Origin of the sequence: Ruania suaedae (genome assembly GCF_021049265.1) — a bacterium.
In the GTDB taxonomy this organism is placed as follows: Bacteria; Actinomycetota; Actinomycetes; order Actinomycetales; family Beutenbergiaceae; genus Ruania; species Ruania suaedae.
In genome coordinates, this window is record NZ_CP088018.1 from 1,082,704 (window position 1) to 1,308,896 (window position 226,193).

The following is a 226,193-nucleotide window of genomic DNA, read 5'->3' on the forward strand; positions in this document are numbered from 1 at the left end:
GGTGCTGGGCGAGGGCTGGACGATCCTGGTGACCCGCATCGCCGGCCTGCTGCTTGCCGCCATCGCGGTGCAGCTGATCGCCGATGCGGTGCGGGCCTTCGTACTCGCCGGCTGAGGCCTACTGCTCCGCCGGACGCCCACCGCGGGTCCGGCGGCGACGACGCCGTGGGCGCTGGGCGCCCTCGGGACGCTGAGCTGCGTCCCCGCCCTCGCTGCGACGGCTCTCGCCGGAACGCTCGTCGCCGCCGTGTCCGCGGGAGCGGCCCTCGCCGCGACCACGACCCTCGCTGCGAACCTCGCCGCGCCCACCGGCGCTGCGGCCAGCCCCTCGGCCGCGGCCCTTGCCGCTGGAGGCGCCGGTCTCGCCGAGGTCCTCGACGTCCTCGGCACCGAGCCCGGCGCGGGTCCGTGCCGCGCGGGGCAGGCGGCCCTTGGTGCCCTCGGGGATGCTGAGGTCGGCGAACAGGTGCGGGGAGGAGGAGTAGGTCTCCGGCGGCTCACCCAGTCCCAGCTCGAGCGTGCGGTCGATCAGCATCCAGCGGGGGACGTCGTCCCAGTCGACGAAGGTGACCGCGGTGCCGGTGTTGCCGGCCCGGCCGGTGCGGCCGATGCGGTGCACGTAGGCCTTCTCGTCCTCGGGGCACTGGTAGTTGATCACGTGCGTGACGTCGTCGATGTCGATACCGCGTGCGGCGACGTCGGTGGCCACGAGCACGTCGACCTTGCCGTTGCGGAAGGCGCGCAGCGCCTGCTCGCGGGCTCCCTGCCCCAGGTCGCCGTGGATGGCGGCCGCCGCGAATCCGCGGTCGTTGAGCTCGTCGGAGACCTTGGCACAGGTGCGCTTGGTCCGTGCGAACACGATCGTCAGGCCCCGGCCCTCGGCCTGCAGGATGCGGGCGAGCATCTCGACCTTGTCCATCGCGTGGGCGCGGTAGGCCACCTGGCGGGTGGTCTTGAGGGTGGCGCCCTCGTCGCCCGGGTCATGGGCGTGGATGTGCGTGGGGCGGCTCATGTAGCGGCGGGCCATCGCGATGACGGGGCCGGGCATCGTGGCCGAGAAGAGCATGGTGTGGCGTGTGCCGGGGGTCGAGGCGAGCAGCGTCTCGACGTCGGGCAGGAAGCCCAGGTCGAGCATCTCGTCGGCCTCGTCCAGGACGACGGTGCGGACCTTGCCGAGGTCGAGGTGACGCTGCTTGAGCAGATCGATCATCCGCCCGGGGGTTCCGACGACGACCTCGACGCCCTTGGTGAGCGCGTCGATCTGCGGTTCGTAGGCGCGTCCGCCGTAGACCTGCAGCACCCGCACCTTGCGGCGGCGCGAGGCCGTGGTGAGGTCACCGGCCACCTGCGCGGCGAGCTCGCGGGTGGGGACCACCACGAGCGCCTGCGGCTTGCCGGCGTCGGGCAGCGTGTCCCAGCCGTCCTCGCCGGGGGCGATGACGCCCTGCAGCAGCGGCACGCCGAAGCCGAGGGTCTTGCCTGTTCCGGTCTTGGCCTGGCCGATGATGTCGCGGCCCTGCAGCGCGACCGGCAGCGTCAGTGCCTGGATCGGGAAGGGGTGGGTGATGCCGACGTCGCCGAGAGCGCCGGCGATGTCCTCGCGGACACCGAAGTCACCGAACGTCTTGGCGACCTCGGCGTGGGGGTCGGCGATCTCGCCGGCCTCGACGGTCTCGGCGACGACGGTCCCGAGCTGCTCGGCAGCGTCGTCGGTCGCGGGGTGGTCAGTCAGGGTGTGGTCAGTCACGGGGTGGTGAACCTGTTCGCCTCACGGTGAACCGCATCGCTGCCGGTCCGCCCACGCGGGTGCGCCGGCGACGGGGTCTCACCTGATCGTGGTAGCCGATCGCAGAATGTCAGCACCAGCCCTGCTGGCGCGTACCGCGTGATCTACCTGTTCGGGCGACCGGGCAACCGTGTACGCGTCCATGCTACCCGGCTGCCCGCCCGCGTCCACCACGGGCCCCGTGCGCTCGCTCAGATGGCGCCGAAGCCCACCGGGCGCGGAGCCGGGGCGCCGATCTCGACGTAGCCGAGGGAACCGACCGGCACGACCACGCGGCGGCCCTTCTCGTCGGTGAGGTCCAGGACGGCGGTGGAGTCGCCGTCGGCGGACTTGGCAAGAGCCTCGTTGACGGCGGCCACGATGGCCTCGGCGTCGTCCGAGACCTCCAGGCGGACCTCGCGGTTGATGTGCTTGACGCCGATGGTGATGTCCACGTGCTCTCTCTCCATGCTCGTTCGGTGGTCTCGCGGTGGGACCAGGCAATCCGCCCGGGACCGCGAGCGTCCGGTGACTGCAACGGTGGCGCAGGCTGTGGTTGTTCCCGCGGCCCGTGCGCACCGGTGGTCCGGGCACCATCGTATGTCCCGCGGGGATGAGACGATGGACCCATGCGCCGCACGCGTTCTCGTCCACGCGCCTTCGCGGTCCTCGCCGCGGTGGTGCTGACCGCGATCGCCGTGGTGCTGGCCGGTGGACAGCACGCAGCCGGGCCCCAGCTCAGTGGCGGCGCGGTGGATCGCTCCTCCGAGAGCAGTCGCGGCGCGGCGCGCCCGCCGTCCGTGGGGCCGCCCCGGGTGGCCGACGCCGGTCCGGAGCTGCTCGCCGACGCCGGAGCGGCGGCGCCCAGCCCCTCACCGACGGCCACGCCGAGCCCGACCCCCACCCTGACGGCACGCGAGGAGGCGGACCTGGCGGCCGGTGTGCTGGACCGTGAGGTCCCGGCCTCGGCCTCGGGGGAGCTGACCGTCGTCCCGGGTGAGGTCGAGGCCCCACAGGAGGCACAGCGCACGATCACCGTGCGGGTGGAGGTCGAGGAGGGGCTCGCGATCGATGGCGAGGTGTTCGGGGAGTTCGTGATCACCACCCTCAACGACCCGCGCGGCTGGGGTCACGACGGCTCGGTCACCTTCGCCCGCACCGACGGCGAGGCCGAGATGCGCGTGGTTCTCGCCTCGCCGGACCTGACCGACCGGATGTGCCTGCCGTTGCGCACCGTGGGGGAGTACTCGTGCGGTCGCGATGGCCACGCCGTCCTCAATGCCGTCCGGTGGGCCGAGGCGACCGAGGCCTTCCTGGCGGAGGCCTCGATCACCGACTACCGCCATTACCTGGTGACCCACGAGGTCGGGCACCTGCTGGGCTATCAGCACCGGGACTGCGCCGGTGCGGGCGAGCGGGCCCACGTGATGCAGCAGCAGACGATCTCGTTGCAGGGATGCCGGCCGAACGGGTGGGTCGCCCCCTGATCCGCAGCGATGTCGGTGGGGCGTGATCTGATCGTGGACATGTCCTCGACCGGTGTGAGCCCCACCCGCGGCCACGACACGGCTGACACGGCCGACACGGCCGACACGGCCGGTGCGGACGACGCCGCCCGCGCGGCCATCCTGGCCGGCGGGCATCACGTCGTGCGCGGCGGCCCGGGCTCCGGCAAGAGCACGACGGCGGCCCTGACCCTGGTCGACTGGGTCCGCCAGGACCGTGGCCCGTCGGTCCTGCTGGTGCCCACCCGGCGCCGCGCGGCCCAGGTGCGCGACGAGGTCGCCGCCCGCATCCAGCGCACGTCGGGAACGGTCCTGGTGCGCACACCGGCCTCGCTCGCCTTCGCGATCCTGCGGCTGCGTGCCAGCCACCTGGGGGAGCCCGCCCCCACCCTGGTGACCGGACCGGAGCAGGACCAGATCCTGGCCGACCTGCTCGCCGGGCACGCGGCGGGTGAAGGGGCCCCGATCGACTGGCCGGCCTCCATCGGGCCCGAGACCCTGGTGCTGCCGGCCTTCCGGCACGAGCTGCGGGATCTGCTCATGCGCGCCGCGGAAGCGGGGCTGGACGGGCCCGGCCTCGCCGCCTGGGGCGAGCGCTACGGACGGCCGCAGTGGCGCGCCGCCGGCCAGCTGCTGACCGAGTACACCCAGGTGCTGGCCCTGGGGCAGACCACGCCCGACCGCGGGGCGCGCTACGACGCCGCCACGATCGTCGACGAAGCCGTGCTGGCGCTGCGCAGCTGGGCCGAGGTCGTGCCGGACGTGCCGCGCCCGCAGTGGTCGCTGGTGCTGCACGACGACTACCAGGACGCCACCCTGGCCACGGCCCGGTTACTCGACACCTTCGCCTCGGACGGCTCGCGCCTGGCGGTCTTCGGCGATCCCGACCTGGCGGTGCAACAGTTCCGGGGTGGTGTGCCCGCCCTCATGCACACGGCGACCCTCCCGCCCGGTCAGGACGGCGCCTGGGGGGCCACGACGCACGTGCTGGACCGGATCTGGCGACATCCGGCACCCATCCGCGAGGCGGTCGCCGCGCTTGCGCAGCCGCTGCCCACGATGGGTCTGCCCGGCCGCCGGCGCGCCCACGCGCAGCAGGAGGAGGCAGGCGAGCACGAGGGGCAGGTGCGTGCGGTGCTCGTGGCCAGCGAGGCACAGCAGGTGGCCTACATCGCCCGGCACCTGCGGGAGAAGCATGTGCACCAGGGGGTGGCGTGGTCGCAGATGGCCGTGGTGGTCCGCTCGAGCTCCTTGGTCGGCGCCGTCCGGCGGGGACTGCGGACCGCGGGCGTGCCGCTGGCGATGGCGGCGGCCGACCGGCCGCTGCGGGAGGAGCCGGCCGTGCGCCCGCTGCTGGTGGCGCTGCGGTGCGCGATCTCCGCCGCGGTGACGGCGCAGGATGCCGCCGCCCTGCTCACCTCCCCGTTCGGCGGACTCGACGCGGTCGGGATACGTGCGCTGCGCCGCGCACTGCGCCACCGGGAGAGGTCGGGGGGCGGGGAGCGGCACTCCGAGGACCTGCTGGGTGCGCTGTTCGCCGCCGCGGTCGGCGAGGACGACGGTGTCGGCCCCGTCGGCAGCGTCGGTAGTGTCGCCGGTGACGGCAGTGACGATCCGGATGCGCGGGACGGTTCCGCCTCGGTCGCCGGGACCGTCGCCATGCTGCCCGAGCGGCTCGGCCGCGGCACGCGCGCGGTGCTGCACGTGCTCGGTGCAGCCGCCGCCGAGCTGGGGCGCGACGGTGCCACGGTGGAGACGGTGCTGTGGGAGATCTGGGACGCCACCGGGCTGGCGCCGCTCTGGCAGCGGCGTGCGCTCGCGGGCGGGTCCGGTGGTGAACGTGCCGACACCGACCTCGACGCCGTGATGGCGCTGTTCCGCGCGGCCGAGCAGTTCGTCGACCGCAGCACGCTCGCCTCGCCGTCGAAGTTCCTCGAGCACCTGGCGGCCCAGGATTTCCCCGCCGACACCCTGGCCGCGCACGGCGATGCCGGCGATGCCGTGCAGGTGCACACCCCGGCGGGTGCGGCCGGAGGCGAGTGGGACGTGGTGGTCGTGGCCGGCGTGCAGGACGACGCATGGCCCGATCTGCGGATCCGGGACACGTTGCTCGGGGCAGCCCAGCTGGCCGACATCGCGACCGAACGGCACGTGCAGACCAGCGACGCCTCGGGGGCGGGCGGGCAGGACGCGTTCCGGCGCGCGCGGCGCGAGGTCTACGAGGGCGAGCTGCGGACCTTCGTCTCGGCGTGCTCCCGGGCTCGCCGGGACCTGCTCGTCACCGCGGTGCTGAACACCGACGCCAGGCCGTCGGTGTTCGTCGAGGCGCTGCTGCCGGACGAGGAGGAGCTGCCCGAGGTGACGCCGGTGGCGGCGCCGCTGGACCTGCGTGGCCTCGTGGGCCGCCTGCGCGCAGAGCTGCGGCCGGCCCTCGGCCGGGCGAGGCCGCCGAGCGAGGTGCTCCTGACCGGGCGGACCCGGGCGGCGGCGGCCCTGCTGAACCACCTCGCAGCGCGCGATGTCCATGGCGCCGATCCGCGGCAGTGGCCCGTCTTCCGCACGCCGACCACCCTGGCGCCGCTGTGGGAGGAGGGGGAGGTCGTGAGCGTCTCACCGTCCACGCTCGAGGACGTCACCACCTGCCCGTTGCGGTGGGCGCTGACCCGTCACGGCGGTCGGCCCGGGGACTCCACGGCGCAGAGCCTGGGCAACCTGGTCCACGAGATCGCGGCCGAGCACCCCCACGGCACCGAGACCGAACTGCTCGCCGCCCTCGACCAGCGCTGGCACGAGCTCGGCCTGGGGGAGGGGTGGGTCGCCCGGCGCGAGCGGGAGCGCGGTGAGGAGATCGTGCGCAAGCTGGCCCGGTACGTCGCCGAGCGAGCCGGTGCGGCGGTGCAGCCGGAGGTCGAGTTCTCCGTCGACCTCGGTGAGGGTGTGCGCCTGCGCGGGCGCGTCGACCGGGTCGAGCAGACCTCCGACGGCCTGCGCATCGTCGACCTCAAGACCGGCAAGACTCCCGTGACCAAGGCCGAGGCGGAGCGACACCCGCAGCTGGGCAGCTACCAGGTGGCGGTGGAGCGAGGCGCGTTCTCCGAGTCCGCACCGGCGGAAGAGGCGGGTGGTCACCGGGCCGGTGGTGCCTCGCTGGTCTACCTCGGTGCTCCCACCGCCAAGGTCGCCCAGCGCGAGCAGCGCCCGCTGCCGGAGGACGTCGAGCCCGGGTGGGCCGAGGAGACCGTCCGCGCCGGAGCGGCCGCGATGGCCGCGGCCGTGTTCGAGGCGCGTCCCAGCACTCGGTGCCGCATGTGTCCCGTCCAGACCTCGTGCCCCGCCCAGCCCAACGGCGGGAGGCTGGCGACATGACGATGCCCTGGAGCGCGGAACGCATCGCCGACACGCTCGGGCAGCCCCCGCCCACGCAGGAGCAGCGGGCGGTCATCGAGGCGGGCCTGGGGCCGATGCTGGTGGTGGCCGGCGCCGGGTCGGGAAAGACCGAGACGATGGCAGCGCGCGTGGTGTATCTCGTGGCCAACGGCCTCGCCGCGCCCGGGGAGATCCTCGGTCTGACGTTCACGCGCAAGGCAGCGGCCGAGCTCTCGGCCCGCATCCGCTCGCGGCTGCGCCGTCTTCAGCAGGTGGGGGTGAGCGTGGGGGACACCGTGGCCGACAGGCCGCGGATCGCGACCTACAACTCCTACGCGGCGGCGATCGTCGCCGATCACGCGCTGCGGATCGGGATCGATCCCGACGCCTCCCTGATCGGCGACGCCGGCCGCTACCAGCTGGCCGAGGCGGTCGTGAACACCTGGGCCGGAGACATCGAGACGCCCTCGGCAGTCACCGTCGTGATCGATGCGGTCGCCGCGGTGGCGGCCGAGCTCTCCGAGCACGGACGCACCCCCGCGGAGGCGGCGCAGGAGATGCGGCGCCTGCTCACCGAGGTGACGGAGAAAGAGGTCGAGGCCGGATCACGCGCCAAGGGACCCCTGGAGGCGGCCCGCAAGTTGGCCACGTCCCTGCGCACCCGTATCCAGCTGATGGACCTCGTCGAGGCCTTCGCCGAGCGCAAGCGCGCCGACGGGGTCGTCGACTTCGGCGACCAGGTGCGCATCGCCGCCACCGTGGCCGGGCAGGTGCCCGACGTGGGCCAGGCCGAGCGGTCCCGGTACCGGGCGGTGCTGCTGGACGAGTACCAGGACACCTCCGTGGCGCAGGTGCAGCTCCTGCGCGCCGTCTTCGCCGAGGGTCACCCGGTGACCGCGGTCGGCGATCCGAACCAGGCCATCTACGGGTGGCGGGGAGCCGCCGCAGGCACCCTCCTGGCGTTCCCGGAGACCTTCCGGACCGCGTCGGGGGCAGCGGCCCCCTCCGTGAACCTGTCCACCGCCTGGCGCAACGACCTCTCGGTGCTGCGGGCCGCGAACGTGGTGGCCGGACCACTGCGGACCGAGGGTGTGGTCGAGCTGCGGCCGCGGCCGGGCGCGGGCGAGGGAGCGGTGCAGGCCGCCTATCTCGAGACCGCCGCCGAGGAGGCCGCGAGGGTGGCCGACTTCGTGCGAGAACACTGGGGGCCGGACGCCCCGGCCGCGGTCCTGTGCCGTCGGCGCGCGCAGTTCCCGCTGGTGGAGGCCGCGCTGCGCGCGCGAGGTCTGCCGTGCCAGGTGGTGGGCCTGGCGGGGCTGCTGTCCACCCCCGAGGTGGCCGATGTGCGTGCCGCCCTGCAGGTCGCCCACGACCCGGCCCGCGGGGACGCCCTGATGCGGCTGCTGACCGGGCCCAGCGTCAACCTCGGTGCCTCGGACCTGCGCGTCCTGGCCGAGTGGTCCCGGACCCAGGCACGGTCCTGGCTCGCGGCGGCCGACCCCGCCACCGATCCTGCCCCGGCGCACCTCCAGCCCGGCGAGGCGGCAGGGACTCTGTGGGAGGCGTCGGCGGTCCCCGGCGGGCCGAGCGAGACCAGCGGTCCCAGCGGTCCCGGCGAGACTTCGGGCGGCGCCGGAGGCACCGGCGGGTCCGGCGCAGGGCACAGCGCCGACGACCGGCCCGAGGTGCTCGAGCCGGTGGAGCAGGCCAGCCTGGTGGAGGCCATCGACCGGCTGCCACCGCACAGCTGGCGGACGGGGCAGGGCCGCGGGCTGAGCGGCGTAGCCCGGGACCGGCTGAGCCGGCTCGCCGATCAGGTCCGCCACGTGCGCTCGCTGATGCACCTGGCCATCCCGGAACTGGTCACGGCCACCGAGCAGATCCTCGACCTGGACATCGAGGTTCTGGCCGCCAGTGGGGGGGCGGCAGGCCACGCGCGTCGCCATCTCGACGCCTTCACTGCCGCCGCGGCCGACTTCGCCCACGCCACCGACGCGCCCAACCTCGGCGCCTTCCTGACCTACCTGGATGTGGCCGAGGACGAGGAGCGAGGCCTGGAGGTGGAGGAGGCCGAGCCGGACCCGCAGGCCGTCCAGGTGATGACCGTCCACGCGGCCAAGGGGTTGGAGTGGGACACCGTGGCGGTGGTGGGCATGAACGTCGGGGACTTCCCCTCCGTGACCCCGATCCCCGGCCCGGACAAGCCCTACACCGGCAGCGGGTGGCTCTCCGGCATCGACTCCCTGCCCTACAGCCTGCGCGGCGACGAAGCCTCGCTGCCGGTGCTGGATCTGGCCGCGGCGCAGACCCACACGCAGGCGGCGGAGGCGATCACCCAGTTCCGGCTCGACGAGGGCCGTCGCCTCCTCGACGAGGAGCGACGGCTGGGCTACGTCGCGCTCACCCGCGCCCGCCACCACCTCCTCCTCACCGGCTGCTTCTGGGGCGACCGCAAGACGGTGAACCGGCCCTCGCCGTTCCTACAGGAGGTGCTGGCAGCCGGCGCGGCCGACACCGGTGGCCCCTGGCCCACGAGCAGTGCGCACGAGAGCAACCCGAACGCCGAGGAGGTGCTTGATGCGTCGTGGCCGGTGACATCCGGGGATCACGAGCAGCTCACCGCGCTGCTCGAGGACACCCGTGCCTGGGCCGGTGACTGGGCCGGCGACGAGCTCGGGGCGCCGCCGTCGGCGGACCCGCAGGTGCAGCAGTGGTGGCGTGATGCCCAGCTGCTGCTCGCCGAGCGGGAGCGCGAGTACGGCGTGTCGACGGCGCCGCCGGCTCACCTGTCCGCCTCTGCCGTGGTCTCCCTGGCCGAGGATCCCGAGGCGTTCCGACGGGCGCGACGCCGCCCGGTGCCGCGCCGCCCCAGCGTGCATGCGCGCCGCGGAACGCGTTTCCACGCCTGGGTGGAGCAGTACTTCGGCAGCCGGGCCCTCATCGACTGGGAGTCGTTGCCGGGAGCCGACGACGAGTCCGGTGCCTCCGACGATGCGGCGCTGGCGGACCTCCAGCGTGCCTTCCTCGCCAGCGAGTGGGCGGGGCGTTCGCCCGTGGACGTCGAGGTCGACATCGAGACGCCGGTCGCGGGCGTGATGATCCGGTGCCGGATCGATGCAGTCTTCGCCGAGGGCGATGGCGTGCACATCGTGGACTGGAAGACCGGTTCCCCGCCCCGTGACGCGGAGGCGACGCGCGCGCGGCAGATGCAGCTCGCGCTCTACCGGATCGCCTGGGCCCGGTTGCATGAGGTGCCGCTGGAGCAGGTGCGGGCGTCCTTCTACTACGTGGCCGACGACGTGCGCATCGGAGGCGAGGACCTCACCGAGGACGACGTCACCCGGGTGCTGCAGGCGGTGACGCCGGCCGCACCCTCGTGAGCCAGATCACTGGCACGGCCCGGAATCTCCTTGAATCATGAACTGTTTGGCCGGATATGAGCATCGACACCGCGCCCCCCACCGCCGCCCACTTCCGCGTCGAGGCGGACACGGCCGATCTGCTCTTCCGGCAGGCGCGTACGACCCGTGCCTTCACCGATGATGAGGTGCCCGCGGAGCAGATCCGGGCGGTCTACGACCTGATCAAGTACGGCCCCACGGCGATGAACGCCGTGCCCATGCGCCTGCTCGTGGTGCGCAGCGCCGAGGCGCGAGAGCGCCTCGCCCAGCACATGGCGGGCGGGAACAAGGACCGCGTCTCGGCGGCGCCGCTGAGCATCGTGGTGGCCTACGACCCGGCCTTCCACGAGTACATGGACCGGCTCTTCCCGCAGGCTCCGGGAGTGCGGGAGCACTTGGCGGGCCAGGCGGACCAGCGGGCGGCGATGGCCCGTGACAACACCCTGCTCCAGGCCGGCTACCTCGTGGTGGGTCTGCGCGCCGCCGGCCTCGGGGTGGGCCCGATGACCGGGATGGATGCCGACGCGATCGACGCCGAGTTCTTCGCCGAGAACGGGTGGCGCTCCCTCATGGTCGTCAACGTCGGCCGCCCGGCGCAGTCAGACGAGTCCGGTTCCCGCGGTGAACGGCTCGCCTTCGACGAGGTCGCGCACACGATCTGAGGTCAGGTCAGGTCAGGTCAGGTCAGCGGCGGCAGCTGCACCGTGGGTGTCTCGTCGTCGCCCCGGCGGGGACGCTGCTCCTGTCCTTCGTGGTCCGCACGACGTAGTGAACGGAGCTCGCTGAGGTCACCGGTCTCGTTGTCGTCGCCGACGAGCGAGCCCACGCGATGGGAACCCGTTGGGTGGGCGTCGTCGGTGCCTTCGGACTCGTCGGTGTCCGTGGGCGAGGCCTCCTCGCCGGTCTCGCCGGTCTCGTCGCCCGGATCGGTGTCGCTGCCCTCGACGTCCTCGCCGTCGGAGTTCCACTCGAGGATCTCGTCCTCGTACTGCTGCGGGTCGGGCTCGCTCAGTACCGGCTCCACGTGCCCGATCGGGGGAGTGTCCGCGACGTCCTCGTCGAGCTGGCGCAGCATCTCGATCGCCTCGTCGATGACCTGGCCGGCCCGGGTACGCACCCCGTACATCAGCCACCGCACCAGCGCGAGCTCACCGGCGAGCACCGCCCGGTCGGCCAGATGGTCGTCACCGCGCTCGGTGCGCGCGAGGGAGTAGGCCTCCAGGATCGAGTCCAGGGCATCCTCCGGCGCACTGGCCAGCAGCCAGGCGAGGTCGTCGGCCGGATCGGCGACCCGCGCATCGGACCAGTCCAGGATGGCGGTCACCTCGTCCTCGGCCACCAGCACATGCTCGGCGGCCAGGTCCCCGTGCACCGGCGTCGCACGGAAGCGCCACAGCGTCACGTTCTCCAGGGCGTGCTCCCAGCGCCGCAGCAGGCCAGCCGGCACGTAGCCGGTCCGCGCGGCCTCGTCCACCTCGGCCAGCCTCCGCCGGCGGTAGGTCTCCGCGTCGTAGACCGGCAGGCCCGCCTCGCCGACGATCGAGGGGTCGAGCTCGTGCAGGGAGGCGATCGCCCGGGCGACCTGTGCCGCCAGGCCCGGTCCGGGGCGAAGCCGGGACACCTCCAGGGGCGCGCCGCGCAGCTGCGGATAGACCATCGCCCGGCCCCCCTCGGGCAGCGGAGCGAAGCCTGCGGGCCGCGGCACGTCGAAACTCAGCGCTGCGCCGTCCACGGCGGTGGCGAGCTGGGCGAGCAGTGCCACCTCGGCCTCCAGCGCTGCCCCGGCGGAAGCGCGCCGCGGAGCCCGCACGATCCATCGCCGGCGGGAGGCGTCGAGCACCCCGACCACGTCGAAGTCGGCCCCCGGACTGCGCGGCGGACGGGTGGCGACCACGTCCAGGCCGGGGATCGCGACCGTCGCGAGGGCTGCGAGGGCGAGCGGGGAACGAGGAGTCTCGGACACATGCTCACGGTAGGCCAGCACCGGGCCCGGCGCGGGTTGATCGGCGGCGCGTTGCCCGATCGTGGTGTGCCAGGCTGAGGCGATGGACTCCGACCTGCTCCCTCTGGCCCGGCCCGGCATCGATCGTGACGCGCACCGCCGCACCCGCCCGGGGCTGCTCGAGGAGGTGCGGGCCGACGCCTCCACCCGTGTGGTGCACGTCCGCGAGGGCCGCGTCGCGGCCCTCGACACCGGCGACGGCGACCCTCGCCTCGTGCTGGAGGCCGGGGCCGACGAGCGGTCGACATGGCTGTATCTCGGCCGGGACGGGGCCACGTCCTATCTCGCCGCCCTCGAGCCCCCAGCGGAGCAGACGGCGCGTCGCACCGATGATCCCCAGGGTGGCAACGGCCCGGACTATCTCAACGTGCGTGACATCGGCTGGCGGCTGTCGGGCCGGGACGCCGCCCTGGCCGGCACGGCGCTCGCGCTCGCCAACTGGCACGCGCGGCACCAGTTCTGCCCGCGCTGCGGCGCCCGCACCGAGATCGGCGATGCCGGGTGGGTCCGGCGGTGCACGTCGGATTCCTCCCAGCACTTCCCCCGGACCGACCCGGCGGTGATCATGGCGATCACCGATCCGCAGGACCGTCTTCTGCTGGGCCACGCCACCCACTGGCCGCCGGGGCAGTTCTCGGTCCCCGCCGGATTCGTCGAGCCGGGGGAGTCCCTCGAGGCAGCCGTGCGGCGGGAGGTGCACGAGGAGACCGCCGTCGTGGTGGACGAGGTGTCCTACCGCGCCAGCCAGCCCTGGCCCTTCCCGGCCTCGCTCATGCTCGGCTTCCGCGGACGCACGCGCCAGACCGAGGCGGTCCCCGACGGCGTCGAGATGGGATCGGCCCGGTTCTTCACGCGGGAGGAGGTCACGCAGTCGTGCAGCAGCGGGCAGATCCGCCTGCCGCGCCCGACCTCGATCGCCTGCAGCCTCATCGAGGAGTGGTTCGGCGGGCCGCTGCCGCGCTGATCGCGGCGTGCCAGGGGGAGCCGTTCAGCGGGTCAGCCGGCCAGGCGTCGCTCGACCTCCGCCAGCGACGGGTTCGTCGCCGATGACCCGTCCGGGAAGATGACGGTGGGGACGGTCCGGTTGCCGCCGTTGAGCCGCTCGACCTCGGCCACCGCTGCGGGGGTCTGCTCGATGTCGACCTCGGTGAGGTCGATCCCGGCGCTACGCAGCCGGCCTTTCAGGCTGGCGCAGTAGCCGCACCAGGCGGTGGTGTACACGAGGACGGTGCCGGGCTCGGGAACGGTGCTCATGCGCTGGTCAACACCCGCGGCGCACCTGGTTGTTCCACCTGTGGACCGGCCGGGCCCGGTGTCGGCACCGGCTGCGACAATCGACAGCGATGACAGACCCCGATCAGCTCCTCGAGGCGCTCGACCCCGACCAGCGCACCGTGGCCGAACAGCTCACCGGCCCGGTATGCGTGCTCGCGGGCGCCGGGACGGGCAAGACCCGCGCCGTCACCTACCGGATCGCCCACGGGGTCCGTACCGGTGTGTACAACCCGCAGACGGTGCTGGCGGTGACGTTCACCGCTCGCGCGGCCGGGGAGATGCGGACCCGGCTGCGTGACCTCGGCGTGCCGGGCGTGCAGGCCCGCACCTTCCATGCCGCAGCGCTGCGGCAGCTGTCCTACTTCTGGCCCAGTGCCATCGGTGGCGGGGTGCCGCGCATCATGGAGCACAAGGCCCCGTTGATCGGCGAGGCAGCCGGACGCCTGGGCATGTCGGTGGACCGGCTGGCGATCCGCGACCTCGCGGCCGAGGTGGAGTGGGCGAAGGTCTCGCTCGTGACCGCCGACGACTACCCCCGTGCCGCCGCCGCCTCCGACCGCAGCGGGGTCGCCGGATTCGATCCCACGACGATCGCCCGGCTGCTCTCGGTCTACGAGGACGCCAAGACCGACCGCAACGTCATCGACTTCGAGGACGTGCTGCTGCTCACCGTGGGCATCCTGGCCGAGCGGGAGGACGTCGCGGACACGGTTCGCCGGCAGTACCGGCACTTCGTGGTGGATGAGTTCCAGGACGTCTCGCCGCTGCAGCACCGGCTGCTGGAACTGTGGCTCGGCGGCCGGGACGACCTGTGCGTGGTGGGGGACGCCGCCCAGACCATCTACTCGTTCACCGGAGCCACCGCGCGGTACCTGACGGAGTTCTCCCGGCGGTACCCGAGCGCGACCGTGGTCCGGCTGGTGCGCGACTACCGATCGACTCCGCAGGTGGTCTCGCTGGCCAACTCCATGCTGGCCGGGGCGGGCCGGTTCCGCTCCAGCGCCTCCGTCGACCTGCAGGCGCAACGGCCCTCCGGCCCCGCGGTGCGGTTCGTGGCCCACGATGACGACGAGTCCGAGGCCGGTGCCGTGGCGGCGCGTGCCGCCGAGCTCATCCGCAGCGGCACCCCCGCCGGCGAGATCGCCGTGCTGTACCGCACGAACGCCCAGTCCGAGGCCTACGAGCAGGCCCTCAGCCGCGCGGGGATCGGGTACCTGGTCCGCGGCGGTGAACGCTTCTTCTCCCGCAAGGAGGTGCGTGACGCCGTCGTGCTCCTGCGCGGTGCGGTGCGCAGCCAGGGCGAGACACCGCTGCCGGAGGCGGTGCGGGACGTGCTCACGAGCGCCGGATGGGCGCCGGAGCCACCGGCGGCGCGGGGGGCCGTGCGCGAACGGTGGGAGTCGCTGAACGCCCTGGTGCAGCTGGCCGACGACCTGCACACCACGCGCGGGGCCGACATGGGCGGGCTGGTCGCCGAGCTGACGGAGCGGGCCGCGGCCCAGCACGCGCCGATGGTCGACGGCGTCACTCTCGCCTCGCTGCACGCTGCGAAGGGCCTGGAGTGGGATGCCGTCTTCCTGGTCGGCGTCTCCGACGGACTGCTGCCGATCTCCATGGCCGAGACCGAGGACGCGATCGCCGAGGAGCGGCGCCTGCTGTACGTGGGCATCACCCGTGCCCGGGAGCACCTCGAGCTCTCCTTCTCGCGCTCCCGCAATGCGGGTGGGCGGGGCAGCCGGCGACCGTCCCGGTTCCTCGACGGCATCTGGCCCAGCGACGAGCGCCCGCCGCGGCGCCGGCGCGGCAAGGCGGCCCGGGCCGAGGCACTGGCCTCCTCGCTCACCCTGGAGGATGCCGACCCCGAGGTCTTCGAGCGCCTGCGGGTCTGGCGCGCCGCGACCGCTCAGGAGCTGGACAAACCGGCGTTCACGGTCCTGCATGACAGCACCCTCGTGGCGATCGCCGCCGCGCGGCCCACCCACATGCGTCAGCTCGCCATCCTGCGTGGGATCGGGCCGACCAAGCTGGAGGCCTACGGCGCCCAGATCCTCGCCGTCGTGCGCGGCGATGCACCGAGCCAGGCCACTGCCCAGGGGTCGGTGGCGGGTGCTGAGAAAGAAATCTGAAGAAAGTTCGAAAAAAGACTTGGGCGGCCGGGGAGGTCGTCGTAGTGTGAAGCCCGTTCGAGACCAACTGAGCCGCCGCCCAGCCAGCGAGAAGCGGTTCCACGAGCCTGAGGAGGTGAACGCAGTGGAGATGAAGAACCTGATCTGCACGCCGGCGATCGGCGTCCGCATCAGCGGCACCCGCGCGTTCACCATGGCGCGCCTGCGTGCTGTTGCCGGCCCGATCGGAGGGGCTGCCACCGCTGCCGGTGGCACCTCGACCGGCGTGCCCGCCCCCGGTTCCGCACCAGATCTGACCTGACACCAGCTGTCACAGATCAGGCCGCGGAGCCCAGCACGGGTCCGCGGCCTTGCTCGTCCCTCGAGGATCTCCTCGGCGAGTGATGCCCGGTCCCATCCCCGGCTCACCCACCATGCCTCAGGAGCATCTCGTGCAGTACACCTCAGTTCTCGACCATCAATCGCGCGGTGGCTCGGCGACTGCTTGGAGCTTCCCGTCCAGTCCCGTCGATCTGACCACCACCGACGACCAACCCCTGCCCTGCCAGGACACCTCCACCCAGGACCTCTGGTTCGCCGAGCGCACCGACGAGGTCGAGCACGCCAAGGCACTGTGCGCCTCCTGCCCGCTGCGGGCCGAGTGCCTCGCGGGTGCCCTCGAGCGGCGCGAGCCCTGGGGCGTGTGGGGCGGTGAGGTCTTCGTCGACGGTGAGATGGTGGCTCGCAAGCGCGGCCGTGGCCGCCCCCGCAAGAACGACCCGTACGCGCCGCCCCCCTCACGCAGTACCTCTGCTGCGTGAGGGGGTGGTGCCGTCACCGGCTCCGCGTTCGCTCCCGCGGGACGCTCAGTGGGTGAACGGCCTTGACAGCTCGCACTCGGGGTTCAGCCGCACGCCGAAGCCAGGGCGGTCCGGGACGACGAGACGACCTCGTTCGGGTACCGGCTCGTCCAGCAGCAGTGGAGTGAACATGGGGACGATCTCGTCCGCGCCTGGAGCCATCATGATGAACTCGGCGAACGGGCTGTTGTGGCGCGTGAGGACGTAGTGGTAGCTGTACACGCTGGAGCCGTGCGGGACGACGGGCACGCCGTGCGCGTCGGCGAGCGCACCGATCCGGATCAGTTCCGTCAGGCCACCGCACCAGCCCACGTCCGGCTGAAGCAGGTCCGCGCACCCCATCTCCAGCAGCATCCGGAACCCGTGCCTGCCGGCCTCGTGCTCGCCCGTGGTGACCATCATCCCCGTCGGGACCCTGCGTCGTAGCTCGGCGTAGCCCCAGTAGTCGTCCGGCAGGAGCGCCTCCTCGACCCAGCGCAGCCCCAGCTCGCCCGCCCGGTGGGTCAGCCGGGTGGCGTAGTCCAGATCCAGCGACATCCAGCAGTCCAGCATGAGCCAGAAGTCCTCGCCGACCAGGCTGCGCATGTGCGCGAGGTGCTCGAGCGTGGCGCGCATCCCCGCCTCACCCTCAGCGGGGCCGTGCTGCAACGGCATCTTCCCGCCGATGAATCCCAGTTCGCGCGCCACGTCCGGCCGGGCTCCGGTCGCGTAGAAGACCAGCTCGTCGCGCACGGGACCGCCGAGAAGCTGGTAGACAGGCTCCTGCCGAACCTGGCCGAGCAGGTCCCACAGCGCCAGATCCACGCCGCTGATGGCGTTGAGGACGAGTCCCTTGCGGCCGTAGTACAGCGACGACAGATACATCTGATCCCAGATTCGCTCCAGGTCGGTGACCCGGGCGCCTTCGACGAACCGAGCGAGATGGTTCTCGATGATCCAGGCCGCCGGCACCCCTCCGGTCGTGACGGCGAACCCGGTGGACCCGTCGGAGGCCTCGACCTCGACCACCAGCGTCCCGAGGACGTTGAGCCCGAAGCTCTTGCGGCTCTGCCGGTACTGCGGATACTTCGCCATCGGGGTCGCGATGTGGTCATCGATCCAGTGCGGGACGTCCTGATCGTGGTAATCGGCGCCGCCGCCTCGCACGGTGGAGGCCGTGATCCGGGTGATCGTGGGTGTGCTCATGGGTGCACTCCTGCGTGGTGGGGGACGTCCTCGAGATGGACGAGAACCTTGCTCGCGCCGGACTCGCCGCGGGCGAGCGAGTCGAACGCCGCCGGCGCTCCGGCGAGGTCGGTGTGAGCGTCGATGAGGGTGGCCAGCTCGGGCGGGCTCGTCCCCACCCACTCCGCCGTCTCGCGGAAGTGCGCCGCCGAGTAGCAGAAGCTCCCGATCACGCTCCGCTCCCCGGTGCTCACGGCGTAGGCGCCGATCTCGACCGTGGGTGCGTTCATCCCGACCAGCACGATCCGGGCCCCGAGAGCCGAGATCGTCAGCGCATCCTCGAGCGTGCGGCTGGTGCCGACCGCGTCGAGCACGAGGGTGGGCGGACCGCCCAGCGCCGCCACCGCGTCGCTGCTGAGGCGTTCGGGGTGGATGGCTTCCAGGCCCAGGCCCGCGATCAGGGCCCGGCGAGCCGGCGCGGGTTCGGAGACGACGACGCTGCGCGCCCCGAGCCTACGTGCCGCGAGCGCGGCCGCCTGGCCGATCGGGCCGCCGCCCAGGACCAGGACCCGGTCCTGCTCCCGGCAGCCGCCGCGCCGGGCGGCGTGATACCCGACCGCCAGGGGTTCGACCAGGGCGCCGTACTGCGCAGGAATCGTCTCGGGCAGCACGATGACGTTGCGGGCCGGGGCGCGCAGCAGCTCGGCGAAGGCCGAGGGGTAGTCCCGATCCACGCCGATGACCGTGCGGCTCGCGCACCACTGTTCGCTGCCCGCCTCGCATACCGGGCAGTCGCCGCAGGCGATCACCGGGTTCACCGTCACCAGCGCGCCGATCTCCATCCCGCTCACGCCGGAGCCCAGGCCGGCGATCCGGCCGACGGTCTCGTGCCCCATGACTTGACCCGGATGGCGCCGACCGTTCTCACCGGTGTAGCCATGGATGTCCGAGCCGCAGATCCCGGTCGCCACCACCCGGATGAGCACCTCCTGTGCCCCGGGCTCAGGATCGGCCATGGTCTCGACCGCAAGCGTCCACGGGCCCCGGTAGACCAACGCCTTCATCGATCTCCGCCCTCCCTGCTTCATGAATGTGAATGGCAGTTCACAAGAATGAATCTGACAGACGGGTGGTCAGAGGTCAAGAGAGACGTCAGCCGCCGAGCCGGTCCCTGATCAGCGCCGCACCCCGTCGGAGGGCGAGCAACGGCCGCTCCGGCCAGTCATCCCCGCATCGGAACACCGGCGCGGTGGTGGACAGCGCGGCGATCGGGTGCCCCAGCGCACCAGAAAGCAGGAGCGGGACGGCCACGCACCGGCAGCCCGGCAGGTACTCCTCGTCGTCGAGAGCGAAACCCTGGTCCCGTACCTGCCCGATCAGAGTGCACAGCCGGCCCGGCTCGGTGACCGTGCGCTCGGTGAACTGCGGGAGGACGACGCCCGTCAGCCGCCGGCGCATCTCGTCGTCGGGGAGCTGGCTGAGCAGCGCCTTGCCGATGCCGGTTCCGTGCGCGTGGAGCTGCATCCCCACCGACGAGGCCAGGCGCATCGGGCGGGGACCCTCGCTGATTGCGATGTAGACACTTCCTATCCCGTCGAGCCTGGCGAGCTGAACTGTCTCGCCGATCTCCTGGGCGAGGTCATCCATGATCGGCGCGGCCACCGAGGCGAGGTCGCGGTGGCCCAGGTAGCGCTGTCCGAGCTGCCAGACGCGCAGGCCCAGGGTGTACTCGCGGGTGCGCGGGTCCAGATCCAGCCACCCTCGGGCGACCAGCGTGCGCAGCAGGCCGTGGGCGCTGGACCGGGGAAGGCCGAGGTCGGCGACGAGGTCGGCGAAGGTGACCGATCTGCGCTCTCCGATGTGGTCGAGCACGGTCAGCGCGCGGTCGGCGGACTTGACCGGTTCGCTCGTCTGTCCCTGGGTCATCTGTGCATTGTCACCCACGGCGCCGCGGGGGTGCGCACGCCTTCCCGGGTGCCGCGCTCCTGGGGACTGCGCTCCAGGCTGGTCTGCGTGCAGCCGCACTCGGGGTGGGGGTCCCACCGGCGTTCTACCGGTACCGCCTGCCAGCCGGTCAGCTCCAGCGTGGCTCCCTCCGCCTGCACCTGCCGGCCGTCCACAGCGGCCAGCAGCATCTGCGCGGCCAGGGCGGCGCCGGACCAGGCCAGCGAGGTCTCGGGCCCGTGCGGCCTGCGGGCCGCGGCCTGGGTGGCCAGTGCCGGCCACCGCTCGTCCTCATCGCAGCGGTACAGGTCCAGGCAGCGGGTGCACGCGCTCAGGCCCGGTCGTACCAGCGGCCCGACGGTGACCGCCAGCTCGCCCGTGACCACGCACAGGTGTGGCACGTCCTCCCGCATCAGGGCCCGGACCGGCACGGGGTCGACGACGTCCGGGCGCACCAGCACCACCAGGTCCGGCCGGACCGACGCCGGGGCGCTCATGCGCACGGACGGCACTGCCGCCCGGATGAGACTGACGGCGATGCGCTCGCGGCACCGGCCGACGTCGACCGGGCGGTAGAGGCCGGGGGAGACGTCCTCGGCGCGGACCACCGTCTCATCGCGCACGAGCACCGTACCGGCGCCGGCCTCCGCGGCAATGAGAGCCAGGCGCAGGCCGAGCCGGTCCAGCCCGCGCACCTCGACCACGGCCTGGGCCCGGTCCGCCGGCCGGGTGAGCCCACCCGCCGCCGCGCGGTGCCAGTACGCTGCATCCGGATCCTGGTCGCATCCGTGCGGCCGGTCCGTGAGCAGGTTGGACTCCTGGACGCGCCCGAGCAGCGCCGCCACCCGGCGGCGTGGTACCCCCAGCTGGTTGCCGCGTTGGCGCAGTGTTGCCACATCGAGCACCCGGGGGATCTCGTCCACGAGGCGCTGCTCGGCATCGCTGAGCCCCTCCAGCCGTAGCGCGCAGCGTGGATCGAGCCCGAGCTGGCTTGCCCCGCGCTCGCGCCAGAAGACCTCGAAACCTGGTCGTAGTCGCATTCTCACCCTCCTTGTGGCGAGCCTCGCACAGCAGCGCTCACCCGGGGTCGACGCCGCATGAGCCTGTGGATAACCCGGCGCGGCTGTGCCAAGGTGACGAGGTGAGAGGTCGTGAGCAGACGCGCGAGATCGACGGCGTCACCGTGCTGGTGCGGCGCAGCAGCCGACGACGCAAGACCGTCTCCGCCTTCCGGGAGGGTGGCCGGACGGTGGTGGCCATCCCCGGCCGGTTCAGCCGAGCCGAGGAAGAGGCCTGGGTGCGCCGGATGCTCGAGCGGCTGGCGGCCGGTGACCGGCGCCGCAGCCCGGATGCCGAGGCGCTGACGGCGCGCGCCCGTGACCTGGTGGAGCGCTACCTCGATCCGAGAGCCCATCCGGCGTCAGTGGCCTGGGTCGGCAACCAGGGCTCCCGGTGGGGCTCGTGCAGCCCCGACTCGGCGAGCATCCGCATCTCCGAGCGGGTGCGCGGGATGCCCGGCTGGGTGCTCGACTACGTGCTCCTGCACGAGCTGGCCCATCTGATCGAACCCGGGCACGACGAGAAGTTCTGGGCGCTGCTGGAGCGCTACCCGCTGACGGAGCGGGCGCGCGGTTTCCTGCTGGGGGTGACCCACGCCGAGGACGGCTGAGCAGCGCCGCGCCGGGCGGGCGTGAGCGCGGTCAGTCCCGGCCGGGCTCCTGCCGCCCCGGGTCCTCGCCGTCGAGCATGGCCTCCAGTGCCGCGTCCATCTCGGAGTCGGCGATCGCCTCCGCCGCGCGCCGGGTGAGGAACTCGCCCGGCGCGTCGAGGTCGGTGTCGGTGGGGAAGACGTCCGGGTGAGACCACAGGTCGTCGCGCCCCTCGATCCCCTGCTCGCGAGCCACCAGCGCCCACAACGTCGCGGCGTCGCGGGCCCGCCGCGGGCGCAGCTCCAGACCCACCAACGAGCGGAAGGTGTCCTCCGCCGGGCCGCCGGCGGCCCGGCGGCGGCGCAGCATCTCCCGCAGGGGGACCGCGTGCGGCAGATGCGGTGCGGTGGCGGCGGCCGTCACCTCCTCGACCCAGCCCTCCACCAGCGCGAGCGTGGTCTCGAGCCGGAGCAGGGCACGCTCCTGGGCGGGCGTGCGCTGCGGGGAGAAGATGCCCCCGGAGAGCGCCTCCCGGAGCTGCTGCATGTCGGTCGGATCGATGCTGCGGACGGCCTCCTCCATCTGCTCCAGGTCGATCTCGATGTTGCGCGCGTACTCCTCCACGGCACCGAACAGGTGCGAGCGCAGCCACGGCACGTGCGCGAACAGGCGCGCGTGGGCCGCTTCGCGGACCGCCAGGAAATGCCACACCTCGTCCTCGGGTGCGTCCAGCCCCTCGGCGAACGCGCTCACGTTCGCGGGCACGAGCATCAGACCGGGTTCGGACAGCAGAGGGAGCCCGACGTCCGTGCCGCCGAAGACCTCCCGGGCGAGCGTGCCGGCACCCTGGCCGACCTGCATGGCGAAACTGGCAGCGCCGAGCGTGCGCATCATGGCCGAGATGTCGACCCCGGGGATCGGCATCGCCCCGCTGCCCGGGTCCTCACCCTCCAGCGTGGTCGCGAGCGCCTCCGCCACGGACGAACCGACGGGCTCGGCGACCACCCGCCACGTGGGCAGGGTGCGTTCGACCCAGTCGGCACGCGAGGCGGCGGTGGGCTTCCCGCCCGACGGCGCCAGCTCCGTCGCAGCGTCCAGCCACAGGTCGGCCACCGACAGCGCCGAGCGCACCCGGGCGGCGTCGGCGGAACTCACGCTCGCATCGCCCTGCGCGTGCGCGGCCTGCCGGGCGACGTCCTTGGCCATCCGCCACTGGGCGTCCGGGTCGTTGCCGGAGGTCATCAGCTGCTGCATCTGGGCCATCGCGGCCTGCAGCTGGGCCGGATCGGTGGGCATCCCCGCCCCGGCGAGCTGCTCGGGATCGATACCGCTCGCCTCGAAGGCTCGCATCGCCTCCTCCGCACCGTCGGCACCCAGTACCTGCTCGAGCATCCGTCGCAGCGATTCCCGCGCGTTCTCGTCGGCCATGCCTCACGGTAACCACACCGACCCGCCGGGGACAGCGCCGCTACGGCACCTTTCGCTCAGGGCGCACCGCAAAGGAGGGATGATGGGGGCATGTCTGAGCTGGGAACGAGTGTGCGGCGGCGCCGCGTGCTGGATCGGATCGGCACCCGTTCGATCACGATGACCGTGGCAGGCGCTGCCACGCTGGGCCTGCTCCTGGTGATGCTGCTCTCACCGGTGCCCTATGCGGTCCAGGGTGCCGGGCCGACCTTCGATGCATTGGGCTCGGTGGAGGACGTCGAGCTCATCAGCGTTTCCGGCACGCAGACCTATCCGACCAGCGGGGAGTTGCTGCTGACCACCGTCACCACCGCCGGCGGCCCGGGCTTCCCCGTCGACGCCGGCAGTGTGGTGCGGGGCTGGCTCGACCCCGGCCGCCGCGTGCTCCCGGTCGAGGCCGTCATCGACCCGGACGTCACGGCGCAGGAGCAGGACCGCATCGCCCAGCAGCAGATGACCAGCTCGCAGGAGAACGCGACCGTCGCCGCTCTCACCTCCCTGGGCTACGAGGTGCCCGCCGAGCTGACCATCGTCGGCGCCGACCCGTCGATGAGCGCTGACGGCGTGGTCCGCGAGGGCGACGTGATCACCGCGATCACGGTCGGCTCGGAGCGCACCGACGTGCCCAGCTACCAGCACCTCGCGGACGTCCTCGCGAGCACGGCCCCCGGGACAGCCGTGACCCTCGAGGTCCGGCGGGACGGCGAGACCGCCGACCTGGAACTGGTCACCTCCGACAACGGCACCGGGTCCAGTGTCCTCGGGGTCTTCCTCGACGCCGACTTCACCTATCCGGTGGACGTGCACATCCAGATCGACAACGTCGGCGGACCCAGCGCCGGCACGATGTTCGCGCTCGGCATCGTCGACGAGCTGACCGAGGGGGAGCTGACGGGCGGGCACGTCGTGGCCGGTACCGGCACGATCGACATCCAGGGCGCGATCGGGCCGATCGGCGGGATCACGCTGAAGATGCATGCTGCCGAGCGCGACGGCGCCGAGTACTTCCTCGTTCCCGCAGCCAACTGCGCCGAGGCCGTGCAGGACGTGCCGCGCGGGCTCGGGGTCGTGCGGGTGAGCAGCCTGGCCGAGGCGAGGGACGCCGTCGAGGCCATCGGCCAGGACCGCACGGAGCATCTGCCGACCTGCTGAGCAGGTGCTCTCAGGCGAGGGTGGCCGCGAGGGCCTGCGCCAGGCCGGGCACGGCGTCGGGCCCGCCGCCGATCGCGTCGTCGGAGTCGTTCGCGCGTGAGCGCAGCGCGCACCAGGTCTCACCACTGCGCAACACCCCGACGGCGATACGCACGTCCTGGCGGTCGGGGTGGGCGAGGAGGAACTGCAGGCCCTCGTCGGGGTCGGTCGGCATCTGCGCCTCGGCCTCCGGGGGGACGACCATGCGCTCGACCACGATGGCCGCGCCGTCCACGGTCTCCGGCCACGCGAGCTGGGCGAGCAGCTCCTCCAGAGCGTCCGCGGCCGGCAACCCGTCCTGCTCGATCGAGGTCAAGTGCTCGGGATCCTGCCCGGCGCCCTCGGGAAGCTCGTGGGCGAGCTGGGGGCTGGTGGCCAGGATCTCGCTGGTGCGCACCAGCGAGAACACGGCGATCTCGGCGTCCCAGCCGCGGGCGGCGACGTGCCGTTCGATCTCGGTCGTGGCCACGGCGAGGGCGCGGGAGCGGGCGCTCAGCTCAGAGGTCATGGGCCCATGGTCGCAGCCGCCCCCGGGTATGGGAAACTTCATGGACGGCTCATGCGTTGGTAGCAGTGAAGGGTCCCCGGGGTGTTCGCGTGCGAGCACCCGCGACCCTCGTCCCGAGCCGCCCGATCCCGACGACCACGAGGTGTAGTTCGTGTCATCCGCCGCAAGTCGACCCACCGCACGCCGCCGTGGGCCGCTCCTTCCCACCCTGCTGGTCATCGCCGGCATCGTGGTGGCGTTCCTCGTGCTGGCCAGGTTCTGGACCGAGTGGCTCTGGTTCGAGCAGCTCGGGTTCACCCAGGTCATCCGGACCGAGTGGCTCGCCCGTGCCGCCATGTTCGCCGCCGCCTTCCTCATCATGGGTGCGGCCCTGTGGGTGAACCTGCGCCTGGCCTACCGGAACCGTCCGATGTACGTGCCGACGACGCCGCAGCAGCAGGACCTGGACCGCTATCGCGAGGCCTTTGAGCCGCTGCGCCGGGTGGTGTTCATCGGCCTGCCGATCGTGGCCGCGTTCTTCGCCGGATCGGCCGCCACCGCGCAGTGGCAGAACGCGCTGCTCGCCGTCAACGGCAACAGCTGGGGGGCGGCGGACCCCCAGCACGGGATCGACCTGTCCTTCTACGTCTTCCTGCTGCCGTTCCTGCGGTTCATCGTCTCGTTCCTGATGACGACGGCCATCATCACCGCTGTGGTCACGGTGTTCACCCACTACCTCTACGGTGCGCTGCAGCCCAGCGGGGACGGTGAGCGCGTCACGCGCGCGGCGCGCATCCACACCGCGGTGCTCGCGGCGTTCATCGTGCTCATGATCGCGGCCAACTACTGGCTCGACCGCTACTCGATCCTGTCCAACCAGGGCGATCGTTTCGACGGCGCCTCGTTCACCGACATCAACGCCGTGCTGCCGGCCAAGGCGATCCTCGCCGCGGTCGCGGTCTTCGTCGCTTTGCTCTTCGTCTGGACCGGGGTGCGCGGCAACTGGCGGCTGCCGGCCGTGGGCGTCGCGCTCATGGTGGTCTCGGGCATCCTGGTCGGCGGGGCCTACCCGGCGATCGTGCAGTCGGTGCGCGTCAACCCGAACGCACAGTCGCTGGAAGCCGAGTACATCCAGCGCAACATCGAGGCCACCTACGACGCCTACGGGCTGGACTCCGTCGAGGTCGAGCCGTACGAGGCCAACACCGTGGCCGAGGCCGGTGCGCTGCGGGCGGACGCCGAGTCGACGGCGAGTATCCGTCTGCTCGACCCGAACATCGTCTCCCCCACGTTCCGCCAGTTGCAGCAGAACCGGCAGTACTACGACTTCCGGGACACGCTCTCGGTGGATCGCTACGACGTCGACGGGGAGAGCACGGACACCGTGATCGCCGTCCGGGAGCTCAACCTCGAAGGGTCGCAGGAGCGCACCTGGGTCAACGACCACACCGTGTTCACGCACGGCTTCGGCGTGGTGGCTGCGCAGGGCAACACCATCACCTCGGACGGTCGTCCGGTCTTCCTCGAGAGTGGTATCCCGAGCACCGGTGAGCTCGGCGAGTACGAGCCTCGGATCTACTTCAGCCCCAACGCGCCCGAGTACTCCATCGTCGGCGCGCCGGAGGGCACCGACCCCTGGGAACTCGACTACCCGGACGACGCGGCGCCGAACGGTCAGGTCAACACCACCTTCACCGGTGACGGCGGGCCGGACATCGGCAACTTCCTCACCAAGATGCTCTATGCGGCACGATTCGGCAGCGAGCAGATCCTGTTCTCCGACCGCGTCACCGACGAGTCGCAGATCCTGTACTACCGGGACCCGATCGAGCGGGTCTCGCGGGCGGCGCCGTTCCTCACCACCGATGGCACGTCCTATCCCGCCGTGGTGGACACCAACGACGACGGCGAGGGCGAGGTGGTCTGGGTCGTGGACGCCTACACCACATCCAACGAGTACCCGTACTCGGCCCGTCAGGAGCTGGAATCGGCGATCACCGACTCCCTCACCGAATCTGAGCAGCTCGCGGCGATCACCCTGCCCGAGTCGATCAACTACATCCGCAACTCTGTCAAGGCTGTGGTCAACGCCTACGACGGCTCGGTGACGCTCTACGCGTGGGACGCCGAGGACCCGGTGCTGCAGACCTGGATGGACATCTTCCCCGGCACGATCCAGCCGATGGAGGAGATCAACGGGGACCTGATGAGCCACCTGCGCTACCCCGAGGACCTGTTCAAGGTCCAGCGCGAGCTGCTCACCGAGTACCACGTGACCGACGCTGCCACCTTCTACACCGGTGGTGACTTCTGGCGGATCCCGGACGACCCGGCGGAGGCCGGCGTGCCGCAGCCGCCGTACTACCTGACGCTGGCCATGCCGGAGGACGACGAGGCCGACTTCTCGCTCACCTCCTCGTTCATCATCGACAGCGATGAGCGCAATGTGCTCACCGGCTTCATGGCGGTCAACGCCGAACCCGGGGACACCGCCGGTGAGGTCGCCGAGGACTACGGAACGATCACACTCCTGGAGCTGCCACGGGACGTGACCGTCCCCGGACCCGGCCAGGTGCAGAACAACTTCGACTCCGACACCGCCGCGGCGAACGAGCTGAACATCCTCAGCCGGGGCGGGTCCCAGGTGATCCAGGGCAACCTGCTCACGCTGCCCGCCGGTGGCGGTGTGCTGTACGTGCAGCCGGTGTACGTCCAGTCGACCGGTGGCACGCAGTTCCCGCTGCTACGCCGGGTGCTGGTGGCCTTCGGTGACGAGATCGGGTTCGCCCAGACTCTCGACGAGGCCCTGGACCAGGTGTTCGAGGGCGACTCCGGCGCGAACGCCGGTGACGCCGAGGTCGATCCGGAGCCCGACGCCGGTGCCGGGGCGGGCTCCGGTGAGGGTGATGACGGCGGGTCGGCCGAGGTCCCGGCCGATGCCCAGCAGCGCCTGAACGACGCGCTCGCCGACGCCGGTCAGGCCATCGAGGACTCCAACACCGCCCTCACGAACAGCGACTGGACGGCCTACGGCGAGGCCCAGGACCGGTTGCAGGTGGCGCTGGAGGAGGCGATCGCGGCTGAGGCCGAGATCAGCGGCGGCGAGCCGGCCGACGCCTCCGAGGAGCCGACCGAGCAGCCGAGCGAAGAGCCCACGGACGGCTGAGTCGTGGTCGGTGTCGGCCCGGTGTGACCGGGCCGACACCGGCTCGATTTGATCGGGCTCCCCAGCACCCGTAGAGTGGTGTTCACCGACGCGGGGTGGAGCAGTTCGGTAGCTCGCCGGGCTCATAACCCGGAGGTCGGAGGTTCAAATCCTCCCCCCGCCACCAAAAATGTCGAAGGCCCCGATCCTCGGATCGGGGCCTTCGACGTGTCCGCTCAGGCCGGCCACACCGGGCGGGATCGGCTCACTCGCCCAGCACCACCCGCTGAAGGAAGGCGTTGGAGAACTTCCCGGCCGGGTCGTACCGGCGCACCAGCGCCCGGAAATCCGCCATCCGCGGGTACATCCCCGCGATCGCCGCCGCCGGCGTGGTGAACCACTTACCCCAGTGCGGCCGGGCCTCCAGCCCGGCGAGGGCCTCCTCGATCCGGCCCAGCAGCGCCGTCACCTTGACCGGTTCGGGCGCGAGGGTGAAGTGGATCGCCACGGTGTCGCGCGCGTAGGAGCCGGAGAGCCACAACTCGTCGGCGGCCACGGTCCGGATCTCGCAGGCCTGCAGCAGCGGCGCGATGATCGGCCCGAGCTCGCGCAGCGCCTCGAAAGCCGCCACGGCGTGGGTGCGCGGCAGCAGGTACTCGGCCTGGATCTCGCGGCCGCTGCTGGGGGTGAAGCCCATCCGGAAGTGGGGGAGCCGGTCGTACCAGGCCCCGGGCTCGCCCAGCTGGTCGGTGCAGTTGACCGGATCCCGGCCCCCGGGATGGGCCTTGTGGCGTGCGGGTGTGCCCACCGGAAGACCGGCCTCGCCGTCCCGGCTCTTGAGCCACACCTGGACCGTGGGCGCGTTCCATCGCGCGAAGATGCTCACGCTGTACGCCGCCGAGGTGAGCGCGTCCAGCTCGGTGAGCACGTACTCCCACGGCACGTCGTCGACGACGTACTGGGCCACCTCGTAGGTGGGCTCCATCCGGAGGGTCACCTCGGTCAGCACCCCGAGCGCGCCCAGGTGCACGACGGCGCCCGGAAGGTCCGGATCGTCGGCGGCCAGGGTGCGCAGCTCACCGTCCGGATCGATCAGGGTCAGTCCGGTGACCTCGGCGGCCAGGCTGCCGACCCGGTCACCGGAGCCGTGCGTGCCGGTCCCGATCGCCCCGGCCACGGCGATGTGCGGCAGGGAGGCCATCGCCCCCAGGGCCCATCCGGCCCGGTGCAGCTCGGTCGCCAGATCCCCGTACAGGGTGCCCGCGCTGACCGTGACCGTGCGGTTCTCGGTGTCCAGGCGCACGCTGCGGGGCAGCGCCTCCAAGCTGATGAGCTCGCCCGTGCTGTCGGGCAGGTCGTGGAAGGAGTGCCGCGACCCCAGCGCCCGCACCTTCGGTACCTGCGCCACGATCCGGCGGACCGCGTCCACCGTGTCCGGCCGGTGGATGCTGCGCGCCCGGTAGGTGTAGGAGCCGGCCCAGTTCTGTTCTGTCATCACACGTCCTCGTCCGCGAACTCTCGCGCTCAGTCTTCCAGCCTCGACCAGGTCCACGAGTCCTGCACCGTGGAACCGGAGCGCCTGGCCGCCAGCGCGGCCTGGTCGCGCCGGTGCATCCCGCGCCCTGCAGCCACGAGGCACACCAACCCGATCCCCAGCACCGCCACCGCGGGCCAGGCGGTGCCCTCCTCGAGCCGGCCGGCGGCGACCAGCCCGCACATCTGGGCGACCACCTGTGCCGCCGCCGCCGGGATGGCGCCGCGGCGCAGGGCGGCGAGCTCGATCGCCGCGCCCGGGGCCAGGTCCGCGGCGCGCCGGCACAGGTGCGCCATCAGGTGCAGGCCGCCGATCACGACGGCGGTGCGCACCATCTCCGGCGCGCCCACGAGGGTCGCGGCGTCGGGTGCGCGCGTGACCTGGTGCACCACGGCCGCCACCACGACCACGGCGGGGACCGGCCCCTGCGGCGCCGCGAGCACCGCCACAGCGAGGACACCGGTCAGCACCAGGGTGCCGACGCCGTCGGCGATCACCACCCCGACGAGGAGGAGCGCCATCGCCGCCGCCGCCCGCACGGACCACGCCGGTACGGCGCGCCGGGTCCGGACCTGCACCGCCGGGTCGGGCCGCTCGCGGGGATCGCGGGCCGCTGCGAACCACTCGGCGACGGCGCCGGCACGGGTCTGCTCGCTCACCGGCGCCACCGCCTCGGCCGTGCCAGCACGCGCCACCCGGCGGCGATCTGCGCACCCTCAGGCGGGCCGCCGCTCCAGCGCACCACCTCGACGTCGGAGCGCCGCAGGCGTTCCAGCCGCACCGTGCGCTCCAGCCGGACCAGCCGGTAGGCCGCGAGCGCATTCGGCTCCAGCATGTCGGTGCGCAGCGCCGGGAGCGTGTCCACCGCGATCACGCGGTGCGCCTGGGCGCGCCACTGCTGGGCCACCCGGGCGGCCTCGTCGTCGAGGAAGGTGGAGAACAGAACCACCAGCGCCGCCGACGGCACCTGCGGGGCGCGCACCCGCGCGGAGGGGAAGCTCTCCGGGGCGATCCGGGCCAGCCGGTTGGTGATGCGGTCCAGGTGGCGCCGGCCGCCCGCCGGCGGCACCGGCCGCCGGCGCAGCCCCAGATCGTCCAACCCGACCCGGTCACCGGCCGCCACCACGGCCCGGGCCACCGCGGTGGCGGCCTCGCGGGCCACGTCGAGGGAGATCGCCTCGTCGACGGCGGCCACCCGGCCCCCGCCCCACGTGGACACATCGGGCCCGACGGCGTCCCGGGAGTCGACCACGAGCATCACCGTGGCATCCGCCGTGGCGAACGTGCGCCGAGTGTAGAGGGTGTCCAGGGTGCCGGTACGCGGATCGTAGGAACGGCGGGCGCTGACCCGCCAGTCGATGCGGCGCAACCGGTCGCCCGGGGCGAAGGGGTGCACGTCGCGCACGTCGTCACCGTCGCCGCCGCGCCGGGACGTGTGCGGGCCGGTCAGGCCCTGCAGCCGGGGCGGCAGGGGCAGCCCCGCCAGCTCGCGCCGGGCAGGATGGATCACCACGGCGACGGGGCCGGCCTGGCGCACCGGGGTGTGCGTGACCGTATCGAAACCGGCGGTCACGTGGTCGACGCGGAAGAGCTGGTTGATGCCCGTGCGGGCTGTGCCGACCTCCAGTGCGACGTCACGGGGGCCGTCCACGGCCAGCAGCGCCTGGGTCGCGCGGTGCCCGGGGGAGGAGACGCGGATCCGCACGGTCTCGGCGCCCGCCGGGGGCTCGAGGACGAGCCGGCCGCCGACGCTGCCCGGCTGGTTCAGCCCGCTCCCGCGCTCGACCCGCACGTGCCCGGCGGCCACCGGACCGGTGAACCAGCCCCACGCGAAGGTGAGCAGCAGTGGCACGCCGATCGCCGCGACGTCGGGGCGGCCGGCCACCACTCCCAGCACCAGGGCGAGCCCACCCGCGGCGGCGCAGGTGAGCGCGGAGATGCCGGTGCTCAGACCCGGCTCGGCGGCACGGCCGACGCTGCCGACCCCGCCGGCGCCGCCGTTGCGCTGGCTCACGCGCCCGCGGACCGGCCGGCCACCGCCGTGGCCGCCGGCCCGGGGACCTCGTCCAGGAGCTCGCGGACCACGTCGGCTCCGGAGGTCGCGGCGGCCCAGGCGGCCGGGGTGAGGGTGAGCCGGTGTGCCAGCGCAGCCACGGCCACGGCCTTGACGTCCTCCGGCGTCACGAACTCGCGCCCGTCGAGCACCGCCAGCGCGCGGGCCACCAGCACCAGTGCCTGCGAGCCCCGCGGCGAGGCACCGACCTCCACCGCCGGATGGCTGCGCGTCGCGGCCGCGAGGTCGACGCAGTAGCGCACCACGTCCGGGTCGACGTCGACGGCCTCGACGCCCGCCTGCATCGCCAGCACGGTGTCCGACGCGGCCACCTGGGCCACGTCCGCGCGCTCGGTGCGGCGCGCCAGGCGCCGGGTGAGGACGTCCGCCTCGTCCGGCGCCGGCAGATGACCGACCGCGAGCCGCACCATGAACCGGTCGAGCTGCGCCTCGGGCAGTGGATAGGTGCCCTCGTACTCGACCGGGTTGGAGGTGGCGAGCACGTGGAAGGGAGCGGGCAGCGGGAAGGTGGTGCCCTCCACCGTCACCTGCCGCTCGGCCATCGCCTCCAGCAGCGCGGACTGCGTCTTCGGAGCGGTGCGGTTGATCTCGTCCGCCAGGAACAGGCCCGTGAAGACCGGTCCGGCGCGGAACGTGAACGTCGCCTGGCCCGGGTCGTAGGCGTAGGAGCCGGTGATGTCGGCGGGGAGGAGGTCGGGGGTGCACTGCAGGCGGGAGAAGTCCAGGCCGAGGGCCTGCGAGAGGCACCGGGCCGCGAGGGTCTTGCCCAGTCCCGGCACGTCCTCGAACAGCACGTGCCCTCCCGCCAGGATCGTGGCCAGCGCGGTGCGCAGGGGGCCGGTCATGCCCACGACGGCGCTGCTCACCTCCGTGAGCACCTCCTCACCGAGGCGGGCCACCTCGGACACCGGCAGCGGGCTGGTCTCGGTCACGGTCATCGTGTCCCTCTCGGGTCGGGGTGCAGTAGCGTCTCGGCCGCGGCGATGGCGGCCTGCGCCCCGGCCCGGGTGGGGGGCGGGGCCTGGTCGGGGCGCTCGAGCCAGTGGGCGATCTCCGGTCCGAAGATCTCCTGAGCGAGGTCGTGGTGCCGCCGGCCGTGCTGGTCGTGCTGTCTGAACTGCTCGGGCCTCTCCTCGGCGAGGGCGAGCGTCGCGGTGATCGCCCGGTGCAGCCGGCGGGCCCCCGTCTCGGAGAGCCGTCCGCGGGACTCCATCATCCACGTCAGGCTCGCGACGTCGCGACGGGCACCGTCGCGACGTCCGTAGGGCAGCACCGGCCAGGGGGAGTGGGTGGCGAAGGCCAGCCACTGCACCAGCAGTGCGGCGGCAGCGATCGCGCCGGTCAGCAGCAGCGCCCGCGCAAGGTCCAGGCCGATCGCCCAGGCCGCCGCCGTGAAGGCCACGGCGCCGACGCACCACCACAGGCGATGGATCGGGCGGGACCGGCGGTCGGTGCTCATCGACCGCTCCGGTCCTGAGCCTGCTCCGGGCCGGCTGGGTCAGCCGCCTCGCTCGGCCAGCTCCTGGTGATGGCCTCGAGGGCCTCGATCGCCGCGGCGACCTCCGCGGCGCCCGGCTCACGGGTGGAGAAGCGGGCCCCGTGGTAGAGCCGCAGCAACCGCGTCACGCCGTCCGCATCGGTCCCGGTCCGGGTGAGCACGGCGGCGGTGAACTCGGTCGGGGTCTGCGCCGGCCGTCGTCGGACGCCGGAGGCCTGCGCAGCCTCCTCCAGCGTCAGCCATGCCGCCACGATCGCATCCCTGGGCGGGCCGATCCGCTCCAGGTGCAGGGCAGCGGCCCGCGCGCCGCGGTGGAGCACCGGGATGTCCGGCTCGGCCTCGGCCGGTCCGGTGCCCGCCAGGGTGGCCGCGGGGTCCGGCCCTTCCGGTGTCGGGCGGCGCAGCCACAGCACCGCACGCACCAGCAGTGCGAGCACCACCAGGGCAAGCACACCGCCGCCGACCCACAGCAGCCACCCCAGATCCGGCAGCGTCGTCCCACCCTCGGCCGGTACCGGCGGTTCGGAGGCGGTGGTGGTCGGCAGGTCCGCGGTCGGCAGCGGCGAGGGCGGGCTCGCAGATTCGGCCGGACCGGGGTCGAATCTCGGTGTGACCTCCCAGGAACCGGCCACGGAGGCCGCCATGACGGCCGCCACCAGGAGCACCCCGACCGCGACGATACGGGTGGAGGCGCTGACCGGTCGCTCGAGCCTCATGTCAGCGGCGGTAGCTGACGATGCGGAACCGGATCCCGGTGCGGCTGGTGCGCCACGGGCCGGGCTGAGGGACCCACGAGGGCCCGATCACCGGCGCGTACGTGTCGCCGGCGACGGCCAGGTCGATCTCGGTCACCACGAGCAGATCGGCACACTCGATCGCCTGTGTGTACACCTGCCCGCCACCGCAGATCCAGGCGTCCTCGGCGGCGACGAGGGCGAGGGCGTCGTCGAGCCCGCCGACCACCTCGGCGCCGGGCGCTTCGTAGCCCGGCGTGCGGGTCAGGACGATGTTGCGACGCCCGGGCAGCGGGCGAAACCTCGCCGGCAGGGACTCCCACTGGCCGCGGCCCATGATCACCGCCTGCCCGGCCGTGGACTCACGGAAGTGGCGCAGGTCCTCGGGCAGGTGCCAGGGCAGGTCGCCGTCGGCGCCGATCACCCGGTCGTGAGCCTGCGCCCAGATCATGCCCAGCCTGGCCGGGGCCGATGCGGGCTGGCTCACACGGCCACCGGCGCCTTGATGGCGGGGTGATGGGCGTAGTCCAGGATCTCGACGTTCTCGTAGGAGTAGGAGTACAGGTCCTCGGCGCGCTGCAGACGCAGCTGCGGGAACGGGTACGGTGTGCGGCCGAGCTGCTCGCCGACCTGCTCGACGTGGTTGTCGTAGATGTGGCAGTCACCCCCGGTCCAGATGAACTCACCCGGCTCCAGCCCGCTCTGCTGGGCCACCATGTGGGTCAGCAGAGCGTAGGAGGCGATGTTGAACGGCACCCCGAGGAACAGATCCGCGCTGCGTTGGTAGAGCTGGCAGGACAGGCGCCCGTCGGCCACGTAGAACTGGAACAGCGCATGGCAGGGGGCCAGGGCCATCGTGTCCAGCTCGGCCACGTTCCAGGCGGAGACGACCATGCGGCGCGAGTGCGGCTGCTCGCGGAGCTGGGCCATCACCCCGGCGAGCTGGTCGATGTGCCCGCCGCCGGGGGTCGGCCACGATCGCCACTGCACCCCGTAGACCGGGCCGAGCTCGCCATCGGCGTCCGCCCACTCGTCCCAGATGCGCACGCCGTGCTCGCGCAGGTAGGCGACGTTGGACTCCCCGCGCAGGAACCACAGCAGCTCGTGCACCACCGAGCGCAGGTGCACCCGCTTGGTGGTCACCAGCGGGAAACCCGCACCGAGGTCGTAGCGCAGCTGGCGCGCGAACACGGAGCGGGTCCCGGTCCCGGTCCGGTCCGGCTTCGCGGTGCCGTGGGTGAGCACCTCGGCGAGCAGGTCCTCGTACTGGCGGTCTGGGGGGTGGAGCGTGCTGGTCATCGGGCGCCTCCTCGCAGGCTCAGTCTAGGTTGCCGTCGGAGTGGGGCCGTTCCCGCTCGGCGAGCCTGGCGGCGTCGGCGAACAGGTCCTCCTGCGTGCCCTGGAGGGCCGGCGCGGAGTGCTCGACCGAGCGCAGGAAGTGCGCCGGCGCCGGGCCGAACGCCGCGTCGAGGCCCTCGATGAGGCTCTTGCCCATCACCCGCCCGCCGACGAAACCGATCGCCGCACCGATGCCGAAGGGCATCAGCCGGCCGAGCATGACCGTGCTGCCCTTGGTCACCACCGCCTTGGCCATCCGCCCCCGCAGCGTCTTGTTCACCGTCTTCACGGTCGCCACCGGCAGCCTGGTGAGCAGCACCTGTGCCCAGGTCGCGGTGGACAGGCCCAGCTGGGCCTCGAGCAGCTCCGGTCCGTTCTCACCCAGCAGCGTGGTGAGCAGCAGCGCGCGACGGCGGGCGACGTCGTCCGTGGCGATCCCGTGCACGTCCGCCACGGCCAGGCAGAGGGCGGCCGAGGCGCCGACGAACGTGGCGACCTGACCGGCGGTGAGGGCCAGGGCCACCCCGGTGCCGACCACCGGGAAGGCAGCGACCGCCCCCACGGCACCGCCGGAGGTGCTCACGGCGAACAGGTACCGCCGCTTCATCAGCGCGATCAGTTCCTGGGGCCCGGCGTCCGGGTGGGAGGCGCGCAGGCCGTCGACATACCGGCGCACCTGGGCCGAGGGCAGCGTGGCGACCGCATCGATGAACGAGTCGAGCTGGAGGGCCATGGTCTCTCCTTAGGGTGCGTCCGGCTGGTGGCCGATGCTCATCCGGTGGGGCAGTCCGGCTTCGAGGGTACGGCCGACGGTGCACGCCGACGCGGCGGCGCGCTCGAGGACCCGGCTGAGCTCCTCGCGCTGGGTCCCGGTCAGCCCGGAGGTGTCGAGGGCCAGCTCCACCGCGGCCGCCACGTACCGGTTCGCCTGCGCATCCTTGCGGGTGGTCACGGTCGCCGTGGCCGCGAAGTCCTCGCCGAGCCGCCGGCTCAACGGCCACTCGGCGCTCATCAGGGTGCAGGTGGCCAGCGCCAGGGCGAGCAGTTCGCCGGGGGTGAACGCCCCCTCGTCCTGCGAGCTGCCCACCCGGACCTCGCCTCCTCGCGCGTTGCGAGCCACGTAGGAGCGGGGGCCGGTGCGTGCGGCGCTCAGTCCCGCCTGCTCGTCTGCCATGACGTCGATCATGTCATCGACCGGCCGGCTCGTCGCCGCGGGCGTGCGCGCCCGTTCGGACGAGTCCTCGTGCGTGATGGATGATGGGGGCGGATGCTGGTGGCGATTCGGGGAGACGATCAGGGGCGTGGGGACGCAGGATGGATCAATGAGCGTGGCTGACGTGACATCCCTCGTGGACCCTGCCGTGGAGCTGGCGCACCGGTGGGCCGATGCCGCCTCCCAGCGCAGCTCCTCGAGCGAGAGCCGCACCTCGGCCCGTCTCGCCGCCCTGGTCGGCGACCCCCGCGGGCTGGATCTCGCGGTGCGCTTCGTCGACCGCGTGGCCCGGCCCGAGGATCCGGTCGTCGCCGCCCGCGAGCTCGCGCGGCTCTCCACCGAGGCGGCCAGCGGGTTCCTGTCCGGTCCCGACCGCGCGATGCTCGGCCTGGGATCGGCGATGGCTCCGCTGGCTCCCTCGATGGTGGTGCCCCTGGCCCGGCACCGGCTGCGCCAGCTCGTCGGCCATCTGGTGGTCGACGCCTCGGATCCGGCACTGGCCCATCACCTCGCCCAGGCGCGGGCCCACGGCCGGCGCTCCAACATCAACCTGCTCGGCGAGGCCGTCCTGGGTGAGCAGGAGGCCAGCACCCGGGCCGCCCGGACGCGCCAGCTCCTCGAGCGTGACGACGTCGACCACGTCTCCGTCAAGGTCTCCTCGCTGGTCTCCCAGCTGAGCACCTGGGACACCGAGGCGGCGGTGGCCCGGGTGGTGGATCGCCTCCGGCCCCTGTACCGCACGGCGGCGCGCACGAGTCCGGCGGCGTTCGTCAACCTCGACATGGAGGAACACCGCCACCTCGATCTGACGGTGGCGGTGTTCGAGGCCATCTGCGGCGAGCCGGAGTTCCGCGGCCTGGAGATGGGACTGGCGCTGCAGGCCTATGTGCCCGAGTCGCAGGAGGCGATGGAGCGGCTGATCGCGTTCGCGCGACGGCGGCGGGCGGCCGGTGGCGCCCCGATCAAGATCCGCCTGGTCAAGGGCGCCAACCTGGCGATGGAACGGGTGGAGGCAGAACTGCACGGCTGGGTGCAGGCGCCGTACGCGTCCAAGGCCGAGGTGGACGCCGCCTACGTGCGGATGATGGACAGGCTCCTGCACCCGGATGTCGCCGGCGCCGTGCGCACCGGGGTCGCCTCCCACAACCTCTTCGACCTCGCGCTCGCACATCACCTGGCCAGCAGCCGCGGGGTCGAGCACGCCCTCGATGTGGAGATGCTGCAGGGCATGGCCCCGGCCCAGGCGCGGGCGGTCGCCCGGGACGTCTGCTCCCAGCGGCCGCTCATCCTCTACACCCCGGTGGTGGCCGCGCAGGACTTCGACGTCGCGGTCTCCTACCTCGTGCGGAGGCTGGAGGAGAACGCCGAGCCCGAGAACTTCCTGCGGGCGATCCTCGCCGACGCTGAGCCCGCCGCGATGGCAGGGCAGGAGAGTCGCTTCCGCGCGGCGGTCCGGGACTCGCCCACGGTCGACGGCTCGTCCGGGCGCGCTGGCCCACGGCCTCCCGCCGGTCCCGCCTTCGTCAACACGAGTGACTCCGACCCGTCCTCCGCCGAGGTCCGCCGTGCGGCACGGGAGTGGGTCAGCGCTCCCGCGCGCGAGCTGACCTCCCCCGAGCTCGTCTCGGCCGGCGCGGTCGAGGAGACCGCCGCGCGGGCGCTGCTCGCCCAACCGGACTGGGCAGCGCGTGGCACCGGCGAGCGTGCCGCGGTGCTGCGCTCGATCGCCGACGAGCTCGAGGCGCGCCGCCCGGCGCTGGTGACGCAGGCGGCGCACGAAGGGGGTAAGACGGTCGCCGAGTCCGACCCCGAGGTGTCCGAGGCGATCGACTTCGCGCGCTACTACGCCGACCGGGCGCAGGGCCTGGACGAGCTCGCCGACCTCGAGGGGCTGACTTTCACCCCGGACCGGCTCGTGCTGGTCACCCCGCCCTGGAACTTCCCGATCGCGATCCCGGCGGGCGGCGTGCTCGCCGCCCTGGCGGCCGGGGCGGCAGCGATCCTCAAGCCCGCGCCGCAGGTGCCCGGGTGCGCCGAGCTGGTGGTGGAGGCCGTGCACGCCGCCTTCGCCGCCCACCGGGTGCCGGATGAGCTGGTGCAGGTCGTGCGCACCGACGAGGCGGCCACCGGCCGGCAGCTGGTGGCCCATCCGGACGTGGACCGGGTGATCCTCACCGGGAGCCACGAGACGGCACAGCTGTTCACCCGGTGGCGCAGTGACCGGCCGGCCGGTTCGGGCGTGCTCGCCGAGACGAGCGGGAAGAACGCCCTCGTGGTGACTGCGAGCGCCGATGTCGATCTCGCCGTCTCCGACGTGCTGCGCTCGGCCTTCGGTCACGCCGGTCAGAAATGCTCGGCGGCGTCGTTGCTCATCCTGGTCGGGTCGATGGCCCGTTCGGAGAGGTTCCACCGCCAGCTCCTCGACGCTGTCGGGTCGCTGCGGGTGGGCCGGCCCGAGGACCTCGGCACGGCCATGGGACCGCTCATCGCTGCCCCCGAGGGCAAGCTGGCGGAGGCGCTGACCAGGCTCGAGCCGGGGGAGTCCTGGCTGCTGGAGCCCCGCCGGCGCGATGACGAGGGAAGGCTCTTCTCGCCCGGCATCAAGACCGGCGTGCGACCGGGCTCGCCGTTCCACCTGACCGAGTACTTCGGGCCGGTCCTGGGCATCATGGTGGCCGACTCGCTCGAGCAGGCCATCGAGTGGCAGAACGCGCCCGCCTTCGGCCTCACCGGCGGTCTGCACAGCCTCGACGAGGACGAGATCCGGCACTGGCTGGCCCATGTCGAGGTCGGCAACGCCTACGTCAACCGTCACACCACCGGCGCGATCGTCCGGCGTCAGCCGTTCGGCGGCTGGAAGCGCTCCTCGGTGGGCCCGGGGGCGAAGGCAGGCGGGCCGAACTACGTGGCCCAGCTCGGCACCTGGTCGACGGTCCAGCGCCCGTGGGGTGAGGGCGCCGTGGGCCGGCGGGTGCGCGCGCACCTGGAGGCGGTCCGGCGCCTGGCCGAGGACCCCGCGGAGGAGGAGTGGCTGTGGGTCTCGGCCCTCAGCGACGGCGCGGCGCGCGATGAGATCTACAGCCGCGAGAGCGACCCCACCGGGCTGACGTGTGAGGCGAACCTGCTGCGCTACCGCCCCGTGCCGGGCCTGACCGTGCGGGCGAGTGCCGGTGCCGTCCCGGTGGAGATCGCCCGGATGGTGCTGGCTGCCGCGTGCGCCGGTGTCCCGGCCGAGGTCTCGATGCACCCCGAGGTCGCGGCGGTGGTCGAGGCCCGGGTGGGCCCGGACGCCGTCGGGTGGGGCTGGTCGAGCGAGAGCGACGAGGACTTCGAGACGCGGGTGGAGCAGGGCCAGGTGAGCGGCCGGGTCCGGGTCATCGGCATCGAGCCCGGCCTGGTCCGGGCGGCGGCCTCGGCGGCATCCGAGGCGATCCTGCTGCACGGGGAGGTCCTCGCCTCCGGCCGGCGTGAACTGCTCACCCTGCTGCGCGAGCAGGCGATCAGCCAGACGAGGCACCGGTTCGGCCATCTCGAGCACGGCCGCGGGCCGGACTCCGCAGCGCCGGAGTTCGACCGCCGCTGAGCGACCGGGTCAGTCGTCACCGAGCAGTTGGGCGCCCCGCGCCTCATCCCAGGACATCGCGTGCTCGACGCTGCGGTCCCACGGCAGCGTCCAGCCGATCTGGGTGAACAGGTGGTCGAGCAGGTTCCCGGTAAAGCCCCAGACCCACCCGCTCGGCACGCGGAATCCGGCCGAACGGTGCCCGGCGAGCAGCACGGTCGCCCGGGCAGCGGGTCGCAGCAGCTCCGCCACCGGGACCCGCAGGGTGTGCAGCACCTCGCCGTCGGCGCTCGGCGTGGTCGGGGCCACGGCCTCGGCCCACCCCAGGTGGGGCACGACGGCGAAGCCGCTCACCGGGACCAGGACCTGCGGGAGCCGGCCGAGTACCGCGACGGCGTCCGGGGCAATCCCGGTCTCCTCCTGGGTCTCGCGCAGCGCTGCCCCTGCAGGCCCGTCGTCGCCCGGCTCGATCCGGCCGCCGGGGAGCGCGATCTGGCCGGGGTGATGGCGCAGCGCCGGGGACCGCTGCACGAGGAAGAGGTCGACGCCGGGCGCCGCGGCCCCGCTCCTTGAGGCGGGGGTGAACAGTGCGAGCACGGCTGCGCGCCGGAAGGTGGCCGCCAAGTGGGCGTCGTCGGCGTGCGGGCCCCCGAGTGGTTCGAACCGGCCTGCCCGCACCCGCTCAAGGAGGGCGTGCAGATCGGTCAGCGCTGGATGGGGCACGCCGTGAGCGTATCCGCCCGGCCGTTCGCACCGCGGCACGTGCAGCCGGACATGGTGGTCGGTCACCATGGCCTCACCTGAGAACGATCCCATGTCGACGACCGGGAAGGGCATCGTGGCCTCCGAGACACCAGCACCGCACGCTCAGCGACCGAACATCCTCGTGATCATGGCCGACCAGCTCGTTCCGTTCCTCACCGGCCCCTACGGCGACACCGTGGTCCGCACGCCGAATCTGGACCGGCTGGCCGCACGCGGAGTGGCCTTCGACGCCGCCTATGCCCCCGACCCGCTGTGCGCACCGGCGCGGGCGGCGTTCATGACCGGCGAGCACGCCTCCTCCTTCGGCTGCTATGACAACGCCGCGCTCTTCCCCGCCGACCGCCGCACCTTCGCCCATCACCTCGACGTGGCCGGCTACCGCACGGCACTCACCGGCAAGATGCACTTCGTCGGACCCGACCAGCGGCACGGGTTCGCCGAGCGGCTCAACTCGTGGTGATGGTGACCTCCGACCACGGTGAGATGCTCGGCGAGCGCCGGATGGTGCAGAAGCGCTGCTTCTACGAGTGGTCGGTGCGCGTGCCACTGCTCATCACCCGCCCCGGTGAGCGCAGCCCGGGGCGGCGGCGGGCCGAGCAGGTCACCCTCGTCGACCTGGCACCGACCATCCTCGACCTGGCCCAGGTCCCGACGGCCGGCCGCCCCCCGATGCACGGGCGGAGCCTGGTGCCGTTGCTGGACGGCGAGGCGTGGGACCGCGAGGCCGTCTAGTCCGAGTATTACGTGGAGAAGGTGCACGCCTCGGGATACATGGTGCGCTCCGGCACGCTCAAGTACGTCTACGTCTACGTCTACGTCCACGGCCAGGACCAGCAGCTCTTCGATCTCGCGGCCGATCCGCACGAACGGCATGACCTTTCCGCCGATCCCGGCTGGTCCGGCCAGGTCGCGCGCCTGCACGAGCTGCTGCTGGACCAGTTCGACCCGGACGCCCTCGGCGCCGCGGCGAAGGAGTCGGTGCGCCGCCGGGCGGTCATCCGGGACGCGATGACGGCCACGGGCACCCGCTGGGACGTCGCCGGTGACCCGCCGCCAGCCTCGCGGTACGTGCGCTGAGCGCCGGGCCGAGGGGTCGGTGCGGGGGCCGGCGGAGCACACTAAGGTGTCACCGGCGGAGGATGACGAGGGAGGCCGGTCATGAGCGCGGATCCGGATAGTCAGCACGGCGCGACCACGGCGGTCGCCGATGACGTGCTGGTGGTCACCGACGTCCGCCGCAGCTTCGGCGACCTCACGGCGGTCGACGGGGTGTCCCTCCGGATCCAACCGGGGGAGACGTTCGGGTTGCTCGGCCCCAACGGTGCCGGCAAGACGACCACGATCACCATGATCGCCGGGCTGCTCCCGCCGGACGGTGGCACGATCGAGGTGGCGGGCGAACGCATGGTGCCCTCCGCCGTCGCAGTCAAGCGCCACATCGGACTGGTCCCGCAGGACCTCGCCCTCTACCCCGACCTGAGGGGCCGGGAGAACCTGCGCTATTTCGCACGCCTGCAGGGTCTGCGCGGTGCGGAACTGGCCCGGCGCGTGGACGAGGTCCTGGACGTGGTCGGTCTCGCCGACCGGGCCAAGGACCCGGTGAAGGAGTACTCCGGGGGCATGAAGCGGCGGCTCAACATCGCGGTCGGACTGCTGCACCGACCCTCGCTGCTGATCCTGGACGAGCCGACCGTCGGGGTGGATCCCCAGTCGCGCAACGCCATCCTCGAATCGGTGGAGGCCCTCTCCGGGGAGGGGATGTCGGTGCTGTACACGACCCACTACATGGAGGAGGCGGAACGCCTCTGTGACCGTATCGCCATCATCGACTCGGGCCGGATCCAGGCCTGCGGCACCCGCTCCCAGCTCGTCCGCCTGCTCGGATCCCGCGACCAGGTGCGGATGACCGGCTCGGGCGACCTGGACGCAGCCGCCACCGAGATCGCCCGGGTCGCCGGGGTGGAACGCGCGGAGGTCAGCGGAGGCGAGCTCGTGGTCACCGCCACCGATGCCCCCTCCGTGCTGGCGGCCATCGTCACGGCCGCCGGTACCTCGCTCGAACTGGCGGACGTGGAGGTCACCCGGCCGGACCTGGAGCAGGTGTTCCTACACCTGACCGGCAAGGCCCTGCGGGACTGAGCGATGCGAGCCGTCTGGACGATCCTGGTCAAGGACCTGCAACAGCGTCTGCGTGACAAGTCCGTGCTGATCTTCTCCATCGCCGTACCGCTGGCCCTGATGACCGTGCTGAACCTGGTCATCCCGGCCGGGTCGGACGACGTCGAGCTCGAATCTGTGGTCATGGCGGTCTCGGTGGACGCCGAGGACGAGACGGCCGGGGTGGTCGTCTCCGGCCTCACCGGCCTGAGCGCGTTCTCGGTGACCGCCACCGATCACGCCGACCCCCGTGCCGCCGTCGACGCGGGGGAGGCCGACGTCGGGCTCATCATCCCGCCCGGGCTGACCGAGGACCTGCGCGCGGGCGAGCAGCACGAGGTGCGGATGGTGACCGGTGACGGGGCGGGCCTGTCGACGAGCATCCTGATCGCCGCCACCGACGGCCTGCTCGCAGACCTGCGTTCGCGTTCGGTCACGGCCGCCGCCGCGGCCGGGGCCGGTCTCGATGCGCAGGTGGCCGCCGAGCTGGCCCAGCGGGAGCTGGACGCCGCCGGCTCGATCACCACCCGCCCTGGGGTGGTCTCGGACGAACAACTCAGCGCAGGCGGCGCGCTGATCGCCGGGCAGGCGGGTCTGTTCCTCATGTTCACGGTGGGCTTCGGCGTGCTCTCGATGGTGGCCGAGCGGGAGAACGGCACGCTCGCCCGGCTGAGGTCCATGCCCATCCTGCCGGGGTCGATCGTGCTCGCCAAGGCGCTGGCCGCCTTCGTGCTCGGGGTCCTCGCCACCTCGATCCTGCTGGCGGCCGGGTCACTGCTGTTCGGGGTCTCCTTCGGTGCCGTGCCGGCCGTCGCACTGCTGGTGTGCTGTGCGGTGGCGGCCGCCACGTCACTGACCTTCATCGTGGTGCGGCTGGCCCGCACCGCCGAGCAGGCGAACATCGTGCAGACGATCCTCGCGCTCGTGCTCGGCATGTCCGGCGGCGCGTTCTTCCCCATCGCCGCGAGCGGCGCGCTCGGCGCGGTGCTGGACGCCAACCCGATCGCCGCCCTCACCCGGGGGCTGGGCATCACCGCCGGGGGCGGCTCGGTCACCGACCTGGCCACCCCGGTGCTGATGCTGCTCGCGTTCGCCGCGGTGTGCCTGCTGATCTCGCGCGTGGTCCCCGATCGGGGGGCCGGGCGATGAGCGTCATCGGTGCGATCGCCGGGGTGGAGCTGCGCCGGTACCTGCGCGACCGCTCCAACATCTTCTTCACCTTCATCTTCCCACTGCTGCTGGTCGTGGTCATCGGCGCCCAGTTCGGCGGCGGCGGAAGCAGTGGCCGGGTGCTCCTCACCGAGTCCGGGACCACGCTCGGGCAGGATCTGCAGGAGGCGCTCGGCGATTCGGGCGTGGTCGTGGACCCGGCCGAGGAGGAGGCCGCCGCCGAGACGCTCGCCCGCGGCCGGGCCGACGTCGCGCTGATCCTCACCGCCGAGGACGTGGCCGCCTACGACGGTGGCGGGTCGGTCGAGCTGGAGCTGATCCAGGCGTCCACGAACGGTGCGCAGACCACGGCCCAACAGGTGCAGACGGCGCTGGCCTCCCTTGCCACCGGACGGGCCCAGCTCGCTGCCCTGGAGGAGGCGGGGGCGTCGCCGGAGGCGGCGGCCCGGGCGCTGGAACAGGCCGACCAGGACGTGGCGCCGCTCGAGGTGGACGTGGTCGACGTGTCCGGGGTGAGTCAGGCCTTCGCCGGTGCCACCGGGTTCGATGTCGGAGCGGCCTCCCAGGTGCTCCTGTTCGTCTTCCTGGCGGCCCTGGCCGGTTCGGCCACCCTCATCGACGCGCGCCGCCACGGGGTGATCGCTCGTACCCTCGCGGCACCGGTCTCCGCGGCGAGCGTCGTGGCCGGTCAGGCGCTCGGCCGGTGGACGATCGCCTTCTTCCAGGGCGCTTACGTGATGGCCGGGACCACACTGTTGTTCGGCGTCACCTGGGGTAACCTCCCGGTCGCGCTGGTGCTGCTGGCGGTGTTCGCGGCGGTGGCGGCCGGCTGTGCGATGGTCATCGGCTCCGTGCTCGACAACGAGGGGGCTGCCAGCGGCCTGGGCGTGGGTCTCTCACTCGTGCTGGCCGCGCTCGGCGGGTGCATGTTCCCGCAGGAGCTCTTCCCCGACACGCTGCGCACCGTCAGTTCCTTCACCCCGCACGGGTGGGGATACCGCGCGTTCGCCGAGGTGCAACGCCATGACGCCGGGCTCGTGGAGATCCTCCCGCACCTGGGCGTTCTCGCCGGCTTCGCCGCCGGAGCCCTGCTGCTCGGGTCGTTGCTGCTGCGCCGGAGCCTCAGCCGGTCGATCTGAGGCGGCGCGTCCAGAGTGTGGACGCGCGTCCCCTCGATTGGGCTCGCCCCGCCCCGGGTGGCGAGGATGTGGCCATGACGATGTCCTCCCGCACCGCCCGAGTCCCGGCTGTCCGTGCCGCCGGGCGAATGCGCGGCTGACCACCGCTAGCAGCCTCGCTGCCGGAGAACCCCTGCCGCCCCGACGGGGTCGTGCTCACCTCATGCCCTCGCGTGCGCCCATCCGCTCGCCCCACCCGGAAGGAACACCCATGTCCACTCTCCTCTCCCGCCGTCACCTCGGCGTCCTGGCCCTGGCCACCACGTCCGCCCTCGCCCTCGCCTCGTGTGGCGCCGCCGCCGACGGCGCATCCGCCGGCACCGAGGAGGACCCCATCCGCATCGGCGTGGTCAACTCCTCCGAACCGCAGTGGCAGGTCTTCGAAGAGGCCGCCGCCGAGGAGGGGATCGTGGTCGAGATCGAGAACTTCTCCGACTACCAGCTGCCGAACCAGGGCTTGAGCGACGGCGAGCTGGACCTCAACCAGTTCCAGCACCTGCAGTTCCTCGCCAAGTACAACGTCAACACCGGCAGCGACCTCACCCCGATCGCCGCGACCGCCGTGTACCCGCTGAGCCTGTTCTCCCTCGAGCACGGCAGCGTGGAGGAGATCCCCGACGGTGGCGAGATCGCCATCCCGAACGACGAGACCAACCAGGCCCGCGCCCTGCTGGTGCTGCAGGAGGCCGGCCTGCTCGCGCTGGAGGATGGCGGCAGTGCCTTCTCGACGCCGGCCGACATCATCGCCGAGGACTCGAGGGTCACCGTGACCCCGGTCGACGCCGCCCAGACGGCGCTGGCACTGCAGGACGTGGCCGCCTCGATCATCAACAACGACTTCGTGGCCGACGCCGGCCTCGTGGCCGAGGACGCGATCTTCTCCGACGACCCGGCCTCGGACGCGGCCGCGCCCTACATCAACATCTGGGTCGCCGGCGCCGAGGAGGCGGACAACGAGACGTTCGCCCAGCTCGCCGAGCTCTACCACTCACCCGAGGTGGAGGAGGCGGCCTTCGAGTCCTCCGGCGAGAGCGCCGTGTTCGTGAACAACCCGGCCGAGGAGCTGCAGGAGATCCTCGAGGGGATCGAGAGCGACTTCTCGCAGTAGCCCGCAGGACCGGACCGGAGGAGAGCCATGACTGACCCGATCATCACCGTGCGGGAGGCGAGCAAGGTGTTCGCCGCCCGCTCCGGCGACGTCCGCGCGGTGGACGCCGTCTCCCTCGACATCGCGGCGGGGGAGATCTTCGGGGTGATCGGCTACTCCGGTGCGGGCAAGAGCACCCTCGTCCGCCTCATCAACGCCCTCGAACCGGCGACCTCGGGGTCGGTGGTGGTCGACGGTGTGGACCTGACCACGCTGACCGAGGCCCGGCTGCGGCAGGTACGCGCCGGCATCGGGATGATCTTCCAGCAGTTCAACCTGCTCGGCTCGCGCACCGTGGCGAGGAACGTGGCCTATCCGCTTGAGGTGGCGGGATGGTCCCGGGAGGCGCGCGCGTCCCGGGTGGCCGAGCTGCTGGAGTTCGTGGGGATCTCCGACAAGGCCGGCGCCTACCCGTCCACGCTCTCGGGCGGGCAGAAGCAGCGGGTCGGGATCGCACGCGCGCTGGCCACCAACCCCCGCATCCTGCTCGCCGACGAGTGCACCAGCGCGCTCGACCCGGAGACGACCCAGGACGTGCTGGCGCTGCTGCGGCGGGTCAACAGTGAGCTGGGCATCACGGTCGTGGTGATCACTCATGAGATGGACGTGGTGCGCTCGCTGTGCGACCGCGTGGCCGTGATGGAGCACGGGCGCGTGGTCGAGCTGGACGAGACCTACCGGGTTTTCTCGGCGCCACGCCACCCGGTGACCCGCAGATTCGTCGCATCCGCCCTCAAGGACCGCCCGGCCGCGGATGTCCTGGAACGGTTGCGGGAGCGCCACCCGGGCCGGTTGGTCACCGTGGGCGTCGATGACGCCGGGCACTCCACGGCCACCATGAACGAGGTGCTCCGGGACGCGGGGGTCGAGTCCATCGTGGTCTTCGGCGGGATCACCGAGGTCGCGCGGCGCCCGTACGGCTCGCTCACGCTGGAGCTCACGGGTGAGCCGGTTCGCGTCCAGCAGGGGCTGACGGCGCTGCGGGCGTTCACCGATGTGGTCGACCTGGGTACGGCCGCTGATCCGCACGAGGATCCCTCCATGGCCGCTGCCGCGCGGACGGGAAGGAGCAGCTGATGGACTGGGAGCGGCTCGGCCCGCTGCTGATCGACGCGGCCGGTGAGACGGCCTTCATGGTGCTCATCGCCATGGCCGTGGGCGGGCTGTGCGGTCTGGCGATCGGCCTGGGCCTGTACCTGTTCCGCCCCGGCAACCTGCTGGCGAACCGGATCGGCTTCGGCGTGCTGAATGTGGCGGTCAACATCGTGCGCCCGATCCCGTTCATCATCTTCCTCGTCGCGATCGGCCCGCTGAACCGGCTCGTCACGGGGAGCACCATCGGCATCGAGCCCTTCACCTTCGCGCTCGCCTTCATGGCCACGTTCGTCTTCGCCCGGCTCGTGGAGCAGAACCTGCTCGGCATCGATCCGGGCGTGGTCGAGGCCGCGCGGGCGATGGGCGCCGGTCCCTGGCGGATCATCCGCACCGTGCTGGTCCCCGAGGCACTGGCCCCCCTGATCCTGGGCTTCACCTTCCTCTTCGTCGCCGTGCTGGACGCGTCCGCGATCGCCGGATACCTCGGTGCCGGTGGTCTCGGTGACGTCGCGATCGTGGAGGGCTACCGCCAGTTCGACTGGGCGGTCACCGCGGTGGTGGTGCTCATCATCATCGTGATCGTGCACGCCGTGCAGTGGCTGGGCAACACTCTCGCCCGCAAGGCGCTGCGTCGCTGACCGGCGGTGGCCGCTGCCGGGTCGTCAGGACCCTCCCCGCCGCGGCCGTAAGGTGGTGCCCGTGTCCACGATGGGTGAGCTGATCGATCAGCACAGTGACCTGGCCATGCAGGATGCCGAATGGCTCCACCTGCTCGTCGGGGACTGGCAGGTGATCTCGGACCTGGCGTTCGCCGACCTGGTGCTGTGGTTGCCGACGACGGACGAGGACTTCATCGCGGTTGCCCACGCCCGGCCCTCGACCGGTGCCACGGTCCACCATGACGACGTCGTCGGCCAGCGTGCCCCGGCAGGCCTGCGCGAGACGCTGCGCCACGCACGTGGCGCACAAGCGGTCAACCGTGCCCGCGAGGCCCGTTGGAACGGCACCTTCGCGATCCGGGAGGAGACCATCCCGGTGGTGCGGGCAGGCCGCACCCTGGCGGTGATCGCCCGCGAGACCTACCTGGGCGCGAGCCGGACCCCGAGCCGGCTGGAGCTCAACTACGTCGAGTCCGCGGACGAGCTGTGCGGCATGATCGCGCGCGGCGAGTTCCCGCTGGCGAACGCCGCGACCGGCCCCCGACGGGGCGCGCCCCGCGTCGGCGACGGTCTGGTCCGGCTCAACAGCGAGGGAGAGGTGCTCTACGGCAGCCCGAACGCCCTGAGCGCCTTCCACCGGCTCGGAGTCACCGACGAGATCGTGGGGCGCACACTCGCCGAGGTGGTCACGCCGCTGGTCGAGGTCAACTCTCCCGTCGACGAGTCGTTGCCGCTGGTGGTGATGGGACGGGCCGCGTGGCGCACCGAGATGGAGGCCCGCGGGGTCAGCCTCTCCCTGCGGGCGCTGCCGGTGACCGAGTACGGGCAGCGGGTGGGTGCCGTGCTGCTCGTGCGGGACGTCTCCGAGCTCCGGCGACGCGAACGCGAGCTGCTCACCAAGGACGCGACCATTCGCGAGATCCACCACCGCGTGAAGAACAACCTCCAGACGGTGGCGGCACTGCTGCGGCTGCAGGCCCGGCGCACCGACTCCACCGACGCGCGCTCGGCGCTGGAGGAGGCGATGCGGCGCGTGGCCACCATCGCGACCGTGCACGAGGCGCTCTCACAGACCATCGACGAGATCGTCGACTTCGACGAGGTGTTCGGCCGGACCCTGCGCCTGGCGGCCGACGTCGCCTCGGGGGAGACCCAGGTGAAGACGGTGCGCAACGGCACCTTCGGGCGCGTGCCGGCCACCGACGCCACGGCTCTGGCCGTGGTGCTCACCGAGCTGGTGACGAACGCCGTCGAGCACGGCCTGGCCGGCATCGGCGGCACGGTCACCATCGACGCCTACCGGTCGGGCAACGAACTCGAGGTGCGGGTGGCCGACGACGGGCGGGGGATGGAGTCCGAGATCGCGATGAACGGTCTCGGGACCCAGATCGTCCGGACCCTCGTGGCCACCGAGCTCGACGGTTCGATCACCTGGGAGCCCGTCCCCACCGGGGGCACGGCCGTCATCCTCAAGGCGCAGCTGGGCGAGGCCCGCGAGTCCTGAGCGAGCACTGGACGCGAGAACGGCCGGCCACCCGTGCGGGTGACCGGCCGTTCTCGGCGGTCTCTCAGCTGGCGCGGCGAGCGCGAGCGGTGCGGCGCTTGAGCGCGCGACGCTCGTCCTCGGACATCCCGCCCCAGACACCGGCATCCTGCCCGGACTCGATCGCCCACTTCAGGCAGGTGTCGACCACGGTACAACGACGGCAGACCGCCTTCGCCTCGTCGATCTGCTGCAGGGCCGGACCGGTGTTACCGATCGGGAAGAACAGTTCCGGGTCCTCGGTCAGACACGCGGCTTCGTGACGCCAATCCATGCGTATACTCCTTCGCCAGGCGTGCGGGCGCGCTTGAACCGGTCCGAACAGGGGTGGGGGTTCGCGCCGTACGCGCACTTTCAACTGACATCAACTTTCACATGTGGACCCCATGTGCACAAGGGGTTACGTCACAGTTTCCCCGCGGTGGGCCTGAGAGATCTGTCACAGCCCGTAGGCTGGTTCGGTGCCCGACACCGAGACCGACGCCGCGCCGCCGCGCCCCGGCCCGCTGTGGATCGCCCTGGTGCTCGCCCTCGCCGAGGCGGTGGTGCTGCTGCTGGTCGGCATCGTCGGTGTGGTCTCCTCAGCCCTGGCCGGTGGCGTCCTGCTCGGGGCCAATGTGGGGGTGCTCGTGGTGCTCGCTCTCTTCGCCGCGCTGCTCCTCGCGGCGGTGCGCGCGCTGGGCGCGGGCCGGCGCTGGGGCCGGGGGCCGGTCATCACCTGGCAGCTGCTGCAGGTCGCGGTGCTGATCTCTTCGTTCTCCCAGCTGCCGTGGTGGCTCACGGTGCCCGGGATCGTCGCCGCCGTGACCGTGACGATCTGCCTGCTGCATCCCGACTCGCGTGCGGCCACCTCCGGGACCGGCGCCCCTGACGCCGTCCTCTGAGCCAGGAGTCGCGGCCCGTCCGCCGGGCGTGGTCAGCCCCACCTGCAGCGCCATGAGGTGCCCGCGGTGCATCAGCACCGCGCGTCCGGGCGGTCCGTCGGGCTCCTGATGCGGGCGCAGCAGCGCTGACTGGAGGTGGCCCACCGGCCCGCCGCCGAGCACGAGGGTCAGATCGGCGTCCCGCAGCCGTGCGCCGAGCGGGTGCGCGGCGGTGAGGGCGCCGTCGGGCCCGGTGGTAGCCACGAGGAGGATGTCCGGGCCCCCGGCGGCCGGTGGCATGCGGGTTGCGGGAAGGCGATCGGCGTCGTCGATGAGGACGGCCACCGGCGCCGGGGCCGGAGGATCGGCGGCGGTGGGTGGCGGGCCCTCGGGTCCGAGCACCACCCAGCCGCTCTCGCGCAGCTGCTCGCCGATCGTGGCCAGCGTCGTGCTGCGACCGGAACCCGGTGGTCCGGCGATCAGCCAGACGTGCCCGGACCGCGGCCGGCAGCGCACGAGTGCCGCGTCGTCACCCCCACGACCCAGCCTCACCGCCCCGGTGGCGGCTGCTTCGTCACCGGCACCGTCACCGGCACCGGCGCCGAGGTGCACCCGGTCGGGGAGCGCGCGCACCCGCCAGGGTGGGTGCGCCGGGGTGGGCCAGGCGCCGGCGTCGGGTTCGGCGAGGGCCACCTGCATCGTGACCGCGGCGCCGCGGTCGACCAGCACCCCACGCCCGGGCGGCCAGCCGGAGCCCACGAGCTCGCCCGGCACTCCCGCCATCACGGCGTCGGCGCGGTCGCGGGGGCACAGCACCAGATGGCGGTCCACCGCCTGGGCCCAGCGATGCGCGGGGGCGGGTGCGGTGAGCAGCAGGTCCAGGTCGAGCCGGCGTGAGCGCCGGAGCAGGCCTCCCACCAGCTCGGCGCCCTCACCGGGGGCGCCGGACTCCTCCAGTGCCCCGAGGACGGCGTCGACGTCGTCGATGGCCACCAGCGCCGGGCCGGTGCCGTGGGAGAGGCCGCTGAGCAGGCGGCGCACCCGGCGCACATCGAGGGGGTCGCACCACGTCCCGGCACCCGGAGCCTGCGCACCTGGCCAGGTCGGGGCCCCCTCGCCGATGACGTGGGTCACCCAGCCTGCGCGCGCCGCGGCCTCGAGCACGGTGCGCACGGTGGTGGAGCGCCCGGTGCCGGAGGGTCCCGAGACGAGCATCGTGCCACCGGGCCAGTGCCAGGTGCCCAGGCGCTGCTCCTGCGGAAGGTCGGTCCGGGCGATGGGCAGCGCGAACCGCGCCTGGGCCGGGGCCTGGGCGGGTGAGGTGATCTCCCCCGTCGTGCATCGCCGCGGCAACGGGGGAGCCCATGGGGAGCGCGGCTCGGCCCCGCCGGGGCGGTGCCGGGCGAGCTCGTCCGCGGCGGCGTTGAGCACGGCGATGCGTGCGGGCAGCCAGCGTTGCGCCGCCGGTCCGCACCACGCCGCCTGCAGCAGCTGGCGTTCATCGGTGCGCAGCACCGCCCGGCCGGGAGTGCGGGGCAACCTCGCGGGTGCCGTCTCGCCGATGGCGTCCAGGGCGTCCGACTCCTCCAGCACCCGCAGGCAGAGCCGCGCGGTGAGGTTGGCGCGCATGTCGGGGGTGATGGCGCCGCCGGGTCGCTGGGTGGCCAGCACGAGGTGGATACCGAGGGAGCGGCCCTGGGCCGCCAGCCGCACGAGTGCGTCGAGCTGGTCGGGATGGGCATCGGCCATCGCGCGGAACTCATCCACCACCACGACCAGCCGCGGGATGGCGGCCGAGGAGTCACCGCAGCGACGGCGGTAGTCGTCCAGGTCCCCGGCGCCGGCCGCGGCGAGTCGCTGCTCCCGGTGGCGTAGCTCGGCCCGCAGGCTCGCCAGCGCGCGGGCGGTGGCTGCTTCGTCGAGGTCGGTGACCAGCCCGACCACGTGCCGCAACGACTGCAACGGCGCGAAGGTGGCACCCCCCTTGTAGTCGACCAGCACGAAGGAGACCTCCTGCGGGGAGACGCGGTGGGCCATCGACAGGATCCAGGCCAGCAGCAGCTCGGACTTGCCGGAGCCGGTGGTCCCGGCGACCAGCGCGTGCGGTCCGTCCTGGGCGAGGTCGAGGGTGATCGGCCCGTCCGCGCCGACGCCGACCACGCCGGGCAGGCCGGTCTCGCCCTGCTGCCAGCGCCGCACCAGGCGGGCCCGGTCGGCCGGTCCGACGATCTCGTCGAGGTGGACCCGGTCCGGGAGCGCGCGGGCTCCCGGACGGTGCCGGGCCAGCGCCGCGAGGAACGCCCGCGCCCAGTCCTCGCTCACCTGACGGTCGTGCCCGGGCCGGACGGCGATCACGGTGGTGCACCACGTGGGCACGTCCGCCAGCTGGGTGGCCAGGAGCAGGTGCGCGGCGGCCGGGTCGTGCTGGAGGCGCCCACCCGGAGTGCACAGGTCGTGCACGTGCAGCGGCGGCCCGTCGGCGCTGCCGGCCCCGTGCGCCCACTGCCAGCCGGGGGGCCCGTCCACCTCGCCGCCACCGGTGGCCACCGAGCGTGCCACGATCCAGCGGGCCAGGCCGCGCACGGTGTCCGGGTGGCCCACCAGCGCCAGCCCGTCGCCGGGCGCCGGCGGATCGCAGTGCCGCAGGAGTTCCGCCAGGCGGCGACGGCGGGCGGACAGGATGCGTCCTGGCCGGCCGGGGCGGGGCGCCCGCTCATCCGCGTCACCCAGGTCCCAGGCCGACTGCTGCTGCCCGGGTGGGGCCCCCGGCCAGGCGAGTGCCTGGGCGGGGTCGGTGAAACCGTCCCGGGGAGGCCTGGCCGGCCCGGTGCTCGGGCCGGGCTGGTCGGACCGTTGCACCCGCCGCCGTCGTGCCCGCGCCCGCAGCGCCGGCCAGAGCACGGCGAGCACGATCGCCAGCGGCATCGCCACCATCAGCACGGTGCGCCATCCGCCGCCGCCTCCGCCGAGCAGCAGCGGAATCATCGTCACCGAGATGATGACCGGCATCAGCAGCCGGCCGAGCACACCGTCGGAGATCTGCTGCTCGGGCTCGGGCACGTCCAGCAGGGCCGGGTGGCTGCGCACCTGTAGCACCGTCGCTCCGGCGACGAGGAGACTGCCCACGGGAGCGGTCCTCCAGCGGCGCCGGAGGCGCCGGCCGCGTACCGGCCGGGCTGCGCCGTCGTGAAACCCCCGGCGCCGTGCCGGCCGCAGCCGCGTGCCGTTGGCCGAGCCCAGGTCGCGCACCTGGACCCGGCCGCCCCGATCCCGGATCGCGAGGTGCTCGCGCGACAGCGCGGGGTCTGCCAGGGGCAGGCCGGCGCACTCGTCCCGGCCCACGATCGCGGTCTCGGGACCGAGTGGCAGCACCCATCCGAGGTCGGGTCCGGTCACAGCGGCGAGGTGATGGCGCGGTAGTGCGGGCACCCCGGCACGATGCTCCGGACGGTCCGGTGCCCGGGGGTGCGCCGGGTACGGGCTGTGGACGAACGCGCAGCGGCCCCCACCCGCAGGTGGGGGCCGAGCGCATCGCCTACTCCACCCCGAGCGCGGCCACCGGGGAGGTGCGCACCGCCGAGCGCGCCGGCAGCACGGAGGCGAGCAGGCCGGCGACCAGCGCCACCACCCCGACCAGCGCGAGGTCACGCCAGGGCACCATCAGGGGGACCTCGGCGAGGGAGCTGAGCATGACCGTCGATCCGGCCCAGCCGTAGAGCAGCCCGGCGACCGCCCCGATGAGCGCCCCGGCGCCGGCGATGAGCACGCCCTCCACTGCGAGCATGCCGCGCAGCTGGCCCTTGGTCAGCCCGAGGGCCCGGAGCATCGCCGACTCGCGCCGCCGTTCGATCACCGACAACGACAGGGTGTTGGCCACCCCGACGAGAGCGATCACCACCGAGACACCGAGCAGACCGACCACGATGGCCAGCAGCGTGTCCACGACCTGGGCGTAGGCGGCGCGCTCGACCGCCGCTCCGCTGATCTGCGGTGGCGCTGCCCCGTCGACGGTCTCGGACAGGTCGGTGAGGGTGGACTGCACGGTGCGGACGGTGTCGCGTTCGTCGGTGCCGTCGGCCAGGCGGGCCCACAGCATCGAGGCGGGCGCGGCCTCGCCGAGTTCGGCGAAGGTGTCCGGATCCAGCAGGGCGACCATCCCGTCCAGGGACGTCACGCGTGCGGTGACCTCCAGCGAAGTCTCGCCGTCGGAGCCGTACGGGGTGAGCGTGAGCTGGTCGCCGTCGCTGATGTCCTGCCAGGCGGCCATATCGGTGGGGACCACCAGCGTGCCCGGCTCCGGCTGGGCGGCGGCAGGCTCACGCACCACCTGCGCCAGGTCACCCTGGTCCACCGCCGCCACGGTCAGCGACGTGGGCATGCCGCCCGCGTTGGTGACGTCCACGTCGCGGCTGCTCAGCAGCACGGTCTCGGAGACCCCGTCCGCCGATTCCACGGCGCTGATCTGAGCATCCGAGAGGGAGTCACCGGCCGCAACGCTCAGGTCGACCGGGAACAGCGCGTCGAGCTCGCTGGTCAGGGTCTCGCGGGCCGACATCGCCGCGGTGCTCATCATGGTCACCAGCGCCACACCGATGAGCAGCGCGCTCGCGGTGGAGGCGGTCCGCCGCGGGTTGCGTACCGAGTTCGCGATCGCGATCTTCCCGGCGATGCCCCTGCCGACGAGCCGGCCCACGAGCCGGATCAGGCGGGGCACCACGAACACGCTGCCCACCAACAGGCCCACGAGGGAGACGATCCCGCCGAGCAGACCGATGGCCAACCCGAGGATCAGGGTGGTGTCGGAGGAGTCCGACGGCGCGCTGCGCGCCACCACCACGGCCAGCGCCAGCAGCCCGAAGCCGCCGGCCAGGAGCAGCCCGGTGAGCACGGCGCGGGCACGCCCGGCGCTCGCGCTGGCTCGTCCCTCCGTGGGGTGCAGGGCCGCGAGCGGTGCCACCCGGGTGGCCATCCGGGCCGGCACGAGCGCGGCGAGGATGGTCACCACGAGGCCGGTGACCAGGGGCGCGATGATCACGGCCGGGGTGAGCGTCAGCCCGGCCTCGATCGGTACCTCCAGCTCGAGCGTGCTCAGCACCGCGAGCCCGGCGGCGACCAGCGCGCTGCCGAGCGCGATCCCGGCGACCGAGGCCAGGGTGCCGAGGATGGCTGCCTCGAGCAGCACCGAGCGTCGCACCTGGGACTTCGATGCCCCGACACACCGCAGCAGGGCCAGGGTGCGGGTGCGCTGGGCGATGAGCACCTGGAAGGTGTTGGTGATGACCAGGGCCGCCACGGCCAGGGCCACCGTGGCGAAGGCGAGCAGCAGCACGGTCATGATCTGGTCGCTGCCGGCCATCTCAGCAGTGGTCCGCGCGGCCTGCTCCTCCACCGTGCGCACCTGCACGTCCGCGCTCACCGAGCCGGCGACGGCGTTGCGCACCTGCTCCAGGTCCGCGCCGTCGGTCAGGGCCAGGCTCAGCTCGTAGTGCGGCGGATCGCCGCCCCAGCTCAGCGCGAGCAGCTCGGTGAGGTCGTCGGTGTGCACGAGCGCCGAGGCACGGTTGAAGAGGAAGGCGTCTGGCTCGTCCAGCAGGCCGACCACCTGCAAGGTCTCGGTCCGGGACTCGCCCGTGTCGCCGTCGGGGGAGTCCGGGTCGCTGAGCCAGTAGTCCACGGTCACGGCGAGCTCGTCGCCGATACCGACCTGGACGCGGTCGGCCAGGGCGTCGGTGACGGCGATCTGACCGGGCGCCGTCGGGGCCTGGCCCTCGGCCACCTCGGCCGACTCGAGCGTGGGGTCGGGCGCGGCTGCGCCGAGGGTGACGTACTCGGAACGGTTGGCGCCGCTGGCCTGGCCGCCCACCATCGCCATCGTGTGGACGGCGCTGACCCCCTCGGCGTCGGCGATCGCGGTGAGGTCGGCATCGGTGAGTCCGCCGCCCTCGGCGGCCACGATGAGGTCGGCGTCGGCGTAGGCCGAGCTGACCGAGTTGTAGGTGGTGCGCTCGATGGTGGCGGTGGCGAGCAGGCTCGCGGCCACGAAGGCCGTCCCGAGCATGATCGCGATGCCGGCGGCGACCAGGCGGCCGGCCGAGGAGCGCATCTGGTGCAGGGTCAGGCGCAACATCAGCGGGCACCCGCCGACTGGTCGATCGTGCGCAGGGCGTCCAGCCCGGCCATCACCGACTCCGGGGTGGGGGAGGCGATGGTCCCGGCGATCCGCCCGTCGGCGAGCAGGACGACCTGGTCGGCGTAGGCGGCCGCGGCCGGATCGTGGGTGACCATGACGATGGTCTGGTCGAGCTCGCGCACGCTGCGCCGCAGGAAGGAGAGCACCTCGGCGCCGGAGCGGGAATCGAGGTTGCCGGTGGGTTCATCGGCGAAGACCACGTCCGGGCGGGTGCTCAGCGCGCGGGCGATCGCCACGCGCTGCTGCTGCCCGCCGGAGAGCTGGTGTGGCTTGTGGGTGAGCCGGTCGCGCATGCCGAAGGTGTCGACCAGCATGTCCAGCCAGGTCTGTTCGAGCGCGGTGCCCGCCAGCTCCGAGGGCAGGGTGATGTTCTGGTGGGCGGTGAACATCGGCAGCAGGTTGAAGGCCTGGAAGACGAACCCGATCCGCTCGCGCCGCAGCCGGGTCAGCTCGTTGTCGCCCAGGGCGGTCAGGTCGGTGCTGCCGAGCAGCACCTGGCCCGAGGTGGCCGTGTCGAGCCCGGCGAGCAGGTGCATCAGCGTGGACTTGCCCGAGCCGGAGGGGCCCATGATGGCGGTGAACTGGCCGGTCTCGAAGCCGATCGAGACGTCGTCGAGTGCGGTCACGGCGACGTCTCCGCTGCCGTAGACCTTGGTGAGGTGGTGGGCGCTGACGGCATGGACGGCACTGGCGGAGCCGGCCGTGGTGCCCGGGCTGGTGGGTGGTGTGGTGGTCATGCCTCGACGGTAGGAGCCGGGCGGGTCCGCGCGCGTCTGGCCTGGGTCTGGTTGTGGGGTCATTCCCTGGGTGGACACCGTTGGGCCGGTCTCCACCCGGCCGGCCTCAGGTGCCGGGGCTGACGAGGCCGGTCTCGTAGGCGGTGACGACCGCCTGCACGCGGTCGCGGGCGTCGAGCTTGGACAGCACCCGGCCGACGTGGGTCTTGACGGTCGCCTCGGCGACGAACAGGTCCGAGGCGATCTCGGTGTTGGATCGACCGCGTGCCATCAGGATGAGCACCTCGCGCTCGCGCTCGGTCAGGGCATCCAGGACGGCGGCCGGCGCCTTCTGCTCGTCCGGCAGCACGGTGGCGAGGTGCTCGATCAGCCGCCGTGTGCTGGAGGGGGCGATCACCGCCTCGCCGTGGTGGACGGTGCGGATGGCGGCGAGCATCTCCTCCGGCGGGGTGTCCTTGAGTAGGAACCCGCTGGCGCCCGCCTTGATGGCGCGCAGCACGTACTCGTCCAGATCGAAGGTGGTCAGGATGACCACCTTGGGCACCGTGCCCGTGCGGGCGGCGCTGGGGTCGGTCAGGGCGGCGGTGGCCGCCAGGCCGTCCATCTGCGGCATCCGGACGTCCATGAGCACGACGTCGACGTCGTGGGAGGACAGCAGCCGGACCGCTTGCGCGCCGTCACCGGCCTCGATGACGACCTCCATGTCCGGCTGGGAGTTGATGACCAGCGCGAACCCGGCGCGCACGAGCTGCTGGTCGTCGACCAGGGCGACGCGGATCGGTGGCGGGGGTGGGGCGTCGTCGATCATCGACGGTGGTCCTCTCGGTCCGCGGGGAGGGCCCCGCCGGCGTCGTACGGCTGGGGGGTGTGCGGGTGCTGGGGGGCAGTCTGCCAGGTCGGGGTCGGGCTCGGGGTCGGCGCCGGCGGCGGCGGGGTGCCCTGGGGCGCAGTGGTGACGGCGGTGCCGGACGGGGCAGCCGGGACCGGGAGCTCGGCCCTGACCCGGAAGCCTCCGCCCGGGCGCGGGCCGGCGCCGAGCGTGCCGCCGAGCATTCCCGCGCGCTCGCGCATGCCGAGCAGGCCGTGCCCGGCGCCGTCGGAGAAGGCCGCGGCGCCGCGGCCGTCGTCGTCGATCTGGAGCACCAGGGCGTCGGGCTGCCACTGCACCAGCACGGTGGCGTGGGCGTCGGGCCCGGCGTGCTTGAGGATGTTGGTCAGGGACTCCTGCACGATCCGGTAGACGGTCAGCCCGGCGCCGGGCGGCAGCCAGCGGGCCTCGCCCATCCGCACCAGCGAGACGGCCAGACCGGCGTCGCGCACCTGCGCGACGAGGGTGTCGAGATCGTGGGACTCCGGTTGCGGGGCGAGCGGCCCGTCGGCCTGGTCGCTGCGCAGCACGCCGAGGATCTTGCGCATGTCCGCCAGCGCCGCCCGCCCGGTCTCGGAGATCGTCGTCAGTGCCCTGCCGGCCGCCTGCGGGTCCTGCGCGGCGGCGTAGCGCCCGCCGTCGGCCTGGGCGATCACCACCGAGAGGGAGTGGGCGACGATGTCATGCATCTCCCGGGCGATGCGGGCCCGCTCCGCCTGGGTGGCGATCTGGGCCTGCTGATCGCGTTCGACCTCCAGGCGCGCGGCTCGTTCGGCGAGGGTCTCGCGCTGCTGCACCCGGGTGCGCCGGACCAGCCCGACCGCCCAGCAGCTCAGGACCACGGCCGAGAGGAGGCCGAAGACGGTCACCCCGCTGAAGAGTGCACCGGTGGGGTCGGTGAACCCGTTGTAGTAGATGAACCAGAGGGCGACGATCGCGCTGCCGAGCAGCGCCCCGGCCAGTGCGGTCCGGCGAGCCCACCGCGGCCCGTAGACGGTGACCGAGTAGAGCGCGGCGAAGATGGCCACGTCCGAGGCGGTGAGCACCACGCCACTGACCACGTGGGCCAGCGCCATCGCGTAGACCGTCACGGCGGAGGGCACCGGCCGCGTCCGCCGCCAGGCCAGCGCCAGCGGCATGCCGATGCTGGTGACCACGCTGACAGCCGAACCGAACCAGGTCGTCTGCATCGAGCCCAGGTTGGCGATGGAGAGCGTGCTGATCGTGATGATGAACGCGAGCGCCAGGACGAGGTCCACCGTGAACGGTGAGAACCTCCGCACGGGCAGGCTCGGCGGGGGGTCGGCTGTGGTCATGGTTCCGCCAGCGTAGGCGCCGCCGGTCAGATCGGTCGTCCGACCGTGGTGGGACGAGTGTGCGGGTTCGTCCACCTGGCGGCGTACCGAGGCTGCACCGTCCACAGGACTGGCGAGCGCTGACGCGGCCTCGTACCGGGCTCCTCGATGCTGAGGATGCTGCCTGGAGGTCAGGCCGGCTCGATCAGACCGGGGTCGTTGTTCTTCACCGATCCGACCCTGGAGGAGACCTCGTACCAACGCAGTGGCGGGGTGGGCACGGACAGGGCTGCCAGGGCCTCCTCCGGGGCGGTGATGGCCGGGTCGAGCCAGGGCTCGATCGCCTCCGGGGCGAGCACGACGGGCTCGCGGTCGTGGATCTGCTCCAGACCGTCGCGAGCGTCCTCGGTCACGATGGTGGTCGAGAGCACCCAGCGCTCGGGGTCCTCGCGATCCTTGGACGGGTCCGGCCACCAGGCGTACAGGCCGGCGAAGGCGATCGGCTCCTCGTCGCTGCGGTGGATGAAGAACGGGGTGCGCCGCGGCTTGGACTGGCCGGGCACGTCCTCCTTGAGCCACTCGTAGTACCCCTCGGCCACCACCACGCACCGGCGGGCCCGCAGCGACTTGGCGAAGGCCGGCTTGTCGGCCACGCTGTCGCTGCGGGCGTTGAACATCCGGGAGCCGACGCTGAGGTCCTTCGCCCAGCCGGGCACGAGCCCCCAGCGGGCCACGTGCAGCTCGCGGCGGGTGGGCGATGGTGGCGGCGGGCTCGCGGCGGTGTCGGCCGGCTCGGCCTGCGCCTTGGGTGCTCGTTCGACCACGATCCGCGCACCGTCGGTGGGTGCCACGTTGTAGTTCGCCGGCAGCTGCGCCGCCCGCTCGCTGATCTCCTCGACGTCGAACGCGTCCGCCAGCGCCTGGGCCTCCCGGAACGAGGCATATCGTCCGCACATGGGACCAGCCTGGCACGAGGGTCTGACAACGGCCCGGCGCCGGTGAGGGTGCACGGCGAGGAGGCGCCGTCGCTCGTCCTAGGATCGGAGGCGGACGTCACCAGGGAGGTCGAACGTGCCGGAGTCGTGCTGTACGCCATCGCGCGGGGACCAGCCCGCCGTCGAGACCGGTGACCCCGGCGCGGCGCAGCCCGCACCCGTGGCGCTCGGGCGCGGCGTCGACGCCGGCGAGCGGCACCCGATCGAGCAGTGCGCCGTGCCGGCCCAGACGTTCCTGATGGGCGACAGCGACGGTGTCGGCTACCACGCCGACGGCGAGACGCCGGTGCATCCGGTCACGCTGGAGCCTTTCTCCATCGACGCGACCTCGGTGACCAATGCCGACTTCGCCCGGTTCGCCGAGGCCACCGGCTACGCCACCGAGGCGGAGACGTTCGGTTTCTCCGCTGTCTTCCACCTGGCCTTCGCCGGACCGCAGGAGGCGATCATGGGCCAGGCCTCGGGCACGCCGTGGTGGCTCGGGGTCAAGGGCGCCGACTGGGCCCACCCCGAGGGCCCGGACTCCACCTGGCAGGGCCGGGAGGACCACCCGGCGGTGCACCTCTCCTGGAACGACGCGGAGGCCTACTGCCGCTGGGCCGGCCGGGCGCTGCCGACCGAGGCGCAGTGGGAGGCGGCCTCCCGTGGTGGCCTCGAGGCCAAGCGCTACCCGTGGGGGAGCAGGTTCCCGGGGGAGAAGAGAAAGTGGCGTGCCAACATCTGGCAGGGCCGCTTCCCGGTGGACAACACCGCCGAGGACGGCTTCCTCACCACCGCCCCGGTCCGCACCTTCGAGCCCAACGCCTACGGCCTGTGGCAGACGGTCGGCAACGTCTGGGAGTGGTGCGCCGACTGGTTCGACCCCCGCTACTACGCCCACTCACCGGCCGAGAACCCGGCCGGGCCCGAGCATGGCCAGTCCCGGGTCATGCGCGGCGGGTCGTTCCTGTGCCACGACTCCTACTGCAACCGCTACCGCAACGCGGCCCGCAGCTCCAACACCCCGGACTCGTCGATGTCGAACACGGGATTCCGCACCGTCGCTCCCGCCTGACCGTCGCGCCGGCCCCATCCGCGCTCCGGCCCCTCCGGGGGCCGAAGAATTGACCCCTCCTCGGGTGCGACCCTGACTTTCGGACCCGCGGAGTGGGGCCACGGTGCAGCTCAGCGCCCGATCGTCATGCTGATTCCCGACGGCGTCGCCTCGCCCTGGCCGTGCAGGTCCACCCGGCGGGTGCCGCATCCGCAGCGCACGTACACCACCGTGCCGATCGAGGTGGGGTGGCGGGATTCGACGACCCAGTCGTGCTCGTGCTGGGCGAGTGAGTGATCGAGGGCGTCCGTCGTTGCTGTGGTGATCATGGAGGAAGCCTGATGTAATGCCGCTATGCATCTCAACCCTTACGGCGAGTACGCAGTCCTCCTGGCGGCCTCGCTCGCCAACGACTGGCCCCGCGACAGGGCAGGGATCGAGGAGCGCACCCGGGAGTTCGGCATGACGCAGCCGTTCCCCGTCGCCTGCGACGACCATCCCCGGACCCGAGCGGTGATCGACGGATGGTTGGAGGTCGTGGACGCTGCGGACGAGGACCGCCGCGCGCGAGCTCTGAACGCCCAGATGGCCGCGGTGACGGCCTACCCGCGCCTGACCGATCACGACGACGAGGGCTGGCACCTGCACTACCGCGACGACGAGCACGCTCTACCCCACGTGCTGGCCGCGGTGATCAGCGTGGGTACGGCACTGCACCTGACGACCCGCGGTATGCATCGCCTGCGACGGTGCGCGGCTGGTGAGGAGCCGGGAGACGGATGCTCCGCCGTCGTGGTGGACGTGACACGCAACGGCCGGCAGCGCTACTGCTCGGTGCGGTGCGCCAACCGTGCCGCCGTGCGGCGGCACCGTGCCAGGCATGCCTGAGGCCGTCGACTCGAGTGCTGATGCCCGCCCGGCGGACATTGTCCACAGGGGGCTGACGATCGGACCCGGACCCGGCTAGCGTGTAGGCACGTCATCGAAGACGCCGAGGCGAGGGGGAGAGATGGCGAACGGGGCAGCGCTGCTCGAGTCCGAGGTGCGCGAGCTGATCCGTCGCCGTGGCCTGGACCCGGCCGTGGACGAGACGGACCTGCGCGCCTTGATCGCCGACGCCGTGGCCGACTACGAGGACCGGTCGCTGCGCGGTCTCGTGCCGCGGCTCGATGATCTGGACCAGACCTCCAAACACCTGCAGGATGCGATCTCCGGGCTCGGGCCGCTGCAGCGCTACCTCGAGGATCCCGAGGTGGAGGAGATCTGGATCAATGACCCCGGGAAGGTATTCCTGGCGCGCCGCGGTCGGGCCGAGCTGACCACCACCCTGCTGTCCGAGGAAGAGGTGCGCGACCTCGTCGAACGGATGCTGCGCACCTCCGGCCGGCGCCTCGACCTGAGCACGCCGTTCGTCGATGCGACGCTCCCGGGTGGGGAACGCCTGCACGTGGTCATCCCGGACGTGACCCGCCGGCACTGGGCGATCAACATCCGGAAGTTCCTCGTCCGCGCGCGCCGGATCACCGACCTGGTCGCACTCGGCTCGCTCACCGACGACGCCGCGGCCTTCCTGCACGCGTCAGTGGCGAGTGGGCTCAATTTTCTGGTCAGCGGGGCAACCCAGGCGGGCAAGACCACCATGGTGAACGCGCTCGGGGGATCGATCCCCGCGCAGGAGCATGTGGTCACATGTGAGGAGGTCTTCGAGCTCCAGTTGGCCGGCCGCGACGTCGTCTCCATGCAATGCCGCCAACCGAATCTGGAGGGCACGGGCGAGATCCCGCTGCGGCGCCTGGTGAAGGAAGCGCTGCGGATGCGACCGGACCGCCTCATCATCGGCGAGGTGCGCGAGGCCGAGGCGCTCGACATGCTGATCGCCCTCAACGCGGGTATCCCCGGCGCCTGCACGATCCACGCCAACTCCGCACGCGATGCCATCGTGAAGATGTGCACGCTGCCACTGCTCGCCGGCGAGAACGTGTCCGACCGGTTCGTGGTCCCGACCGTGGCGGCGGCCTTCGACCTGGTCATCCACCTCGACCTCGACCACACCGGACGACGGCAGGTCACCGAGATCGCCGCCTTGTCGGGGCGGGTCGAGCAGGGCGTGGTCGAGGTCTCGACGGTCTACGAACGGCGGGGCGGTCTGCTCGTTCGCGGTGACGGTTTCGCGCCCCACGCCGAACGCTTCGCGCGATCGGGCTTCGACCTCGCCGAACTGCTGGCGAGGCGGTGAGCAGATGGGCACGGTGGCCGGGTTGCTGCTGGGAGCGGGGGTGCTGTGCCTCTGGTGGTCCTGCTGGCCGCGGCAGCCGCGACAGCCCGTGGCGCGCGTCAGCAGGCTGCAGGACCTGCTCGTGCAGGCGGGCATGCCGGGTGTGGGTCCGGGCGGTCTCGTCGCCGTCTCGTGCGCCCTCGGTCTGGTCGTCCTCACCGCCGCTTACCTGGTGACGGTGTCCCTGCCGATCGCAGCCGCGTTCGCCGTGCTGGCAGCCCTCGCGCCGCAGGCGTACGTGCGCACGCGAGCACGACGGCGCAGGGTCGCCTTGCGAGAGTTGTGGCCGGATGTGGTGGACGACCTCTCGTCCGCGATCCGGGCCGGCCTGAGTCTGCCGGAGGCCCTGATCAGTCTCGCCGACCGGGGACCGGAGCAGCTGCGTGGTGAGTTCACCGCGTTCGCCGAGGATTACCGCGCGACGGGACGGTTCGCCGACTCGTTGGACCGGTTGAAGGCGCGGCTGGCAGATCCCGTCGCAGACCGGTTGATCGAGGCACTGCGTCTCACCCGCGAGGTGGGCGGCACCGATCTGGGCCGGTTGCTGCGCACGCTCTCGCAGTTCCTGCGCGAGGACCTGCGTGCCCGCGGCGAACTCGAGGCTCGCCAGTCGTGGACGGTGAACGGCGCCAGGCTCGCCGCGGCCTCACCCTGGTTGATCCTGGCGATGCTGAGTACCCGGCCCCAGACGACGGAGGCGTTCAGCTCGGCGCTCGGAGCGTTCGTTCTGCTCGTCGGCGGGATGGCGTGTGCCGGTGCGTATCTGCTCATGGTGCGTATCGGCCGTCTTCCCGAGGACGAACGGGTCATGAGGTGATGGCCGGCCAGCCGTCCCTCGTCGGCGCCGGCCTCGGTCTGCTGTTCGGGCTCGGTGTGTGCCTGGTGCTGTGGCGCCTCGCCGCCCGGCGCGTGCGGCTGATCGATCGGGTCTCGCCGTACCTGCGTGACCAGGTGGGCACCTCACGACTGCTCGTCGCGCCATCGGTACATACCCCGTTCCCCACCGTCGAACGCATGATCCGCCCCGTCATCGGTGACGCCACGGCCTTCTTCGAGCGCCTCGGCAGCACCACGATCAGCATCCGCCGCCGACTCGTTCGCGCCGGCAGTCCGATCTCGGTCGAGCAGTTCCGCATCGAGCAGGTCATCTGGTGCGCACTGGGATTGGCGACCGGCCTGCTGCTCGCGCTCGTGCTCGGCGCTGCACGCGGCGCCTCGGTTCCGGTCCTAGTCCTGCTCGTCGTCGTGACGGGTCTGGCGGGTGTCCTCGCTCGTGACTACGTGCTCACGCGCCAGGTGCAGACCCGCGAGCGCCGGATCGTGGCGCAGTTCCCGACGATTGCCGAGCTGCTCGCGCTCGCGGTCGGCGCGGGTGAGGCGCCGGTGGCCGCACTCGACCGGGTGGCGCGTTCCACGCGCGGCGAACTCTCGCAGGAACTGGAGCAGACCCTGGCGGACGTGCGCTCGGGTCGCAGCCTGGCCGAGGCGCTCGAGGCCATGTCCCAGCGCACCGATCTGGCGGGCCTGGCCCGCTTCGCCGAAGGCGTGGCGACCGCCGTCGACCGGGGAACGCCGCTGGCCGACGTGCTGCGGGCCCAGGCCCAGGATGCGCGCGAGGTCGGTCATCGCGCGCTGATGGAGGAGGGCGGCAAGCGCGAGATCGCGATGATGGTCCCGGTGGTCTTCGTGCTGCTGCCCACCTCCGTGGTCTTCGCCGTCTTCCCCGGCCTGGCGGTGCTCTCGCTGTGACTACACGGTTCGATCCGAGAAGGAGAGGCAGAGATGAAGGAGACCACGATGCGACGCACGCTGGCGCGGTGGAGGCGGCGGTTCCGCAGCAGACTGCAGGGTGATCCTGAACGCGGAGACGTGCCGGGCTGGGTGCTGGTGACGTTGATGACCGCCGGATTGGTCGTTGTGATCTGGGCGCTCGCCGGTGAGGCCCTCACCCAGGTGTTCGAGACCGCGATGGACCGCGTGCTGAGCCAGTGATCGAGCGCGAGCGGGGCTCGGCGTTGGTCGACTTCCTGCTGGTCTCGGTGCTGGTGAGTGTGCTGGTGCTGGGTGTCGTCCAGTTGGCGTTGACCCTGCACGTGCGCACCGTGCTCGTCGACGCCGCCGCCGAGGGCGCCCGCTTCGCCGCCCTGCACGAGGGATCCCTCGCTGCCGGGCAGGAGCGCACCGCCGCACTCATCGACATGACGCTGCCGCAGGCCTACGCCCAACAGGTGAGCGCGGACACCGGGACGGCGGCGGGCGTCGAGGTCGTGGAAGTACACGTGCGGGCGCCGATCCCGGTGCTCGGGCTGCTCGGTCCCTCCGGCGTCATCACCGTGACGGGCCGGGCGGTGGCCGAGTGATGATGGCCGCCGTCCGCTGGTTGCGTCGCCGGTGGGCGGCGGTGCGCGCGGGGGAGGACCGTGGCAGCGCCGTGGTCGAATTCCTCGGTGTCGCCCTGATCCTGCTCGTGCCGACCGTGTACCTGATCGTCACCCTCAGCCGCGTCCAGGCGGCCGCCTTCGCCGCCGACGGCGCCGCCCGGGACGCCGGTCGTCTCATCGCCCAGGCCGAGACCATGGCCGACGGTGTCCCCCGCGCCCAGCTCGCGGTCGAGCTCGCCTTCGCCGACCAGGGCTTCGACGTCGCAGGTGAGCAGGCGCTGCAGGTCACCTGTCAGGACGATCCCTGCCTCAGCCCCGGCGCCTACATCCACCTGCAGGTTGGCACGCAGGTCGATCTCCCGCTCGTCCCGCCGATGCTGGCGGGCGCGCTGGCCACCCAGGTGGACGTCCAGGGAGAGGCACTGGTCGCCGTCGACGACTTCCGGGTGCTGCCATGAGCTCTGCTCTGACCCGGATGCGCTCGCGGTGGCGCGCAGAGGGGCGGGACGAGGGGCAGATCCTCTTGCTCTCCCTCGTCTACGGCGTGGTCACGCTCGCTCTCGTGCTCGTGGTGGTCTCGGTCAGTGCGATCTACCTCGAGCGCAAGCGCCTGCTCTCCCTCGCCGACGCGCTCGCTGCCTCGGCGGCCGACGCCGTCGACGAGGAGCAGTTCTACACCGGGGAGGGATCGGAGCCCGGCACCCTGCCCCTGACGGGCGACTCGGTGCAGGCCGCCGTGAGCGAGTACCTGGCCGCTGCGCCCGCGGGCGTCACCGACTTCGAGAGCTTCGGCGTGGTGCCGCCGACGGGAACCCCCGACGGCGTGACGGCGCAGGTCTCCCTGACCGCACGGGTGCGGCCCCCGCTGGTGCCGTGGGCGCTCATCCCGTTCGCGGACGGTTTCGTGATCGAGGTGACCGCCTTCGCAGAGTCGGACCAGGTGTGAGCTGGACCGGAACACCCGGGTGCAGCCGCCGGGCCCGCCACAGCAGTCCTCAGCCTGGGAATACCCTCTAGGGGTATAAGAGTTGATGTTCCTATGGCGGATGACAGGACGCACATGAGCACCCACGAGGACGCCGAGCAGCACCACGACGCCCAGGACCACGGTAGCCCGACCGGCGACAGCGGGCACGAGGGCCACGGCGGACACGAGAACCACCAAGGCCACGGCGACCACGCCGGCCACTTCCGCCGCCTGTTCTGGATCATGCTGGCACTCGCCGTGCCCACGGTGGCCCTCTCGCCCTCCTTCGCCGACCTGCTCGGGTACGCCCCGCCGTCGGGGACGGCCTGGATCCCGGCCGTGCTCGGCACGGTGATCTACGCCTGGGGTGGCTGGCCCTTCCTCTCCGGAGGGCTGTCCGAGCTGCGCTCGCGCGCCCCGGGGATGATGCTGCTCATCGGGATGGCGATCACCGTCGCCTTCCTGGCCTCCGCCGGCGCCACCCTCGGGCTGATCCCGGCCGACCTGGAGTACTGGTGGGAGTTGGCCCTGCTGGTGGTGATCATGCTGCTCGGGCACTGGATCGAGATGCGCTCCCTCGCCCAGACCGCCTCGGCGCTGGACTCCCTCGCCTCGCTGCTGCCCGACCAGGCCGAACGCGTCGGCTCCGACGGCGAGGTCGAGACGATCGACCCGGGCGAGCTGGCCGAGGGGGACATCGTCGTGGTCCGGCCCGGCGGGCGGGTGCCGGCGGACGGAGAGGTCACCGACGGCCGCGCGCACATGGACGAGTCGATGATCACCGGGGAGTCCGCGCCGGTCACCCGCGGCGAGGGCGAGACCGTGGTGGCCGGGACCGTGGCCACCGACTCCGGCCTGCGGGTACGGATCACGGCGGTGGGGGAGCAGACGGCCCTGGCCGGCATCCAGCGGATGGTCGCCGAGGCGCAGTCGACCTCGACCCAGGTGCAGCGCCTGGCCGACCGCGCGGCCGCCTGGCTGTTCTGGTTCGCCCTCGCTGCGGCGCTGGTGACGGCGATCGTGTGGCTACTCACTGGCGACCCGGGCCAGGCCCTCGTGCGCGTGATCACGGTGCTCGTGATCGCCTGCCCGCACGCGCTCGGCCTGGCGATCCCGCTGGTGGTCTCGATCTCCACCGAGCGCGCCGCCCGCGCGGGAATCCTGGTCAAGGACCGGCTGGCCCTCGAGCGCGCCCGCACCGTGGACACGGTCCTCTTCGACAAGACCGGCACCCTGACGATGGGGGAGCCGGCCGTGCAGGACATCACCGGAACCGATGACACCGATGCGGAGGCCGTCCTGCGGTGGGCGGCGGCCGCGGAGGCCGACAGTGAGCACCCGCTGGCCCGCGCGATCGTGCGGGAGGCGCAGCGGCGCCGGATCCGCCCGCCCCAGGCCTCCGACTTCGCCTCCGAGCCGGGGACCGGGGTCTCGGCCACGGTCGAGGACAGAAAGGTCCGCGTCGGCGGACCCGGGCTGCTGGAGGAGATCGGTGCCCATCCGGTGCCCCAGGCGCAGGAGTGGTCAGCCCGTGGGCACACCGTGCTGCACGTCGTCCTCGACGGCACGGTGGTGGGGGCCCTGGCTCTGGCCGATGAGATCCGAGCCGAGTCCCGCCAGGCGGTCGAAGACCTGCACGCCGAGGGCGTGAGCGTGGTGATGGTCACCGGCGATGCGCAGGCGGTGGCCGACGCCGTCGCCGAGGAGCTCGGAATCGACCAGGTCTTCGCGCAGGTGCGCCCCGAGAACAAGAACGCCAAGGTGCGAGAACTGCAGCAGCAGGGCCGCGTGGTGGCCATGGTGGGTGACGGGGTCAACGACGCCCCGGCGCTGGCCGAGGCCGACGTCGGGATCGCGATCGGAGCCGGGACGGATGTGGCCGCTGCGTCCGCAGGAGTGATCCTCGCCGGCGACGACCCGCGGTCGGTGCTGCAGGTGCTGCGGCTCTCGCGCACGAGCTACCGCACCATGGTCCAGAACCTGTGGTGGGCCAGCGGCTACAACCTCGCCGCGGTCCCGCTCGCCGCGGGAGTGCTGGCACCGATCGGGTTCGTGATGCCGATGGCGGTGGGCGCGCTGCTGATGTCGGCCTCCACCGTGGTGGTGGCCCTCAACGCGCTCCGGCTGCGCCGGCTCGACCTGACCTCCTGACGACACCACGACGGCGGGGTCTCACCTTCCCGGTGAGCCCCCGCCGTCGTGAGGAGACCTCAGAGCACGGCGCGCAGGAACTCCTTCGTGCGCTCGTGGGTGGGATTGGAGAACATCACGTGCGGTTCGGCGTCCTCGATGATGTGCCCGCTGTCGAACATCAGCACCCGGTCGGAGACGTCCTGGGCGAACTGCATCTCGTGGGTGACGATCAGCATCGTGATGTCGGTGTTCTCGGCGAGGTCGCGCAACACCTGCAGCACGTCGCCCACGAGCTCGGGGTCCAGTGCGGAGGTGACCTCGTCCAGCAGCAGGATCTCCGGATCCATCGCCAGTGCGCGGGCGATCGCCACGCGCTGCTGCTGACCTCCGGAGAGCCGGCTGGGGTGCTGGTCGGCCTTGTCACCCAGGCCCACCTGCTCGAGGAGCTCCTTCCCGCGGGCGCGGGCCTCCTCCTTGGACTTGCCGAGCACATGCACCGGCGCCTCGATGATGTTCTCGATCACCGTCATGTTCGGGAACAGGTTGAACTGCTGGAACACCATCCCGATCCGGCGGGTGAGCTGGGCGACCTCCTTGTGCCGGCGAGCCACCCGCTTGCCGTCCTTGTCCAGGTGGGTCAGCGGGACGCCATCGACGTGGATGTAGCCGCCGGTCAGCTCCTCGAGCGTCATGACCAGGCGCAGGATCGTGGTCTTGCCTGAGCCGGAGGGCCCGATCAGGGTCACCCGCTGGCCGCGCTCGACCTCGAAGTTGAGATCATTGAGCACGGTGAGGTCGCCGAACTTCTTGACGACGTTCTCGAACTTGAGGGCGGGTGCACCGGGCACCGGCTGCAGGGATTCGTCAGTAGGTGGCAAGACGGTTCTCCAGTTTCCGCATGAGGACGGCGGTCGGGTAGCTGGCCGCCAGGAAGATCAGGCCCGCGATGGTGAACGACTCGACGTAGCTGAAGTTGCCACCACCGAACTCCCGGGCCTCGGTCACCATCTCCGGAACGGAGATCATGATCAAGAACGGCGTGTCCTTGAACATCGCGATCGCCCAGTTGCCGAGCGAGGGCACGGTGGCTCGCAGGGCTTGCGGCACGATCACGGCCCGCCACGTCCGTACCTTCGACATCGACAGGGCCGTCGCTGCCTCCCACTGACCGGGGCGGATCGACTCGATCCCCGCCCGGTAGGACTCGGCCATATAGGTCGAATAGTGGATGGCGAAGACGACGATACCCATCGTCACGAGCGAGACATCCGTGGTGATCAGGACGGCGTAGATCGCCGCGAGCTGCAGCGGGATCGGCGTCATCCGGATCACGTCCAGGACGCGGAACACGATCGCTGCGATGACACGAGGTGCTTCGCGGAGGACCACGGCCCAGATCATGCCGAGGATGGCGGCACCGATCGATGAGACCACCGTGACGAGGAGAGTGATGCGCACAAAAGCGGAGAGCAAGTCCGGAAAGGCCTGGGCGGCAAGATCCCAACTCCACATATCAGCCCACCCCCGCTACTGCTTCGGCCCGCTTGGCAGCCTTGACGCTCTCCGGCTTGAGACCGAGGCGGCGCTGTGCTCGCAGTTCCAGAATCCGCATGCCGCTGGAGAGCAACTGGTTCAGCGCGTAGTAGATAGCGAAGCCGGCACCGAAGGCGAACAGCATGCCCATCGTCCGGCGCAGATCGTCGGAGACGAAGGTGACGTCCTGCAACGTGATGAAGCTGGCCAGCGCAGTGCCCTTGACGAGCATGACCAGGAGGTTGTTCAGACCCGGCAGCATCAGCGCCCATCCCTGCGGCCAGATGATGCGGATCATCCGGTGGACAGGCCCCATCGACAGCGCCGTGGTGGCCTCCCACTGGGCTTTCGGGACGGCCGCGAGCGATCCGCGGACCACCTCGGCACCATAGGCGCCGTAGTTCAGTCCGAGGGCGATGATTCCGGTCGGGATCGGGTCGAGGCTCACGCCCATCTGCGGAAGGACGTAGAAGAGGAAAAAGAGCTGCACCACGAGGGAGGTGCCCCGGAAGAACTCCACGACGATGCGTCCCGGCGCTCTGACGAGAGCATGCTGGCTGGACGTCAGGAGTCCGAGCGCGACAGCGATGACGAAAGCGACGACGGCGCCGCCCAGGCCGAGCTGGAGAGTGACCACCAGCCCGTCCCAGAAGCGCGGCGCCGCCGTGCTCAGATTATTGAGGAACGCGTCCACAAGTGAAGTGCTCAGCCGGCCTCGGGGAGTTCCCCGGCGCAGAGCATCTCAGTGGTGATGTCCTCCGTCGGGTACTCGGCCGTGGTGAAGCCGAACTCGCCGACGATCGACTCGAAGTCCTCGGCGCTGCCGATCACGCTGCGGTAGGCCTCGTTGTAGGCCTCACGGAACTCGTCGTCCTCGGGCGCGAACACGGTCGCACCGGCGCCGACCTGCGAGACGCCGTCGACCTCGGCCACGAAGGACTCGGTCACCTCGACGGCCGCGTCGGCGTTGCGCTCGGCGAGGGCGTTCAGCGAGATACCGGTGAGCGCGAATGCGTCCACGCGGCCGGCCTCGACGGCCTCGAGGCCGTCCTCGGGGGCGCCGACCGTGGAGACCTCAATGCCCAGGTCCTCGGCGTAGCCCTGCTCGATCGCCCCGGACATGGCGGCCATCGTCAGGTCGGTGTCCACCAGATCCTGCAGCGTGGACAGGCCCTCGGGGTTGCCCTCGGGAACCATCAGCGCCGTGGTGTACATGATCTCGGGGACGCCGAAGTCGGCCTGCTCGCAACGCTCCGGCAGGATGGACATGCCCGCGGAGATCGCATCGAAGCGACCGGCGTTCAGACCCGGGATCAATGCGTCCCAGTCCACGACCGTGGCCTCGATGTCGTCGATGCCCATCTCGGCGAAGACGGCCTCGTGGATCGCGATGGTCGCACCCGTGGGCTCGCCGCTGTCGTCGAGGAAGCTGTAGGGCTCCTCACCGTTGATGCCCACGGTGATCGTGCCCGACTCCTGCAGCTCGGCCAGGTGGCCCTCGCCGGCCTCGCCCTCGGCTCCGCCGCCGGCTTCGCTGTCGCCATCGCCGCAGGCGGAGAGGCCGAGAGCGATTGCTCCCGCCGCTGCCGTCATGGCAAAGGCTCGTCGCCTCATGCTCGTCATCATGGTCCCTTCGGTCGGACGAGGACTGGCCTCCCGGTCGCCCTGGACCACGAGGGTCCTGCGTGCGCCTGCGAGTCGCTGTTCGGCAGCGGTCGTTAGGGCACGCGGCACCGGACGGGTCACCCCGACTGGTCATGGATGCGTACCTACGCTAGGCATCGGGCGCCATCTCCTCAAACGGAGGAATGGCGCGTCGGCGCCGTTCGGCGGGCTTGTGGGGGAGCCCGCCGATCCGCGTGCTGGTGCGGATAGGTGCTGACCCGAGGGTCTCGATGGACCGGCCACGAGGGCCCTTGAGGAGAGCAACGTATCGTTATCGTGCTGAGACCTGCACCGGTCATTCTTGACCACTGATTGACCATACCGTGACGCTATTGCGGTGCTGTGCGCGCGACGGGGCGAAGTCTGGTGACCGTTTCGTGAGGTGATGCTGGCTCCGCCGTGGGGGAACTGACGGTGGTGAGGGGGACGACGTGAACGCACATGGGAGGATCGGCTCCATGCCGACGTTGTGGATGACCGGGGACGACGATGCCGATCAACTCCTGGACAGCGATCCGCTCGCACTGCTCGTGGGGATGCTCCTCGACCAGCAGGTCGCCATGGAGTCCGCCTTCGCCGGGCCGAAGAAGATCGCCGACCGACTCGGACGCTTCGACGCCGCCACCATCGCCGCCACCGAGCCGGAGACGTTCAAGGAGCTGTGCGCGACGCCGCCTGCGGTGCACCGCTTCCCGGGATCGATGGCCGCCCGGGTGCAGGCCCTGTGCCAGGAGCTCCTCGATACCTACGACGGCGAGGCCGCTGCCCTGTGGACCCGCGGCGACCCGGACGGCCGGGAGATCCTCCGCCGGCTGCAGGCGCTGCCCGGGTTCGGGGCACAGAAGGCCCGGATCTTCCTCGCCCTGCTCGGCAAGCAGCGCGGGCTCGACGCCGAGGGGTGGCGCGAGGCCGCCGGCCCGTACGGGGAGGACGGCTCCTTCCGCTCCATCGCCGACGTCGTGGACGAGGAGTCGCTGCTGCGCGTGCGGGCGACGAAGAAGGCCGCCAAGGCCGCCGCCAAGGGTTCCTGAGGGCTTGCTGCCTTCTTCTTGACAGGCGGCCGCCACGCGCTTGGCAAGGGCATGGCCGATGTCGCCAGAATCACACGCCTGGGACCGAAACGTTTCGTGACAGGCGATCGCAGGCGCCCGACAATAGAGGCTGACGCCTGTGACCACGCCGCACCCCCGGGGACCCCAGCCTTGACTTCCGACACCGCGCCCTGCGCTCCGCCCGATCGACGCGACGGCGACGACGCACCCCCACGCGGTGGGACCCGAGGCACCAGCGCGCCGGCCCCCGCCGAGCCCACCTCCACCCCGGCCGACGGCGTCCCCTACGACGTCGCCACGCAGCCGGCACCCGCCGCGGGCGCCACCACGCGCCCGCCCGCCCCGCCCCGGGGCAAGGGCCCCGCGGCCCCGCCGGCCCCTCGCCGGCGCACCTCCCCGAAGCTCGTGCTGATGCTGGGCGCCATGGCCGCGCTCGGCGCGCTCACCACCGACATGTATCTGCCCTCGCTGCCGGAGGTGGTCACCGACCTCGCCGCCGGTGAGGCGTCCGTGCAGTTCACCATCACCGCCACCCTCATCGGTGGCGCACTCGGCCAGCTCCTCATCGGCCCGCTCTCGGACCGCTACGGGCGCCGGCTCCCGGTTCTCATCGGTGTCGCCGTGCACATCGTCGCCTCGGTGCTGTGCCTGTTCGCTGCCGACGTGGCGCCGCTGATCGCGCTGCGCATCATCCAGGGCATGGGCAACGCCGCGGCCGCCGTGGTGGCCGTCGCCGTGATCCGGGACCGCCTCTCCGGCGCGGCGGCCTCGGCCGTGCTCTCGCGCCTGATGCTGGTCATCGGCGTCGCGCCGTTGCTCGCGCCGACCATCGGCGGCGTGATCGCCTCCGTGTGGGACTGGCGGATGGTGTTCGCCGCCCTCGCGCTGTACGGCGTGGTCCTGGCCATCATCGTCTGGCGCTTCCTGCCTGAGTCGCTGCCGGTGGAGCGCCGCACCACCGGGTCGGCCCGCTCGGTCCTGGGCACCTACCGGGTGCTGCTGCGCGACCGCCAGTTCGTGGTCCTCGCGCTGCTGCCCGGACTGGGGATGGCGGCGCTGTTCGCCTACGTCTCCGGCTCCCCGTTCGTGATCCGGGAGGGCTACGGGCTCAGCGAGCACCAGTTCTCGCTGCTGTTCGCCGTCAACGGACTCGGGCTGGTCCTGGGCTCCCAGCTCAACGCCACCCTGGTACAGCGCTTCGCCCCGGTGCGGATCATGCGTCTGGCGCTGCCGGTCTCCACCGCCCTCGCGGTGGTGCTGCTCGTGGTCGCGGCGACCGGCACCGGCGGCCTGATCGGCCTGTGCATCCCGCTGTGGCTGATGCTCTTCGTCAACGCGCTCGTCCCGCCCAACGCCTCCGCCCTGGCGCTGACCCGCCACGGCGAACGTGCCGGCGCGGCGGCGGCGCTGATCGGGTGCTCGCAGTCCGGTGTGGCCGGCCTGGTGGCCCCGGTGGTCGGCCTGCTCGGTGCCGATGCCGTGGCGATGTGCCTGGTGATCGTGGCCGCCATGGCAGCGGCGCTGGTGATCTTCGCCGTCGGCACGCCGGCCTACCGGCGCGGCGGCTGGCAGATGTGAGCAGTGTCGGCCCGCTCACAGCGGCCGGCCAGTGTTGGCGAAGCATGGCCGGACGGGGCACAGTGGAGGGATGAGCGCCACAGCGACCTCGACCCCGATGTCGGAAGTGCTGCAGCTGCAGCGCAACGCGTTTCACCGGGACGGCATCCCCGATGCGGCGCTGCGCCGTGACCGGATCGACCGGTTCGTGCACGCGGTAGTCAGCCACACCGACGATCTGGTGGAGGCAATCTCGACGGACTTCGGGCACCGGCCCGAGGTGACCACACTGGTCGCCGACATCGCCACCCTCGCGATGGAGGCCGAGATCGCCCGCGCCCGGGTGGGCAGCTGGATGCGCCCGCGCCGGCCCTGGGGTCGCGTGCCCGGCTTGCTCGCGCGGGCAGCCGGCCTCGACGCCGCCGTGCATCCGGAGCCGCTCGGCGTGGTCGGGGTGATGGGCATCTGGAATTTCCCCATCAACCTCAGCGCGGTCCCGGCGCTCTCGGCCCTGGCGGCCGGCAACCGGGTGATGATCAAGATGTCCGAGGCTGTCCCGGCCACCGCCGAGGTGTTCGCCAACGCCGTGCACGACGCGTTCGACGTCGAGGAGGTGGCGGTGGTGACCGGGGAGGTGGAGGTCTCCCAGGAATTCGCGGGGCTCGCCCTCGACCACCTCTTCTTCACCGGCTCGGCGGCCACCGGCTCGGCCGTGATGGGGGCTGCGGCCAAGAACCTCACCCCCGTGACGCTCGAGCTCGGTGGCAAGAACCCCGTGGTCCTCGCCCCGGGCGCGGCGCAGGACAAGCCCGTGATTCGCCGGGCGGCCTCCCGGGTGGCCCAGGCGCGGCTGATCAACGCCGGGCAGGCGTGCATCGCCCCGGAGGACGTCTACGTGCCGACCGAATCCGCCCGGGCATTCGTGCAGGAGGTCTTCTCCACCTGGGGGCGGGTGGTCCCGGAGATGTTCGAGCGTGACGAGATGCCCACGCTCATCGCCGACGGCGCCTACGAGCGCATCACCGCCCTGCTGGAGGACGCCGCCGAGAAGGGGGCGCAGGTCCTGACCGCCGTGCGCTCCGACGACGGCGGCCAGGAGGCGCTGCGCTCGGCCCGGATCATGCCTCCGACCGTGGTCCTCGGCCTCACCGACGAGATGGACATCGCCCATGAGGAGGTGTTCGGCCCCGTGCTGGCCGTCCACCCCTACGACGATCTCGAGGACCTGCTGGACGAGCTGGCGGACAAGCCCGAGCCGCTGGTGGCCAGCTGGTTCGGGCCCGCGGACGAGGACTACCGCACGTTCGTCGCCCGCACCCGCTCCGGCGGAGTCTCCCGCAACGACTACGCCCTCTCGCAGTCGATGCCCGGGATGCCCTTCGGCGGCGTGGGCGCCTCCGGCATGGGCCAGTACCACGGCCGCTACGGCTTCGAGACGTTCAGCCACCTGCGCTCGGTGGTGGGCTCCGACCTGCCGTTCTCCGTGGTCGATCTGCTCACCCCGGGGGAGGGGTCGAAGGCGCCGCGGGCGCTGCGCTCGAGCCTGTCGGCCTACCGCAGGCTGCTGGCGCGCCGGCTGCGGTGACGCCCGGCGTGATCGCCCTCAGCCCCATCGCGTACCCTTGCCGCTTGTGGCTACCGACTTCCCCGTAGAGATCCAGGGTCTACGTCAGATCCTCGATTCGATCACCGCCGTCAGCGACCCGGACGCGTTGCGGGAGCGGATCGCCCAGCTCTCCGAGGCGGCCGCGGCGCCCGACCTGTGGGACGACCCTGAGGCGGCCCAGCAGGTCACCAGCCAGCTCTCCTACGCCCAGAGTGAGCTGGAGCGGCTCGACCGGCTGGCCGAGCGCATCGACGACCTCGGCGCGCTCGTGGAGCTCGCGCAGGAGGAGGACGATGCCGACACCCTCGCCGAGGCCGAGGCCGAGCTCGGTACGATCCGCGCCGCGCTGGAGGACCTGGAGATCCGCACCCTGCTCTCCGGCGAGTACGACCAGCGCGAGGCCGTGGTGACGATCCGCGCCGGCGCCGGTGGGGTGGACGCCGCCGACTTCGCCCAGATGCTCCTGCGCATGTACCTGCGCTGGGCCGAGCACCACGGCTACTCGACCACCGTGCTCGACACCTCCTACGCCGAGGAGGCGGGCCTGAAGTCGGCCACCTTCGAGGTCAAGGCGCCGTACGCGTTCGGCACCCTCAGCGTGGAGGCGGGCACGCACCGGCTGGTGCGCATCTCCCCGTTCGACAACCAGGGCCGCCGGCAGACCTCCTTCGCGGCCGTCGAGGTGATCCCGCTGATCGAGCAGACCGACAGCGTGGAGATCCCCGAAACCGAGATCAAGGTGGACGTCTTCCGCTCCTCCGGCCCGGGCGGTCAGAGCGTCAACACCACCGACTCCGCTGTGCGGATGACCCACATCCCGACCGGGATCGTCGTCTCGATGCAGAACGAGAAGTCGCAGATCCAGAACCGCGCGGCCGCGTTGCGCGTGCTGCAGTCCCGCCTGCTGCTCAAGCGCCAGGAGGAGGAGAGCGCCGCGAAGAAGGCGATGGCGGGCGATGTCAAGGCCTCCTGGGGTGACCAGATGCGCTCCTACGTCCTGCAGCCCTACCAGATGGTCAAGGACCTGCGCACCGAGCACGAGGCCGGGAACCCCTCGTCGGTGTTCGACGGCGACATCGACGGCTTCATCAATGCCGGGATCCGCTGGCGCAAGCAGCAGCAGCTCGACGCCGAAGCCGGCGCGTAACCCCCCGGCGCCGGCCGATTCGCGTCACGCTCGCCGGCGCTGCGGCGTGTCACCCGGGCGCTGAGCGCCCGGCTGCTTACGCTGCCCATGGCCAGGTTTCGCCCTTCCCTTCCCCAAGACTGGCCAGGCAGCGCAGTGATCCGTCTCAAGAAAGTCTCCAAGGTGTACGCCCGTGGCGCGCGCCCAGCCCTGGACCAGGTCTCCCTCGAGGTCGGCCGGGGCGAGTTCGTCTTCCTCGTCGGCGCCTCCGGCTCCGGAAAGTCGACCTTCCTGCGGCTGGTGCTGCGCGAGGAACGCCCCACGAACGGGTCCGTCTTCGTGGCAGGTCGCGACCTCGCGAACCTCTCGCAGTGGAAGGTCCCGCAGTTGCGCCGTCAGATCGGGTGCGTCTTCCAGGACTTCCGCCTGTTGCACAACAAGACCGTCTTCGAGAACGTCGCCATCGCCCTGCAGGTAATCGGCAAACCGCGCCACCACGTGATGAGCACGGTGCCGGAGACGCTGGAGATGGTCGGCCTGGCCGGCAAGGAGAAGCGGCTCCCGCACGAGCTCTCGGGCGGTGAGCAGCAACGGGTGGCGATCGCCCGCGCGTTCGTCAACCGGCCCGCGATCATCCTGGCGGACGAACCCACCGGGAACCTCGACCCCACCACCTCGGTGGGCATCATGCGGCTCCTGGACCGCATCAACCGGACCGGGACGACCGTGGTGATGGCCACCCACGACGACGAGATCGTGGATCAGATGCGCAAGCGCGTGATCGAACTCGTCGACGGCCAGATGGTGCGCGACCAGGACCGCGGCGTCTACGGCGCGGCGCGGTAGGGCCGGTGAGGACACACGCATGAGACTGCAGTTCATTCTTTCCCAGATCGGCAACGGCCTGCGGCGCAACGTCGCCATGGCCGTCTCCGTGGTGCTGGTGACCTTCATCTCCCTGACCTTCGTCGGAGCGGCCGTACTGCTGCAGATGCAGGTCGGCAACATGAAGGACGAGTGGTACGACCGGGTGGAGGTCTCGGTCTTCCTGTGCCCGCCGGACTCCTCCGTGCCCACCTGCGCCGGCGGTGAGGCGACCGACGAGCAGGTCGAGTCCCTCCAGTCGGTGCTGACGTCCGAGGCGCTGAGCCCCTACGTCGAAGAGGTCTTCCTGGAGACCAAGGAGCAGGCGTTCGAGGCGTTCCAGGAGCGCTTCGGCGATCAGGACTGGGCGCAGCGGATCACCGTGGAGCAGATGCAGCAGTCGCTGCGCGTGAGCCTGGTCGATCCCGAGCTCTACCAGGTGGTGGCCGATGAGGTCGCCGGCCGGGACGGCGTCGAAGAGGTGATCGATCAGCGCTCGATCCTGGAACCGCTGTTCCTCGTGCTCAACCGCGCCACGATCCTGGCGGCCGGCCTGGCTGCGGTGATGATCGTGACGGCGGTGCTGCTGATCACCACCACCATCCGGCTCTCGGCGATGAGCCGCAGCCGCGAGACCTCCATCATGCGATTGGTGGGAGCGTCCAACTTCTTCATCCAGCTGCCCTTCATGCTCGAAGGCGCCATCGCCGCACTGCTCGGCGCCGCGCTCGCGAGCACCGGCCTCTGGCTCGGGGTGCGATCCATCGTGGAGAACTGGCTCGCAGGTTCGGTGCGGTGGGTCAACTTCGTCGACACCGGCGACGTGCTGGTGGTGGCCCCGCTCCTGGTGGCGATCGGGATCGTGCTCGCCGCGATCAGTTCCTTGGTCAGTCTCAGCCGATACACGAAGGTGTGACCCCGATGGCACGACGACGTCTCTCACCCCCTGCGGTGTCCGTGCGGCCCGTGCGGGCCGGCCTGGCTGCGGCCCTCGCCGTCGGGCTCGCCCTGCTGGCGGCGCCGGTGGCGGCCGACACCCGGGACGACCTGGAGGAGCAGCAGGAGCAGAACCAGACCGAGCGCGAGGAACTCGCAGCGATGCTCGAGGGCACCGAGTCCGACCTCGCCGATGTCTACCTCGAGCTCGACGACATCGAGCGGCGCCTTCCCGTGGCCCAGGGTGAGCTCTCCGTCGCCAACGACGAGCTCGCCGCCGCCGAGCGCCATGCCGCATCGGTCCAGGACCGGCTCGACGTGGCCGAGGCTCAGCAGGAGGATCTGACCACCGAGATCGCAGGTACCGAGACCGAGATCGCCGAGACCGAGTCGGCGATGGGCGAGGTGGCTCGCTCCGCCTACCGGGGAGGGGAGGGCGCCTCGGCGATGTCGGTGGTCTTCGCCGCCGACGACGCGGACGAGTTCGCGACCCAGTACTCGGTGATGAACTCGGCGCTGCGCTCGCAGAACCAGACCCTCTCCGACCTCGAGAGCCTGACGGCGGTCAACCGCAACCGGCAGGTGCGCCTGGACGCGGTGACCGCGCGGATCGGCGAGCTGAAGACAGAGGCGGACGACGCCGTCGCGGCGGCTGACGTGGCCCGTCAGGATGCGGCCGATCTGGTGGCCGAGATCGAGCAGCTGCAGGCCGACCAGGAGTCGCGGGCGGCTGAGCTCGAAAGCCTGCAGGAGGACTACACCGACCAGATCGCCGAGATCGAGGAGGACAACGCCGAGATCGCCGACGAGATCGCGGAGATCGATCGCCGGGAGCGGGAGGAGGCCGCCGCCCGGGCGGCCGAGGCCGAGCGCGAGCGGGAACGTGAGCGCGAGCGGCAGCGGGAGGCAGCCGAGGAGGCCGCCCGTCAGAACTCCAGCGGTTCCGGGGGGTCAGGCGGTTCGAGTGGGTCCGGTGGTTCTGGTGGTTCGAGCTCGGGCGGCTCCGGTGGTTCGAGCTCGGGCGGCTCCGGTGGCTCGAGTGGGTCCGGCGGATCCGGTGGTTCGAGCTCGGGCGGCTCCGGTGGCTCCTCCAGCGGCTCGCTGGTGCCCCCGGTTCCCCAGCCGCTGTACGTGACCTCCGGGTACGGCATGCGGTGGTACCCGATCACGGGCGGTTACTACATGCACCAGGGCGTGGACCTGCGCTCGGCCTGCGGCAACTCACAGGTCTCGGCCGCGGCCGGGACCGTGACCGCCGTCAAGCCGGCGCCGAACGGCACCCACGGCAACCAGGTGATCGTCAACCACGGCACGATCGGAGGCAACCGGTACGTCACGGTGTACAACCACCTCTCGCGCTTCGCGGTCCGCACCGGGCAGTCGGTCGCCCAGGGACAGGCGATCGGCTACACCGGGGCCACCGGGAACGTCACCGGGTGCCACGTCCACTTCGAGGTCTGGCGCAACGGATCGACGATCGATCCGATGGCACTGTCCGCCTTCTGACCGGTTGCCACACGCCGCGTTGGTTCGCTCTCGTCCACCAGGGCGAACACGCACCCCACTGCATCACCGTCACGGAGGAAGGTCGCCCGGGTTGACGTGGTGGAGCTGGATCTACCGCTCCGGCTCTCCTTCGAGGGGTCGAACCGCGACGGCGATCACCTGCAGTTGCTCGGGTCCGCCGGTCGGGTGCGCTCCGATCGCTCGCCGCTCTGCCAGCTGACGTCGACAAGGGTGAGCGCCCTTCCCGGCGCAGCGCAGACGCTCGCGGTGGGAACGGCGGTATTCAGATCGAACGATCCGGCCCTCGACCCGTACAGTGGACCGGCGAAGGAGACCAGAGACGATGAGCAACAAGGCCAAGGGCGCGAAGAAGAAGAAGAAGACGGACGGCGCCGTCGACCCCAAAACCGTCAAGACCGTCGTTGCGCGCAACAAGAAGGCGCGGCACGACTATCACATCGACGCCACCTACGAAGCGGGTCTGTCCCTGACCGGCACCGAGGTGAAGTCGCTGCGGGCGGGCCGGGCCTCCCTCGTGGACGGCTGGGTCTTCGTCGATGGCGGCGAGGCGTGGCTGGAGAGCGTCCACATCCCCGAGTACACCGAGGGCACCTGGACCAATCACTCCCCGCGGCGCAAGCGCAAGCTGCTGCTGCACAAGGAGCAGATCCTCAAGCTCACCCAGCGCACGAAGGAGAAGGGGTACACCATCGTGCCGCTCGAGCTGTACTTCATCGGCGGCCGGGCCAAGGTGGAGATCGCCGTCGCCCGAGGCAAGCAGGAATGGGACAAGCGGCAGGCGCTGCGCGAGAAGCAGGACGCCCGCGAGGCGCAACGAGCGATGAGCCTGCGCCAGCACCGTTGAGCCTGAGCCGCCGGCATCGGCGAGCCCTCGCCGGCCCGGCGGAGGGCGTCCCAGGATCGTCCGCGCGGGGGAGGCCGAGCACCTCCCGCGCTGCCTAGGGTGGAGGCATGCGGCGATCCCTGAGCAGACTCCTGACCCTCCTGGCCCTCGCAATGGCGGTCGTCCTCGCCGGGCCCGTCGCCGCGCACGCCGATGCCGACGACTGGATGGTCGAGAGGTACGACGTCAGCGCCGAGGTGCAGACCGACGGCACCATCGACGTCAGTATCGACATGCTGTTCGACTTCGCCGACGAGGAGGGGCACGGGCCCTACCTGACCCTGGTCGACCGGCAGGAGATCGCCGACGATCCCGACCGCTACCGGGTGCTCGAGTACACCGGCTTCAGCGCGTCCTCCAGCACCGGTGCTCCGGCGGACGTGCGCACCGAGTCCGAGGGCAGCGGGCTCGCCGTCTACGTCGGTGACGAGGACGTCGAGGTCACCGGGCAGCAGCAGTACACGATCTCCTACACCGTCTCGGGCGTGCCCAACCCCGGCGCCGGCGCCGACGGCGCCGACGAGGTCGCCTGGAACGTCATCGGCTCGGGCTGGGAGATTCCGCTGCGCGATGTCGGCGTCACCGTCGAGGGCCCCGAGGACCCGCTCGGCGCGGAGTGCTTCACCGGGTCGGTCGGAAGCACCGATGCGTGCGGCACCGCCGAGGCCGGACCACCGGCGGAGTTCACGGCGGACGAGATCTCCCCCGGAGGGGGGATGACCGTGCTCGTCACCTACCCGGCCGGGATGTTCGCGGACACGGTCGAGCCGATGTACAGCGACCGCGTGACCCCGGCCAACTTCTTCGGCAGCGGGACCCCCGCTCCGTGGGTCGCCCTGGGCCTGGGTGTGGTGGGGATCGCGGTGGTCGCGCTGCGCGCCCGCCAGCGCGGGCGTGACCGCGCCTACGTGGGGCTCACGCCCGGGCTGACGCCGACCGCCGGCGCCGAGGGGCACGGTGAGGGGTACGCGGAACGCATTCCTGTCGCCGTGCAGTTCACCCCGCCCGACGGCGTCACCCCCGGAGCCGCCGGAACGCTGCTGGACGAGGTGGCCCAGCCGCGGGACGTCAGCGCGACGATCGTCGACCTGGCCGTGCGCGGATATCTCCGCATCGAGGAGATCCCCGAGGGCGAGACCGACGACGCCGGCGACGCGGGCAGCGAGGAGAACTCCGAGGATCCGCAGTGGCGGCTACGGCGGACCAGCGAGCCCGGCGAGTGGCCGCAGCTGCTGGCCTTCGAGCGGACGCTGCTGGAGGGCCTGTTCTCCGGCAACGCCACCGTAACCGAGATGTCCGAGCTGGGCGCCGACTTCGCCCAGGCGCTGACCACCGCCCAGAGCCAGCTCTACGAGCGGGTCGTCGAGCGTGGCTGGTTCCGCACCTCGCCGCAGGCCGTGCGCCTGCGCTGGGTCGTCGCCGGGATCGTGGCCTTCGTCGTCGGAATCCCAGTCACCTTCGTGCTCGGCGTGTTCGCCGGGTGGGGTGGCGTGGGCGTGGCCCTGATGGCCATCGGGGTGGCCCTGATGGTGTGTTCGGCCGCCGCGCCCGCCCGGACCGCTGAGGGCACGGCGGTGCTGGCCCAGGTCCGTGGCTTCCAGAAGTATCTGGAGACCGCCGAGGTCGACCAGATGCGCCAGGAGGAGCGCGAGGGGATCTTCTCCGCCTACCTGCCCTACGCCGTCGCGCTCGGGGTGGCGCAGCGGTGGACGACGATCTTCTCCGAGGCGGCGGCCCGGGGCGAAGTCCAGATGCAGCCGCACTGGTACCAGGGCAGCACGGCGGGGGTGTGGAATGCCGCCGTCTTCACGAGCCTGACGAGTTTCACCACCACCGCCGCGACCTCGGTCACCTCGGTGGCATCCGGCTCGGCCGGCGGTGCCGGCTTCAGCGGCGGTGTCGGGGGCGGCGTCGGCGGCGGGGGTGGTGGCGGCTGGTGAGGTGGGTAGATTGGGGCCCGACGCGCATCATCTCCGAGACCTGAGGAGCCAACCATGGGCTTCGCCCTGCACCGCCTGCCCCTGCGACTCGCCGCCGGAGCGTTCATCCTGAACTCCGGCATCAACAAGCTCGACCTCGACGCCGAGTCCGCTGCCGGACTGCAGCAGGTGGCGCTCAACGCCTTCCCGCAGCTCGAGTCGCTCTCCGCCGAGGACTTCGGGACCTACCTGGCTGCGGGCGAGGTGACCCTCGGCGCCTCCCTGCTCGCCCCGTTCCTGCCCAGCAAGCTGGTGGGCGCGGGCCTGACGGTGTTCGCCGCGTCGCTGGTGTGGACCTACCTGCGCACCCCCGGGCTCACCGAGTCCGACGGCGTGCGGCCCACCCAGGACGGCATCGGCATGGCCAAGGACATCTTCCTGCTCGGTATCGGGCTCGCACTGCTGCTGGAGAAGAAGAAGTAACAGCAGGCCTACGCCGGGCGGACCGGGACCGGCTCAGTCGGTGACGGCCGTCCGGCGGGGCACTCGCGTGCGGGCGGGGAGCACCTCCGCGGCGATCTGCTTCTTGCTCGCCGCGAAGGAGCAGATCGGGCAGGTGGTGAGGTTGTGCCGCTGCGCCGGGCAGTATTCGCGGCCGAAGTAGATGATCTGCAGATGGCGGCGGTTCCAGGTCTCGCGCGCGAAGACCTTCTTCAGGTCGGCCTCGACCTTGTCCACCGCGGTGCCGGTGCTCAGGCCCCATCGCCGGGCGAGGCGGAAGATGTGGGTATCCACCGGGAACGCGGGCAGGCCGAAGCCCTGGGCCATCACGACGCTCGCGGTCTTGTGGCCGACGCCGGCGAGGCCCTCGAGGAACTCCCAATCGGGGCGGACCTGACCGCCGGCTTCCACGATCTGGCCGGCCGCCGTCCAGAGGTTCCTCGCCTTGGTGGGCGCGAGCCCCACCTGCCGGATCAACTCGAGGATGCGCTCCGGGCCGAGGGCGAGCATCTGCGCGGGCGTGCTGGCCTCGGCGAACAGCGCGGGCGTGACCTGGTTGACCTTGGCGTCGGTGGTCTGCGCGGACAGGGCGACCGCCACCAGCAGCGTGTAGACGTTGGTGTGGTCGAGGGCGATCGGGGGGTCGGGATAGAGATCGTCGAGGATCTCGCTGATCCGCTCTGCCTTCTCCGCCCGCCGCACGTCGCCATCGTACCGACGGCGGGGCATGCGAGGGGTCCGTGGAAATATCCGTGACACCACCGGCGTTGTGAGCGATAGACTGATGCAACGCCGTCGGTGGCCTCCGGGCCGGTGAGGGCGTGACAACTGAACAGGGGGGTGATCGGTTTCGACGACGGTTGTCGTTCCAGGAGAAGCGGGCCGAGGATGCAAGGTCATCTCGTCAAACGCTCCTTGCAAACCAATAGGTGCCGATTCCAAGCGCACCGACTTCGCACTCGCCGCCTGAGCGAGTCCTGAAGTCCGTCAGCCCGGGGTAGCTCTCGCCCCGGTTCCTGGCGTCAGCTAGAGAGCCACTGCTCGTAACCCTCGTCATCGGGGTTGCGGGGACTTCTAGATGACTGGGCCCGTCAGCGACTTGTCTGTGTGATCGCTGGGGCCGAGAAAATCTACTAGCAGACTGCGCCCGGAGAAGTCCTGGTTCCGCACTGTCGGACGCGGGTTCGATTCCCGCCACCTCCACCCAGAAGCGCCGCGGGCCACCTTGCGTGGTGCGCGGCGCTTCGTCGTCGGCGGGCGATGATGCCACCACAGCATCGAGGCCGACACGGCTTGCCGCTGCGACCCGGCGCACCGCTAGGGTTTCGGCCAGGGGCTGACACCGAGGAGGGCCGATGTCCGCGCACGCGATCGTGACCGACGGATTGCGCAAGAGCTATCGAGGGGTGCGGCGCCGCGTCGCCGTGGACGGCCTGGACCTGCGGGTCCCGGCCGGCGGTGTACACGGGTTCCTCGGGCCGAACGGTTCGGGCAAGACCACCACGATCCGGATGCTGCTCGGCCTCATCCGCCCGGACGAGGGCAGGATCCGCATCTTCGACCAGGACGTTCCCGCCCAGCTCCCTGGCGTGATCGCGCGGGTCGGAGCGATCGTCGAATCGCCGAAGTTCTTCCCGACCTTCACCGGGCGGCAGAACCTGGAGCTGCTCGCCTCCGCGATTGGCACCCGACGGAGGCGCGTGGCCCAGGTCCTCTCCGAGACCGGTCTGTCCGATCGCGGTGATGACCGCTTCGCCACCTACTCCCTCGGCATGAAGCAGCGGCTGGCCATCGCAGCCACGCTGCTGAAGGAGCCCGACCTGCTGATCTTCGACGAGCCGACCAACGGTCTCGACCCGGCCGGGATCCACGAGATCCGCACCACGATGCGCCGCCTCGCCGACGAGGGGCGCACCGTGCTGGTCAGCAGCCACATCCTGGCCGAGGTGGAGCAGATCGCCGACACCGTCTCGATCATCGGGCGTGGCCGGCTCATCGCCTCCGGCTCGGTGGCCGAGATCATCGGTGATCGCGCCCAGTCCGTGCGCGTGGTGGTGCGACCGGACGAGGCCGAGCGCGCCCAGGGCGTCCTGACCGCCGCGGGCATGAGCGTGCACCCCGATCAGGAGGCACTGCTCGTCGACGGCGCTACCGACCCTGCCCAGGTGAACCGGGTGCTCGCCCAGCACGAGGTCTACGCGAGCGAGCTGGGTGCCACGCGCGTCGGGCTGGAGTCGGTCTTCCTCGAGCTCACCCACGACACCGAGATGGGGCGCAGTCGGCGCCGAGATCGTCGTCGTGGCACGGAGGAGGGCGCATGATGCTGCTGCGTACCGAGCTACGCCGGTTGCGGCTGCGGCGCCTGGTGTGGCTGTTCGTCGTCGCCGGGATCCTGGGCTCCTTCTTCGTGCTGTTCACCACCTGGGCCTCCGCCCAGCCGATCACCGACGAGATGCGCGAGCAGGCCGAGGCCGCCTACCAGCGTGAGCTGGAGAACTGGGAGGAGGACGGCGAGCAGATGGTCGCCGACTGCCTGGAGCAGGAGGAGCTCGAGGCCGAGGCCCAGGGCGGGCCGGTCGACTTCGGGTGCGACCAGATGGAGCCCCAGCGCGAGTGGTTCCTGCCGTACGAGACCACGCTGGCCCAGCACGTGAACTTCACCGGCGTGCCCACCGCCGTCATGGTGCTGGGGATCGTCGGCCTGGCCATCGGCACCACGGCGGTGGCAGCGGAGTTCTCCAGCGGCGCCATGGCCACCTTGCTCACCTTCCAGCCGCGGCGCCTGCGGGTCTATGCCGCCAAGGTCGGGGCGGTCGCGCTCACGGCGGTGCCCCTCTCGCTGTTGCTCACTGGCATCCTCGCCGTCGGGATGTGGGCCGTGTACGAGATCCGGGGCCTCGACGCGAGTGTCGATGACCCGCTGGTCTGGACGGCGGTCCGGGCCCTACTGCTGCTCCCGGCTGCGGCCGTCGTCGGCGCCGTCCTCGCCTTCCTGGTGAGGTCCACCGCCGTCGTGCTGGCCGTGGTGGCCGGCTTCGCCATCGCCTGGGAGGCGATCGGTGTCAATGTCGCCCAGGCCCTCACGCCGTTCTCGATCCGCGCCAACCTCATGGGCTGGCTGCAGTACGGGCACACCTACTGGGTGCAGGAGTGTGAGGCCCAGGCCGACGGCATGCTGGTGTGCGATGGCATCGAGCACACCATCTCCTTCGCCTGGAGCGCCGGATTCCTGGCCGTGGTCGGGGTGGCGCTGCTCGCCGTCGGGGCGTTGGTCTTCCGCCGCCGCGACCTGTCCTGAACCCCGTGCCGGCAGCTCAGCGGAAGCGCTGCACGGCCAGCGGGGCGGCCTCGGCGATCTCCCGGACGGCCGGGTGCTCGCGGCGGGCGAGGATCTCACCGATCGGGCCGCTGGCCACGAACTGACCGTCGGCCAGGAAGTGCACGGTCGGGCACATCCGCTCCACCAGCTCCAGATCATGGGTGATGACCACTGCGGCCGTACCCAGCCGTGCCAGCAGTGCCCCCAGACTCCGGGCCATGTCCCCGCGCGACTGCGGGTCCACCGCGGTGAACGGCTCGTCCAGCACCAGGATCTCGGGCCGGGTGGCCAGTGCCGTGGCCAGCGCCACCCGCTGGCGCTCACCGCCGGAGAGGGTGATCATCACCCGGGTGGCGAACTGCTCCGGGAGGGCGACGGCGTCCAGCAGCTCCGCGGTCGAGGTCGCGTGGGTGCGACCCGCCTTCCGAGCCTCCTTCAGCGCCACCTTGAGATTGCCCGCCACCGTCAGCCGGGGGTCGGAGATGCTCAGGGAGTCCTGCGACTGGAACCGCACGGCCGCGGTGAAGTCCTTCTTCACCTTCCGGGGCAACCGGCTCACCGACCGCCCGTCGTAGGTGACGTCGCCGCGGGTGGGCCGCAGGCTTCCGCGCAGCAGCCGCGCCAGGGTCGTCTTGCCGATGCCGGAGGGTCCGATGATGCCGACCGGGGAGTCTCCGGAGGTGATCGTCAGGTCGACGCCGCGGATGACCTCGTTGCCGGGGTAGCCACCCCAGAGTTCGTGGGCCTGCAGGACCGTACCGGCCATGGGCACTGTGCTCCTTCGTCGGGTGGCAGGGATCTTCCTGCATGCTATCCGCCCCGCCGCGATGCCTGGGCCCGGGGAGCTGCGCTGCGGGTCAGCGGGGGAGGGGGCCCAGCAGCACGCCTGCCATCGCCGCGTGCGCAGAGTCCTCGCTGCTGGGGTGGAACATGCCCGCGAGCACGTCCCGGTAGAGGCGGCTCAGCTCGTGCTCGCTGCGGTAGGCCGCTCCGCCGGCCACCTGGACCGAGGCTGTCACCACCTCGCGGGCCACCTCGGTCGCCCGCCACTTCAGGGCCGACAGCCGCGGGAACCAGAGCTCGCCGTGGTCGGCCCGCTCGTCGACGTCCCGGGCGAGGGCCTCGATCTGCTGCCCCACGCCGTCCAGGCGGATGCCGGCACTCGCGATCCGGCGGCGGACGTCCGGGTCGGCGGCCAGGGTGGCCCCGTCGTTCTTCCGCGAGGTCCGGCGCTGCGCGGCCTCGGCTGCCAGCGTCAGGGCACGCTCGGCGATACCGGTGTAGACCGAGGCGAGCAGGATCTCGAAGCAGGCGAAGATGCCGAAGATCAACGGATCGTTGCTCGGCCCCGGATCGATCCGGCGGATCACGCGATCGGCGGGGGCGTGCGCACGCCGCAGGATCGTCGTCCGGGACTGCGACGCCCGCTGGCCGAGGGTGTCCCAGTCGTCGAGAATCTCGACGCGATCGGCGCTGACCTCCTCCCGGTCCAGGAACGCGAAAACCGACTTCGGGGCGTCCGGGCTGCTGGCATCGGTGCCGAACACGCCCAGGCGGGTCCACGCGGGCGAGAGGGAGGTGAAGATCTTCGTCCCGCTGAAGCGGTAGCCGCCCTCGCCGTCGGGGTCGGCCTCGGACGTGGAGCCGAAGAGCATGAGGTCGTTGCCCGGCTCGGAGATGCCGAAGGCATAGATCTCGCCGGCGGCGGCGCCGGTGAGCACCTCGTCGGCGAAGTCCTCACCGCGGGCGTGCACCACGTTCGCCACGGCGACCCACACGTGGTGCATGTTCACCGCCAGCGCCGTGGCCGGCGCTGCACCGGCGAGGCTGCGCTGGGCGCGGGTGAGGTCACGCAGGCTCGCGCCGCCACCACCGAGCCCGGCGGGCACGTGCACGGCCAGGTAGCCGGCATCGACCAGGTCGCGCAGGTCCTCGTCGAAGAAGTCGTTGTCGTGGTCGTAGCGCCCGGCACGCTCGCGGATCCTCGCCAGCAGGTCGGGGCCCAGGTACTCGTCACTCACGTGTCCAGGGTATCGACGATCCCCGGTCTCGCTCCTGATGCCTCGTGGACACCGCAACAGCCCGGCGCCGCGGCTACACACCCGGCGTGGACCAGATGTGACAGATGTGATGCATGTGACTGCTGTGAAGACTGTCCGCCGTCGATCCGGTCGAAATGGCGGAAACACGCCGAGAAACGCCGTCGAAATGCCCGCACACGGCGGCCGTCGTCGTAGTGTGACCGCAGCGCTCCCCGATCGGGGAGCGGCCACGAACGAAGGGAAAACTCCGTGTCCGTCAACCGCACTGAGCTCGTTGCCGCCATCGCCGAGAAGGCTGGACTGACCAAGACCGACGCCGACGCCGCCCTGGGCGCGCTGCAGGAGGTCCTCGTGGAGTCCCTCGGCAAGGGCGAGGCCGTCAAGGTCACCGGCCTGCTCTCCGTGGAGCGCGTCGAGCGCGCCGCTCGCACCGGACGCAACCCGCGCACGGGCGAGGAGATCCAGATCCCGGCCGGCTACGGCGTCAAGGTCTCCGCCGGTTCGGCCCTGAAGAAGGCCGTCACCAAGTGATCCAGGGCGGCCGCTGACGGCCGCCGTCGGAAGGGGCGTGGGAGTGATCCCGCGCCCCTTCGTCATGTCCGGGACTCCTCGCGTTCCCGTCACGCAAGCCCGGTCCGGGTTTCGTACACTGGTGGTATGAGCCAGCCGAGCGAGCCGACGCATCAGGACCCCCAGCGCGCTGGAGGATCCACGGACGTGCTGGAGCGCGAGGAGACGCGCGAGCAGGCCTCACCCGGGGATGCCGAGCGCTACTCGCACTATGTGAAGAAGGAGAAGATCACCGCCGCCTCCGTCTCCGGTGGGCCGGTGGTGGCACTCTGCGGCAAGGTGTGGACCCCGAACCGGGACCCGAAGAAGTACCCGATCTGCCCGGCGTGCAAGGAGATCTACGAGAGCATGACCGGCGGCGGCGGCGACGGCGAGGACTCCGGCGGGCGCCGCGGATTCTTCGGCTTCGGCTCCAAGAAGTGACGGGGCCGAACACTTCGGCCACCACGCAGAGCAGCGGGACAGCCTCCACCATGCCGGCCGTGCCGGCGGGCTCGACGAGTGCGGCCTCCAACCTTCCGCCCGCCTATCCGGCACGCGCACCCTGGGGCACCGCCTCCCGGCTGCGCGCCTGGCAGGCCGCCGCGCTGGAGTCCTACCTGGCGCGCAACCCGCGCGACTTCCTGGCCGTGGCCACGCCGGGCGCCGGGAAGACGACCTTCGCGCTGCGGGTGGCCACCGAGCTGCTGGAGCAGCGGATGATCCAGCGCGTGACCGTCGTCGCGCCGACCGAGCACCTCAAGACGCAGTGGGCCGACGCGGCGGGCCGGGTCGGTATCCGGATCGACCCGAACTTCCGCAACGCCCAGGGCCGCCAGGGCGCGGCCTACGACGGCGTCGCCCTCACCTACGCGCAGGTGGCGGCCAACCCGAACCTGCACCGCGCACGCACCGAGAATGCCCGCACGCTGGTGATCCTGGACGAGGTGCACCACGCCGGCGATGCGCTCTCGTGGGGCGATGCGATCAGGGAGGCCTTCGAGTCGGCCACCCGCAGGCTGTCGCTGACCGGGACGCCGTTCCGGTCCGACACCTCCCCGATCCCGTTCATCACCTACGAGCCCGATGCCGACGGGATCCGGCGCTCCCGCGCCGACCACACCTACGGCTACGGTGACGCGCTCCGCGATCACGTGGTCCGGCCGGTGATCTTCCTGTCCTACTCGGGCCAGATGCGCTGGCGCACGAAGGCCGGGGACGAGGTCAGCGCCCGCCTCGGCGAACCGCTCACCAAGGACATGATCGGCCAGGCCTGGCGCACAGCGCTGGACCCGGAGGGGGAGTGGATCCCGTCGGTGCTGGCAGCGGCTGACCGGCGGCTGACCGAGGTGCGCCGGCACGTGCCCGACGCCGGCGGCCTGGTGATCGCCACCGACCAGACCAAGGCCCGCGCCTACGCCGCCCACCTGCAGCGCCTCACCGGGAGGCCACCGGTGGTGGTGCTCTCCGACGACTCCGACGCCTCCCGCCGGATCGAGGAGTACGCGCAGGGCGACCAGCGCTGGATGGTGGCGGTGCGGATGGTCTCCGAGGGTGTGGACGTGCCGCGGCTGGCGATCGGGGTGTATGCCACCTCGACGGCCACACCGCTGTTCTTCGCCCAGGCGGTGGGGCGCTTCGTGCGCGCCCGCAAGCGGGGCGAGACGGCCTCGATCTTCCTGCCCTCGGTGCCGGTGCTGCTGGCGCTCGCGAACGAGATGGAAGCCGAGCGCGATCACGCCCTCGACCGCAAGTCGGTGGGCGATGAGACGGTCGAGATCTTCGCGGCCGAGGACGCCGAGTTGGCAGCGGCGAACCGGGACGAGAAGGCCTCCGAGGAGCTGACCCTGCCCGGGTTCGAGGCGCTGGAGGCGCAGGCCTCCTTCGACAAGGTGCTCTTCGACGGCGGCGAGTTCGGCATGGGCGCCGAGATGGGCTCGGAGGAGGAGCAGGACTTCCTCGGCATCCCCGGCCTGCTCGACGCCGACCAGGTCACCACGCTGCTGCGCTCACGCCAGGCCGACCACGTGGCGGCCCGCCGACGTCAGGGTGCCCCCGAGCCGGCGGCGGTGGACGATCACCGCGTCGTGGCGGAGCTGCGCAAGGAGCTCAACCAGCTCGTCAAGGCCTGGGCTCGCCGCAGCGGCACGCCGCACGGCGTGGTCCACACGCGCCTGCGGGAGCACTCCGGCGGCGGCGAGGTCGCCACGGCCTCCGCCGAGCACCTGCGCACCCGGATCACCAAGGTCCGTCGCTGGTTCGTCGGCCAGTCCTGAGCCGGCGGCCGGCGAGGCCCTCGACTGGCGATCGGGATTCGCGCGGCTGAGGGCGACCGGGCTTCGCGCGGAGAAGGGGCCCGGAAGTCAGGGTGAACCGGCCCCAGGGGCCGAAGAATTGACCCCTGGAGTGGGACGCGTCCCCGCGCGGCGAGGCGTCGCCGTCGTCGGGGCCTGACATTCAGGGTCGATGGGTCGAAAGGGTCAAATATTCGGCCCCTGGGGGCCGGGACCGAGGACTGGGCCCGTCAGGCCTCGGCGTGCGTCGTCGGGATGGCCGGGTCCCCGGCCGAGAGGCGGCGGGCGTACGGGGAGAGCTCCTCACGGGAGCCGTGGTGCCGCTCGGCCGCCCTCCGCACGCCCTCCGGCCCGGTCCATCCTGGTTGCACCACGCCGTCCAGGACCAGCGGCACGTGCAGCCCGCGCAGGCCCTCCCCGCCCGGTTCCCACCCGGCGAGGGCGCCGCTGACCACCACTTCCTCGACGGCGCGGCCCGCGGTGTCGACGCGCCGTGCGGCCGCCTTGCGCCCGCCCACGCTCGCCTTCGACGCCGATGCCTTCTGCACCGCCTCCATCTCGCCGGCGCTGTTCTCGCGCTGGACGAGCTTGTAGACCATGCCGCAGGTGGGTGCACCGGAACCGGTGACCACCGAGGTGCCGACCCCGTAGGAGTCGACCGGCGCCGCGGCGAGCGAGGCGATCGCGTGCTCGTCCAGGTCCGAGGAGACGACGATCTTCGTCCCCGTCGCGCCGAGGGAGTCGAGCTGCTCGCGCACCTCGCGTGCCACCTGGCCCAGGTCCCCGGAGTCCAGTCGGACCGCGTCCAGACCGGTCCCGGCCGCCGCGATCGCCCGGCGCACCCCCTCGGTGATGTCGTAGGTGTCCACCAGCAGGGTGGTGCCCGCACCGAAGGAGGCCACCTGGGAGGCGAAGGCCGAGGGTTCGTCGTCGTGCAGCAGCGTGAAGGCGTGCGCGGCGGTTCCCATCGTGCCGAGCCCGTACCGCCGGCCGGCCTCCAGGTTGGAGGTGCCGGCGAATCCGCCCACCACCGCCGCCCGTGCGGCCGCGACGGCGGCGTACTCGTGCGCCCGGCGCCCGCCCATCTCCAGGCACGGGCGCGTGCCGGCGGCGCTCGTCATCCGGGAGGCCGCCGAGGCGACGGCCGAGTCGTAGTTGAGGATCGAGAGCACCAGCGTCTCCAGCAGCACCCCCTCGGCGAAGGAGGCCTCAACCGTCAGCAGCGGGGACCCGGGGAAGAACACCTCCCCTTCGGCGTAACCGTGGATGTCGCCGGTGAATCGGTAGTCGGCCAGGAAACCGAGCGTCTGGTCGTTGACGATCGCGCCCTCACGCAGGAAGTCCAGCTCGGCGTCGGTGAAGCGGAACGTGCGCAGTGCCTCGAGCACCCGGCCGGTCCCGGCCACCACGCCGTAGCGCCGGCCGGCCGGTAGCCGGCGGGTGAAGACCTCGAAGACGCACCGGCGCGCGGCGGTACCGTCGGCGAGCGCGGCCTGCAGCATCGTCAGCTCGTACCGATCGGTGAGCAGTGCCGAGCTGGGAGCGGAACTGGGAGAAGCGGCAGCCATGGAGCCACCGTATCCGCCAGGCGGCGGGGGCTGCCTGCGCTCACCCGGATCCGTACCCTGGGTGCCATGGTCCTCGCCAGCACACCCGTCAGCACGCCGGACACCGAGTCCGTCACCGACGCTGCTGAGTCCCTCGCGCCGGACCGGCCGTGGCGCACCATCGTCTGGAACGACCCGGTCAACCTGATGAGCTACGTGACCTACGTCTTCCGCAGCTACTTCGGTTACTCCGAGGAGAAGGCGACCCGCTTGATGATGCAGGTGCACACGCAGGGTCGCAGCACGGTCTCCCACGGCAGCCGGGAGAAGATGGAGATCGACGTGCAGGCCATGCACTCGTTCGGGCTGTGGGCCACCCTCGCCCAGGACGGCGACTGATGCGCGCGTTCGTGCGCCGCCGGGGCGCCTTCGTCGCCCACGTGGGCGCGCAGGAGCGCACCATCCTCGCCCGCGTCGTGGCCGACACCTGCGAACTGCTCGGCGCGCCGGTGGCACAGGACCCTCCCGACGGCGTCGCCGTGCCGGAGGCGGACGGCGAGGACCCGCTGGCGGGGCTCGCCTGGTCGGCCGAAGCCGTCACCACCCCCGCGGACCCGGCGCTCGCGCGGCTGCTCCCGGACGCGAGCGTCACCGACGAGGAGGTCTCGGCGGAGTTCCGCCGGCTGACCGAGGCGGACCTGCGGGAGACCAAGACCGCTCGGCTGCGGATGGTGTGGGCGGCGTTGCGGGGCCCGGGTGAGGAGCTGCGCGTGAGTCCCGAGCACGCGATGGACTGGGCGAGCGCACTCAACGACGTCCGGCTCGTGGTGGCACAGCGGCTCGAGATCCGGACCGAGGAGGACGCCGAGACGCTGCACGCGGCCGCCGGGTCCGGGGCAGAGGAGGACGGCGACCGCGTCCGGGAAGCTCTCGCCATGCTCTACTCCGCGTTGACCTGGTTGCAGGAGTCGCTGCTGCAGGTGATGCTGCCCACACTCGAGGACTGAGCGGTGCGTGCTCGCCCCACCGCGCCTACGCTCGTGGAGGTGAGCGACGCACCCATCGGCATCTTCGACTCCGGCGTCGGAGGCCTGACGGTCGCACGGGCGGTGATCGATCAGCTGCCGAACGAATCGGTCCGCTACGTCGGTGACACCGCGCACGGCCCGTACGGCCCGCTCCCGATCGCGCAGGTGCGCGCCCATGCACTCGCCGTGATGGACGATCTGGTCGCCTCCGGTGTGAAGATGCTGGTGATCGCCTGCAACTCCGCTTCGGCCGCGGTCCTGCGCGATGCCCGGGAGCGCTACACCATCGCGCGCGGAGTGCCCGTGATCGAGGTGATCCAGCCGGCCGTGCGCCGCGCCGTCGCCGCTACCCGCTCAGGCCGGATCGGCGTGATCGGCACCCGCGCCACGATCGACTCACGCGCCTACGAGGACGCCTTCGCCGCCGCGCCGCACCTGCAGCTGACCACGACGGCGGCCCCTCGCTTCGTGGAGTTCGTCGAGCGGGGCGTGACGTCCGGGCCCGAGCTGCTCGGTGTGGCGCGTGAGTACCTCGCCCCCGTGCTGGCCGCGGACGTGGACACGCTCGTGCTCGGGTGCACGCACTACCCCCTGCTGACGGGAGTGGTCCAGTACGTGGTGGGGGACGCCGTCACGCTGGTCAGCAGTGCGGAGGAGACCGCCAAGGACGTCTACGCGGCCCTGGTGGCGCACGGTATCGAGCAGGAGACGAGCGCACCCGGGCGCCACGCCTTCCTCAGCACCGGCGACCCGGCGGCCTTCACCGCCCTTGCGCGGCGCTTCCTCGGCCCCGAGGTCGGGGCGGAGTCCGCAGCCGAGATCACCGGCGAGATCCCGGTGGTGGCCAGGCGATGAGGCTCGTCGTCCTCGGCTGTTCGGGATCGGTCTCGGGGCCGGACTCGGCCTCCTCCTCCTACCTGGTGGAGGCCGACGACGGCGACCGGACCTGGCGGCTCGTCCTCGACCTGGGGTCGGGTGCGTTCGGGCAGCTGCTGGGCAGGGTCGACCCGGCGTCGGTGGACGCGGTGCTGCTGTCCCACCTGCACGCCGATCACATGGTCGACGCCGCGGCGCTGCACGTCTACCTCCGGTACGGGCCGCAGGGTCCCTACCCGGCCGTGACCGTCCACGGACCGGCGGGGACCGCCGGCCGGGTCGCCGAGGTGTGCGGTCATGGCGAGAGCGTCGACGACGAGTTCGACATCCGGCCGTGGCAGGCGGGCCAGGACCTGCGGATCGGGCCGATGAGCGTGCGGGTGCACGAGGTCCGCCATCCGGTGCCGGCCTACGCCATCCGCATCGAGGGCCCCGGCGAGAGCGGCGGTCGCGTGGTGCTGACCTACAGCGGCGACACCGACACCTGTGAGGGCCTGACCGCGGCCGCGCACGAGGCCGATCTGTTCCTGTGCGAGGCGGCCTTCAGCGAACCGTGCCCGGCACCCCGCGGCATCCACCTCACCGGCCGGCGGGCCGGCGAGGCCGCGGCCGAGGCAGCCGTGCGCCGACTGCTGCTCACCCACATCCAGCCGTGGGTGGACAGCGAGCAGGTCGCCCACGAGGCCCGGTCCGCCTACGACGGGCCCGTCGAACTGGCGCGGCCCGGGGTGACCTGGCCGATCGGCTGAGCCCCGTGCCCACCGGTGTGAGCCGCATCACAGCCGGGCCGCCGAGACGCGGGCCCCGGCGTGCGCTGCGTCCCGTGTGATCGTCCTCGCACCGGACGCGGGTGTCACGCAGTGGTAAAGGCTCGGTAGTCTCGGCGCTATGACCGATGCATCGGAAGCGACCGTGACCACCCCCGCGAACGGGATCGCCACCGGCTCCCGGACGGGCGCAGTGCTCGAGATGCCGGACGCGCTCCGGCATGATGTCCGGCTCCTCGGCGAGCTCCTCGGCACCGTCCTCACCGAGAGCGGCGGGCCCGAACTGCTGGCCGACGTGGAGCGGCTGCGCGAGCTGACCATCTCCGCCTACGACGACGCGAGCAGTGACGCCTTCACCCGGGCCGAGGAACTGGTGGAGTCCTTCAGCCTCGACCGCGCCGAGAAGGTGGCCCGCGCCTTCACCTGCTACTTCCACCTCGTCAACCTCGCCGAGGAGTTCCACCGCGTCCGGGCCCTGCGCTCGCGCGCCGGTGGCCGCACGGCCACCGGCCGCGCTCCTGAGGACTCCCTCACCGGAGCCTGGAACTTCCTCATCGAGGAGGTCGGGGCGGAGGAGGCCCGCCGACGCCTCGACGGCCTCGAGTTCCGCCCCGTCCTGACGGCGCACCCGACCGAGGCCCGCCGCCGCGCGGTGGCCGCCAGCATCCGGAGCATCTCCGAGCTCCTCGGCGAGCGGGACGATCCGCGGCTGGGGGAGGCCGGCATGGAGGCGAACCGCCGCCAGCTGCTCTCCCAGATCGACCGGCTGTGGCGCACCTCCCCGCTGCGCAGCACCAAGCCCACCCCGCTGGACGAGGTGCGCACCGCCATGGGGATCTTCGACCAGACCCTCTTCGATGCCCTGCCGCAGATGTACCGCAAGGTCGACGCGCTGCTGCAGGACCCGGACTCGCCGGCGCCGCTGCAGGCACCGGCATTCGTGCGCCTGGGGAGCTGGATCGGCGCCGACCGGGACGGCAACCCGAACGTCACCTCCTCGATCACCCGATCGGCGGCGGCCATCGCCTCCGAGCACGTGCTGACCGCTCTGGAGGAGGCCGCCGACCGGATCGGGCGCGCGCTCACCTTGGGGGCGGACACCACCCCGGCCTCCGAGGAGCTGGAGTCGCTGTGGAACCGCCAGCGGCAGCTCTCGACCGAGCTGACCGACGACATCGCCGGCCGGTCCCCGAACGAGCCGTACCGGCGCGTGATGCTCGTGATCGCCGCACGCATCGCTGCCACCCGCCGCCGCGATGCGGACCTGGGCTACGAGCACCCGGACGAGTTGCTGGCCGACCTCGCCGCCGTGCAGTCCTCGCTCGCCGCCGCGGGTGACGCGCGCCAGGCCTACGGTGAGGTGCAGGACCTGATCTGGCAGGTCAAGACCTTCGGTTTCCACCTCGCCGAGCTCGAGGTGCGCCAGCACTCCAAGGTGCACAACCAGACGCTCGAGGACATCGACTCCGGCGGCGAGCTGAGCGAGATGAGCCAGGAGGTGCTCGAGACGCTGCGCACGATCGCCTCGATCCAGCGCCGCCACGGCGAGCTCGCCGCGCACCGCTACATCATCTCCTTCACCACCTGCGCCGCCGACATCGCCGCCGTGTACCGGCTGGCCGAGGAGGCGCTCGGTTCGGCCGAGGACGCGCCGACGCTCGACGTCATCCCGCTGTTCGAGACCTTCGCCGACCTCCAGGCGAGCACCGATGTGCTCGAGGAGATGCTCACACTGCCTCAGGTCCAGGCACGGCTGGAGGCGACCGGGCGTCGCGTCGAGGTGATGCTCGGCTACTCCGACTCCTCCAAGGACGTCGGACCCGTCTCGGCGACCCTGGCGCTCTACGACGCGCAGGAGCGCATCGCCCAATGGGCGGCCAAGCATGACATCACGCTCACCCTCTTCCACGGCCGCGGCGGCGCACTCGGCCGCGGCGGCGGCCCGGCCAACCGCGCCGTGCTCGCCCAGCCGCCGGGCTCGGTGGACGGCCGGTTCAAGCTCACCGAGCAGGGTGAGGTCATCTTCGCCCGTTACGGGGACCCGGTGATCGCCCAGCGTCACATCGAGCAGGTGGCCGCGGCGACCCTGCTGCAGTCCACGCCGACCATCGAGTCGCGCAACTCGACTGCTGCCCATGACTTCGCCGACATCGCGGCCACGATGGACAAGGTCTCCCGCGACCGGTTCTACGAGCTCGTCCACACCGAGGGGTTCCCGGCCTGGTTCGGCGAGGTCACACCGCAGGAGGAGGTCGGCTGGCTGCCCCTCGGGTCCCGCCCGGCCCGCCGCGGGCTGAGCATGGAGTCGCTCGAGGACCTGCGGGCCATCCCGTGGGTGTTCGCCTGGACCCAGGCCCGCATCAACCTCACCGGCTGGTTCGGTCTCGGCACCGCCCTCGCCGGCGTCGGGGACGTCGAGCGCCTGCGCGAGGCCTACCGGCGGTGGCCGCTGTTCGCCACGATGATCGACAACGTCGAGATGTCGCTGGCCAAGACCGACGAGCGGATCGCCCGCCGGTACCTGGCGCTGGGTGACCGGGACGACCTCGCGCAGCTGGTCCTGGACGAGCTCGCGCTGACCAGGCAGTGGATCGTCGACATCACCGAGCAGGAACGGTTGCTCGCCGGGCACCGGGTGCTCGGCCGTGCGGTGATGCTGCGCAGCCCCTACGTGGATGCCCTCTCGCTGCTGCAGCTGCGCTCGCTGCGCGCGCTGCGGGCCGAGGACGGCTCGGACGGCGAGCAGGACGAGGCGATCCGCCGTCTCATGCTGCTCACCGTCAACGGCGTGGCGGCCGGGCTGCAGAACACCGGCTGAGCGCGCGAATGCGTGGGCGAATCGCCCGTCGACCTGCGAGCCAGGCCGGCGGGCGATTCGCGTCGGTACCGGCGGGTGGGAGCAGGTAGCCGCTGCCGTAGGCTCGATGCCATGACCGACAGCACAGTGACCACCACCGCCAACCGCGCCGACGGCCGCCGCCCCGACGAGCTCCGCCCCGTGACCTTCCACCGCGGCTGGTCCGACCAGGCCGAGGGGAGCGTGCTCGTCGAGTTCGGCGGCACCCGGGTGCTGTGCACGGCCTCGTTCACCGAGGGTGTGCCGCGCTGGCGCAAGGGGTCGGGGCTCGGCTGGGTGACCGCCGAGTACGCCATGCTGCCCCGCTCCACCAACTCCCGCTCCGACCGTGAGTCCGTCAAGGGCCGGATCGGTGGCCGCACCCACGAGATCTCCCGCCTCATCGGCCGCTCGCTGCGCGCCATCATCGACGTCTCCGCCCTCGGTGAGAACACCATCGTGCTCGACTGCGACGTGCTGCAGGCCGACGGCGGCACCCGCACCGCCGCCATCACCGGCGCCTACGTGGCTCTCGCTGATGCCATCGCCTGGGGCCGGGAGAACGGCGGGGTCAAGGCCGGTGCGAGCGTGCTGACCGACTCCGTGGCCGCCGTCAGCGTAGGCATCGTCGACGGAACACCGGTGCTCGACCTCCCCTACGTCGAGGATGTGCGCGCCGAGACCGACATGAACGTCGTGGTCACGGGGGCGGGATCGTTCGTGGAGGTGCAGGGCACCGCGGAAGGAGCGCCGTTCCATCGCGCCGAGCTCGACTCCCTCCTCGACCTCGCAGTGGCTGGCACCGCCCGCCTCACCGAACTGCAGGCGGCTGCGCTGGCCGAGCCGCTCGCGCGGCCCGCAGCCCCGGGGCCGCTCGCGTGAGCGTCCCTCGTCTGGTGCTCGCCACGCACAACCAGCACAAGGTGGGCGAGTTGCGGGCCATCCTCGCTGCCGCCGGCGTGCCTGCCGAGGGTGTGGTGGGCGCCGGGGACGTCGGCGCGGGTGAGCCCGTCGAGGACGGGGTCACCTTCACCGAGAACGCGATCATCAAGGCACGTGCGCTGGTGGCTCATACCGGCGTCGCCGCGGTGGCCGACGACTCCGGCCTGGCCGTGGACGTCCTCGGCGGGGCGCCGGGCATCTTCTCCGCCCGCTGGGCGGGCAGGCACGGCGACGACGCAGCCAACCTCGACCTCCTGCTCGCCCAGCTGGCCGACGTGCCCGCCGCGCACCGCGGTGCCGCCTTCGTCTGCGTCGCTGCGCTGGTCACCCCCGACGGCGTCGAGCACGTGGAGATCGGCACGCTGCGGGGCACGCTCCTGACTGCTCGCCGGGGGGAGGGCGGGTTCGGCTACGACCCGATCCTGGTACCGGACGGCGAGGTCCGTGCGTGCGCGGAGCTCTCGCCGGAGGAGAAGAACGCGATCTCCCACCGCGGGCAGGCCTTCCGGTCGCTCGCCCCGCACATCGCCGCTTCGCTCATCTGATTTCGACGCGTTGCTCATCTGATATTCTCGGCGGGACGTCCGACGCGAGGAGCCGATGATGACCGCTCTCACAGACGAGAACCTGCACGGCCTGAACGGTGACGTCCAGGTGCCCGGCTACGACCGCTCGGGACTCCGGGTCGGCATCGTGCACGTGGGTGTGGGGGGATTCCATCGCGCCCACCAGGCGATGTACCTCGACCGGCTGATGGCCGAGGGCACGGCGCACGACTGGGCGATCTGCGGCCTGGGCCTGCTCCCCGGCGACGTCCGGATGCGCGATGCCCTCCTCGCCCAGGACGGCCTCTACACCCTCGTCGTCAAGCATGCCGACGGCCACGCCGAGGCGCGTGTGATCGGATCGATCGCCGACTACGTCTACGCCCCGGATGACCCCGAGCGTGCCCTGGCCCGCCTGACGGATCCGGCGGTGCGCATCGTCTCGCTCACCGTCACCGAGGGCGGGTACAACGTGCACCCGGTCACCGGCGAGTTCGACCTGACCGATGCGTCCGTGCAGGCCGATCTCGCACCCGGGGCGACGCCGTCGACCTCGTTCGGGTACGTCGTCGAGGCGCTCCGGCGCCGGCGCGAGGCGGGCACAGCGCCGTTCACGGTGATGAGCTGTGACAACATCCAGGGCAACGGCGAGGTTGCCCACCGGATGTTCTCGGCGTTCGCGCGCGCCAAGGATCCCGGGCTTGCCGACTGGATCGAGCGGGAGGTGCCCTTCCCGAGCTCGATGGTGGACCGGATCACGCCCGTGACCACCGACGCCGATCGCGCCTTCGTCGCCGAGCGGCTCGGGATCGACGACGCCTGGCCGGTGGTCACCGAGCCCTTCACCCAGTGGGTGCTCGAGGACAGGTTCGCCGCCGGACGCCCGCCGTACGAGGACGCCGGGGTGCAGGTGGTCGAGGACGTGGAGCCGTATGAGCTGATGAAGTTGCGGCTGCTCAACGCCAGCCATCAGGCGCTCGCCTATGTCGGGTACCTCGCGGGCTACCGGCTCGTGCACGAGGTCTGCCAGGACGATCTGTTCGCCCGGTTCCTGCGGGCCTACATGCACGCGGAGGGTGCGCCCACCCTGCGGCCGGTCCCGGGAGTGGATCTCGAGGACTATCAGGCCACCCTGATCGAGCGGTTCTCCAACCCGGGCGTGAAGGACACCGTGGCCCGGCTGTGCGCGGAGTCCTCCGACCGGATCCCGACCTGGTTGGTCCCGGTGATCCGCGAGAACCTGGCCGGCGGCGGACAGGTCCGTCTCTCGGCCGCCGTCGTGGCGAGCTGGGCTCGCTACGCCGAGGGGACCGATGAGCAGGGGGAGCCGATCGAGATCGTGGACCGTCTCGCCGACCGCGTCCACGCCGCCGCGCTGCGCCAGTCCGAGGACGCCCTCGCGTTCCTGCGCGATCGCGACCTGTTCGGAGATCTGATCGACCACCCGCGCTTCGTCGAGGACTACCGCTGGGCGCTGGACTCCTTCCACGCCCGCGGGGCGCGAGCCACCGTCGAGGCGCTGCTGGGGGACTGAGCCCGCGTCGTGGATCAGCTCGGCTGCTGCTCCGCCAGGGCTCGGGCGCACTCGGTGTCCAGCACGAGCGTGGAGGCGATGTTGCCCAGGGCGGCCCCGCGCACGGCCGGCGCCGCACCGGAGCCGAAACCGCACGCGATCACCTCGGGGGTGCGACGTAACTGGTCCAGGCTGACCGCGACGACCCGCTCGTCGAGCGTGGTGTGCACATCACGACCCTGGGCGTCGAAGAGGCGACCGGAGCACTCCCCGACGGCGCCGCTTGCCTCGGCCTCGGCCCGGTCCTGCGGGGCGATGTTGGGATAGACGGTGGAGGCCTGGCGCGACCAGCCACCGATCGCGACCACGGCGAGGTCGAGGGTGTCGGCCTTGGCGAGCGCCTCGGCGATCTGGGGTTGCTCGCGCAGCCCGGCGGCCGTGGCCGCATCCCGGACCACCAGCGGCGCCCAGATCGGCCACGTCCGGACCCCGCGCAGTGTCTTCAGCCGCTGGATCATCTCCATCGAGTCGCCACTGCCGGCCACCGGCATCGCTCCGACGAGCTGGACCACATCGCACGGCTCGAGGTGATCGAGATGGAGGCTGGCGCGTTCGATCGTGCGCGACCACGACATGCCGATCGTCATCCCCTCGCGCACCCGGTCGCGAATCGTCTCGGCGACGGTCCGCGCGAGGAGGTCGCGCCGCTGGGAGGAGTCGGTATGAGTCGCGCTGATGAGGACGCGGACCCCGAGCTCTGCCGCGATCTGGGCGCCGAGCTCGGCCTCCGACTCCTCCGGAAGCGCGATGGTCACCCGCACGATCCCGCGTTCGCGGGCGGTGGTGAGCAGCCGGGCCACCTGGAACCGGGAGAGGCCGTGCTCCCTGGCGATCTCGACCTTCGACTTGCCCTCGAGGTGGAAGTCGATGCTGACGTCGCGCATGAGCGACAGCTCGTCCGGGTCCACGGCCACGCTCCGAATCACAGATGATGCGTCATTGCTTGCTCATCTGAGTGTAACGGACTACGGTGACAATATCAGATGAGCAGAAGGCAATGCTCACATGAGCGATGGGATGGGTTCCATCGCCACCACACCGACGTGAGGACGACGACGATGTCACCAGAGCACCCATCGCGGCCCGGACCGGGACCGTGGACGGATCCACCGCGCCGCGGGGCGCGGCCCAGGCTGGCGGCTGCCGTAGCGACTGCCGCCCTCGCCCTGCCCGGTTGCGCCGGAGCCGGCGCCGTCGGCGGGGCCGACGGGCAGGAGCAGATCGTCGTCGCGATCGTCTCCAACCCGCAGATGCAGGACGCGATCTCCCTGCAGGAGGAGTTCCGGGCCGAGCACCCCGACATCGACGTGCGCTTCGTCAGCCTGCCCGAGAACGAGGCACGTGCGAAGATCACCGCCTCGGTGGCCACCGGCGGCGGCGAGTTCGACGTCGTCATGATCTCCAACTACGAGACTCCGATGTGGGCGGCGAACGGCTGGATCGAGAACCTCCAGCCCTACGCGGAGTCCACCGAGGGCTACGCGCCCGAGGACTTCGTGCCCAGCGTCGCCGAGGCGCTCTCCTACGAGGGCGACCTGTACTCGGTTCCCTTCTACGGCGAATCCTCCTTCCTCGCCTACCGCGAGGACGTCTTCGCCGAGCAGGGTCTGACGATGCCCGAGCGCCCCACCTGGGAGCAGGTGCGCGACCTCGCCTCCCGGGTGCACGACCCCGAGGCGGGCTTCTCCGGCATCTGCCTGCGCGGGCTCGCCGGCTGGGGCGAGGTGATGGCACCGCTGACCACCGTCATCAACACCTACGGGGGCAGCTGGTTCGACGAGGACTGGAACGCCCGGCTCGACTCGCCCGCCGTCCACGACGCCGTCAGCGACTACGTGGGTCTGGTCAGCGACTACGGACAGCCCGGTGCGGCCACCTCGGGCTTCGGTGACTGCCTGACCCGGTTCTCCCAGGGAAATGCCGCCATGTGGTACGACGCCACCTCCATGGTCTCGAGCGTGGAGGACCCCTCGTCCTCGACGGTCGCGGGTGATGTCGGCTACGTCCCGGCCCCGGTCCAGGAGACCGAGTCGGCGGGCTGGCTGTACTCGTGGTCGCTGGCGATCCCCACCACGAGCGAGCACACCGACGCCGCGTGGGAGTTCGTCTCCTGGATGACGAGCCCGGATTACATCCAGCTGGTCGGGGACGAGCTCGGCTGGGAGCGGGTGCCACCCGGTAGCCGGCTGTCGACCTACGAGATCCCCGAGTACGCCGAGATCGCCGAGGCCTACTCCGAGCCGACCCTGACCTCGATGGGGCTGGCAAGTCCGGAGAACAGCTTCGCCGAGCCCGTGCCCTATCCGGGGATCCAGTTCGTCGGGATCCCCGAGTTCCAGGATCTGGGGACCCGCGTGGGTCAGCAGATCTCCGCCGCGATCGCCGGTCAGATCTCCATCGCCCAGGCGCTCGAGCAGTCCCAGCGCTACGCCACCACGGTGGCCGACTCCTACCAAGAGGAGAACTGAGATGGCCACCCTGGTCGAGAAGCATCACCGGCGAGAGGCCGATCGCCGCGATGAGGTCAAGACACCGGCCCAGCTGCAACGTGCCGAGGCGTGGCGCCGGCGGGCCCCGCTGCTCCCGGCGCTGACCTTCACCATCATCGTCACCCAGGTGCCCTTCCTGGTGACGATCTGGTACTCGCTGCGCTCCTGGAACCTGCTCCGCCCCGGCGCGGACAGGTTCGTCGGCCTGAGCAACTATGTCGACCTGTTCGCCGACTCCACCTTCCGGCAGGCAGCGCTGAACAGTGTGATCTTCACCCTGGGATGCGTGGCGGTGGCGATGCTGCTGGGAATCGGTCTGGCGCTGCTGCTGGACCGCAAGTTCGTCGGCCAGGGCCTGGCCCGCACGCTGCTGATCACCCCCTTCCTCATCATGCCGGTGGCCGGGGCGATGATCTGGAGCGTCTCGATGCTCAACCCCACCTACGGGATGGTGAACTGGCTGATCGGGCTGGTCGGGATCAACCCGGTGGACTGGACCTCCACCTACCCGGTGCTGAGCATCCTGATCGCGCTGGTCTGGCAGTGGACCCCGTTCATGATGCTGCTGGTGCTCGCGGGTCTGCAGGCCCAGCCCAAGGACGTGCTCGAGGCGGCGCAGATGGACGGCGCCGGCTGGGGCAAGACGTTCGTCTCGATCACGCTGCCTCAGCTGCGGCGCTACATCGAGCTCGGCGTGCTGCTCGGCGCGATCTACGTGGTCAACACCTTCGACCAGATCTACCTGATGACCGCCGGCGGGCCGGGCACCGCCAGCGCGAACCTGCCGTTCTACATCTACCAGCGGGCGTTCCTCGGCTTCGACATCGGTCAGGCCGCCGCGATGGGTGTGGTGGTGGTGATCGCCACGATCATCGTGGCCACCTTCGCCCTGCGCCTGATCTTCCGCAGCTTCGAGCAGAAGGACTGATGATGACCACGACGACGTCCCTCGAGGCCCGTACCTCCGCACCGTCCCGTTCGCCGCGCCCCGACCGCGGGTCGGGTGTGGGTGGCGGCCTGCTGACCGCCCTCACCTGGGTGATCGCCATCGCCTTCTTCTTCCCCGTCGCCTGGATGGCCCTGACGGCGTTCAAGCAGGAGAGTGAGGCCGCCTCCAACCCGCCCACGTGGTTCTTCACCCCCACGCTGGATCAGTTCCGGTCGGTGATCGAGAGCGGAGCCGGGGTGTACTTCGCCAACTCGCTGATCGCCACCGGCGTCTCGACCCTGTTGGTGATCGCCCTGGCGGTGCCGGCCTCCTACGCGCTGGCGATCCGGCCGGTGAAGAAGACCCAGGACGTGCTGTTCTTCTTCATGTCCACCAAGATGCTGCCGGTGGTGGCGGTGATCGTGCCGATCTACGTGATCGCCGGACGGCTGCACGTGCTGGACACGATCTGGACGCTGGTGGTGCTGTACACGGCGATGAACCTGCCGATCGCGGTGTGGATGATGCGTTCGTTCTTCCAGGAGATCCCGGGGGAGGTGCTCGAGGCCGCCTCCATGGACGGTGCCGGGCTGATGCGCACGCTGCGGACGGTGCTCATCCCGATGGTGGCGCCGGGTCTGGCGGCGACGGCCCTCATCTGCGTGATCTTCGCATGGAACGAGTTCTTCTTCGCACTCAATCTCACCGCGGCCCGGGCGGCGACCGTGCCGATCTTCATCACCTCCACGATGACGAGCGAGGGGCTGTTCCTAGCCCGGCTCTCGGCTGCCAGCCTGCTGGCGTCCCTGCCGGTGCTGATCGCGGGCTGGGTCGCGCAGAAGCAGCTGGTGCGCGGGCTCTCGATGGGGGCGATCAAGTAGCGGCGTGCCGTGAACGCCGGTGGCGCACGAGGCTCACCACCGTCCGTCATCCCAGCAGGAGCACACCGAGGGTCACCAGGGCCACCAGCGGGAAGGCGCCCGAGAGCCCGCCGCCGGTGAGCCCGCGCAGCGCCAGCCCACCGGCCGCCGTCACGAGCCACACGACGACGCCGGTGGGCCACGGCCGCACCGGCCGGCGCCAGGCCTGCGCAAGGACCCACCCCACGATCAGCGCGGCCAGGAACGGCCATGCCGTGCCCAGTGCGCCGGTGATCACGGCGGCGTCGTGATGCGTGCCGCGTCCGGCGATCGCGAACACCAGGACCGCGACGACATCCGCCCCGGCCGACCAGGCCGGGCTAGGCACACCCATCGGGGCGGGCTGCGCCGTCGGGGGAGTGCTGGTGCTCAGACCAGCCGTCCGACGCTCGCCAGCGCGGTGCGGACCAGGGCGCCGTGGCCGTCGACCATGTCCGCCTGCACCATCGGGGAGACGGCTTCCTCCGGCGTGAACCAGCCGATGTCGAGGGCGTCCTGCTGAGGGCTGCAGTCCCCGTCCACCGGGACGATGTAGGCCAGGGCGACGGCGTGCTGGCGCGGGTCGTGGTACGGGGTGATCCCCGGAGTCGGGAAGTACTCCGCCACCGTGAACGGGGTGAGCGTGACCGGCAGCCGGGGCAGGGCCATCGGGCCGAGGTCCTTGTCCAGGTGCCGGGCGAGGGCATCGCGGATCAGCTCGTGGTGCATCACCCGGCCCGAGACCAGCGCACGGGAGATCCCACCGTCTCGCGGGGTGCGTAGCAGCAGCCCGATCTGCTGGATGACGCCGTCCGGGTCCACCCGGACCGGCACCACGTCCACGTACAGGATCGGCAGCCGACGACGCACGGCTGCCAGTTCGTCCGGCTCGAACCAGCCGTCGCCGGTCTCGATCGCAGTCTCGCTCATCCCTGTGTTCTACCCCGTGGCGCGTCTCGTTGGCGAACTCCGTGTCCCTCCCACGCTCTCACGGTCACTCTCCCAATGCCTGACCGGCACGACACGCATGCGTGAGCCGCGGCAATATGACGCCGCAGACTGACGCAGCCGTGTCGATCCGGTCACGGTGGGCGCGGATCCGCCGTGCGCGAGGCGGGGCCGTCGCTGCGCTCCTCCTCGTCCCGACTCGAGCACAACTCCTGCGTCGTGGTGCGCGAGGCGGGACTCGAACCCGCACGCCCGAAGGCACAGGAACCTAAATCCTGCGCGGCTGCCAGTTACGCCACTCGCGCTTGCGCGCCCTAGCCTAGGGCCGGCGTCGCCGTGCTGCTGCACCGGGGCGGCGCCCGCCCTCTACCCTGGGTGCCGTGACGCTCGTCCCCAGGCCCCGCGCCGTCCTCGTGCTCGACTTCGACGGGACCCTCTGCGTCGGTGACGACCCGGTCCTCTTCTACGCCGAGGAGATCCAGCGCCGCCATGCGGCGGCCGGTGACCTCCTCGACCAGACGCGCCAGTTCTTCGCCGGCACCAGGGCTGTCCCCGACGCTCCCGACGGCTACCACGCCGTGGCCGCACTGGCCTCGCAGGCCGGAGTCCCCCGAGAGGGGCTGGCGGAGGCCTATCTCGCCTCCCGGAGTCGACTTGAGGACGGAGAGGGTGAGACCAGGCCGCCCGACGGCGTGGCGGAGCTTCTCACGCAGGTGCGTGGGCTGGGCGCCCAGGTGGTCCTGGTCACCAATGCCCCGGCCGTCGGTGCCCAGAGCTGGATCGAACGCGAGGGACTCACCCCGCTGATCGACCGGCTCTGGCCGGACGCCGGAAAGCCCGCCCGGATGCCGGAGATCCTCGAGACGCTCGGCGCGCAAGTCCCCGATGCCGCGCGGCTGGCCAGCGTCGGCGACGTATGGATCAACGACGTCGCACCGGCGATGGCCCGCGGATCGGCGGGCTTCTTCATCGACCGCTTCTCCCGCCACGACGCGCCCTGCACGGCCGCGGCGCCGACATTCGAGGAACTGGCACCGGCGATCCTCGCCTGGGCGCGCGAGCAGCACGATCTCCCGGCCTAGCGACCTGATCGAGCAAAGCCTCGACCGTTCAGTGAGTGTTTACCGGACTGCAACCTCCGATCCCTGGTGCGTTCGTCCGTGCCTCAGTAGCGTGCAACTCGTGTTCACCGTTCTCGCCGGCGGCGCAATGTCGTTGCGGGGGCGACCGATGGTGCCGAGGGGTACCCGACTGACGAGGGTGAAAGATGAAGCGTGCGATGCGATTCGCGGCGATCGGCGCCGCGGCCGCGCTGGCTCTGACGGCGTGTGCGAGCGAGGAGCCGGCCGACGAGGAGACCGCGGCCGAGGAGACCGGCGAGGACACCGGTGAGGAGGCGGCCGCCGACCCCGAGGAGCTCGTGCTCGGGCTGGTGCCTTCCCAGGACATGGACACGCTGGTCGAGGACGCCGATGAGCTCGGCGCCCTGATCGAGGCCGAGCTCGGCATCCCGGTCACCACCACGGTGACCGACAGCTACGCCGGCCTGGTCACCGCGATGCAGACCGGTCAGGCGCAGATCGGCATGTTCGGTCCGATCGCACTGGTCCAGGCCGCCGACCAGGCGGGAGCGGAGATCGTGCTGCAGTCGGTGCGCTACGGCACCTCGACCTATCACACGCAGTGGTTCACCAATGATCCGGACACCTACTGCCTGGACGAGGTGGTCGAGGTCGAGCAGGAGGACGGCTCGATCTACACCTTCTGCAACGGCACCGACGAGGCAGAGACCGGCCCGGCCGGCGAGGATGCCCTCGAACTGATCGAACAGGACACCCAGATCTCCATGGTCGACGAGTCCTCGGCCTCGGGGTACTACTACCCCGCTACCCAGCTCGAGCGTGTGGCCGGCCTGGACCCGCTGGCGCTCAACACGCTCTTCGCCGGCGGCCACCCGAACTCGATCATCAATGTCGCCAGCGGTGACTACCCGGTCGGGGTCAGCTTCGACGACGCCCGCGACAACGTGGTGGAGGAGAACCCTCAGATCGGTGAAGAGGTGACGGTCTTCGCCTTCTCGGACGAGATCCCCAATGATGGCGTGGCCGTCTCCGGCGACCTCTCCGAGGACCTGCAGCAGCGCATCGCCGACGCGATGGTCGCGGTCATCGAGACCGAGGAGGGCGCCACGGCGTTCGACGAGGTGTACTCGATCGAGGGCCTGGTCCCGGCCGACCTCGAGGCGCTCGACGCCGCCCGCGAGGTCGAGTCGAACTTCGCCGGCCTGTGATCAACCGCTAGTCATCGACGCGGGTGGGGTGCCGGTGCGCCCCGCCCGCGTCCGCGCGTGAGAAGGAAGCCGATGATCGAGTTCCGCGACGTGTCCGTCACCTACCCCAACGGCACGACGGCGCTGGACGGCGTCGACCTCACCATCCCGGACGGGCAGTTCGTGGTGGTCGTCGGCCTCTCCGGGGCCGGCAAGTCGACGCTGGTGCGCACCATCAACGGGATCGTCCCGACCACGGGGGGCGAGCTGCTGGTGGACGGCGCCCGGGTGGCGGCGGCCAACCGGCGCCAGCTGCGGCGGCTGCGCTCGCAGGTGGGGATGATCTTCCAGTCCTTCAACCTCGTGAGCCGCACCTCGGTGATGAACAACGTCCTCACCGGGCGACTGCACTCCACCGGGTTCGTGCGCTCGATGCTCGGCTGGTTCTCCGCCGCGGACAAGGAGATCGCCTTCGATGCGCTGGAGCGGGTGGGGATCCTCGAGAAGGCGTACGTGCGCGCCTCCCAGCTCTCGGGCGGTCAGCAGCAGCGGGTGGCGATCGCCCGCGGGCTGGCCCAGCAGCCTCGCATCATGCTCGCCGACGAGCCGGTCGCCTCGCTGGACCCGCCGACCGCGGACGCGGTCATGCGCGACCTGCAGCGCATCAACCGTGAGCTCGGCATCACCACCGTGGTCAACCTGCACTTCCTCGATCTCGCCCGTCGCTACGGCGACCGCATCATCGGGATGCGCGATGGCCAGGTGGTCTTCGACGGCAGCGGCGCCGAGGCCGACGACGCCGTCTTCGAGTCGATCTACGGCCGGTCGCTGACCGCCGAGGACGTGGTCGACAAGCAGGCAGGTCCGGTGACGTGAGCTCGCCCGCCGCTGCCCCGCCTACTCGGCCCCAGGCCGACCGGCCCAGTAAGCCGCCGCCCCCGATTGGGGTGCTCGTCGCGATCGTCGTCTTCGCCGGTATCACCGTCTACTCGGCGGTCGGCATCGAGTTCACGCTCCGCCCGCTGTGGGAGGACGTCAACCGGGGCCGGGAGATCGTCGCCCGGTATTTCGACCCGAACTGGGCGATCCTGACGCGGCCGGCCGTGCGCGAGGGATTCCTCGAGACGCTCTACATCGCGATCATCGCCACCCTGGTGGGGTGCATCCTGGCGCTGGCGTGCGCGATGCTGGCCTCGAAGGTCTCGGCGCCGAACACCGCGGTCTACCGCTTCGTCAAACTCGCGCTCTCGGTCCTGCGTTCCCTGCCGGACCTGGCCTGGGGTCTGCTCTTCGTGGCTTTCGTCGTGGACGGGCCGCTGGCCGGGGTGCTCGCGTTGATCATGTTCAACATCGGCATCGTCGCCAAGCTCACCTCGGAGAGCATCGATGCGGTTGATCGGGGCCCGATCGAGGCCGTGGAGGCCGCCGGCGCGAGCCGGTTCCAGCGCGGCCGTTTCGCGGTGCTGCCGCAGGTGGCCCCGAACTACCTGTCGTACTGCTTCTACGTCTTCGAGATCAACATCCGCGCCTCGGCCGTGCTGGGCATCGTCGGGGCCGGTGGTCTCGGCGTGGTGATCAACATCCTGGTCTCGCGCCTGCAGCACGAGGACCTCGCCGCCGTGGTGTACGCACTCGTCATTGTGGTCTTCATCCTCGACCAGGCCTCACGCGCCGTGCGGCGGAGGCTGACATGACAAGCCCACAGCGACCCGGGACCGGCACGCGTACCCGGCCGCGCCCGCCGTCCAGGACCAGGAGCACCGTCTGGCTCGTGGTGAGCGCCGCCATCGTGCTGTTCGCGATCTGGCAGGTCGATGCCCGATGGGAGCGGTTCGGGAACATCGTCACCGAGGCGCCCCGGTTCATCGCGCTGATGGGCCAGGGGGTCATCGAGAACCCGTTCACGATGCCGTGGAGCGAGTACTGGTCCAAGAGCCTGGCGCTGATGATCGAGTCGCTGCAGATGGCCTGGATCGGCACCCTCATCGGTGCCGTGCTGTCCTTCCCGGTCTCATTCCTCGCCGCGAGCAACACCGCGCCACGCGTGGTGGTCATCGTCACCCGGCAGGTGCTCAACATCATCCGCGCCGTTCCTGAGATCGTCCTGGCACTGGTCTTCATGATCCCGGTGTTCGGACTGGGACCGCTGGCCGGGGCGATGGCCCTCGGCGTGGGTTCGGTGGGCACGCTGGGCAAGTTGTCCAGTGAGGCGATCGAGGGCATCGACCGCGGACCGCTGGAGGCGCTGGACGCCGCCGGCGCCTCCCGGCTGCAGCAGCTGCGCTGGGCGGTCGTGCCCCAGGTGCTGCCCGAGATCGTCGCCTTCTGGCTCTACCGCTTCGAGATCAACATCCGTGCCGGCGCGATCCTGGGCATCGTCGGCGCCGGCGGGATCGGGTCCATCCTCGATCAGCTCTTCAGCGGTCGCGAATGGGGCCGCATCGGGATCACGCTCGTGGTGATCATCGTGGTGACCGTGATCGTGGACCAGATCTCGGCCCGGGTGCGCCAGCGCATCATCGCCGGCCCCGGCGCGCCGAAGGCCGCCAGGATGGTTCGCGAGCAGGTCGCGGTGTAGTGAACGGCAACCCTGAACCGGGAAGCGTCCCGGCGCTGATCCGCGCCGGCATCGAGGCCCTGCACCCGAGCGAGCAGCGCGTCGCCCAGGTCTTCATCGACCGGCCCGAGTGGACGATCGAGGCCTCGGCCCAGGAGGTGGCCGACGCGGCCGGCACGTCGCGGGCCACGGTGGTTCGCACTGCTCAGCACCTGGGATTCTCGGGCTACCCGCAGCTGCGGGTGCTGCTCGCCCGTGACGTCGGCCTGAGCGCCCGCACGGTCGAGGAGCGCGAGCCGAGGGACGCCGTCGGGGTGGTGCGCGCGGTGGTGCGGGATGTGGCGAGGGCGGCCGAGGACCTCGCCATGCTGGTGGACGGAGACGACGTCCAGCTCGGTGTCGAACTGCTGCTCGCCGCGCCCACGGTACTGGTGATCGGCAACGGGCTCTCGGCCCCGGTCGCGATGGAGGCGGCGATGCGCCTCAACGCCATCGGCCGCAGCGCCGAGGCGCCGATGGACCATCTCGCCCAGGGCGTCCGCGCCCGGCTGCTCCGGCCTCAGGACGTGTGCATCGTGGTGAGCGGGACGGGGAGCACCAGGCCTACGGTGCAGGCCGCGCGAGCCGCCCGGGAGGCCGGTGCCGGGGTGATCGCCTTCACCGCTTTCACGGGATCGCCGCTGACCGAGCTCGCGAGCGTCAGCTTCGTCTCCGGCTTGGGCGCCTCCTCCTTCCGGGATGAGATCACCCGGACGACGCGACTGAGCCAGACGATCATGGTCAATGCGCTGATCCGGGCGCTCATCCAGGCCGACCCGGAGAGCGCCCGGCTGGCTCAGGCGCGGATGCTGGACGTGATCGGTGAGGTCTTCCTGCAGGATCCGCTGTGAGGTCTGGCGCCCAGCCGCGAGCGCTGTGGCTCAGCCGAGACCGAGATCGCGGCGCAACTTGGCCACGTGCCCCTTGGCGCGCACGTTGTACTGCGCCTCGGTGACAGTACCGTCGGTACCGACGACGACGGTCGAGCGGATGACGCCGACGGAGGTGCGCCCGTAGTTCGTCTTCTCGCCCCAGGCTCCGTAGGCCTCCAGGGTGCCGTGCTCGGTGTCGCTGACCAGCGGGAACGTGAGGGACTCGTTCTCGGCGAACGCCTGGAGCTTGTGTACAGGGTCGGGGGAGACGCCCACGACGGCGTAGCCCGCCGCCCCGAGCGAGGCGAGCGAGTCGCGGAAGTCGCAGGCCTGGGTGGTGCAGCCCGGGGTGCTCGCCGCGGGATAGAAGTACACGATCACGCCCTTGTCGGCTCCCTCGCGCGCCTGCGCGAGGGAGAAGGATCCGCCGTCGGCGGCGGGCAGGGTGAAGTCGGGCGCGGTCTGACCCGGCTCGAGACGCGGCATGGATAACCTCCGTGGTTGGGTGCGGCACCAGCGTACGTGGCGTGCCTCACGTCGGGTGTTCCTGGTTCGCTCCGGCGCCAGAGCCCCTGCTAGTATCGATGTCGCGCACGCACCTCTAGCTCAATTGGCAGAGCAAGTGACTCTTAATCACTGGGTTCCGGGTTCGAGTCCCGGGGGGTGTACATCCGATCCCCGTCCGGCAGTAGCCGGGCGGGGATCTTTCCTGCTCCGTTCCCGGTGAGCCAGGGGCCCCGGACGAGCAGCGCGTGAGGCCGGATCGTGATCGTGACGGCGGTGACGAACCCGAAGCTGTCTCCGTCGAGTTCGACCTTCTGGGGGTCGTCGAAGCGAGCGGTGAGACGTCGATCCTGGACGTATTGCAGTGCTCGCAGGTCGGGTGCAGAGCGGAGCACGACCCGGCCGCCTTCCGTACGGTGGAGAACCCCGCCGACGCCAAGCCGGGCAGCCACCCGCAGCCATTGCCACCAGCCCCTGGGTCGCAGCAGCACGACGTCGAGCAACCCGTCGTCGGCTCGGGCATCCGGGAGGAGAAGGATTCCTGCGGTGAGAGTGCCGCAGTTGCCGACGATGACCGTGTGCGCACGAACCGTGCGCTCCTTGGCGTGGCCCACCTCATAGTGCATCTCGAACTGCTTGTTGCCGAGCACCGAACGGCTGATCGGCTCGGTGTAGGCGAGCCAGCCGATTCGCTTTTTCAGGGCCCTGCTGGTGTCGCTGGCCATCCGCGCGTCCAGTCCGACGCCGGTCATGACGAGGAACACGTGGGTCTGCGTCCGGCCGTCGCGGTGCGTGAGTTCGGTGACGCCGAGGTCAATCGCGCGGGTCGACCCGGTGAAGGCGGTGTGCACGGCGGTCTCGATGTCGGCCATCAATCCGAGATTGCGAGCCAGCAGGTTGCCGGTACCGGCCGGGACAACTGCCAGGGGTACCCGCGTAGGGTGCACCACCTCGGCCACGGCGCGAACCGTCCCGTCACCTCCCGCGACGATGATGACGGTCGGATCGTTGGCAAGGGCCGCGCGTGCCACGCTCTGTCCGGGATCATCGGGAGAGGTCTCGAACCATACCGACGGCCGCCATCGCCGTGCCTGCTCCTCGGCGGAGACGGCGGCACGCAGCCGCTGCCCGTCGACCTTGGTCGGATTCACGATCACGACGGCACGTCGTTCAACGCCCTCATCGCGGCCCAGACGTTGTCCCCGCACGTGCACCACCCCGCCGTCCTTCCCTGCATCCGCGGCGCCGCCACGTCCAGGCCCCTTGTCGCGCGCCGTCGTGGAGCTCATCATCCCATTTGCTCGCCGCGGCGAGCCCACTCACTACTCGTGATCGCGGCTGGCGGGACGGAGCAGATATTGCTGTTGGACTTGTTGCGGATGGTCGTCCTATCGTCGTCGTGACCGGTGGCTCCCCGGCGCACACGTCGGAGCCTGCCGATGCGCGACGATCGTGTGCGCACTCACCGCCGAGCATCCTGAGGAGATCCTCCACATGACTGTCACCGGAACCACCCCCTACCGAAACCTCGGCCGGAGCGGCGCCGTCGTGTTCGAGCAGGCGCTCGGGACGATGACGTTCGGCAAGGAAGCAGATGAGGAGACCTCCCACGCCCTCATCGATGCCTATCGCGCAGCCGGGGGTAACTTCCTTGACACGGCGGACGTCTACAGCAGCGGAACAAGCGAAGAGATCGTCGGACGCTGGCTCGCGGCGAACCCGAGCGAAGCGCAGCAGATGGTGATCGCCACCAAGGCGCGCTTCCCGATGGGAACCGGCCCCAACGACCTCGGCACGTCCCGTCGGCACCTGCGCACCGCACTGGACGATTCGCTGCGACGCCTCGGCGTCGAGCACATCGATCTGTACCAGATGCACGCCTGGGACGCCCTGACCCCGATCGAGGAGACACTGCGATTCCTCGACGACGCCGTATCGGCGGGCAAGATCGGCTACTACGGCTTCTCCAACTTCACCGGCTGGCAACTCACCAAGGCCGTGCACGTCGCCGACCGACACGGCTGGGCGCTGCCCGCGACCCTGCAGCCGCAATACAGCCTGCTGGTGCGCGGCATCGAGCACGAGATCGTCCCCGCCTCGCTCGACGCCGGAATCGGCCTTCTGCCCTGGTCGCCGCTGGGTGGTGGCTGGCTCACGGGGAAGTACGAGCGCGACGTTGCGCCCACCGGCGCCACCCGCCTCGGTGAGAACCCGGAGCGGGGCATGGAGGCCTGGCAGAAGCGCAACGACAACGAGCGCACGTGGCGGGTCCTGGACGCTGTGACTGACATCGCCGCCACGCACGAGGCAAGTGCCTCCCAGGTCTCGCTGGCCTGGCTCGGTGCACAGCCGGGCGTGACCTCAGTGATCCTTGGGGCGAGGTCGCTGGACCAGCTGCGCGACAACCTGGGTGCCGTGGAGCTGACGTTGAGCACGGACGAGCTCGAGCGGCTTACCGCGGCCAGCGAGCCGGAGACCGACGACTACCCCTACGGCGGCCCCGGCCGGGCGCAGCGGCACCGCAAGATCGACGGGGGTCGCTGAACAGGTCCACGAGCGCGAGGCGAGGTTTAGTACGGTGAGGCCGTGACCACTCCTCGTCTCGCGCTCGTCACCTGCGCCGACCTGCCCGATCTGCACCCCGAGGACGCGCCGCTGATCGGGGCACTCGCGGAGCGGGAGATCAACGCCGAGGCCGTCATCTGGGACGACCCCGCGGTGGACTGGTCGGTCTACGACCTGGTGGTGCTGCGCTCGGTCTGGGACTACACCTCCCAGCGCAAGAAGTTCCTGGAGTGGGCCGCCTCGGTGCCACGGCTGGTGAACCCGCCGAACGTGATGCGCTGGAACATCGACAAGCACTACCTGCAGGCACTGGCCGACCACGGGCTGGCGACCGTCCAGACCACCTGGCTGGAGCCGCAGCACGGCTATGACAAGCGCGGACTGCACAATCGCTTCCCGGCGCGGGAGGACTTCGTGCTCAAGCCCGCTATCGCCGCCGGGTCGGAGGGCGCGGGGCGCTACACCGCCACTGACGCCAACTCCCGGCGATACGCGATCGAGCACGCCAAGCGCCTCATCGATGCCGGGCACAGCGTGATGGTGCAGCGGTACATGCCGGAGGTGGACTCGCACGGGGAGATCGCGCTGGTCTTCTTCCACGGCACGTTCTCCCACGCCATGCGCAAGGAGGCGATGCTGACCGGGATCGACGATCCGAACGCCTTCCAGGTGGAGGAGATGGAGGCCTACAAGGCCACCCACGAGGAGATCGAGGCCGCGCAGAAGGCGCTCGCCTTCGCCCGGCAGCGGATCCCCGGCCGCAACATCTCCAGCCGTCCGCTGCCGTACGCCCGGGTGGACCTGGTGCCCTCGGGTCGCACCCCGGTGGTGATGGAGCTCGAACTCATCGACCCGGCCCTGCACTGCTCGCTCGGCCGGGACGCCATGACGCGCTTCGCGGACTCCCTCGCGGCCGAGATCCGGATGGGTCCGGACTCGAACAACATCGACCTGGCCTGACGGCGCGCCCAGCGCGGTTCGGCCCGGCCCTCGAGCGGGAGCCGGGCCGTGACCGCCTGTGTCAGGGAATGATCGCCTCGGCCATGTTGTCCATCGCAGCCCGGTTGGCGGCGGCGATGCTCCACGCCGTCTCCCGCGGGGAGACGCCCGTGCGCATGGACTCCTCGAGCAGACGGGCGACCTTGCTGCGCATCTCGGTGTAGAGGCGGTCGAAGGAGTCCGCCGGGTCGGTGCCGACCCAGCCGAACAGCAGCCACCACGCCCAGGCCGCCGCACCGGTGTTGGCGACGATGTCAGGCACCACCATTACGCCGCGGCGGGCCAGCATCGCCTCGGCCTCGCGGGTGACCCCGGTGTTGGCCGCCTCGACGATGACCGCGGCAGCGACGTCCTCGACGTTGGCCGGGGTGATCGCGTAGGAGATGGCGGCCGGGACGAGGATGTCGGCCTCGACGGCCAGCACCGCCTCACGCGGCAGCAGCGTGACGGTGCCCGGCACGCGGGTGCGGTCGATGGTGCCGTACTCGTCGCGCAGGTCCAGCAGTGCCGGCACGTCCAGGCCGTTGGGGTCGTACAGCGTGCCCAGGGCGTCGGCCATGGCCACGACGTGGACCCCGGCCTCGTGCAGATAGAAGGCGGCGGCGCCGCCCATCGTGCCCACACCCTGGATGGCGACCTCGGGCATCATCCAGGCCCGGGTCTCGAAGACTCCCAGGCAGGCCTGGGCGACACCGTAGCCGCCGATCACGTCGCCGAGCGCGCACTCGTCCTCGGTCAGGGTCTCGAGGCCCTCCCGCACCCGTGCGAGCGTGGCGCCCGGGTCCTGCGAGCGCTGGATGGCCGCGTGGAAGGACTGTCCGAGCCCGACGGCGGCGAAGGCGTCGTCGATGCGCTGCTGCGTCACGCCTAGGTCCTCGGCGGTGACCCAGTGGGCGTCGAGCCACGGCTTCATGTGGGCGAAGAACCGCTCGAGCACCCCGGTGGCGCGGGGGTCCTGTGGGTCGAAGTCGATCCCGCCCTTCGCGCCGCCGACCGGCAGCCCGAACACGGCCGTCTTGGCGGCCATCCCGCGGGCCAGGTCCTCCACCTCGGTGAGTGTGCAGCCGGACCGCATCCGGGTCCCCCCGGTGGCGAGTCCGGAGACGAGCGTCTGGATCACGAGGTAACCGTGGGCACCGGTGACCGGGTCGGTCCAGTGGACCCGACGGTACGGCTCGGCCAGGGACTCCAGGCTTGTCGTCGACGTGCCGGCGCGGCCGTCGTCGGCGGGTGAGTTCTGCCACCGCGTGTCGAGAGTCGTCATCACGATCACCTCCTGCTGGGTTTCCACGAGTGCTGTTGTCAGGTGCGCCCCGTGGGTGCACCTCACCTGATGTCCCCAGCGTGCGGCCGCGGGACCGCGGGCGTCCAGCAACGGTTCATGCACGGAAACGTGCAGTTCTTCTTAAGGGTGGTCCCGGCGCGTACCCTGACCGTCATGGAGCTCTCCCTGCGCCGGTTGCGGATGCTGCGTGAGCTGCATCGTCGTGGCACGGTCACCGGCGCGGCGGCGAGCCTGCACTACAGCCCGTCGGCCGTCTCCCAGCAGCTGGCCCAGCTCGAGCGGGAGGTCGGCGCGACGCTGTTCGAGCGGATGGGCAGGCGGATCCGGCTCACCGAGCTGGGGGTGTTGCTGACCGAGCACGCGGAGGACATCCTCGGCTCCGTCGAGCGGGCCGAGATGGCGCTGGAGCACGCTCAGGGCGGTGTCGTCTCCCGGCTCGAGGTCGGCGTGTGGGCGTCCGTGGCCTCGGGCCTGCTCCCGACGGCACTGGCGCGACTCGCCCAGGAACATCCAGGTATCGAGGTGCGCACCACCGAGCTGGCACCTGAGGACACCGCCGGTGCGGTGCTGGACGGGTCGCTGGACCTGTCGTTCGTGATCGACTACTCGGACTACGCGATGCCGTGGGACCCTGCGCTGGCCAGGGAGGTGATCGCCGTGGAGCGTCTGCACGCGGCGGTGCCGACAGGCACGGTGACCGAGACCAGCATCTCGCTCGCAGCACTGTCGGAGATGTCCTGGGTGCTGGCCGGGCCCCGATCGCACTTCGGCCGGGCCGTGCGCATCGGCTGCCGTCGCCATGGGTTCGAGCCGCGGATCGCGCACGAGGTGGAGGAGCAGTCCACGGCACTGGCGATGGTGGCCGGGGGCCTGGGCGTCACGTTGGTCTCCGACCTCGTGCTGAACACGGTGCCCGACGGCGTCGACATCATCGCCCTGACCGAGCCGGTGCTGCGCACGGTCTCGCTCGCCCATCGTGCGACGACGCCCACCCGCAGAACGCTGGAACTCGTGATCGACGCCGTGCGCACGGCCGCGGCCGAGCGGGGGCTGGCGGCGAGTTCGACGCCCCCGTGAGTGGCCGCCCGACGACGAACGCACCCTGCCGGCATGACCAGCAGGGTGCGTTCTCGATGGGGTGGCTAACGGGGCTTGAACCCGCGACCCCCGCGACCACAACGCGGTGCTCTACCAACTGAGCTATAGCCACCAGGTGCATCCGCACGCGGCTGCGATGAACCAGTGTAGCGAACGAACGAGGTGCCTTCGCACCACCGGTGCTGTGGCTCAGGGCACATCCGCCCAGTTCACAGCCCGACGGCGGACACTACTCCGACGCTGCCGGGAGCGTGGGGGAGGAGGCGATCAGCGCCGCCGCACGCTGGGCGCTCTTGGAGTCCGGCAGCCGTGAGTCGTCGGGGAAGAGCACGCTGCGGTAGTACCGCAGTTCGTCGATGCTCTCGGCGATGTCGGCCAGGGCGCGGTGGCCGCCCTCCTTCTTCGGGGAGTTGAAGTAGGCGCGCGGGTACCAGCGCCGCGCGAGCTCCTTGATGGAGGAGACGTCGATGATGCGGTAGTGCAGGTGGGCGGTCAGGTCGGGCATGTCCCGGTCGAGGAAGGACTTGTCGGTACCCACCGAGTTCCCGGCGAGCGGAGCCTTGCGGGGTTCGGGGACGAACTGTTTGACGTAGTCGAGCACCTGGGCCTGGGCGTCGGCGAGTGCGATGCCGTGGTCGAGCTCGTCCAGCAGGCCGGAGGTGGTGTGCATCGTGCGCACGACCTCGCCCATCTGCTCGACGGCGCCCGGCGGGGGAGCGATCACCAGGTCCAGCCCGGCATCGAGGGTGTGCAGCTCGGAGTCGGTCACGAGCACGGCGATCTCGATCAGCGCATCGTGGTGCAGGTCGAGGCCGGTCATCTCGCAGTCGATCCAGACGATGGGATCGCCGCGGCCAGGGGTCTTGGGCGTAGAACTCACGCCCACACTGTATCGAGCGCGACCGACCTCCCAGCCGTGGCCCGCGTGGGCGGCTGCCGCTGCGGGCCACGGCCGGCAGATCGCGATGCACCGGCGCCGGCCGCCACCACCCAACGGCCAGCGCCTGCGCCGTCAGCTGGCTCGGATGTAGGCGGCGGTGTCCTTCAGGTGGGTGGCGCTCCGGGCAGCATCGGTGCCCTGGGCGGTGACAGTGCCCTGGAAAGCCGAAAGGCGGCCGGTGGACCGGCCGCCTCGAGTGAGTCGCGCGAGAATCCGCCGGATCCTCAGCTCCCGCAGGATGTTCCTGCGGTGGGTGAGCTCGGCGAGTCGCTGCTGGTGCTCGAGGCGGTGTATCTCGTAGATGACGATCGGGTGCATGGGTGGATCCTGCCTTCGTGGTGGTGTGGGTGCGCCCGGCCGGGCACGGTCACCACCTTGGCAGCGCACGCATCGCGGGTCACGGTATTTATCGAGGCGCCCTCCCGCACGACTGCGGCGGCACTCATGCGGAGGGCGCGGTGAGCAGACCGAGATGCAGTGCGCGCAGGACCGCACGGGTGCGGTCCTTGACTCCCAGCTTGGCCAGCAGGGTGGAGATGTGGTTCTTCACCGTGCCCTCGGCGAGGAACAGCGCCTCGGCGATCTCCCGGTTGGTGAAGCCGCTGGCCAGCAGGCGCAGGATCTCCGTCTCCCGAGGACTGAGCGGCTCGGGGGTGGGCAGGTGGACGAAGTCGTCGGGTTCGGGGCGCCGGCCGATCCCTCGCATCAGCCGGTTGGTGAGCGCCGGCTGGACGAGGGTCTCCCCGGCGGCCAGGGTGCGGATCGCGCCGACCAGTTCCTCCAGGGCGACGTCCTTGAGCAGGTAGCCCCGCGCACCGGCGCGCAGGGCACGCAACACGAGCTCGTCGTCGTCGAAGGTGGTGAGCACGAGCACCGGAACCTCGCTGCCGCGTTCCCGCAGCGCCTCGAGGGTGGCGATCCCGTCCCGGCCGGGCATCCGCAGGTCGAGGAGCAGGACGTCGGGGGAGACCTCCACGACCCGCTCGAGCGCCTCGTCGCCGTCGGAGGCGTGCCCCACGACGGCGACCTCCTCGCTGAGCTCCAGCAGGCTCTGCAGGCCTTGGCGCATGAGGGTCTGGTCGTCGGCGATCACGACCCGGATCATGCGGGGACCTCCTGCCGTGCCGGTAGCTCGACCTGGATGCGGAAGCCCGAGCTGCCGTCGATGTCCACCCGGCCGCCCACCGCCTCGGCCCGCTCGCGCAGTCCACGCAGGCCGTTGCCGGGCACGACGTGCACCGCCCCCACTCCGTCGTCATGGGCGCCGAGGAGCAGCGCGTCATCGTCGGTGGTGAGACTGATCCACAGGTTCTCCGCGTGCGAGTGGCGGATCGTGTTGGTGGCGATCTCCTGGACGGCGCGGACCACGGTGGCGGCATGGCGCTCCTGGGCCTGGAGTCCGGCCTCGATCTCCAGGTGCACACGGGGGTGCGGGATCTCCTCGGTGACTCGCGCCAGGGCACCGGGGAGGTCGAAGCTGCGCTCCCGCTGGCTCCCGACGACGGAGCGGACGTCGGCGAGCAGGTCCTTGGCCAGGCCGCGGGCACGGAGCACGTGCTCACGGGCAGGGCCGTCGGCGCGGTGGGAGGCCACCTCGAGCTCGACCGAGAGCACGGTGAGCTGGTGGCCGAGGACGTCGTGCAGCTCGCGGGAGATCCGCAGCCGCTCCTGTGCCTGGCTCGACTCGGCGAGGAGTGCGCTGGTGCTGCGCAGCTCCACGTGCGCGACGCTGAGCTGTCGTAGCGCATGCTCGACCCGCTGCTGGCTCCACACCATGGTGGCGGTGGCCACCTGCAACAGCCCGTACAGGAAGGTCATGATCAGGATCTCGGCCGGTGCGTTGGCGTTCTCGACCAGCGGGCCGAGTCCCGCACCTGCCGCGGCCACGACCGCCGAGTTCCAGAGCACGACGACGGCGAGCCAGCGAATCTCCACGTGCAGTGCGGCGATGCCTACCGTGAGCACCAGCAGGATGTAGCCCAGACCACCGCGACTGGGTGAGAGCAGCACGATGACGTTGCTGAGCAGGACCGGGGTGGCCATCAGCAGCAGCCGACCCTGCAGTGTGGCCGGCGCGCTGCGGGCGGTGGCCAGTACCAGCGCGGCGAGATAGCCGAGGAAGACCACCAGCCACGGGGCGAGGTAGGCCCACCCGCCGACGGTGAGCACGGAGGCGCCCTCCACGGCCCCGATGAGCACGCACAGGACGAGCATGCTGACGCCGGCCCAAATCTGGACCCGGGTGGTGCGCTCCATGGCCCCACCCTACGGAGACCGGTGGGCGTGCGGGCAGGTGCCACAAGTCATGGGGCAAACCGGTGACGTCCGGCAGATGTGGTGGCTCGGCCGGATTCCTAGCGTGGTGGTGCAACGGTTGGAGGGATCGGTGCCCGCCGCCGAGGCAGCGGCCATGTCAGGCGTGGCCGCTCGCCGAGGCGAGCGGACCGACAGTGAAGGAGACACCATGCCGGTCGTCGAGATCGAAGGCCTGGTCAAGACCTATGGCGGGCGGAACGTCGTCGACGGACTGGACCTGACCGTCGAGTCCGGGGAGATCCTCGGGATCCTGGGCCGGAACGGCGCGGGGAAGACGACGACGGTGGAGTGCGCGATCGGGCTGCGCAGGCCCGACGGCGGATGCGTGCGGGTGCTCGGCGTCGATCCCCGCAGGGAACGCGCCCGCGTGCAGCAGGTGGTCGGGGTGCAGCTGCAGAGGGGATACCCGCACGCGAGCCTGACCGTCCTCGAACAGGTCCGGCTCTACCGCTCCTTCCACCACGACGGGCTCGACCCGGCCGGTCTCGTGGAGCGGCTCGGGCTGGGCGAGGTGCGCGATACCCGCACGGAGCACCTCTCCGGCGGACAGTTCCAGCGGTTGAACATCGCCCTGGCGCTCGTCGGCCGGCCGCGGATCGCCGTGCTCGACGAACTGACGACCGGGCTGGACGCCGCCGCCCGCCGCGAGATGTGGCACCTCGTCGAGGAGATGCGCGCGGAGGGCATCACCATCATCCTCGTCTCCCACGTCATGGAGGAGGCGGAGCGGTTGAGCGACCGGATCGCCGTCATCGACGCCGGGAAGATCGTCGCGCTCGACAGCCCGGCCGGCCTCATCGCCCGCGTGCCGGGGGCCGACGGCGTGAGTTTTCGCGCCCACGCCCCGCTGGCCCCCTCACTGCTCGCCGCCCTGCCGGGGGTGGCAGACGTGGCGGTCGATGATGGCAAAGTACTCGTGACCGGACAGGGGGAGCTCGTCAAGGAGGTCACCGCCGCCCTCATGCGCCACGACATCCCCGCCACCGACTTCCGGACCCGGACCGCCACGCTCGATGACGCGATCCTCCAGCTCACCGGCCAGGAGCTCGGTGAGCCCGTGGTCGAGCCCGAGCCCCGTTGAGAGGGAAGACAGACATGACGACGACGTTGCCGCCCGCCCGCCGCCTCCCGGCCGCGGCATGGGGCCAGATGTTCCTGACAGAGGCGCGGATGATCGGCCGGGACACCTCCGGTTTGATCATCCCGATCGGTTTCCCGGTGCTGCTCATGATCGTGAACGGTGTGTCGCAGGGCGGCAACCAGACTCTGCCGGACGGCTCGACGGTCATGAACTCGATCATCATGCCGCTGACCATCTCGATGGTCGTGGCGCTGGTGGGCGTGGTGAACATGCCCTCGTTCCTGGCGATGTACCGCAAGTACGGCGTGCTCCGCCGGCTCGCGGTCACCCCGGCGAGGCCCGCGACGATCCTCATCGCACAGATGCTGGTGAGTCTGGCGCAGGTCCTGCTCGGGGTCGGCCTGATGATGGCGATCGGTGTGATGTTCTTCGGGGTCACGCTGCCCGCGAGCCTGGGCTGGGCGCTGCTCGTGGGCGCCCTGCTGCTCGCGGCGATGTACGGCATCGGGACGCTCATCGCGGCCGTGGCCCCCACCGTCAACGCCGGCCTGGCGATGGGCCTGGTGACGTTCTTCCTGATGCTGGCACTCGGCGGCGGCTTCGGCCCGATGGCGAACCTGCCCGAGGTGCTGCGAACGATCGGGGAGTCCCTGCCCTACGGGGCCGGCAACGAGGCGCTGGGTGCCGCATGGGTCGGTGAGCAGCCCGAGGCCGGCCACCTGGCGGCACTCGGTGCCTGGGCTCTGGTCACCGGCGGGCTTGCCGCCCGACTGTTCCGCTGGTCATGACGACGGCGGTGCTGGCCGCCGGGATCGCCGGCGCGAGTCTGTTCGTGGTGGTCTTCCTCCTCGACGGGCTGACGCGCCCGGGCTATCACCCCGTGCGTCAGCCCGTCAGCGCGCTGGCCCTGGGCCCACGGGGGTGGGTGCAGACGGTCAACTTCATCGGCTGCGGAACACTGATCGCGCTGTCGGCGATCGGACTGCAGCAGACGGTGGGGAGCCTGTGGCTGACCGCGGCGGTGGGGGTACTCGGACTGGGGCTGGTCGCCTCCGGAGTGTTCCCGATGGATCCGATGCGGGGGTACCCGCCCGGTACGCCGGACACGACCCCCTCGCACTACAGCCTGCGCCATCGTCTTCATGACTGGGCCGGCGTGCCGGTGTTCGCGGCCGTGCCCGCAGCAGCCATCGCGGCGGCATTGGCCCTCGACGAGCTCGCCATGGTCCTCTACTCGGCTCTCACCGCACTGGTGACGGCGGTGGTGTTCGTGTGGTTCGGGCAGGCGTGGGAGGCCGATCACCCGCGCACCGGACTCATCCAGAGAGTGCTGATCATTGCGGGCTGGAGCTGGCTCGCGGTGCTCTGCTGGAGCGCGCTGGCGTGAACCGGGCCGGCCAGCTCACCGGCCGGCGCCGTCCCACCACTGCAGGACCCGGCGGGCGTGGAAGGTGAGCCATTTCGACGGCTCACCGGGCGGTACGTCGACGTGGAACCACACGCGGCCGGGATGCCGGTGTGCCTGGATCCAGGTGCCGTCGTGCTGCTCCTGGGCCCGGATCACGGCGATGGCATCCCGCAGCCGCTCGTCCGGCGCACCGCCGTCGGTGAGGGCGGCAGTGCGGAAGTAGTCGGCCGCATTCAGCACGCTGCATACCCAGCGCATCGGATAGGAGAAGACGGTCGACCACTCTCCGACCTGCTCGCCGGTGCTGAGCCGGCGGAAGAGTCCGCGCTCGAGCAGGTACTCCTCGCCAGCACGGCGCGCCGCGCGAGTCTGCGGCGAGCCACCGGTCGCCATCTCCCATGCCAGCAGACCCTTGAGGGCGTTGAGGGTGGAATGGAAGGACGAGCGCGTCGATCCCTCCACCCACTCGCAGTTCCAGCCGCCGTCGGCCAGCCGGTGGGTGACGAACCAGTCCGCGATCCCGGCGACATCGGCGCCGAGCCACACGCCGTTGGCGAGCGTGAACCCGTTGATGCAGGCGTCGACCTCGCCGGACCAGAACGGCAGGTCGTCGTACTCCCACCGGGCGTGGCGATCGAGCAGCTCCGCGGTCCCTTCCAGAGTCTGCGCCGGGACGCCCCACTCGCGTAGAGCGTTCAGACTCCACGTCGTCGCGGTCCAGGGTTGCCCCGACCGTGCGAACTCCTCCTTGGAGAAGTCGCCGGGGAAGTGCGCGCCGCCGGCCCAGGTGCCCTCCGGGTCCTGCAGTGCGAGCAGCCGGGCGCCGAATCCCTCGGTCTGCACGCGCGCCCGCGTGGCTCGCCATACGTGCTCGGGCTCGTGCACCAGATCCCGCTCGACCTGCCAGCGTAGGGCGGGATCGGAGTCGAGCAGCCACGCGTGCAACGCTGTGGTCGCCACGAGGGGTCAGGACTTCCGGTTGTAGATCACCATCGAGATCGGACCGAAGACGGCCACCAGCACTGCGCAGTAGATCAGGACGGTCATCATCGAGCCGACGTCGTAGACCCCCGACATGAGCTCACGGACCGAGGTCACCACCACCGAGACCGGGTTGACGTCGACGACGCCCTCCAGCCAACTGGGCATGGTGCTCGGGTCCACGAAGATGTTCGAGGCGAACGTCAGCGGCATCAGGATGAACATCGAGATGCCCATCGCGGCCTGCTCGCTGCGTACCGAGAGCGAGACCACGGTCCAGATCCAGGAGACGCTGAAGGAGAAGACCAGCAGCATCACGAATGCTGCGATCACTCCCATCAATCCGCCGTCGGGCCGGAAACCCATGACGAAGCCGACGAGCAGGATGATCACGCCCGCCAGGGTGTAGCGGACCTGATCGCCCAGCAGCGCACCGACGAGCTGCGCGGGCCGCCAGGTGGGCAGCGAGCGGAAGCGGTCGAAGATGCCCTTCGAGATGTCCTTGTTCAGGGTCAGGCCCGTGTACATCGTGATCATGATGAGCGTCTGCACGAAGATCCCCGGGATCAGCCACTGCACGTACTGGTCCACCGAGCCGGCGAGAGCCCCGCCGAAGATGAAAGTGAACATCACCGTCATCATGATCGGGAAGACGGTGACGTCGAAGAGCTGCTCGGGTACGTGCTTGATCTTGAGCAGAGCCCGCCAGCCGTAGGTCAGGCACGCGCTCAGCGGGCCCGATCGCGGCGGCCGGTCCTGGGGCGCGACGAGGATCTGCCGGATGCGTTCGGGCTCGGCCTCGCGTGAGGGTGCCTGGGGCTGGGTCGTGGTGGCCATCACGCGCTCACTCTCCGGCCGTCGTCGGCCATGTCGTCGGTCTGGGGGTCGGAGCCCGGGTCAGAGTCGGCCGGCTCGCCGGTCAGCGCCAGGAACACCTCGTCCAGGCTCGGATGGCCCAGGGCGAAGGTCTCGATCTCGATGTCGGAGGCCTCGAGGGCACGCAGCGCGTCCGCCGCGTGCGCTCCGGCCTCGAGCCGCAGCAGCAGCGCCGCTGGATCGGACTCGCGGGTGACCTCCGCCTCGATGCTGCGGGTCAGGATCTCGGCGGCTCGCTCGCGCTGCGCAGGGTCGACCACGCGTACCTTCAGGGCGCCGGACCCGACCTGTGCCTTGAGCTGACCCGGAGTGCCCTCCGCGATCACACGCCCGTGATCGATCACTGCCAGTCGGTCGGCGAGTTGATCGGCCTCCTCCAGGTACTGGGTGGTCAGCAGCACGGTGGTTCCGGCCCCGACCAGGGTCCGGATGATGTCCCAGACCTGGTTGCGGCTACGGGGGTCGATACCGGTCGTCGGCTCGTCGAGGAAGATCAGCTCGGGTGTGACGATCAGCGAGCCGGCGATGTCGAGGCGGCGGCGCATACCTCCGGAGTACTTCTTGACCTGGCGGCCGGCGGCGTCGGCCAGGCCGAACGCCTCCAGGAGTGCCGTGCCGCGGGTCCGGGCGGCGCGAGAGGAGAACCCGAGGAGCCTCCCGAGCAGCACCAGGTTCTCGATGCCGGTGAGGTCCTCGTCCAACGAGGCGAATTGGCCGGTGAGGGCGATCTTCTCGCGGATCGTGGCGCCCTCGGTGAAGACGTCGTGGCCGAGGACCTGCGCTTGCCCGGCATCGGGCCGCAGCAGCGTGGCCAGCATCCGGATCGCGGTGGTCTTCCCGGCGCCGTTCGGGCCGAGCACGCCGTACACCCCGCCTCGGGGGATGTCGAGATCCACGCCGTCGACGGCGACGTTGTCGCCGAACTTCTTCACCAGTCCGCGGGTGCGGATGGCGGGGCCCTCCGATGCGCTCACGCTGGATCCTCTCTTCTCGTTCGCCGCGGGCAGCACACACCGCTCGCTGCCGTTCGCAGCAGTTCCATGGTCCTCCTGCGGCCGTGGCCCGTCCAGAACTTTCCCGGCCGCCGACCGACGCCGCCGACAGTAGACCAGGGCTGTGACATCGGGTCGGCGGGCCCCGGCGCCCGTCCGCTCGCGTTGCCGGCCGGCTCGTGCGCTCCTAGCGTGAGGTGCGAGAGGAGCGCTCATGACACAACGTCGCACCGCCGAAGTACTTCTGCAGCGACACGGCCAGACCTATGCCGCCCAGGCCCACATCACGCTGAAGGACACACCCTCACCGCTGTACCGGCTCCTGGTACTGAGCCTGCTGCTCTCAGCCCCCATCAGCGGTGATATCGCCGTTCGCGCGGCGCAGGCGCTCTCCCGGGCCGGGTACCGGACTCCGCAACGCATGGTCGAGGCGACGTGGCAGCAGCGGGTGGATGCGCTCGGCGAGGGCGGATACCGCCGCTACGACGAGAGCACCGCCACCACCCTCGGAAAGGGTGCGCACCTGTTGCTGGACCGTCACCGTGGAGACCTGCGCCGGCTCCGGGACGAGGCGAAGGACGCTGCGCAGATTCACGAGGCGCTCCAGCAGTTCCCGGGCATCGGCTCCGTCGGAGCGACGATCTTCTGCCGCGAGGCGCAGGGCGTGTGGCCCGCTCTCGCACCGTTCGTGGACGAGAAGGTGCTCGACGGCGCCGCCAAGGTCGGACTCCCGGATGAGGCGGAGCGACTGGTCCGGCTCGTCTCCTCGGAGGCACTGCCGCAACTGGCTGCGGCCTGCGTACGGGCCTCGCTGAGCGACGACGTGGTCGAGGACGTGCGGCGACACGCCGACTGACATGGTGCCCGGAGGCGAGGACCTGGCGCGCGAAGGCAGCGGCGCCGAGATCGCGGAGCTGCTGGCGGCAGAAGCCGAGCGCACGCGGGTGGTCATCTCCTCGCTGCAGCGAAACCTCGGAGTGATCATCGACGGGGCGCGGTCCACGGCGACCGACGACGAGCACGATCCGGAGGGGTCGACGATCGCGTTCGAGCGCTCGCAGGCCAGCGCGTTGCTCGCCTCCGCGACCGCGCGTCTGGCTGAGATCGAGGAAGCCCAGCAGCGGATTCGCGAGGGCGGGTACGGCATCTGTGAGCGGTGCGGGTCGGCGATTCCTGCAGGGCGCCTGCGCGCTCGCCCCACGGCGCGCACCTGCGTCGCCTGCGCCTAGAGCCGCTCGCCCCTCCGGCAGGGCCGTCGCTGCGCTCCTCCTCGTCCGTACCGGGTGCATTCGCTTCGCTCGTGCCCCCGGCAGGACTCGAACCTGCAACCTACGGATTAGAAGGCCGTTGCTCTATCCATTGAGCTACGGGGGCGTCCGCCTAGGATATCGAGAGACGGGGTCGCTGGAGCGCCAGGAGGAGCGGACCCCGGCGCGCCAGGACTGGCGTGAGTTGGCCCACGACTTCGTAAGGCGGCAGGCTAGGCACGTGAGCAAGACTCCCGCAACCTCGTCGCCCGAGCCGGGCTCTGCACCCGATGACACCTTCGAGGACCTCGCCGGCCGCGTGCCGATGGTGGAGGTGATCGAACACCTGCTCGCCAACGTCGAGTCGGCGTCGTTGCCGCTTGAGGTCCCGGGCATCGAGGAGCACCGTGCTCGCCGGGACCGACTGGTCAGCCAGGTCCGCCACCATCTGCTCCCGAGGCTGAAGCAGGTCGCGGCACCGGTGATCGTCGTGGTGGGCGGCTCCACGGGGGCGGGGAAGTCGACGATCGTCAACTCCGTCGTCGGCGAGGAGATCAGTGAGGCCGGCGTGCTCAGGCCCACCACCCGGCAGCCGGTGCTCGTGGTGCACCCCAAGGATGCCGACCTCATGGACGAGCACCCGGTCACCGAGGTCGCCACCGTCTCCACCACCGAACAGCTACCGCGCGGTATGGCCCTGCTGGATGCGCCCGATCTCGATTCCGTGCACGCCGGCAACCGCGGCCTGGCCGATCAGCTCGTCGAGCTCGCCGATCTCTGGGTCTTCGTGACCACCGGCTCCCGGTACGGGGATGCCGTGCCATGGACACGCCTGCGCGCAGCCTCCGATCGGGGGGTCTCGCTGGCCGTCATTCTCAACCGCGTCGACCCCGATGCTCTCGCCACGGTGCGCCGGGACCTGTTCGACCGGTTGGAGGGGCAGGGCTTCGGCTCCGTGCCGTTCTTCGTGGTGGCCGATGTCGGCCCGCACGAGGGAGTCCTTCCCGACGATCGCATCCGTGAGTTCACCCAGTGGCTGACCGTGCTCGGCGCTCGCAGCCAGTCCCGCAGCGTCATCGCCCGCACGGTCCGCGGGGCGTGGCCGGCGCTGCGCCAGGACGTGCAGCAGGTCGCCCTCGCGCTGGAGGAGCAGTGGCGCACCCAGGTCAGCCTGCGCAACCAGCTCACCGCCGCTGCGGTCGCCCCGGCGGACCAGGTCCGTGCGGACCTGAGCGCCGGAGCGGCGGCCACCGGCGCACCCACGACGGCCTGGCTCGCCGGAGCGAGCACCGGTGGCCCGCTCGCCCCGGTCGTGTCCGCACCGGCGAACCTGTTCGAGTCCTGGCGCTTCCGGCGTTCGGCAGCCGCACGTGGCGAGGCGATCCGCTCGCTGCGGGAGGTGACCGTGCAGGCTGCCCGCACGTTGATCGAGGAGGCCGCCGAGCGGGCCGAGCGGGCGATCCGGACGACCGGTCAGCAGTCCGACGCCGGCCGACACCTCGTGGAGTCGGTCCCGGCACAGGAGTGCCGGACGGCGCGGGACGAGCGCCTGACCGTGCTCTTCGCCGAGTGGGACGATGTGGTCGCCGAGTTGTGCGAGACGCTCGCCTTCTCCGGTGACGACGCCGGTCTCGATCGCAGCGGCAAGATCGCCCTGGTCGAGGCGGCTGCCGCCGGGCTGGACGGCGCCGCCCGTGCCGTCACCCGGCTGCTCGGCGACCGAGGCGATGCCGTGGTGGCCCGCCTCGCCGAGGACCTCGGGTCGTGGTCGCACATGGCGGTCACCGCCGAGTCGGAACCGTTCATCGCTACCCTCGACGCGAGGGGAGTGGACGAGGAGTCCGCCCGCAGCCTGCGCCTGCGAGCCTCCGAACTGAAGGGGTACATGTGAGTGACGAGGTCGAGACCGCTCGCCCGGTCGACGGCGTCGGTACCGAGATCGGGCGTCGCGTCGAGGAGATCGCGGCCGCGCTCGACGCGGCTGGTTCGCTGATCCCTGCCGAGGACGCAGCCCGCGCGCGCACCGATCTGCGGCGGGTCGCTCGCCGGCTCGAGCTCGGTGTCGACTACACCGTGGTCGCGCTGGTCGGCGGTACCGGTTCGGGGAAGTCGAGCCTGTTCAACGCCGTCTCCCACCTCGAGTTCGCCGATGTGGGTGTCATCCGGCCGACGACGGCGCGGGCAGCCGCCTGCGTGTGGGGCAGCAAGGCCTCCGCGCTCCTGGACTTCCTGCACGTGGCACCGGACCGGCGCATCCAGCGCGAGTCAGCACTGGACGGTGACTCCGAGGACGACCTTGCGGGCCTGGTGCTGCTGGACCTACCCGATCACGACTCGGTCGAGTCCGGTCACGCCCAGCAGGTGCAGCGGCTGCTCCCCCTCATCGACCTGCTGGTGTGGGTGGTCGACCCGCAGAAGTACGCGGACAATGTGCTGCACGAGGAGTATCTGCGAGCGCTCACCGACCGGCACGAAGCGATGATCGTGGTGATCAACCAGATCGACAGGTTGCCGGACGCGGCACGTGAGCGGGTCCGGGCCGATGTGCACCGACTGCTCGTGGACGACGGCCTGGCCGACGTGCGCATCGAGATGGTCTCCGCGCGCGAGGGCACCGGGATCGAGCGCGTGCGTACCCTGCTGGCCGGGGTGATCAGCGGAGAGTCCGTCGCGGCGAGGACCGCGCGGGACGAGACTGCAGCGATCAGCCGCCGCCTCGCGGTGCACATCGGCTCACAGGACCCGGAGCCGATGTCCGCGCAGGAGACCGCGGAGCAACTCGCGATCGCGTCGGGTGTGCCCTCGGTGGCGGAGTCCGTGCGTACCGCCGTCAGTTCCGCCCGGCCGGTGGCGCTGGCACCAGTCCAGGAACCGGCGAGCAGCCGCATCCAGGCGATCCGGGACCGGTGGATCTCCCGCGCCACCATGGGGCTGCCCGAACCGTGGACGGCGGAGGTGCTCGCCGATGTCACCACTGCCGACGAGTTCGGTCGGCGCGTATGGCAGGCGTTGTCGAACTCCGCGCTGCCCTCGCCGCGCGATCGGGCGGCGGCGACACTGAGGCTGCTCGGCCTGGTCATCGGTGGGATGGCGATCGCGCTGGTGATCGCCGCCGGCGCCGTGGCCTCGGCCTCCGGGGTCGTCGCGGCATCGATGGCCGGCGCGGCCCTCGCCCAGGTCTTCGTGTGTATCGCGTTCCTCGTCGTCGCGCGCCGGAAGCGCCGCACCACCGGTCACCAGCGGGCCGAGGACTACCTGCGACGCACCACCGGCGCACTCCGCGCCGTGGTGGAGTCCGACCTGGTCGCACCGACCACCGCGCCGCTGCAGCGGCACGCCGTCGTGCGCCGGGGACTTCTCTGACGGGCACCCGCAGGGTCAGCGCTCCTGAGAGCTCACCGGCGCGTCCGATGTCGTTGTGTCCACAACCCGTACCGGCGCAGGAACGCTCCGTCGTACCGTCCCGCCACCCTGGGATCTCAGTACCGGAGAGCCCGGTGCGGGAGGTCAGGAGAGACCATGGTCAACGAGGTGGACGTCACGATCCGCGGCTACATCGGCCACGACCCCACCCTGGTGCAGAGTGAGGGAAAGGTGCCGTACCTGCGCCTGAACGTCGGGAGCACCCAGCGAATCCGTGATCGCGAAGGACAGTGGTCGGACGGCACCACACAATGGTTCGCCGTCAAGTTCTTCGGCGAGTTCGCCGCCAATGTCGCGAACAGCGTGCGCAAGGGCGATGCGGTCCTCGCCCGGGGCCGGCTCGAGCACGAGGAGTACCGCACGAGCCAGGGTGAGGACCGGTGGAGCGCCACCGTCATCGCGAACGCCTTCGGGCCCGATCTGCGTCACGCGGAGGCGAGCGTGCGCCGCAGCAGCTGGGCGAAGGAGCAGGCGGACAAGGCCGCGGCCGCCGCGCCCGCACCCGACGTCTCCGGCATGCAGGAGGTGCCCGAGGGCTGGGGGAGCGAGACCGAGAGCAGCGAGGCGGATGCGGGGGAGGGCAGCAACGCGTCGCTGGTGGAGCAGGTCAGCGCCTGAGGCAGGTGGCTCGGCCACACGTACACCACACGCCGTTCAGGGCCGTAGGCTGGGTGGTGCGATCCACCCGAACTGATCTGGGAGAACTGTGGCCGAGTACATCTACTCGATGGTGAAGGCGCGCAAGGCGCACGGTGACAAGGTCATCCTCGACGACGTATCGATGTCCTTCCTGCCGGGCGCGAAGATCGGCATGGTCGGGCCCAACGGTGCCGGGAAGTCGACGATCCTGAAGATCATGGCCGGCCTGGACACGCCCTCGAACGGTGAGGCGCGGCTCGCTCCGGGCTTCTCCGTCGGCATCCTGCTGCAGGAGCCGCCGCTGAACGAGGACAAGACCGTCCTGGGCAATGTCGAGGAAGGCATGGGCGCGATCAAGGCGAAGCTGGACCGCTTCAACGAGATCGGCAACCTGATGGCCGAGCCGGACGCCGACTTCGACGCGCTGATGGCCGAGATGGGAAGCCTGCAGGCAGAGATCGACGCGGCGGACGCCTGGGACCTGGACTCCCAGCTTGAGCAGGCGATGGACGCGTTGCAGCTGCCTCCGGCCGAGGAGGCCGTCACCCACCTCTCCGGAGGGGAGCGCCGCCGGGTCGCGCTGGCCAAGTTGCTGCTGGAGCAGCCGGACCTGCTGCTGCTGGACGAACCGACCAACCACCTCGATGCCGAGTCCGTGCAATGGCTCGAGCAGCACCTCGCGAAGTACCCCGGCGCCGTCATCGCGGTGACCCACGACCGGTACTTCCTCGACCACGTCGCCGGCTGGATCGCCGAGGTCGACCGCGGCCGCCTCTACCCCTACGAGGGCAACTACTCCACCTACCTGGAGAAGAAGGCGGCGCGCCTGGACATCCAGGGCAAGAAGGACGCGAAGCTCGCCAAACGCCTCAAGGACGAGCTCGACTGGGTGCGGTCCTCGGCCAAGGGCCGCCAGGCGAAGTCGAAGGCGCGTCTCTCCCGGTACGAGGAGATGGCGGCGGAGGCCGAGCGCACCCGCAAGCTCGATTTCGAGGAGATCCAGATCCCGCCCGGTCCCCGGCTGGGATCGGTGGTGATCGAGGCCTCCGACCTGGAGAAGGGCTTCGGTGAGCGTCAGCTCATCGACGGGCTCTCCTTCACCCTGCCGCGCAACGGGATCGTCGGCGTCATCGGCCCGAACGGAGTCGGCAAGACGACCCTCTTCAAGACGATCGTCGGGCTCGAACCGCTCGACGACGGTGACCTGAAGATCGGAGACTCGGTCGACATCTCCTACGTCGACCAGAGCCGCGGCGGTATCGACCCGAACAAGTCACTGTGGGAGGTGGTCTCCGACGGGCTGGACTTCATCCAGGTCGGCAACGTGGAGATCCCCTCGCGCGCCTATGTCTCGCAGTTCGGCTTCAAGGGGCCCGACCAGCAGAAGCCCGCCGGCATTCTCTCCGGTGGAGAGCGCAACCGCCTCAACCTCGCCCTCACCCTTAAGCAGGGCGGCAACCTGCTGCTGCTGGACGAACCGACCAACGACCTCGACGTCGAAACCCTGGGAAGCCTGGAGAACGCGCTGCTGAACTTCCCGGGCTCGGCCGTGGTGATCTCCCACGACCGCTGGTTCCTCGACCGGGTCGCGACGCACATCCTCGCCTACGAGGGCACCGAGGACAATCCCGCCAACTGGTACTGGTTCGAAGGCAACTACGCCGACTACGAGGCCAACAAGGTCGAACGGCTCGGTCCCGAGGCGGCCCGCCCGCACCGGGTGACCTACCGCAAGCTGACCCGGGACTGACGTGGCGCGGGTGAGGGTGCCGGTGCCGGTGCGCTGGTCCGATCTGGACGCCTACGGTCACGTCAACAACGCGGCGATGCTGACTCTGCTGGAGGAGGCGCGCATCGCGACCTTCTGGGCGAAGGGGGAAACCGCGAGCGGCACGAACGTCCTCGCCGGCGGCCCGGATGCCAGCAGCTACACGCTGGTGGCGCGGCAGGAGATCGAGTACCTCGCCCCGCTGGGGCACTCGCACGAACCGGCCGTCGTCGAGCTGTGGATCGGGCGGGTCGGGGGAGCAAGCCTGGACGTCTGCTATGAACTGCTCTCGCCCACCGGTCAGCTCGCAGCCCGGGCGGCGACATCCATCGTCATGGTCGATGCCGACAGCGGGCGGCCCCGTCGCCTCGATGACGACGAGCGCCGGGCGCTGGCCGAGCTCGAGGGAGACCCGATCGAGTTCCGGCGGCGCTGATCCGCCGGTGAGGAAATGCCGAACGGGCGGCCCGATGGTGACCATCGGACCGCCCTTCGCACGTGTGCCCGGCTCAGCGCAGCGGGCTGAAGTCCCGGCTGGCGATGTACTCCGGCCGCGGTGCGGGTGCGGCGTAGGGATCACCGAGGGTGTTCTCCACGGAGTTGAACACCATGAACACGTTGGAGCGCGGGAACGGGGTGATGTTGTTGCCCGAGCCGTGCATGATGTTGGAGTCGAACCAGAGCGCCGAACCGGCCGGCCCGGTGAACTGGTCGATCCCGTACCGGTGAGCCATCTGGGTGACGGCTTCCTCGCTGGGCACGCCGACCTTCTGCTCCTTCAACGAGGAGGCGTGGTTGTCGGCCGGGGTCTCGCCCACGCCCGGAGCATAGGTGAGGTGCGACCCCGGCATCACCATCAGCCCGCCGTTGTACGGGTAGTTCGGCGTCAGCGCGATCGAGCAGCTCACCGCACGCGGCAGTGGCATCCCGTCCTCGGCGTGCCAGGTCTCGAAGTCGGAGTGCCAGTAGAAGCCGCTCCCCTTGAAACCGGGCATGTAGTTCACCCGTGTCTGGTGGAGATAGACCTCGGAGCCGAGCAACTGACGCGCCCGGTCCAGCACCCGCGGATCACGGCTCAGGGCATCGATCGCCTCGCTGAGCTTGGTCACCTCGAAGACGGTGCGAACCGCCCCGGTCGACTTCTCGGCGACCACCCGCGGGTCGCCCTCGAGCTCGGGGTCGGCGGAGAGCCGGCGCAACTCCGAGGAGTACAGCTCGATCTCCTCACCGGAGATGAACTCCGGGAGAATGCTGAAGCCGCGCTTGGCGTGGGCGTCGAGCTCTTCGGAGCCGAACGGCCCATCCTCGACCGAGCCCCACACCGTGCGGTGCTCCCGGTCGAACGGCGCGCCCGGTTCGTCTCCGGTACGGGTCGGGTACAGATCCTGCTGGATCGTCGTGGTGGTCATGGCCAATTCCCTTCTCCCGGTTCGTCCCGGGTGTCGTGAACTTTCCTGCCCACCGCATCCTGCGCAGCGGGCCCACCGACGTCGAAGGCTGCGTCCCCTCGCCTGCCCCGGCCGGGACGGGCGAGGGGTCGCATCCCCCGCGTGAGGTTCAGGCTTCCTCGGTGACCAGCGGGTAGACCCCGTTCTCGTCGTGGACCTCCCGACCGGTCACCGGAGGATTGAATACACACACCGTACGCATATCCGTGCGGGGAAGCACGCGGTGCTTGTCGTGGTTGTTGAGCAGGTACAGCGAACCCGGCTTGAGATCGTGCACCTCGTCGGTGCCGAGATCGACGATCTGGCCCTCGCCCTCGACCACGAAGACCGCCTCGATGTGGTTGGCGTACCAGAACTCGTTCTCGGTGCCCGCGTAGAGCGTGGTCTCGTGGACCGAGAAGCCGGCTCCCTCCTTGGCGAGCACGATGCGCTTGCTGCGCCAGTTCGGCGTCTTGATGTCGGCGTCGGTGTCGTTGATCTCATCGATGCTACGCACGAGCATGGGGATTCTGCCTTTCGGGGTCAGAGGCCGCCGTCGCGGCCGGACAGGGGGAGGGTGAGGTTCAGGCCGAGAGTACGGCGGCGACCGACTCGGCGATGATGTCCAACCCGCGGGTCAGTTCCTCGTCGGTCAGCGTCAGCGGCGGCAGGAGCTTGACCACCTCGTCCTCCGGACCGGAGGTCTCGACCAGCAGCCCGCGCTCGAAACAGGCCTTCGCGACCGCGCCGGCCTTGTCGGACTCACCGAACTGCAGCCCGCGTGCCAGACCGCGCCCCTTGGCCATCAGGTTCGCCTCGGGGTACTTGGCCACGAGGGAGTTGAACGCGCTCTCGATCACCAGGCCCTTGGCGAGGGTGGACTGGTGGAGGCTGTCGTCGCTCCAGTAGCGCCGGATCGTCTCGGACCCGGTGGCGAACGCCGGCGCGAAGCCGCGGAAGGTGCCGTTGTGCTCGCCCGGCTCGAAGACGTCCAGGTCGGGACGCACCAGGGTCAGCGCGAGGGGCAACCCGTAGCCGCTGATCGACTTCGAGAGGGTGATGATGTCCGGCACGATGCCGGCCTCCTCGAAGCTGAAGAACGGGCCGGTCCGGCCACAACCCATCTGGATGTCATCGACGATGAGCAGCATCCCGTGTTTCTTGCACAGCTCGGACAGGCCCTGCAGCCACTCGACCCGGGCGCTGTTGATCCCACCTTCTCCCTGCAGCGTCTCGACGATGACGGCGGCCGGCTCGTTCAAGCCCGAGCCGGCGTCCTCGAGCAGACGCTCCAGGTAGAGGAAGTCAGGCACCTCGTGCCGTTCGTCGAAGTAGTCGTCGTAGGGCATCGGGGTGGCGTGGACCAGCGGGATGCCGGCACCACCGCGCTTCATCGAGTTCCCGGTCACCGACAGCGCCCCGAGGGTCATCCCGTGGAAGGCGTTGGTGAAGTTCACGACGGCCTCCCGGCCGGTGATCTTGCGAGCCAGCTTCAGGGCGGCCTCGACGGCGTTGGCGCCGCCCGGGCCGGGGAACATCACCCGGTGGTCGAGGCCGCGCGGCTTGAGAATGTGCTCGGAGAAGGTCTGCAGGAACTCGCTGCGAGCGGTGGTGAGCATGTCGAGGGAGTGCACCACGCGGTCGGAGCTGAGGTAGTCCAGCAGCACCTGCTTCATGTGCGGGTTGTTGTGCCCGTAGTTGAGGCTGCCTGCTCCCGCGAAGAAGTCGAGGTAGGCCGTACCGTCCTCGGCGTACATGGTGGCGCCCTGTGCGCGGTCGAACACCACCGGCCAGGAGCGGGAGTAGCTACGGACGTCGGATTCGAGCGCCGTCGTATCGGTCGTCATCAGACTCATGCCATTCTCTCGTGGTCGCGGCTGTGGTCAGCCTTCATCAGTGAACGTGGATGGTCGTATGGCGGTGTGCACTGGCCCGGCGAACTCAGCTGGGCCGTCCCATCCCGGTGATCTGCAGGCGCGGCTCGCTCGGGTGCTCGTCCGGGAAGTGCTCGGCGAGGACGCCGTCGGTCCACGTGAGCGTCCCGCCGCGGGCGCGCGCCACTGCGGCGAAGAGGGCGCGGGAGGCCTCGTTGGACTCCTCAACCGTCGCCTCGAGCACGGTGCCTTCAGGATGCCCGTCCAGCAAGTGGTCCAGCATCCTGCGCGCCAGGCCCCGACCGCGGGCTCGTGAACTCACCGCCACCTGCCAGACAAACACGTGGTCGCCGCGTTCTGGGGGGCTGTAGCCGAGGACGTACCCGACGGGTTCGCCATCGAGCAGTGCGATCCGGCAGGTCGCCGAGAAGTCGGCGGCGAAGACCAGGTACGCGTAGGAGGAGTTGAGATCCAGCCCGCACTCGTGAGCCAGTGTCCACATGGCTGCGCCGTCGGAGACGACCGTGCTGCGGATGTGCAGGTCGTCGGTCGATGTGGAAGAGGTCGCGTCTGCTGATGTAGTCGCCATACGGGTTTCTACGGTAGCCACTGCGCCGACGGAAGGGAACCGGCGCACAGGCCTCCGGCCGTGGCGCCGGGCCCGGAGCGGCTCGCGTCACCGTTGAGGTGCTGCGGAAAGATCGCGAGGCAGGGTGCGACCCCACACACCCGTCCAGATCGGTCCGAATGATGAGACGACTGTAAAGAGGGCGGCGTGATGGCGCCGAAATGAGGGGTTGGTCACATCGTCTCGACGGGCCGATAGGGTGTCGGGCGTGACCCGACGGAGCACCCCATGACCGGCGACCTGCGCCACGATGTCCACTCCGTACTCCTCCCGGGATTTTCCGGCACGGAGGTTCCGGCGTGGGTGCGCGAGGCCGATGGCCTCGCCGGCGTGCTGCTGTTCGGACAGAACACCCCCGATCTGGACACCACGACGGGGCTCACGGCAGCCCTGCGCGATGCGTGTCCGGACCTGCTGATCGCCATCGACGAGGAAGGCGGCAACGTCTCCCGGCTCCAGGCGTCCACAGGATCGGACCTGCCCACGCCCGCTGCCCTCGGCGTCGTCGACGATCCGCAGCTCACCGAGCACTGTGCCCGAGCGATGGGGGAGCTGATCGCTGCCTGCGGCATCGACGTGACCTTCGCCCCCGTGCTCGACGTCGCCAGCCGCGCCGACAACCCGGTGATCGGGGCCCGCTCGTTCGGCCCTGGAACTGCCCTGGTGGCCCGGCACGGGCGGGCCGTGGTCCGCGGGCTGCGCGCAGCCGGCGTGCTCAGCGGCGGCAAGCACTTCCCCGGACACGGCGACACCGATGTCGACTCCCATCTCGCGCTGCCCACGGTCGACGTCACCGACGGTGAGCTCACTGCTAGGGACCTGCCGCCCTTCGTCGAAGCATTCGACGAGGGGATGGATGCCGTGATGGTCGGTCACCTGATCGTGCCCGCCTGGGACCCCGGCGCGCCGGCGTCGCTGTCGCAGGCGGTGATCGCCCGGGTGCGATCCATGGGCTTCACCGGTCCTGTGGTCACGGACGCCCTCGACATGCAAGCGGTCTCGGGTGACGGCGTGGGCCGGGCTGCCGTGCGGGCCCTCGCGGCAGGGGCCGATCTGCTGTGCCTCGGATCGACGGCCGAGGTCCCCGACGACGGCGCCTGGTTCGCCGAGGTGCGCGACCACATCGAGGCGGCGCTCGAGGCCGGTGAGCTCGACCACGAGCGCGTCCGCGAAGCCGCCGGTCGCGTCCGCGCCCTGCCGCGGCGGGCAAGGGCCCACGACCTCGCCGCCGCCGAGCGCGCCCGCACCCGAGCCGGGAAGGTCGGTCTGGAGGCCGCCCGGCGCTCGGTGCGGGTCAGCGGTGATGTCGAACTGCGCCCGGGTGACGCCGTGATCGACCTGGTCACGCGGTGGGACCAGGCGGCCGGTGCGACCTCCGGCCCGGTCCTCGACCAGTTGACCACTGCCCTCGGACTCGTCCCGCTCGCACCGGACGAGGTCGCGCCGGGCAGGCGTCTGGCCATCGTGGCACGCGAGTACGACGAGCACGCCCGGCGGCTGCTGGCCGATCACCCCGAGGCGGTCCTCGTTCACGTCGGAGTGCCTGCGGCCGCTCCCGACCATCCGCACACCGTCCAGATCCACGGCATCGCGCGCGCCGGCGCCCGTGCCGCCGTCGCCGCCTGCGCTCCGGGAGAGAAGCCATGACCAACGATCCGCTCCAGACCCCGCTCCGCGTGCACTCCGCCACGGAGGATCGCAACCCCCACACCGATGACATCGACACCCTCGGGTCGGCCGACCTGGTCCACCTCATCACCTCCGAGGACGCCGCCGTCGTCCCGGCGGTGGCGGCCGTCGGCGAGCAGATCGCCGCGCTCGTGGACCTGGCGGTCGAGGCCCTGACCGCGGGTGGGCGGATCATCTACGTGGGAGCAGGCACCTCCGGGCGGCTGGGCGTGCTGGACGCGGTGGAACTGCTTCCGACCTACCGGGTGGGCTCGGACCAGGTCAGCGCCTTCCTCGCCGGTGGTGCCGAGGCCATGACTGCCCCGGTCGAGGGCGCCGAGGACGATCCGCGCGCCGGCGCCGCGGACGTGGCCGATGTGGAGGCCCGCGACCTGGTGGTGGGTCTGGCGGCCAGCGGCCGCACCCCCTACGTGGCCGGTGCGCTGGAGTATGCCAGGTCACGGGGTGCGGGCACCGGACTGATCGCCTGCACCCCGCGTGCCACCCTCACGCCGCTCGCCGACGTCGCTATTCTGGTCGACACGGGCCCGGAGGTGATCACCGGGAGCACCCGGATGAAGGCGGGCACGGCACAGAAGCTCGTGCTCAACACCTTCTCCACCGCGACGATGGTCCGGCTCGGCAAGACGTTCTCGAACCTGATGATCGACGTGCTCCCCACCAACGAGAAGTTGCACGCGCGGATCGTGCGGATGCTGGTCCAGGCCACCGGCGAGGACGAGCACCGCTGCCGGGAGGTGCTGCGGGAAGCCGGTGAGGTGCGCACGGCACTGGTGAGCCTCCTCGCGCAGGCACCGGTCGCCGTCGCCGCGCGTGCCGTGGCCGAGCACCCGGCCTCGGCCGGACGTGGACACGACCCCTCGGGTATCCGATCGGCCGTTCGGGCCGCGCGCGCGGAGGGCTAGCCGCGCTCCGGTACTCGGAGCATGCCCTCCTGCGCGATCGTCGCGACCAGAGCGCCCGCCCGGTCGAAGACCTTCGCCTCGCCGAGCCCCCGGCCACCTCGGGCCGAGGGTGAGGACTGAACGAAGAGCAGCCACTCTCCGGCGTCGACGTCCCGGTGCCACCACATCGCGTGGTCGAGGCTGGCGACGCTCGCCTCGCGGGACATCCACGACAACCCGTGACGGCGCATGATCGGCTCGAGCATCACCTGGTCACAGGCGTAGGCGAGCATGGCGCGGTGGTGGAGCTGGCCGCCGGGGATGGGTCCGCGTGCCCGCATCCAGAGCTGCTGACGGTCCGTGCGCTCCTCCGCCGGCCCGGTGAACAGGTTGCCGTCGGTATGACGCATGTCGAAAGCGCCGTTGCGGTAGAAGAACTGCGCCACCGGGTGGTCGAGAGAGCCGAACAGCTCCACCGAGCTCGGCAGCGACTCCGGGCCGGGTACCTCGGGCATGGCGTCGGCGTGCTCCAGACCGGGCTGGTTCTCCTGGAAGCTGGCGATCATCGACAGGATCGGCTTCCCGGACTGCACGGCGTGGGTGCGGCGCGCGCTGAAGGAACGACCGTCCCGCAGTCGCTCCACCGCGAAGGTGATCGGCTCGTCCAGGGCGCCCGGCCGCAGGAAGTACCCGTGCACCGAATGCGGCAACCGCTCGGGGGCCATGGTGCGGCCCGCGGCGAGCAGCGCCTGGGCGAGCACCTGGCCGCCGTAGACCCGGCCGTGGAGCTGCGGGAGCGAGGCACCGACGAACGTGTCCTCGTCGGTCTGCTCGAGATCGAGTGCTGCGAGCACGGCCGTCAGTGGCATCGGCTGTTCGACGGGCTCGGTCATCACTCCTCCTCGAAGGTGTTCACCATGGAGTGCGCGGCGCGCTCCAGGTAGTCCCACAGGGTGGCGCGATGGATCGGCGCCAGATCGGCCTCCTCGACCGCCACCCGCATCAGATCGAGCCAGCGGTCGCGGGCGGCGGGGGAGACGCGGAACGGTGCATGGCGCATCCGTAGCCGCGGGTGACCCCGGGTCTGGGAATAGGTGGTCGGCCCGCCCCAGTACTGCTCGAGGAACATCCGCATCCGGTCCTCGGCCGGGCCGAGGTCGGCCTCGGGGTACATGGGGCGCAGCAGGTCGTCCACCGCCACCTGCTCGTAGAAGCGGCGCACGATCCGGCGAAAGGTGTCCTCTCCGCCGATCGCGTCGTAGAACGAGGGCTGTGGTGTGCTGCGCGAGGGACCCGCGGCGGACAGGCCCAGGGTTGGCCGGCCTCCCGCAGCGCTCTCGGGTTGGGTGCTCACCGTCCCAGCGTAGATCGTCCCGACGGCGACGCGTGCGGCTACAGGGCCAGCTCGGTCAGGACCGGGAGGGCGCCGCGCACGGCGCGCCGTGCGTCCTCGGCGCTCTCGGCGGCGAGGGCGAGGCCGGCGACCGTCTGGCACTGCTCGTGGGTGACGCTGCCGAGCAGTGCCGCGACGTCGCCGAGGGCGCGCGGGGTCATCGACAGGCTCGAGACCCCCAGACCGACGAGCACGGCAGCCAGGGCGGGTGAGGCGGCAGCCTCGCCGCAGACGCCCACCGGCCGGCCCTGCGCCCGACCGCCGGCGCAGGTGAGCTCGATGAGCCGCAGCACGGCCGGGTCCCACGGCGTCGACAGCGGCGCGAGCGCGCCGAGCAGCCGGTCGGCAGCGAGGGTGTACTGCACCAGGTCGTTGGTCCCGATCGAGGCGAAGGCGGCCCGGGCGAGCATCGGTCCGGCGAGCAGTGCGGCACTGGGGACCTCCACCATCACCCCGGCCGTCTGCAGACCGTGCGAGGCGCATCGCGTGACGAAGTCCTCCGCCTCGGCAACCCGGCTGACCATCGGCGCCATCACCCAGACGTCGGCCTCGTGCTGCTTGGCCGCGCGTGCGATGGCCGTGAGCTGATGGTCGAGCACCTCGGGGTTCTGCCACGCCGTGCGGTACCCGCGTACTCCGAGAGCCGGGTTCGTCTCATCGGCATCGGTGAGGAAGGGCAGTGGCTTGTCCGCGCCGGCGTCGAGCGTGCGGACCACCACCTTCTTGCCGGCGAATGCCGCCAGGACCGGACTGTAGGCGGCCACCTGCTCCTCGACCGTGGGTTCGCTGTCGCGGTCCAGGAAGCAGAACTCGGTCCGGAACAGGCCCACCCCCTCGGCGCCCGCCCGCACGGCCGGTTCGGCGTCATCGGCCTCGCCGACGTTGGCCAGGAGCTCGACCCGATAGCCGTCCAGCGTCGCGCCCGGAGGCGTGAAGGTACGTACAGCCGCTCGTTCGCTGGCTGCGGCGACGGCATCGGCCGGCGGGTCCAGATGTACCTGGCCGGCGCCGCCGTCGACCAGCACGATGGTGTCGGCGCCGACCTCGGCCAGAGCCGCTCCCACGCCGACGACCGCCGGAATGCCGATGGCGCGCGCCAGGATCGCGGTGTGGGAGGTGGGCCCGCCTTCCTCGGTCACGAGTCCACGCACCACCTCGGGGTCGAGCTGGGCGGTGTCGGCCGGAGCGAGATCGCGCGCGAGCAGGATGAACGGGTCCTCCCGCCGGGGCACCCCGGGCGTCGGGGCACCGAGCAGGTGGGCGACGATCCGGTCCCGAACGTCGATCACGTCCCGCGCCCGCTCGGCGAGATATCCCCCGAGCGACTCGAACTGGTCGGCCACGGCGCCGGCGGCCTCCCAGACCGCACGTTCGGGACTGAGGCTGTTCTCGCGCACGCGGTGCTGGGCATCGCGCACCAGGGTGGGGTCCTGCGCGATCTGCGCGGTCGCCTCGAGCACGTCCCGGGCCGCGCCTTCGGTGGCCTCCGCACGGGTGGCGAGATCGCGCCCGACGGCGTGGGTCGCCTCCGCGATGGCTGCACAGCCGGCTTCCGGATCCGCCGAGCTGCGCCGTTTCGGTGGTTCACCCGCCGCGCTGGTCATCCAGACCGCCGGGCCGGCAGCGCGTCCCGGTGAGACACCGGCTCCCGAGATGACCACCGCTGGGTCGCCGTGCGTCATGGATCGCCTCCCCGTCGTCGGTTGCAGATCATTGTCCAGCCGGGCGGTGCTCACGGCTACGCGGTTGTAGAGTGGGATGCATCACAAGGCACGATGCAGAGCCTGCCGATCAACAGGTCGAACGGTGTGACGATCAAGGAGTGGACGTGACGAAGGCTGAGGAGTTCCTCGCGGCCCTGGGTGGCGACGGCAACGTGGTCGACCTGGAGCCGTGCATCACGCGGTTGCGGGTCGAGGTGACCGACCCGGGGCTCGTGAATGAGGACGGCCTGCGTTCGCACGGTGCCTTCGGTGTGGTTCGCTCCGGGCGCGTGGTGCAGGTGGTCGTGGGTCCGGAGGCGGACGACCTCGCCGAGGAGATCGACGGCCTGCGTTCGGGGGACTGAGCCCTCCGCCGTCGGACGCCTGCGCGAGGCGTCCGCCGACTCTGGCACGATCGTGGCCAGTACATCGCTAGAGAGCGGCCGAGAGCCGCTGACCGACTGATGGGGAGCGCTGGACCACGCCGTGACGGACCACAGCACTGACGCACCGAGCGAGGATCTGCGTGCGCTCGCGGCTGCCTACGGCGTGGCGACGGACTTCTGGGACTTCCACGGCGAGCGCCGTGATGCCTCCGCAGCAACGGTCCGCGCGGTGCTGGCCGCGATGGGGGTGGCCGCTGACACCGACGACGGCATCCGCCGCGAGCTCGAGCGCGCCGAGCTTGCTCCGTGGCGCCGGGTCCTGCCGCCCTGCGTGATCGCGCGGCAGGGCAGTCTCTCCACGGTTGCCGTGCACGTCGAGCACGGCACGGACGTGCGTGCGCATGTGCGTCTGGAGTCCGGCGGCCGGGTGGATCTCGAGCAGGTCGACCGATGGGTCGAGCCGCGCACGGTCGACGGCCGGACCGTCGGGGAGGCGACCTTCCCCCTCCCTGCGGACCTCCCGCTCGGCTGGCACGAGCTGGTCGCCGAGGTGGGCCTCGAGGGTGAGGTGAGCAGCAGCCCGCTCGCCATCACCCCCGCAACGCTGACCCTGCCCTCGTTACGCAGCGACCTGGGCGGTCGCGCCTGGGGTCTGATGGCCCAGCTCTATTCGGTTCGCTCGCGTCGGTCCTGGGGCATCGGCGACTTCGCCGACCTCACCGAGATCGGCTCGATCGGCGCGGAGGTCGGCGCGGACTTCCTGCTGATCAATCCGGTGCACGCGGCCGAGCCCACCACACCCATGACCCCCTCGCCGTACCTACCGGTCACCCGGAGGTTCGTGAACCCGATCTACATCCGCCCCGAGGACGTTCCCGAGGCGGCGTACCTGCCAAACAACCAGCGCACGCTGCTGGAATGGGGCGCGCAGTCGGTCCAGGCGACCAACACCGAGACCTCACCCCTGGACCGGGATGGCGTCTGGCAGGAGAAGAAGTCGGCGCTGGAGACGATCTATGCCGCCGGCCGGAGCCGGTCCCGGCAGGGTGAGCTGGACCGCTTCCGTGCCGCGCAGGGGCCGGGTCTGGAGGACTTCGCCCTCTGGTGCGCCGCCCGGGAGAGCTTCGGAGCCGAGGACTGGCCACTCGGCGATGGGGCCACCTCCGGAGCGATTGCCGCGCTGAGACGCCGGCTCGCAGACCGGATCTCCTTCCACTGCTGGTTGCAGTGGGTCGCCGACGAGCAGTTGGCGCGGGCACAGCGGGTCGCCCGGGAAGCCGGGATGCGGATCGGGGTGATGCAGGATCTGGCCGTAGGTGTGCACCCCGAGGGCGCCGACTCCTGGTCGATGCGTCACGTGCTGGCGCGCGGGATCTCCGTGGGGGCGCCACCGGACATGTACAACCAGCAGGGTCAGGACTGGTCGCAGCCACCGTGGCGGCCCGATGCGCTCGCCGAGTCCGGCTACGCACCGCTGCGGGACCTGGTCCGCACGGCCCTGCGGCACGCCGGCGCCCTCCGGGTCGACCACATCATGGGCCTGTTCCGACTGTGGTGGATCCCGGAGGGTGCGGGAGCGGCTGAGGGGACCTACGTCCGCTACGACCACGAGGCGATGGTGGGGGTCCTTGCCCTGGAGGCTCACCGCGCGGGTGCGGTGGTCATCGGTGAGGATCTGGGCACGGTCGAGCCGTGGGTGCGCGACTACCTCAGCGAGCGCGGCATCCTGGGCACCTCGGTGCTCTGGTTCGAGCAGGAGGACGGCCGCCCCCGCCCCCCGGAGGACTACCGCGAGCTCGTGCTGGCCACCGTCACCACCCACGACCTGCCCCCTACCGCCGGCTACCTGGCCGAGGAGCACGTCGATCTGCGCAACCGCCTCGGGCTGCTGACCGAGCCGGTCGAGCGCGTCCGACTGGCGGCCCGGATCGAGCGGGAGCGGATGCTGGCGGCCCTGGGTGAGCGGTTCCTGCTGCCGCAGGGCCCGACCGAGCGCCAGATCGTGGAGGCCCTGCACCGGTTCATCGCCCGGTCGCCGTCGGTGCTGGTGGGCGTCTCGCTCGCGGATGCGGTGGGCGAGCGCCGGGCGCAGAACCAGCCCGGGACCGACACGGAGTACCCGAACTGGAAGATCCCGCTGGCCGACGGCGGCGATCGGGCCGTGCTCGTCGAGGATCTGCCCGGCAACGCCCGGTTCGCTTCCCTCGTGACCGCGCTGACGCACGAACTGGCCGAGCAGGCCTGAGCAGTGCCGTGAGCCTGCCCGTCCTCGCGCCGCTGCCCGGCACCGTGCTGCCGATGGCCGAGGTCCCGGACGCGGTCTTCGCGCAGGAGCTCGTCGGCCCCGGCCTCGCGATCGACCCGCCCAGGACCGAGGAGCCGGTGACGGCGATGGCACCGGTCTGCGGACGGGTGCTCAAGCTGCACCCGCATGCGTTCGTGCTGGTGGCTGCCTCGGGCCAGGGGGTGCTGGTGCACCTGGGCATCGACACGGTCCAGCTCGAGGGAGCGGGATTCACCCTGCATGTCGCCGAGGGCGACCAGGTACAGGTCCGTCAGCCCATGGTCACCTTCTCGCCCCGGCTGATCGCCGACGGCGGACGCTCCCCGGTGTGCCCGGTCGTCGCTCTCGAGGGGGTGCCCGCGGAGCTCCGGCTCGTCGGGACCGGCGCGCTGGCCGCAGGGGACCTGCTCTTCGAGTGGTCGCGCCACCGGTAGGTACAGCCGGTCCCCCGGGGCGGGCGGCATCCTGCGAGCCGCCTGGCGAGCCGTAGGGTGTGTCCATGATCGATCAACGGTGGGTCCTGCGCCAGGATGTCGTGCCGGTTGCGGCGGGGGAGGGCGTCACCAGGCGGGTGCTCGCCCACGACCGGAACACGATGTGTGTGGAGAACACGTTCGAGGCCGGCGCCGTCGGCCCGTTGCACCACCATCCGCACACCCAGATCACCTACGTGGTCAGTGGAGTCTTCGAGTTCGAGATCGACGGCGTCATCCGGACCGTCCGCGCCGGGGACTCGATGCTCAAGGCCAGCAACGTCGAGCACGGGTGTGTCTGCCGTGAGGCCGGAGTGCTGCTGGACCTGTTCAGCCCGATGCGCGAGGACTTCGTCTGAGCGGTTGCTGAGTGCCTGATCGCTCCGCTCGGAGCGCTGCACACACGATCATGTCCCGCCGCACGCCATCGATCTCCTGGTGCGAGCGGAGCAGACCCTCCTGCCGGTATCCGGACCGCTCGGCCACGCGGACGGAGGCGACGTTCCACGGTTCGATGAACAGCTCGACCCGGTGGAGGCCCTCGATCGTCCAGGCGAAGGCGGTCAGCGCCATCAACGCGTCCGTGGCGTACCCACGCCCGCGAGACGACGGTGCGATGGCGTACCCCGCGCTCGCCCGGCCCTGGTCCAGGGCACGCAGGGACAGGCCGGCGTTGCCGACCGCCCGGTCGGTGGCCCGCTCGGCCACGGCGAACGAGTACCCGGTGCCCTGCTCCGACCGGGCCAGCTGGCGCGTGATCCACGCCGCAGCTCCGTCCTTGTCGACCCTGGCCGGTACGGAGCCGATGGTGGGGATGTAGGAGTCGGCGGCGAGTTCGGCCACCAGGTGCGCGTCGGTTGCCGTGAACGCGCGTAGCCGCACACGTCCCGCGCAGGGTGCCTCCGTCGGCCATCTCAGACTCATCGGGTCATCCTCCCAGCGAACGGCGCGCGTCGGAATGTCGCACGGGCGCTCGCGGTTGGCGAGAATGGACGTGTCCCGACCCGACGAAGGAGATCCTGTGAGCACTGCCACCCAGACCGCTGCCGGCACCACCGAGGCCACCGGCAAGGACGTCGCCGACTTCTGGTTCGACCCCGCCTGCCCGTGGGCGTGGATGACCTCGCGGTGGATCACCGAGGTGGAGAAGGTGCGCGACATCGAGGTCCGGTGGCACATCATGAGCTTGTCGGTGCTGAATGAGGGGCGCGAGGAGCTTCCCGAGGACTACCGGGCGATGCTGGCCAAGAATTGGGGCCCTGTCCGCGTCATCAATGCCGCTCGCGTGCTGCACGGCGAGGAGTGGGTGAAGCCGTTGTACGACGCGATCGGTACCCGGTTCCACCCCGGCGGCCGCGGCGACGACCGGCGCCAGGTCCTCGTCGAGGCACTGGCCGAGGTCGGGCTGCCGGCCGACCTGATCGACTACGCCGACTCGGACGAGCACGACGAGTCCCTGCGCGCCTCGCACGCCGAGGGGATCTCCCAGGTGGGCGAGGACGTCGGCACACCCGTGGTCGCCTTCAACGGCACCGCCTTCTTCGGCCCCGTCATCACCCCAGCCCCCAAGGGCGAGGAGGCCGGACGGCTGTGGGACGGCGTCGTCGCGGTGGCGGCGTACCCGGGCTTCTACGAGATCAAGCGCACGCGGACCCAGGGGCCGATCTTCGACTGAGAGCAGACCGCGGTGTCGTCGCCTGCGGGGTCGGCCGCTACCGTAGGGGAGCACTCGTAACCGGACCTACGGAGGATCGATGGCCCAGCGCGGCGGCCTTGGCCCATGGGGGGTCGTACTCGTCTGCGTCGACGCGCTGCTGATCGTGGCGCTGGTGATCATCCTGGTCACCTGGCCGGACAGTGGTACGTCCCAGCCGGCTCCCACGGGCGATGCCGAGGCCACGGCCGAGGCGGACGGCTCCGACGACGGCGAGTCCCCGGAGGCTGCCGAGGACGCGGCCGCCGATGGGGACGAGCCGAGCCAGGACCCCGAGATCGAGGTGCCCGAGGATGCGCTGGACGTCGCCGCGTTCGCGCTCCCGAGCGGCAACATCTGGTGTGAGATCGCGGCCGACGCTGCGACCTGCGTCATCGAGGCCTTCTCCTTCTCGCCGCCCGAGGTCGCCGACTGTGCCGCTGACTCGGTGGGCTACCGGTGGGAGGTCTCCGCGGAGGGCGCCGGCCCGCTGTGCGGGACGGCCCCCGAGCAGCCGGGCGACCTAGCCGAACTGGACTACGGCCAGGTGACGCAGGTGGGGGACATCCTGTGCGAGAGCACCGAGGGCGGTCCGGTGTGCCGCTCCATCTCCTCCGGACACGGGCTCCAGATCGCCCGCGGTGGCACCCGCACGTTCTGACGGGCTCCAGGTGAGGTCGCCGGTCGGGTCGCCCTGCCCGCTTCTCACATGACGAGACGCGACGGCGACGCCTCCGCCGCGCTGCATGGTTGTGGTGGAGTACTGCTCATGTTCCTCGACCCCAGTGCCACCGGTACGCGGGTCCCGCACGCCCTCAGGGCTGCTCCGGCGCGAATGCCGGGACGAATGCGCTGTCTGTGTACAGCCACCAGCGACAGCTGTCGCTGACCCGTCCCCCGCACCCGCCACACACCTGGAGCACACGCACATGGCTGTCACCACCGGTACGACCTGGGATGTCATCCTCGCTGCCCGGCCCGCCCCCGTCGAGCACGGCACCGCCCTCTCGGTGAGGGCCGCCTACCAGGAGGCGCTCTACGAGCGCTCGCTCCTGGTGGACCTGCGCGAGGACCACGAGCGAGAGCTCGGCGGGATCCACCCGGCGCTGGCCGCCGCGACCCTCCCGCCGAGGGAGCTTCTCGGTCACCTGATCAACACCACCGACCTGCGACCGGTGGTGTTGATCAGCGAGGACGGCCGGCTCGCGCAGGAGACCGCCGAGACCCTGGCCGAACTCGACCTCGCGCAGGTGCGCTACGCCGTCGGGGGCTTCGAGGCCTGGAAGCAGGCGGGCCTACCGGCCCGCAGCTGAGTCACCAGATCCGCACCCGCTCGGCCGGGTCGAGCCAGAGCTTGTCCCCGGGCTGGACCCCGAACGTCTCCACGAACTCGTCCAGGTTGCGCACCGGTGCGTTGCACCGGATCTCGTCCGGGGAGTGCGGATCGATCGAGAGCAGCCGGAGCGCCTCCTGCTCGCGGGCCTTGGTCCGCCAGCAGCGCGCCCAGGCCATGAACAGCTGCTGCATCTCCTCACGGGTGGGCTCCTGCCCGCGGCGCTCCTTCGCGATCCGGAATGCCTTGATCCCGATGCCGAGGCCACCGAGATCGCCGATGTTCTCTCCCACGGTCAGCGCGCCGTTGACGGTGTGGGAGTCCTCCAGCTGGCTGGGCGAGAGGACGTCGTACTGGGCGATCAGCGCCTGGGTGCGCTTGTCGAACTCGGCGCGATCCTCCTCGGTCCACCAGTCGTGGAGCCGGCCGGAGCCGTCGTAGCGGCTGCCCTGGTCGTCGAAGCCGTGACCGATCTCGTGCCCGATGACGGCACCGATGGCGCCGTAGTTGGTCGCGTCGTCGGCATCGGCGTCGAAGAACGGGGGTGTGAGGATCGCCGCCGGGAAGACGATCTCGTTCATGGACGGGTTGTAGTAGGCGTTGACGGTCTGCGGCGACATGAACCACTCGTCGGTGTCGATCGGCCCGCCGAGCTTGTTCAGCTCGTAGTCGGTCTCGAAAGCGTGGGCGGCGCGCACGTTGCCGAGCAGGTCGTCGGCGGCGACCTCCAGGCCGGAGTAGTCACGCCACTTGTCCGGGTAGCCGACCTTCGGGGTGAAGGCGTCCAGCTTGTCGAGCGCCTTCTGCCTGGTGGCGGGGCTCATCCAGTCCAGCTCGGTGATGGAGCGGCGGTAGGCCTCGACCAGGTCCGCGACCAGCACCCGCATCGCGTCCTTGTGCTCGGGTGGGAAGTGGCGGGCGACGTAGAGCTTGCCGACGGCCTCCCCGAGCACGCCCTCCACGAGGCTGACCCCGCGCTTCCACCGCTCGCGGAGCTCCTGGGCGCCGGTGAGGGTGCGGCCGACGAAGTCGAAGTTCTCCTCGACCAGTTCGGCGTGCAGGTAGGGAGCACGCGAGCGCACGACGCGCCACGTCAACCACAACCGCCACAGGTCGGTGGGCTCCTCGGCCCAGGCGCGCGAGAACTCTGCCAGGAACTCCGGCTGGCGCACGTCGACGTCCGCCAGGGTCGAGTCGTCCCCGCCCAGGGCGCTCACCCAGGTCGACCAGTCGAAGTCCGGCGCCAGCTCGCCCAGCCCGGTCAGCGTCATCGGGTTGTGGGTCGCCTGCGCGTCGCGGCAGCGCACGCGGTCCCAGTGGGCTCGCGCCAGCCGGGTCTCCAGGGCCATCACCCGCTCGGCCGCTCCATGCGCCTCCGCCTCGGTGACCACGCCGGCGATGGCGAGCATGGCCGCCATATGGGGCACGTAGGCGGCACGGACGGCGGCGTGCTCCTCCTCGCGGTAGTAGGCCTCGTCGGGCAGGCCCAGACCGGACTGCTCGAGGTAGACGATGTAGCGGGTCGTGTCATCGGAGTCGACGTCCACGAAGGCAGCGACGGCGCCGCCGACGCCACTGCGCTGCAACGACCCCAGCGCGCGGGTGAGCTGTTCCTTGGTGTGCGCAGCGGTGACGAGCTCCAGGTCCGCAGCCAGGGGCAGGTTCCCAAGAGCGTCGATCCGCTCCGCGGCCATGAACGAGGCGTACACAGCGGCGATCTTGGCCGCCTCGGCGCCGGCGGGGGAGTCGGCCGGCACCTCGGCGGCCTCGGTGATCAGGGTCCGTACCTGCTCCTCGGCCTGATCACGGAGTTGGTGGAATGTCCCGTCCCGGCCGCGATCGGCCGGGATCTCATGGGTGTCCAGCCACGAGCCGTTGACGTGGCGGAAGAGGTCGTCCTGCGGGCGGACCGTGTGGTCCATGGCGGTGGCGTCTGCCTCGGAGATGGTGCTCATCCTCCGAACATACCGGCGAGTACCGACCTCGGGTGCGGCACAATGTCCGGATGCGTATCCACCTCGCCGCCGACCACGCGGGATTCGAGCTCAAGGCCGTGCTCGCCGACCATCTGCGGACCAGCGGGCACGAGGTCATCGACCACGGCGCCGCCACCTACGATGCCCAGGACGACTATCCCGCGTTCTGCTTCGCCGCCGGTGAGGCCGTCGTCGGTGACCCCGCCTCCCTTGGCGTGGTCATCGGTGGCAGCGGCAACGGTGAGCAGATCGCCGCCAACAAGGTGGCCGGCGTGCGGGCCGCGCTGGCGTGGAACCTCGAGACCGCCCGCCTGGGCCGGCAGCACAACGACGCCAACGTCGTCGCCGTGGGAGCCCGCCAGCACACCACCGCCGAGGCGCTCGCGATCGTCGACGCATTCGTGGCCGAGGCGTTCTCGGGCGACGAGCGTCACCAGCGCCGGATCGACCAGCTGGCCGGGTACGAGTCCCGCTGAGGGCTAGGGAAGCGGAAGCGGCCTGCGGCCCTGCGACCGCCCCACCAATGCGGCGGCGGCGACGTGCAGGGGAATCAGCACCACGACGAGCACGGGCAGCCACAGGCAGACCAGCGCCTCGAGCCCGACGGCCGCTGCGGTGACCGCTGCCGTCACCAGACCCTGCCACTCGTGGGTGTGATCACGGAGGCGGACCGCTGCCTCCCGGGCCACCTCACCGGCCCTGGTGTCGGCGACGAGCTCACTGCGCAGGCGCACCTTGCCGAGCGTCTCGGCAGCCGCTGAGCCGGTGAACCAGCCGACCGCGACCGCGACGGCGAGGGCGAGCGGGCCGGCCGCGACAAGCCCGTCGGCTGCCTGCGAGGCGCCCAGAACTGCCGGCGGGGTCAGGGCGGCTCCGGTCAGGACCGAGACGAGGGCGAACCGGCGCTCCTGCCGATGGCTCATCCGTGGGCGAAGGCCCGGTGTGCCCCGGCGGGCGTGGTCGAGGGCTGCCGCCCCGAGTCCGGCGGCGGTCACCACGGCCCAGCTGAGGAGCCCGAGCAACGCCGCGAGCAACAGCCCGCCGGGGCCGGTGAGGAGTGCGGCGAACGCGGTCAGCGCGATCGCCACCCGGGCTGCGCTGACCGCGACGAGGGTGCGGCGGTAGCCGTCGACCACGGTTCGCTCGTCGACGTGCTCGTGCTCGTGGGTGGCCTCGCAGTGCGGGCAGACGTAGGTCTGGCCGGCCGTGGTGGAGTCGCTGTCGGTCATGTCATGGGAGATCATAGGCGGCGTGGAGACTGCTTCGACGCCGGCCCCGGATGCAGGTCCGGGGGAGTACGTGGAGACCGTGCTCGACCTGGTGGAGCGCGTTCCCCGTGGCCGCGCCACCACCTACGGGGTGATCGCCGAGGCCGCGAGGCAGGTCACGGGCAAGGGCAGTGCGCGGACGGTGGGTGCGGTGATGGCCCGCTACGGCGCCGGCGTGCCGTGGTGGCGTGTGGTCACGGCCAGCGGCGCCGTCGCCGACCGAGTGGCGGGCCGAGGGCTGGAGCTGCTCCAGGCGGAAGGAGTGCCGCTGACCTCCCACGCGCCGCCACGGGTCGATCTTGCCGAGGCGGGGTGGGAGCCGGCGGAAGCCGGATCTCAGATGTAGATCGCGGGATCGAGATAGAGCGCCGGATCGGCGGCGTCGTCCTGGGCCGAAGGCGGAGCGTGCCGGACCTGGCCGGGGACCCCGACGACGACCGAGGAGGCCGGCACGTCCTTCACGACGACGGCGTTGGCTCCGATCTTCACGTCGGCGCCCACCTCGATCGGGCCGAGCACCTTCGCACCCGCCCCGATCACCACCCGGTCACCGATGGTCGGGTGCCGTTTTCCCTTGTCCATCGATCGGCCGCCGAGGGTCGATCCGTGGAACATCAGCACGTCGTCACCGACCTCCGAGGTCTCACCGATCACCACCCCCATACCGTGATCGATGAAGAAGCGCCGCCCCAGGACGGCACCGGGGTGGATCTCCACACCGGTGACAGCGCGTGCGAACTGGGAGATCAGGCGAGCTGGAAGGCGCAGGAGCGCGTGGGTCACCCACAGGCGGTTGGCCAGCCGGTGCAGCCACAGGGCATGGACACCGGGGTACAGCAGCGCGACCTCGAGACCGCTCCGGGCCGCGGGGTCGCGGCGCCGGGCGGTCTCGAGGTCTTCTGCGACGAGCTCACGCAGCCGCAGGTGACGAGTAGGGCTCACCGGTGGTCGCTCGGATCAGTCGGCGAGGTCGGCGTACAGGATGGTCGACAGGTAGCGCTCCCCGAAGGAGGGGATGATGACCACGATGTTCTTGCCGGCGTTCTCCGGGCGCTGGGCCACCTGGATGGCGGCGTGCAATGCGGCACCGGAGGAGATGCCCACGAGCAGACCCTCCTCGCGGGCGGCGCGGCGCGCCACCTCGACGGCGGTCTCGGCGTTGACGTCGATGACCTCGTCGTAGATCGAGGTGTCGAGGATCTCCGGGACGAAGTTCGCGCCGATGCCCTGGATCTTGTGCGGGCCCGGCTGGCCACCGTTGAGGATCGGCGACTCCTCCGGCTCCACCGCGATGATCTTCACGCCCGGCTTGCGCTCCTTGAGGACCTGCCCCACGCCGGTGATGGTGCCGCCGGTGCCGATCCCGGCAACGACGATGTCGACCTCGCCGTCGGTGTCGGCCCAGATCTCCTCGGCGGTGGTCTTGCGGTGGATGGCCGGGTTCGCCTCGTTGGCGAACTGCTTGGCCAGCACGGCCCCGGGGCGTTCCGCGGCAATCTGCTCGGCGCGGGTGACGGCGCCCTTCATCCCCTCCGACCCGGGTGTGAGCACCAGCTCGGCACCGAAGGCGCGCAGCAACATCTTGCGCTCGTTGGACATCGTCTCCGGCATCGTCAGCACGACGCGGTAGCCCCGAGCGGCGCCCACGAACGCCAGCGCGATGCCGGTGTTGCCGCTGGTGGCCTCCACGATGGTGCCGCCGGCGGTGAGGTCTCCCGAGGCCTCGGCCGCATCGACGATCGCGACGCCGATCCTGTCCTTGACGCTGTTGGCCGGGTTGTAGAACTCGAGCTTGGCCAGCACGGTTGCGCCGGCTCCCTCGGTCAGCTTGTTGATACGCACCAGCGGCGTGTTGCCGATCAGCGCGGTGGCGTTGTCGTAGATGCGGGCCATGGAGTCTCGTCCTTCGTTGGCTGGGTGTGCGATGTCGCTCGTGTCCCATCCTCTCAGGGCCCTCGCGCGAGGGCAGGGGAGGCGACGACCGTCCCACGATGCGGGCACGGAGAGGTGAGTCCTTCGTCACAGCAGCCTCCCTATGGTCCTGACCTGCGCCGTCGTGGGGGAGGGGAGACGTGACGAGTAGGCGTGCAGCGCCAGATGTGGGTATCATTCCGGGGGCGCGCCGTGACCGGTGCCTCGCAGGACGTGCTCCAGCGACGGGCTGACCGTTGTCGCTCGTGCCCAGCCGTCCACCGTCATGAGGCGGCGTGACGAGGCGTGAGAACGGCGCCACCAGCAGCGCACACCACAGACCGCTCAGCAACCGCGTGAGAAGTAGGTAGGAAGCAGACATGAAGAAGGACATCCACCCGGAGTACGGGCCGGTCGTGTTCCGTGACATCTCCGCGAACTTCGCCATCCTGACGAAGTCGACCATCTCCTCCGGGACGACGGTCGAGTGGGAGGACGGCAACACCTATCCGGTGGTCGACGTCGACATCTCCTCCGCTTCCCACCCCTTCTACACGGGTAAGCAGAAGATCATGGACACCGCCGGACGCGTCGAGAAGTTCCGCCAGCGGTACGCCAAGGCCGGCGGCAACGCCTGAGTCACTGCCGCTAGGCAGAACACGCACGTGCTGCGGCGGGTCCGCCGCAGCTCCATGACAACGACGGAAGGGGAGGTAGAGCCATGGCAGTTCCCAAGCGCAAGATGTCGCGCAGCAACACCCGCGCGCGCCGCTCGCAGTGGAAGACCAAGGCGGCAGACCTCGTCCCGGTCCGCTCCGGTGGTCGTGAGGTCCGGGTGCCGCGGCGCCTGGCCCGCGCCGTCGAGCGCGGTCTGGTCGACGTCGAGCGCTGAGCGTCACCCGCGTCGCGATCGAATGAAGCGGTCGCTCCCCACGGGGAGCGGCCGCTTCGTCGTTCCCATCCCCATCTGCCCCTTATACGAACGTGCAGGCGCTGCTACGATCCTGCTCGGTGCCGAGCGTCGACGCTCGGCACGTCGGTCAGGGCCCGCAGGGCTCCGACTCATCGACCCGAGAGAGTGGATCGCCTGATGATGCCTCGCCCCCGAACCCTCGCGCGCGTCCGCACGGCCGTGGCCGTGGCCGCTGTCGCGGCCCTCGCCGGCCTCGGAATCGTGGCCGCTGCGCCGAGCGCGTCCGCCGCGGGAGTCGTGGTGATCGACGACTTCGCCGGAACCACGCTGGGTGAGCGGACCGTCACCGCGTCCACGGCGATGGGTGGCACGCAGGCCTCGACATTCACCGAGTCGGGCGGTGTGGGCGTGTTCTCGATCGGCGGGCAGGGGAACACCCAGGGCAGCGTGCGTCTCGACTATGCCTTCCCCGAGCCGACCGATCTCACGGAGGGGTGGACGAACACCCGCATCAGCTTCCCGTTCGAGTCGATCCAGCGCGTACCGGAGGACAACCAGACGGCGCTGGTGTTCGCGCTGACGATCCGCGACTCGGACGGCAACAGCGACACGATCTCCTCCGGGATCGCTTCCACCGGGCCCTTCGACGCCAGTTTCCCTCTCCTGTGCGAGGGCACGCTGTGCTTCGACGAGGTCGATCCGACGCGCGCGAGCTCGGTGACGCTCGAGCTCCTGGCGCCACGCAACTTCGACCGGGATCGCTCGGTCGACGTGCGGCTGCAGACGCTCCGGGCGGCACCACCGGTCGGGACGCCGGAAGGCCCGCTGACGCCGACCGTGACGACCGCCTCGACGGATGTGGATGCGCAGAGCCCGCGGTCGATCGACTTCACCGTCTCCTTCGCCTCGGACGACATGCTCGAGGGCACGACTCAGCTCCAACCGGGCGACCTGGACATCTCCGGGACCGCTGCCGGACTGGACAACGTGACCGTGACCGGCGGGCCGTCCGTCTGGCAGGTCCGGGTGGGGCCGCTCACGAGTGACGGGACCGTCTCGGTCGGCGTCCCCGCCGGAATCGTGACCGGCCTCGCGAGCCGTCCCAACATCGCAAGCACCGGGGACCCGGTGGTGAACTTCGACCTCGCCGTCGCGCCGTCGATCGCCAGCGCGGATGCGGTGTCGTTCGCTGCGGACGAGGCCGGTGCCTTCACCATCGTCTCGTCCGGAGATCCGACGCCGGTCGTCGACCTCGACGGGGGCCTGCCGAGCGGGGTCACGTTCGAGGACTCCGGCGACGGAACCGGTTCGCTCAGCGGGACCCCGCAGCCTGGTACCGGGGGGACGTACCCGCTGACCGTGACGGCGTCCAACGGGACCTCGCCCGACGCCGTCCAGAACCTGACGCTCACCGTGACCGAGGTCCCGGTGTTCGTCAGTGGTGATGCGGTGACGTTTACTGCGGGTTCGTTGGGTGAGTTCGTGGTGGAGGTGGGTGCGGGGTTCCCGGGGCCGGTTTCGATTGGGAGTGAGTCGGTGGTGCCGGAGGGGTTGTCGTTGGTGGACAACGGTGATGGGACGGCGTTGTTGTCGGGTACTGCGGTTGCTGGTGGGGTGTCGGTGCTGGAATTGGTGGCGACTAATGGGGCGGGGTTGTCGGCGGAGCAGTCGTTGACGGTGACGGTGGAGGAGTCGCCGGTGTTCGTCAGTGGTGATGCGGTGACGTTTACTGCGGGTTCGTTGGGTGAGTTCGTGGTGGAGGTGGGTGCGGGGTTCCCGGGGCCGGTTTCGATTGGGAGTGAGTCGGTGGTGCCGGAGGGGTTGTCGTTGGTGGACAACGGTGATGGGACGGCGTTGTTGTCGGGCACTGCGGTTGCTGGTGGGGTGTCGGTGTTGGAGTTGGTGGCGACAAATGGGGCGGGGTTGTCGGCGGAGCAGTCGTTGACGGTGACGGTGGAGGAGTCGCCGGTGTTCGTCAGTGGTGATGTGGTGACGTTTACTGCGGGTTTGTTGGGTGAGTTCGTGGTGGAGGTGGGTGCGGGGTTCCCGGGGCCGGTTTCGATTGGGAGTGAGTCGGTGGTGCCGGAGGGGTTGTCGTTGGTGGACAACGGTGATGGGACGGCGTCGTTGTCGGGCACTGCGGTTGCTGGTGGGGTGTCGGTGCTGGAGTTGGTGGCGACTAATGGGGCGGGGTTGTCGGCGGAGCAGTCGTTGACGGTCACGGTCGTGCAGTCGCCGGCACTGGTCACCGAACCGTCGCTCGAGCTCATCGCCGGAGTGCCGGGGGAGCTGGTCCTGGAGACCGCGCCCGGATTCCCTGCGGACACGGCTTTGAGGCTCGCCGGTGACCTGCCTGCCGGCGTGACGTTCACTGACAACGGTGACGGGACGGCCACGATCTCGGGAAACGCTGGACCGGACGTCGTTGGGGAGTATCCGGTGACCGTCACGGCGAGCAACGAACTCGCACCGGACACGGTCCGGTCGGGCACCGTCACAGTCGCGCTGGCGCCGGCGGTCATCCTCCCCGAGGACCAGCCCACCTCCGACGGTGCACTGACAGGCGTCCCCGCCGAGACCGTCGTCGGGCAGGAGATCACCGTGACCGGTACCGGTTTCGCCGCCGGGGCCCCGGTGACGCTCGGTCTGTACTCGGATCTCGTTCCGCTCGGGACCGCCACGGCCGACGCTGAGGGCGAATTCACCGCGACGCTAGTGATCCCGGATCGACCGGGTGAGCACCTCGTCGTGGCGGGGGGAGTCAGCGCCTCCGGAGAGGTCCAGTACCTGAGCGCTTCGACCACCATCTCGGCGCTGCAGGTTCCGGCCGACGGCAGCCCCACGGTCCCGGCCGATGGCAGCCCCACGGTCCCGGCCGATGGCAGCCCCGCGATCCCGGCCGATGGCAGCCCCGCGATCCCGGGCGATGACAGCCCCACGCTCCCGACCACCGGTACGGTCGTGGGCGGCGCCCTGGCATCGGCACTCGTGCTGGCGTTCGCCGGAGCGGTGCTCGTCCGCCGCTCGCGGAGCGTGCAGGCGTAGGACAGGCCTATACGCCGCAGACCCCTGGACCGCAGTGGTTCAGGGGTCTGTCGCTGTCCCCGTCGGTCGGGATGATTGGGGCCGTCGCTCGCCAGGGCGAGCTCCTCCCAAATCCTGCGAGCCGGATATCAGCAGCGCCGGCCACCCTCGTTCCTCGGGCGACCGCCACTTCTGATGGTCGGGATGACAGGAGCCGTCGCTCGCCAGGGCGAGCTCCTCCCAAATCCTGCGAGCCGGGTATCAGCAGCGCCGGCCACCCTCGTTCCTCGGGCGACCGCCACTTCTGATGGTCGGGATGACAGTGTGCTGGTGCAGGACATCGGAATAGGGTGTCGCGGGTCATGGGAATAGGGGTGTCGCACGAGATCGGTATAGCCGCTGTGGCCAGGCTCGTGGTCTATGGACAACAAGCGACGCCTGGTGGTGACCGCGGTGAACTCGGGCCAGTCTCAGTCCGCCATCGCTCGCCGCTACGGCGTATCCCAGAGTTGGATCTCCAAGTTGATGGCCCGCTATCGGCTCGAGGGCGAGGCCGCATTCGTCCCACGCTCGCGGCGCCCCCACACCACGCCGAGGGCCACCGATGCCGAGGTCGTGGAGCTGATCGTGGCCATCCGCGCCCGCCTGTCGCGTGCTGGCCTGGACTGCGGCGCCGAAACGATCGCCTGGCACCTGGGCCACACCCACCACATCGAGGTCCACCGGGCCACGATCCACCGGATCCTGACCCGCGCCGGGCTCATCACCGCCGAGCCGAAGAAGCGACCGAAGTCCTCCTACGTGCGTTTCGAAGCCGCGCAGCCGAACGAGTGCTGGCAATCGGACTTCACCCACTACCGCCTCACCCGCCCCAGCGGACGCGCCGGCGCCGACACCGAGATCATCACCTGGCTCGATGACCACTCCCGCGCCGTGCTGCACCTGAGCGCCCACAAAGCGATCACCTCCACCATCGTGGCCGCCACCTTCGCCCAGACCGCCCGCGAACACGGCTACCCCGCCTCCACCCTGACCGACAACGGCCTGGTCTACACCGTGCGCCTGGCCAGCAAGAAGCGCCGCGGTGGACGCACCGCACTGGAGACCGACCTGCACCGACGCGGCATCATCCAGAAGAACGGCAAGCCTGGCCACCCCACCACCCAGGGCAAAGTCGAGCGCTTCCAGCAGACCCTCAAGAAGTGGCTACGCGCCCGCCCCGACCAGCCACCACCATCACCGCCCTGCAAGCGCTGCTCGATGAGTTCACCACCGAGTACAACCACCGACGCCCCCACCGGTCCCTACCCCACCGGGCAACCCCGGCCACCGCCTACACCACCCGCCCCAAGGCCACCCCCGCCACCACACCCGGCGAACCTCACCACCGCGTGCGCCACGACCGCGTCGATACCGCCGGCAAAGTCACCCTCCGCCACGGCGGCACCCTCCACCACATCGGCATCGGACGAACCCACGCCCGAACCCCCGTGATCCTCCTCATCGCCGACCTCGACATCACCATCATCAATGCCGCCACCGGCGAGATCCTGCGCGAGCTCACCCTCGACCCCACCAAGCGCTACCAACCCACCGGACGCCCCCCAGGACCAGCCCCCACAAAGAACTAGCCCGAACCCACAATCCGTGGGTTCGGGCTATTCCGATGTCCTGCGACATCACATGGTCGGGATGACAGGATTTGAACCTGCGACCTTCCGCTCCCAAAGCGGACGCGCTACCAACCTGCGCCACATCCCGATGCAACCCGCCGGGCTGCCGGGACGAGTGTACGGCCCCAGGGCTGCTGCGCTGGACGACCCATCGTCGTCGAGCAGGTAGGCTTGTCCTCGCCTTGCGGGTGTAGCTCAATGGTAGAGCCTCTGCCTTCCAAGCAGATGGTGCGGGTTCGATTCCCGTCACCCGCTCCATAGCCCCTTCCGGGTGGCCTCCGAGCTCTGTCCTCGTCGACGCCGCCCGTGCCGTACGATGGGTGGCTGCGTCCGCTTCCGCATGCCTAGGCCCGGAAAGCCGGATGCAGCGACCACCGCCCGCAACTTCCCTCGCGCGGGCACAACCCCCTTTGATGCCGACCCGAGTGGAGAGCACGTAGTGAAGAGCGCCGTCGAGAACCTCGAGCCCACGCGGGCAAAGCTGACCGTGGAGGTGCCTCTGGCCGAGCTGCAGCCGAGCGTGGACCACGCGTACTCCCACATCGCCTCCCAGGTGAACATTCCCGGCTTCCGTCGCGGCAAGGTTCCCCCTCGCATCATCGACCAGCGAGTCGGTAAGGGTGCGGTCATGGAGCACGCGATCAACGAGGCGCTCCCCGGCCTGTACCGCAAGGCCGTCACCGAGACCGAACTCAAGCCGCTCGGCCAGCCGGAGATCGAGGTCACCGCGGTGCCCGGCCTCTCCGAGGACGCCGATGACCTCATCTTCACGGCCGAGCTCGACGTCCGGCCCGCGATCGACCTCCCTGACCTGGAGGGTCTGACGGTCACCGTCGACTCCTCCGAGGTCACCGACGATGACATCGACGAGCGCCTGACGGCGCTGCGCGAGCAGCACGCCACGCTCGTCGGGGTCGACCGCCCCGCTCAGGACGGCGACTACGTCACCATCGACCTGAAGGCGACCATCGGCGAGGAGGAGATCGACTCGGTCTCCGGCGTCTCCTACCAGATCGGCTCGGGCAACATGCTCGAAGGCATGGACGACGCCCTCACGGGACTGTCCGCCGACGAGACCGCGACCTTCACGGCGCCGCTCGCCGGAGGCGACCGCGCCGGTCAGGAGGCCGAGGTCACGGTCACCCCGACCGCGGTCAAGGTGCAGGAGCTGCCCGAGGTCGACGACGAGTTCGCCCAGACCGCCTCGGAGTTCGACACCGTGGACGAGCTGCGGGAGAGCCTGCGCACGCAGGTCGCCGAGGCCAAGGAGAACAACCGCGCCGTCGCCGCCCGCGACCAGTTGCTCGAGCAGCTCGTCGAGGCCACGGACTTCCCGCTCCCCGCGAAGGTCATCGAGGCCGAGGTTCACCAGCACCTCGAGAACGAGGGCCGGCTCGAGGACGAGGAGCACCGCGCCGAGGTCACCGAGGAGACCACGTCGGTGCTCAAGCGGCAGCTGCTGCTGGACACCCTCGCGGAGAAGGTGTCCGTCTCGGTCGGTCAGAACGAGCTGCTGGAGTTCCTGCTGCGCACCGCTCAGCAGTACCAGCAGGAGCCGAGCGAGTTCATCCGGCAGGCCGACGAGAACGGCCAGATCCCGCTCTTCGTGGCCGAGTTGACCCGCAACAAGTCGCTCGCCGTCGCCCTGCGGCAGGTCAAGGTGGTGGACGAGGCCGGGGAGGCTGTCGATCTGTCCGCCTACATCGGCTCCGACGAGGAGGACGCGGCAGAGGCTGCCGCCGCCGAAGCCGCCGCCGAGGACAGCGGCGACGACGCCACCGAGGACGTGGACGTGACCGCCGACGCCGAGGCCGAGTCCGAGGCCGCTGACGACGGCGACGACGAACCCGGGTCCGACGAGTCCGCCAAGGGCTGATCCGGACCCCGCTGCCCCCGTGGTGCCAGAGAACCTGGCGCTGCGGGGGCAGTTCGCGTCCGGGGCACATGCGTGCGCCGTCAGCGAAACCAGGGCGCCCGCGGGCAGGTCTGGGCCTCGGGCGGCGTTAGTGTCATCGCAGACATCACCACGAACTAGGAGCATGCACGTGAGCGACTTCCCGCAGGCTGCCGGCAGTGACACCCAGGGGTTGGCACTGGGCGACCACATCTACAACCGTCTCCTCCAGGAGCGCATCATCTGGCTCGGCTCGGAGGTCCGGGACGAGAACGCCAACCAGATCTGTGCGCAGATGCTGCTGCTCGCAGCGGAGGACCCCGACAAGGACATCTCGCTGTACATCAACTCCCCGGGCGGGTCGGTCACGGCCGGGATGGCGATCTACGACACCATGCAGTACGTCAAGCCGGACGTGGCCACCGTTGCCATGGGAATGGCGGCCTCGATGGGGCAGTTCCTGCTCTCCTCCGGCGCGCAGGGCAAGCGCTACGCCACCCCGCATGCCCGGGTGATGATGCACCAGCCCTCCGGCGGAATCGGCGGTACGGCCTCCGACATCAAGATCAACGCCGAGCTGATCCTTCACATGAAGAAGGTGATGGCTGAGCTGACCGCCCAGCAGACCGGGCGCACCGCTGAGGAGATCAACCGCGACGCCGACCGCGACCGCTGGTTCACCGCGGACCAGGCCCGCGAGTACGGCTTCGTCGACCACGTGGTCTCCGACTCCGACGCCGTCATCGCCGCCCAGTCCTGACGACCGGCCCACCACTTCCAAGGAGCGAGAAACTGTGAACCTTTCCCCCCAGGCATACGGTGGCCGGGCCCCGCAGGCGCCGACGTCGCGATACGTGCTCCCGCAGTTCGAGGAGCGCACCCCCTACGGGTTCAAGCGTCAGGATCCTTACACCAAGTTGTTCGAGGACCGGATCATCTTCCTCGGCGTGCAGGTGGATGACGCCTCGGCGGACGACATCATGGCTCAGCTGCTCGTGCTGGAGAGCCAGGATCCCGACCAGGACATCACCCTCTACATCAACTCGCCGGGCGGCTCGTTCACGGCGATGACGGCCATCTACGACACGATGCAGTACATCCGGCCGCAGATCCAGACTGTCTGCCTCGGTCAGGCTGCTTCGGCCGCGGCCGTCCTGCTGGCGGCAGGTACCCCTGGCAAGCGCCTGGCCCTGCCCAACGCGCGGGTGCTCATCCACCAGCCCTCGCTCGAGGGTGGCTTCGGACAGGCCTCGGACATCGAGATCCATGCCAATGAGGTGATGCGGATGAGGGAGTGGCTCGAGACCACGCTCGCCCGTCACACCGGCACCGAGTTGGCCAAGGTCCGCCATGACATCGAGCGCGACAAGATCCTCTCCGCCAGCCAGGCGCTCGAGTACGGGATGGTCGATCAGGTGCTCGACAGCCGCAAGGCGCCGGCCCTGACCGCCGGCAACGAGTCCTGAGCCGACCCGCTCCTGCCGGACGGGCCACCGCGCGAACGACACGCGGTGGCCCGTCCGGCGTTCGTCGGCCGGGGCACGTATCGTGGGTGCTGGCCAGCGCGTGGCTGAGTATCGGCTGGTCCGCCGGCCGCCCTTGACGCACAATGATCACGACGAGTGCCTCGGCCCCCGATGGCAGGAAAGCGAGGAGAGATGGCGCGAGTAGGTGAAGGCGCCGATCTGCTCAAGTGCTCGTTCTGCGGGAAGAGCCAGAAGCAGGTCGTCAAGCTCATCGCGGGCCCCGGTGTGTACATCTGCGATGAGTGCATCGACCTGTGCAACGAGATCATCGAGGAGGAGCTGGCCGAGGCGAATGAGCTCGGGCTCGTCGACCTTCCCAAGCCGCGTGAGATCTTCGACTTCCTCGAGGAGTACATCATCGGCCAGGAGGACGCCAAGAAGTCCTTGGCCGTCGCGGTCTACAACCACTACAAGCGGGTGCAGAGCGGCTCCACCGGCGCCTCGGCCACGGGCGAGAAGGACGACGTCGAGCTGGCCAAGTCGAACATCCTGCTCATCGGGCCGACCGGCTGTGGGAAGACCTACCTCGCCCAGACGCTCGCCCGCATGCTCAACGTCCCCTTCGCCCTGGCCGATGCCACGGCGCTGACGGAGGCAGGGTATGTCGGCGAGGACGTCGAGAACATCCTCCTCAAGCTCATCCAGGCGGCCGACTTCGACGTCAAGAAGGCCGAGACCGGGATCATCTACATCGACGAGATCGACAAGATCGCCCGCAAGAGCGAGAACCCGTCGATCACCAGGGATGTCTCCGGCGAGGGCGTGCAGCAGGCGCTGCTGAAGATCCTCGAGGGCACGCAGGCCTCGGTCCCTCCCCAGGGCGGACGCAAGCACCCGCACCAGGAGTTCATCACGATCGACACCTCGAACGTGCTGTTCATCGTCGCCGGGGCGTTCGCGGGCCTGGACGAGATCATCTCCAGCCGTGCGGGGCGGCGCGGCATCGGTTTCGGTGCTCCGTTGCGCGAGGCCGACCAGCCCGACGTCATGGGCGACGTCATGCCGGAAGACCTGCTCAAGTTCGGGCTCATCCCGGAGTTCATCGGGCGTCTGCCGGTGCTGACCACGGTCACCCCACTGGACGCCCCCGCGCTCACGCGCATCCTGACCGAGCCCAAGAACGCGCTCATCAAGCAGTATGAGCGCATGTTCGAGATCGACGGCGTGGAGCTGGAGTTCACCGACGACGCCATCGCAGCGGTCGCCGACCAGGCGATCCTGCGCGGGACCGGCGCACGTGGCCTGCGGGCGATCATGGAGGAGGTGCTCCAGCCGGTGATGTTCGACGTCCCCAGCCGTGAGGACATCGCCCGCGTGGTCATCACCCGCGAGGTGGTGCTCGAGAACGTCAACCCCACCCTTGTCCCGCGGGAGACCCCGCGGTCGAAGCGCACCCCGCGCGAGAAGAGCGCCTGAACGCCAGGCGCTGCTGAGGTCGCGCGATCGGCCGGAAGAAGGCAGGGTGGACAGGACCAGCATCCGATCGGAAGCGAGGTCTGAAGCCGTGAACCTTCCCGCACTGACACTGCCCGCCGACGTGCCCGTCCTGACCGTCCTGATCGACTCCACCCGGTCCGACGACGGACGCAACGGCGTAGTCCTGGACCGGTGGGCGGATCTGCAACGCGCCCTCGTCCTCGACGGCGTCGAGGAGGCCCCGCAGGACGACATCGACGCCGTCACCAGCGCCCTGGACCGCGCCACCTGGGTGCACGGTCCGCACGGGCGCATCCTGGTGGCGGCCGGCGGCCAGGTCCTGCTCGACAGCATCCTTCCCGAGCCGGTGACCACCGGTGAGGCAGTCGTCTCGGACCGTCCGCACGCCCTCGCCCTCGGCTACGCGGCCGATGCCGCGGCCCTGTATCTGGTGGTCGAGTCCGACCGGGCCGGCGCCCACCTCACCCTCCACGAGGCATCGGCTGCCGTGGGTAGCAAGACCTTGGAGGATCGCGACGTCGATGGCGACCACGACGTGCTCACCAAGGTCCGCCCCAGCCGTGAACTGCCGCGCGATCGCGTGAACAACCGGGCCGAGGACTCCTGGGAGCGCAATGCCGAGACGGTGGCCGCAGAGGTCGACCAGGTGATGGCCCGGGACAAGCCCGATCTGGTTCTGCTGACCGGCGACGTGCGCTCGACCGCCTACGTGGAGCAGGCCCTCGGCACCCACGCCCGCGAGGCGCTGGTGGACGTCCCTGGCGGTGCTCGCGCCGAAGGAGTGAACTCCCGTGCGTTCGCTGCAGCGGTGGACGAGGTGATCACCGACTTCCGGATGCGCCGCCGGCAGCAGGTCCTGGACCGTTTCCAGCAGGAGAGCGGCAGGGATGGCGCAGCGGTGAGCGGCCTGGACGACGTCGTGGCGGTGTTGCGACGCGGCCAGGTGTCCGAGCTCGTCCTGGATGCGGGCGCCTTCAGCACCCCGCATCTTCGATTGTCCGAGCACCAGCTCTGGATCGGGGACGGCCCGCTCCAGCTGGGCGCCTCACAGGAGGATCTCAGTGACCTCGGGGTCGCCGAGCCGCGGCGCGTCCGTGCCGATCTCGCCCTGAGCCGGGCGGTTCTGGACCAGTCCGCCGGTATCACCCTGGCCGAGGAACTGGACGTGCCGGACGGCGTCGCTGCGGTGCTGCGTTGGGACGATGCCGGCACCCCCGCGGAGAGTGCGTACACGCTCAGTGGGGACAGCGGCCGGGCGCAGCCGGCGGCTCAGGAGGCTGCCCAGGAGGAGCCACCGAGCCTCTAGGATGAGGCCCATGAGCGACGCACCGGACAGCACCCCAGAGTCGACCGGTGCGCTGGTGCCGGAGCGCCTGGCGGGACTGCGCGGGAGCATCGACAACATCGACGCCGCCCTGGTGCACCTGCTCGCCGAGCGGTTCAAGTGCACCCAGGCGGTCGGTCGCCTGAAGGCCGAGCGTGGGCTCCCGCCGTCGGACCCGGCTCGCGAAGAGATCCAGATCGCCCGGCTGCGTTCCCTCGCGGAAGCAGCCGGGCTCGATCCTGTCTTCGCCGAGAAGTTCCTGGCGTTCATCATCGCCGAGGTGATCCGCCACCACGAGGACATCGCCGCGGAGCGCCCCTGCATCTGAGGCGGCTTCTCACAGCCTGCCGTTGACGCGCTGTGCGAACTTCCTTACGGCAGCGAAACTGCTGACGAGGCGGACCGAAACACGGCCTCCCTAGCGTCGTACCCACCCGCCGGTACGACACCTGGAGCCGTGATGTCTGCACCTTCCTCGCAGCGACTCGCCGAACCCACCACCGCTGGGGCCCCCGCGCCACCGGCCCTTCGCCGCCGCACCGGCCGGTGGATCGAGCAGTGGGACCCCGAGGACGCCGCCTTCTGGGACGGGCCCGGCCGCCGGGTCGCTCGCCGGAACCTGTGGATCTCCATCTTCGCCGAGTTCCTCGGCTTCGGCGTGTGGGCGCTGTGGTCGATCGTCGTCCCGCAACTGCCCGCCGCCGGCTTCGCGCTCACCGTCGACCAGCAGTTCTGGCTGATCGCCGTCCCGAGCCTCGTCGGCGCGACCCTACGCATCCCCTATACCTTCGCGGTGCCACTGTTCGGCGGCCGCAACTGGACCATCGTCTCGGCACTGCTCCTGCTGCTGCCGACGACGGCGCTCGTCCTCGCGGTCCAACGGCCCGACCTGCCGTTCGCGGTGCTGCTGGCGGTGGCCGCGCTCGCCGGCGTCGGCGGTGGCAACTTCGCCTCCTCGATGGCCAACATCTCCTTCTTCTACCCCGAGCGGGAGAAGGGGCGAGCGCTGGGGATGAACGCCGCCGGCGGCAACGTGGGCACCGCCGCCGTCCAGCTCGCCGTCCCGCTGGTGATCGTCGCCGGCGCCGGCCTGGCGCTCGAGCGCGCCGGGCTGATGTTCATTCCGCTCGCGATCCTCGCCGCGTTCCTCGCCTGGCGCTTCATGGACAACCTCGGCACCGCGAAGGCGGATCCACGGTCTTTCGCCGTGGCCACCCGCACCAGACACACGTGGATCATCTCCTTCCTCTACATCGGCACGTTCGGCTCCTTCATCGGCTACTCAGGGGCCTTCCCGATGCTGATGCGGAACGAGTTCAGCGAGATCACGCTCTCGATCGCGTTCGTCGGCGCGCTCGTCGGCTCGGTCTCCCGCCCGCTCGGTGGCATCATCGCCGACCGGGTCGGCGGCGCCTGGGTCACGATCGTGGCCTACGGCGTGATGGCAGCAGGAGCCATCGGCGTCATCGCGGCACTCGGTCAGCACCACTTCGGGCTCTTCTTCACCTCGTTCATGGTCCTGTTCATCGCCAGTGGCGTCGGCAACGGCTCCCTCTACCGCATGATCCCGGCGGTGTTCCGTGCCGGCGCACGCACCCCCGAGCAGGCGTCGGCCGCACGCCGGGCCGCCGCCGGCTGTATCGGGATCGCGGGCGCCACCGGCGCCTTCGGCGGCTTCCTCATCCCCCGTGGCTTCGCCGTGTCCACCGACCTGTCGGGCTCGCTCGTCCCGGCACTGTGGCTGTTCATCGGGTGCTACGCCGTGATGGCGGTGGTCACCTGGGCGGCCTACGCCCGCCGTGACAGCACCATGGCACGGATCTGATGAGGTCCACGACGGCGCAGGAACCGGTGGCCGCTCCGGTCACCACGGCCGCCACGCACTGCCCGTACTGCGCTCTGCAGTGCGCCATGGCCCTGGCTACGTCCGAGCCAGGGGCACCCGCTCCGGTCTCGGTCCGCCCGCGGCCGTTCCCGACGAGCGCCGGGGGGTTGTGCCAGAAGGGCTGGACCAGCGCCGAGTTGCTGCAGACCCCGGACCGGATCACCACCCCGCTGGTGCGCGGTGGTGACGGGCAGCTGCACCCGGCGAGCTGGGACGAGGCGCTCACCCTCATCACCGACCGGGTGTCCCGGGTGCAGGCCGAGCACGGCCGGGAGGCCGTCGCCGTCTTCGGTGGCGGCGGCCTGACCAACGAGAAGGCGTACACGCTCGGCAAGTTCGCCCGCACGGTGCTGCGCACGCCCCACATCGACTACAACGGCCGGTTCTGCATGTCGAGCGCTGCGGCGGCCACCAACCGGGCCCTCGGCCTGGACCGTGGCATGCCGTTCCCGCTGACCGACCTGGCCGGTGCGGACGCGGTGATGCTGCTCGGTTCCAACCCGGCCGAGACGATGCCACCGTCGGTGCAGCATCTTGCCCCCGTCCGGGCCCGCGGCGGGCTGGTGGTGATGGACCCCCGCCGAAGTCGCACCGCGGTTCTCACCGCCGACGGGCAGGGTCAGCACCTGCAGCCGGTTCCCGGAACGGACCTGGTGGTTCTGCTGGCCCTGACACACATCGTGATCGCGGAGAACCTCACCGACCCGGCCTACCTGGACGAGCGCACCTCCGGCTTCGAGGACGTGCGCAGATCGGTGGCCGCCTGGTGGCCCGAACGCGCCGAAACGGTCTGCGGCGTGCCGGCCGCGCAGCTGCGCCGGGTGGCCCGCCTCCTCGCGGCCGCCTCCCCGGCCGGCGGAGGGCGCGGTGCCTATCTGCTCACCGGACGCGGGGTTGAGCAGTCCAGCCAGGGCACCGCCACCGTGACCGCGACGATCAACCTGGCGCTGGCGCTCGGCCTCCCGGGACGGATCGGCAGCGGCTACGGCGCCATCACCGGTCAGGGCAACGGGCAGGGGGGCCGGGAGCACGGGCAGAAGGCCGACCAGCTACCCGGCTACCGATCCATCACCGATCCTGCCAGCCGCGAGCACGTCGCCGGCGTCTGGGGCGTGGCGCCGGAGACCATCCCGGGCCCGGGCAAGCCCGCCGTCGAACTGCTCACCTCGCTCGGGCAGGCTGCGACCCCCGGCCGGCCGGCGGGCCCCCGCGCCCTGTTCGTGCACGGAGCGAACGTGCTCGTCAGCGCTCCGAACGCCGGTCGGGTCGCCGAGGCTCTCGAGCGGCTGGACATGCTCGTGGTGTGCGACTTCGTGCTGTCGGAGACCGCCTCATGCGCCGATGTCGTCCTGCCCGTGACCCAGTGGGCCGAGGAGGAGGGCACGATGACCTCGCTCGAGGGCAGGGTCATCCGCCGCCGTCGGGCGCTGCCGCCGCTGGGGCAGACACGCTCGGAGCTGTGGATCCTCGCCGAGCTCGCCCATCGGCTGGGCTCGGATGTCACCTTCGCCACCGACCCGGCCGTCGTCTTCGACGAGCTCGCCCGCGCCTCGGCCGGCGGCGTCGCCGACTACGCCGGCCTCAGCCACGCCCGCCTCGACGCCGATGAGGCCGCCGACGGCCCCGGCTACTACTGGCCGGTGCCCGGCCCCGGGCACCCGGGGACGCCCCGGGTGTTCCTCGACCGGTTCGCCACACCGGACGGGCGGGCCCGCATGATCGCCGTCGACCACCACGGACCGGCCGACGACGTCCGCTCCGGCGCCCCGGTCTACCTCGTCACCGGGCGCGTGCTGCAACACTACCAATCGGGTGCGCAGACGCGCCGGGTCGCGGATCTGAACCGCGTCGTCTCCGAGGCGGTGGTCGAGCTGCACCCGTTGCTGGCGACCCGGCTCGGTATCGACGACGGCGTGATGGTGCGGTTGCGTTCGGCCCGAGGCGAGGCGATCGCCCGGGCCCGGTGGTCCGACGACATCCGACCCGACACCGTCTTCATGCCCTTCCACTTCGCCGGCAGCGGCAGCGTCAACCTGCTGACCAGTGACGCCACCGACCCGATCTCCGGCATGCCGGAGTTCAAGGTGTGCGCCGTCGATCTGACTCCAGGCGCCGAAGGAGGCTCGCGATGATCACTCCAGCGAAGATCGTCGTCGTCGGCCATGGCATGGTCGGCGCCCGCTTCGTCGAGGACCTGCTCGCCCGCGTCGAACCCGCCACGGTGGACATCGAGGTTCTCGGCGCCGAGGAGTACCAGCCCTACAACCGGGTGCTGCTCAGCGACGTGGTGGCCGGGCGCACCGACCTGAGCGCGCTCACGCTCCCGGTCCTCCAGTCCGGGGCCGTCACCGTCACCCGAGGGGCGGCTGCCGCGGCGATCGATCGCGCCGGCCGGTGCGTGCGCACCCGGCACGGCCGCCACCCCTACGACCACCTCGTCCTGGCCACCGGCGCGAAGGCACGCATCCCCACCATCGAGGGACTGCAGCCCACCCTCTCGGCCGGCGTCCACACGCTGCGCACCCTCGACGACGCCCGCGAGATCATCGCCGCGACCGCCAACGCCCGGCGCGCCACCGTCGTCGGGGCCGGGGTGCTCGGACTCGAGGTGGCGTGTGGGCTCGTCCAACGTGGACTGGACGTCACCGTGCTCCACACCGGCCACGGCCCGATGGACCGCCAGCTCGACCATGCCTCCTCGGCCGTCGTGACCGCCGAGCTGGAGCGTCTCGGCGCGCGGGTGTGGACGCGAGCCCGCACGACGGCGGTGCGCACCCGTGGCGGCCGGCTCACCCACGTCCTCGCCACTGTCGACCGCACCGAGCACGCCGTGCCGACGGACCTGCTCGTCCTGGCGTGCGGGACCGAACCGGAGGCCGGGCTCGCCCGGCAGGCAGGCCTACCCGTCGGCCGCGGAATCACGGTGGGGGCGGACCTGGCCAGCCCGGCCGACCCGCGCGTGTACGCGATCGGAGACTGCGCCGAGCCCGTCGAAGGCGCCACGGGCCTCATCGCCCAGGGATGGGAGCAGGCCCGCCGCCTGGCAGACCGGCTCGCGGGGGTGGCGGCCGGCCACGACCGTGCCACCGCACCGGGGGCCTCCGAACGGCCCAGCATGGCGCTGCGGCTGGCGCTCGCGGCCGGGACGCGACCGGTCTCCTCCCACCCGGTCGGCGCGGCCGAACCGGAGCGGGCGCCGGCGGGGACCGACGTCGTCCGTCTGAAGGCCGTCGGCCTCGACGTCGTCACCATGGGGAGTGCGCCCGGTGAGTCGCGGGCGCGAACCGTCACCCTCAGCGATCCGGCGGCAGGTCGACATCTCTCGGCCACCGTGGCCGAGGGCCGGATCGTCGCCGCCGTCTGTGTCGGTGCCCCGGACGTCGGCGCCGACCTGGTCGCCGCCTACACGCGGCGCCTGCCCGTCCCGGCCGATCCGGCACACCTGTTGCTGCGCCCTCTCACCCAGGCGCCGACACCGGCCGCCGACCCCTCCCGTATGCCCGGCGGCACCACCGTCTGTACCTGCAATGGCGTGACCAAGGCCGACATCACCGACTCCTGGGCGCGCGGGGCCCGCAGCACCGAAGACATCGCCCGCGCCACTCGCGCCACCACCGGGTGCGGCGGATGCACCGACGCCGTGTGTGGTCTGACCCAATGGCTCTCCCGGACCGGCTCGGCCTCGGCCTCTCACGAGGAGGCAATCGACGGTGAGGAAACCGTGACGGAGGCGCAACGCAGGGCGCACACGCGTGAAATCGCCGCCTCGTAGCGTCGTCGGCAGCACAGCACGACCCCTTCCCGCCGCAAGGAGCACACCATGACCGCAGCCGACCGGCAGCGCCGGCACCTCGTCGTCATCGGCGGTGGGATGGCCGCTCAGCGACTCGTCGAGGCCCTGGTGGCCCGCGACGGTGAGGACTCGTGGCAGATCTCGGTGTTCGCCGAGGAGCCGCTCAAGCCCTATGACCGGGTCGCCCTGACCTCCTACTTCTCCGCCCGCGACGTCGACGAGCTGACTCTCGGGGACCCGGCACTGTGGGACCACCCGCGCGTCACGCTGCACCGTGACCGCAAGATCGAGTCGATCGACCGCGCCTCCCGGCAGGTGCAGGACCGGCTCGGTGAGACCTGGACCTACGACGAGCTGGTGCTGGCCACCGGCTCCAGCGCGGCGATGCCCCCGATCCCCGGCAACGACCTGCCGGGGGTCTTCGTCTACCGCACGATCGATGACGTCGCCGCCCTGCGAGGCTGGGTCGAGGCCAAGCGGGAGGAAGGCAGAGGTTCACGCTCCGAGCGTCCGGTGCGGGGCGCCGTCATCGGCGGTGGCCTGCTGGGTCTGGAGGCAGCCGGCGCGCTGCGAGCGCTCGGCGCCCAAGCCACCGTCATCCAGTTCGGAACCCACCTGATGGACGCCCAGATCGACCTCGGCGGCGGCCAGGCGCTCACCCGCCTCATCAACGACAAGTCCATCGCCGTCCGCACCGGCACGGTGACCGAGCAGATGCGCCCCTCTCGGCGCACCGGTCACATCGGGCGCCTCGACTTCGGCGACGGCGGGCGCCTGGACGTGGATGTGGTCGTGGTGGCGACCGGGGTGCGGCCGCGGGACGAGCTCGCGCGCCAGGCGGGCCTGACGATCGGCGAGCGCGGCGGGGCCGTGGTCGATCTGAGCTGCCACACCGAGGACCCGCATATCTGGGCCATCGGCGAGGTCGCCTGCATCGAGGGCCGGTGCATCGGCCTGGTCGCCCCGGGGTATGCGATGGCCGAGGTCGTCGCCGACCGGCTGCTCGGGGGAGAGGCGACCTTCCCGGGTGCCGACACCGCGACGAAGCTGAAGCTGCAGGGCGTGGACGTGGCGAGCTTCGGTGACGCCTTCGCCCGCACCGCGGGCGCCATGGAGATCGTCTACGCCGACCCTGTGGCCGGGATCTACAAGAAACTGGTGATGTCCGACGACGCCGCGACGTTGCTCGGGGGAGTGTTCGTCGGTGATGTGAGCGCCTACGCGAGCCTGCGCCCGCTGCTGGGATCGGCGCTGCCGGGCGACCCCTCCTCCTTCATCACCCCGGCCGGATCCGGTGACGGACTGGCTGGGCTGGAGTTGCCTGAGGACGCAGCCGTGTGCTCGTGCAACAACGTCTCGGCGGGCACCATCCGGGCAGCCGTGACCGAGCACGGGTGCACGGACCTGGCGGGCGTGAAGGCGTGCACGAAGGCCGGCACGAGCTGCGGGTCCTGTCTGCCGCTGGTCAAGAAGATCACGACCACCGAGCTGGAGAAGGCGGGCGTGGAGGTCTCCCACGCGCTGTGTGAGCACTTCGACCTCTCCCGCGCCCAGCTCTTCGACGCCGTCCGGGTAGCGGATCTGCACACCTTCTCCGACATCATCGGCCGGTTCGGCCATGTGCCTGACGGCGCCACTGATGCCGGCCGTGGCTGCGACATCTGCAAGCCGGTGGTGGCCTCGATCCTCGCCTCCCTCGGCAACGGGCACATCCTCGACGGCGAGCAGGAGACCCTGCAGGACACCAACGACCATGTGATGGCCAACATGCAGAAGGATGGGACCTACTCGGTGGTCCCGCGGATCCCGGGCGGGGAGATCACCCCGGACGGACTGCTGGTGATCGGGCAGGTGGCCAAGGACTTCGGCCTGTACACCAAGATCACCGGTGGCCAGCGCATCGATATGTTCGGGGCGCGGATCGAACAGCTGCCACAGATCTGGCGGCGGCTGGTCGAGCACGGCTTCGAGTCCGGGCACGCCTACGGCAAGTCGCTGCGGACCGTGAAGTCGTGTGTGGGCTCCACCTGGTGCCGGTACGGGGTGCAGGACTCCGTCGCCATGGCGGTCGAGCTGGAGCTGCGCTACCGCGGGCTCCGTTCCCCGCACAAGCTCAAGCTGGGCGTTTCCGGGTGCGCGCGCGAGTGCGCCGAGGCTCGCGGCAAGGACGTCGGCGTCATCGCCACCGACAAGGGCTGGAACGTCTACGTCGGCGGCAACGGCGGGTTCACCCCGCGGCACGCGAGGCTGCTCGCCGAGGATCTGACGTCCGAGGAGCTGCTGCGCACGATCGACCGGTTCCTCATGTACTACATCCGCACCGCGGACCGGCTCCAGCGCACGGCGGCGTGGATCGAGGACGTCGAGGGCGGCCTGGAGGGCGTCCGCGAGGTGATCATGGACGACAGTCTCGGGATCGCCGCCGACCTGGACGAGGCCATGAGCCGGCACGTAGGGGCCTATCGGGACGAGTGGCAGGCGGTGCTGGAGGATCCGGTCAAGCTGAGCCGCTTCTCCTCCTTCGTCAACGCCCCCACCACTCCCGACCCGGACCTGGCCTACGCCACCGATCGTGGTCAGATCCGGCCCGCCACCGTGCAGGAGCGGGCGAGCGGTGAGGACCTGGCCGGCCCGGTCGTCATCGCCGGTGCGACGCTGCAGGTGCGCGCATGACGGCGCCCAGCGAGCAGGTGCGCGACTCCACCGCGGCGTGGGTGGCGGTGTGCCGGCTCGCCGAGCTGGGCGTGGAACGGGGGATCGCCGCTCTCGTGAACGGACAGCAGATGGCTCTGTTCCGTCTCCGGGAAGACGAGGTGCGCGCGGTGCAGCAGCGCGATCCGTTCAGCGGGGCGAACGTGATGTCCCGCGGCATCGTGGGCACCCGGCAAGGGGAGCCGACTGTGGCGGGACCGATGTACAAGCAGGTCTTCTCGTTGCGCACCGGCGGCTGCCTCGAGCGAGCGGGCTATGAGCCGGTCGACGAGCGCGACGACCTCACCGTCTGGGACGTCCAGGTGCTGGACGGTGTGGTGCACGTTCGTGGACCTCACAGTCCGTCGGTGGAGGATGTGAAGTCATGACGAGCTTGTTCGGCCTTGATCTGGCCGACCGCACCGTGCTGATCGCCGGTGGCGGTCCGGTCGCGGCTCGTCGTGCCCAGGCGCTCGCGGATGAGGGTGCGCTGCTTCGGGTCGTGGCCCCCTACGTGTGCGAGGACCTGGCCGAGCTGCTGGGCCTGATGCCGGACCGGGCCGAGTGGCTCGAGCGGGACGTGCGGGAGCCGGACCTGGAGGGTGTGTGGCTTGTCCTTGCCGCCACCGACTCGAAGGTCGCCAACGCCGAGGTGGCGGCCTGGGCTGAGCAGCGGCGGGTGTTCTGCGTCAACGCCGGAGCCGCGGACGAGGGCAGCGCCCGGACCCCGGCGACCACCCGCTCGGGCGATCTGCTCGTCGGGGTGGTCACGGACATCTCGCGCACCCCGGACGGGGCGGGGGCGGATCCGCGGCGGGTGGCGGCGGTCCGGGACCAGATCGGCGACCTGCTGCGGGCGGGCCTCGACCAGCGCCGCCAGCGCCCGGCGACGGGTCAGGTGACCCTCGTAGGCGGGGGACCGGGCGCCGTCGACCTGTTGACCGTGCGCGGCCGGCAGGCCCTCGCGGCCGCGGACGTGGTGGTCACCGACCGCCTGGGACCGGTGGACGTGCTCGCGGACCTCGTGGGGGTCGAGGTCATCAACGTCGGCAAGACACCCGGGCACCACCCGGTGCCCCAGCACGAGATCAACGCGATCCTCGTGGAGCAGGCACAGCGGGGCAGGCAGGTGGTCCGACTCAAGGGCGGGGACCCGTTCGTCTTCGGGCGCGGTGGCGAGGAGGTGATCGCCTGCCGGGAGGCCGGCGTGGCGGTGCAGGTGGTCCCGGGCATCAGCAGTGCGCTCTCGGTGCCGGCGCTGGCCGGTATCCCGCTCACGCACCGGGGCACATCCACCTCGTTCCATGTCACCACCGGGCACGCCGGCCTCGACCGGGCGGCTGCGGTGGCGGTGGCCGAGGGCGCGACGCTGGTGGTGCTGATGGGCGTCTCGAAGCTCGCGGCGATCGCGACGCAGGCGCAGCAGGCGGGTGCCGGTGCGGATACCCCGGTCGCGGTCGTCGAGCGTGGTTCCACCCCGACCGAGCGTGTCACCCGCAGTACTCTCGACCGGGTGGCCGAGGAGGCCGGCCGGGTGGGGGTGCAGGCGCCGGCGATCATCGTGATCGGCGACGTGGCCGACGAGCACAGGCTCGTAGCCACGTGAGCGAAGGCGGGCAGGCACGTCCGCACCTGCACCAGGTGATGGCCGGGTGTACCGTGCTGCTCACCGCCGACCGGCGCAAAGGCGAGCTGGCGGCGGCCCTGCAACGCCGTGGTGCGCAGGTGCGTCACGCACCGGCGCTGAGCATCACCTCGCACGTCGACGATGAGTTGCTGATGGCCGACACGCGCCGGCTGATCGAGCAGCCGCCGGATGTGGTGGTCGTGACCACCGGCATCGGTTTCCGCGGGTGGGTGGAGGCCGCGGACGCACACGGCATCGCCGAGCCGTTCCTGGCGGTGCTGGAGCGGTCCAGGATCGTCGCGCGGGGCCCGAAGGCGCGCGGCGCCATCCAGGCGGCTGGTCTGACCGCGGACTGGGTGGCCGAGTCGGAGACGTCGGCCGAGATCGCCGATGTGCTGCTGGGTGAAGGCGTCGCCGGGCTGCGGGTGGCCGTCCAGCACCATGGCGCAGGCGCCGATGGTCTGGACGTGGTCTTCGCCGAGGCCGGGGCGCAGGTGTGCAGTCTCGTGGTCTACCGCTGGGGCCCGCCGCCGGACCCGCAAGCGCTGCGGGACTCGGTGCATGCAGCGGCCGACGGGGAGATCGACGCCGTGGTGTTCACCTCGGCGCCCGGTGCCGAGGCGTGGCTGAAAGCCGCCGAGGAGGAGGGCGTGGGGGAGGGCGTGCTGGCGCGCTTGCGTGACTGGTCGATGGTGCCCGCTGCGGTGGGTCCGGTGACGGCGAAGCCGCTGGAGCACCGCGGTGTCGCGCCGCTCCAGCCCGAGCGTGGCCGTCTGGGTGCGTTGGTGCGTGCGTTGGTGGCGCACTACGAGCACGCCGAGACCGTGGCTCTGTGCACGCCTGTCGGTGCCCTGCAGATTCGTTCACGCGTGGCAGTGCTGGACGGGCAGGTTCTGCCGCTCTCGCCCAGTGGGATCGCCGTGCTGCGGCTGCTCGCAGCATCGGCGGGTGCCGTGGTCTCCCGAGCAGAGGTGCTCGCTGCCCTCCCGGGGGAGTCGACGGACCCGCACGCGGCCGAGGTGGCGATCGGCCGGCTGCGTGAGGCAGCCGGCAAGGAGCTGATCAAGACCGTCGTCAAGCGCGGCTACCGGCTCGAGGTGGCGCCTGGCTGAGGGCGCCGCCCGTCACTGCGGTGGTGCCGGCTCCCTCGCGCGCCGTGCGGCAACTGCGGCTGACCCGATGGTGGCGCTCACACCGAACGCCAGCAGCGCCCCGCTCAGCAGGTCCTCACACGGCGAGACGTAGGTACCGGTGGCCACCTGTTCGCTGTCGATCCACCACGTGCACGCGAGTGATCGTGGCGCCGAGGATTCCGAGCGCGATCAGCACAGCGCCCACCGCACGAACCACGCGAGTGCCCGAGAGTCGCTGCCCGTTGTCGCTCAGTACTCCCACGTGCCACCGCCCCCCGAAACGGTTGTGATCGTGCGAGTCTGATGGAGCTCTCCCATGACGACTCACACCCGAGATTCACGTCCAGGCTACGACCCCTCGACGACCGACGTGCCTGTGGCCCCGCTGAGCGTTGCTCGGCGGGGTTCGGGGCGGGGTACTCAGAAGGGTGGGGGGTCGAGGCCGGGGTCGTCTGGCCGGTTCTTCGGTGGGGTCGGTGCGGGCGCCCGCGATCGGCGGGGTTGATCAGGTGTTGGTCTTTCGGGTGGGCCGGGCCGGTCCCGGTGGGCGGCGTGCCCGCAGGGATGCGGTGACGGTGATGGTGCGTGGCGCGGGGGGTGTCCGGGGGCCGCGCCTGGGGAGGGGACGGGGAAGGTGCCGCGCCCGTCCACGAGCACCAACTCCCCGCTGGGGGAGGTCCACAGGTAGGTCCCGGGTGTGATCATGACGTAGGACCAGGCCCCGTGCGTCTTCGCCCTGTGGTGCCGGCGGCACAGCGGCGCGAGGTTGCACCCACACGTGGGGCCACCCTGCTCGAACGGGACGATGTGGTCGAGGTCGCACGCCCGGGCGCGGCGGGTGCAGGAAGGGAACACACACTGCGGGTCGCGTGTGGTGACCTGGTGACGAAGGCGGCCCGCGATCTCATAGCTCTCGGTCGGGTAGTGACCGGACAGGTCCACCACCGGGCGCACCAGCACCCTCGTGCCGGGCGTGGCGCACCATGACCTGATCTGCTCGGCCGAGACCGGCGAGCGGGTGTTCTCACACCGCCCCACCACCCCCGAGCCTGGCCGGCCATCACACGAGGGGTCGAGGGCGTCAGCGCTCAGATGCAGGATCAGCTCGATCCGACGCCCGGGATCGGTGGACGGCTGCGTGGGAGGCGGTTCGGCGCTGTCTTGATCACCCGCCGCCCTCTCGACCGGTGGGATCGCCAGCATGAGCTCCCGGCGGGCGATCTCACCGACCGCCCGGGCCCGGCGGGCATCCAGACTCTCGGCGGACCCGAACGCCCGCAACTGGGCCGCCGTCGCGGACACCGCCGCATCCAGATCGAGCGCATCAGCCAGATCGAGGACCCCGTCCACCTCGACCGTGCCGCCCGCACCGACCACCTCCGGGCCGCCGGGCTCGTCCAACACGATGTCGAAGTGGCGGCCCTCATCCGCCTCCCGCCGCCGGGCCTCGGCCGCCTCAGGATCGAACCGATCCAACGCCGCAGCGACCGCCCGTCGCACCTGGGCCCCCGAGCAGGACCCGATCACCGGCGCCAGCTGCGCATCGACCCAGGCAGCGCCCTCAGCAGACAGGACCCTGGTGGAGCGGGCCACCTCCCGTGCCCGCCACAGCCGCACCTGCCCGCACACCACCCGCTCCCACAGACGCGGCAGACGGAAGGCCAACTCGGCGATCTCCCCGACGTAGCCGCGCGCAGCATCGGGCGACATCCACAACGTGGCGGCCAGCTCGCAGAACTCCAGATCCGCCACCCACGGCGCACCCGGGCCCGCCAGGCGCATCGGAGCCTCCAACCCCGCCAGCACCGCCCCCTCGACCGGCTCGTCCGGCCCGATCACCCGTTCGCGGGCCTCCGCACCGGCGTCGGCGACAGCGTGCTCACCCACCCACGCCACCACCAACCGCGCCGTCTCCACCTCCCACGCCGACGCCGCCGCACGAGCCTCACGCAACGACGACAGCACACCCCGCCGCGGATCCACCACGGAACCAGAAGGAGGTGTCGTCGTCATGGATCCCACTCAACCACCGACCACTGACACTGATGATGTGTGCACCTCCCGGGTGGTGGGCGGCCTTCCCGATCGGCGGCGCGCTCGGGAAGGCGAGGGCCGCCGTCGGGGTTAGATTCGACGTACCCCACGAAAGGACGCACGCGATGCTGCCCCTCACCCTCGGCTACAAGGCCTCCGCCGAACAGTTCGGACCCCGCGAGCTCGTCGAGCTCGGCGTCGCTGCCGAGGCCCACGGGATGGACTCGGTGGCAATCAGCGACCACTTCCAGCCGTGGCGGCACGAGGGTGGTCACGCCCCGTTCTCACTGACCTGGATGGCGGCAGTCGGCGAGCGCACCGAGCGCATCCGCATCGGTACCTCGGTCATGACGCCCACCTTCCGCTACAACCCCGCGGTCCTCGCCCAGGCGTTCGCCACGATGGGCATGCTCTATCCGGACCGGGTGATGCTCGGCGTCGGCACGGGGGAAGCCCTCAATGAGATCGCCACCGGCTTCCAGGGCGCCGGGGAGCAGCAGTGGCCGGAGTTCAAGGAGCGCTTCGCCCGCCTGCGGGAGGCCGTCCGGCTCATGCGGGCGCTGTGGGCCGGCGAACGGGTGGACTTCGACGGCGAGTACTACTCCACCCACGGCGCCAGCATCTACGACAAGCCCGAGGGCGGCATCCCCGTCTACATCGCCGCCGGTGGGCCGGTGGTCGCCCGCTACGCAGGGCGCGCCGGCGACGGCTTCATCTGCACCTCCGGCAAGGGCATGGAGCTCTACACGGACAAGCTCCTGCCCGCCGTGGCCGAAGGCGCCGGCAAAGCCGAACGGGACGCGGAGCAGATCGATCGGATGATCGAGATCAAGATCTCCTACGACACCGACCCGGACCTGGCGCTGGAGAACACCCGTTTCTGGTCCCCGCTCTCCCTCAGTCCGGAGCAGAAGCATTCCATCGACGACCCCGTCGAGATGGAGCGCGCCGCTGACGAGCTCCCGATCGAGCAGATCGCCAAGCGCTGGATCGTCGCCTCCGACCCCGACGACGCCGTGGAGCAGGTGCTCGACTACCGCCGCGCCGGGTTCAACCACCTCGTCTTCCACGCTCCCGGCCACGATCAGCGACGCTTCCTCGAGCTGTTCGAACGTGATCTCGCGCCCCGGTTGCACGCCGCGGGGTGATCGGCCTGCGAGACGCCGGTGACGTGGTGGCAACCGAGGAAGCCATCCATGGAAACCTGGACGCTCTAGCGTCACCATGGTGACGACCACCGCCTGGGCCCCGACCGAGGAGCCGACCATGTCCCGGACGTCCACCGACCCGGCTCCGCCGGTGCTGCTCGCCTGCTCGCACGGCACCTCCTCCCCGGCCGGCCAGCGGGCGATCGCCGCACTGGTGGACGCGGTGGCCGCCGGCCGACCCGAGATCCCGGTCTCCTCAGCCTTCGTCGACGTGCAGGAGCCCGACGTCCCCACCATCCTCGACGAGCTCGGCGAGACCGAGGTGCGGGTGGTGCCGCTGCTGATCTCGGCTGGGTACCACGTGCACGTGGACCTGGCCGAGGCGGTCGACGGGCGCGCCGGCGCCCACGTGACAGGTGCGCTCGGCCCCGACCCCCGGTTGATCGCTCTGCTCACGCGCCGGCTGCACGAGGCAGGGCTGCACGCGGGGGACGCGGTGGTGCTGGCAGCGGCCGGATCCTCCAACGCCGGCGCCGTGGCCGACTGCCGGCAGGTGGGGGAGGAGCTGGCGGCCGCGTTGGGCCGCCCGGTCACCACGGCGTTCCTGTCCGCGGCGCAGCCGCGCCTTCCCGACGCCGTAGCCGAGGCCCGCGGCCGTCTCACCGCTCCCGGTGCCCGGGTGGCGGTGGCCACCTACCTCCTCGCGCCGGGCTACTTCGCCGACCTCGCGGCCCGTTCGGGGGCCGAGCTGGTCACCCCGCCGCTGCTCACCGACGACGAGCCCCCCGCGACCGAGCTGGTCGAGATCGTGCTCGACCGCTACCAGGAACGCTGAGTCACCCGACTCGCAGCACGACCTTGCCGGTCGTGGTCCCCGACTCCACCGCCTCGTGCGCCGCGGCGGCCTCGGTCCACGGCAGCACCCGGTCGATGATCACCTCGAACCGGCCCTCGGTGAGCAGATCCGCGACCTCTCCGAGCGCATGCCAGGCGCGACCCTCGGACCCGTCGGTGACGATCGCCGCCGTCTCGCCGGAGAAGTCGGCGATCGTGGCCACCCGGGCAGCGTCACCGGTGAGCTCGATCAGCTCCGACGCCGCGCCCTTCCCGGCCAGATCGGCCGAGACGAGCTCCGCTGCCGCGAGTCCGGCTTCGGCGAGCACGCCCCGGACCCGATCGGCCAGCCCCGGGCCGTAGGTCGTCACCAGCCCACCGAGGCGCCGCACGAGGTCATGCTTGCTCTCCGAGGCGGTGCCCACCACGTGCACTCCGCGGGCTCTCGCGAGCTGGACCAACGCCGTCCCGACCCCGCCGGAGGCACCGTCGACGACGAGCACCTGCCCGCCCTCGGCGTGCACCGCCTCCAGGATCCGTACGGCCGTCTCGGCAGCGGTCACCACCGCGGCGCTCTCCTCGCTGCCCACGTCCTCGGGCGTCGACCAGAACGCCGTCAGGGTGGCGAACTCGGCCGTGACGGAACTGCCCGCGCCGAAGACACGCTGGCCGACCTCGTATCCCCGCACACCCTCGCCGATCTCGTCCACGACGCCGGCGGCGTCGGAGCCCGGAACGCGTGGGGCACGCAGCACGCGCCCAGGCTTGGCCATGGCGCCGGACCGCAGCGTGGCGTCGATCGGGTTCACGGCCACCGCCTCGACGGCGATCCGCACCTCGCCGGGGCCGGCGTGCGGCTCCTCGGTCTCACCGAGGGTGAGGACGTCGGGTCCGCCATAGGAGTGGTACTGGAGTGCGCGCACGAGGGGCTCCGATCGGGCTACTGGGGCTGCTTGGGTTCGGGGGGCAGCAGCTCCCCGGTCACCGCGATTCCGGTGGCGTCGGTGGATTCGGTGACGGTCAGCTCACCCGTCACCCGGCCGGCGGCCCGCAGGTCACCGGCCACGGCCTCCACCAGAGCCCGCTGCCCGGCCGGCACGGTCAGGGACGCGGAGACGAAGGAGGTGCGCTGGGAGACCTTGGCCTCCGACTTCACCTTCCGCATCGCGGCCAGGGCCGCACCGGCGGCCGGCAGCAGAGCGGGGTCGCCGTCCCCGGCGGCCTGGCGCAGCAGGTCCGGCGTCGGCCAGGCGGCCCGGTGCACCGAGCCCTCCCGCCACCAGGACCAGACCTCCTCGGTGGCGAACGGCAGGAACGGGGCGAACAGCCGCAGCAGCGTGTCGAGGGAGAGCCACAGCGCCGCACGAGCGCTGGCGGTCGCCTCGGCCGTCACCGCAGCGGCCTCGCCGCCGTAGGCACGATCCTTGACCAGCTCGAGGTAGTCGTCGGTGAAGGTCCAGAAATAGGACTCGGCCAGCTCCAGTGCCCGGGCGTGGTCGAACCCCTCGAACGCCGCACTCGCCCTCTCCACCACACCGGCCAGCTCGGCGAGCGCCGCGCGGTCGATCGGCTCGGTCACGGCCGCCGGGTCCAGGGTCAGGGAGTCGGCACCGAAGGACAGGGCGAACTTGCTGGCATTGAGCAGCTTGATCGCCAATCGCCGGCCGATCTTCATCTGCCCCTCGTCGAAGGCGGTGTCGGCGCCCAGACGGGCCGAGGCGGACCAGTAGCGGACGGCGTCGGAGCCGTGCTGTTCCAGCAGACCCAGCGGGGTGACCACGTTGCCCTTGGACTTGGACATCTTCTTGCGGTCCGGGTCGAGGATCCAGCCGGAGATGGCGGCCCTGTGCCAGGGCAGGCTGTCGTGCTCCGCGTTCGCCCGCACCACGGTGGAGAACAACCAGGTGCGGATGATGTCGTGCCCCTGCGGGCGCATGTCATAGGGGAAGACGGTCTCGAAGAACTCCGGGTCGCGCTCCCAGCGGCCCGCCAGCTGCGGGGTCAGCGAGGAGGTGGCCCAGGTGTCGAGCACGTCCGGGTCGCCCACGAAGCCGCCCGGCTCGCCACGCTGCTCGGCGGTGTAGCCCTCGGGCACGTCGGTGGCGGGGTCGATCGGCAGCTGGTCCTCGCTGGGCACCAGCGGGTTGTCGTAGACGATCTCGCCGGCGTCATCCAGCCGGTACCAGACCGGGAAGGGCACACCGAAGAATCGCTGGCGGGAGAGCAGCCAGTCACCGGTGAGTCCGTCCACCCAGTTCTCGTACCGGGACTCCATGTGCCCCGGGTACCAGGTGATCTCCTTGCCGCGCTTGACCAGCGCCTCGCGGAGGTCGGCGTCGCGTCCGCCGTTGCGCACGTACCACTGCCGGGAGGAGACGATCTCCAGCGGCTTGTCGCCCTTCTCGAAGAACTTCACCGGGTGGGAGATCGTGCGCGGTTCGCCGTGCAGGTCACCGGACTCGGTGAGCAGCTCCACCATCGTCTTCTGCGCGGAGAAGACCGTCATGCCCACCAGCCGCTCGTAGGCGGCCAGCCCCTCGGGCGAGGTGATCGCCGTCGGGGGCTCGGCGAGGATGCGCCCGTCGCGGCCGATGATGGTGCGGGTGGGCAGGTTCAGCTCGCGCCACCAGGTGACGTCGGTGGTGTCACCGAAGGTGCAGATCATCGCGATCCCGGCGCCCTTGTCCGGGTCGGCGAGCGGGTGGGCGAGCACCGGCACCTCGACCCCGAACACCGGGGAGGTGACGCTCGAGCCGAACAGCGGCTGGTAGCGCTCGTCGTCGGGGTGGGCCACCAGTGCCACGCACGCGGCGAGCAGCTCCGGCCGGGTGGTCTCGATGACCACTGGTCCGTCCGGGCCATGGAAGGAGATCCGGTGATAGGCCCCCTCCCGGTCCCGGTCCTCCAGCTCGGCCTGGGCGACGGCGGTCTGGAAGGTGACGTCCCACAGCGTCGGGGCCTCGATCTGGTAGGCCTCGCCACGGGCGAGCTGACGCAGGAACGCGCGCTGCGACGTCTGCTGGGCCGCCGGACCGATGGTCTGGTAGGTCTGCGCCCAGTCCACGCTCAGGCCCAGGTAACGGAAGACCTGCTCGAAGCTCTTCTCGTCCTCGGCGGCCAGTCCCAGGCACAGCTCGACGAAGTTCTGCCGGGAGATCGGGGTGGGCCGGTGCTTCTTCGGCACGTCACCGGCATACGGCGGGGTGAAGTCCGCCTCGTAGGGCAGCGAGGTGTCCACCTGCACGCCGTAGTAGTTCTGCACCCGCCGCTCGGTGGGCAGGCCGTTATCGTCCCAGCCCATCGGGTAGAACACCTCGCGGCCGCGCATCCGCTGGTAGCGGGCCATGCAGTCGGTGTGGGTGTAGGAGAAGACGTGCCCGATGTGCAGCGAGCCGGACGCCGTCGGGGGAGGTGTGTCGATCGAGAACACCTGCGCACGCGGGCGGGTGCGGTCGAAGGCGTAGGTGCCCTTCTCACCCCACGCCTGCGCCCAGCGGTTCTCCAGACCGTCGAGCGAGGGCTTGTCCGGTACCTGCGCGACCGGGCGGAGGGGCTCGATCGGGGCGGTGGCAGGGTGCGGGGTGTGCTCGCTCATGGTGCCCGATCATCCCAGATCCGGACACAGCCGTGCTAATCGCCCGTTCGCCGCCTCCGGTCAGGATCGTGCGGTCGGGGGTCCCACGTCCGGTGAGGCGAGGTCGGCGTCGGAGAACCGGGCGATGGTGGCCTCTGCGCGCCGCACCCGCCGGGTGGTGACCCCGGCGAGGCAGTCGGGGAGGAAGGAGTAGGCGTCAGCGGTCTCGCGGGCGTCGTCGTCCCCGGAATCGGCCCGGTGGCGCACCTGACGCCACCAGTCGGCGATGTCGCCCCACCCGGGAGCGGCCAGGGACCCGCCGAACTGCTGCACGGCGAGCGAGGAGCACAGGGCGGCGAACCGCAGGCGCTTGGTCAGCGGCCACTCCCGCACCGTGCCGAGCACCAGCGCGGCGGCGAAGACGTCCCCGGCGCCGGTGGGGTCGATCGCCTCCACCTCCAGGGCGGGCACCTCGGCCTCCTCCCCGGTGGCCGAGTCGATGGCGATCACCCCCTGGTGACCGCGGGTGATGACCGCCAGCGGCACATGGTCGGCCAGGGCGTGCAGAGCGGCTCGGGGCGAGTCGGTGCGCGTGTAGCCCATCGCCTCCTGCTCGTTCGGGGTGAATGCGTAGCAGTCGGCCAGGTCGGTGAGGATCCGCTGGTCCCACTCCTGCTCGGGGTCCCAGCCGGCGTCGGCGAACACCAGCGCCCCGTCGGTTGCCGCGGTGCGCCACCAGCCGGCCTCGCGCACCGCCGGATCGCCCAGATCGGCGAGCACGGCCCGGGTGCGCGGTGGCGGGTCGAGCAACGCGGCCACCGGTTCCGGCGGTGGGTGGCCGTGGGTCACCATCGACCGGTCGGCCGCCATCGCCAGCGACACCGTGACCGGGGTGTGCCAGGCGTGGAATCGGCGTGACCTGCTCAGGTCCACCCGTTCCTGGTCGCGCAGCACCTGCCACATCCAGTCCCCGTAGAGGTCATCGCCGAAGCCGGCCGCCAGCCCCGTGCACAGACCCAGCCTGGAAGTGGCCACGGCGAGGTTCGCGATGCCACCGGGGGAGGAACCCATCCCGGTGGTCCATACCTCAGTGCCCGGCGCCGGCGGGTGCGGGAAGCCGGTGAAGACGACGTCGAAGAAGACCGTGCCGGCGAGCAGCACGTCGAAGGAGTCGGCGGCCTCGGCGCTGGTGGACATGATGGGCCCGAGTCTGCCACGGCTCCTGCCGCGGAGGGTGGGATACGTTGAGGACCATGAAGCTGGTGATTCTCGGCGGCGGTGGTTTCCGCGTGCCGCTGGTGTTCTCGGCCGTGCTGGCCGCCCGGCACCGGGCCCCCATCACCGAGGTGGTCCTGCAGGATGCCGACGCCTCCCGCCTGAGCATCATGCACCGCGTGCTCACCGAGCAGGCGGACCAGCCCACCCCCGACGGCGCAGCTCACCCGGGCCAGGAGGCCGGCCCCGGCGTGCGCGTGCTGGCCACGACCGACCTGGACGAGGCGGTGACCGGAGCCGACGTCGTCTTCGCCGCCATCCGGGTGGGCGGGACCCGCGGCCGGGTGCTCGACGAGAAGGTCGCGCTCGAACGAGGTCTGCTCGGCCAGGAGACGATCGGCGCCGGCGGTCTGGCCTACGCGCTGCGGACGCTGCCGATGATGGAGCATGTGGCGGCCCGGATCGCCGAGCTCGCGCCGCAGGCCTGGACGATCAACTTCACCAACCCGGCCGGGCTGATCACCGAGGCGATGCGCACGCATCTGGGGGAGCGGGTGGTCGGCATCTGCGACACCCCGATCGGGCTGGTGCGGCGAGTGGCGCGAGCCCTCGGCGTGGACGTGAGCGCCGAAGGGGTCGAGGTGGACTACCTCGGCCTGAACCACCTGGGTTTCCTGCACGGGCTGCACGTCGACGGCGTCGATCGGCTGCCGGAGCTCCTCGCCGACGACGCGATGCTGAGCCGGATCGAGGAGGCCCGTACCCTCGGCCTGGAGTGGGTGCGCGCCCGCGGGGCGATCCCCAACGAGTACCTCTACTACTACGACTACCCGCGGGAGGCGGCTGCGGCGATCCGCGCCGCCGACCAGACCCGCGGGCAGTTCCTGGACGCCCAGCAGGCCCAGTTCTACCTGGACGCCGCCCGCGCCGACGACCCCAGGGCGGTATGGGCAGCCACGCTGGCCGAGCGCGAGTCCACCTACATGGCCGAGACGCGGGGCGCCGAGGCGCAGCGGGAAGAGGCGGACCAGGGCGGCGGCTACCACGAGGTCGCCGTCGATCTGATGGCGGCACTCCTGGCGGGGGAGCGGCACCGGATGATCCTGGACATCGCCAACCACGGGATCATCCCCGCGCTGCCCGAGGACGCGGTGATCGAGGCGCCCTGCACCGTCGCCGGTGGCCAGATCCGGGCCGAGACGCCGGCCACACCGCTCGCCCTCGACGAACTCGCCCTGGTCACCGCGGTGAAGGCGGCCGAGCGCGGCATCATCGCCGCCGCCCGGTCGGGTTCGCGGGAGCAGGCGTGGCGCGCGTTCGCGGTGCACCCGCTCGTCGACTCCGCGGCCGTGGCCCGCGACCTGGTCGAGGCCTACATCGGAGCCCACCCGACGATCGCCGCGGTGCTGGACCAGCCCTAGCAGTGCCTGCAGCCCCCGCGCGGTCGCGCGGTCGCCGTCGGATATCGTGCGCACCATGGCGAGCATCGGCTACGCGGCTGCCCTCGAGCAGCTGCACCCACGCGACGCCGTCGACCTCGCCCAGCGCGCCGAGGAGCAGGGACTGAGCGGCACGATGGCCACCGACGTGATGCAGCCCTGGGTCCCCGCGCAGGGCCAGGCGAGCTTCGTGTGGAACGTGCTCACCGCCGTCGCCGAACGGACGCGCGGTGACCTCGGCCCCGGGGTGAGCGTGCCGGCCTTCCGCTGGCACCCGGCCGTGCTGGCCCAGGCCAGTGCGACCCTGGCGGCGATGTATCCGGGCCGGCACTGGCTCGGCATCGGCTCCGGGGAGGCGATCAACGAGCATGCGGTGGGCCGGTACTGGCCGGAGGCACCCGAGCGCATCAACCGGATGTTCGAGGCGATCGACCTCATCTCCAAGCTGTTCACCGCCTCCCTCGCCGGCAAGGACCACAAGCACTCCGGGGAGTTCTTCCGGATGGAGTCCACCCGGTTGTGGACCATGCCCGAGGCGGCGCCGCCTATCCTGGTGGCCACCGCAGGGCCGGTCACCGCCCGCCGGGCCGGGCGCCTCGCCGACGGGCTGATCACCATGGGAGGGCCGAGCGAGAAGGTCGCGCGCCTGTTCGAGCGGTTCGCCGCTGGGGCCCGTGACGCCGGCAAGGACGCGGCCGCCATGCCCCGGGTGATCCGACTGCACCTGTCCTGGGCGCCCACCCAGGCCGAGGCCGTCCGCCATGCCCTCACCGAGTGGCCCAACGGCGCGATGAAATTCTCCAAGGCCGACCTGCGCTCGCCCTTCGAGGTCGCCCAGATCGCCCGGATGGTGCGGCCCGAGGACTTCGCCGGTGCGATGGTGGTCTCCGCCGACCCGGCCGACCACCTCGCCGAGATCCAGCGGTACGTGAACCTCGGTGCCACCCGCCTCTACCTGCACAACGTGGGCCGCAACCAGTCCGAATGGCTGGACGTGCTCGGCTCCGAGATCCTTCCGAAGGTGGTTCATTGATGCTGCTCGCCCAGGCGCCCGAGGGGATACCCGAGGTCACTTCCTCCACCGACCTCGCCGCCGCCCTCACCCCGGTACTCGGTGCGTTGACCTGGCCCGACGGGTCCACCGGTCTGGCGGAGGGAGACATCGTGGTCGTCGCGTCCAAGGTGGTGGCCAAGGCGGAGGGACGGCTGCGCAAGGCTGCCGACCGTGACGCCGTCATCGATGCCGAGACGGTGCGTACCGTGGCTCGGCGTGACTACCCCGACGGCTCCAGCCTGAAGATCGTGGAGAACCGGCAGGGCCTGGTGATGGCCGCCGCCGGGGTGGACTCCTCGAACGTGCTCCCCGGCACGGTGCTGCTGCTGCCCGAGGACCCGGACGAGTCCGCGCGCGGCCTGCGCCGTGGCCTGAACGCCCGGCTCGGGCTACGCCCCGGGGTGCTCGTCACCGACACCGTCGGTCGCCCCTGGCGGCGTGGGATCGCCGACATCAGCATCGGGGCGGCCGGGATCGATGTGCTGCAGGACCTGCGGGGCGAGCGGGACGCGCAGGGCCGCGAGCTACGCGCGACCGTGATCGCCGTGGCCGATGAGATCGCGGCCGCCGCCGACCTGGTGCGGGGCAAGACCGGCGGGCGACCGGTGGCCGTGGTGCGCGGGCTGAGCCACCTGGTCACCACCGAGGACGGAGCCGGTGCCCAGGCGGCCATCCGGCCGGCCGAGGAGGACATGTTCCGCACCGGCTCCTGAGGGGTGCGGCACCGAACTGACGGGCCCCAGCGATACCGTGCCGTATCCGGCACACCTGCGCTGAGGGCCGTCAGTTCGGTGCTGTTAGTTCCTGACGTCGGCGCGGTGTTTGGCCGCCTCGCCGGAGCCCTCTTCCGCTGCGGCGAGCGAGCGCACCAGCTTGTCGCCCTCGACGTCCAGGTTCGGCAGGATCCTGTCCAGCCAGCGCGGCAGCCACCACGCCTTCTCCCCGGCGATCGCCATCACCGCCGGGATGAGCGTCATCCGGACGATGAAGGCATCGAAGAGGATGCCGATGGCGAGGGCGAAGCCGATCTGCTTGATCATCGCGTCGTGGGCGAAGATGAAGCCCGCGAACACCGACACCATGATCACCGCGGCGGCGAGCACCACCCGGGCGGCGAGCTGGTAGCCGTGCCGCACCCCGCGCACCCCCGGGTGGCCGTGCACGTGCGACTCGCGCATCGAGGAGACCAGGAACACCTGGTAGTCCATCGCCAGCCCGTACAGGATCCCGGTGATGATGATCGGCAGGAAGCTCAGCAGCGGGCCGGGGGTGTCGAAACCGAACAGCTCCTTCGCCCAGCCCCACTGGAACACCGCAGTGGTGGCCCCGAGCGTGGCGAGGATGCTGAGGACGAACCCGAGGGTCGCCGTCACCGGCACGAAGAGCGAACGGAACACCAGCAGCAGAATGAGCAGCGAGAGGGCCACGATCACCGCGAGGTAGGGCACGAGGGCGTCGGAGAGCACCTGCGACATGTCGATGTTGATCGCCGTCACCCCGGTCACGCCCAGCTCGGTCGCGCCCAGGTCACCGGTGCCGTCCAGGTCACGCAGCTCGGTGACCAGATCGGCGGTGGCCTCGTCGTTCGGGCCGGCGTCAGGCACCACGGTCAACGTCAGCAGTGTGCCGTCCTCGGACTGCCCGGAGGGCATCACGGCGCTCGCACCGGGCACCTCGAGCAACTCCTCCTTCAGCGTGGTGACATCCTCGGGGGTGTAGGCCTGCGCGGACTCGGCCACCACCAGCAGGGGCGCGTTGAAACCCTCGCCGAAGCCCTCGGTCACGGCGTCATAGCTCTGCCGCTCCACCGTGTCCTCGTTCGCCGTGGCGGCCGAGGGAAGATTCAGCTGCATGCTCGCGAAAGGCACCGCGATCACGCCCAGTGCCAGCACGACGGCGACCGTCACCAGCGCCTTGCGGCGCACCAGGCCGGTGACCCAGCGGGTGGCCGGGGCCGGCGTGTCCAGCTCGTCGGTGTCGGCCTCGGCGGCCCGGGCGCGCTGCTTGGGCGTGACGAGGCGCTCACCGACCAGGCCCAGGATCGCCGGGAGCAGGGTGAGGGCCACGGCGACCGCGATCGCGACCGTGCCCGCAGCGATGAGGGCCATGATCGTCAGGAACTCCACCCCGACGACCGACAGCCCACTGAGGGCGACGATCACGGTGAGTCCGGCGAAGAAGACCGCGCTGCCGGCGGTGCCGACCGCGCGTGCGGTGGCCTCCCGGGCACTCAGGCCCTGGTCGAGCACGAACCGACGCGCGCGGTTGACCAGGAAGAGCGCGTAGTCGATGCCGACGGCCAGGCCGATCATCAGTGCCAGCACAGGCGTCACCGACGTCATCGGGATGATGCTGGAGAGCGCATAGGCGGTCCCCACGCCGATACCCACGCCGATCAGCGCGGTGATCAGCGGCAGCCCGGCCACGACCAGCGAGCCCAGGGTCAGCACCAGCACGATGGCGGCCACGACCAGGCCGACGATCTCGTTGGAGCCGATCGGCGATTCGAACGTCTGGGTGAGGCTCTCGGACGGGAGCACGCTCAGCCCAGCCGACTCGGCGCTCTCGGCGGCCTCGATGAGCTCGTCCGCGGCACCCTCGGGCAGGTTGAGCACCTGGTCGGTGAGCTGGATGTTCAACATGGCGATGGAGCCGTCGGAGGAGGTGATCACGCCCGGAACCGGGGTCTCGCCGTCCAGCAGGGGGTTCAGTTCGAGGTCGCCGCCAGGAGCGAACGCCTCGGCAGCAGCCTGCGCGGCTGCCGCCTCCTCCTCGCTCATGGTGGCCGGGTCGGTCTGCTCGGTCTCTTGGGCCACCACGATGTCGCTCGTGGTGATCTCGCTGACGGCGCTCGCGATCGCCGAGGCCGCCTCCGCGTCGTCGACCCGCTCGCCCTCGGGTGCGGTGAAGACGATGCTGGCCTGGGCACCGGCGGCGCTGGGCATCTCCTCGTCCAGGGTGTCCAGGACCTGCTGGGCGGGCGTGCCGTCGATGCGGAACTCGGTGGACAGCTGCGGCGGGTTGAGCGCCAGCGCCCCGCCCACCAGCGCGAGGAGGAGGACCCAGACGGCGATGACCCGCCCGCGCGTGCGGTAGGCGAGCGCGCCGAGGCGGTACAGGAGAGTGGACAAGGCAGGTTCCCTTTCGGTGTGCCGTGGGGGATCGGGATCTGGGGTAGGGATCAGGAGGCGGGGCCGGGGGGTGCCGGGGCGCCGATCCCGGTGGTGAGGAACGTCACGAGCCGGGCGACCAACTCCTCGGTGGTCAGCGCGGTCGGAGAGGAGCCGTCGATCTCACGGACCTGTGTCTCGCGCAGGATCACCGAGGACAGTGCGGAGACGACGACGCCGGGCACCAGCCGCGCCACGAACGGGTCGAGCGCGCCGAAGGAGGGGTTGGCGAGCAGCCGCGCCGCGTCCTCGCGGGCCTGGGCCTCGACCTGACGCACGTGGGGCAGCAACGAGGGGTGCTGCTCGGCGAGGTCGGCGAACTGCCGGAAGAGTGTGACGAGCCCCGGGTCGAGCAGGGCCCGCGTCACGTGGGCGATGGTCTCGAGCAGGTCGGTGCGGCTGAACGCGTCGATGACGGCGCACTCGTCCATCTCCGCGGTTGCGCCAGGGTGGACGAGATCCGCGAGCGAGGTGTGCACCGACATGGCGACCACGTGACTGATCGCCTCCTCCTTGCCGGAGAAGTGGTTGAAGAAGGTGCGGCGGGAGACCCCGGTCGTCTCCGCGACCTCGTCGATGGTGAAGCCGTCGACGCCGCGCTCGCGGGCGAGGGTGAAGGCGGCCCGGGCGAGCTCCGAGCGGGTCTGAGCCCGCTTGCGCTCGCGCAGGCCGGCGGCGGAACGCGTCGGTCCGGGTGGGGTGGTCACCCTTCGACGGTCACACGATAGGTGCACAGAGTGCAATTCTGCACTGTGTGCATTCCGTCACATGTGCGCGAGTCGCCGGAGGCGGGACAATGGGGGGATGAGCATGATTCCTCCGGTCGGTGCGGGCGGTATGGCAGACCCCGACGAACCCAGCAGATTGAGCTACGCGGGCCTCTACGCCGCCGCCGACCGTGAGCGCCTTCTCACGACGCTCGGTGAGCTCGGTTTCACCGGCTGGGTGGGTCCGCAGGAGGGGCGCTGGGTGCTGGCGATCGCCGTCAACGCCCGCGGTGCCGTCGCCTCCCGGCGACGCATGATCGACATGGTGGCGCGGGAGTGCGCCGAGGACCTGGGGGTGGCCGTGCTGGCTGCCGAGGTCGCGCGGGAGGAGCGGCTGCAGCTGGTCGGTTTCGACGGCGAGGGTGAACAGGTGCGCTACGACAGCAACCCTCCCGAGGAGGAGTCCCACCACGCCGAGATGGTGCTGGACGAGTTCGGCGAACCGGTGATGGCCGAGGGCGCCTTCGATGAGCCCGACGGCGAGGAGGTGGCCCGGCGGCTGCTCGCCCTGTGCGGCGTGCAGGCCCAGGACAGCGAGGCGGACTCGCTCGCCGAGCTGCTGGAGGAGGAGCTCGGGGAGTCGACGAACGAGTCCGAACGGATCAAGGCCGTCGCCCGGGCCCTGCACCTACCGACCTGGATCGTCGCCTCCTCGTCGCTGCCCCGGCGGGTGCCCGGCGGCCCGGAGCGCCATGAGGTGACCTATCTCGGCCGGGGAAGGCAGGGTGCCTCCGGCCGGTTCGCCGCCGCGTGGAGCAACCGGGTCCGCAAGAAGGCCAAGGACCCCGAGCGTCGGTGAGGGCTAGAGCAGCGGGCCGAACGGTTTGATCAGCTGCTCGAGCACGCGGGTCACCGGCCCGCGCTGACTCCACTCCTCCAGCGTCAGCTGCCGGGCGTTGGTCAGATCGGTGGCGAAGACCTGCTCCATGTGGCGGGCGAGTTCGTCGTCGAAGATCTCGAGGTTCACCTCGAAGTTCCCGGTCATCGACATCCGGTCGATGTTCGCGGTGCCGATCGTCGACCAGCGCCCGTCCACGGTCATGGTCTTGGCGTGCACCATGGCCCCGGTGAAGAGCCAGAGCGTGACTCCCGCCTCCAGCAGGGTCCGGTAGAAGGTGCGTGCGGCCCAGTCGGCGATGACGTGATTGGAGACCTCCGGCACGAGCACCCGGACGTCCACACCCCGGTCGGCGGCGGCGATGAGGGCGTGCAGGATCTCCCGGTCCGGGATGAAGTAGCCCTGGGTGATGTAGACGTGGGACTCGGCCCGGTCGATCGCCTCGAGATAGAGCCCGCGGACGGGGAACAGCAGCCGGCTCGGGGTGTTCTCGGCGGCGCGGATACGCGGCTCCCACCGCTGGGCGCCGGTGTCGGGGAGCTCGGGCTGGCCGGCTGCGCGGTGCTCGTTCCAGAAGTCGGTGAAGGCGTCCTGCAGCTCCCACACCGAAGGCCCTTCCAGCCGCACGTGCGTGTCGCGCCACTGGGTGGCGTACAGGGATCCGATGTTGTAGCCGCCGACGTACCCGACCTCGTCGTCGACGACCAGCAGCTTGCGATGGTCGCGGCCGGTCTTGCGCATGTTCATCGTGAGCAGGCCGGGCCGGAAGAAGGGGAACCACAGCACGTGCAGCGTCGGCAGGTCGGGCAGCTTCTTGAAGCGCGGGTCCACCACGAGGTTGCCCCAGCTGTCGACGATGACGTAGACCTCCACACCTCGCCGGGCGGCCGCGATCAGCTCGTCCTTGAACTGCTGGCCGACGTCGTCGGACTTCCAGATGAAGGTCTCGAAGTAGACCCTGCGTTCGGCGCCACGGATCGATTCCAGCATGGCGTCGTAGACGTGCTGGCCGTAGGTGTAGACGGTGACGTCGGTGCTGGAGACGGTCAGGGTCTGCGGGGGAGTGCGCGGGAACTCGCCCCCAGGAGGGTCACGGCGCTTGCGTAACCGATCGACCGCCACGACGACGGCGATCGCCGTGCCGTGTGCCACGGCGGCGATCGCCATCCACCAACTGAGCATGCGCCGTCCCCGGCGGAACATCAGGGACACCCTCGACATGACCCCACCGTACCCGTCCGGGAGATCGCGGCCGGGGCCGTCCCAGGTCAGAGGGTGGTGAAGACCAATGTCCGTCCGGTGCGGCCGGTCACCCACTCGGCCCGGACGCCGTACACCCGCGCAATGAGGTCAGGCGTGAGGACGTCCTCGGGACTGCCGACGGCCGCCACCGCACCCCGGTCCAGCACCAGCACCTGATCACAGGCCTGGGCGGCGTGCGCCAGGTCGTGCAGCGCCATCAGCACCCCGGTACCGCCACCGGCGACCTCCCGCACGAGCGCGAGCATCGCCAGCTGCGCGGCGACGTCGAGGTGGTTGGTCGGCTCGTCCAGCAGCAGCAGTCGCGGCTGCTGGGCGAGCGCGCGGGCGAGCTGGACGCGCTGACGCTCGCCACCGGAGAGAGTGGCGAAGTCCCGGTCGGCCAGGTCGGCTGCGCCCGCCCGGGCCAGGCACTCCTGCGCGAGCGCACGATCCGCCGGTGAGTCACCCCCGAACGGCCCGCGATGGGGGATCCGGCCCAGCAGCACCACCTCGCGGGCGGTGAGGGCGATCTCGGTATGGGCCTCCTGTTCCACGAACGCCATGGTCCGGGCCCGGGTGCGGCGGCTCAGCTCGCGCGCGTCGGTGCCGCCCAGTCGCAGCAGGCCGGCGCTCGCGGGCAGGGCGCCGACCAGCACCCGCAGCAGGGTCGACTTCCCGGAGCCGTTCGGGCCGAGGACCCCGGTCACCTCCCCGGCGCGCAGGCTGAGCGAGACCTCCCGCAGCAGCTCGGCCGACTCCACCCGGTAGCCGAGCCCCTCGGCGCTCAGGTCCGCGACGCGCAGCTCGGTCCCGGCGCTCACGAGGCGCCCCGGTGGCGCAGCAGCAACCAGGCGAAGACGGGTGCCCCGATCGCGGCGGTGAGGATGCCCACCGGGACCTCCGAGGGCTCGAAGATCGTGCGGGCGCCGGTGTCGGCCCACACCAGGAACACCGCCCCGCCCAGCGCCGCCAGCGGCAGCAACCGCACGTGCCGGGAGCCGATCAGGAGGCGCACCACGTGCGGGATGACCAGGCCGACGAACCCGATCGAGCCGCTGACGCTGACCAGCGCGCCGGTGAGCAATGCCGTCAGGGTCAGCAGCAGCCACCGGGTGCGGGGCACGTGTACGCCGAGCGAGGCGGCCGCGGTGTCGCCGAAGGCGAACGCGTCCAGGCTGCGCCCGCGGGCGAGCACGAGCGCCCCGATGATCACGACGGCGCCCCCTGCGATGGCCACGGACGTCCAGGTGGCCGCGGCCAGGGACCCCATCAGCCAGTTGATGATCTCCCGGTAGGAGTCGCCCTGGGCGGTGGAGAAGATCACGAAGGAGACCAGCGCCGAACAGCCCTGGGCCACCGCGATGCCGGCCAGGATGGTCCGCGCGGGCGTGAGCCGCCCGCCGAGCCCGGCCAGGGCGAGCGTGGCGCCGAGGGCGAGGAGGGCGCCGGCGAAGGCGGCGATCGGCAGGGCGATCGCGACGCCCAGCAGCAGCACCGCGACCGCGCCCAGTGCGGCGCCGGAGGAGACCCCGAGCAGGTAGGGGTCGGCCAGGGGGTTACGGGTGATGGCCTGCATCACGGCACCGCACAGCGCCAGACCGGCGCCGACGCAGGCCGCCGTCAGCAACCGGGGGGCGCGACCCTGCCAGACGATCGCGTCCCGGATGGTGGTCAGGGGATTGTCCGCCGGCGTGATCGGCAGGCCGCGATCGGCCAGCCAGGTGAGGCCGTGGTGCCAGGCGCTGCCGACTACGTCGGCGGGGGTGATCGCGGCCGGGCCGAGGGTGAGCGCGAGCAGCAGCGAACCGAGCAGGAGGCCGAGTCCGGCCGGGAGCCAGGCAGCCATCCCGCCGCGGACCACGGAGCGTCTCTCGGTCGGCGGAGCCGGCGTGGCTCCGCCCGCGGGTTCCTCCCGGCCGGCGGCTCGCCGGTCGGTACTGGTGGCGCCCGGTCTGCTCACCCGGCCGCCGTCGTGGACTCCAGCTCGTCGAGCTGGGTGGCGAGATCGGCCGCGGCGTCCACGCTACGCACGCCGGCCTCGCTGGCCGGGAAGGGCACGATCAGGTAGCGCTCCTCCTGCACGGCGGGCAGGACGGCGGTGGTCGGGGTGGACTCGAGCACCTCGATCTTGTGCTCGGCGGTGTTCCAGGCGGAGTCGACGAGCACGATCACGTCGGGGTTCTCCTCGGCGATCGCCTCCCACGAGGCCGAGGCCCACGTCTCCTCGGTGCCGGCCATGATGTTGCTCAGGCCGGCGGTCTCCATCAGCAACTGAGGCGCGCCGATCCCGCCGCCGACGAACGGGGTGTCGGAGCCGGAGGAGTACCACAGGGCTGTGAGCCCGGAGCCGGAGGCCTCGATACCCTCGAGCCGCTGCTGCTGGTCGGCCACCAGCTCGGCGGCGGCGTCGGGGGCGCCGAGCAGATCCCCGGCCTCGGTGATCGAGGCGAAGACGTCGTCGAAGGTGAGGGGGTCGGGCTGGTACTCCGGGGCCTGGCAGGCGGCGGGGGAGACGTAGGTGGTGATACCGAGCTGCTGCAGGTCGGCGCGCACACCGGCACCGTCGGCGGAGAAGTTCGACTCCCAGCCGGCGAACACGAGATCCGGCTCAGTCTCCAGCACCACCTCCTCCGACGGCGCGCGCTCGGCCAGCACCGGGGCATCGGCGCCGGTCCCGGCGAGGTCGCCCGGGAGTGGGCCGTCGGAGAACGCGGTGCCCACGAGCCGGTCTCCCAGTCCGAGGGCGAGCACCATCTCGGTGGAGGTGGACTTGATCGTCACGATCCGCTCCGGCGCCTCGGCCACGGTCACCTCGGTGCCGCAGTTGTCCACGGTGACGGGGTAGGTGCCCGAGGCGGCCGAGGGCGCGCCGGCGGACGCGCTGGGATCCGGATCGGCGGAGGCGCCGCCGGAGCAGCCGGCGAGGCCGAGAACGAGGGCGACGGACGCGAGTGTGGAACGGGTCGACGGCACGGCAGGGACTCCTGAGCAGGCAGAGGTCAGATGGTGCGCGGGACCCTCCGGCCAGATCGGGCCGGTCGACCCGGGGCAAGTCAGTCCCGGGGTGTCCGTGCGGCCAGTCTAGCGCCGGAGCGCTCGACCTCAGCCGCCGGGGCGCTCGATCGTGACCTCGCGCTCCTCGCCGTCGTCGGTGGTGACCGTGGCGGTCTCGGTCAGCTCGACGGCGTCCGGGAACCACACCAGGAACCAGCCTTCGTTCACTGTCGCTTCGGCGAAGCTGCCGTTCTCGGTCCGGATCTCGAGCTCGCTCACGTCTTCGCCGACGGTCCCGACGACCATCGTCATCGCCCCGTGGTCGGGCGAGGGGTTCCATGGCTCGCCCGCACTGAGCGAGTACACGCCGTCCGGCGCAGAGGGCATGACCTGGCTCGAACCACCCGGGAGGTAGCCATCGATGTGTGGCCGGTACCCGAGATCTGAGTCCTCGTCCGGCAACAGCATGCAGAACTGATAGGCACCGCTCTCGGCAGCTGAGAGCAGGACCTGGTAGTCACCTCGCTGCTCGGCGAGAATCGGGGTGATCGCAGGCGGGTCGACGTCGGCGGGCGCGACGAGCATCGTGTCCGGACACACCTGCGTGATCTCGTCGATCTCTGCGGGTCGCAGCTCGGTGGGCACGGGCGTCCAGTCGGCATACGCCATCGGCGGGTCCTGGTTGCCGAGGGTGATCGCCCCGACGGCGATCAGGCCGGCCGCTGCGGCCCCGGCGAGGATACGGCGCGTGGTCGCCGGCGGTGGTTGCGGGGCGAGTCGCCGCGCCTCCTCCAGCGGTGTGGCGCCGTCGGCGATCTGCGCGTTCACCCGCTCCAGCAGGGCGGTCGACTCGGCCTCGGAGACCTCGCGTTCGGCAGGCTTGAGGGCGGCGACCGCGCGCAGCAGGGTCGACTTCTCACTCATGCTGACCCTCCCTTCCCTGCGGTGCGGTCGAGCAGATGCAGCAACCGGCGTCTGGCGCGGAACAGCCGGACCGCGAACGTGGACTTCGTGCAACCGAGCACGGTCGCGGCCTCGTCGTTGCTCAGCTCGTCCCAGGCCACGAGCGAAATGACCTCCTGCTCGGCCCCGGTGAGCCGGTTCCAGGCGGCGGCCAGATCCTGCCGGCCGGCGATCGCGGAGGCGAGGTCGGTCTGCGCCTCCTGCGGCTGTGCGTCGATGCGCACCTTCAGCAGCGTCTGGCGATTCTGCGACCGCAGCTGGTTGCGCAGGACGTTGCGGGCGACGCCGAACAACCACGGGCGCGCGTTCTCCGGCACATCGTCGATGCGACGCCACGCCACCACGAACGTTTCGGCCACGATGTCCTCGGCCTCCGCCTCTGTGCGGCGGCGGATGAAGGCCAGCAACTCACGGTGATGCTCCCAGTAGAGAGCTTCGAACCGCCCCTCCGGGCCGGCCTTCATCCGCCTCCTCCCCGTCCCTTACACCTGGATATGTCCGGCACCCGGGGGGTGATTACACATGAGTTCTGTGTCACGATCTGATCACGCTGGGAGGCGGCTGCAGGGTTGACCGAATCGCCCCCGTTGGATACGTGACCCGGAGGCATCCCCGTGCAGGTTTCAACCGTCCGCAGCACCCGTACCCTGACCGTCGCGATCGCCGGGCTGGCGCTCGCGGCCGGCTCGGTCCTCATGACCGGCTCGCCGGCGGCGGCCGGGCAGAGCGACCCAGCCGGCGACGTCCGTGACACACCCGGCCAGGAGTCGACCGATGACGAATGGCGCGCGTGGGCAACTGCGCTCGAGGAGGAGGTCCGCATCACCGACTGGGCGGCGGACTCGGCCGCCCGCGGATGTGAGCTCGTCTCGATCGACATCACCGACACCACTGTGCCAGAGGACCAGGGGGCGCCCGCCGGGCTGACGATTCCGCTCGTCGAACGGTCGGAGGACTGCACGACGGCGTCGTCCCTGTCGCAGCAGCGCGCCACCGGCTCGTTCTCGGCGCTGGCCTCAGCCTGCACCTCGACGTCCGGGCCGGGCACGATCTGCCTGAGCCGCTCGGGCAGTTACGTCACCTCGTCCTTCACCTACCGGGGCTCCTCCAGCCCGAACGGCTTCGTCCGGATCTACCAGCGCTCGTCCTCCTCCGGCTGTGGCACAGGGAGCACCATCGCCACGGGCGGGTCCTACACCTACTCCAACGGTGAGACCCACAGCGTCTCGGCGTACGCGGGCTACGGCCACTACTCGGGCTCGTTCTGGCGCAAGACGACCTTCGGGCACACCAACTGGGGCACGGTCTGCGACAGCCTCTGAGGTCGGCTTTGGGCCGTGCCACCATGGGCACATGAGCACACAGCCGCGCGCCGTGGTGACCGGCGCCTCCACCGGGATCGGGGCCGCCACGGTGGCCGAGCTACAGGAGCGGGGCTACGCCGTCGTGGCGACGGCCCGCCGGGAGGAGCGGCTGCGGGCGCTCGCGGAGAAGACCGGATGCGAGTACGTGGTCGCCGATCTCACCGATGCCGACGACGTCGCCCGCCTGGCCGCGACCGTGGCCGAGGGCGGGCCCCTGACCGCCCTGGTGAACAACGCCGGGGGAGCGCGGGGTGCGGACCCGGTCGAGCACGGCGACGTGGCCGACTGGGAGGAGATGTACCGCATCAACGTGCTCTCCACGCTGCGGGTGACGCAGGCACTGCTGCCGTCTCTGCGGGCCGACGGCGGGGGAGACGTGCTCGTGCTGACCTCCACCGCGGCGCACGACACCTATCCCGGGGGCGGCGGCTACGTGGCCGCCAAGCACGCCGAGCGGATCATCGCCGACACCCTGCGGCTCGAGCTCAACGGGGAGCCGATCCGGGTGATCGAGATCGCGCCCGGCATGGTCAGGACCGAGGAGTTCTCCCTCAATCGCCTCGGGGACGCCGGTGCCGCCGACGCCGTCTACGACGGTGTGGAGAACCCGCTCACCGCCGAGGACATCGCCGACGCCATCGCCTGGACTCTCACCCGCCCCCGTCACGTCAACATCGACTCGATGTCGATCCGCCCCGTGGCGCAGGCCTCGAACACGCAGGTCGCCCGGCACGCCGGGCTTTGAGAGTTCAGCGAGCCAGCACCCGCAGCGCAGCCGCCGGATCGTCGGTGCACAGCGCGTCCGCCCCGAGGCCGGCGATCTCACGCATCCGCGCGGGGTCGTTCACCGTCCACACCCATGCCTCCAGCCCGCGGGAGCGGATCGCCTGCACGTCGCCGGCGGTGAGGTTCTTCTCCCACACCGACACCCCACCGGCTCCTGCGCCCAGGGCGAAGGTGACGGCCTCCTCCAGCGATCCGACCCTCTCCAGCATCTCGGTCACCGTGGTCTCCGCCTCCGGGTGGTGGGCCCGGACCTGGGCGAGCAGCGCGGCCTCGTTTCCCTCGTGCCCCAGGCTCAGTGGGTACGCCGCCAGCCCGGGCACCAGGTCCACCAGGCGCGCGAGTGCCCGCCAGTGCCCGCCCGAGGCGAACCAGCGCACCTGCGGGTGGTGCGAGGTCACGGTGGCCACGGCGTCGACCGCGGTCGGCTCCTTGATCTCGACGTTGATCACCGCTGCCTCGCCCACCAGGTCCAGCACTGCGGCCAGGGTGGGCACGTGCTCCCCGCTGCCGGCATCCACCCGGGCGAGGTCGGCTGCGCTGCGCGCGCCCACCGGCCCGCTCGCCGAGGTGGTCCGATCGAGGGTGTCGTCGTGGATGACCACCGGCACGCCGTCCGCGCTCAGGTGCACGTCCAGTTCGATCCCCGCCACCCCCAGCTCGAGGGCTCGGGAGAACGCAGCGAGGGTGTTCTCCGGCTGCTCGGCGCTGGCACCCCGGTGGGCGTAGATCTTCACGGCACGTCCTTCTCTCGTTGCGACCGGCGGGCCCCGGTCGCCCCCACGCTAGGGGCCGGCAGTGCCGGGAGGGTGAACGAGGGGGGAACCGCCGGCTCCCCGTCGAGTGAAGTCACGGTGCGGTACCGGCTCCCGGCACGCTAGCGTCATGCCATGACGCTCGAGAACCGGCTGCGACTGTGGCCGCCGGCCGGGCTGCGGGTACGTGCCGCTGACCTGGAGCTGCGCTACCTCGACGACGAGTTGCTGCTCGACCTGGCCGCGTTGGCCTCGCGCGGCGTGCACCCGCCGGAGGCCATGCCGTTCATGGTGCCGTGGACTCGCGGAACCCCTGCGGAGGTGGCGCGCAGCGTGCTGCGCTACCAGTGGCAGGCACGGGCGTCGATGACGCCCGAGGCGTGGGGGTTGGAACTGGCGGTGCTGCACCGCGGTGCGCCCGTGGGCATCCAGGCGGTCGGTGGGAAGAATGTGCCGACCACACGCGTGGTCGGCACCGGATCCTGGCTGGGCCGCGAGCACCAGGGGCAGGGGATCGGCACCCGGATGCGCGCTCTCGTGCTGCACCTCGCCTTCGAGGGACTGGGCGCGCAGGTCGCACGCACCGAGGCGTGGGCGGACAACGCAGCCTCGAATGCGGTGTCCCGGCGCCTGGGGTACCGCGAGAACGGGTGCAGCCGCGAGGTCCGCGAGGGGGTCGCCGTCGAGCATCGCGCCTACCGGCTTGACCGGCAGGACTGGGAGGCGCACCGCGGCGCCCACCCCGAGCTGCACCCGCGCGAGGTGGCCTACGAGGGCCTGGACGCCGTCCGGGAGTTCCTCCACCTCACCGCGCCAGGCGGAGGCCCGGCGGCGAGCACCTAGGCTGAGGGCATGGATTCCGAAGAGCGCATGGCCGTCTTCCTCGACTACGAGAACCTCGCCCTGGGGGCGCGCGAGCACCTCGGCGGGATGGCGTTCGACTTCGGCCCCATCGCCGACGCCCTCGCGATCCGTGGCCGCGTCGTGGTGCGCCGCGCCTACGCCGACTGGTCCTACTTCGACGAGGACCGGCGTTCGCTCACCCGCCACCAGGTGGAACTGATCGAGATGCCGCAGCGGATGGGCGCCTCGCGGAAGAACGCCGCCGACATCAAGATGGTGGTCGATGCCATCGAGATGGCCTTCGAACGCGACTACATCTCCACCTTCGTGATGTGCACCGGGGACAGCGACTTCTCGCCGCTGGTGCACAAGCTGAGGGAGCTGAACAAGCGCGTCATCGGCGTCGGGGTGGAGCAGTCCACCTCCCGCCTGCTCCCCGCGGCGTGCGACGAGTTCCTGTTCTACGACCGGCTCGAGGGCGTCGAGGTTCCGGAGGAGCCGACCGAGCGCCGCGGCCGTGGGCGGCGTACCGCCGCCAAGGACGCCGGGCCCGGGCCCACTACTCCGCAGGTGCCGGCCACGCCGCCGGTGGCTGCCGCGGCTGAGCCGTCCGTGAGCACGCCGGCCGGGGCCGCCGGCGAGGACGAGCCCGCCCCGCCCGACGACGGCGCCTCGCTCGAGGTGCTCGTGGCCCAGACCCTGGCGGGCCTGCAGTCCTCCACGGGCGGAAGCGTGACCGCCTCGGTGCTCAAGCGCACCCTGCTGCGTAAGGACCCGACGTTCAGCGAGTCCGATCACGGCTTCCGCACCTTCGGTGACGTGTTGCGCCACCTGGCCGAGCGCGGCGCCGTCGAGCTGGCCAGCGGCCCGGCGGCCGGTGACCCCGAGGTGTCGGTACCCGCGCACGGCGAGCGGGAGGACGCGTTCGCGCTGCTGCGCACCGTCGTCGCCGAGTCCGACGGGCCGGTGGCACTGTCCAGCCTCAAGAACCGCCTGCGCAAGCGCCGGCCCGACTTCAGCGAGAAGGCCCTCGGCTACCGCAACTTCCTGCAGTTCTGCAAGGACGCCTCCGCCGGAGCGGTCGACCTGCGCTGGGACGAGGACGCCGAAGATTATCTGCTCGGCACCTGAGGGCAGCACCACCAGGACACCTGAGGGCTACCGGACGTTCGCCCGGCGCGAGTACGGTCGCTCCATGATCCAGGACGTGCGCGAGTACATCGATCGGCTGCAGATCGCCGGCCACACCCTGGGTGAGGATCACGACGACGACCCGGTGCTGATCGACCCCGCCGGGCGAGCCGTGGACACCTGGCGCGAGAACTACCCCTACACCGAACGCCTGGACCGCTCCGATTACGACCAGACCAAGTACCGGCTGCAGGTGGAGCTGCTGAAGTTCCAGCGCTGGAACTCCGACACCGGTGGCCGGCACGTGATCCTGTTCGAAGGTCGCGACGCGGCCGGTAAGGGCGGCACGATCAAGCGGTTCATGGAGCACCTCAACCCGCGCTACGCCCGCACCGTGGCACTGTCGAAGCCCTCCGACCGCGAGGCCGGCCAGTGGTACTTCCAGCGCTACCTCCAGCACCTGCCGACGGCCGGTGAACTCGTGCTCTTCGACCGGTCCTGGTACAACCGCGCCGGGGTGGAGCGGGTGATGGGTTTCTGCTCGGACGAGCGGTACGAGGAGTTCTTCGCGCAGGCGCCGCTGGTGGAGAAGATGCTGGTGGAGTCGGGCATCTCGGTGACCAAGTACTGGTTCTCGGTGACCCAGGCCGAGCAACGCACGCGCTTCATCATCCGTCAGGTGGACCCGGTGCGGCAGTGGAAGCTCTCCCCGATCGACCTGGAGTCCCTGGACAAGTGGGACGCCTACACCGAGGCCAAGGAAGCGATGTTCCTGCGCACCGACACCGACTGGGCGCCGTGGACGACCATCAAGAGCAACGACAAGAAGCGTGCCCGGATCAACGCGATGCGCCACTTCCTGGCGCAGTTCGACTACGAGGGCAAGGATCACGAGGTGGTCAGCGGCCCCGATCCGGCGATCGTCAAGCGCGGTATCGACGCCGTCGGGGACTGATCCCGGCCAACCGGCCCGGGGCTCGCCACCTCGGTTAGGATGGTGGGTACAGGCATCGATCCGGCCATCACCGGTGAGCCTCCGGAAGAATGGCTCCGCCCCGTGCAGAGCTCAGTAGAACCGGACGGGAAGGCCCGTTACAGCCGTCAACGGAGTGGTCGCGCCCCTGGGCGAGGCAACCGAGGTGGTACCGCGGGTCGCGCCCGTTCGGGTGCGGATCGTCCTCGACATCGAACGACTGAGTCGAAGGACAGCGCCGATGACCACCGATCGCACCGAGCCCACCGGCCGCGACCTGCACTTCCCGCGCCACACCCAGGCCGACGGCGTGCAGCCCTCCCCGCGCTTCCCGGACCTCGAGGCCGAGGTCCTCGCTTTCTGGAAGAGCGACGACACCTTCCGCGCCTCGATCGAGAACCGGCCCCCGGGCGAGCACGGGGGGAATGAGTTCGTCTTCTACGACGGGCCCCCGTTCGCCAACGGGCTGCCGCACTACGGCCACCTGCTCACCGGGTACGTCAAGGACGTCGTGCCCCGGTTCCAGACCATGCTCGGCAAGCGGGTCGAGCGCCGCTTCGGCTGGGACACGCACGGCCTGCCCGCCGAGCTGGAGGCCGAGCGGATCCTCGGCATCACCGACAAGACCCAGATCGAGGAGATGGGGCTCGAGGCGTTCAACAAGGAATGCCGGGAGTCGGTGCTGCGCTACACCGCCGAGTGGGAGGAGTACGTCACCCGGCAGGCCCGGTGGGTGGACTTCGAGAACGACTACAAGACGCTCGACCTGACCTATATGGAGTCGGTGATCTGGGCGTTCAAGCAGCTCTACGACAAGGGCCTGGCGTACGAGGGCTACCGGGTGCTGCCGTACTGCTGGCGGGACGAGACCCCGCTGTCCAACCACGAGCTGCGGATGGACGACGACACCTACCGCATGCGTCAGGACCCCGCCATCACGGTCGGTTTCCGGCTGGATGTGATCGGCCCGGACGTCCCCGCCGAGGCCGCCGAGGCGCTGACCGGCGCCCACCTGCTCATCTGGACCACCACCCCGTGGACGGTGCCCTCGAACCTGGCCACCGCCGTCAACCCCGAGGTGACCTACGCCGTCGTGGCCGGCAGTGACGGCGGGCGCTACGTGCTCGCCGAGGCCCGCGTGGAGGCCTACGCCCGCGAACTGGGGACCGAGCCCGAGGTACTGGCCACGCTCACCGGCGCCCAGCTGGCCGGCAGCCGCTACAGCCCGCCGTTCGGCTACTTCGCCGGACGCCAGAACGCCCACCAGGTGTTGCTGGCCGACTACGTCACCACCGACGACGGCACCGGCATCGTGCACATCGCTCCCGCCTACGGTGAGGAGGACAAGGTCGTCACCGACGCCGCCGGGATCGAGCCCGCGACCCCGGTGGACGCCGCCGGGAAGTTCGACTCGAGCGTGCCCGACTACGCCGGGGTGAACGTCTTCGACGCCAACGCCCCCATCATCAAGGACCTCAAAGCCGGCACCGGTGCGGCGCAGGGGCAGGGAGCGGTGCTGCTGCGGCACGAGACCTACGACCACTCCTACCCCCACTGCTGGCGGTGCAAGAACCCGCTCATCTACCGCGCGGTCTCCTCCTGGTTCGTCAAGGTCACCGAGTTCCGGGACCGGATGGTCGAGCTCAACGATGAGATCGCCTGGGTGCCCGAGCACATCAAGGACGGCCAGTTCGGCAAGTGGCTGGCCAACGCGCGCGACTGGTCGATCTCCCGCAACCGGTACTGGGGCACGCCCATCCCGGTGTGGATCAGCGACGACCCCGCCTACCCCCGCATCGACGTCTACGGCTCCCTGGCCGAGCTGGAGGCCGACTTCGGTGTGCAGGTCAGCGATCTGCACCGCCCGTTCATCGACGAGCTCACCCGGGCCAATCCGGACGATCCCACCGGGCAGTCGACCATGCGCCGCATCCCGGACGTCTTCGACGTGTGGTTCGACTCCGGCTCGATGCCGTTCGCCCAGGTGCACTATCCCTTCGAGAACGCCGACTGGTTCGAGAACCACTACCCGGGTGACTTCATCGTGGAATACATCGGGCAGACCCGCGGCTGGTTCTACACCCTGCACGTGCTCGCCACCGCGCTGTTCGACCGGCCGGCGTTCCGCACCTGCGTCTCGCACGGCATCATCCTCGGCGACGACGGCCGCAAGGCCAGCAAGTCGCTGCGCAACTTTCCCGACCCGATGGAGATGTTCCACTCCTACGGCTCGGACGCGGTGCGGCTGTCGCTGATGGGCTCACCGGTGCTGCGCGGCGGCAACCTGGTGGTGGCCGAGGAGTCCATCCGCGATCAGGTCCGTCAGGTGCTGCTGCCGCTGTGGAACACCTGGTACTTCTTCGGCCTGTACGCCAACACCTGCGACGACGGCGCCGGCATCGACGTGCGCGCTCCACGCCCGGCCGAGCTCGCCGAGCTGGAGGACATGGACCGGTACGTGCTCGCGCGGACCCGGTCGCTCGTCGAGGCCGTGCGAACCTCGATGGAGACCTATGAGATCGCCGAGGCGGTCGCCCGGGTGCGCGAGCACCTGGACCTGCTGACCAACTGGTACGTGCGCACCTCCCGGCAGCGGTTCTGGGACGAGGACGAGGCCGCCTACCAGACGCTGTACACGGCCCTGGAGGTGCTGCTGCGGGTGATGGCCCCGCTCGCGCCGATGGTCGCCGAGGAGGTCTGGCGCGGCCTGACCGGCGGACGCAGCGTGCACCTGACCGACTGGCCGGTGCCCGGCAACCCCGACGACCCGACCGCGGCCGCGCTGCTGGCGGACGAGGAGCTGGTGACGGCGATGGACGCCGTCCGAGACGTCGTCTCGGTCACGCACGGGCTGCGCAAGGCGAACCAGCTGCGGGTCCGCCAGCCATTGCGCAGCGTCAAGGTGGTGGTGGACCGGCCGGACGCACTGACCCCGTTCACCGACCTCGTCGCCGATGAGGTGAACGTCAAGAGCGTCGAGATCCGTGATCTTGCCGATGGGGCCGCGCGGGAGTACGGCGTGTACACGAAGCTGACCGTGAATGCCCGGGCGGCGGGGCCCCGGCTGGGCAAGGACGTGCAGCGCGCGATCGCCGGCGCTCGCAGCGGCGCCTGGGAGACCGGCGCCGAGGGCCAGGTGGTCGTGGACGGGATCGCCCTGCAGGAGGGCGAGTTCACCCTCACCACCGAGATCGAGGACCGGTTCGGTGACTCGATCGCGGCCGGGGTGCTCCCCGGTGGCGGGTTCGTCGTGCTCGACCTGGAGCTGGACGACGAGCTCATCGGCGACGGCTACGCCCGGGACGTGATCCGGCAGGTGCAGGACGCGCGCAAGGCGGCCGACCTGCACGTCTCGGACCGGATCACCCTCGCACTGGCCGTCCCGCGGCAGTGGGCGCAGGCGGTCATCGACCGCAAGGACCTCATCGCGGCGGAGACGCTCGCGGTGAGCGTGCGCGTCGACGTGATGCCGGTGGTGGGCGATGAGGAACCGCCGGCCGGTATCGACCTGGCTAAGGTGCCCTCATGAGCGGCGAGGTGGAGGAGCAGGCGCAGCAGATCTACGCCGAGATCCTCTCCCGCGCGCCCGAGCACCACATCTCCCCGACGCTCGACCGGGTGGCCGAGCTCGTCGATCTGCTCGGCCACCCCCAGCGCGCCTACCGCGCGATCCACCTGACCGGCACCAACGGCAAGACCTCCACCGCGCGGATGGTCGAGCGGTTGCTGCGGGAGATGGGGCTGCGCACCGGCCGGTTCACCTCCCCGCATCTGCACACCGTGCGGGAGCGGATCGCGATCGACGGCGAGCCGATCTCGGCGACTGCCTTCGTGGACGTGTGGCGAGACATCGAGCCCTACGTCCGGATGGTCGACGCCTCGCTGGAGCAGCGGGGCCACCCGCGGCTGAACTTCTTCGAGGTGCTGGCCGCCTTCGCCTTCGCGGCCTTCGCGGACGCGCCGGTGGACGTGGCGATCGTCGAGGTGGGCCTGGGCGGGGAGTGGGACTCGACCAATGTGATCGACGGCGAGATCGCGGTGATGACCCCGATCGCCCGTGACCACGAGAAGTGGCTCGGCCACTCCCTCGAGGAGATCGCCCAGGTCAAGTCCGGCATCATCAAGCAGCTCGACCCGCCGGCTGTGGTGGTCACCGCGGAGCAGGATGAGGAGGTCGCGGCCGTCATCGCCCGGCGCGCGGTCGAGCGCGGGGCGCGCGTGGTGGCCCAGGGCTATGACGTGGAGGTCGCCGACCGTGCGGTCGCCGTCGGCGGGCAGCTGGTCAACCTGCGCGGGACCGGCGGGCTGTACACCGACATCTTCCTGCCGCTGCACGGAGCCCACCAGGCCCAGAACGCCCTGCTCGCGCTGACGGCGGTGGAGCAGTTCCTCGGCGGTGGCGCGCTGGGTGCGGAAGTCGTCGAGGCCGCCTTCGCGGACGCGACCTCGCCGGGCCGGCTGGAGCTGGTGCGCTCCAGCCCCGCCGTGCTGGTCGACGCCGCTCACAATCCGGCCGCGGCCGCGGTGCTGGTGCGAGCGCTGGAGGAGGCGTTCTCCTTCACCCGGCTCGTCGGCGTTCTCGGCGTCATGGCCGACAAGGACGCCGAGGGCATCCTCTCGGTGCTCGAACCCGTGCTGGACGAGGTGGTGATCACCCAGTCGCGGTCCATGCGCTCGATGGACGTCGACGATCTCGCCGAGATCGCCCGCGACGTCTTCGACCCGGACCAGGTGCACGTCGAGGCGAGCCTGCCGAACGCGATCTCGCGCGCGGCCGACCTGGCCGAACAGGGCCAGCAGGACCAGATCGCCTCCGGCACCGGGGTGCTCGTGGCCGGCTCGGTCATCCTGGCGGCCGAGGCGCGGGCGGTCTTCGGCAAGGACAAGCCACCCCGACGGCCGGGTCAGGCTCGCGGCACCATCCCGGAGGCCGGCGCCTCCCAGTAGGCTGGCGTGGTGAAGGCTCTCGTCACCGGTGGCGCCGGCTACCTCGGTTCGCTGACCGCGACGGCGCTGGAGGAGGCCGGGCACCAGGTCGTGGTGCTCGACTCCCTCGTCGGTGGCCGGCGCGAGTTCACCCACGGCCGGGCCTTCTATCGCGGGGACATCGCCGACCGCGACCTGCTGCGCCGGATCGTGACCGAGCACCCGGACGTGTCGGTGACCGTGCACATGGCGGCGCGGGCGAGCGTGCCCGACTCGGTGGCGGACCCGGTGACCTACTACCGGGAGAACGTCGCGAAGTCGCTCGAGCTGTTCGAGGGGCTCGTGGCGGCGGGCCGGCCGCAGGTGGTGTTCTCCTCCTCCGCTGCCGTCTACGGACCGTCCCCGACCTTCGAGGTCGATGAGTCCGCACCGGTCGAGCCCGCCTCGCCGTACGCCCGCACCAAGCTGATGGTCGAGCAGATGATGACCGACATGGCAGGAGCCGGTCTGCTGCGCGGCCTGATCCTGCGCTATTTCAACCCGATCGGATCCGACCCGGGGCTGCGCAGCGGCATCTACGCCTCGGAACCCGCGCACGTGCTCGGCCAGCTGATCCGGACCGCACGTGGCGAGCAGCCTGAGTTCACCCTCACCGGGACCGACCTACCCACGCGCGATGGCACGGGTCTGCGCGACTACGTCCACGCCTGGGACCTCGCCCGTGCGCACGTGCGGGCGGTGGAGCGATTCGACGACGTCCTGGACGCCGTCGGTGAAGACACGGTGGTCCTGAACGTGGGGACCGGGGCGGGCGTGACGGTGCGCGAGCTGCACGCGGCCGTCGAACGCGTGACGGGCGGGCCCGTGCCGGTGCGCGAGGCCCCGGCACGCCCGGGGGACACGGTCGGTGCCTACGCGAACGTCGACCGCGCCCGCGCCCTGCTGGGGTGGCGATCCGAACTCACGCTCGACGAGGCGATCTCCTCGGCACTGGCCTGGGCCGAGCGCCGCGATGAGGTGCTCGGCCCCGCCGGCACGGGCCGATGATCCGGTTCGTCACCTCCACCGACGTCGACGCGGCAGGCCCCGGTGACCTTCACCGATGAGCAGGTCCGCGGCCCGTTCGCGTGGTTCACGCACGTGCACCGCTTCGAGTCCCGGCCCGACGGCGGCACCCGGATGATCGACCAGGTCGCCTTCGCCGCACCGTTCGGACCGCTTGGGCGGCTGGCCGAGCGGCTCGTCCTGGCCCGCTACATGCGCACTCTGATCGAGACCCGGAACGAGTGGCTGCGCCGGCAGGTGCGAACGAGCCGCTGACGGTCAGCGGGCTGCGCCCTGCCGGGCGAGCACGCCGGCGATGAAGCCGATCTGACCCACGTGCTGCAGGTCCTCCGCGAGCACGCTGACCAGCCTCACGCCGAGCGTGACCGGCGGGTCCCACGCGTCGTCGACCACCCGATCCAGATCGGACTCCTCGAGCCGGTCCAGGTAACTGAGCGTGGCCGTGTGGACGTCGTCGTGGTAGCCGAGCAGATCGTCGACGGGGATGTCACGGACCTGACCCACCTGCTCGCTGCTGTGGCCGAAGCCGTGGTCGGCCTCCTCGAGCGGCAGTCCGAAGCGCTCGGACCACCCGCGCGCGGTCCATTGCTGGTCGAGCCCGGCCAGGTCGGCGACGTGGTCGTCCTGCACCCGGGTCAGATGCCAGGCCAGCCAGGCGATCGTGTTCGCCTCCGGGTCGAGCCGGGCCACCAGGTGGCTCGGCTCGACCCCCTCGAGGCTTGCGTGGAGCACCTCGCGTACCCGGGTGAACCCGTCGCTCAGGACGGTCGCGGTCGTGTGCATAGCCATCTCCTCACTCGATCATGCGAGCCCGTTCTCGGCCAGCCACTCCGAGGCGATGGTCGCCGAGTCGAGCTGCTCTTCGACACTACGGGCATTCATGGTGATGAGGTCCTCGGTGGTGAGCACGGCGCTGATCGGGTCGAGCACCTCGGCGAGGTCCTCGGCCAGCTCGGCATCGAGCAGCGGGACGACGTTCTGGGCCAGGATCATGCTCTCCGGGTCCTCGAGGGTGACGAAGTCGCCGGAGGCGAGGTCCGGGTCGGCGGTGTAGATGTCGCCCATGGTGATGTCGCCGTTGCGGATCGCGTCCTTGGTGAGCGGGCCACCGCTGTCGCCGATCGCCACGAAGTCCACGTCGACGCCGTAGAACTCCGAGAGCCCGGGCGGGCCGTAGGGACGGCTCTCCAGCTCGGCGTTCCCGCCGAGGGTGATGGTGCCCTCGTAGCCGGACAGATCAGTCAGGCTGGTGATGCCGTTCTCCTCGGAGAACTCGGCGGTGACGTTGTAGGAGTCGGCATCCTGCGCCTCAGCCCGGTTCAGCACGGCCAGGCCGTCGGGCAGGGCGTCGGGCAGGGCGGAGGCGACGTCCTCCGGGCTGCGCGCCTCGGTCTCGGTCTCATAGAACTGCAGCAGGTTGCCGGAGTACTCCGGGATGAGGTCGATCTCGTCGGCCTCCAGCGCCTCGAGATAGCGGTCGCGCTGCCCGATCTGGAACTGTCGCTCGACGTCCATTCCGGCCTCTTCGAGCGCCTGGGCGTAGATCTCGGCGATGATCTCGTTGGAGTAGTAGGCCTGGGAGCCGACCACGACGGCCGAGGAGTCGGATCCGCCGTCCTCCTCGCCCGAGGTGTCGAGCGGGTCGGAGTTCCCGCCGCACGCGGCGAGCAGGGCGGCTGCTGAGACGGTGGCGACACCGGTCAGCAACCGGGTGGCGGCAGGGCGGCGTCGCAGTGGCGAAGCGGAGGTGGTCATGGGGTTCCTTCCGTGGTGGCCGTCGGAGCAACGGCGGGTCGTACGGTTGCGTGGTGGCGTGACCGGCTGGCGGAGCGGCCGGCCAGCCAGGTGGCGAGGGAGAAGGCGATGTCGAGGGCGAGCGCGAGCGCCACGATGATCAGCGCGCCGCCGAGCATCTCCTCGTAGGTGTTCAGGCTGATACCGCGCTGGATGTAGATGCCGAGCCCGCCGAGGCCGACGTAGGACGCGAGCACAGCGGTCGAGACGACCTGCAGGGTGGCGCTGCGCAGTCCGCCGATCAGCAGTGGCAGGCCGATGGGTGCCTCGACCCGGAGCAGGATCTGCCATTCGGTCATGCCCATCGCCCGGGCGGCGTCGACGACGCTTGCGTCCACCGCCTCGACCCCCGCGTACGCGCCGGCCAGGATGGCGGGGACGCCGAGCACGACGAAGACGATCGTGGCGGCCACCGGCGCCTGGGCGAACCCGACCAGCAGCGTCAGGATCGTGAGCAGTCCCAGCGAGGGGAGTGCGCGAGCGGCGCCCGAGAGGGCGACGGCGATCTGCTTGCCGCGGCCGGTGTGGCCGATCGCGTAGCCGATGGGGATCGCGATGGCCGCGCTGATCAGCATCGCGATCGCGGTGTAGAACAGGTGCTCGCCCAGCCGGGCGGAGATGGCATTGGCGCCCTCGTGCTTGGTCGGGTCGGCGAGCCAGGCGAGGGCTTCGGCGAAGAGGTTCATGCGGCCGCCCCTCGCGCGCCGGCACCGCGTCGGCTCGAGGTGGCCCGAGCCCACGGCATCAGAGCCCGGCCGGCGAGCACCAGGAGGGCGTCAAGCACGAGGGCGGTGACGGCGGTCATGACGATCCCGGCCAAAATCTCCAGCGGGATGTTGCGCTGGAGCCCGTCCATGAACAGCGATCCGAGGGAGTCGATGCCGACCAGCACCCCGACCGTCACCAGGCTCACCGTGCTGACGGCCACCACCCGCAGCCCGGCCAGCAGCACCGGACCGGCGAGGGGGAGGTCCACCGCCCAGAAGCGGCGCCAGCCGTCGTAGCCCATGGCCACCGCCGCCTGCCGGACATGCACCTCGACCGAGCTGAATGCGTCCGAGGCGAACCTGGTCATCAGCGCGACGGCGTAGATGGTGAGGGCGATGATCAGGTTCGCGCGGTCGAGGAACCCGATGCCCAGGATGGGCGGCAGCAGCACGAACAGCGCGAGCGAGGGGATCGTGTAGAGCAGCCCCACCAGCGACAGCATCGGCCCTCGCAGCCACTGCTGGCGCCAGGCGAGCTGACCGAGCGGGACGGCGATGACGAAGCCGGCGACGATCGGGATCAGACTCAGCCACAGGTGCTGCAGCGTCAGGTCGAGCACCAGGTCGAGGTTGCCCGAGAGCCAGGTCATGACGGCGGGGCGGGGTCGGGCCGGTGCCCGGCCGCAGCCGGAGGCCGGCTCGCCTCGTCGGACAACACCCCGGCGGGCCGGCCGTTGCCGTCCACGACCACCGCGACGCCGTCCTGGTGCTGCACCCGCAGCGCCCGGCGGCCGCGGTCGGCGCCGACGAAGTCGGCGACGAACTCGCTCGCCGGGGAGGCGAGGATCTCGGTGGGCGTCCCGCGCTGGGCGATGACACCCCCGGTCTCCAGGATGACCACCTGGTCACCGAGCAGGAACGCCTCCTCGATGTCGTGGGTGACGAACACGACGGTCTTGCCCAGACTGCCCTGCAGGCGCAGCAGCTCCTTCTGCAGGTCCGCCCGCACGATTGGGTCGACGGCGCCGAACGGCTCGTCCATGAGCAGGATGTTCGGATCCACCGCGAGGCCCCGCGCCACACCCACGCGCTGCTGCTGCCCTCCCGAGAGCTGACTGGGGTAGCGACCCGCCAAATCCCGGTCCAGGCCCACGGTGTCCATGAGGGAGAGCCCGAGCTCGCTCGCCTCGGCCCGCCCCATGCCGTTCAGCCGCGGCACCGTGACGATGTTCTCCAGCACCCGGCGGTGCGGCAGCAGCCCCGCGCTCTGCATGACGTAGCCGATCCGCCGGCGCAGGGCCACCGGGTCGAGCCCGGCCACATCCTCACCGTCGATGCTGACGGTGCCGGAGGTCGGCTCGACCATCCGGTTGACCATGCGCAGCAGGGTGGTCTTCCCACAGCCGGAGGAGCCCACGAAGACGGTGACCTGGTGGGAGGGGATCACCAGGTCGATGCCGCGCACGGCCAGCGTGCCGTCGTCGAACTGCTTGGTGACGGCCTCGAACTCGATCATGATGCCGTGCGCGGAACCGGCAGCGGATGGATACTCGTGTGTGCAGACATGACAGTGAGCGTAATGTGCGGCGCAGACATCGGCCCCACCGGGGCGGGCGTGTCCACGGCGAGGAGGTAGGCATGCAGACCTGGGACGTGATCGTCATCGGGGCGGGCCCGCCGGGGGAGAACGCGGCCGGCCGGGTGGTCGCCGGCGGTTTGAGTGCGGTGGTCGTCGAGTCCGAGCTGGTCGGTGGGGAGTGCTCGTACTGGGCGTGCATGCCCTCCAAGGCGCTGTTGCGGCCAGGGAGTGCGCAACGCGCCGCCGCTCGTGTCCCGGGCACCGGCGTGGATTCCTCCCGCGGTGACCGACCCGTGCTCGAGGCCTCGGAGGTCCTGGTGCGCCGCACGGCCTTCACCAGCGGGTGGGACGACTCCAGCCAGGTGGAGTGGCTGGACGGCGCCGGAATCGATCTGGTGCGCGGCCACGCGCGCCTCATCGCCGAGCGCACGGTGGAGGTGACCTCCTCCGAGGGCACGCGGCAGCTGCAGGCACGCCACGCCGTCGTGATCGCCACCGGGAGCGAGGCGATGGTGCCGCCCGAGCTCGCCGAGGTCAGCCCGTGGACCGCGCGGGAGGCCACCAGTGCCGAACAGGTCCCCCAGCACCTAGCCATCGTGGGCGGCGGGGTCGTCGCGATGGAGATGGCGTGCGCCTACCGCGATCTGGGCGCCGCCGTCACCGTCCTCGTCCGCGGCGAGGTGCTGTCCGGGATGGAGCCCTTCGCCGGGGAGCTGGTCACCGAGGCACTGACCGCCCGGGGTGTGGACGTGCGCACCGGGACCACGGTGGTCTCGGCCTCCCGCGACGGCGGTCCCTCCGCGCCCGTGCGCCTCACCTGTAGCGACGGTCGGGTGGTGGAGGCCGACGAGGTGCTCGTCGCGACCGGCCGGAGCCCCCGCACCGATGACCTCGGGCTGTCCGTCGTGGGCCGCAGCGACGGCGACTGGGTGGAGGTCGAGGAGACCCTGCGCGTGCCCGGCACGGACTGGCTCTACGCCATCGGGGACGTCAACCACCGGGCGCTGCTGACACACCAGGGCAAGTACCAGGCCCGAGCGGCGGGGGACGCGATCGTGGCTCGGGCCGGCGGAGCCGAGGTGGCGGACCGGCCCTGGCAGCGCCATGTCGCCACCGCCGACGGCGAGGCCGTCCCGCAGGTGGTCTTCACCGATCCGGAGGTGGCCAGCGTGGGGCTCACGGCTGCTGCCGCCGAGGAGGCCGGGTACCCGGTCCGGGTGGTCGACCACGACCTCGGCGCGGTCGCCGGGGCTGCGCTGCACGCCGACGGCTATCAGGGCAGGGCGCGGATGGTGGTCGACACCGACCGGGAGATCGTGCTCGGGGCAACCCTGGTCGGCCCCGACGTCGCGGAGCTGCTGCACGCCGCGACCGTGGCGGTGGTCGGACAGGTCCCGATCGAGCGGCTCTGGCACGCGGTCCCGTCCTACCCGACGATCAGCGAGATCTGGCTGCGGCTGCTGGAGGGCTACGGCCGCTGACGGCGGCCGAACGCGAGGGGCCCGGCACTAGGCAAGCACACCCGGCACGGTCCACAGTGGTGCCATGGGCCCCGGGCCCGTTCTCCCGACCCCACGCGCGGCACTCGAAGGAGCAGACATGAAGAAGCTGATCAACGATCCGCAACGGGTCGTGGCCGAGACGGTCGAGGGATTCGTGGCCGCCCACGCCGATCTTGTGATCTCCAGCGGCGACGAGGAGAAGCTCTTCGTCTCCCGGGCCGGCGGCGCGGTCCCGGGCAAGGTGGGGATCGTCAGCGGCGGGGGGAGCGGCCATGAGCCCCTCCACGCAGGGTTCGTCGGCCTCGGCATGCTCGACGCCGCAGTCCCGGGCCCGGTCTTCACCTCGCCCACCCCGGACCCGATCGTCGCGGCCACCGTCGCCGCCGACGGGGGCGCGGGCGTGCTGCACATCGTCAAGAACTACACCGGCGACGTCCTCAACTTCGAGACGGCTGCCGAGCTCGCCGAGCTGGAGGACATCACGGTCGCGAGCGTCGTCGTCGACGACGACGTCGCGGTGCAGGACTCCTTGTACACTGCCGGCCGGCGCGGCGTGGCCGGCACCGTGCTGGTGGAGAAGATCGCCGGCGCGGCCGCCGAACGCGGCGACGACCTCGGCGCGGTGGCCGCGATCGCCACCCGGGTCAATGCGAACGTGCGCTCGATGGGGGTGGCGCTGACCGCGTGCACCGTGCCGCACGCCGGCCAGCCGTCCTTCGACCTGGGCACCGACGAGATCGAGATCGGCATCGGCATCCACGGCGAGCCCGGGCGCGAGCGGATCCCGGCGGCCTCCGCCGACGAGATCACCGAGCGGCTGCTCGCGGCGGTCGCCGACGACCTGCAGGTGGCCTCCGGCGACCGGCTGGTGCTGCTCGTCAACGGGATGGGCGGGACTCCGGCCTCGGAGCTGTACATCGTCTACCGGCACGCACGCCGCCTGCTGGAGGGGCGCGGCGGGCGCGTCGAACGGTCGCTGGTGGGCAACTTCGTCACCTCCCTGGAGATGCAGGGCGCCTCGATCACGGTGCTGCGCGTCGACGACGAGCTGCTCGAGCTCTACGACGCCCCGGTACACACCGCCGCGCTGCGCTGGGGGGCGTGAGGTGGGCGATCTCGGAGCGGACTGGGCGCTCGCCTGGGTGCGCGAGAGTGCCGCCGTCGTAGGCCGGAACCGGATGGCGCTGATCGACCTCGATCGGGCGATCGGCGACGGCGACCACGGCGAGAACCTCGATCGAGGGTTCACGGCGGTCCTCGGCAAGCTCGAGACCACCGGGACCGAGACGGTCGCCGACGTGCTGGCCCTGGTGGCCAAGACGCTGATGTCGACGGTCGGCGGGGCCGCGGGGCCGTTGTACGGCACCGCCTACCTGCGAGCCGCCAAGGCGGTGGGGGAGAACCTCGACGCGGCTGGGGTCGCTGACCTGTTCGAGGCCGCGCTGGCCGGGATCGTGGCCCGGGGCAAGGCCGAGCCGGGGGACAAGACGATGGTCGACGCCTGGGCCCCGGCAGCCGACGCGGCCCGTGCGGTCGCCACCTCCGGCGGAACGGCGCAGGCGGCGCTGCAGGCGGCGGCCGAGGCGGCTCAGGCCGGGGCCGAGGCCACCGAGCCGTGGGTGGCGCGCAAGGGACGCGCCAGCTACCTCGGCGCGCGTGCGGCCGGTCACCGGGACCCGGGTGCGCAGTCGAGCGCGCTGCTGCTGCGAGCGGCCGCCGAGGTGGCCGGTGCGAGTGGTGCGGCCGATGAGTGAGCCCACGACGGCGCTCGTGCTCGTCTCCCACTCGGCCGCCCTGGCCGCCGGTGTCGCCGAGGTCGCCGCGCAGATGGCGCCGCAGGTGTCACTGCGGCCGGCCGGCGGTACCGAGGACGGGCGCATCGGCACCAGCTACGACCTCGTGGAAGGGGCCGTGACCGACCTGCTCGACGGCGGCGCCCGCAGTGTGGTCATCCTCACCGATCTCGGCTCCGCCGCCTTCACGGCCGAGTCCGTGGTGGAGATGCTCGACGACGAGCGCGTGCTCCAGGCCGACGCGCCCTTCGTCGAGGGCGCCGTGGCGGCCGCGGTCACGGCGCAGGGGGGAGGGGACGGGCCGGCCGTCCTGGCCGCCGCGCATGAGGCCGGTGCCGGCTTCGGGTCCGTGACGACCGCCGGCGCGCCGGCAGACACCGGCGATGCGCGCGACGCACCTGATCGGGGCGAGGTTCTCTCCCGCACGCTGGTGCTGCGCAACAGGCTCGGCCTGCACGCGCGACCGGCCGCGCTGCTCGCCCGTCGGGTGGGGACGTTCGACGCCGAGGTCAGCCTCAACGGGGTCGATGCCGCGAGCGTCCTGGCGATCATGGGCCTCGGGCTCACCGGCGGTGACGAGCTCGCGCTCCAGGCCAGCGGCCGGGAAGCGGCGCAGGCGCTGGACGCCGTCCAGGCCGAGGTCGACGCCGGCTTCGGCGAGGAGTAGAGCGGGCCCGCACTAGCCTGGAGCGGTGACCACGAGCTCGACGAGTCCGAACGGGGCGGCTGCCAAGCCACCTCGCCCGGCACGTCCCCTGTTCTGCACCAGCGTCCTGTGGTTGGAGGTGCTGCTGGTCTTCTTCGCCGTGCTCGCGGCGTACGGCCTCCGGGTGGCGCAACCGTGGGCGATCGCCACTGTCGGTGCCGTCCTGATCCTCTGGTGCGCGATGGCCGCGCGGCTGCAGCGCACCCGCCGGCTCGGCCTGGTGCTCGGCTCCCTCGTGCAGGTGCTGATCGTGCTCGGGGGGCTGGTGATCCCCGCGCTGTGGTTCCTGGGCGGGGTCTTCGTGGTGGTCTGGGTCACCGCCGTCTGGCTCGGCTCGAAGATCGACCGCGAGCGCGCCGAGCGCATCGCCGCGGCCGGATCCGAGGGGTCGGCCTAGACCTGCTGGGGCCGATACGCTCGCGGGTATGAGCGAGAACATCGAACGCACCCTGGTCCTCATCAAGCCGGACGGCGTCAGCCGTGGACTGACCGGTGAGATCCTGCGCCGGATCGAGGCCAAGGGGTACACGCTGGCCGCCCTCGCCCTGCGGACCGCACCGGAGGACCTGCTGGCGGCGCACTACGCCGAGCACGAGGGCAAGCCGTTCTACGGTCCCCTCGTCGACTTCATGCGCTCCGGCCCGGTCGTGGCCGCCGTGGTAGAGGGGCACCGGGTCATCGAGGGGTTCCGGACCCTCGCGGGCGCGACCGACCCGACCGGCGCCCTTCCCGGCACCATCCGGGGGGACCTGGGCCGGGACTGGGGCCTGAAGGTCCAGCAGAATCTCGTCCACGGATCCGACTCGGCCGAGAGCGCCGCGCGCGAGATCGCGCTGTGGTTCCCCACTGACTGACACCAGGCCGCCGGCCCTGAACCGAGCGGATGTGTCCTGACCAATGACCTAGTTCTACCCCCGTATGTCCGGACAAAGTTTGCGCTGGACGGACTTTCGGTGGGACGATGACGGCGGCCGCCGGTCGCGTGACCGGTCGCCGTCGTCGAGGTCGGTACGGGAGGCACCATGGGCGCGCGGAGCGTGGAACACGTCATCAACGGGCAACGCCGGAGCAGTGGCGGTCCCGACATCGAGATCACCGACCCGGCCACCGGGGAAGTCATCGCGGTCGCCCCCACGGCCGGTCCGGCCGAGCTCGAGGAGACCGTCGCGGCAGCCACTGCTGCCTACCAGGCGTGGTCCCAGACCTCGGTCTCGAAGCGCTCCGCGGTCCTCTTCGCCTTCCGGCACCTGGTGGCCACGCGGCGCGACGAACTGGCGCGCATCGTCGCCCTCGAGCACGGTAAGACGATCGACGATGCCCAGGGTGAGATCACCCGCGGGCTGGAGAACATCGACTTCGCGTGCGGACTGCCGCAGCTCGCGCAGGGGTTCTACACCGACCAGCTCTCCACCGGGGTCGACGTCTACTCCTATCGCGAGGCTCTCGGCGTGGTCGCCGGGATCACCCCCTTCAACTTCCCGGTGATGGTGCCGATGTGGATGGCCCCGATCGCGATCGCGGCCGGCAACGCCTTCATCCTCAAGCCCTCCGAGCGCGACCCCTCCGCCGCGCTCCTGATCGCCGACCTGTGGGCCGAGGCCGGGCTGCCGGCCGGGGTCTTCAACGTGCTCCACGGCGGCCCCGACCTCGTCAATGGCATCCTCGACCACCCCGGCATCGAGGCGGTCTCCTTCGTCGGATCCACGCCGATCGCGCAGCACGTGTACCAGCGCGCGAGTGCGGCCGGCAAGCGGGTCCAGGCCCTCGGCGGTGCCAAGAACCACGCCGTGGTCATGCCCGATGCCGACATCGCCGAGACCGCCGACCACCTCGTCGCCGCCGGCTTCGGTTCGGCCGGGCAGCGCTGCATGGCGATCTCGGTGGTGGTGGCGGTCGGCACGCCGGAGCAGACCGCTCCACTGGTCGAGGCCGTCGCCGAACGCGGCCGCAGCGTCGTGGTGGGCCCGTCCTCGGACGAGCGCTCCGAGATGGGCCCGGTCATCACCCCCCAGGCCCGCGAGCGCATCCGCTCTCTCGTCGGACGGGCCGAGGAGGAGGGCGCCCGCGTCGTGCTCGACGGCCGCGACCTGACCGTGTCCGGCCACGAGGCCGGCTACTTCGTCGGTCCCACGCTCCTGGACCAGGTGCCGCTCACCTCGAGCGCCTACACCGAGGAGATCTTCGGACCGGTGCTGGTGATCGTGCACGCAGCCGATCTGGACGAGGCGCTCGCGATCGTCAACGCCAACCCCTACGGTAACGGCGCGGCCATCTTCACCTCCTCCGGTGCCGCGGCCCGCCAGTTCCAGCGCGGCGTCCAGGCAGGCATGGTGGGGATCAACGTCCCGATCCCGGTCCCGGCCGGTTCCTTCTCCTTCGGCGGTCGCAAGGACTCGCTCTTCGGAGACACCCACATCTACGGCCGGGAGGGGCTGAACTTCTACACCCGCGCCAAGGCCGTCACCAGCCGCTGGCCGGTGACCGGCGTGCGTCAGGCCGCCAGCCTCGCTTTCCCCTCGGAGTCGCAGTCATGATCACCCTCGCCAACGCTCCCGTCTCCTACGGCGTCTTCGAGCTGGACGCCGAGGAGGGCGTCGAGCTCCCCGGGCCCGAGCAGATCGCCGCCATGGTCGCGGCAGCGGGCTATGCCGGGATCGACTCCGGACCGATCGGCATGCTCGGCCGTGGCGAGGAGCTGCGCGACCGGCTGCAGCGGCACTCGCTCGCCCTGGCCGGCGGCTGGGTGGACATGCCGTTCACCGACGACGATGCCTTCGCCGCCGCCCTGCCCGGATACCGCGACGCGATGGCGTTCTTCGCCGAGGGCGCCTCGCTGCACCCTGCCACTGCGCCCCGCCCGACTCTCGCCGACTCCGGCTCCGCGGCCCGTCGCGCGAACCCGGGCGGCGGGGAAGGCCTGAGCCTGGGTCCCAGCGGGTGGGACACGCTGGCGCGGAACGTGACCGCCGCCGTCGAGATCGCGGCCGAGCACGGCCTGCGGCCGACCTTCCACCACCACGCCTGCACGCACGTGGAGACCCCGGACGAGATCGACGAGCTCCTGGCCCGCACCGATATCGGCCTGACCTTCGACACCGGTCACCTGATCATCGGCGGCGGCGACCCGCTCGAGGGGCTGCAGCGGTGGTCCGGCCGGATCGACCACCTGCACCTCAAGGACGTGCGCACGGCGGTGCTGCGCGATGTGGTGGCCCGCAAGGCCGGGATGCGCCAGGTCTGGACCGAGCGCGCCTTCGTGCCGCTGGGGGAGGGCGACCTGGACGTCGAGGCCGTCATGTCCCAGATCCTGCGCAGCGGCTACGACGGCTGGCTGGTCATCGAGCAGGACGTCATCCCCCAGCCCGGTGACGACCCCGGCCGGCCGCAGGAGCACCAGGTCCGCAACCGCGACGCCCTCACCCCCTGGTTCCCGATGGGAGACCTCGCATGACACGTGTCCGGATCGGCGTGCTCGGCCTCGGCGCCGTCACCCAGAGCGTCCATCTGCCCTTGCTCGCCCGGCGCTGGGATCTGTTCGAGATCGCCGCCGTGGCCGACCTCTCGGCCGAGCGTACCGACGCCGTCGCCGACCGCTACGGCGTGGCCGGACGATTCACCTCGCGCGCCGCGCTGGTGGCGGCCCACGCCGAGGGCAGCTGCCCGCTGGACGCCGTGCTGGTGGCCACCACCGGCACCCACGGCGCCGACGTGGTGGCCCTGACCGACGCCGGCCTGGCGGTGCTGGCGGAGAAGCCGCTGGCCCTCGCCGAGGCCGAGGTCGACGCCATCGACACCGCCGTGGCCGCCGGAGCGAAGGTCCAGCTCGGGTACATGAAGGAGTACGACCCGGCCACCGCGGGGGCCGCGCGGGCGCTCGAAGGCCGCCGGGTGCGCGCCGTCGGCGTGGAGATCCTGCACCCCACCTCGACCGCCCAGCTGCAATTCGCCCGGCTGCTCCCGCCGGCCGGTGACGTGGACCCGGACGAGCTGGCCACAGCCGTCGGGCCCACCGCCACAGCGCTGGACCAGGCCCTCGGCGCCGAGACCCCGCCGCGCTGGCGCGGCCTCTACGAAGGCGTGATCATCGGCTCGATCGTGCACGACATCTCGCTGCTGCGGCACCTGGGCCACCCGATCAGCGACGTCGAGTCGGCCACCAGCTGGGGCGCCTCCGACGAGGGCCCGGGCTCGGTGGAGGTCCTCGGCGCGCTCGCCTCCGGAGCCCGCCTGCACCTGGGCTGGCACTTCCTCCCCGAGTACCCCGACTACCGCGAGACCGTCACCTTCCACCACGACGGCGGCAGCGTGAGTCTCGTCTTCTCCGTGCCCTACCTGCTCAACGCCCCGACGGTCCTGACCGTCGTCGAGCGTGGGGCCGACGGCGCGGAAGTACGCAGCGAGCACCGCACCTCCCAGCAGGAGGCGTTCGAGAACGAGCTGGCCGCCTTCCACGCGCTGGTGACCACCGGCGAGCGGCCCTTCTCCGGCGCCGTCGAGGGCCGAGCCGATCTGGCGGTCGCGCAGCAGATCCTCGCGCGGCTCGGACAGCGCCACGGTTTCACCCCCGGCGGCGAGGCCGCCTCCCGCTGAGAACCACCGCGCGCCGGTGGACCGCGGGAACGAGGGCGGTCACGGCCGTGGCAGGATGACGGCCGTGACTCAGCGACGCATCGCCTACCAGGGGGAGCCCGGGGCCAACTCGGACATCCTGTGCCGGCAGCACTACCCCGACGCCCGGTCGCTGCCGTGCGCCTCGTTCGAGGACGTCTTCGCGGCCGTCGAGGCGGGAGAAGCGGATCTCGCGCTGATCCCGATCGACAACTCCCTCGCCGGCCGGGTGGCCGATATCCATCACTTCCTGCCGACCTCCGGCCTGCACATCGTCGCCGAGCACTTCCTGCGGATCCGGTTCATGCTCATGGCCGTTCCCGGTGCACGGCTCGAGACCGTGCGCACGGTGCATTCGCACGTGCATGCGCTCGGCCAGTGCCGCGAGATCATCCGAGCCCACGGGTTGGAGGCGATCGTGGCCGGCGACACCGCCGGTGCGGCGCGCGAGGTGGCCGAGGCGGCCGACCCCACCCGGGCCGCGATCGCGCCCCCGCTGGCGGCGGAGATCTACGGGCTCGACATCCTCGCCGCCGACGTCGAGGACGCCGACCACAACACCACCCGTTTCGTGGTGCTCGCCCCGCAGCCGGCCGCCGTCGAAGCCGGCAACGGGCCCACGATCACCTCGTTCGTGTTCCGGGTGCGCAACCTCCCCGCCGCCCTGTACAAGGCGCTCGGCGGCTTCGCCACCAACGGCGTCAACATGACCAAGCTCGAGAGCTACATGGTCGGCGGTGAGTTCGTGGCGACGCAGTTCCTCGCCGAGGTCGACGGACACCCCGACGACCTGCCAGTGAGGCGGGCGCTCGAGGAGCTGTCCTTCTTCACGCGGGAGGTCACGATCCTCGGCGTCTATCCGGCCGATCCCTATCGACAGGTCGGCGTCGCGGGATGATCCGCTGCCGTGACCGGCTCCGTTGGCGGGAGCACCGGATCCTGGTCCACCATGGAGGGGTCACGATGTATCCGAGCGAGGAGGAGGAGCGATGAGCACCGCACCAGGAGCCCACGGCTGGCGGGACGCCGGTCTGGTCGAGCCCGGTTCCGATGAGCCGGTCTCCCTCGCCGAGGAGGCCGACGCGGACGCCGCCGAGGAGGTACCCGCCCGCGGGGAGGACTACCACCCCCGCACCGCCCGGCCGGACCTGGACGGGCTGGCCGACGAGGCCGACGTCGCCGAGCAGGCCGACATCGTGCCCGGGGACGA

211 protein-coding genes, 7 tRNA genes, 1 other RNA gene and 1 pseudogene (2 of these 220 only partly in view) are annotated in these 226,193 nt (G+C 71.3%); 136 read left to right on the forward strand and 84 right to left on the reverse strand.

The window, feature by feature from the left end:
- A protein-coding gene (locus tag LQF12_RS04885; RefSeq protein ID WP_231054871.1) for a MarC family protein crosses the window boundary here: on the forward strand, positions 1–115 show its end. The gene continues 503 nt to the left of window position 1, outside the view; only the last 115 of its 618 coding nucleotides appear in the window; its start codon lies off the left edge, out of view; the stop codon is at positions 113–115.
- A gap of 3 nt (positions 116–118) precedes the next feature.
- Here the strand turns inward: LQF12_RS04885 and LQF12_RS04890 are convergent, their stop codons facing one another.
- Together LQF12_RS04890 and LQF12_RS04895 are read right to left on the reverse strand one after the other, a co-directional pair.
- Positions 119–1,747 carry a DEAD/DEAH box helicase gene (locus tag LQF12_RS04890; RefSeq protein ID WP_435531214.1) on the reverse strand — a complete coding sequence of 543 codons (1,629 nt, stop codon included), beginning with the start codon at positions 1,745–1,747 and terminating at the stop codon, positions 119–121.
- Between the two features lie 230 nt (positions 1,748–1,977).
- Entirely contained in the window at positions 1,978–2,235 is a 258-nt protein-coding gene (locus tag LQF12_RS04895; protein ID WP_253073856.1) for a DUF3107 domain-containing protein, read from the reverse strand.
- A gap of 159 nt (positions 2,236–2,394) precedes the next feature.
- Here LQF12_RS04895 and LQF12_RS04900 point away from each other — a divergent pair, with 159 nt between their 5' ends.
- The 4 genes from LQF12_RS04900 to LQF12_RS04915 are packed head-to-tail and all read left to right on the forward strand — an operon-like array spanning position 2,395 to position 10,699.
- Positions 2,395–3,252: a DUF3152 domain-containing protein gene (locus LQF12_RS04900; RefSeq protein ID WP_231054872.1), complete on the forward strand. Its 858-nt coding sequence runs from the start codon at positions 2,395–2,397 to the stop codon at positions 3,250–3,252.
- Between the two features lie 39 nt (positions 3,253–3,291).
- Positions 3,292–6,636: a UrvD/REP family ATP-dependent DNA helicase gene (locus tag LQF12_RS04905; RefSeq protein WP_231054873.1), complete on the forward strand. Its 3,345-nt coding sequence runs from the start codon at positions 3,292–3,294 to the stop codon at positions 6,634–6,636.
- A complete protein-coding gene (locus tag LQF12_RS04910) occupies positions 6,633–10,016 on the forward strand; it encodes an ATP-dependent helicase (RefSeq protein ID WP_231054874.1) in 3,384 nt (1,127 codons plus the stop codon). Before LQF12_RS04905 ends, LQF12_RS04910 begins: the two co-directional genes overlap by 4 nt.
- A 56-nt stretch (positions 10,017–10,072) precedes the next feature.
- Entirely contained in the window at positions 10,073–10,699 is a 627-nt protein-coding gene (locus tag LQF12_RS04915) for a malonic semialdehyde reductase (RefSeq protein WP_231054875.1), read from the forward strand.
- A gap of 17 nt (positions 10,700–10,716) precedes the next feature.
- Here the strand turns inward: LQF12_RS04915 and LQF12_RS04920 are convergent, their stop codons facing one another.
- The gene (locus LQF12_RS04920) at positions 10,717–12,000 is read right to left on the reverse strand and encodes a macrolide 2'-phosphotransferase (protein WP_231054876.1); all 1,284 of its coding nucleotides are present in this window, start codon (positions 11,998–12,000) and stop codon (positions 10,717–10,719) included.
- An 82-nt stretch (positions 12,001–12,082) separates the two neighbouring features.
- On the opposite strand from LQF12_RS04920, the gene nudC reads away from it, so the two are divergent.
- Complete coding sequence (gene nudC / locus LQF12_RS04925) at positions 12,083–13,003, forward strand: NAD(+) diphosphatase (RefSeq protein ID WP_231054877.1); 921 nt, start codon at positions 12,083–12,085, stop codon at positions 13,001–13,003.
- A gap of 32 nt (positions 13,004–13,035) precedes the next feature.
- Here nudC and LQF12_RS04930 read toward each other — a convergent pair whose 3' ends face one another.
- Entirely contained in the window at positions 13,036–13,293 is a 258-nt protein-coding gene (locus LQF12_RS04930) for a glutaredoxin domain-containing protein (RefSeq protein WP_231054878.1), read from the reverse strand.
- Between the two features lie 89 nt (positions 13,294–13,382).
- Here LQF12_RS04930 and LQF12_RS04935 point away from each other — a divergent pair, with 89 nt between their 5' ends.
- The 3 genes from LQF12_RS04935 (at position 13,383) to LQF12_RS04945 (ending at position 16,240) form a co-directional block, all read left to right on the forward strand.
- Complete coding sequence (locus LQF12_RS04935; RefSeq protein ID WP_231054879.1) at positions 13,383–15,440, forward strand: ATP-dependent helicase; 2,058 nt, start codon at positions 13,383–13,385, stop codon at positions 15,438–15,440.
- Between the two features lie 115 nt (positions 15,441–15,555).
- Positions 15,556–15,741, forward strand: a complete 186-nt coding sequence (locus tag LQF12_RS04940; RefSeq protein ID WP_231054880.1) for a hypothetical protein — start codon at positions 15,556–15,558, stop codon at positions 15,739–15,741.
- An 82-nt stretch (positions 15,742–15,823) separates the two neighbouring features.
- Positions 15,824–16,240: a WhiB family transcriptional regulator gene (locus tag LQF12_RS04945; RefSeq protein ID WP_290370734.1), complete on the forward strand. Its 417-nt coding sequence runs from the start codon at positions 15,824–15,826 to the stop codon at positions 16,238–16,240.
- A gap of 45 nt (positions 16,241–16,285) precedes the next feature.
- On the opposite strand, the gene rhmD is transcribed toward LQF12_RS04945, so the two are convergent.
- The 4 genes from rhmD to LQF12_RS04965 all read right to left on the reverse strand — a co-directional run bounded on the left by rhmD (position 16,286) and on the right by LQF12_RS04965 (position 20,427).
- Positions 16,286–17,464, reverse strand: coding sequence for an L-rhamnonate dehydratase (rhmD, locus tag LQF12_RS04950; protein WP_231054881.1), 1,179 nt, complete (start codon positions 17,462–17,464; stop codon positions 16,286–16,288).
- Positions 17,461–18,507 carry a zinc-dependent alcohol dehydrogenase gene (locus LQF12_RS04955; RefSeq protein WP_231054882.1) on the reverse strand — a complete coding sequence of 349 codons (1,047 nt, stop codon included), beginning with the start codon at positions 18,505–18,507 and terminating at the stop codon, positions 17,461–17,463. Before LQF12_RS04955 ends, rhmD begins: the two co-directional genes overlap by 4 nt.
- 88 nt (positions 18,508–18,595) lie before the next feature.
- Positions 18,596–19,369: an IclR family transcriptional regulator gene (locus tag LQF12_RS04960; RefSeq protein ID WP_231054883.1), complete on the reverse strand. Its 774-nt coding sequence runs from the start codon at positions 19,367–19,369 to the stop codon at positions 18,596–18,598.
- On the reverse strand, positions 19,366–20,427 hold the full coding sequence (locus LQF12_RS04965) for a thiamine biosynthesis protein ThiF (protein ID WP_231054884.1): 1,062 nt from the start codon (positions 20,425–20,427) through the stop codon (positions 19,366–19,368). Before LQF12_RS04965 ends, LQF12_RS04960 begins: the two co-directional genes overlap by 4 nt.
- Positions 20,428–20,528: 101 nt before the next feature.
- Between LQF12_RS04965 and LQF12_RS04970 the strand changes: the two genes are divergently transcribed.
- Positions 20,529–21,056: a M48 metallopeptidase family protein gene (locus tag LQF12_RS04970; protein WP_354004698.1), complete on the forward strand. Its 528-nt coding sequence runs from the start codon at positions 20,529–20,531 to the stop codon at positions 21,054–21,056.
- Between the two features lie 31 nt (positions 21,057–21,087).
- Here the strand turns inward: LQF12_RS04970 and LQF12_RS04975 are convergent, their stop codons facing one another.
- The gene (locus LQF12_RS04975) at positions 21,088–22,464 is read right to left on the reverse strand and encodes a zinc-dependent metalloprotease (protein WP_231054885.1); all 1,377 of its coding nucleotides are present in this window, start codon (positions 22,462–22,464) and stop codon (positions 21,088–21,090) included.
- 90 nt (positions 22,465–22,554) lie between these two features.
- On the opposite strand from LQF12_RS04975, the gene LQF12_RS04980 reads away from it, so the two are divergent.
- Positions 22,555–23,655: a YlbL family protein gene (locus tag LQF12_RS04980; protein ID WP_231054886.1), complete on the forward strand. Its 1,101-nt coding sequence runs from the start codon at positions 22,555–22,557 to the stop codon at positions 23,653–23,655.
- 10 nt (positions 23,656–23,665) lie between these two features.
- On the opposite strand, the gene LQF12_RS04985 is transcribed toward LQF12_RS04980, so the two are convergent.
- Positions 23,666–24,202 (reverse strand): PPA1309 family protein, encoded by a 537-nt coding sequence (locus LQF12_RS04985; RefSeq protein WP_231054887.1) that lies wholly within the window; start codon positions 24,200–24,202, stop codon positions 23,666–23,668.
- A gap of 151 nt (positions 24,203–24,353) precedes the next feature.
- Between LQF12_RS04985 and LQF12_RS04990 the strand changes: the two genes are divergently transcribed.
- Together LQF12_RS04990 and LQF12_RS04995 are read left to right on the forward strand one after the other, a co-directional pair.
- Positions 24,354–27,347, forward strand: coding sequence for a UPF0182 family membrane protein (locus LQF12_RS04990; protein WP_231054888.1), 2,994 nt, complete (start codon positions 24,354–24,356; stop codon positions 27,345–27,347).
- Between the two features lie 89 nt (positions 27,348–27,436).
- A tRNA-Met gene (locus LQF12_RS04995) sits at positions 27,437–27,513 on the forward strand.
- 78 nt (positions 27,514–27,591) lie between these two features.
- Here LQF12_RS04995 and LQF12_RS05000 read toward each other — a convergent pair.
- From LQF12_RS05000 to LQF12_RS05045, 10 genes are read right to left on the reverse strand one after another with little or no spacing between them, the layout of a single operon-like run.
- Positions 27,592–28,821 (reverse strand): FAD-binding protein, encoded by a 1,230-nt coding sequence (locus tag LQF12_RS05000; protein ID WP_231054889.1) that lies wholly within the window; start codon positions 28,819–28,821, stop codon positions 27,592–27,594.
- A 29-nt stretch (positions 28,822–28,850) separates the two neighbouring features.
- Positions 28,851–29,519 (reverse strand): hypothetical protein, encoded by a 669-nt coding sequence (locus tag LQF12_RS05005; protein ID WP_231054890.1) that lies wholly within the window; start codon positions 29,517–29,519, stop codon positions 28,851–28,853.
- Positions 29,516–30,874, reverse strand: a complete 1,359-nt coding sequence (locus LQF12_RS05010; protein WP_231054891.1) for a DUF58 domain-containing protein — start codon at positions 30,872–30,874, stop codon at positions 29,516–29,518. The genes LQF12_RS05005 and LQF12_RS05010 overlap by 4 nt, the downstream gene beginning before the upstream one ends.
- The gene (locus tag LQF12_RS05015) at positions 30,871–31,872 is read right to left on the reverse strand and encodes an AAA family ATPase (protein ID WP_231054892.1); all 1,002 of its coding nucleotides are present in this window, start codon (positions 31,870–31,872) and stop codon (positions 30,871–30,873) included. The genes LQF12_RS05010 and LQF12_RS05015 overlap by 4 nt, the downstream gene beginning before the upstream one ends.
- The gene (locus LQF12_RS05020) at positions 31,869–32,393 is read right to left on the reverse strand and encodes a hypothetical protein (RefSeq protein WP_231054893.1); all 525 of its coding nucleotides are present in this window, start codon (positions 32,391–32,393) and stop codon (positions 31,869–31,871) included. The genes LQF12_RS05015 and LQF12_RS05020 overlap by 4 nt, the downstream gene beginning before the upstream one ends.
- Positions 32,390–33,148, reverse strand: a complete 759-nt coding sequence (locus LQF12_RS05025; RefSeq protein WP_231054894.1) for a DUF4129 domain-containing protein — start codon at positions 33,146–33,148, stop codon at positions 32,390–32,392. The genes LQF12_RS05020 and LQF12_RS05025 overlap by 4 nt, the downstream gene beginning before the upstream one ends.
- Position 33,149: 1 nt before the next feature.
- A complete protein-coding gene (locus LQF12_RS05030; RefSeq protein WP_354004699.1) occupies positions 33,150–33,653 on the reverse strand; it encodes a dihydrofolate reductase in 504 nt (167 codons plus the stop codon).
- The gene (locus tag LQF12_RS05035; protein ID WP_231054895.1) at positions 33,650–34,465 is read right to left on the reverse strand and encodes a thymidylate synthase; all 816 of its coding nucleotides are present in this window, start codon (positions 34,463–34,465) and stop codon (positions 33,650–33,652) included. Before LQF12_RS05035 ends, LQF12_RS05030 begins: the two co-directional genes overlap by 4 nt.
- A gap of 19 nt (positions 34,466–34,484) precedes the next feature.
- Positions 34,485–35,237, reverse strand: a complete 753-nt coding sequence (locus tag LQF12_RS05040; protein WP_231054896.1) for a hypothetical protein — start codon at positions 35,235–35,237, stop codon at positions 34,485–34,487.
- Between the two features lie 9 nt (positions 35,238–35,246).
- The gene (locus LQF12_RS05045; protein WP_231054897.1) at positions 35,247–35,678 is read right to left on the reverse strand and encodes an OsmC family protein; all 432 of its coding nucleotides are present in this window, start codon (positions 35,676–35,678) and stop codon (positions 35,247–35,249) included.
- A 154-nt stretch (positions 35,679–35,832) separates the two neighbouring features.
- Here LQF12_RS05045 and LQF12_RS05050 point away from each other — a divergent pair, with 154 nt between their 5' ends.
- Complete coding sequence (locus tag LQF12_RS05050) at positions 35,833–39,300, forward strand: bifunctional proline dehydrogenase/L-glutamate gamma-semialdehyde dehydrogenase (RefSeq protein WP_435531215.1); 3,468 nt, start codon at positions 35,833–35,835, stop codon at positions 39,298–39,300.
- Between the two features lie 9 nt (positions 39,301–39,309).
- Here the strand turns inward: LQF12_RS05050 and LQF12_RS05055 are convergent, their stop codons facing one another.
- The gene (locus tag LQF12_RS05055) at positions 39,310–40,002 is read right to left on the reverse strand and encodes an NUDIX hydrolase (protein WP_231054899.1); all 693 of its coding nucleotides are present in this window, start codon (positions 40,000–40,002) and stop codon (positions 39,310–39,312) included.
- Positions 40,003–40,093: 91 nt separating this feature from the next.
- Here LQF12_RS05055 and LQF12_RS05060 point away from each other — a divergent pair, with 91 nt between their 5' ends.
- The 10 genes from LQF12_RS05060 (at position 40,094) to LQF12_RS05105 (ending at position 48,954) form a co-directional block, all read left to right on the forward strand.
- A complete protein-coding gene (locus LQF12_RS05060) occupies positions 40,094–40,504 on the forward strand; it encodes a sulfatase-like hydrolase/transferase (RefSeq protein WP_231054900.1) in 411 nt (136 codons plus the stop codon).
- Complete coding sequence (locus LQF12_RS05065; RefSeq protein WP_231054901.1) at positions 40,504–40,776, forward strand: sulfatase/phosphatase domain-containing protein; 273 nt, start codon at positions 40,504–40,506, stop codon at positions 40,774–40,776. Before LQF12_RS05060 ends, LQF12_RS05065 begins: the two co-directional genes overlap by 1 nt.
- A gap of 12 nt (positions 40,777–40,788) precedes the next feature.
- Positions 40,789–41,121 (forward strand): hypothetical protein, encoded by a 333-nt coding sequence (locus tag LQF12_RS05070; RefSeq protein ID WP_231054902.1) that lies wholly within the window; start codon positions 40,789–40,791, stop codon positions 41,119–41,121.
- A gap of 81 nt (positions 41,122–41,202) precedes the next feature.
- Positions 41,203–42,183 (forward strand): ABC transporter ATP-binding protein, encoded by a 981-nt coding sequence (locus tag LQF12_RS05075; protein ID WP_231054903.1) that lies wholly within the window; start codon positions 41,203–41,205, stop codon positions 42,181–42,183.
- Between the two features lie 3 nt (positions 42,184–42,186).
- Positions 42,187–43,350 carry an ABC transporter permease gene (locus LQF12_RS05080; protein ID WP_231054904.1) on the forward strand — a complete coding sequence of 388 codons (1,164 nt, stop codon included), beginning with the start codon at positions 42,187–42,189 and terminating at the stop codon, positions 43,348–43,350.
- The gene (locus LQF12_RS05085; RefSeq protein WP_231054905.1) at positions 43,347–44,510 is read left to right on the forward strand and encodes an ABC transporter permease; all 1,164 of its coding nucleotides are present in this window, start codon (positions 43,347–43,349) and stop codon (positions 44,508–44,510) included. Before LQF12_RS05080 ends, LQF12_RS05085 begins: the two co-directional genes overlap by 4 nt.
- A 250-nt stretch (positions 44,511–44,760) precedes the next feature.
- A complete protein-coding gene (locus LQF12_RS05090; protein ID WP_231054906.1) occupies positions 44,761–45,657 on the forward strand; it encodes a MetQ/NlpA family ABC transporter substrate-binding protein in 897 nt (298 codons plus the stop codon).
- Between the two features lie 27 nt (positions 45,658–45,684).
- On the forward strand, positions 45,685–46,773 hold the full coding sequence (locus tag LQF12_RS05095; protein WP_231054907.1) for a methionine ABC transporter ATP-binding protein: 1,089 nt from the start codon (positions 45,685–45,687) through the stop codon (positions 46,771–46,773).
- Positions 46,773–47,429, forward strand: a complete 657-nt coding sequence (locus tag LQF12_RS05100; RefSeq protein ID WP_231054908.1) for a methionine ABC transporter permease — start codon at positions 46,773–46,775, stop codon at positions 47,427–47,429. Before LQF12_RS05095 ends, LQF12_RS05100 begins: the two co-directional genes overlap by 1 nt.
- A 70-nt stretch (positions 47,430–47,499) precedes the next feature.
- The gene (locus LQF12_RS05105) at positions 47,500–48,954 is read left to right on the forward strand and encodes a sensor histidine kinase (RefSeq protein WP_231055520.1); all 1,455 of its coding nucleotides are present in this window, start codon (positions 47,500–47,502) and stop codon (positions 48,952–48,954) included.
- A gap of 64 nt (positions 48,955–49,018) precedes the next feature.
- Here LQF12_RS05105 and LQF12_RS05110 read toward each other — a convergent pair whose 3' ends face one another.
- The 7 genes from LQF12_RS05110 to LQF12_RS05140 all read right to left on the reverse strand — a co-directional run bounded on the left by LQF12_RS05110 (position 49,019) and on the right by LQF12_RS05140 (position 59,902).
- Positions 49,019–49,267, reverse strand: coding sequence for a WhiB family transcriptional regulator (locus LQF12_RS05110; RefSeq protein WP_159622799.1), 249 nt, complete (start codon positions 49,265–49,267; stop codon positions 49,019–49,021).
- Positions 49,268–49,574: 307 nt separating this feature from the next.
- The gene (locus LQF12_RS05115; protein WP_231054909.1) at positions 49,575–53,252 is read right to left on the reverse strand and encodes a type VII secretion EssC family protein; all 3,678 of its coding nucleotides are present in this window, start codon (positions 53,250–53,252) and stop codon (positions 49,575–49,577) included.
- 139 nt (positions 53,253–53,391) lie between these two features.
- Positions 53,392–55,983 (reverse strand): ABC transporter permease, encoded by a 2,592-nt coding sequence (locus LQF12_RS05120; protein WP_231054910.1) that lies wholly within the window; start codon positions 55,981–55,983, stop codon positions 53,392–53,394.
- Positions 55,983–56,783 (reverse strand): ABC transporter ATP-binding protein, encoded by an 801-nt coding sequence (locus LQF12_RS05125; RefSeq protein ID WP_231054911.1) that lies wholly within the window; start codon positions 56,781–56,783, stop codon positions 55,983–55,985. The genes LQF12_RS05120 and LQF12_RS05125 overlap by 1 nt, the downstream gene beginning before the upstream one ends.
- 106 nt (positions 56,784–56,889) lie before the next feature.
- Positions 56,890–57,591 carry a response regulator gene (locus LQF12_RS05130; RefSeq protein ID WP_231054912.1) on the reverse strand — a complete coding sequence of 234 codons (702 nt, stop codon included), beginning with the start codon at positions 57,589–57,591 and terminating at the stop codon, positions 56,890–56,892.
- Positions 57,588–58,967 carry a sensor histidine kinase gene (locus LQF12_RS05135; RefSeq protein WP_231054913.1) on the reverse strand — a complete coding sequence of 460 codons (1,380 nt, stop codon included), beginning with the start codon at positions 58,965–58,967 and terminating at the stop codon, positions 57,588–57,590. The genes LQF12_RS05130 and LQF12_RS05135 overlap by 4 nt, the downstream gene beginning before the upstream one ends.
- 170 nt (positions 58,968–59,137) lie before the next feature.
- Positions 59,138–59,902, reverse strand: a complete 765-nt coding sequence (locus LQF12_RS05140) for an SOS response-associated peptidase (protein ID WP_231054914.1) — start codon at positions 59,900–59,902, stop codon at positions 59,138–59,140.
- Between the two features lie 115 nt (positions 59,903–60,017).
- Here LQF12_RS05140 and LQF12_RS05145 point away from each other — a divergent pair, with 115 nt between their 5' ends.
- Complete coding sequence (locus LQF12_RS05145; RefSeq protein WP_435531216.1) at positions 60,018–60,995, forward strand: formylglycine-generating enzyme family protein; 978 nt, start codon at positions 60,018–60,020, stop codon at positions 60,993–60,995.
- Positions 60,996–61,105: 110 nt separating this feature from the next.
- Here LQF12_RS05145 and LQF12_RS05150 read toward each other — a convergent pair whose 3' ends face one another.
- Positions 61,106–61,303 carry a hypothetical protein gene (locus LQF12_RS05150; protein WP_231054915.1) on the reverse strand — a complete coding sequence of 66 codons (198 nt, stop codon included), beginning with the start codon at positions 61,301–61,303 and terminating at the stop codon, positions 61,106–61,108.
- 25 nt (positions 61,304–61,328) lie between these two features.
- Between LQF12_RS05150 and LQF12_RS05155 the strand changes: the two genes are divergently transcribed.
- The 9 genes from LQF12_RS05155 to LQF12_RS05195 all read left to right on the forward strand — a co-directional run bounded on the left by LQF12_RS05155 (position 61,329) and on the right by LQF12_RS05195 (position 68,748).
- On the forward strand, positions 61,329–61,862 hold the full coding sequence (locus LQF12_RS05155) for a CGNR zinc finger domain-containing protein (RefSeq protein ID WP_231054916.1): 534 nt from the start codon (positions 61,329–61,331) through the stop codon (positions 61,860–61,862).
- Positions 61,863–61,983: 121 nt separating this feature from the next.
- Positions 61,984–63,210, forward strand: coding sequence for a TadA family conjugal transfer-associated ATPase (locus tag LQF12_RS05160; RefSeq protein WP_231054917.1), 1,227 nt, complete (start codon positions 61,984–61,986; stop codon positions 63,208–63,210).
- 4 nt (positions 63,211–63,214) lie between these two features.
- Entirely contained in the window at positions 63,215–64,066 is an 852-nt protein-coding gene (locus LQF12_RS05165) for a type II secretion system F family protein (RefSeq protein WP_231054918.1), read from the forward strand.
- Complete coding sequence (locus tag LQF12_RS05170; protein ID WP_231054919.1) at positions 64,066–64,998, forward strand: type II secretion system F family protein; 933 nt, start codon at positions 64,066–64,068, stop codon at positions 64,996–64,998. Before LQF12_RS05165 ends, LQF12_RS05170 begins: the two co-directional genes overlap by 1 nt.
- A gap of 33 nt (positions 64,999–65,031) precedes the next feature.
- Positions 65,032–65,241, forward strand: coding sequence for a hypothetical protein (locus LQF12_RS05175; protein WP_435531217.1), 210 nt, complete (start codon positions 65,032–65,034; stop codon positions 65,239–65,241).
- Positions 65,238–65,609 carry a TadE/TadG family type IV pilus assembly protein gene (locus LQF12_RS05180; protein ID WP_231054920.1) on the forward strand — a complete coding sequence of 124 codons (372 nt, stop codon included), beginning with the start codon at positions 65,238–65,240 and terminating at the stop codon, positions 65,607–65,609. The genes LQF12_RS05175 and LQF12_RS05180 overlap by 4 nt, the downstream gene beginning before the upstream one ends.
- Positions 65,609–66,088 carry a pilus assembly protein gene (locus LQF12_RS05185; protein ID WP_231054921.1) on the forward strand — a complete coding sequence of 160 codons (480 nt, stop codon included), beginning with the start codon at positions 65,609–65,611 and terminating at the stop codon, positions 66,086–66,088. Before LQF12_RS05180 ends, LQF12_RS05185 begins: the two co-directional genes overlap by 1 nt.
- Positions 66,085–66,576, forward strand: coding sequence for a pilus assembly protein TadG-related protein (locus LQF12_RS05190; protein ID WP_231054922.1), 492 nt, complete (start codon positions 66,085–66,087; stop codon positions 66,574–66,576). The genes LQF12_RS05185 and LQF12_RS05190 overlap by 4 nt, the downstream gene beginning before the upstream one ends.
- Before the next feature lie 114 nt (positions 66,577–66,690).
- Positions 66,691–68,748, forward strand: coding sequence for a heavy metal translocating P-type ATPase (locus tag LQF12_RS05195; RefSeq protein WP_231054923.1), 2,058 nt, complete (start codon positions 66,691–66,693; stop codon positions 68,746–68,748).
- A gap of 59 nt (positions 68,749–68,807) precedes the next feature.
- On the opposite strand, the gene ehuA is transcribed toward LQF12_RS05195, so the two are convergent.
- Genes ehuA through LQF12_RS05215 form a run of 4 tightly spaced genes read right to left on the reverse strand, consistent with a single transcriptional unit; the run spans position 68,808 to position 71,877 of the window.
- The gene (gene ehuA / locus LQF12_RS05200) at positions 68,808–69,587 is read right to left on the reverse strand and encodes an ectoine/hydroxyectoine ABC transporter ATP-binding protein EhuA (protein WP_231055523.1); all 780 of its coding nucleotides are present in this window, start codon (positions 69,585–69,587) and stop codon (positions 68,808–68,810) included.
- Between the two features lie 7 nt (positions 69,588–69,594).
- Positions 69,595–70,242 (reverse strand): amino acid ABC transporter permease, encoded by a 648-nt coding sequence (locus LQF12_RS05205; RefSeq protein ID WP_231054924.1) that lies wholly within the window; start codon positions 70,240–70,242, stop codon positions 69,595–69,597.
- 1 nt (position 70,243) lies between these two features.
- A complete protein-coding gene (locus LQF12_RS05210; protein WP_231054925.1) occupies positions 70,244–70,957 on the reverse strand; it encodes an amino acid ABC transporter permease in 714 nt (237 codons plus the stop codon).
- A gap of 11 nt (positions 70,958–70,968) precedes the next feature.
- Positions 70,969–71,877, reverse strand: coding sequence for a transporter substrate-binding domain-containing protein (locus LQF12_RS05215; protein ID WP_231054926.1), 909 nt, complete (start codon positions 71,875–71,877; stop codon positions 70,969–70,971).
- A gap of 509 nt (positions 71,878–72,386) precedes the next feature.
- Here LQF12_RS05215 and LQF12_RS05220 point away from each other — a divergent pair.
- From LQF12_RS05220 to LQF12_RS05265, 10 genes are all read left to right on the forward strand, one after another.
- The gene (locus LQF12_RS05220) at positions 72,387–72,959 is read left to right on the forward strand and encodes an HhH-GPD-type base excision DNA repair protein (protein WP_231054927.1); all 573 of its coding nucleotides are present in this window, start codon (positions 72,387–72,389) and stop codon (positions 72,957–72,959) included.
- Positions 72,960–73,130: 171 nt separating this feature from the next.
- On the forward strand, positions 73,131–74,558 hold the full coding sequence (locus LQF12_RS05225; protein WP_231054928.1) for a multidrug effflux MFS transporter: 1,428 nt from the start codon (positions 73,131–73,133) through the stop codon (positions 74,556–74,558).
- 70 nt (positions 74,559–74,628) lie between these two features.
- The gene (locus LQF12_RS05230; RefSeq protein ID WP_231054929.1) at positions 74,629–76,122 is read left to right on the forward strand and encodes an aldehyde dehydrogenase family protein; all 1,494 of its coding nucleotides are present in this window, start codon (positions 74,629–74,631) and stop codon (positions 76,120–76,122) included.
- A 46-nt stretch (positions 76,123–76,168) separates the two neighbouring features.
- Positions 76,169–77,290, forward strand: coding sequence for a peptide chain release factor 2 (gene prfB, locus LQF12_RS05235; protein ID WP_231054930.1), 1,122 nt, complete (start codon positions 76,169–76,171; stop codon positions 77,288–77,290).
- A gap of 135 nt (positions 77,291–77,425) precedes the next feature.
- Positions 77,426–78,115, forward strand: coding sequence for a cell division ATP-binding protein FtsE (ftsE, locus tag LQF12_RS05240; protein ID WP_231054931.1), 690 nt, complete (start codon positions 77,426–77,428; stop codon positions 78,113–78,115).
- A gap of 19 nt (positions 78,116–78,134) precedes the next feature.
- Positions 78,135–79,049 (forward strand): permease-like cell division protein FtsX, encoded by a 915-nt coding sequence (gene ftsX, locus LQF12_RS05245; RefSeq protein ID WP_231054932.1) that lies wholly within the window; start codon positions 78,135–78,137, stop codon positions 79,047–79,049.
- A 5-nt stretch (positions 79,050–79,054) separates the two neighbouring features.
- Positions 79,055–80,575 (forward strand): M23 family metallopeptidase, encoded by a 1,521-nt coding sequence (locus LQF12_RS05250; protein ID WP_231054933.1) that lies wholly within the window; start codon positions 79,055–79,057, stop codon positions 80,573–80,575.
- A gap of 343 nt (positions 80,576–80,918) precedes the next feature.
- A complete protein-coding gene (smpB, locus tag LQF12_RS05255; protein WP_231054934.1) occupies positions 80,919–81,440 on the forward strand; it encodes an SsrA-binding protein SmpB in 522 nt (173 codons plus the stop codon).
- Between the two features lie 107 nt (positions 81,441–81,547).
- A complete protein-coding gene (locus tag LQF12_RS05260; protein ID WP_231054935.1) occupies positions 81,548–83,419 on the forward strand; it encodes a DUF2207 domain-containing protein in 1,872 nt (623 codons plus the stop codon).
- 54 nt (positions 83,420–83,473) lie between these two features.
- Complete coding sequence (locus tag LQF12_RS05265) at positions 83,474–83,881, forward strand: DoxX family membrane protein (protein WP_231054936.1); 408 nt, start codon at positions 83,474–83,476, stop codon at positions 83,879–83,881.
- Positions 83,882–83,914: 33 nt separating this feature from the next.
- Here the strand turns inward: LQF12_RS05265 and LQF12_RS05270 are convergent, their stop codons facing one another.
- Positions 83,915–84,601, reverse strand: coding sequence for an endonuclease III domain-containing protein (locus LQF12_RS05270; RefSeq protein WP_231054937.1), 687 nt, complete (start codon positions 84,599–84,601; stop codon positions 83,915–83,917).
- 134 nt (positions 84,602–84,735) lie between these two features.
- On the opposite strand from LQF12_RS05270, the gene ssrA reads away from it, so the two are divergent.
- From ssrA to LQF12_RS05285, 3 genes are all read left to right on the forward strand, one after another.
- Positions 84,736–85,105: a transfer-messenger RNA gene (gene ssrA / locus LQF12_RS05275) on the forward strand.
- Positions 85,106–85,254: 149 nt separating this feature from the next.
- Positions 85,255–86,220, forward strand: a complete 966-nt coding sequence (locus LQF12_RS05280; protein ID WP_231054938.1) for an ABC transporter ATP-binding protein — start codon at positions 85,255–85,257, stop codon at positions 86,218–86,220.
- Complete coding sequence (locus LQF12_RS05285) at positions 86,217–87,197, forward strand: ABC transporter permease subunit (protein ID WP_231054939.1); 981 nt, start codon at positions 86,217–86,219, stop codon at positions 87,195–87,197. Before LQF12_RS05280 ends, LQF12_RS05285 begins: the two co-directional genes overlap by 4 nt.
- Positions 87,198–87,213: 16 nt before the next feature.
- Here the strand turns inward: LQF12_RS05285 and LQF12_RS05290 are convergent, their stop codons facing one another.
- Together LQF12_RS05290 and LQF12_RS05295 are read right to left on the reverse strand one after the other, a co-directional pair.
- On the reverse strand, positions 87,214–87,984 hold the full coding sequence (locus tag LQF12_RS05290; protein WP_231054940.1) for an ABC transporter ATP-binding protein: 771 nt from the start codon (positions 87,982–87,984) through the stop codon (positions 87,214–87,216).
- A gap of 91 nt (positions 87,985–88,075) precedes the next feature.
- Positions 88,076–89,239, reverse strand: coding sequence for an acyl-CoA dehydrogenase family protein (locus LQF12_RS05295; protein WP_231054941.1), 1,164 nt, complete (start codon positions 89,237–89,239; stop codon positions 88,076–88,078).
- A gap of 270 nt (positions 89,240–89,509) precedes the next feature.
- On the opposite strand from LQF12_RS05295, the gene LQF12_RS05300 reads away from it, so the two are divergent.
- The 3 genes from LQF12_RS05300 to LQF12_RS05310 all read left to right on the forward strand — a co-directional run bounded on the left by LQF12_RS05300 (position 89,510) and on the right by LQF12_RS05310 (position 92,085).
- Positions 89,510–89,791 (forward strand): HU family DNA-binding protein, encoded by a 282-nt coding sequence (locus tag LQF12_RS05300; RefSeq protein WP_231054942.1) that lies wholly within the window; start codon positions 89,510–89,512, stop codon positions 89,789–89,791.
- 126 nt (positions 89,792–89,917) lie between these two features.
- A complete protein-coding gene (locus LQF12_RS05305) occupies positions 89,918–90,253 on the forward strand; it encodes a DUF3039 domain-containing protein (protein ID WP_231054943.1) in 336 nt (111 codons plus the stop codon).
- Positions 90,254–90,303: 50 nt separating this feature from the next.
- Positions 90,304–92,085, forward strand: a complete 1,782-nt coding sequence (locus LQF12_RS05310; protein WP_231054944.1) for a DEAD/DEAH box helicase — start codon at positions 90,304–90,306, stop codon at positions 92,083–92,085.
- Positions 92,086–92,333: 248 nt separating this feature from the next.
- Here the strand turns inward: LQF12_RS05310 and LQF12_RS05315 are convergent, their stop codons facing one another.
- Positions 92,334–93,671 carry a nicotinate phosphoribosyltransferase gene (locus LQF12_RS05315; RefSeq protein WP_231054945.1) on the reverse strand — a complete coding sequence of 446 codons (1,338 nt, stop codon included), beginning with the start codon at positions 93,669–93,671 and terminating at the stop codon, positions 92,334–92,336.
- A 66-nt stretch (positions 93,672–93,737) separates the two neighbouring features.
- On the opposite strand from LQF12_RS05315, the gene clpS reads away from it, so the two are divergent.
- From clpS to LQF12_RS05355, 8 genes are all read left to right on the forward strand, one after another.
- Positions 93,738–94,049 carry an ATP-dependent Clp protease adapter ClpS gene (gene clpS / locus LQF12_RS05320; protein ID WP_231054946.1) on the forward strand — a complete coding sequence of 104 codons (312 nt, stop codon included), beginning with the start codon at positions 93,738–93,740 and terminating at the stop codon, positions 94,047–94,049.
- Complete coding sequence (locus LQF12_RS05325) at positions 94,049–94,657, forward strand: DUF2017 domain-containing protein (protein WP_231054947.1); 609 nt, start codon at positions 94,049–94,051, stop codon at positions 94,655–94,657. Before clpS ends, LQF12_RS05325 begins: the two co-directional genes overlap by 1 nt.
- A gap of 39 nt (positions 94,658–94,696) precedes the next feature.
- The gene (gene murI / locus LQF12_RS05330; protein WP_231054948.1) at positions 94,697–95,533 is read left to right on the forward strand and encodes a glutamate racemase; all 837 of its coding nucleotides are present in this window, start codon (positions 94,697–94,699) and stop codon (positions 95,531–95,533) included.
- Positions 95,530–96,303, forward strand: a complete 774-nt coding sequence (locus LQF12_RS05335; protein WP_231054949.1) for an MBL fold metallo-hydrolase — start codon at positions 95,530–95,532, stop codon at positions 96,301–96,303. The genes murI and LQF12_RS05335 overlap by 4 nt, the downstream gene beginning before the upstream one ends.
- Positions 96,304–96,442: 139 nt before the next feature.
- Positions 96,443–99,139, forward strand: coding sequence for a phosphoenolpyruvate carboxylase (locus LQF12_RS05340; RefSeq protein WP_435531218.1), 2,697 nt, complete (start codon positions 96,443–96,445; stop codon positions 99,137–99,139).
- A gap of 111 nt (positions 99,140–99,250) precedes the next feature.
- Entirely contained in the window at positions 99,251–100,039 is a 789-nt protein-coding gene (gene rph / locus LQF12_RS05345; protein WP_231054950.1) for a ribonuclease PH, read from the forward strand.
- Positions 100,036–100,644 carry an RdgB/HAM1 family non-canonical purine NTP pyrophosphatase gene (gene rdgB, locus LQF12_RS05350; protein ID WP_231054951.1) on the forward strand — a complete coding sequence of 203 codons (609 nt, stop codon included), beginning with the start codon at positions 100,036–100,038 and terminating at the stop codon, positions 100,642–100,644. The genes rph and rdgB overlap by 4 nt, the downstream gene beginning before the upstream one ends.
- A gap of 58 nt (positions 100,645–100,702) precedes the next feature.
- Positions 100,703–102,178, forward strand: a complete 1,476-nt coding sequence (locus LQF12_RS05355) for a mannitol dehydrogenase family protein (protein WP_231054952.1) — start codon at positions 100,703–100,705, stop codon at positions 102,176–102,178.
- 14 nt (positions 102,179–102,192) lie between these two features.
- Here the strand turns inward: LQF12_RS05355 and LQF12_RS05360 are convergent, their stop codons facing one another.
- A complete protein-coding gene (locus tag LQF12_RS05360; RefSeq protein ID WP_231054953.1) occupies positions 102,193–103,131 on the reverse strand; it encodes a sugar-binding transcriptional regulator in 939 nt (312 codons plus the stop codon).
- A 144-nt stretch (positions 103,132–103,275) separates the two neighbouring features.
- On the opposite strand from LQF12_RS05360, the gene LQF12_RS05365 reads away from it, so the two are divergent.
- The 3 genes from LQF12_RS05365 to LQF12_RS05375 are packed head-to-tail and all read left to right on the forward strand — an operon-like array spanning position 103,276 to position 106,515.
- Entirely contained in the window at positions 103,276–104,685 is a 1,410-nt protein-coding gene (locus LQF12_RS05365; RefSeq protein WP_231054954.1) for an ABC transporter substrate-binding protein, read from the forward strand.
- Between the two features lies 1 nt (position 104,686).
- Positions 104,687–105,634, forward strand: coding sequence for a carbohydrate ABC transporter permease (locus LQF12_RS05370; protein ID WP_231054955.1), 948 nt, complete (start codon positions 104,687–104,689; stop codon positions 105,632–105,634).
- A 2-nt stretch (positions 105,635–105,636) separates the two neighbouring features.
- Entirely contained in the window at positions 105,637–106,515 is an 879-nt protein-coding gene (locus LQF12_RS05375; protein WP_231055525.1) for a carbohydrate ABC transporter permease, read from the forward strand.
- Between the two features lie 46 nt (positions 106,516–106,561).
- On the opposite strand, the gene LQF12_RS05380 is transcribed toward LQF12_RS05375, so the two are convergent.
- The 3 genes from LQF12_RS05380 to LQF12_RS05390 form a co-directional block, all read right to left on the reverse strand.
- Positions 106,562–106,888, reverse strand: a complete 327-nt coding sequence (locus LQF12_RS05380) for a DUF3054 domain-containing protein (protein WP_231054956.1) — start codon at positions 106,886–106,888, stop codon at positions 106,562–106,564.
- Positions 106,889–106,923: 35 nt separating this feature from the next.
- Positions 106,924–107,463: an NUDIX hydrolase family protein gene (locus LQF12_RS05385; protein WP_231054957.1), complete on the reverse strand. Its 540-nt coding sequence runs from the start codon at positions 107,461–107,463 to the stop codon at positions 106,924–106,926.
- Positions 107,464–107,701: 238 nt separating this feature from the next.
- Positions 107,702–107,786 (reverse strand) — tRNA-Leu (locus LQF12_RS05390).
- 75 nt (positions 107,787–107,861) lie between these two features.
- Between LQF12_RS05390 and LQF12_RS05395 the strand changes: the two genes are divergently transcribed.
- From LQF12_RS05395 to LQF12_RS05420, 6 genes are all read left to right on the forward strand, one after another.
- Entirely contained in the window at positions 107,862–108,563 is a 702-nt protein-coding gene (locus LQF12_RS05395) for an HAD family hydrolase (RefSeq protein WP_231054958.1), read from the forward strand.
- A 185-nt stretch (positions 108,564–108,748) separates the two neighbouring features.
- Positions 108,749–109,771: a phosphate/phosphite/phosphonate ABC transporter substrate-binding protein gene (gene phnD, locus LQF12_RS05400; protein WP_231054959.1), complete on the forward strand. Its 1,023-nt coding sequence runs from the start codon at positions 108,749–108,751 to the stop codon at positions 109,769–109,771.
- Positions 109,772–109,843: 72 nt separating this feature from the next.
- On the forward strand, positions 109,844–110,626 hold the full coding sequence (gene phnC / locus LQF12_RS05405; protein ID WP_231054960.1) for a phosphonate ABC transporter ATP-binding protein: 783 nt from the start codon (positions 109,844–109,846) through the stop codon (positions 110,624–110,626).
- Entirely contained in the window at positions 110,623–111,444 is an 822-nt protein-coding gene (phnE, locus tag LQF12_RS05410) for a phosphonate ABC transporter, permease protein PhnE (protein ID WP_231054961.1), read from the forward strand. The genes phnC and phnE (LQF12_RS05410) overlap by 4 nt, the downstream gene beginning before the upstream one ends.
- Positions 111,441–112,328: a phosphonate ABC transporter, permease protein PhnE gene (phnE, locus tag LQF12_RS05415; protein WP_290370735.1), complete on the forward strand. Its 888-nt coding sequence runs from the start codon at positions 111,441–111,443 to the stop codon at positions 112,326–112,328. The genes phnE (LQF12_RS05410) and phnE (LQF12_RS05415) overlap by 4 nt, the downstream gene beginning before the upstream one ends.
- Positions 112,328–113,197, forward strand: a complete 870-nt coding sequence (locus LQF12_RS05420) for a MurR/RpiR family transcriptional regulator (RefSeq protein WP_231054963.1) — start codon at positions 112,328–112,330, stop codon at positions 113,195–113,197. Before phnE (LQF12_RS05415) ends, LQF12_RS05420 begins: the two co-directional genes overlap by 1 nt.
- 30 nt (positions 113,198–113,227) lie before the next feature.
- Here the strand turns inward: LQF12_RS05420 and LQF12_RS05425 are convergent, their stop codons facing one another.
- Positions 113,228–113,704 (reverse strand): peroxiredoxin, encoded by a 477-nt coding sequence (locus tag LQF12_RS05425; protein ID WP_231054964.1) that lies wholly within the window; start codon positions 113,702–113,704, stop codon positions 113,228–113,230.
- 109 nt (positions 113,705–113,813) lie between these two features.
- Between LQF12_RS05425 and LQF12_RS05430 the strand changes: the two genes are divergently transcribed.
- Positions 113,814–113,886, forward strand: a tRNA-Lys gene (locus tag LQF12_RS05430).
- Here the strand turns inward: LQF12_RS05430 and LQF12_RS05435 are convergent.
- A complete protein-coding gene (locus LQF12_RS05435) occupies positions 113,848–115,014 on the reverse strand; it encodes a diacylglycerol/lipid kinase family protein (protein ID WP_354004706.1) in 1,167 nt (388 codons plus the stop codon). The genes LQF12_RS05430 and LQF12_RS05435 overlap by 39 nt on opposite strands.
- Positions 115,015–115,216: 202 nt before the next feature.
- On the opposite strand from LQF12_RS05435, the gene LQF12_RS05440 reads away from it, so the two are divergent.
- Both LQF12_RS05440 and LQF12_RS05445 read left to right on the forward strand, forming a co-directional pair.
- A complete protein-coding gene (locus LQF12_RS05440) occupies positions 115,217–116,266 on the forward strand; it encodes an aldo/keto reductase (RefSeq protein ID WP_231054965.1) in 1,050 nt (349 codons plus the stop codon).
- A 42-nt stretch (positions 116,267–116,308) separates the two neighbouring features.
- Positions 116,309–117,247, forward strand: coding sequence for an ATP-grasp domain-containing protein (locus tag LQF12_RS05445; RefSeq protein ID WP_231054966.1), 939 nt, complete (start codon positions 116,309–116,311; stop codon positions 117,245–117,247).
- Positions 117,248–117,308: 61 nt separating this feature from the next.
- Here LQF12_RS05445 and LQF12_RS05450 read toward each other — a convergent pair whose 3' ends face one another.
- Positions 117,309–118,550 carry a Glu/Leu/Phe/Val dehydrogenase dimerization domain-containing protein gene (locus LQF12_RS05450; protein WP_231054967.1) on the reverse strand — a complete coding sequence of 414 codons (1,242 nt, stop codon included), beginning with the start codon at positions 118,548–118,550 and terminating at the stop codon, positions 117,309–117,311.
- A gap of 117 nt (positions 118,551–118,667) precedes the next feature.
- Here LQF12_RS05450 and LQF12_RS05455 point away from each other — a divergent pair, with 117 nt between their 5' ends.
- Entirely contained in the window at positions 118,668–119,648 is a 981-nt protein-coding gene (locus LQF12_RS05455; RefSeq protein WP_231054968.1) for a LysR family transcriptional regulator, read from the forward strand.
- 57 nt (positions 119,649–119,705) lie between these two features.
- Here LQF12_RS05455 and LQF12_RS05460 read toward each other — a convergent pair.
- From LQF12_RS05460 to LQF12_RS05480, 5 genes are all read right to left on the reverse strand, one after another.
- A tRNA-His gene (locus tag LQF12_RS05460) sits at positions 119,706–119,781 on the reverse strand.
- Positions 119,782–119,898: 117 nt separating this feature from the next.
- The gene (orn, locus tag LQF12_RS05465; RefSeq protein ID WP_290370736.1) at positions 119,899–120,549 is read right to left on the reverse strand and encodes an oligoribonuclease; all 651 of its coding nucleotides are present in this window, start codon (positions 120,547–120,549) and stop codon (positions 119,899–119,901) included.
- 132 nt (positions 120,550–120,681) lie between these two features.
- Positions 120,682–120,927, reverse strand: a complete 246-nt coding sequence (locus tag LQF12_RS05470) for a hypothetical protein (RefSeq protein WP_231054969.1) — start codon at positions 120,925–120,927, stop codon at positions 120,682–120,684.
- Between the two features lie 124 nt (positions 120,928–121,051).
- The gene (locus tag LQF12_RS05475) at positions 121,052–121,714 is read right to left on the reverse strand and encodes a response regulator (protein WP_231054970.1); all 663 of its coding nucleotides are present in this window, start codon (positions 121,712–121,714) and stop codon (positions 121,052–121,054) included.
- On the reverse strand, positions 121,711–122,865 hold the full coding sequence (locus LQF12_RS05480) for a sensor histidine kinase (protein WP_231054971.1): 1,155 nt from the start codon (positions 122,863–122,865) through the stop codon (positions 121,711–121,713). The genes LQF12_RS05475 and LQF12_RS05480 overlap by 4 nt, the downstream gene beginning before the upstream one ends.
- 208 nt (positions 122,866–123,073) lie before the next feature.
- Between LQF12_RS05480 and LQF12_RS05485 the strand changes: the two genes are divergently transcribed.
- Genes LQF12_RS05485 through LQF12_RS05495 form a run of 3 tightly spaced genes read left to right on the forward strand, consistent with a single transcriptional unit; the run spans position 123,074 to position 125,393 of the window.
- Positions 123,074–124,006: an ABC transporter ATP-binding protein gene (locus LQF12_RS05485; protein WP_231054972.1), complete on the forward strand. Its 933-nt coding sequence runs from the start codon at positions 123,074–123,076 to the stop codon at positions 124,004–124,006.
- Positions 124,007–124,020: 14 nt separating this feature from the next.
- Positions 124,021–124,794 carry an ABC transporter permease gene (locus LQF12_RS05490; RefSeq protein WP_231054973.1) on the forward strand — a complete coding sequence of 258 codons (774 nt, stop codon included), beginning with the start codon at positions 124,021–124,023 and terminating at the stop codon, positions 124,792–124,794.
- Complete coding sequence (locus tag LQF12_RS05495; RefSeq protein ID WP_231054974.1) at positions 124,791–125,393, forward strand: DUF998 domain-containing protein; 603 nt, start codon at positions 124,791–124,793, stop codon at positions 125,391–125,393. Before LQF12_RS05490 ends, LQF12_RS05495 begins: the two co-directional genes overlap by 4 nt.
- A gap of 15 nt (positions 125,394–125,408) precedes the next feature.
- Here LQF12_RS05495 and LQF12_RS05500 read toward each other — a convergent pair whose 3' ends face one another.
- From LQF12_RS05500 to LQF12_RS05510, 3 genes are read right to left on the reverse strand one after another with little or no spacing between them, the layout of a single operon-like run.
- Positions 125,409–126,374, reverse strand: a complete 966-nt coding sequence (locus tag LQF12_RS05500; RefSeq protein WP_231054975.1) for a squalene cyclase — start codon at positions 126,372–126,374, stop codon at positions 125,409–125,411.
- 6 nt (positions 126,375–126,380) lie between these two features.
- Positions 126,381–127,232: an ABC transporter permease gene (locus LQF12_RS05505; RefSeq protein ID WP_231054976.1), complete on the reverse strand. Its 852-nt coding sequence runs from the start codon at positions 127,230–127,232 to the stop codon at positions 126,381–126,383.
- Positions 127,232–128,245: an ATP-binding cassette domain-containing protein gene (locus tag LQF12_RS05510; protein WP_231054977.1), complete on the reverse strand. Its 1,014-nt coding sequence runs from the start codon at positions 128,243–128,245 to the stop codon at positions 127,232–127,234. The genes LQF12_RS05505 and LQF12_RS05510 overlap by 1 nt, the downstream gene beginning before the upstream one ends.
- A 232-nt stretch (positions 128,246–128,477) precedes the next feature.
- Here LQF12_RS05510 and LQF12_RS05515 point away from each other — a divergent pair, with 232 nt between their 5' ends.
- Both LQF12_RS05515 and LQF12_RS05520 read left to right on the forward strand, forming a co-directional pair.
- Positions 128,478–129,119: an endonuclease gene (locus LQF12_RS05515; RefSeq protein WP_231054978.1), complete on the forward strand. Its 642-nt coding sequence runs from the start codon at positions 128,478–128,480 to the stop codon at positions 129,117–129,119.
- Position 129,120: 1 nt separating this feature from the next.
- On the forward strand, positions 129,121–129,492 hold the full coding sequence (locus LQF12_RS05520; protein WP_231054979.1) for a TraR/DksA family transcriptional regulator: 372 nt from the start codon (positions 129,121–129,123) through the stop codon (positions 129,490–129,492).
- Between the two features lie 72 nt (positions 129,493–129,564).
- On the opposite strand, the gene LQF12_RS05525 is transcribed toward LQF12_RS05520, so the two are convergent.
- Positions 129,565–129,637: transfer RNA gene (locus LQF12_RS05525), tRNA-Arg, on the reverse strand.
- Between the two features lie 114 nt (positions 129,638–129,751).
- Between LQF12_RS05525 and LQF12_RS05530 the strand changes: the two genes are divergently transcribed.
- The 5 genes from LQF12_RS05530 (at position 129,752) to LQF12_RS05550 (ending at position 135,776) form a co-directional block, all read left to right on the forward strand.
- A complete protein-coding gene (locus LQF12_RS05530; RefSeq protein ID WP_231054980.1) occupies positions 129,752–131,401 on the forward strand; it encodes a GTPase domain-containing protein in 1,650 nt (549 codons plus the stop codon).
- The gene (locus tag LQF12_RS05535; protein WP_231054981.1) at positions 131,398–132,873 is read left to right on the forward strand and encodes a GTPase; all 1,476 of its coding nucleotides are present in this window, start codon (positions 131,398–131,400) and stop codon (positions 132,871–132,873) included. The genes LQF12_RS05530 and LQF12_RS05535 overlap by 4 nt, the downstream gene beginning before the upstream one ends.
- A 156-nt stretch (positions 132,874–133,029) precedes the next feature.
- Positions 133,030–133,551, forward strand: coding sequence for a single-stranded DNA-binding protein (locus LQF12_RS05540; RefSeq protein WP_231054982.1), 522 nt, complete (start codon positions 133,030–133,032; stop codon positions 133,549–133,551).
- A gap of 88 nt (positions 133,552–133,639) precedes the next feature.
- Positions 133,640–135,322 carry an energy-dependent translational throttle protein EttA gene (ettA, locus tag LQF12_RS05545; RefSeq protein ID WP_231054983.1) on the forward strand — a complete coding sequence of 561 codons (1,683 nt, stop codon included), beginning with the start codon at positions 133,640–133,642 and terminating at the stop codon, positions 135,320–135,322.
- A gap of 1 nt (position 135,323) precedes the next feature.
- Positions 135,324–135,776, forward strand: coding sequence for an acyl-CoA thioesterase (locus LQF12_RS05550; RefSeq protein ID WP_231054984.1), 453 nt, complete (start codon positions 135,324–135,326; stop codon positions 135,774–135,776).
- Between the two features lie 73 nt (positions 135,777–135,849).
- On the opposite strand, the gene thpD is transcribed toward LQF12_RS05550, so the two are convergent.
- The 4 genes from thpD to ectA form a co-directional block, all read right to left on the reverse strand.
- Positions 135,850–136,749 (reverse strand): ectoine hydroxylase, encoded by a 900-nt coding sequence (gene thpD, locus LQF12_RS05555; protein WP_231054985.1) that lies wholly within the window; start codon positions 136,747–136,749, stop codon positions 135,850–135,852.
- A gap of 148 nt (positions 136,750–136,897) precedes the next feature.
- A complete protein-coding gene (locus LQF12_RS05560; RefSeq protein ID WP_231054986.1) occupies positions 136,898–137,290 on the reverse strand; it encodes an ectoine synthase in 393 nt (130 codons plus the stop codon).
- Between the two features lie 61 nt (positions 137,291–137,351).
- Positions 137,352–138,614, reverse strand: coding sequence for a diaminobutyrate--2-oxoglutarate transaminase (gene ectB, locus LQF12_RS05565; RefSeq protein ID WP_435531235.1), 1,263 nt, complete (start codon positions 138,612–138,614; stop codon positions 137,352–137,354).
- Between the two features lie 94 nt (positions 138,615–138,708).
- Positions 138,709–139,230 carry a diaminobutyrate acetyltransferase gene (ectA, locus tag LQF12_RS05570; RefSeq protein WP_231054988.1) on the reverse strand — a complete coding sequence of 174 codons (522 nt, stop codon included), beginning with the start codon at positions 139,228–139,230 and terminating at the stop codon, positions 138,709–138,711.
- A gap of 267 nt (positions 139,231–139,497) precedes the next feature.
- Here ectA and LQF12_RS05575 point away from each other — a divergent pair, with 267 nt between their 5' ends.
- Both LQF12_RS05575 and murQ read left to right on the forward strand, forming a co-directional pair.
- Entirely contained in the window at positions 139,498–140,916 is a 1,419-nt protein-coding gene (locus LQF12_RS05575) for a glycoside hydrolase family 3 N-terminal domain-containing protein (RefSeq protein WP_231054989.1), read from the forward strand.
- Entirely contained in the window at positions 140,913–141,863 is a 951-nt protein-coding gene (murQ, locus tag LQF12_RS05580) for an N-acetylmuramic acid 6-phosphate etherase (protein WP_231054990.1), read from the forward strand. Before LQF12_RS05575 ends, murQ begins: the two co-directional genes overlap by 4 nt.
- Here the strand turns inward: murQ and LQF12_RS05585 are convergent.
- From LQF12_RS05585 to ptsP, 3 genes are all read right to left on the reverse strand, one after another.
- On the reverse strand, positions 141,860–142,735 hold the full coding sequence (locus tag LQF12_RS05585) for an acyl-CoA thioesterase (protein WP_231054991.1): 876 nt from the start codon (positions 142,733–142,735) through the stop codon (positions 141,860–141,862). The genes murQ and LQF12_RS05585 overlap by 4 nt on opposite strands.
- Positions 142,735–143,148 carry a globin gene (locus LQF12_RS05590; RefSeq protein ID WP_231055528.1) on the reverse strand — a complete coding sequence of 138 codons (414 nt, stop codon included), beginning with the start codon at positions 143,146–143,148 and terminating at the stop codon, positions 142,735–142,737. Before LQF12_RS05590 ends, LQF12_RS05585 begins: the two co-directional genes overlap by 1 nt.
- A gap of 86 nt (positions 143,149–143,234) precedes the next feature.
- Positions 143,235–144,917 carry a phosphoenolpyruvate--protein phosphotransferase gene (gene ptsP, locus LQF12_RS05595; protein ID WP_231054992.1) on the reverse strand — a complete coding sequence of 561 codons (1,683 nt, stop codon included), beginning with the start codon at positions 144,915–144,917 and terminating at the stop codon, positions 143,235–143,237.
- A gap of 71 nt (positions 144,918–144,988) precedes the next feature.
- Between ptsP and LQF12_RS05600 the strand changes: the two genes are divergently transcribed.
- The 4 genes from LQF12_RS05600 (at position 144,989) to LQF12_RS05615 (ending at position 148,440) form a co-directional block, all read left to right on the forward strand.
- A complete protein-coding gene (locus LQF12_RS05600) occupies positions 144,989–145,303 on the forward strand; it encodes a PTS sugar transporter subunit IIB (protein ID WP_290370737.1) in 315 nt (104 codons plus the stop codon).
- A 121-nt stretch (positions 145,304–145,424) separates the two neighbouring features.
- Positions 145,425–147,569 (forward strand): 4-alpha-glucanotransferase, encoded by a 2,145-nt coding sequence (gene malQ / locus LQF12_RS05605; protein ID WP_231054994.1) that lies wholly within the window; start codon positions 145,425–145,427, stop codon positions 147,567–147,569.
- Between the two features lie 8 nt (positions 147,570–147,577).
- Positions 147,578–148,042, forward strand: a complete 465-nt coding sequence (locus tag LQF12_RS05610) for a PTS sugar transporter subunit IIA (protein ID WP_231054995.1) — start codon at positions 147,578–147,580, stop codon at positions 148,040–148,042.
- 65 nt (positions 148,043–148,107) lie between these two features.
- Complete coding sequence (locus LQF12_RS05615) at positions 148,108–148,440, forward strand: cupin domain-containing protein (RefSeq protein ID WP_231054996.1); 333 nt, start codon at positions 148,108–148,110, stop codon at positions 148,438–148,440.
- On the opposite strand, the gene LQF12_RS05620 is transcribed toward LQF12_RS05615, so the two are convergent.
- Positions 148,412–149,005, reverse strand: coding sequence for a GNAT family N-acetyltransferase (locus LQF12_RS05620; RefSeq protein ID WP_231054997.1), 594 nt, complete (start codon positions 149,003–149,005; stop codon positions 148,412–148,414). The two genes, LQF12_RS05615 and LQF12_RS05620, sit on opposite strands and share 29 nt — an antisense overlap.
- A gap of 97 nt (positions 149,006–149,102) precedes the next feature.
- On the opposite strand from LQF12_RS05620, the gene LQF12_RS05625 reads away from it, so the two are divergent.
- The 3 genes from LQF12_RS05625 (at position 149,103) to LQF12_RS05635 (ending at position 151,087) form a co-directional block, all read left to right on the forward strand.
- A complete protein-coding gene (locus LQF12_RS05625) occupies positions 149,103–149,756 on the forward strand; it encodes a DsbA family oxidoreductase (protein ID WP_290370738.1) in 654 nt (217 codons plus the stop codon).
- Between the two features lie 79 nt (positions 149,757–149,835).
- Positions 149,836–150,435, forward strand: coding sequence for a hypothetical protein (locus tag LQF12_RS05630; protein ID WP_231054998.1), 600 nt, complete (start codon positions 149,836–149,838; stop codon positions 150,433–150,435).
- Between the two features lie 268 nt (positions 150,436–150,703).
- The gene (locus LQF12_RS05635; RefSeq protein WP_231054999.1) at positions 150,704–151,087 is read left to right on the forward strand and encodes a rhodanese-like domain-containing protein; all 384 of its coding nucleotides are present in this window, start codon (positions 150,704–150,706) and stop codon (positions 151,085–151,087) included.
- Position 151,088: 1 nt separating this feature from the next.
- Here the strand turns inward: LQF12_RS05635 and LQF12_RS05640 are convergent, their stop codons facing one another.
- Positions 151,089–153,062, reverse strand: a complete 1,974-nt coding sequence (locus LQF12_RS05640) for a M13 family metallopeptidase (RefSeq protein WP_231055000.1) — start codon at positions 153,060–153,062, stop codon at positions 151,089–151,091.
- A gap of 50 nt (positions 153,063–153,112) precedes the next feature.
- Here LQF12_RS05640 and LQF12_RS05645 point away from each other — a divergent pair, with 50 nt between their 5' ends.
- Complete coding sequence (locus tag LQF12_RS05645; RefSeq protein ID WP_231055001.1) at positions 153,113–153,559, forward strand: ribose-5-phosphate isomerase; 447 nt, start codon at positions 153,113–153,115, stop codon at positions 153,557–153,559.
- Positions 153,560–153,562: 3 nt separating this feature from the next.
- Here the strand turns inward: LQF12_RS05645 and LQF12_RS05650 are convergent, their stop codons facing one another.
- On the reverse strand, positions 153,563–154,312 hold the full coding sequence (locus LQF12_RS05650) for a hypothetical protein (protein ID WP_231055002.1): 750 nt from the start codon (positions 154,310–154,312) through the stop codon (positions 153,563–153,565).
- 22 nt (positions 154,313–154,334) lie between these two features.
- Here LQF12_RS05650 and LQF12_RS05655 point away from each other — a divergent pair, with 22 nt between their 5' ends.
- Positions 154,335–154,697 carry an MGMT family protein gene (locus LQF12_RS05655; RefSeq protein WP_231055003.1) on the forward strand — a complete coding sequence of 121 codons (363 nt, stop codon included), beginning with the start codon at positions 154,335–154,337 and terminating at the stop codon, positions 154,695–154,697.
- Here LQF12_RS05655 and epsC read toward each other — a convergent pair.
- Both epsC and cysK read right to left on the reverse strand, forming a co-directional pair.
- Positions 154,688–155,293, reverse strand: coding sequence for a serine O-acetyltransferase EpsC (epsC, locus tag LQF12_RS05660; RefSeq protein ID WP_231055004.1), 606 nt, complete (start codon positions 155,291–155,293; stop codon positions 154,688–154,690). The genes LQF12_RS05655 and epsC overlap by 10 nt on opposite strands.
- Before the next feature lie 15 nt (positions 155,294–155,308).
- Positions 155,309–156,244 (reverse strand): cysteine synthase A, encoded by a 936-nt coding sequence (gene cysK, locus LQF12_RS05665; protein WP_231055005.1) that lies wholly within the window; start codon positions 156,242–156,244, stop codon positions 155,309–155,311.
- A 398-nt stretch (positions 156,245–156,642) separates the two neighbouring features.
- Here cysK and LQF12_RS05670 point away from each other — a divergent pair, with 398 nt between their 5' ends.
- From LQF12_RS05670 to LQF12_RS05685, 4 genes and pseudogenes are all read left to right on the forward strand, one after another.
- Positions 156,643–156,900, forward strand: coding sequence for a type B 50S ribosomal protein L31 (locus tag LQF12_RS05670; RefSeq protein WP_231055006.1), 258 nt, complete (start codon positions 156,643–156,645; stop codon positions 156,898–156,900).
- Positions 156,901–156,983: 83 nt separating this feature from the next.
- Positions 156,984–157,154 (forward strand): 50S ribosomal protein L32, encoded by a 171-nt coding sequence (gene rpmF / locus LQF12_RS05675; protein ID WP_231055007.1) that lies wholly within the window; start codon positions 156,984–156,986, stop codon positions 157,152–157,154.
- Between the two features lie 198 nt (positions 157,155–157,352).
- A complete protein-coding gene (locus LQF12_RS05680) occupies positions 157,353–160,220 on the forward strand; it encodes an Ig domain-containing protein (RefSeq protein WP_231055008.1) in 2,868 nt (955 codons plus the stop codon).
- 399 nt (positions 160,221–160,619) lie between these two features.
- Positions 160,620–161,830 (forward strand): annotated as a pseudogene (locus LQF12_RS05685) (IS481 family transposase).
- 53 nt (positions 161,831–161,883) lie between these two features.
- On the opposite strand, the gene LQF12_RS05695 reads toward LQF12_RS05685, so the two are convergent.
- Positions 161,884–161,960, reverse strand: a tRNA-Pro gene (locus LQF12_RS05695).
- 96 nt (positions 161,961–162,056) lie between these two features.
- Here LQF12_RS05695 and LQF12_RS05700 point away from each other — a divergent pair.
- From LQF12_RS05700 to LQF12_RS05765, 14 genes are all read left to right on the forward strand, one after another.
- A tRNA-Gly gene (locus LQF12_RS05700) sits at positions 162,057–162,130 on the forward strand.
- A gap of 181 nt (positions 162,131–162,311) precedes the next feature.
- Complete coding sequence (tig, locus tag LQF12_RS05705; RefSeq protein ID WP_231055011.1) at positions 162,312–163,748, forward strand: trigger factor; 1,437 nt, start codon at positions 162,312–162,314, stop codon at positions 163,746–163,748.
- 163 nt (positions 163,749–163,911) lie between these two features.
- Positions 163,912–164,526, forward strand: coding sequence for an ATP-dependent Clp protease proteolytic subunit (locus LQF12_RS05710; protein WP_435531219.1), 615 nt, complete (start codon positions 163,912–163,914; stop codon positions 164,524–164,526).
- 34 nt (positions 164,527–164,560) lie between these two features.
- Positions 164,561–165,232, forward strand: coding sequence for an ATP-dependent Clp protease proteolytic subunit (locus LQF12_RS05715; RefSeq protein ID WP_231055013.1), 672 nt, complete (start codon positions 164,561–164,563; stop codon positions 165,230–165,232).
- Positions 165,233–165,424: 192 nt separating this feature from the next.
- Positions 165,425–166,708, forward strand: coding sequence for an ATP-dependent Clp protease ATP-binding subunit ClpX (gene clpX / locus LQF12_RS05720; RefSeq protein WP_231055014.1), 1,284 nt, complete (start codon positions 165,425–165,427; stop codon positions 166,706–166,708).
- An 88-nt stretch (positions 166,709–166,796) separates the two neighbouring features.
- On the forward strand, positions 166,797–168,035 hold the full coding sequence (locus tag LQF12_RS05725; protein ID WP_231055015.1) for a baeRF2 domain-containing protein: 1,239 nt from the start codon (positions 166,797–166,799) through the stop codon (positions 168,033–168,035).
- 10 nt (positions 168,036–168,045) lie between these two features.
- Positions 168,046–168,381, forward strand: a complete 336-nt coding sequence (locus tag LQF12_RS05730; protein ID WP_231055016.1) for a chorismate mutase — start codon at positions 168,046–168,048, stop codon at positions 168,379–168,381.
- A 132-nt stretch (positions 168,382–168,513) separates the two neighbouring features.
- Positions 168,514–169,878, forward strand: coding sequence for an MFS transporter (locus LQF12_RS05735; protein ID WP_231055017.1), 1,365 nt, complete (start codon positions 168,514–168,516; stop codon positions 169,876–169,878).
- Positions 169,878–172,070: a molybdopterin oxidoreductase family protein gene (locus LQF12_RS05740; RefSeq protein WP_231055018.1), complete on the forward strand. Its 2,193-nt coding sequence runs from the start codon at positions 169,878–169,880 to the stop codon at positions 172,068–172,070. Before LQF12_RS05735 ends, LQF12_RS05740 begins: the two co-directional genes overlap by 1 nt.
- On the forward strand, positions 172,067–173,710 hold the full coding sequence (locus LQF12_RS05745) for an FAD-dependent oxidoreductase (RefSeq protein WP_231055019.1): 1,644 nt from the start codon (positions 172,067–172,069) through the stop codon (positions 173,708–173,710). The genes LQF12_RS05740 and LQF12_RS05745 overlap by 4 nt, the downstream gene beginning before the upstream one ends.
- A gap of 48 nt (positions 173,711–173,758) precedes the next feature.
- On the forward strand, positions 173,759–176,404 hold the full coding sequence (gene nirB, locus LQF12_RS05750; protein ID WP_231055020.1) for a nitrite reductase large subunit NirB: 2,646 nt from the start codon (positions 173,759–173,761) through the stop codon (positions 176,402–176,404).
- Positions 176,401–176,811 (forward strand): nitrite reductase small subunit NirD, encoded by a 411-nt coding sequence (nirD, locus tag LQF12_RS05755; RefSeq protein WP_231055021.1) that lies wholly within the window; start codon positions 176,401–176,403, stop codon positions 176,809–176,811. Before nirB ends, nirD begins: the two co-directional genes overlap by 4 nt.
- Complete coding sequence (gene cobA / locus LQF12_RS05760; RefSeq protein WP_231055022.1) at positions 176,808–178,028, forward strand: uroporphyrinogen-III C-methyltransferase; 1,221 nt, start codon at positions 176,808–176,810, stop codon at positions 178,026–178,028. The genes nirD and cobA overlap by 4 nt, the downstream gene beginning before the upstream one ends.
- Before the next feature lie 38 nt (positions 178,029–178,066).
- Entirely contained in the window at positions 178,067–179,161 is a 1,095-nt protein-coding gene (locus tag LQF12_RS05765; RefSeq protein ID WP_231055530.1) for a uroporphyrinogen-III synthase, read from the forward strand.
- A 441-nt stretch (positions 179,162–179,602) separates the two neighbouring features.
- On the opposite strand, the gene LQF12_RS05770 is transcribed toward LQF12_RS05765, so the two are convergent.
- Positions 179,603–181,195: an HNH endonuclease signature motif containing protein gene (locus LQF12_RS05770; RefSeq protein WP_231055023.1), complete on the reverse strand. Its 1,593-nt coding sequence runs from the start codon at positions 181,193–181,195 to the stop codon at positions 179,603–179,605.
- 146 nt (positions 181,196–181,341) lie between these two features.
- Here LQF12_RS05770 and fgd point away from each other — a divergent pair, with 146 nt between their 5' ends.
- Complete coding sequence (gene fgd / locus LQF12_RS05775) at positions 181,342–182,364, forward strand: glucose-6-phosphate dehydrogenase (coenzyme-F420) (RefSeq protein WP_231055024.1); 1,023 nt, start codon at positions 181,342–181,344, stop codon at positions 182,362–182,364.
- Between the two features lie 76 nt (positions 182,365–182,440).
- Positions 182,441–183,199 carry a sirohydrochlorin chelatase gene (locus tag LQF12_RS05780; protein WP_354004700.1) on the forward strand — a complete coding sequence of 253 codons (759 nt, stop codon included), beginning with the start codon at positions 182,441–182,443 and terminating at the stop codon, positions 183,197–183,199.
- 1 nt (position 183,200) lies between these two features.
- Here LQF12_RS05780 and LQF12_RS05785 read toward each other — a convergent pair whose 3' ends face one another.
- Genes LQF12_RS05785 through LQF12_RS05795 form a run of 3 tightly spaced genes read right to left on the reverse strand, consistent with a single transcriptional unit; the run spans position 183,201 to position 187,969 of the window.
- The gene (locus tag LQF12_RS05785; RefSeq protein ID WP_231055025.1) at positions 183,201–184,121 is read right to left on the reverse strand and encodes an NADP-dependent oxidoreductase; all 921 of its coding nucleotides are present in this window, start codon (positions 184,119–184,121) and stop codon (positions 183,201–183,203) included.
- A 17-nt stretch (positions 184,122–184,138) separates the two neighbouring features.
- On the reverse strand, positions 184,139–186,793 hold the full coding sequence (valS, locus tag LQF12_RS05790; protein WP_231055026.1) for a valine--tRNA ligase: 2,655 nt from the start codon (positions 186,791–186,793) through the stop codon (positions 184,139–184,141).
- A gap of 60 nt (positions 186,794–186,853) precedes the next feature.
- Complete coding sequence (locus tag LQF12_RS05795) at positions 186,854–187,969, reverse strand: PfkB family carbohydrate kinase (protein WP_231055027.1); 1,116 nt, start codon at positions 187,967–187,969, stop codon at positions 186,854–186,856.
- Positions 187,970–188,025: 56 nt separating this feature from the next.
- Here LQF12_RS05795 and LQF12_RS05800 point away from each other — a divergent pair, with 56 nt between their 5' ends.
- From LQF12_RS05800 to cofE, 3 genes are read left to right on the forward strand one after another with little or no spacing between them, the layout of a single operon-like run.
- A complete protein-coding gene (locus LQF12_RS05800; RefSeq protein ID WP_231055028.1) occupies positions 188,026–189,408 on the forward strand; it encodes a family 4 glycosyl hydrolase in 1,383 nt (460 codons plus the stop codon).
- Between the two features lie 55 nt (positions 189,409–189,463).
- Positions 189,464–190,459, forward strand: a complete 996-nt coding sequence (locus LQF12_RS05805; protein WP_231055029.1) for a TIGR03557 family F420-dependent LLM class oxidoreductase — start codon at positions 189,464–189,466, stop codon at positions 190,457–190,459.
- Positions 190,459–191,193, forward strand: coding sequence for a coenzyme F420-0:L-glutamate ligase (gene cofE, locus LQF12_RS05810; RefSeq protein ID WP_231055030.1), 735 nt, complete (start codon positions 190,459–190,461; stop codon positions 191,191–191,193). The genes LQF12_RS05805 and cofE overlap by 1 nt, the downstream gene beginning before the upstream one ends.
- An 84-nt stretch (positions 191,194–191,277) precedes the next feature.
- Here the strand turns inward: cofE and LQF12_RS05815 are convergent, their stop codons facing one another.
- Both LQF12_RS05815 and LQF12_RS05820 read right to left on the reverse strand, forming a co-directional pair.
- Positions 191,278–193,611, reverse strand: a complete 2,334-nt coding sequence (locus LQF12_RS05815) for an MMPL family transporter (protein ID WP_231055031.1) — start codon at positions 193,609–193,611, stop codon at positions 191,278–191,280.
- 50 nt (positions 193,612–193,661) lie between these two features.
- The gene (locus tag LQF12_RS05820; protein ID WP_231055032.1) at positions 193,662–194,357 is read right to left on the reverse strand and encodes a TetR/AcrR family transcriptional regulator; all 696 of its coding nucleotides are present in this window, start codon (positions 194,355–194,357) and stop codon (positions 193,662–193,664) included.
- A 97-nt stretch (positions 194,358–194,454) separates the two neighbouring features.
- On the opposite strand from LQF12_RS05820, the gene LQF12_RS05825 reads away from it, so the two are divergent.
- The gene (locus LQF12_RS05825) at positions 194,455–195,216 is read left to right on the forward strand and encodes a hypothetical protein (RefSeq protein WP_231055033.1); all 762 of its coding nucleotides are present in this window, start codon (positions 194,455–194,457) and stop codon (positions 195,214–195,216) included.
- A gap of 3 nt (positions 195,217–195,219) precedes the next feature.
- Here LQF12_RS05825 and LQF12_RS05830 read toward each other — a convergent pair whose 3' ends face one another.
- The 6 genes from LQF12_RS05830 to LQF12_RS05855 all read right to left on the reverse strand — a co-directional run bounded on the left by LQF12_RS05830 (position 195,220) and on the right by LQF12_RS05855 (position 200,918).
- The gene (locus tag LQF12_RS05830) at positions 195,220–196,476 is read right to left on the reverse strand and encodes a phospholipase D-like domain-containing protein (protein ID WP_231055034.1); all 1,257 of its coding nucleotides are present in this window, start codon (positions 196,474–196,476) and stop codon (positions 195,220–195,222) included.
- Between the two features lie 47 nt (positions 196,477–196,523).
- Positions 196,524–197,318 carry an ABC transporter ATP-binding protein gene (locus tag LQF12_RS05835; protein ID WP_231055035.1) on the reverse strand — a complete coding sequence of 265 codons (795 nt, stop codon included), beginning with the start codon at positions 197,316–197,318 and terminating at the stop codon, positions 196,524–196,526.
- Positions 197,315–198,343 carry a putative F420-0 ABC transporter permease subunit gene (locus tag LQF12_RS05840; protein ID WP_231055532.1) on the reverse strand — a complete coding sequence of 343 codons (1,029 nt, stop codon included), beginning with the start codon at positions 198,341–198,343 and terminating at the stop codon, positions 197,315–197,317. Before LQF12_RS05840 ends, LQF12_RS05835 begins: the two co-directional genes overlap by 4 nt.
- Positions 198,344–198,453: 110 nt before the next feature.
- A complete protein-coding gene (locus LQF12_RS05845; protein WP_231055036.1) occupies positions 198,454–199,470 on the reverse strand; it encodes a putative F420-0 ABC transporter substrate-binding protein in 1,017 nt (338 codons plus the stop codon).
- A 129-nt stretch (positions 199,471–199,599) separates the two neighbouring features.
- A complete protein-coding gene (locus LQF12_RS05850) occupies positions 199,600–200,415 on the reverse strand; it encodes a hypothetical protein (RefSeq protein WP_231055037.1) in 816 nt (271 codons plus the stop codon).
- A complete protein-coding gene (locus LQF12_RS05855) occupies positions 200,412–200,918 on the reverse strand; it encodes an RNA polymerase sigma factor (RefSeq protein ID WP_231055038.1) in 507 nt (168 codons plus the stop codon). The genes LQF12_RS05850 and LQF12_RS05855 overlap by 4 nt, the downstream gene beginning before the upstream one ends.
- A 150-nt stretch (positions 200,919–201,068) precedes the next feature.
- Here LQF12_RS05855 and LQF12_RS05860 point away from each other — a divergent pair, with 150 nt between their 5' ends.
- Together LQF12_RS05860 and LQF12_RS05865 are read left to right on the forward strand one after the other, a co-directional pair.
- Positions 201,069–201,776, forward strand: a complete 708-nt coding sequence (locus tag LQF12_RS05860) for a hypothetical protein (protein ID WP_231055039.1) — start codon at positions 201,069–201,071, stop codon at positions 201,774–201,776.
- A gap of 31 nt (positions 201,777–201,807) precedes the next feature.
- Positions 201,808–202,563, forward strand: coding sequence for an SDR family oxidoreductase (locus tag LQF12_RS05865; RefSeq protein ID WP_231055040.1), 756 nt, complete (start codon positions 201,808–201,810; stop codon positions 202,561–202,563).
- A gap of 4 nt (positions 202,564–202,567) precedes the next feature.
- On the opposite strand, the gene LQF12_RS05870 is transcribed toward LQF12_RS05865, so the two are convergent.
- Positions 202,568–203,338, reverse strand: coding sequence for a glycerophosphodiester phosphodiesterase (locus LQF12_RS05870; RefSeq protein WP_231055041.1), 771 nt, complete (start codon positions 203,336–203,338; stop codon positions 202,568–202,570).
- A gap of 153 nt (positions 203,339–203,491) precedes the next feature.
- Here LQF12_RS05870 and LQF12_RS05875 point away from each other — a divergent pair, with 153 nt between their 5' ends.
- The 7 genes from LQF12_RS05875 (at position 203,492) to LQF12_RS05905 (ending at position 212,549) form a co-directional block, all read left to right on the forward strand.
- Positions 203,492–204,199: a GNAT family N-acetyltransferase gene (locus LQF12_RS05875; protein ID WP_231055042.1), complete on the forward strand. Its 708-nt coding sequence runs from the start codon at positions 203,492–203,494 to the stop codon at positions 204,197–204,199.
- A 9-nt stretch (positions 204,200–204,208) separates the two neighbouring features.
- Positions 204,209–205,330: a PIN domain-containing protein gene (locus LQF12_RS05880; protein WP_231055043.1), complete on the forward strand. Its 1,122-nt coding sequence runs from the start codon at positions 204,209–204,211 to the stop codon at positions 205,328–205,330.
- Between the two features lie 64 nt (positions 205,331–205,394).
- Entirely contained in the window at positions 205,395–206,285 is an 891-nt protein-coding gene (gene ppk2 / locus LQF12_RS05885; protein ID WP_231055044.1) for a polyphosphate kinase 2, read from the forward strand.
- Between the two features lie 259 nt (positions 206,286–206,544).
- The gene (gene ileS, locus LQF12_RS05890; RefSeq protein ID WP_231055045.1) at positions 206,545–209,832 is read left to right on the forward strand and encodes an isoleucine--tRNA ligase; all 3,288 of its coding nucleotides are present in this window, start codon (positions 206,545–206,547) and stop codon (positions 209,830–209,832) included.
- Positions 209,829–211,250, forward strand: coding sequence for a bifunctional folylpolyglutamate synthase/dihydrofolate synthase (locus tag LQF12_RS05895; RefSeq protein ID WP_231055046.1), 1,422 nt, complete (start codon positions 209,829–209,831; stop codon positions 211,248–211,250). The genes ileS and LQF12_RS05895 overlap by 4 nt, the downstream gene beginning before the upstream one ends.
- Before the next feature lie 9 nt (positions 211,251–211,259).
- The gene (gene galE, locus LQF12_RS05900) at positions 211,260–212,276 is read left to right on the forward strand and encodes a UDP-glucose 4-epimerase GalE (protein ID WP_231055047.1); all 1,017 of its coding nucleotides are present in this window, start codon (positions 211,260–211,262) and stop codon (positions 212,274–212,276) included.
- A gap of 42 nt (positions 212,277–212,318) precedes the next feature.
- Entirely contained in the window at positions 212,319–212,549 is a 231-nt protein-coding gene (locus tag LQF12_RS05905) for an SRPBCC family protein (RefSeq protein WP_354004701.1), read from the forward strand.
- 3 nt (positions 212,550–212,552) lie between these two features.
- Here LQF12_RS05905 and LQF12_RS05910 read toward each other — a convergent pair whose 3' ends face one another.
- Genes LQF12_RS05910 through LQF12_RS05930 form a run of 5 tightly spaced genes read right to left on the reverse strand, consistent with a single transcriptional unit; the run spans position 212,553 to position 216,311 of the window.
- Entirely contained in the window at positions 212,553–213,077 is a 525-nt protein-coding gene (locus LQF12_RS05910; RefSeq protein ID WP_231055048.1) for a mycothiol transferase, read from the reverse strand.
- An 18-nt stretch (positions 213,078–213,095) separates the two neighbouring features.
- A complete protein-coding gene (locus tag LQF12_RS05915; protein WP_231055049.1) occupies positions 213,096–214,049 on the reverse strand; it encodes an ABC transporter substrate-binding protein in 954 nt (317 codons plus the stop codon).
- Positions 214,046–214,774, reverse strand: coding sequence for an ABC transporter permease (locus LQF12_RS05920; protein WP_231055050.1), 729 nt, complete (start codon positions 214,772–214,774; stop codon positions 214,046–214,048). The genes LQF12_RS05915 and LQF12_RS05920 overlap by 4 nt, the downstream gene beginning before the upstream one ends.
- Positions 214,771–215,445, reverse strand: coding sequence for an ABC transporter permease (locus LQF12_RS05925; RefSeq protein WP_231055051.1), 675 nt, complete (start codon positions 215,443–215,445; stop codon positions 214,771–214,773). Before LQF12_RS05925 ends, LQF12_RS05920 begins: the two co-directional genes overlap by 4 nt.
- Positions 215,442–216,311 (reverse strand): ABC transporter ATP-binding protein, encoded by an 870-nt coding sequence (locus LQF12_RS05930; protein ID WP_231055052.1) that lies wholly within the window; start codon positions 216,309–216,311, stop codon positions 215,442–215,444. Before LQF12_RS05930 ends, LQF12_RS05925 begins: the two co-directional genes overlap by 4 nt.
- A 122-nt stretch (positions 216,312–216,433) precedes the next feature.
- Here LQF12_RS05930 and LQF12_RS05935 point away from each other — a divergent pair, with 122 nt between their 5' ends.
- From LQF12_RS05935 to LQF12_RS05985, 11 genes are all read left to right on the forward strand, one after another.
- On the forward strand, positions 216,434–217,855 hold the full coding sequence (locus tag LQF12_RS05935) for a dihydrolipoyl dehydrogenase family protein (protein WP_231055053.1): 1,422 nt from the start codon (positions 216,434–216,436) through the stop codon (positions 217,853–217,855).
- A 118-nt stretch (positions 217,856–217,973) separates the two neighbouring features.
- Positions 217,974–218,981, forward strand: a complete 1,008-nt coding sequence (gene dhaK, locus LQF12_RS05940; protein WP_231055054.1) for a dihydroxyacetone kinase subunit DhaK — start codon at positions 217,974–217,976, stop codon at positions 218,979–218,981.
- Between the two features lies 1 nt (position 218,982).
- Positions 218,983–219,630 carry a dihydroxyacetone kinase subunit DhaL gene (gene dhaL / locus LQF12_RS05945; RefSeq protein ID WP_231055055.1) on the forward strand — a complete coding sequence of 216 codons (648 nt, stop codon included), beginning with the start codon at positions 218,983–218,985 and terminating at the stop codon, positions 219,628–219,630.
- Positions 219,623–220,336 (forward strand): dihydroxyacetone kinase phosphoryl donor subunit DhaM, encoded by a 714-nt coding sequence (gene dhaM / locus LQF12_RS05950; RefSeq protein WP_231055056.1) that lies wholly within the window; start codon positions 219,623–219,625, stop codon positions 220,334–220,336. Before dhaL ends, dhaM begins: the two co-directional genes overlap by 8 nt.
- A gap of 25 nt (positions 220,337–220,361) precedes the next feature.
- Complete coding sequence (locus tag LQF12_RS05955; RefSeq protein ID WP_231055057.1) at positions 220,362–220,772, forward strand: DUF4233 domain-containing protein; 411 nt, start codon at positions 220,362–220,364, stop codon at positions 220,770–220,772.
- Between the two features lie 28 nt (positions 220,773–220,800).
- Positions 220,801–221,229 carry a nucleoside-diphosphate kinase gene (gene ndk, locus LQF12_RS05960; RefSeq protein WP_231055058.1) on the forward strand — a complete coding sequence of 143 codons (429 nt, stop codon included), beginning with the start codon at positions 220,801–220,803 and terminating at the stop codon, positions 221,227–221,229.
- 168 nt (positions 221,230–221,397) lie between these two features.
- A complete protein-coding gene (locus LQF12_RS05965; RefSeq protein ID WP_231055059.1) occupies positions 221,398–222,909 on the forward strand; it encodes a CoA-acylating methylmalonate-semialdehyde dehydrogenase in 1,512 nt (503 codons plus the stop codon).
- On the forward strand, positions 222,906–223,826 hold the full coding sequence (locus LQF12_RS05970) for a sugar phosphate isomerase/epimerase family protein (protein ID WP_231055060.1): 921 nt from the start codon (positions 222,906–222,908) through the stop codon (positions 223,824–223,826). The genes LQF12_RS05965 and LQF12_RS05970 overlap by 4 nt, the downstream gene beginning before the upstream one ends.
- Positions 223,823–224,965 (forward strand): Gfo/Idh/MocA family protein, encoded by a 1,143-nt coding sequence (locus LQF12_RS05975; protein ID WP_231055061.1) that lies wholly within the window; start codon positions 223,823–223,825, stop codon positions 224,963–224,965. Before LQF12_RS05970 ends, LQF12_RS05975 begins: the two co-directional genes overlap by 4 nt.
- A 55-nt stretch (positions 224,966–225,020) precedes the next feature.
- Positions 225,021–225,881, forward strand: coding sequence for a prephenate dehydratase (locus LQF12_RS05980; protein WP_231055062.1), 861 nt, complete (start codon positions 225,021–225,023; stop codon positions 225,879–225,881).
- A gap of 91 nt (positions 225,882–225,972) precedes the next feature.
- Positions 225,973–226,193 carry the 5' portion of a hypothetical protein gene (locus LQF12_RS05985; protein ID WP_231055063.1) on the forward strand. 22 nt of this gene lie beyond the right edge of the window, so the window shows 221 of its 243 coding nt (coding positions 1–221); its start codon is at positions 225,973–225,975; its stop codon lies beyond the right edge, outside the window.

Bases quoted from the DNA above. Each gene is read 5' to 3' on its own strand.
- LQF12_RS05335 (WP_231054949.1), top strand. From the start codon at position 95,530: ATGAGGCTCGTCGTCCTCGGCTGTTCGGGATCGGTCTCGGGGCCGGAC.
- LQF12_RS05875 (WP_231055042.1), top strand. From the start codon at position 203,492: ATGACGCTCGAGAACCGGCTGCGACTGTGGCCGCCGGCCGGGCTGCGG.
- dhaK (WP_231055054.1), top strand. From the start codon at position 217,974: ATGAAGAAGCTGATCAACGATCCGCAACGGGTCGTGGCCGAGACGGTC.
- LQF12_RS05140 (WP_231054914.1), bottom strand. From the start codon at position 59,902: ATGTGCGGACGATATGCCTCGTTCCGGGAGGCCCAGGCGCTGGCGGAC.
- LQF12_RS05630 (WP_231054998.1), top strand. From the start codon at position 149,836: ATGGCCCAGCGCGGCGGCCTTGGCCCATGGGGGGTCGTACTCGTCTGC.
- LQF12_RS05025 (WP_231054894.1), bottom strand. From the start codon at position 33,148: ATGAGGCTCGAGCGACCGGTCAGCGCCTCCACCCGTATCGTCGCGGTC.
- LQF12_RS04905 (WP_231054873.1), top strand. From the start codon at position 3,292: ATGTCCTCGACCGGTGTGAGCCCCACCCGCGGCCACGACACGGCTGAC.
- phnE (WP_290370735.1), top strand. From the start codon at position 111,441: ATGACAAGCCCACAGCGACCCGGGACCGGCACGCGTACCCGGCCGCGC.
- LQF12_RS05490 (WP_231054973.1), top strand. From the start codon at position 124,021: ATGACGACGACGTTGCCGCCCGCCCGCCGCCTCCCGGCCGCGGCATGG.
- LQF12_RS05540 (WP_231054982.1), top strand. From the start codon at position 133,030: ATGGTCAACGAGGTGGACGTCACGATCCGCGGCTACATCGGCCACGAC.
- LQF12_RS05585 (WP_231054991.1), bottom strand. From the start codon at position 142,735: ATGACCGAGCCCGTCGAACAGCCGATGCCACTGACGGCCGTGCTCGCA.
- LQF12_RS05450 (WP_231054967.1), bottom strand. From the start codon at position 118,550: ATGACGACTCTCGACACGCGGTGGCAGAACTCACCCGCCGACGACGGC.
- LQF12_RS05045 (WP_231054897.1), bottom strand. From the start codon at position 35,678: ATGGCAGACGAGCAGGCGGGACTGAGCGCCGCACGCACCGGCCCCCGC.
- LQF12_RS05615 (WP_231054996.1), top strand. From the start codon at position 148,108: ATGATCGATCAACGGTGGGTCCTGCGCCAGGATGTCGTGCCGGTTGCG.
- LQF12_RS05645 (WP_231055001.1), top strand. From the start codon at position 153,113: ATGCGTATCCACCTCGCCGCCGACCACGCGGGATTCGAGCTCAAGGCC.
- rph (WP_231054950.1), top strand. From the start codon at position 99,251: ATGACCGACAGCACAGTGACCACCACCGCCAACCGCGCCGACGGCCGC.
- murQ (WP_231054990.1), top strand. From the start codon at position 140,913: ATGACCAACGATCCGCTCCAGACCCCGCTCCGCGTGCACTCCGCCACG.
- LQF12_RS05470 (WP_231054969.1), bottom strand. From the start codon at position 120,927: ATGCACCCGATCGTCATCTACGAGATACACCGCCTCGAGCACCAGCAG.
- phnD (WP_231054959.1), top strand. From the start codon at position 108,749: ATGAAGCGTGCGATGCGATTCGCGGCGATCGGCGCCGCGGCCGCGCTG.
- LQF12_RS05910 (WP_231055048.1), bottom strand. From the start codon at position 213,077: ATGCACACGACCGCGACCGTCCTGAGCGACGGGTTCACCCGGGTACGC.
- LQF12_RS05680 (WP_231055008.1), top strand. From the start codon at position 157,353: ATGATGCCTCGCCCCCGAACCCTCGCGCGCGTCCGCACGGCCGTGGCC.
- LQF12_RS05280 (WP_231054938.1), top strand. From the start codon at position 85,255: ATGTCCGCGCACGCGATCGTGACCGACGGATTGCGCAAGAGCTATCGA.
- LQF12_RS05305 (WP_231054943.1), top strand. From the start codon at position 89,918: ATGAGCCAGCCGAGCGAGCCGACGCATCAGGACCCCCAGCGCGCTGGA.
- LQF12_RS05215 (WP_231054926.1), bottom strand. From the start codon at position 71,877: ATGAGGCGACGAGCCTTTGCCATGACGGCAGCGGCGGGAGCAATCGCT.
- ndk (WP_231055058.1), top strand. From the start codon at position 220,801: ATGAGCGAGAACATCGAACGCACCCTGGTCCTCATCAAGCCGGACGGC.
- LQF12_RS04935 (WP_231054879.1), top strand. From the start codon at position 13,383: ATGACAGACCCCGATCAGCTCCTCGAGGCGCTCGACCCCGACCAGCGC.
- LQF12_RS05035 (WP_231054895.1), bottom strand. From the start codon at position 34,465: ATGACCAGCACGCTCCACCCCCCAGACCGCCAGTACGAGGACCTGCTC.
- ppk2 (WP_231055044.1), top strand. From the start codon at position 205,395: ATGATCCAGGACGTGCGCGAGTACATCGATCGGCTGCAGATCGCCGGC.
- LQF12_RS05170 (WP_231054919.1), top strand. From the start codon at position 64,066: ATGGCCGGCCAGCCGTCCCTCGTCGGCGCCGGCCTCGGTCTGCTGTTC.
- cobA (WP_231055022.1), top strand. From the start codon at position 176,808: ATGACGAGCTTGTTCGGCCTTGATCTGGCCGACCGCACCGTGCTGATC.
- LQF12_RS05105 (WP_231055520.1), top strand. From the start codon at position 47,500: ATGGGTGAGCTGATCGATCAGCACAGTGACCTGGCCATGCAGGATGCC.
- LQF12_RS05740 (WP_231055018.1), top strand. From the start codon at position 169,878: ATGAGGTCCACGACGGCGCAGGAACCGGTGGCCGCTCCGGTCACCACG.
- LQF12_RS05635 (WP_231054999.1), top strand. From the start codon at position 150,704: ATGGCTGTCACCACCGGTACGACCTGGGATGTCATCCTCGCTGCCCGG.
- ptsP (WP_231054992.1), bottom strand. From the start codon at position 144,917: ATGACGCACGGCGACCCAGCGGTGGTCATCTCGGGAGCCGGTGTCTCA.
- LQF12_RS05480 (WP_231054971.1), bottom strand. From the start codon at position 122,865: ATGGAGCGCACCACCCGGGTCCAGATTTGGGCCGGCGTCAGCATGCTC.
- LQF12_RS05970 (WP_231055060.1), top strand. From the start codon at position 222,906: ATGATCACCCTCGCCAACGCTCCCGTCTCCTACGGCGTCTTCGAGCTG.
- LQF12_RS04945 (WP_290370734.1), top strand. From the start codon at position 15,824: ATGCCCGGTCCCATCCCCGGCTCACCCACCATGCCTCAGGAGCATCTC.
- LQF12_RS05850 (WP_231055037.1), bottom strand. From the start codon at position 200,415: ATGAGTGAGAAGTCGACCCTGCTGCGCGCGGTCGCCGCCCTCAAGCCT.
- LQF12_RS05495 (WP_231054974.1), top strand. From the start codon at position 124,791: ATGACGACGGCGGTGCTGGCCGCCGGGATCGCCGGCGCGAGTCTGTTC.
- LQF12_RS05765 (WP_231055530.1), top strand. From the start codon at position 178,067: ATGGCCGGGTGTACCGTGCTGCTCACCGCCGACCGGCGCAAAGGCGAG.
- LQF12_RS05935 (WP_231055053.1), top strand. From the start codon at position 216,434: ATGCAGACCTGGGACGTGATCGTCATCGGGGCGGGCCCGCCGGGGGAG.
- LQF12_RS05355 (WP_231054952.1), top strand. From the start codon at position 100,703: ATGACCGCTCTCACAGACGAGAACCTGCACGGCCTGAACGGTGACGTC.
- LQF12_RS04980 (WP_231054886.1), top strand. From the start codon at position 22,555: ATGTCTGAGCTGGGAACGAGTGTGCGGCGGCGCCGCGTGCTGGATCGG.
- LQF12_RS05455 (WP_231054968.1), top strand. From the start codon at position 118,668: ATGCACGGAAACGTGCAGTTCTTCTTAAGGGTGGTCCCGGCGCGTACC.
- smpB (WP_231054934.1), top strand. From the start codon at position 80,919: ATGAGCAACAAGGCCAAGGGCGCGAAGAAGAAGAAGAAGACGGACGGC.
- LQF12_RS05385 (WP_231054957.1), bottom strand. From the start codon at position 107,463: ATGAGCGAGACTGCGATCGAGACCGGCGACGGCTGGTTCGAGCCGGAC.
- LQF12_RS05090 (WP_231054906.1), top strand. From the start codon at position 44,761: ATGTCCACTCTCCTCTCCCGCCGTCACCTCGGCGTCCTGGCCCTGGCC.
- LQF12_RS04985 (WP_231054887.1), bottom strand. From the start codon at position 24,202: ATGACCTCTGAGCTGAGCGCCCGCTCCCGCGCCCTCGCCGTGGCCACG.
- LQF12_RS05135 (WP_231054913.1), bottom strand. From the start codon at position 58,967: ATGACCACAGCCGACCCCCCGCCGAGCCTGCCCGTGCGGAGGTTCTCA.
- LQF12_RS05290 (WP_231054940.1), bottom strand. From the start codon at position 87,984: ATGGCCGGTACGGTCCTGCAGGCCCACGAACTCTGGGGTGGCTACCCC.
- LQF12_RS05980 (WP_231055062.1), top strand. From the start codon at position 225,021: ATGACGGCCGTGACTCAGCGACGCATCGCCTACCAGGGGGAGCCCGGG.
- LQF12_RS05230 (WP_231054929.1), top strand. From the start codon at position 74,629: ATGAGCGCCACAGCGACCTCGACCCCGATGTCGGAAGTGCTGCAGCTG.
- LQF12_RS05085 (WP_231054905.1), top strand. From the start codon at position 43,347: ATGAGCGTCATCGGTGCGATCGCCGGGGTGGAGCTGCGCCGGTACCTG.
- LQF12_RS05080 (WP_231054904.1), top strand. From the start codon at position 42,187: ATGCGAGCCGTCTGGACGATCCTGGTCAAGGACCTGCAACAGCGTCTG.
- ftsX (WP_231054932.1), top strand. From the start codon at position 78,135: ATGAGACTGCAGTTCATTCTTTCCCAGATCGGCAACGGCCTGCGGCGC.
- nirB (WP_231055020.1), top strand. From the start codon at position 173,759: ATGACCGCAGCCGACCGGCAGCGCCGGCACCTCGTCGTCATCGGCGGT.
- LQF12_RS05435 (WP_354004706.1), bottom strand. From the start codon at position 115,014: ATGATGAGCTCCACGACGGCGCGCGACAAGGGGCCTGGACGTGGCGGC.
- cofE (WP_231055030.1), top strand. From the start codon at position 190,459: ATGCTGCTCGCCCAGGCGCCCGAGGGGATACCCGAGGTCACTTCCTCC.
- LQF12_RS05925 (WP_231055051.1), bottom strand. From the start codon at position 215,445: ATGACCTGGCTCTCGGGCAACCTCGACCTGGTGCTCGACCTGACGCTG.
- LQF12_RS05425 (WP_231054964.1), bottom strand. From the start codon at position 113,704: ATGCCGCGTCTCGAGCCGGGTCAGACCGCGCCCGACTTCACCCTGCCC.
- LQF12_RS05125 (WP_231054911.1), bottom strand. From the start codon at position 56,783: ATGACCACCACACCACCCACCAGCCCGGGCACCACGGCCGGCTCCGCC.
- LQF12_RS04975 (WP_231054885.1), bottom strand. From the start codon at position 22,464: ATGGCCGACGAGAACGCGCGGGAATCGCTGCGACGGATGCTCGAGCAG.
- LQF12_RS04915 (WP_231054875.1), top strand. From the start codon at position 10,073: ATGAGCATCGACACCGCGCCCCCCACCGCCGCCCACTTCCGCGTCGAG.
- LQF12_RS05670 (WP_231055006.1), top strand. From the start codon at position 156,643: ATGAAGAAGGACATCCACCCGGAGTACGGGCCGGTCGTGTTCCGTGAC.
- LQF12_RS04910 (WP_231054874.1), top strand. From the start codon at position 6,633: ATGACGATGCCCTGGAGCGCGGAACGCATCGCCGACACGCTCGGGCAG.
- LQF12_RS05770 (WP_231055023.1), bottom strand. From the start codon at position 181,195: ATGACGACGACACCTCCTTCTGGTTCCGTGGTGGATCCGCGGCGGGGT.
- LQF12_RS05260 (WP_231054935.1), top strand. From the start codon at position 81,548: ATGCGGCGATCCCTGAGCAGACTCCTGACCCTCCTGGCCCTCGCAATG.
- LQF12_RS05830 (WP_231055034.1), bottom strand. From the start codon at position 196,476: ATGTCGAGGGTGTCCCTGATGTTCCGCCGGGGACGGCGCATGCTCAGT.
- LQF12_RS05800 (WP_231055028.1), top strand. From the start codon at position 188,026: ATGAAGCTGGTGATTCTCGGCGGCGGTGGTTTCCGCGTGCCGCTGGTG.
- LQF12_RS05520 (WP_231054979.1), top strand. From the start codon at position 129,121: ATGGTGCCCGGAGGCGAGGACCTGGCGCGCGAAGGCAGCGGCGCCGAG.
- LQF12_RS05175 (WP_435531217.1), top strand. From the start codon at position 65,032: ATGAAGGAGACCACGATGCGACGCACGCTGGCGCGGTGGAGGCGGCGG.
- LQF12_RS05440 (WP_231054965.1), top strand. From the start codon at position 115,217: ATGACTGTCACCGGAACCACCCCCTACCGAAACCTCGGCCGGAGCGGC.
- LQF12_RS05120 (WP_231054910.1), bottom strand. From the start codon at position 55,983: ATGTTGCGCCTGACCCTGCACCAGATGCGCTCCTCGGCCGGCCGCCTG.
- LQF12_RS05710 (WP_435531219.1), top strand. From the start codon at position 163,912: ATGCACGTGAGCGACTTCCCGCAGGCTGCCGGCAGTGACACCCAGGGG.
- LQF12_RS05095 (WP_231054907.1), top strand. From the start codon at position 45,685: ATGACTGACCCGATCATCACCGTGCGGGAGGCGAGCAAGGTGTTCGCC.
- LQF12_RS05015 (WP_231054892.1), bottom strand. From the start codon at position 31,872: ATGACCGTGACCGAGACCAGCCCGCTGCCGGTGTCCGAGGTGGCCCGC.
- LQF12_RS05065 (WP_231054901.1), top strand. From the start codon at position 40,504: ATGGTGACCTCCGACCACGGTGAGATGCTCGGCGAGCGCCGGATGGTG.
- LQF12_RS05165 (WP_231054918.1), top strand. From the start codon at position 63,215: ATGGGCACGGTGGCCGGGTTGCTGCTGGGAGCGGGGGTGCTGTGCCTC.
- LQF12_RS05855 (WP_231055038.1), bottom strand. From the start codon at position 200,918: ATGAAGGCCGGCCCGGAGGGGCGGTTCGAAGCTCTCTACTGGGAGCAT.
- LQF12_RS05365 (WP_231054954.1), top strand. From the start codon at position 103,276: ATGTCACCAGAGCACCCATCGCGGCCCGGACCGGGACCGTGGACGGAT.
- LQF12_RS05485 (WP_231054972.1), top strand. From the start codon at position 123,074: ATGCCGGTCGTCGAGATCGAAGGCCTGGTCAAGACCTATGGCGGGCGG.
- LQF12_RS05185 (WP_231054921.1), top strand. From the start codon at position 65,609: ATGATGGCCGCCGTCCGCTGGTTGCGTCGCCGGTGGGCGGCGGTGCGC.
- LQF12_RS05975 (WP_231055061.1), top strand. From the start codon at position 223,823: ATGACACGTGTCCGGATCGGCGTGCTCGGCCTCGGCGCCGTCACCCAG.
- LQF12_RS05060 (WP_231054900.1), top strand. From the start codon at position 40,094: ATGTCGACGACCGGGAAGGGCATCGTGGCCTCCGAGACACCAGCACCG.
- LQF12_RS05560 (WP_231054986.1), bottom strand. From the start codon at position 137,290: ATGCTCGTGCGTAGCATCGATGAGATCAACGACACCGACGCCGACATC.
- LQF12_RS04955 (WP_231054882.1), bottom strand. From the start codon at position 18,507: ATGAAGGCGTTGGTCTACCGGGGCCCGTGGACGCTTGCGGTCGAGACC.
- LQF12_RS05160 (WP_231054917.1), top strand. From the start codon at position 61,984: ATGGCGAACGGGGCAGCGCTGCTCGAGTCCGAGGTGCGCGAGCTGATC.
- LQF12_RS05150 (WP_231054915.1), bottom strand. From the start codon at position 61,303: ATGATCACCACAGCAACGACGGACGCCCTCGATCACTCACTCGCCCAG.
- LQF12_RS05370 (WP_231054955.1), top strand. From the start codon at position 104,687: ATGGCCACCCTGGTCGAGAAGCATCACCGGCGAGAGGCCGATCGCCGC.
- LQF12_RS05735 (WP_231055017.1), top strand. From the start codon at position 168,514: ATGTCTGCACCTTCCTCGCAGCGACTCGCCGAACCCACCACCGCTGGG.
- LQF12_RS05110 (WP_159622799.1), bottom strand. From the start codon at position 49,267: ATGGATTGGCGTCACGAAGCCGCGTGTCTGACCGAGGACCCGGAACTG.
- LQF12_RS04895 (WP_253073856.1), bottom strand. From the start codon at position 2,235: ATGGAGAGAGAGCACGTGGACATCACCATCGGCGTCAAGCACATCAAC.
- rpmF (WP_231055007.1), top strand. From the start codon at position 156,984: ATGGCAGTTCCCAAGCGCAAGATGTCGCGCAGCAACACCCGCGCGCGC.
- LQF12_RS05730 (WP_231055016.1), top strand. From the start codon at position 168,046: ATGAGCGACGCACCGGACAGCACCCCAGAGTCGACCGGTGCGCTGGTG.
- LQF12_RS05375 (WP_231055525.1), top strand. From the start codon at position 105,637: ATGACCACGACGACGTCCCTCGAGGCCCGTACCTCCGCACCGTCCCGT.
- LQF12_RS05205 (WP_231054924.1), bottom strand. From the start codon at position 70,242: ATGTGGAGTTGGGATCTTGCCGCCCAGGCCTTTCCGGACTTGCTCTCC.
- nirD (WP_231055021.1), top strand. From the start codon at position 176,401: ATGACGGCGCCCAGCGAGCAGGTGCGCGACTCCACCGCGGCGTGGGTG.
- LQF12_RS05195 (WP_231054923.1), top strand. From the start codon at position 66,691: ATGAGCACCCACGAGGACGCCGAGCAGCACCACGACGCCCAGGACCAC.
- LQF12_RS04960 (WP_231054883.1), bottom strand. From the start codon at position 19,369: ATGACCCAGGGACAGACGAGCGAACCGGTCAAGTCCGCCGACCGCGCG.
- nudC (WP_231054877.1), top strand. From the start codon at position 12,083: ATGGACTCCGACCTGCTCCCTCTGGCCCGGCCCGGCATCGATCGTGAC.
- LQF12_RS05380 (WP_231054956.1), bottom strand. From the start codon at position 106,888: ATGGGTGTGCCTAGCCCGGCCTGGTCGGCCGGGGCGGATGTCGTCGCG.
- dhaM (WP_231055056.1), top strand. From the start codon at position 219,623: ATGAGTGAGCCCACGACGGCGCTCGTGCTCGTCTCCCACTCGGCCGCC.
- phnC (WP_231054960.1), top strand. From the start codon at position 109,844: ATGATCGAGTTCCGCGACGTGTCCGTCACCTACCCCAACGGCACGACG.
- ectB (WP_435531235.1), bottom strand. From the start codon at position 138,614: ATGACGACCGATACGACGGCGCTCGAATCCGACGTCCGTAGCTACTCC.
- valS (WP_231055026.1), bottom strand. From the start codon at position 186,793: ATGAGCGAGCACACCCCGCACCCTGCCACCGCCCCGATCGAGCCCCTC.
- LQF12_RS05505 (WP_231054976.1), bottom strand. From the start codon at position 127,232: ATGGCCACCACGACCCAGCCCCAGGCACCCTCACGCGAGGCCGAGCCC.
- ectA (WP_231054988.1), bottom strand. From the start codon at position 139,230: ATGGCGACTACATCAGCAGACGCGACCTCTTCCACATCGACCGACGAC.
- LQF12_RS05795 (WP_231055027.1), bottom strand. From the start codon at position 187,969: ATGTCCACCAGCGCCGAGGCCGCCGACTCCTTCGACGTGCTGCTCGCC.
- LQF12_RS05220 (WP_231054927.1), top strand. From the start codon at position 72,387: ATGCCGACGTTGTGGATGACCGGGGACGACGATGCCGATCAACTCCTG.
- LQF12_RS05930 (WP_231055052.1), bottom strand. From the start codon at position 216,311: ATGATCGAGTTCGAGGCCGTCACCAAGCAGTTCGACGACGGCACGCTG.
- LQF12_RS05515 (WP_231054978.1), top strand. From the start codon at position 128,478: ATGACACAACGTCGCACCGCCGAAGTACTTCTGCAGCGACACGGCCAG.
- LQF12_RS05040 (WP_231054896.1), bottom strand. From the start codon at position 35,237: ATGGCCCTCCAGCTCGACTCGTTCATCGATGCGGTCGCCACGCTGCCC.
- LQF12_RS05000 (WP_231054889.1), bottom strand. From the start codon at position 28,821: ATGACAGAACAGAACTGGGCCGGCTCCTACACCTACCGGGCGCGCAGC.
- LQF12_RS05895 (WP_231055046.1), top strand. From the start codon at position 209,829: ATGAGCGGCGAGGTGGAGGAGCAGGCGCAGCAGATCTACGCCGAGATC.
- LQF12_RS05825 (WP_231055033.1), top strand. From the start codon at position 194,455: ATGAGCATGATTCCTCCGGTCGGTGCGGGCGGTATGGCAGACCCCGAC.
- LQF12_RS05880 (WP_231055043.1), top strand. From the start codon at position 204,209: ATGGATTCCGAAGAGCGCATGGCCGTCTTCCTCGACTACGAGAACCTC.
- LQF12_RS05075 (WP_231054903.1), top strand. From the start codon at position 41,203: ATGAGCGCGGATCCGGATAGTCAGCACGGCGCGACCACGGCGGTCGCC.
- rhmD (WP_231054881.1), bottom strand. From the start codon at position 17,464: ATGAGCACACCCACGATCACCCGGATCACGGCCTCCACCGTGCGAGGC.
- LQF12_RS05285 (WP_231054939.1), top strand. From the start codon at position 86,217: ATGATGCTGCTGCGTACCGAGCTACGCCGGTTGCGGCTGCGGCGCCTG.
- cysK (WP_231055005.1), bottom strand. From the start codon at position 156,244: ATGGCCCGCATCTACGACAACGCCACCGCGCTGATCGGCAACACGCCG.
- fgd (WP_231055024.1), top strand. From the start codon at position 181,342: ATGCTGCCCCTCACCCTCGGCTACAAGGCCTCCGCCGAACAGTTCGGA.
- thpD (WP_231054985.1), bottom strand. From the start codon at position 136,749: ATGACCACCACGACGATCCAGCAGGATCTGTACCCGACCCGTACCGGA.
- LQF12_RS05575 (WP_231054989.1), top strand. From the start codon at position 139,498: ATGACCGGCGACCTGCGCCACGATGTCCACTCCGTACTCCTCCCGGGA.
- LQF12_RS05780 (WP_354004700.1), top strand. From the start codon at position 182,441: ATGGTGACGACCACCGCCTGGGCCCCGACCGAGGAGCCGACCATGTCC.
- LQF12_RS05100 (WP_231054908.1), top strand. From the start codon at position 46,773: ATGGACTGGGAGCGGCTCGGCCCGCTGCTGATCGACGCGGCCGGTGAG.
- LQF12_RS05310 (WP_231054944.1), top strand. From the start codon at position 90,304: ATGCCGGCCGTGCCGGCGGGCTCGACGAGTGCGGCCTCCAACCTTCCG.
- LQF12_RS05190 (WP_231054922.1), top strand. From the start codon at position 66,085: ATGAGCTCTGCTCTGACCCGGATGCGCTCGCGGTGGCGCGCAGAGGGG.
- LQF12_RS05620 (WP_231054997.1), bottom strand. From the start codon at position 149,005: ATGAGTCTGAGATGGCCGACGGAGGCACCCTGCGCGGGACGTGTGCGG.
- LQF12_RS05640 (WP_231055000.1), bottom strand. From the start codon at position 153,062: ATGAGCACCATCTCCGAGGCAGACGCCACCGCCATGGACCACACGGTC.
- LQF12_RS05650 (WP_231055002.1), bottom strand. From the start codon at position 154,312: ATGACCGACAGCGACTCCACCACGGCCGGCCAGACCTACGTCTGCCCG.
- LQF12_RS05130 (WP_231054912.1), bottom strand. From the start codon at position 57,591: ATGATCGACGACGCCCCACCCCCGCCACCGATCCGCGTCGCCCTGGTC.
- LQF12_RS05965 (WP_231055059.1), top strand. From the start codon at position 221,398: ATGGGCGCGCGGAGCGTGGAACACGTCATCAACGGGCAACGCCGGAGC.
- LQF12_RS04965 (WP_231054884.1), bottom strand. From the start codon at position 20,427: ATGCGACTACGACCAGGTTTCGAGGTCTTCTGGCGCGAGCGCGGGGCA.
- clpS (WP_231054946.1), top strand. From the start codon at position 93,738: ATGGTCCTCGCCAGCACACCCGTCAGCACGCCGGACACCGAGTCCGTC.
- LQF12_RS05325 (WP_231054947.1), top strand. From the start codon at position 94,049: ATGCGCGCGTTCGTGCGCCGCCGGGGCGCCTTCGTCGCCCACGTGGGC.
- LQF12_RS05250 (WP_231054933.1), top strand. From the start codon at position 79,055: ATGGCACGACGACGTCTCTCACCCCCTGCGGTGTCCGTGCGGCCCGTG.
- LQF12_RS05745 (WP_231055019.1), top strand. From the start codon at position 172,067: ATGATCACTCCAGCGAAGATCGTCGTCGTCGGCCATGGCATGGTCGGC.
- LQF12_RS05475 (WP_231054970.1), bottom strand. From the start codon at position 121,714: ATGATCCGGGTCGTGATCGCCGACGACCAGACCCTCATGCGCCAAGGC.
- LQF12_RS05920 (WP_231055050.1), bottom strand. From the start codon at position 214,774: ATGAACCTCTTCGCCGAAGCCCTCGCCTGGCTCGCCGACCCGACCAAG.
- LQF12_RS05805 (WP_231055029.1), top strand. From the start codon at position 189,464: ATGGCGAGCATCGGCTACGCGGCTGCCCTCGAGCAGCTGCACCCACGC.
- LQF12_RS05840 (WP_231055532.1), bottom strand. From the start codon at position 198,343: ATGGCTGCCTGGCTCCCGGCCGGACTCGGCCTCCTGCTCGGTTCGCTG.
- LQF12_RS05340 (WP_435531218.1), top strand. From the start codon at position 96,443: ATGACCGATGCATCGGAAGCGACCGTGACCACCCCCGCGAACGGGATC.
- LQF12_RS05915 (WP_231055049.1), bottom strand. From the start codon at position 214,049: ATGACCACCTCCGCTTCGCCACTGCGACGCCGCCCTGCCGCCACCCGG.
- LQF12_RS04900 (WP_231054872.1), top strand. From the start codon at position 2,395: ATGCGCCGCACGCGTTCTCGTCCACGCGCCTTCGCGGTCCTCGCCGCG.
- ileS (WP_231055045.1), top strand. From the start codon at position 206,545: ATGACCACCGATCGCACCGAGCCCACCGGCCGCGACCTGCACTTCCCG.
- clpX (WP_231055014.1), top strand. From the start codon at position 165,425: ATGGCGCGAGTAGGTGAAGGCGCCGATCTGCTCAAGTGCTCGTTCTGC.
- LQF12_RS05865 (WP_231055040.1), top strand. From the start codon at position 201,808: ATGAGCACACAGCCGCGCGCCGTGGTGACCGGCGCCTCCACCGGGATC.
- LQF12_RS04930 (WP_231054878.1), bottom strand. From the start codon at position 13,293: ATGAGCACCGTTCCCGAGCCCGGCACCGTCCTCGTGTACACCACCGCC.
- LQF12_RS05020 (WP_231054893.1), bottom strand. From the start codon at position 32,393: ATGAGCACCGACCGCCGGTCCCGCCCGATCCATCGCCTGTGGTGGTGC.
- LQF12_RS05315 (WP_231054945.1), bottom strand. From the start codon at position 93,671: ATGGCTGCCGCTTCTCCCAGTTCCGCTCCCAGCTCGGCACTGCTCACC.
- LQF12_RS05155 (WP_231054916.1), top strand. From the start codon at position 61,329: ATGCATCTCAACCCTTACGGCGAGTACGCAGTCCTCCTGGCGGCCTCG.
- LQF12_RS05265 (WP_231054936.1), top strand. From the start codon at position 83,474: ATGGGCTTCGCCCTGCACCGCCTGCCCCTGCGACTCGCCGCCGGAGCG.